The sequence below is a fragment of the Rhodanobacter sp. sgz306013 genome (genome assembly GCF_057031145.1).
The window spans coordinates 113,882-340,497 of record NZ_JBXCIJ010000001.1 but is presented as its reverse complement, the minus strand read 5'-3'; the positions used below and the strand labels follow the sequence as shown (position 1 = coordinate 340,497).

General features: G+C 67.7%; 209 protein-coding genes, 5 tRNA genes and 2 riboswitches (2 of these 216 running past the window's edge). Of the genes, 76 read left to right on the top strand and 138 right to left on the bottom strand.

What is annotated here, in order from left to right:
* The 13 genes from AC2EWF_RS01580 to AC2EWF_RS01520 form a co-directional block, all read left to right on the top strand.
* Window positions 1-118 carry the end of a DUF885 domain-containing protein gene (locus AC2EWF_RS01580; RefSeq protein ID WP_483637604.1) on the top strand. The gene continues 1,673 nt to the left of window position 1, outside the view, so the window shows 118 of its 1,791 coding nt (coding positions 1,674-1,791); its start codon lies off the left edge, out of view; it ends in the stop codon at window positions 116-118.
* Between the two features lie 87 nt (window positions 119-205).
* Window positions 206-1,312, top strand: coding sequence for a DUF2235 domain-containing protein (locus tag AC2EWF_RS01575; protein WP_483637603.1), 1,107 nt, complete (start codon window positions 206-208; stop codon window positions 1,310-1,312).
* Window positions 1,313-1,343: 31 nt separating this feature from the next.
* Window positions 1,344-1,434: riboswitch (Fluoride riboswitch) on the top strand.
* A 67-nt stretch (window positions 1,435-1,501) separates the two neighbouring features.
* On the top strand, window positions 1,502-1,888 hold the full coding sequence (gene crcB, locus AC2EWF_RS01570) for a fluoride efflux transporter CrcB (protein ID WP_483637602.1): 387 nt from the start codon (window positions 1,502-1,504) through the stop codon (window positions 1,886-1,888).
* A gap of 13 nt (window positions 1,889-1,901) precedes the next feature.
* Window positions 1,902-2,249: a DUF190 domain-containing protein gene (locus AC2EWF_RS01565; protein WP_483637601.1), complete on the top strand. Its 348-nt coding sequence runs from the start codon at window positions 1,902-1,904 to the stop codon at window positions 2,247-2,249.
* Window positions 2,246-3,364 carry a cyclopropane fatty acyl phospholipid synthase gene (gene cfa / locus AC2EWF_RS01560; RefSeq protein ID WP_483637600.1) on the top strand — a complete coding sequence of 373 codons (1,119 nt, stop codon included), beginning with the start codon at window positions 2,246-2,248 and terminating at the stop codon, window positions 3,362-3,364. The genes AC2EWF_RS01565 and cfa overlap by 4 nt, the downstream gene beginning before the upstream one ends.
* Before the next feature lie 478 nt (window positions 3,365-3,842).
* Complete coding sequence (locus tag AC2EWF_RS01555; RefSeq protein WP_483637599.1) at window positions 3,843-4,694, top strand: class I SAM-dependent methyltransferase; 852 nt, start codon at window positions 3,843-3,845, stop codon at window positions 4,692-4,694.
* A 51-nt stretch (window positions 4,695-4,745) separates the two neighbouring features.
* On the top strand, window positions 4,746-5,114 hold the full coding sequence (locus tag AC2EWF_RS01550) for a VOC family protein (protein WP_483637598.1): 369 nt from the start codon (window positions 4,746-4,748) through the stop codon (window positions 5,112-5,114).
* A 76-nt stretch (window positions 5,115-5,190) separates the two neighbouring features.
* Window positions 5,191-5,451 carry a hypothetical protein gene (locus tag AC2EWF_RS01545; RefSeq protein ID WP_483637597.1) on the top strand — a complete coding sequence of 87 codons (261 nt, stop codon included), beginning with the start codon at window positions 5,191-5,193 and terminating at the stop codon, window positions 5,449-5,451.
* Between the two features lie 48 nt (window positions 5,452-5,499).
* Window positions 5,500-5,823: a dihydrofolate reductase family protein gene (locus tag AC2EWF_RS01540; RefSeq protein ID WP_483637596.1), complete on the top strand. Its 324-nt coding sequence runs from the start codon at window positions 5,500-5,502 to the stop codon at window positions 5,821-5,823.
* 161 nt (window positions 5,824-5,984) lie between these two features.
* Window positions 5,985-8,222, top strand: coding sequence for a DNA topoisomerase IV subunit A (gene parC, locus AC2EWF_RS01535; protein ID WP_483637595.1), 2,238 nt, complete (start codon window positions 5,985-5,987; stop codon window positions 8,220-8,222).
* Between the two features lie 106 nt (window positions 8,223-8,328).
* A complete protein-coding gene (locus tag AC2EWF_RS01530; RefSeq protein ID WP_483637594.1) occupies window positions 8,329-8,766 on the top strand; it encodes a hypothetical protein in 438 nt (145 codons plus the stop codon).
* A 36-nt stretch (window positions 8,767-8,802) separates the two neighbouring features.
* Entirely contained in the window at window positions 8,803-9,120 is a 318-nt protein-coding gene (gene lplB / locus AC2EWF_RS01525) for a lipoate-protein ligase small subunit (RefSeq protein ID WP_483637593.1), read from the top strand.
* A complete protein-coding gene (locus AC2EWF_RS01520; protein ID WP_483637592.1) occupies window positions 9,117-9,908 on the top strand; it encodes a lipoate--protein ligase family protein in 792 nt (263 codons plus the stop codon). Before lplB ends, AC2EWF_RS01520 begins: the two co-directional genes overlap by 4 nt.
* Window positions 9,909-9,971: 63 nt before the next feature.
* Here the strand turns inward: AC2EWF_RS01520 and AC2EWF_RS01515 are convergent, their stop codons facing one another.
* The 4 genes from AC2EWF_RS01515 to AC2EWF_RS01500 all read right to left on the bottom strand — a co-directional run bounded on the left by AC2EWF_RS01515 (window position 9,972) and on the right by AC2EWF_RS01500 (window position 12,636).
* Window positions 9,972-10,385 carry a cupin domain-containing protein gene (locus tag AC2EWF_RS01515; protein WP_483638238.1) on the bottom strand — a complete coding sequence of 138 codons (414 nt, stop codon included), beginning with the start codon at window positions 10,383-10,385 and terminating at the stop codon, window positions 9,972-9,974.
* A gap of 107 nt (window positions 10,386-10,492) precedes the next feature.
* Window positions 10,493-11,053: a DUF1993 family protein gene (locus AC2EWF_RS01510; protein ID WP_483637591.1), complete on the bottom strand. Its 561-nt coding sequence runs from the start codon at window positions 11,051-11,053 to the stop codon at window positions 10,493-10,495.
* The gene (locus tag AC2EWF_RS01505) at window positions 11,034-11,252 is read right to left on the bottom strand and encodes a hypothetical protein (RefSeq protein WP_483637590.1); all 219 of its coding nucleotides are present in this window, start codon (window positions 11,250-11,252) and stop codon (window positions 11,034-11,036) included. Before AC2EWF_RS01505 ends, AC2EWF_RS01510 begins: the two co-directional genes overlap by 20 nt.
* Window positions 11,253-11,262: 10 nt before the next feature.
* Complete coding sequence (locus AC2EWF_RS01500; RefSeq protein WP_483637589.1) at window positions 11,263-12,636, bottom strand: retropepsin-like aspartic protease family protein; 1,374 nt, start codon at window positions 12,634-12,636, stop codon at window positions 11,263-11,265.
* Between the two features lie 52 nt (window positions 12,637-12,688).
* Here AC2EWF_RS01500 and AC2EWF_RS01495 point away from each other — a divergent pair, with 52 nt between their 5' ends.
* From AC2EWF_RS01495 to AC2EWF_RS01480, 4 genes are all read left to right on the top strand, one after another.
* The gene (locus AC2EWF_RS01495; RefSeq protein ID WP_483637588.1) at window positions 12,689-13,204 is read left to right on the top strand and encodes a DUF2975 domain-containing protein; all 516 of its coding nucleotides are present in this window, start codon (window positions 12,689-12,691) and stop codon (window positions 13,202-13,204) included.
* A gap of 7 nt (window positions 13,205-13,211) precedes the next feature.
* Window positions 13,212-13,448: a helix-turn-helix domain-containing protein gene (locus AC2EWF_RS01490; RefSeq protein WP_483637587.1), complete on the top strand. Its 237-nt coding sequence runs from the start codon at window positions 13,212-13,214 to the stop codon at window positions 13,446-13,448.
* A 141-nt stretch (window positions 13,449-13,589) separates the two neighbouring features.
* Window positions 13,590-14,975, top strand: a complete 1,386-nt coding sequence (locus AC2EWF_RS01485; protein WP_483637586.1) for a M16 family metallopeptidase — start codon at window positions 13,590-13,592, stop codon at window positions 14,973-14,975.
* Between the two features lie 8 nt (window positions 14,976-14,983).
* Window positions 14,984-16,402 carry a M16 family metallopeptidase gene (locus tag AC2EWF_RS01480; RefSeq protein WP_483637585.1) on the top strand — a complete coding sequence of 473 codons (1,419 nt, stop codon included), beginning with the start codon at window positions 14,984-14,986 and terminating at the stop codon, window positions 16,400-16,402.
* A gap of 199 nt (window positions 16,403-16,601) precedes the next feature.
* On the opposite strand, the gene AC2EWF_RS01475 is transcribed toward AC2EWF_RS01480, so the two are convergent.
* Entirely contained in the window at window positions 16,602-17,090 is a 489-nt protein-coding gene (locus AC2EWF_RS01475; protein WP_483637584.1) for an NUDIX hydrolase, read from the bottom strand.
* Window positions 17,091-17,192: 102 nt separating this feature from the next.
* Between AC2EWF_RS01475 and AC2EWF_RS01470 the strand changes: the two genes are divergently transcribed.
* From AC2EWF_RS01470 to AC2EWF_RS01450, 5 genes are all read left to right on the top strand, one after another.
* A complete protein-coding gene (locus AC2EWF_RS01470) occupies window positions 17,193-18,005 on the top strand; it encodes a phosphodiester glycosidase family protein (RefSeq protein WP_483637583.1) in 813 nt (270 codons plus the stop codon).
* Complete coding sequence (locus AC2EWF_RS01465) at window positions 18,002-20,401, top strand: penicillin acylase family protein (protein WP_483637582.1); 2,400 nt, start codon at window positions 18,002-18,004, stop codon at window positions 20,399-20,401. Before AC2EWF_RS01470 ends, AC2EWF_RS01465 begins: the two co-directional genes overlap by 4 nt.
* A 213-nt stretch (window positions 20,402-20,614) precedes the next feature.
* Window positions 20,615-22,834 carry a TIR domain-containing protein gene (locus tag AC2EWF_RS01460; RefSeq protein WP_483637581.1) on the top strand — a complete coding sequence of 740 codons (2,220 nt, stop codon included), beginning with the start codon at window positions 20,615-20,617 and terminating at the stop codon, window positions 22,832-22,834.
* A 66-nt stretch (window positions 22,835-22,900) separates the two neighbouring features.
* Window positions 22,901-23,311: a hypothetical protein gene (locus AC2EWF_RS01455; protein ID WP_483637580.1), complete on the top strand. Its 411-nt coding sequence runs from the start codon at window positions 22,901-22,903 to the stop codon at window positions 23,309-23,311.
* Window positions 23,312-23,342: 31 nt separating this feature from the next.
* Window positions 23,343-25,067 carry a hypothetical protein gene (locus AC2EWF_RS01450; protein WP_483637579.1) on the top strand — a complete coding sequence of 575 codons (1,725 nt, stop codon included), beginning with the start codon at window positions 23,343-23,345 and terminating at the stop codon, window positions 25,065-25,067.
* 233 nt (window positions 25,068-25,300) lie between these two features.
* Here AC2EWF_RS01450 and dapE read toward each other — a convergent pair whose 3' ends face one another.
* The 5 genes from dapE to AC2EWF_RS01425 form a co-directional block, all read right to left on the bottom strand.
* The gene (gene dapE, locus AC2EWF_RS01445) at window positions 25,301-26,437 is read right to left on the bottom strand and encodes a succinyl-diaminopimelate desuccinylase (RefSeq protein WP_483637578.1); all 1,137 of its coding nucleotides are present in this window, start codon (window positions 26,435-26,437) and stop codon (window positions 25,301-25,303) included.
* A 51-nt stretch (window positions 26,438-26,488) separates the two neighbouring features.
* Complete coding sequence (locus AC2EWF_RS01440; RefSeq protein WP_483637577.1) at window positions 26,489-27,553, bottom strand: VIT1/CCC1 transporter family protein; 1,065 nt, start codon at window positions 27,551-27,553, stop codon at window positions 26,489-26,491.
* Between the two features lie 93 nt (window positions 27,554-27,646).
* Window positions 27,647-28,006: a Spx/MgsR family RNA polymerase-binding regulatory protein gene (locus AC2EWF_RS01435; protein ID WP_483637576.1), complete on the bottom strand. Its 360-nt coding sequence runs from the start codon at window positions 28,004-28,006 to the stop codon at window positions 27,647-27,649.
* A gap of 67 nt (window positions 28,007-28,073) precedes the next feature.
* On the bottom strand, window positions 28,074-28,901 hold the full coding sequence (gene dapD / locus AC2EWF_RS01430) for a 2,3,4,5-tetrahydropyridine-2,6-dicarboxylate N-succinyltransferase (RefSeq protein ID WP_483637575.1): 828 nt from the start codon (window positions 28,899-28,901) through the stop codon (window positions 28,074-28,076).
* 110 nt (window positions 28,902-29,011) lie between these two features.
* A complete protein-coding gene (locus AC2EWF_RS01425) occupies window positions 29,012-29,491 on the bottom strand; it encodes a PepSY domain-containing protein (RefSeq protein ID WP_483637574.1) in 480 nt (159 codons plus the stop codon).
* Window positions 29,492-29,772: 281 nt separating this feature from the next.
* Between AC2EWF_RS01425 and AC2EWF_RS01420 the strand changes: the two genes are divergently transcribed.
* Both AC2EWF_RS01420 and AC2EWF_RS01415 read left to right on the top strand, forming a co-directional pair.
* Entirely contained in the window at window positions 29,773-32,952 is a 3,180-nt protein-coding gene (locus AC2EWF_RS01420) for a ligand-binding sensor domain-containing diguanylate cyclase (protein ID WP_483637573.1), read from the top strand.
* Between the two features lie 45 nt (window positions 32,953-32,997).
* Entirely contained in the window at window positions 32,998-34,122 is a 1,125-nt protein-coding gene (locus AC2EWF_RS01415) for an HD-GYP domain-containing protein (protein ID WP_483637572.1), read from the top strand.
* A 13-nt stretch (window positions 34,123-34,135) separates the two neighbouring features.
* On the opposite strand, the gene glnD is transcribed toward AC2EWF_RS01415, so the two are convergent.
* Window positions 34,136-36,766: a [protein-PII] uridylyltransferase gene (gene glnD / locus AC2EWF_RS01410; protein WP_483637571.1), complete on the bottom strand. Its 2,631-nt coding sequence runs from the start codon at window positions 36,764-36,766 to the stop codon at window positions 34,136-34,138.
* A 131-nt stretch (window positions 36,767-36,897) separates the two neighbouring features.
* Window positions 36,898-37,662: a type I methionyl aminopeptidase gene (map, locus tag AC2EWF_RS01405; RefSeq protein WP_483637570.1), complete on the bottom strand. Its 765-nt coding sequence runs from the start codon at window positions 37,660-37,662 to the stop codon at window positions 36,898-36,900.
* Between the two features lie 297 nt (window positions 37,663-37,959).
* Between map and rpsB the strand changes: the two genes are divergently transcribed.
* Entirely contained in the window at window positions 37,960-38,829 is an 870-nt protein-coding gene (rpsB, locus tag AC2EWF_RS01400) for a 30S ribosomal protein S2 (protein ID WP_483637569.1), read from the top strand.
* 96 nt (window positions 38,830-38,925) lie between these two features.
* A complete protein-coding gene (gene tsf, locus AC2EWF_RS01395) occupies window positions 38,926-39,804 on the top strand; it encodes a translation elongation factor Ts (RefSeq protein ID WP_483637568.1) in 879 nt (292 codons plus the stop codon).
* A gap of 214 nt (window positions 39,805-40,018) precedes the next feature.
* Here tsf and AC2EWF_RS01390 read toward each other — a convergent pair whose 3' ends face one another.
* Both AC2EWF_RS01390 and purE read right to left on the bottom strand, forming a co-directional pair.
* Window positions 40,019-41,176: a 5-(carboxyamino)imidazole ribonucleotide synthase gene (locus AC2EWF_RS01390; protein WP_483637567.1), complete on the bottom strand. Its 1,158-nt coding sequence runs from the start codon at window positions 41,174-41,176 to the stop codon at window positions 40,019-40,021.
* Window positions 41,173-41,676: a 5-(carboxyamino)imidazole ribonucleotide mutase gene (purE, locus tag AC2EWF_RS01385; protein WP_483637566.1), complete on the bottom strand. Its 504-nt coding sequence runs from the start codon at window positions 41,674-41,676 to the stop codon at window positions 41,173-41,175. Before purE ends, AC2EWF_RS01390 begins: the two co-directional genes overlap by 4 nt.
* 61 nt (window positions 41,677-41,737) lie before the next feature.
* Between purE and AC2EWF_RS01380 the strand changes: the two genes are divergently transcribed.
* From AC2EWF_RS01380 to AC2EWF_RS01365, 4 genes are all read left to right on the top strand, one after another.
* Window positions 41,738-42,010 carry a Trm112 family protein gene (locus tag AC2EWF_RS01380; RefSeq protein ID WP_483637565.1) on the top strand — a complete coding sequence of 91 codons (273 nt, stop codon included), beginning with the start codon at window positions 41,738-41,740 and terminating at the stop codon, window positions 42,008-42,010.
* Window positions 42,011-42,101: 91 nt separating this feature from the next.
* Window positions 42,102-44,387 (top strand): DUF1631 domain-containing protein, encoded by a 2,286-nt coding sequence (locus AC2EWF_RS01375; RefSeq protein ID WP_483637564.1) that lies wholly within the window; start codon window positions 42,102-42,104, stop codon window positions 44,385-44,387.
* Window positions 44,384-45,241 (top strand): carboxylating nicotinate-nucleotide diphosphorylase, encoded by an 858-nt coding sequence (nadC, locus tag AC2EWF_RS01370; RefSeq protein WP_483637563.1) that lies wholly within the window; start codon window positions 44,384-44,386, stop codon window positions 45,239-45,241. Before AC2EWF_RS01375 ends, nadC begins: the two co-directional genes overlap by 4 nt.
* Before the next feature lie 141 nt (window positions 45,242-45,382).
* Window positions 45,383-45,844, top strand: coding sequence for a DUF3301 domain-containing protein (locus tag AC2EWF_RS01365; protein ID WP_483637562.1), 462 nt, complete (start codon window positions 45,383-45,385; stop codon window positions 45,842-45,844).
* Between the two features lie 28 nt (window positions 45,845-45,872).
* Here the strand turns inward: AC2EWF_RS01365 and AC2EWF_RS01360 are convergent, their stop codons facing one another.
* The 5 genes from AC2EWF_RS01360 to petA form a co-directional block, all read right to left on the bottom strand.
* Window positions 45,873-46,319, bottom strand: coding sequence for a ClpXP protease specificity-enhancing factor (locus AC2EWF_RS01360; RefSeq protein ID WP_483637561.1), 447 nt, complete (start codon window positions 46,317-46,319; stop codon window positions 45,873-45,875).
* Window positions 46,319-46,942, bottom strand: a complete 624-nt coding sequence (locus tag AC2EWF_RS01355; RefSeq protein WP_483637560.1) for a glutathione S-transferase N-terminal domain-containing protein — start codon at window positions 46,940-46,942, stop codon at window positions 46,319-46,321. Before AC2EWF_RS01355 ends, AC2EWF_RS01360 begins: the two co-directional genes overlap by 1 nt.
* A gap of 77 nt (window positions 46,943-47,019) precedes the next feature.
* Window positions 47,020-47,766 carry a cytochrome c1 gene (locus AC2EWF_RS01350; protein WP_483637559.1) on the bottom strand — a complete coding sequence of 249 codons (747 nt, stop codon included), beginning with the start codon at window positions 47,764-47,766 and terminating at the stop codon, window positions 47,020-47,022.
* A 13-nt stretch (window positions 47,767-47,779) separates the two neighbouring features.
* Window positions 47,780-49,081: a cytochrome b gene (locus tag AC2EWF_RS01345; RefSeq protein WP_483637558.1), complete on the bottom strand. Its 1,302-nt coding sequence runs from the start codon at window positions 49,079-49,081 to the stop codon at window positions 47,780-47,782.
* Entirely contained in the window at window positions 49,081-49,686 is a 606-nt protein-coding gene (gene petA, locus AC2EWF_RS01340; RefSeq protein WP_483637557.1) for a ubiquinol-cytochrome c reductase iron-sulfur subunit, read from the bottom strand. Before petA ends, AC2EWF_RS01345 begins: the two co-directional genes overlap by 1 nt.
* Window positions 49,687-49,893: 207 nt before the next feature.
* Here petA and AC2EWF_RS01335 point away from each other — a divergent pair, with 207 nt between their 5' ends.
* On the top strand, window positions 49,894-51,072 hold the full coding sequence (locus AC2EWF_RS01335) for a S1C family serine protease (RefSeq protein WP_483637556.1): 1,179 nt from the start codon (window positions 49,894-49,896) through the stop codon (window positions 51,070-51,072).
* A 1-nt stretch (window position 51,073) separates the two neighbouring features.
* Here the strand turns inward: AC2EWF_RS01335 and AC2EWF_RS01330 are convergent, their stop codons facing one another.
* Complete coding sequence (locus AC2EWF_RS01330) at window positions 51,074-52,198, bottom strand: lytic transglycosylase domain-containing protein (RefSeq protein ID WP_483637555.1); 1,125 nt, start codon at window positions 52,196-52,198, stop codon at window positions 51,074-51,076.
* A 192-nt stretch (window positions 52,199-52,390) separates the two neighbouring features.
* On the opposite strand from AC2EWF_RS01330, the gene miaB reads away from it, so the two are divergent.
* The 6 genes from miaB (at window position 52,391) to AC2EWF_RS01300 (ending at window position 58,738) form a co-directional block, all read left to right on the top strand.
* On the top strand, window positions 52,391-53,734 hold the full coding sequence (gene miaB, locus AC2EWF_RS01325; protein WP_483637554.1) for a tRNA (N6-isopentenyl adenosine(37)-C2)-methylthiotransferase MiaB: 1,344 nt from the start codon (window positions 52,391-52,393) through the stop codon (window positions 53,732-53,734).
* 133 nt (window positions 53,735-53,867) lie between these two features.
* Window positions 53,868-54,851, top strand: a complete 984-nt coding sequence (locus AC2EWF_RS01320) for a PhoH family protein (protein ID WP_483637553.1) — start codon at window positions 53,868-53,870, stop codon at window positions 54,849-54,851.
* Window positions 54,848-55,306 carry an rRNA maturation RNase YbeY gene (gene ybeY / locus AC2EWF_RS01315; RefSeq protein ID WP_483637552.1) on the top strand — a complete coding sequence of 153 codons (459 nt, stop codon included), beginning with the start codon at window positions 54,848-54,850 and terminating at the stop codon, window positions 55,304-55,306. The genes AC2EWF_RS01320 and ybeY overlap by 4 nt, the downstream gene beginning before the upstream one ends.
* 146 nt (window positions 55,307-55,452) lie before the next feature.
* Window positions 55,453-56,298 (top strand): HlyC/CorC family transporter, encoded by an 846-nt coding sequence (locus AC2EWF_RS01310; RefSeq protein ID WP_483637551.1) that lies wholly within the window; start codon window positions 55,453-55,455, stop codon window positions 56,296-56,298.
* 96 nt (window positions 56,299-56,394) lie between these two features.
* Window positions 56,395-57,600 (top strand): lipoprotein N-acyltransferase Lnb domain-containing protein, encoded by a 1,206-nt coding sequence (locus AC2EWF_RS01305; RefSeq protein ID WP_483637550.1) that lies wholly within the window; start codon window positions 56,395-56,397, stop codon window positions 57,598-57,600.
* Window positions 57,601-57,724: 124 nt separating this feature from the next.
* The gene (locus tag AC2EWF_RS01300) at window positions 57,725-58,738 is read left to right on the top strand and encodes a magnesium and cobalt transport protein CorA (protein WP_483637549.1); all 1,014 of its coding nucleotides are present in this window, start codon (window positions 57,725-57,727) and stop codon (window positions 58,736-58,738) included.
* An 8-nt stretch (window positions 58,739-58,746) separates the two neighbouring features.
* On the opposite strand, the gene AC2EWF_RS01295 is transcribed toward AC2EWF_RS01300, so the two are convergent.
* Both AC2EWF_RS01295 and AC2EWF_RS01290 read right to left on the bottom strand, forming a co-directional pair.
* The gene (locus AC2EWF_RS01295) at window positions 58,747-59,295 is read right to left on the bottom strand and encodes an endonuclease domain-containing protein (protein WP_483638237.1); all 549 of its coding nucleotides are present in this window, start codon (window positions 59,293-59,295) and stop codon (window positions 58,747-58,749) included.
* Between the two features lie 153 nt (window positions 59,296-59,448).
* On the bottom strand, window positions 59,449-61,596 hold the full coding sequence (locus tag AC2EWF_RS01290; RefSeq protein ID WP_483637548.1) for a prolyl oligopeptidase family serine peptidase: 2,148 nt from the start codon (window positions 61,594-61,596) through the stop codon (window positions 59,449-59,451).
* A gap of 456 nt (window positions 61,597-62,052) precedes the next feature.
* Here AC2EWF_RS01290 and AC2EWF_RS01285 point away from each other — a divergent pair, with 456 nt between their 5' ends.
* The 9 genes from AC2EWF_RS01285 (at window position 62,053) to AC2EWF_RS01245 (ending at window position 72,299) form a co-directional block, all read left to right on the top strand.
* On the top strand, window positions 62,053-62,514 hold the full coding sequence (locus AC2EWF_RS01285; RefSeq protein WP_483637547.1) for a pilin: 462 nt from the start codon (window positions 62,053-62,055) through the stop codon (window positions 62,512-62,514).
* 141 nt (window positions 62,515-62,655) lie between these two features.
* Window positions 62,656-63,093 carry a pilin gene (locus AC2EWF_RS01280; RefSeq protein WP_483637546.1) on the top strand — a complete coding sequence of 146 codons (438 nt, stop codon included), beginning with the start codon at window positions 62,656-62,658 and terminating at the stop codon, window positions 63,091-63,093.
* Between the two features lie 75 nt (window positions 63,094-63,168).
* Window positions 63,169-65,121, top strand: a complete 1,953-nt coding sequence (locus AC2EWF_RS01275) for a tetratricopeptide repeat protein (RefSeq protein WP_483637545.1) — start codon at window positions 63,169-63,171, stop codon at window positions 65,119-65,121.
* Window positions 65,122-65,203: 82 nt separating this feature from the next.
* Complete coding sequence (locus AC2EWF_RS01270) at window positions 65,204-67,252, top strand: tetratricopeptide repeat protein (RefSeq protein WP_483637544.1); 2,049 nt, start codon at window positions 65,204-65,206, stop codon at window positions 67,250-67,252.
* A 285-nt stretch (window positions 67,253-67,537) separates the two neighbouring features.
* On the top strand, window positions 67,538-68,659 hold the full coding sequence (locus tag AC2EWF_RS01265; RefSeq protein ID WP_483637543.1) for a DegT/DnrJ/EryC1/StrS aminotransferase family protein: 1,122 nt from the start codon (window positions 67,538-67,540) through the stop codon (window positions 68,657-68,659).
* Entirely contained in the window at window positions 68,656-69,315 is a 660-nt protein-coding gene (locus tag AC2EWF_RS01260) for an acetyltransferase (RefSeq protein WP_483637542.1), read from the top strand. The genes AC2EWF_RS01265 and AC2EWF_RS01260 overlap by 4 nt, the downstream gene beginning before the upstream one ends.
* Before the next feature lie 12 nt (window positions 69,316-69,327).
* Entirely contained in the window at window positions 69,328-70,845 is a 1,518-nt protein-coding gene (locus AC2EWF_RS01255) for an oligosaccharide flippase family protein (RefSeq protein ID WP_483637541.1), read from the top strand.
* Window positions 70,835-71,755 (top strand): glycosyltransferase family 2 protein, encoded by a 921-nt coding sequence (locus tag AC2EWF_RS01250; protein ID WP_483637540.1) that lies wholly within the window; start codon window positions 70,835-70,837, stop codon window positions 71,753-71,755. The genes AC2EWF_RS01255 and AC2EWF_RS01250 overlap by 11 nt, the downstream gene beginning before the upstream one ends.
* Window positions 71,748-72,299, top strand: a complete 552-nt coding sequence (locus AC2EWF_RS01245; protein WP_483637539.1) for a serine O-acetyltransferase — start codon at window positions 71,748-71,750, stop codon at window positions 72,297-72,299. The genes AC2EWF_RS01250 and AC2EWF_RS01245 overlap by 8 nt, the downstream gene beginning before the upstream one ends.
* A 105-nt stretch (window positions 72,300-72,404) precedes the next feature.
* On the opposite strand, the gene AC2EWF_RS01240 is transcribed toward AC2EWF_RS01245, so the two are convergent.
* From AC2EWF_RS01240 to AC2EWF_RS01225, 4 genes are read right to left on the bottom strand one after another with little or no spacing between them, the layout of a single operon-like run.
* Window positions 72,405-73,493, bottom strand: coding sequence for a glycosyltransferase (locus tag AC2EWF_RS01240; RefSeq protein WP_483637538.1), 1,089 nt, complete (start codon window positions 73,491-73,493; stop codon window positions 72,405-72,407).
* A gap of 28 nt (window positions 73,494-73,521) precedes the next feature.
* Window positions 73,522-75,312, bottom strand: coding sequence for an asparagine synthase (glutamine-hydrolyzing) (gene asnB / locus AC2EWF_RS01235; protein WP_483637537.1), 1,791 nt, complete (start codon window positions 75,310-75,312; stop codon window positions 73,522-73,524).
* Between the two features lie 47 nt (window positions 75,313-75,359).
* Window positions 75,360-76,583: a glycosyltransferase gene (locus tag AC2EWF_RS01230; RefSeq protein ID WP_483637536.1), complete on the bottom strand. Its 1,224-nt coding sequence runs from the start codon at window positions 76,581-76,583 to the stop codon at window positions 75,360-75,362.
* 21 nt (window positions 76,584-76,604) lie between these two features.
* The gene (locus tag AC2EWF_RS01225) at window positions 76,605-77,459 is read right to left on the bottom strand and encodes a glycosyltransferase family 2 protein (protein ID WP_483637535.1); all 855 of its coding nucleotides are present in this window, start codon (window positions 77,457-77,459) and stop codon (window positions 76,605-76,607) included.
* A gap of 137 nt (window positions 77,460-77,596) precedes the next feature.
* Here AC2EWF_RS01225 and pilB point away from each other — a divergent pair, with 137 nt between their 5' ends.
* The 4 genes from pilB (at window position 77,597) to coaE (ending at window position 82,423) form a co-directional block, all read left to right on the top strand.
* Window positions 77,597-79,318, top strand: a complete 1,722-nt coding sequence (gene pilB, locus AC2EWF_RS01220; RefSeq protein ID WP_483637534.1) for a type IV-A pilus assembly ATPase PilB — start codon at window positions 77,597-77,599, stop codon at window positions 79,316-79,318.
* A gap of 230 nt (window positions 79,319-79,548) precedes the next feature.
* Window positions 79,549-80,823 (top strand): type II secretion system F family protein, encoded by a 1,275-nt coding sequence (locus AC2EWF_RS01215; protein WP_483637533.1) that lies wholly within the window; start codon window positions 79,549-79,551, stop codon window positions 80,821-80,823.
* A 128-nt stretch (window positions 80,824-80,951) separates the two neighbouring features.
* Window positions 80,952-81,809, top strand: coding sequence for a prepilin peptidase (locus AC2EWF_RS01210; protein WP_483637532.1), 858 nt, complete (start codon window positions 80,952-80,954; stop codon window positions 81,807-81,809).
* On the top strand, window positions 81,806-82,423 hold the full coding sequence (coaE, locus tag AC2EWF_RS01205; RefSeq protein ID WP_483637531.1) for a dephospho-CoA kinase: 618 nt from the start codon (window positions 81,806-81,808) through the stop codon (window positions 82,421-82,423). The genes AC2EWF_RS01210 and coaE overlap by 4 nt, the downstream gene beginning before the upstream one ends.
* 49 nt (window positions 82,424-82,472) lie before the next feature.
* Here coaE and ldcA read toward each other — a convergent pair whose 3' ends face one another.
* The 4 genes from ldcA to AC2EWF_RS01185 form a co-directional block, all read right to left on the bottom strand.
* Complete coding sequence (gene ldcA / locus AC2EWF_RS01200; RefSeq protein ID WP_483637530.1) at window positions 82,473-83,414, bottom strand: muramoyltetrapeptide carboxypeptidase; 942 nt, start codon at window positions 83,412-83,414, stop codon at window positions 82,473-82,475.
* 163 nt (window positions 83,415-83,577) lie between these two features.
* Complete coding sequence (gene ribBA, locus AC2EWF_RS01195) at window positions 83,578-84,669, bottom strand: bifunctional 3,4-dihydroxy-2-butanone-4-phosphate synthase/GTP cyclohydrolase II (protein WP_483637529.1); 1,092 nt, start codon at window positions 84,667-84,669, stop codon at window positions 83,578-83,580.
* A 145-nt stretch (window positions 84,670-84,814) separates the two neighbouring features.
* Window positions 84,815-85,456, bottom strand: coding sequence for a riboflavin synthase (locus AC2EWF_RS01190; protein WP_483637528.1), 642 nt, complete (start codon window positions 85,454-85,456; stop codon window positions 84,815-84,817).
* Window positions 85,457-85,600: 144 nt separating this feature from the next.
* Window positions 85,601-85,786: riboswitch (FMN riboswitch) on the bottom strand.
* 50 nt (window positions 85,787-85,836) lie between these two features.
* Window positions 85,837-86,748: a LysR substrate-binding domain-containing protein gene (locus AC2EWF_RS01185; RefSeq protein ID WP_483637527.1), complete on the bottom strand. Its 912-nt coding sequence runs from the start codon at window positions 86,746-86,748 to the stop codon at window positions 85,837-85,839.
* A 90-nt stretch (window positions 86,749-86,838) separates the two neighbouring features.
* On the opposite strand from AC2EWF_RS01185, the gene AC2EWF_RS01180 reads away from it, so the two are divergent.
* On the top strand, window positions 86,839-87,849 hold the full coding sequence (locus tag AC2EWF_RS01180) for a zinc-dependent alcohol dehydrogenase family protein (RefSeq protein ID WP_483637526.1): 1,011 nt from the start codon (window positions 86,839-86,841) through the stop codon (window positions 87,847-87,849).
* Between the two features lie 10 nt (window positions 87,850-87,859).
* Window positions 87,860-88,723 carry an N-acyl homoserine lactonase family protein gene (locus AC2EWF_RS01175; protein WP_483637525.1) on the top strand — a complete coding sequence of 288 codons (864 nt, stop codon included), beginning with the start codon at window positions 87,860-87,862 and terminating at the stop codon, window positions 88,721-88,723.
* Window positions 88,724-88,780: 57 nt separating this feature from the next.
* On the opposite strand, the gene AC2EWF_RS01170 is transcribed toward AC2EWF_RS01175, so the two are convergent.
* The 5 genes from AC2EWF_RS01170 to AC2EWF_RS01150 form a co-directional block, all read right to left on the bottom strand.
* Window positions 88,781-89,797, bottom strand: coding sequence for a Gfo/Idh/MocA family protein (locus AC2EWF_RS01170; protein ID WP_483637524.1), 1,017 nt, complete (start codon window positions 89,795-89,797; stop codon window positions 88,781-88,783).
* 58 nt (window positions 89,798-89,855) lie between these two features.
* Complete coding sequence (ribD, locus tag AC2EWF_RS01165; protein WP_483637523.1) at window positions 89,856-91,025, bottom strand: bifunctional diaminohydroxyphosphoribosylaminopyrimidine deaminase/5-amino-6-(5-phosphoribosylamino)uracil reductase RibD; 1,170 nt, start codon at window positions 91,023-91,025, stop codon at window positions 89,856-89,858.
* Between the two features lie 189 nt (window positions 91,026-91,214).
* Window positions 91,215-91,745 (bottom strand): transcriptional regulator NrdR, encoded by a 531-nt coding sequence (nrdR, locus tag AC2EWF_RS01160; protein WP_483637522.1) that lies wholly within the window; start codon window positions 91,743-91,745, stop codon window positions 91,215-91,217.
* Window positions 91,746-91,754: 9 nt separating this feature from the next.
* On the bottom strand, window positions 91,755-93,023 hold the full coding sequence (gene glyA, locus AC2EWF_RS01155) for a serine hydroxymethyltransferase (RefSeq protein ID WP_483637521.1): 1,269 nt from the start codon (window positions 93,021-93,023) through the stop codon (window positions 91,755-91,757).
* A complete protein-coding gene (locus AC2EWF_RS01150) occupies window positions 92,927-93,949 on the bottom strand; it encodes a DUF817 domain-containing protein (RefSeq protein WP_483637520.1) in 1,023 nt (340 codons plus the stop codon). Before AC2EWF_RS01150 ends, glyA begins: the two co-directional genes overlap by 97 nt.
* A 183-nt stretch (window positions 93,950-94,132) precedes the next feature.
* Here AC2EWF_RS01150 and ettA point away from each other — a divergent pair, with 183 nt between their 5' ends.
* A complete protein-coding gene (ettA, locus tag AC2EWF_RS01145) occupies window positions 94,133-95,794 on the top strand; it encodes an energy-dependent translational throttle protein EttA (protein ID WP_483637519.1) in 1,662 nt (553 codons plus the stop codon).
* Between the two features lie 193 nt (window positions 95,795-95,987).
* On the opposite strand, the gene AC2EWF_RS01140 is transcribed toward ettA, so the two are convergent.
* From AC2EWF_RS01140 to AC2EWF_RS01125, 4 genes are all read right to left on the bottom strand, one after another.
* Window positions 95,988-96,845 (bottom strand): endonuclease/exonuclease/phosphatase family protein, encoded by an 858-nt coding sequence (locus AC2EWF_RS01140; RefSeq protein ID WP_483637518.1) that lies wholly within the window; start codon window positions 96,843-96,845, stop codon window positions 95,988-95,990.
* A 166-nt stretch (window positions 96,846-97,011) separates the two neighbouring features.
* On the bottom strand, window positions 97,012-99,417 hold the full coding sequence (locus AC2EWF_RS01135; protein WP_483637517.1) for a GH92 family glycosyl hydrolase: 2,406 nt from the start codon (window positions 99,415-99,417) through the stop codon (window positions 97,012-97,014).
* Window positions 99,418-99,654: 237 nt separating this feature from the next.
* A complete protein-coding gene (locus AC2EWF_RS01130) occupies window positions 99,655-102,843 on the bottom strand; it encodes a TonB-dependent receptor (RefSeq protein WP_483637516.1) in 3,189 nt (1,062 codons plus the stop codon).
* Window positions 102,844-103,482: 639 nt separating this feature from the next.
* Entirely contained in the window at window positions 103,483-105,732 is a 2,250-nt protein-coding gene (locus AC2EWF_RS01125) for a glutaminase family protein (protein ID WP_483637515.1), read from the bottom strand.
* A gap of 214 nt (window positions 105,733-105,946) precedes the next feature.
* Between AC2EWF_RS01125 and pyrF the strand changes: the two genes are divergently transcribed.
* The 3 genes from pyrF (at window position 105,947) to AC2EWF_RS01110 (ending at window position 110,317) form a co-directional block, all read left to right on the top strand.
* Window positions 105,947-106,771 (top strand): orotidine-5'-phosphate decarboxylase, encoded by an 825-nt coding sequence (pyrF, locus tag AC2EWF_RS01120; RefSeq protein WP_483637514.1) that lies wholly within the window; start codon window positions 105,947-105,949, stop codon window positions 106,769-106,771.
* A gap of 111 nt (window positions 106,772-106,882) precedes the next feature.
* Window positions 106,883-107,395 carry a TrmH family RNA methyltransferase gene (locus AC2EWF_RS01115; RefSeq protein ID WP_483637513.1) on the top strand — a complete coding sequence of 171 codons (513 nt, stop codon included), beginning with the start codon at window positions 106,883-106,885 and terminating at the stop codon, window positions 107,393-107,395.
* A 90-nt stretch (window positions 107,396-107,485) separates the two neighbouring features.
* Entirely contained in the window at window positions 107,486-110,317 is a 2,832-nt protein-coding gene (locus AC2EWF_RS01110) for a valine--tRNA ligase (protein ID WP_483637512.1), read from the top strand.
* A 108-nt stretch (window positions 110,318-110,425) separates the two neighbouring features.
* Here the strand turns inward: AC2EWF_RS01110 and rimI are convergent, their stop codons facing one another.
* Genes rimI through AC2EWF_RS01095 form a run of 3 tightly spaced genes read right to left on the bottom strand, consistent with a single transcriptional unit; the run spans window position 110,426 to window position 112,181 of the window.
* Complete coding sequence (gene rimI / locus AC2EWF_RS01105) at window positions 110,426-110,905, bottom strand: ribosomal protein S18-alanine N-acetyltransferase (protein ID WP_483637511.1); 480 nt, start codon at window positions 110,903-110,905, stop codon at window positions 110,426-110,428.
* Between the two features lie 5 nt (window positions 110,906-110,910).
* The gene (locus AC2EWF_RS01100; RefSeq protein WP_483637510.1) at window positions 110,911-111,399 is read right to left on the bottom strand and encodes a hypothetical protein; all 489 of its coding nucleotides are present in this window, start codon (window positions 111,397-111,399) and stop codon (window positions 110,911-110,913) included.
* Window positions 111,396-112,181 (bottom strand): CDP-alcohol phosphatidyltransferase family protein, encoded by a 786-nt coding sequence (locus AC2EWF_RS01095; RefSeq protein WP_483637509.1) that lies wholly within the window; start codon window positions 112,179-112,181, stop codon window positions 111,396-111,398. The genes AC2EWF_RS01100 and AC2EWF_RS01095 overlap by 4 nt, the downstream gene beginning before the upstream one ends.
* Window positions 112,182-112,309: 128 nt before the next feature.
* Between AC2EWF_RS01095 and AC2EWF_RS01090 the strand changes: the two genes are divergently transcribed.
* The 3 genes from AC2EWF_RS01090 to AC2EWF_RS01080 all read left to right on the top strand — a co-directional run bounded on the left by AC2EWF_RS01090 (window position 112,310) and on the right by AC2EWF_RS01080 (window position 115,153).
* Entirely contained in the window at window positions 112,310-112,726 is a 417-nt protein-coding gene (locus AC2EWF_RS01090; RefSeq protein WP_483637508.1) for a DUF4124 domain-containing protein, read from the top strand.
* Window positions 112,727-112,882: 156 nt separating this feature from the next.
* Window positions 112,883-114,580, top strand: coding sequence for a proline--tRNA ligase (locus AC2EWF_RS01085; protein WP_483637507.1), 1,698 nt, complete (start codon window positions 112,883-112,885; stop codon window positions 114,578-114,580).
* 252 nt (window positions 114,581-114,832) lie between these two features.
* On the top strand, window positions 114,833-115,153 hold the full coding sequence (locus AC2EWF_RS01080) for an H-NS histone family protein (RefSeq protein WP_483637506.1): 321 nt from the start codon (window positions 114,833-114,835) through the stop codon (window positions 115,151-115,153).
* 263 nt (window positions 115,154-115,416) lie between these two features.
* On the opposite strand, the gene AC2EWF_RS01075 is transcribed toward AC2EWF_RS01080, so the two are convergent.
* The 26 genes from AC2EWF_RS01075 to AC2EWF_RS00950 all read right to left on the bottom strand — a co-directional run bounded on the left by AC2EWF_RS01075 (window position 115,417) and on the right by AC2EWF_RS00950 (window position 149,158).
* On the bottom strand, window positions 115,417-116,700 hold the full coding sequence (locus tag AC2EWF_RS01075; RefSeq protein ID WP_483637505.1) for a threonine/serine exporter family protein: 1,284 nt from the start codon (window positions 116,698-116,700) through the stop codon (window positions 115,417-115,419).
* Window positions 116,697-117,146 (bottom strand): NfeD family protein, encoded by a 450-nt coding sequence (locus tag AC2EWF_RS01070; protein ID WP_483637504.1) that lies wholly within the window; start codon window positions 117,144-117,146, stop codon window positions 116,697-116,699. Before AC2EWF_RS01070 ends, AC2EWF_RS01075 begins: the two co-directional genes overlap by 4 nt.
* A 60-nt stretch (window positions 117,147-117,206) precedes the next feature.
* Window positions 117,207-118,154: an SPFH domain-containing protein gene (locus AC2EWF_RS01065; protein WP_483637503.1), complete on the bottom strand. Its 948-nt coding sequence runs from the start codon at window positions 118,152-118,154 to the stop codon at window positions 117,207-117,209.
* 88 nt (window positions 118,155-118,242) lie between these two features.
* Complete coding sequence (locus tag AC2EWF_RS01060; protein WP_483637502.1) at window positions 118,243-119,634, bottom strand: sensor histidine kinase; 1,392 nt, start codon at window positions 119,632-119,634, stop codon at window positions 118,243-118,245.
* A gap of 31 nt (window positions 119,635-119,665) precedes the next feature.
* Window positions 119,666-120,001 (bottom strand): hypothetical protein, encoded by a 336-nt coding sequence (locus tag AC2EWF_RS01055; RefSeq protein WP_483637501.1) that lies wholly within the window; start codon window positions 119,999-120,001, stop codon window positions 119,666-119,668.
* Window positions 120,002-120,077: 76 nt separating this feature from the next.
* Window positions 120,078-120,386: a hypothetical protein gene (locus tag AC2EWF_RS01050; RefSeq protein ID WP_483637500.1), complete on the bottom strand. Its 309-nt coding sequence runs from the start codon at window positions 120,384-120,386 to the stop codon at window positions 120,078-120,080.
* Window positions 120,387-120,445: 59 nt separating this feature from the next.
* A complete protein-coding gene (locus AC2EWF_RS01045) occupies window positions 120,446-121,783 on the bottom strand; it encodes a sigma-54-dependent transcriptional regulator (protein WP_483637499.1) in 1,338 nt (445 codons plus the stop codon).
* Between the two features lie 88 nt (window positions 121,784-121,871).
* Window positions 121,872-123,107 (bottom strand): ABC transporter permease, encoded by a 1,236-nt coding sequence (locus AC2EWF_RS01040; RefSeq protein WP_483637498.1) that lies wholly within the window; start codon window positions 123,105-123,107, stop codon window positions 121,872-121,874.
* A 10-nt stretch (window positions 123,108-123,117) separates the two neighbouring features.
* Window positions 123,118-124,425: an ABC transporter permease gene (locus tag AC2EWF_RS01035; RefSeq protein ID WP_483637497.1), complete on the bottom strand. Its 1,308-nt coding sequence runs from the start codon at window positions 124,423-124,425 to the stop codon at window positions 123,118-123,120.
* A 186-nt stretch (window positions 124,426-124,611) separates the two neighbouring features.
* Entirely contained in the window at window positions 124,612-125,823 is a 1,212-nt protein-coding gene (locus AC2EWF_RS01030; RefSeq protein ID WP_483637496.1) for an ABC transporter permease, read from the bottom strand.
* 5 nt (window positions 125,824-125,828) lie between these two features.
* A complete protein-coding gene (locus tag AC2EWF_RS01025; RefSeq protein WP_483637495.1) occupies window positions 125,829-127,136 on the bottom strand; it encodes an ABC transporter permease in 1,308 nt (435 codons plus the stop codon).
* Window positions 127,137-127,231: 95 nt separating this feature from the next.
* A complete protein-coding gene (locus tag AC2EWF_RS01020; RefSeq protein ID WP_483637494.1) occupies window positions 127,232-128,464 on the bottom strand; it encodes an ABC transporter permease in 1,233 nt (410 codons plus the stop codon).
* Between the two features lies 1 nt (window position 128,465).
* Window positions 128,466-129,773 (bottom strand): ABC transporter permease, encoded by a 1,308-nt coding sequence (locus tag AC2EWF_RS01015; protein WP_483637493.1) that lies wholly within the window; start codon window positions 129,771-129,773, stop codon window positions 128,466-128,468.
* 95 nt (window positions 129,774-129,868) lie between these two features.
* Entirely contained in the window at window positions 129,869-131,101 is a 1,233-nt protein-coding gene (locus AC2EWF_RS01010; RefSeq protein WP_483637492.1) for an ABC transporter permease, read from the bottom strand.
* A 1-nt stretch (window position 131,102) separates the two neighbouring features.
* Window positions 131,103-132,413 (bottom strand): ABC transporter permease, encoded by a 1,311-nt coding sequence (locus AC2EWF_RS01005; protein WP_483637491.1) that lies wholly within the window; start codon window positions 132,411-132,413, stop codon window positions 131,103-131,105.
* Window positions 132,414-132,605: 192 nt separating this feature from the next.
* Complete coding sequence (locus AC2EWF_RS01000; RefSeq protein WP_483637490.1) at window positions 132,606-133,823, bottom strand: ABC transporter permease; 1,218 nt, start codon at window positions 133,821-133,823, stop codon at window positions 132,606-132,608.
* Window positions 133,824-133,834: 11 nt separating this feature from the next.
* Window positions 133,835-135,136 (bottom strand): ABC transporter permease, encoded by a 1,302-nt coding sequence (locus tag AC2EWF_RS00995; RefSeq protein ID WP_483637489.1) that lies wholly within the window; start codon window positions 135,134-135,136, stop codon window positions 133,835-133,837.
* 144 nt (window positions 135,137-135,280) lie between these two features.
* Window positions 135,281-136,540 (bottom strand): ABC transporter permease, encoded by a 1,260-nt coding sequence (locus AC2EWF_RS00990; protein ID WP_483637488.1) that lies wholly within the window; start codon window positions 136,538-136,540, stop codon window positions 135,281-135,283.
* A 34-nt stretch (window positions 136,541-136,574) separates the two neighbouring features.
* Window positions 136,575-137,891 carry an ABC transporter permease gene (locus AC2EWF_RS00985; protein WP_483637487.1) on the bottom strand — a complete coding sequence of 439 codons (1,317 nt, stop codon included), beginning with the start codon at window positions 137,889-137,891 and terminating at the stop codon, window positions 136,575-136,577.
* Window positions 137,892-138,016: 125 nt separating this feature from the next.
* Window positions 138,017-139,255 carry an ABC transporter permease gene (locus tag AC2EWF_RS00980; protein ID WP_483637486.1) on the bottom strand — a complete coding sequence of 413 codons (1,239 nt, stop codon included), beginning with the start codon at window positions 139,253-139,255 and terminating at the stop codon, window positions 138,017-138,019.
* A 10-nt stretch (window positions 139,256-139,265) separates the two neighbouring features.
* Window positions 139,266-140,576, bottom strand: a complete 1,311-nt coding sequence (locus tag AC2EWF_RS00975) for an ABC transporter permease (protein ID WP_483637485.1) — start codon at window positions 140,574-140,576, stop codon at window positions 139,266-139,268.
* Window positions 140,577-140,631: 55 nt separating this feature from the next.
* A complete protein-coding gene (locus tag AC2EWF_RS00970) occupies window positions 140,632-141,978 on the bottom strand; it encodes a TolC family outer membrane protein (protein ID WP_483637484.1) in 1,347 nt (448 codons plus the stop codon).
* A 49-nt stretch (window positions 141,979-142,027) separates the two neighbouring features.
* Complete coding sequence (locus AC2EWF_RS00965; protein WP_426662665.1) at window positions 142,028-142,753, bottom strand: ABC transporter ATP-binding protein; 726 nt, start codon at window positions 142,751-142,753, stop codon at window positions 142,028-142,030.
* A 140-nt stretch (window positions 142,754-142,893) separates the two neighbouring features.
* Entirely contained in the window at window positions 142,894-144,165 is a 1,272-nt protein-coding gene (locus AC2EWF_RS00960) for an efflux RND transporter periplasmic adaptor subunit (protein ID WP_483637483.1), read from the bottom strand.
* 387 nt (window positions 144,166-144,552) lie between these two features.
* Window positions 144,553-147,093, bottom strand: coding sequence for a TonB-dependent receptor (locus tag AC2EWF_RS00955; protein ID WP_483637482.1), 2,541 nt, complete (start codon window positions 147,091-147,093; stop codon window positions 144,553-144,555).
* A gap of 46 nt (window positions 147,094-147,139) precedes the next feature.
* Entirely contained in the window at window positions 147,140-149,158 is a 2,019-nt protein-coding gene (locus tag AC2EWF_RS00950) for a tetratricopeptide repeat-containing sulfotransferase family protein (protein ID WP_483637481.1), read from the bottom strand.
* Window positions 149,159-149,424: 266 nt separating this feature from the next.
* On the opposite strand from AC2EWF_RS00950, the gene AC2EWF_RS00945 reads away from it, so the two are divergent.
* From AC2EWF_RS00945 to AC2EWF_RS00935, 3 genes are read left to right on the top strand one after another with little or no spacing between them, the layout of a single operon-like run.
* The gene (locus tag AC2EWF_RS00945) at window positions 149,425-150,495 is read left to right on the top strand and encodes an aromatic ring-hydroxylating oxygenase subunit alpha (RefSeq protein ID WP_483637480.1); all 1,071 of its coding nucleotides are present in this window, start codon (window positions 149,425-149,427) and stop codon (window positions 150,493-150,495) included.
* Window positions 150,492-151,871 carry an APC family permease gene (locus AC2EWF_RS00940; RefSeq protein WP_483637479.1) on the top strand — a complete coding sequence of 460 codons (1,380 nt, stop codon included), beginning with the start codon at window positions 150,492-150,494 and terminating at the stop codon, window positions 151,869-151,871. Before AC2EWF_RS00945 ends, AC2EWF_RS00940 begins: the two co-directional genes overlap by 4 nt.
* A complete protein-coding gene (locus tag AC2EWF_RS00935; RefSeq protein WP_483637478.1) occupies window positions 151,868-153,952 on the top strand; it encodes an oxidoreductase in 2,085 nt (694 codons plus the stop codon). The genes AC2EWF_RS00940 and AC2EWF_RS00935 overlap by 4 nt, the downstream gene beginning before the upstream one ends.
* 17 nt (window positions 153,953-153,969) lie before the next feature.
* Here the strand turns inward: AC2EWF_RS00935 and AC2EWF_RS00930 are convergent, their stop codons facing one another.
* From AC2EWF_RS00930 to AC2EWF_RS00920, 3 genes are all read right to left on the bottom strand, one after another.
* The gene (locus AC2EWF_RS00930) at window positions 153,970-154,509 is read right to left on the bottom strand and encodes a hypothetical protein (protein ID WP_483637477.1); all 540 of its coding nucleotides are present in this window, start codon (window positions 154,507-154,509) and stop codon (window positions 153,970-153,972) included.
* Window positions 154,510-154,761: 252 nt separating this feature from the next.
* Window positions 154,762-154,986, bottom strand: coding sequence for a hemin uptake protein HemP (hemP, locus tag AC2EWF_RS00925; protein ID WP_483637476.1), 225 nt, complete (start codon window positions 154,984-154,986; stop codon window positions 154,762-154,764).
* Between the two features lie 93 nt (window positions 154,987-155,079).
* Window positions 155,080-156,048, bottom strand: coding sequence for a potassium channel beta subunit family protein (locus AC2EWF_RS00920; RefSeq protein WP_483637475.1), 969 nt, complete (start codon window positions 156,046-156,048; stop codon window positions 155,080-155,082).
* 159 nt (window positions 156,049-156,207) lie between these two features.
* Between AC2EWF_RS00920 and AC2EWF_RS00915 the strand changes: the two genes are divergently transcribed.
* On the top strand, window positions 156,208-157,698 hold the full coding sequence (locus AC2EWF_RS00915; RefSeq protein ID WP_483637474.1) for an alpha-L-fucosidase: 1,491 nt from the start codon (window positions 156,208-156,210) through the stop codon (window positions 157,696-157,698).
* A gap of 7 nt (window positions 157,699-157,705) precedes the next feature.
* Here the strand turns inward: AC2EWF_RS00915 and AC2EWF_RS00910 are convergent, their stop codons facing one another.
* On the bottom strand, window positions 157,706-158,614 hold the full coding sequence (locus AC2EWF_RS00910) for a LysR family transcriptional regulator (RefSeq protein ID WP_483637473.1): 909 nt from the start codon (window positions 158,612-158,614) through the stop codon (window positions 157,706-157,708).
* Window positions 158,615-158,713: 99 nt separating this feature from the next.
* Between AC2EWF_RS00910 and AC2EWF_RS00905 the strand changes: the two genes are divergently transcribed.
* Entirely contained in the window at window positions 158,714-159,658 is a 945-nt protein-coding gene (locus AC2EWF_RS00905) for an NAD(P)H-binding protein (protein WP_483637472.1), read from the top strand.
* 2 nt (window positions 159,659-159,660) lie between these two features.
* On the opposite strand, the gene AC2EWF_RS00900 is transcribed toward AC2EWF_RS00905, so the two are convergent.
* Together AC2EWF_RS00900 and thiL are read right to left on the bottom strand one after the other, a co-directional pair.
* Complete coding sequence (locus AC2EWF_RS00900; protein WP_483637471.1) at window positions 159,661-160,170, bottom strand: phosphatidylglycerophosphatase A family protein; 510 nt, start codon at window positions 160,168-160,170, stop codon at window positions 159,661-159,663.
* Complete coding sequence (gene thiL, locus AC2EWF_RS00895; protein ID WP_483637470.1) at window positions 160,167-161,129, bottom strand: thiamine-phosphate kinase; 963 nt, start codon at window positions 161,127-161,129, stop codon at window positions 160,167-160,169. The genes AC2EWF_RS00900 and thiL overlap by 4 nt, the downstream gene beginning before the upstream one ends.
* A 135-nt stretch (window positions 161,130-161,264) precedes the next feature.
* On the opposite strand from thiL, the gene AC2EWF_RS00890 reads away from it, so the two are divergent.
* Entirely contained in the window at window positions 161,265-161,723 is a 459-nt protein-coding gene (locus AC2EWF_RS00890; protein WP_483637469.1) for a nuclear transport factor 2 family protein, read from the top strand.
* Window positions 161,724-161,732: 9 nt separating this feature from the next.
* Here AC2EWF_RS00890 and AC2EWF_RS00885 read toward each other — a convergent pair whose 3' ends face one another.
* From AC2EWF_RS00885 to ribH, 3 genes are read right to left on the bottom strand one after another with little or no spacing between them, the layout of a single operon-like run.
* Window positions 161,733-162,275: a GNAT family N-acetyltransferase gene (locus AC2EWF_RS00885; RefSeq protein ID WP_483637468.1), complete on the bottom strand. Its 543-nt coding sequence runs from the start codon at window positions 162,273-162,275 to the stop codon at window positions 161,733-161,735.
* A complete protein-coding gene (gene nusB / locus AC2EWF_RS00880; RefSeq protein WP_483637467.1) occupies window positions 162,275-162,721 on the bottom strand; it encodes a transcription antitermination factor NusB in 447 nt (148 codons plus the stop codon). The genes AC2EWF_RS00885 and nusB overlap by 1 nt, the downstream gene beginning before the upstream one ends.
* Window positions 162,721-163,182 (bottom strand): 6,7-dimethyl-8-ribityllumazine synthase, encoded by a 462-nt coding sequence (gene ribH, locus AC2EWF_RS00875; protein WP_483637466.1) that lies wholly within the window; start codon window positions 163,180-163,182, stop codon window positions 162,721-162,723. Before ribH ends, nusB begins: the two co-directional genes overlap by 1 nt.
* Window positions 163,183-163,339: 157 nt before the next feature.
* Between ribH and AC2EWF_RS00870 the strand changes: the two genes are divergently transcribed.
* Both AC2EWF_RS00870 and AC2EWF_RS00865 read left to right on the top strand, forming a co-directional pair.
* Window positions 163,340-163,618 (top strand): BrnT family toxin, encoded by a 279-nt coding sequence (locus AC2EWF_RS00870; RefSeq protein ID WP_483637465.1) that lies wholly within the window; start codon window positions 163,340-163,342, stop codon window positions 163,616-163,618.
* Window positions 163,619-163,628: 10 nt separating this feature from the next.
* Window positions 163,629-163,838, top strand: coding sequence for a BrnA antitoxin family protein (locus AC2EWF_RS00865; RefSeq protein WP_483637464.1), 210 nt, complete (start codon window positions 163,629-163,631; stop codon window positions 163,836-163,838).
* A 656-nt stretch (window positions 163,839-164,494) separates the two neighbouring features.
* Here AC2EWF_RS00865 and tldD read toward each other — a convergent pair.
* From tldD to rng, 3 genes are read right to left on the bottom strand one after another with little or no spacing between them, the layout of a single operon-like run.
* Window positions 164,495-165,934: a metalloprotease TldD gene (tldD, locus tag AC2EWF_RS00860; RefSeq protein ID WP_483637463.1), complete on the bottom strand. Its 1,440-nt coding sequence runs from the start codon at window positions 165,932-165,934 to the stop codon at window positions 164,495-164,497.
* 55 nt (window positions 165,935-165,989) lie between these two features.
* Complete coding sequence (locus AC2EWF_RS00855; protein ID WP_483637462.1) at window positions 165,990-169,958, bottom strand: YhdP family protein; 3,969 nt, start codon at window positions 169,956-169,958, stop codon at window positions 165,990-165,992.
* Between the two features lie 21 nt (window positions 169,959-169,979).
* Window positions 169,980-171,458, bottom strand: coding sequence for a ribonuclease G (gene rng, locus AC2EWF_RS00850; protein ID WP_483637461.1), 1,479 nt, complete (start codon window positions 171,456-171,458; stop codon window positions 169,980-169,982).
* Between the two features lie 147 nt (window positions 171,459-171,605).
* On the opposite strand from rng, the gene AC2EWF_RS00845 reads away from it, so the two are divergent.
* The 4 genes from AC2EWF_RS00845 to AC2EWF_RS00830 all read left to right on the top strand — a co-directional run bounded on the left by AC2EWF_RS00845 (window position 171,606) and on the right by AC2EWF_RS00830 (window position 175,599).
* Window positions 171,606-172,271, top strand: a complete 666-nt coding sequence (locus tag AC2EWF_RS00845; RefSeq protein ID WP_483637460.1) for a response regulator transcription factor — start codon at window positions 171,606-171,608, stop codon at window positions 172,269-172,271.
* 715 nt (window positions 172,272-172,986) lie between these two features.
* Window positions 172,987-174,387, top strand: a complete 1,401-nt coding sequence (locus tag AC2EWF_RS00840; protein ID WP_483637459.1) for a sensor histidine kinase — start codon at window positions 172,987-172,989, stop codon at window positions 174,385-174,387.
* Complete coding sequence (locus AC2EWF_RS00835) at window positions 174,384-175,082, top strand: Dph6-related ATP pyrophosphatase (RefSeq protein WP_483637458.1); 699 nt, start codon at window positions 174,384-174,386, stop codon at window positions 175,080-175,082. The genes AC2EWF_RS00840 and AC2EWF_RS00835 overlap by 4 nt, the downstream gene beginning before the upstream one ends.
* A complete protein-coding gene (locus tag AC2EWF_RS00830; RefSeq protein ID WP_483637457.1) occupies window positions 175,066-175,599 on the top strand; it encodes a mismatch-specific DNA-glycosylase in 534 nt (177 codons plus the stop codon). Before AC2EWF_RS00835 ends, AC2EWF_RS00830 begins: the two co-directional genes overlap by 17 nt.
* A 131-nt stretch (window positions 175,600-175,730) precedes the next feature.
* Here AC2EWF_RS00830 and AC2EWF_RS00825 read toward each other — a convergent pair whose 3' ends face one another.
* The gene (locus tag AC2EWF_RS00825; RefSeq protein WP_483637456.1) at window positions 175,731-176,501 is read right to left on the bottom strand and encodes a c-type cytochrome; all 771 of its coding nucleotides are present in this window, start codon (window positions 176,499-176,501) and stop codon (window positions 175,731-175,733) included.
* Window positions 176,502-176,610: 109 nt separating this feature from the next.
* Between AC2EWF_RS00825 and AC2EWF_RS00820 the strand changes: the two genes are divergently transcribed.
* Window positions 176,611-176,733, top strand: coding sequence for a hypothetical protein (locus AC2EWF_RS00820; protein ID WP_483637455.1), 123 nt, complete (start codon window positions 176,611-176,613; stop codon window positions 176,731-176,733).
* Window positions 176,734-177,049: 316 nt separating this feature from the next.
* On the opposite strand, the gene AC2EWF_RS00815 is transcribed toward AC2EWF_RS00820, so the two are convergent.
* From AC2EWF_RS00815 to rpsH, 15 genes are all read right to left on the bottom strand, one after another.
* On the bottom strand, window positions 177,050-177,880 hold the full coding sequence (locus AC2EWF_RS00815) for a hypothetical protein (RefSeq protein WP_483637454.1): 831 nt from the start codon (window positions 177,878-177,880) through the stop codon (window positions 177,050-177,052).
* A 66-nt stretch (window positions 177,881-177,946) separates the two neighbouring features.
* The gene (locus tag AC2EWF_RS00810; RefSeq protein WP_483637453.1) at window positions 177,947-179,317 is read right to left on the bottom strand and encodes a class II 3-deoxy-7-phosphoheptulonate synthase; all 1,371 of its coding nucleotides are present in this window, start codon (window positions 179,315-179,317) and stop codon (window positions 177,947-177,949) included.
* Window positions 179,314-179,835 carry a disulfide bond formation protein B gene (locus AC2EWF_RS00805; protein ID WP_483637452.1) on the bottom strand — a complete coding sequence of 174 codons (522 nt, stop codon included), beginning with the start codon at window positions 179,833-179,835 and terminating at the stop codon, window positions 179,314-179,316. Before AC2EWF_RS00805 ends, AC2EWF_RS00810 begins: the two co-directional genes overlap by 4 nt.
* A 155-nt stretch (window positions 179,836-179,990) precedes the next feature.
* Window positions 179,991-180,377: a 50S ribosomal protein L17 gene (rplQ, locus tag AC2EWF_RS00800; protein ID WP_077481344.1), complete on the bottom strand. Its 387-nt coding sequence runs from the start codon at window positions 180,375-180,377 to the stop codon at window positions 179,991-179,993.
* A 248-nt stretch (window positions 180,378-180,625) separates the two neighbouring features.
* Window positions 180,626-181,624, bottom strand: coding sequence for a DNA-directed RNA polymerase subunit alpha (locus AC2EWF_RS00795; protein ID WP_192105751.1), 999 nt, complete (start codon window positions 181,622-181,624; stop codon window positions 180,626-180,628).
* A 15-nt stretch (window positions 181,625-181,639) separates the two neighbouring features.
* On the bottom strand, window positions 181,640-182,266 hold the full coding sequence (rpsD, locus tag AC2EWF_RS00790) for a 30S ribosomal protein S4 (RefSeq protein WP_367845219.1): 627 nt from the start codon (window positions 182,264-182,266) through the stop codon (window positions 181,640-181,642).
* A gap of 11 nt (window positions 182,267-182,277) precedes the next feature.
* Window positions 182,278-182,664, bottom strand: a complete 387-nt coding sequence (gene rpsK, locus AC2EWF_RS00785; protein ID WP_007513384.1) for a 30S ribosomal protein S11 — start codon at window positions 182,662-182,664, stop codon at window positions 182,278-182,280.
* Window positions 182,665-182,676: 12 nt separating this feature from the next.
* The gene (gene rpsM, locus AC2EWF_RS00780) at window positions 182,677-183,033 is read right to left on the bottom strand and encodes a 30S ribosomal protein S13 (protein ID WP_181301015.1); all 357 of its coding nucleotides are present in this window, start codon (window positions 183,031-183,033) and stop codon (window positions 182,677-182,679) included.
* A 137-nt stretch (window positions 183,034-183,170) separates the two neighbouring features.
* The gene (gene secY, locus AC2EWF_RS00775; RefSeq protein WP_483637451.1) at window positions 183,171-184,493 is read right to left on the bottom strand and encodes a preprotein translocase subunit SecY; all 1,323 of its coding nucleotides are present in this window, start codon (window positions 184,491-184,493) and stop codon (window positions 183,171-183,173) included.
* A gap of 5 nt (window positions 184,494-184,498) precedes the next feature.
* Window positions 184,499-184,936: a 50S ribosomal protein L15 gene (rplO, locus tag AC2EWF_RS00770; RefSeq protein ID WP_483638236.1), complete on the bottom strand. Its 438-nt coding sequence runs from the start codon at window positions 184,934-184,936 to the stop codon at window positions 184,499-184,501.
* A complete protein-coding gene (rpmD, locus tag AC2EWF_RS00765; protein WP_077481332.1) occupies window positions 184,936-185,133 on the bottom strand; it encodes a 50S ribosomal protein L30 in 198 nt (65 codons plus the stop codon). The genes rplO and rpmD overlap by 1 nt, the downstream gene beginning before the upstream one ends.
* Window positions 185,126-185,635: a 30S ribosomal protein S5 gene (gene rpsE / locus AC2EWF_RS00760; RefSeq protein WP_483637450.1), complete on the bottom strand. Its 510-nt coding sequence runs from the start codon at window positions 185,633-185,635 to the stop codon at window positions 185,126-185,128. Before rpsE ends, rpmD begins: the two co-directional genes overlap by 8 nt.
* 152 nt (window positions 185,636-185,787) lie before the next feature.
* A complete protein-coding gene (gene rplR / locus AC2EWF_RS00755) occupies window positions 185,788-186,147 on the bottom strand; it encodes a 50S ribosomal protein L18 (RefSeq protein ID WP_483637449.1) in 360 nt (119 codons plus the stop codon).
* Between the two features lie 21 nt (window positions 186,148-186,168).
* Window positions 186,169-186,696: a 50S ribosomal protein L6 gene (gene rplF, locus AC2EWF_RS00750; protein WP_483637448.1), complete on the bottom strand. Its 528-nt coding sequence runs from the start codon at window positions 186,694-186,696 to the stop codon at window positions 186,169-186,171.
* A 10-nt stretch (window positions 186,697-186,706) separates the two neighbouring features.
* Entirely contained in the window at window positions 186,707-187,102 is a 396-nt protein-coding gene (rpsH, locus tag AC2EWF_RS00745; RefSeq protein ID WP_483637447.1) for a 30S ribosomal protein S8, read from the bottom strand.
* On the opposite strand from rpsH, the gene AC2EWF_RS00740 reads away from it, so the two are divergent.
* Complete coding sequence (locus AC2EWF_RS00740) at window positions 187,101-187,313, top strand: hypothetical protein (protein ID WP_483637446.1); 213 nt, start codon at window positions 187,101-187,103, stop codon at window positions 187,311-187,313. The two genes, rpsH and AC2EWF_RS00740, sit on opposite strands and share 2 nt — an antisense overlap.
* Before the next feature lie 3 nt (window positions 187,314-187,316).
* Here the strand turns inward: AC2EWF_RS00740 and rpsN are convergent, their stop codons facing one another.
* The 42 genes from rpsN to AC2EWF_RS00530 form a co-directional block, all read right to left on the bottom strand.
* A complete protein-coding gene (rpsN, locus tag AC2EWF_RS00735; RefSeq protein ID WP_483637445.1) occupies window positions 187,317-187,622 on the bottom strand; it encodes a 30S ribosomal protein S14 in 306 nt (101 codons plus the stop codon).
* A 67-nt stretch (window positions 187,623-187,689) separates the two neighbouring features.
* Window positions 187,690-188,229 (bottom strand): 50S ribosomal protein L5, encoded by a 540-nt coding sequence (gene rplE, locus AC2EWF_RS00730; RefSeq protein ID WP_077481322.1) that lies wholly within the window; start codon window positions 188,227-188,229, stop codon window positions 187,690-187,692.
* A gap of 11 nt (window positions 188,230-188,240) precedes the next feature.
* Complete coding sequence (rplX, locus tag AC2EWF_RS00725; RefSeq protein ID WP_483637444.1) at window positions 188,241-188,555, bottom strand: 50S ribosomal protein L24; 315 nt, start codon at window positions 188,553-188,555, stop codon at window positions 188,241-188,243.
* A 14-nt stretch (window positions 188,556-188,569) separates the two neighbouring features.
* Complete coding sequence (gene rplN, locus AC2EWF_RS00720; protein ID WP_007513359.1) at window positions 188,570-188,938, bottom strand: 50S ribosomal protein L14; 369 nt, start codon at window positions 188,936-188,938, stop codon at window positions 188,570-188,572.
* A 15-nt stretch (window positions 188,939-188,953) separates the two neighbouring features.
* Window positions 188,954-189,214 carry a 30S ribosomal protein S17 gene (gene rpsQ / locus AC2EWF_RS00715; RefSeq protein ID WP_181300988.1) on the bottom strand — a complete coding sequence of 87 codons (261 nt, stop codon included), beginning with the start codon at window positions 189,212-189,214 and terminating at the stop codon, window positions 188,954-188,956.
* A gap of 12 nt (window positions 189,215-189,226) precedes the next feature.
* Entirely contained in the window at window positions 189,227-189,412 is a 186-nt protein-coding gene (gene rpmC / locus AC2EWF_RS00710; RefSeq protein ID WP_369494806.1) for a 50S ribosomal protein L29, read from the bottom strand.
* 1 nt (window position 189,413) lies between these two features.
* Window positions 189,414-189,827, bottom strand: coding sequence for a 50S ribosomal protein L16 (gene rplP, locus AC2EWF_RS00705; RefSeq protein ID WP_367845229.1), 414 nt, complete (start codon window positions 189,825-189,827; stop codon window positions 189,414-189,416).
* 11 nt (window positions 189,828-189,838) lie between these two features.
* Entirely contained in the window at window positions 189,839-190,600 is a 762-nt protein-coding gene (gene rpsC / locus AC2EWF_RS00700) for a 30S ribosomal protein S3 (RefSeq protein WP_483637443.1), read from the bottom strand.
* A 13-nt stretch (window positions 190,601-190,613) separates the two neighbouring features.
* Window positions 190,614-190,949, bottom strand: coding sequence for a 50S ribosomal protein L22 (gene rplV / locus AC2EWF_RS00695; protein WP_483637442.1), 336 nt, complete (start codon window positions 190,947-190,949; stop codon window positions 190,614-190,616).
* Window positions 190,949-191,221 (bottom strand): 30S ribosomal protein S19, encoded by a 273-nt coding sequence (rpsS, locus tag AC2EWF_RS00690; RefSeq protein WP_077481308.1) that lies wholly within the window; start codon window positions 191,219-191,221, stop codon window positions 190,949-190,951. Before rpsS ends, rplV begins: the two co-directional genes overlap by 1 nt.
* A gap of 12 nt (window positions 191,222-191,233) precedes the next feature.
* On the bottom strand, window positions 191,234-192,055 hold the full coding sequence (gene rplB / locus AC2EWF_RS00685; protein ID WP_483637441.1) for a 50S ribosomal protein L2: 822 nt from the start codon (window positions 192,053-192,055) through the stop codon (window positions 191,234-191,236).
* Window positions 192,056-192,072: 17 nt separating this feature from the next.
* On the bottom strand, window positions 192,073-192,366 hold the full coding sequence (gene rplW / locus AC2EWF_RS00680) for a 50S ribosomal protein L23 (protein WP_483637440.1): 294 nt from the start codon (window positions 192,364-192,366) through the stop codon (window positions 192,073-192,075).
* A complete protein-coding gene (gene rplD / locus AC2EWF_RS00675) occupies window positions 192,363-192,965 on the bottom strand; it encodes a 50S ribosomal protein L4 (RefSeq protein WP_483637439.1) in 603 nt (200 codons plus the stop codon). The genes rplW and rplD overlap by 4 nt, the downstream gene beginning before the upstream one ends.
* Before the next feature lie 11 nt (window positions 192,966-192,976).
* Window positions 192,977-193,618, bottom strand: coding sequence for a 50S ribosomal protein L3 (gene rplC, locus AC2EWF_RS00670; RefSeq protein ID WP_483637438.1), 642 nt, complete (start codon window positions 193,616-193,618; stop codon window positions 192,977-192,979).
* A 20-nt stretch (window positions 193,619-193,638) separates the two neighbouring features.
* Window positions 193,639-193,950: a 30S ribosomal protein S10 gene (rpsJ, locus tag AC2EWF_RS00665; protein ID WP_014402136.1), complete on the bottom strand. Its 312-nt coding sequence runs from the start codon at window positions 193,948-193,950 to the stop codon at window positions 193,639-193,641.
* Window positions 193,951-194,356: 406 nt separating this feature from the next.
* Window positions 194,357-195,547, bottom strand: coding sequence for an elongation factor Tu (gene tuf / locus AC2EWF_RS00660; RefSeq protein ID WP_483637437.1), 1,191 nt, complete (start codon window positions 195,545-195,547; stop codon window positions 194,357-194,359).
* Between the two features lie 156 nt (window positions 195,548-195,703).
* On the bottom strand, window positions 195,704-197,833 hold the full coding sequence (gene fusA, locus AC2EWF_RS00655; RefSeq protein ID WP_483637436.1) for an elongation factor G: 2,130 nt from the start codon (window positions 197,831-197,833) through the stop codon (window positions 195,704-195,706).
* A gap of 135 nt (window positions 197,834-197,968) precedes the next feature.
* Window positions 197,969-198,436: a 30S ribosomal protein S7 gene (gene rpsG, locus AC2EWF_RS00650; RefSeq protein ID WP_192105773.1), complete on the bottom strand. Its 468-nt coding sequence runs from the start codon at window positions 198,434-198,436 to the stop codon at window positions 197,969-197,971.
* 67 nt (window positions 198,437-198,503) lie between these two features.
* Entirely contained in the window at window positions 198,504-198,878 is a 375-nt protein-coding gene (rpsL, locus tag AC2EWF_RS00645) for a 30S ribosomal protein S12 (protein WP_077481292.1), read from the bottom strand.
* Between the two features lie 178 nt (window positions 198,879-199,056).
* Window positions 199,057-203,271, bottom strand: a complete 4,215-nt coding sequence (gene rpoC, locus AC2EWF_RS00640) for a DNA-directed RNA polymerase subunit beta' (RefSeq protein WP_483637435.1) — start codon at window positions 203,269-203,271, stop codon at window positions 199,057-199,059.
* A gap of 126 nt (window positions 203,272-203,397) precedes the next feature.
* Window positions 203,398-207,558 (bottom strand): DNA-directed RNA polymerase subunit beta, encoded by a 4,161-nt coding sequence (rpoB, locus tag AC2EWF_RS00635; protein WP_483637434.1) that lies wholly within the window; start codon window positions 207,556-207,558, stop codon window positions 203,398-203,400.
* Between the two features lie 341 nt (window positions 207,559-207,899).
* Entirely contained in the window at window positions 207,900-208,271 is a 372-nt protein-coding gene (gene rplL, locus AC2EWF_RS00630) for a 50S ribosomal protein L7/L12 (RefSeq protein WP_483637433.1), read from the bottom strand.
* A 46-nt stretch (window positions 208,272-208,317) separates the two neighbouring features.
* Complete coding sequence (rplJ, locus tag AC2EWF_RS00625; RefSeq protein ID WP_483637432.1) at window positions 208,318-208,842, bottom strand: 50S ribosomal protein L10; 525 nt, start codon at window positions 208,840-208,842, stop codon at window positions 208,318-208,320.
* Between the two features lie 338 nt (window positions 208,843-209,180).
* Window positions 209,181-209,888 carry a 50S ribosomal protein L1 gene (gene rplA, locus AC2EWF_RS00620; protein WP_483637431.1) on the bottom strand — a complete coding sequence of 236 codons (708 nt, stop codon included), beginning with the start codon at window positions 209,886-209,888 and terminating at the stop codon, window positions 209,181-209,183.
* A gap of 3 nt (window positions 209,889-209,891) precedes the next feature.
* Window positions 209,892-210,320: a 50S ribosomal protein L11 gene (gene rplK / locus AC2EWF_RS00615; RefSeq protein ID WP_483637430.1), complete on the bottom strand. Its 429-nt coding sequence runs from the start codon at window positions 210,318-210,320 to the stop codon at window positions 209,892-209,894.
* Window positions 210,321-210,691: 371 nt separating this feature from the next.
* A complete protein-coding gene (gene nusG / locus AC2EWF_RS00610; protein ID WP_483637429.1) occupies window positions 210,692-211,252 on the bottom strand; it encodes a transcription termination/antitermination protein NusG in 561 nt (186 codons plus the stop codon).
* A 10-nt stretch (window positions 211,253-211,262) separates the two neighbouring features.
* Complete coding sequence (gene secE, locus AC2EWF_RS00605) at window positions 211,263-211,652, bottom strand: preprotein translocase subunit SecE (protein WP_483637428.1); 390 nt, start codon at window positions 211,650-211,652, stop codon at window positions 211,263-211,265.
* Between the two features lie 81 nt (window positions 211,653-211,733).
* Window positions 211,734-211,809, bottom strand: a tRNA-Trp gene (locus AC2EWF_RS00600).
* Between the two features lie 101 nt (window positions 211,810-211,910).
* Window positions 211,911-213,101, bottom strand: coding sequence for an elongation factor Tu (tuf, locus tag AC2EWF_RS00595; protein WP_483637427.1), 1,191 nt, complete (start codon window positions 213,099-213,101; stop codon window positions 211,911-211,913).
* Between the two features lie 59 nt (window positions 213,102-213,160).
* Window positions 213,161-213,236: transfer RNA gene (locus AC2EWF_RS00590), tRNA-Thr, on the bottom strand.
* 137 nt (window positions 213,237-213,373) lie between these two features.
* Window positions 213,374-213,447: transfer RNA gene (locus AC2EWF_RS00585), tRNA-Gly, on the bottom strand.
* A 73-nt stretch (window positions 213,448-213,520) separates the two neighbouring features.
* Window positions 213,521-213,606: transfer RNA gene (locus tag AC2EWF_RS00580), tRNA-Tyr, on the bottom strand.
* A gap of 93 nt (window positions 213,607-213,699) precedes the next feature.
* Window positions 213,700-214,200: an acyl-CoA thioesterase gene (locus tag AC2EWF_RS00575; RefSeq protein ID WP_483637426.1), complete on the bottom strand. Its 501-nt coding sequence runs from the start codon at window positions 214,198-214,200 to the stop codon at window positions 213,700-213,702.
* Between the two features lie 34 nt (window positions 214,201-214,234).
* The gene (locus tag AC2EWF_RS00570) at window positions 214,235-214,732 is read right to left on the bottom strand and encodes a GNAT family N-acetyltransferase (RefSeq protein WP_483637425.1); all 498 of its coding nucleotides are present in this window, start codon (window positions 214,730-214,732) and stop codon (window positions 214,235-214,237) included.
* A 76-nt stretch (window positions 214,733-214,808) separates the two neighbouring features.
* Window positions 214,809-215,900: a redox-regulated ATPase YchF gene (gene ychF, locus AC2EWF_RS00565; protein ID WP_483637424.1), complete on the bottom strand. Its 1,092-nt coding sequence runs from the start codon at window positions 215,898-215,900 to the stop codon at window positions 214,809-214,811.
* A 66-nt stretch (window positions 215,901-215,966) separates the two neighbouring features.
* A complete protein-coding gene (gene pth, locus AC2EWF_RS00560; protein ID WP_483637423.1) occupies window positions 215,967-216,551 on the bottom strand; it encodes an aminoacyl-tRNA hydrolase in 585 nt (194 codons plus the stop codon).
* A 49-nt stretch (window positions 216,552-216,600) separates the two neighbouring features.
* Window positions 216,601-217,266 (bottom strand): 50S ribosomal protein L25/general stress protein Ctc, encoded by a 666-nt coding sequence (locus tag AC2EWF_RS00555; RefSeq protein ID WP_483637422.1) that lies wholly within the window; start codon window positions 217,264-217,266, stop codon window positions 216,601-216,603.
* Between the two features lie 146 nt (window positions 217,267-217,412).
* Window positions 217,413-218,351, bottom strand: coding sequence for a ribose-phosphate diphosphokinase (locus AC2EWF_RS00550; RefSeq protein ID WP_483638235.1), 939 nt, complete (start codon window positions 218,349-218,351; stop codon window positions 217,413-217,415).
* 57 nt (window positions 218,352-218,408) lie between these two features.
* Window positions 218,409-218,485, bottom strand: a tRNA-Gln gene (locus AC2EWF_RS00545).
* Between the two features lie 98 nt (window positions 218,486-218,583).
* Window positions 218,584-219,975: a 4-(cytidine 5'-diphospho)-2-C-methyl-D-erythritol kinase gene (gene ispE, locus AC2EWF_RS00540; RefSeq protein WP_483637421.1), complete on the bottom strand. Its 1,392-nt coding sequence runs from the start codon at window positions 219,973-219,975 to the stop codon at window positions 218,584-218,586.
* Window positions 219,976-220,002: 27 nt separating this feature from the next.
* Window positions 220,003-220,608, bottom strand: a complete 606-nt coding sequence (gene lolB / locus AC2EWF_RS00535) for a lipoprotein insertase outer membrane protein LolB (protein WP_483637420.1) — start codon at window positions 220,606-220,608, stop codon at window positions 220,003-220,005.
* Window positions 220,605-222,317 carry a tetratricopeptide repeat protein gene (locus AC2EWF_RS00530; protein WP_483637419.1) on the bottom strand — a complete coding sequence of 571 codons (1,713 nt, stop codon included), beginning with the start codon at window positions 222,315-222,317 and terminating at the stop codon, window positions 220,605-220,607. Before AC2EWF_RS00530 ends, lolB begins: the two co-directional genes overlap by 4 nt.
* Before the next feature lie 149 nt (window positions 222,318-222,466).
* Between AC2EWF_RS00530 and hemA the strand changes: the two genes are divergently transcribed.
* From hemA to AC2EWF_RS00515, 3 genes are all read left to right on the top strand, one after another.
* A complete protein-coding gene (hemA, locus tag AC2EWF_RS00525; protein WP_483637418.1) occupies window positions 222,467-223,744 on the top strand; it encodes a glutamyl-tRNA reductase in 1,278 nt (425 codons plus the stop codon).
* 82 nt (window positions 223,745-223,826) lie between these two features.
* On the top strand, window positions 223,827-224,900 hold the full coding sequence (prfA, locus tag AC2EWF_RS00520; RefSeq protein ID WP_483637417.1) for a peptide chain release factor 1: 1,074 nt from the start codon (window positions 223,827-223,829) through the stop codon (window positions 224,898-224,900).
* A 70-nt stretch (window positions 224,901-224,970) separates the two neighbouring features.
* Window positions 224,971-226,616 carry the 5' portion of an O-linked N-acetylglucosamine transferase, SPINDLY family protein gene (locus tag AC2EWF_RS00515; RefSeq protein ID WP_483637416.1) on the top strand. It continues 457 nt past the right edge of the window, so only the first 1,646 of its 2,103 coding nucleotides appear in the window; the start codon lies at window positions 224,971-224,973; its stop codon lies off the right edge, out of view.

Genomic DNA, 226,616 nt, shown 5'->3' with positions numbered 1-226,616 from the left:
GAAGCAGGGCAAGGACTTCAACCTCGAACGCTTCCACGACGCCTTCATGCAGCAGGGCTTCGCACCCATCGCGATCGTGCGCAAGGCGATGCTTGGCGACGACTCGCCGGTGCTGTGACGCTGCGCAAGGCACGGGCCCGCGGGCGGCTGACCGGATGAATCGACGTTTCGACGGACGCGGCAGCGTGCCGCCACGGAGGACGACATGAGCAAGCGCCGACTGGTCGTGCTGTTCGACGGCACCTGGAACAAGCCCGAGTCGAACACCAACGTGGAACGCCTGCGCCGGCTGATCGCGCCACGCGATGCGGCCGGCATCGGGCAGCTCGTCGAGTACGTTCCCGGCGTGGGCGTGACGCCAGGCTTGACCCACCTGCTCGGCGGCGCGTTCGGCTACGGACTGTCCGGCAACGTGCAGGACGGCTACCGCTGGCTGTGCCGGGAGTGGCAGCCGGGCGACGAGATCTGGCTGTTCGGCTTCAGCCGCGGCGCCTACAGCGCGCGCAGCCTCGGCGGCCTGATCCGCAAGTGCGGCCTGCTGCGCCGCGACGGCGGCGGCACCATCGCCGGCGATGCGGTCGCGACCGCCTACACGTTCTATCGCGACACCGCGATCAAGCCCGGCGATGCCGCGGCGGTCGCCTGGCGCGCCGCGCGCTCGACCGAAACGGACATCCATTTCATCGGCGTCTGGGACACCGTGGGCTCGTTGGGCATACCGCACACCGCCTCGTGGTTCCCGTTCGCCCGCGCGCGTTACCAGTTCCACGACACCGAGCTCAGCCGCATCGTCAAGCACGCCTACCAGGCGCTGGCGCTGGACGAGCATCGCGCCGACTTCGCGCCGGCCACTTGGACACGCAATCCCGACACGCTCGCCCCCGGCGAATCGCCCACCGCGAAGAAGGCCGGGCAGATCGAAGTCGAGCAGCGCTGGTTCATCGGCGCGCATGCCGATGTCGGCGGCGGCAACGACCACGACGGCGCAGGTCGCGCGCCCGACCCGTTGCCTGAACTCGCGCTCGCCTGGCTGCAGCGCAAGGCGATGGCGGCCGGGCTGGCCTGCACCGAACTCTGCGTGCCGGCGCCCGATGCCGCCGCGGGCGTGCCCCGCGACTCCTACGGCGAATTCATGTACGGCATCTACAAGACGTTCAAGCCGCCGTTCAACCGGGTGATCGGCAACGGCGTCAACGAGACCGTGGACGAGTCGGTGTGGCGGCATGCCCGGCTCGCCGCCGACTATCTCTCGCCGACGCTGGCGCAGGCGCTGCGCGACGACGTTGTCGCGGCGCCGCCCGGCGCCGCTTGACCTCGGCCCCGCCGCATCGGCTAGCATTCGGCTCCATGTGGGAGATGGCATGCCTCCCGTTCCCTTTGCGGGACGAACCGCTCCAGTGCGAACGCACCGAAGCTGATGATGCCTGCACCACCGGATTCCGGCGGCGCAGGCGTGCCTGTCGTCGCGGGTACCTCGACTCGCGGATAGGAGACATGACACGTGAACCTCAACGGATTCCTCGCGGTGGGCCTGGGCGGTGCGCTGGGCTGCTGGCTGCGCTGGCTGCTCGGCATCGCGCTCAACCCGGTCTTTCCCACCGTGCCACTGGGAACGCTGGCGGCGAACCTGCTCGGCGGCCTGATCATGGGCTGCATGATGGGCATCTTCGAGCACTTCCAGACCCTGCCGCCCGAGCTGCGGCTGTTCGTGCTCACCGGCTTTCTCGGCGGCCTCACGACCTTTTCCACATTCTCCGCCGAGGCCGACACGCTGCTGCTGCGCCAGCAGTACCTGTGGTTCGGCGGCCACGTGGCGTTGCACCTGATGGGCACGCTGGGCATGACCATCGTGGGCATCGCGCTCACCCGCGGACTGTTGCGGCATTGAGGAGCAAGCATCCATGAGCACAGAAACCCTCATCGACGGCGTGCAGCTGCGCTTCTACGTGCACATGCATGCGCGCCACGACGGCCTGCTGGTGTCCGAGTGGCTGCTGGAGCTGGCCAAGCGGCACAAGCTTGGCGGCGGCTCGGTGTTCCGCGCCATCGCCGGTTTCGGCCGCCACGGCGTGCTGCACCAGGAGGCGTTCTTCGAGCTCGCCGACGACCTGCCGGTGGCGGTGGAATTCCTGTTGCGCGAGAGCGAGGCGGCGACCCTGCTGCAACAGGTGCGCGCGGCCGGCGTGGAGCTGGTGTATGCACGCATACCCGCACGCTTCGGCGTGCTCGGCAACGAGGAAGCCCCATGAGCCAGGACACGCTGAAGCTGCGCGCGGAGGACCTGCTGCGGCATGCCGGCATCCGCATCGACGGTGACGCGCCCACCGACGTGCGCGTGCACCACGAGAATCTCTACGCCCGCGTGTTCGCGCACGGTTCACTGGGCCTCGGCGAGGCCTACATGGACGGCTGGTGGGACGTGGACGACCTGCCCGGCTTCATGACGAGGCTGCTCTCCTCGCACCTGGACGAACACCTCAAGACGCTGGACACCCTGATCGCCCACCTCAGGGCGCGCTTCATCAACCTGCAGCGCGGCGAGCACGCGTTCGAGATCGGCAAGGCGCATTACGACCTCGGCAACGACCTGTTCCGCGCCATGCTGGGCAAGCGGCTGGTGTATTCCTGCGGCTACTGGGCCGAGGCGGACAACGTCGACGACGCGCAGGCCGCCAAGCTCGACCTGGTCTGCCGCAAGCTGCGGCTCCGGCCCGGCCAGCGCGTGCTCGACATCGGCTGCGGCTGGGGCGAGGCGCTGAAGTACGCGGCGGAGCGATACGGCGTCAGCGGCGTGGGCATCACCGTGTCCGAACAGCAGGCCGAGTTCGCCCGCGCGCTGTGCGAGGGGTTGCCGGTCGAGATCCGCCTGCAGGACTACCGCGAGGTCGACGAGACGTTCGACGCCGTGTATTCCATCGGCATGTTCGAGCACGTCGGCGGCAAGAACTACCGCGCCTACTTCGAGACCGTGCGGCGCTGCCTGAAAGAGGACGGCCTTTCACTGCTGCACTGCATCGGCAGCAACGGCACGCCGGCCCAGCCCGATCCGTGGATCGAGAAGTACATCTTCCCGAACTCGATGATTCCGGCCGCCAGCCAGGTCACCGCCGCGCTCGAAGGCCTGTTCGTGGTCGAGGACTGGCACAACTTCGGCACCGACTACGACCGCACGCTCACCGCCTGGCGCACGAACTTCGACGCCGCGTGGCCGGAATTGTCGAAGAACTACGACGAGCGCTTCCGCCGCATGTGGCACTACTACCTCGCCGCCTCTGCCGCGGTGTTCCGCAGCCGCCGCGACCAGCTCTGGCAGCTGGTGCTGAGCCCGAACGGCGTACCGGGCGGCTTGCGCGTGCCGCGTTGAGGGCTGCGCCCGGGCACTCACGCAGCACGGATGCCTTGCATCGCGCCTCCCAGCGACAGGCGCGTATGTGCTTTTTCGGCGTGATAAAAGGATATCCGCCCCGTTTCGTGCGATACGCAATCCAGCGTGCCGGTAAGGAGTCAGGCGGCGTAAGTGTGACCTGCGCATGAAATTTCACGCTTGACACTGTCGCCATTGAGGTGTTCTACAACCGTCAGCGACGGCATGGACACTTGGGCGGTCTTGCGCCCATGATGTTTGAGGAGATCAATTCAAAAAGCAGCGCCTAATCGTCTACGAAAGCGGGGCCGTACCATTGATCTGCAGGCAGAGTTTGCGAAAAACACGGGGCTGGTTGCATATGTGTCTGGCGAGCTCGGCAAGTAACCGACGGCCGCCTGTCGACTCGCCTGAGCCGACGCGCGTACCGCGCGTCGATCGACTCCGGCGTTAGCCGCATGTATGCCAGCTCGCCCGCATGAACCGCACCCAGCCCAGCCAGCCATTCGCCACTACCGCTCGCTGGATCGCCGCCGCGCGTGCGAGGGAGACTCGCCGTACCGACTGCCTGTTTTCTGATCCGTTTGCCGAGCTGTTCGCCGGGGAGGCCGGTTACGCCATGCTGGCGCGCTCCGAGCAGGCTGCCGGTGGCGAGAATCGGTACCTTCCCGTTCGTACGCGCCATTTCGACGATGCACTCCTCGCGGGCCTTCAACAGCGCAGCCAGATCGTTCTGCTCGGCGCGGGCTTCGACACTCGCGCCTATCGCCTGCCCTTACCGGCTCGCGCGCGCATCATCGAACTCGACCGTGCGGAGCTGTTTGCCGAAAAGGAGGCGGTGCTGCAGCAGCACGGAGCCCAACCGCAGTGCGACCGGCGCACGGTCGCCGCCGACCTGGCCAGCGATTGGGTAGCCGCCCTGCCTGCGTCCGGATACGACCGTGCGCGACCAACGACATGGATTGCCGAAGGCGTCCTGTTCTACCTTCCGGCAGCGAGCGTCTCGGCGCTGCTACGCGATGCTCGCGCATGCTCAGCTGCGGGAAGCCTGTTTCTGGCCGATGTATTCGGGACCGGACTGCTGGCAACGCCAGCGATGCAGGGGTACCTGCAGTGGCTCGAACAGGCGGGAAAACCCCTGCCGTTCTGCACGGATGACCCCGAGAGTCTGTTCACCGGAAATGGTTGGCCGAGCGTACGGATGATGCAGCCCGGAGCATCGGAGGCAAATTATGGCCGTTTCGCAGCACGGACGCCTGCGACTTCGACGCAGCAAAACGAGACGGATCGAACCTATTTCGTGCATGCGATTGCGGGCAACGCCGGATAGTTTCGGGACAGCGGCACCCGTGGCCAACACCGCCCACCTCAGGAGAACCCGATGTTCGACCACGTTGTCTTCGGCGTCGGCGGCTACGCGACTAGCGATGCGCTCTACCTGAAGGCACTCGAACCGATCGGCATGGCGGTGGTCGCGGAGGGTCCGCTCGGCATCGAGATGAGCACGGACGGCAGGTGCTCCCTGTGCCTGTTCCCTACCGAGGAGAAGCCGGCGCATCTGCACTTGGCGTTCATCGCCAAAAAACCGCCAGCAGGTCGAGGCCTCCATCGCGCGGTGCTGGAAGCGGGCGCCCGGGACAACGGCGCGCCCGGCCAGCGCCCGAACGACAGCAGCAGGTATTACACGGCGTTCGTGATCGATCCGGACGGGCACAACATCGAGGTGGTTTGCCACGAGACAGAGGGCTGAGGCCCACCACGGCGGATGTCGCGACGCGCGGCCGCTCATGCGTCGGGCCGATAGTCGAACCCGCGAGGAAGGACGCATGAGCAAGGTATTTGTCAACATCGGGCTGAGCCTGGACGGCTACATGACGCCGGAAGGCACGACCATGGACAAGCCCGACTACAAGAACTGGGGTGCCAAATGGGGCGCGATGATGGCCTGGATCATCCGTCAGCAGTATTTCCGTGAGCACCTTCTCAAGCTCGGGCCCGGCGGCGAAACCGGCCCGGTCAACGACCTGCTTCGCAGCACCTTCGAGCGCATCGGCGCCAACATCATGGGCAAGCGGACGTTCGACTAGGGCGAGGTCAGCTGGCCGGAGGAGGCGCCGTTCCACACTCCGGTGTACGTGCTCACCCATGAGCAGCGCGAACCCTGGGTGCGTCCCGGCGGCACGACGTTCCATTTCGTCAACGCGGGCGTGGAGCGTGCGCTGGAAGTGGCCCGGGAATCCGCCGGCACGCGCGATATCCGCATCGCGGGCGGCGCGGACGTGATCCAGCGATACCTGAACCTGGGCGTGGTCGACGAGCTGGAAATCGCGCTGGCGCCGGTGTTGTTCGGTGGCGGGCGGCGCCTGTTCGAGAACCTCCACGAGCCCACGCCGCGATTTCGCATCGAGCGGGTACTCGATGGCCCGGACGCCACGCACGTGCGCTACGTGCACAAATAGGGGTCGGCCGACCATCGGCCGCGGGCGATTCGCGGCACCACACGTCGCCGGGGCGCCTCCGTGCGGGGAGGCCGTCGCCAGGCAATCCCCCGCGTCAAGCTGTCACCCACCCGGCCGATCTGGCACCATCCTGCGGTTACCCGCGCCCGAAGCCGCCCCGCATGAACCTGCAAGCCAATTACGAACAGATCCCGCTCAAGGAATACGCCGAGCGCGCCTACCTCGACTATTCGATGTACGTGGTGCTGGACCGTGCCCTGCCCTTCGTGGGCGACGGCCTGAAGCCGGTGCAGCGGCGCATCGTCTATGCGATGAGCGAACTGGGCCTCGCCGCCAGCGCGAAGCCGAAGAAATCCGCGCGCACCATCGGCGACGTGATCGGCAAGTTCCATCCGCACGGCGACACCTCGTGCTACGAGGCGATGGTGCTGATGGCACAGCCGTTCTCCTACCGCTACCCACTGGTGGACGGCCAGGGCAACTTCGGCTCGCCGGACGATCCCAAGAGCTTCGCGGCGATGCGCTACACCGAGAGCAAGCTCAGTCCGATCGCCGAGGCGCTGCTGGGCGAGCTGGGCCAGGGCACGGTGGACTGGGTGCCGAACTTCGACGGCACGCTGGAGGAACCCTCGTGGCTGCCCGCACGCGTGCCGCACGTGCTGCTCAACGGCTCGATGGGCATCGCGGTGGGCATGGCCACCGACATCCCGCCGCACAACCTGCGCGAACTCGCCGCCGCCTGCATCCGCCTGCTGGACGAGCCCGAGGCCACGGTGGCCGAGCTGTGCGAGCACGTGAAAGGCCCGGACTACCCCACCGAGGCGGAGATCATCACTCCGCGCAGCGAACTGCTGGCGATGTACCAGAACGGCACCGGCTCGGTGCGCGCCCGCGCGGTGTACGTGCGCGAGGAAGGCAACATCGTGATCACCGCGCTGCCGCACCAGGTCAGCCCGTCAAAGATCCTCGAGCAGATCGCCGCGCAGATGCGCGCGAAGAAGCTGCCGATGATCGAGGACCTGCGCGACGAGTCCGACCACGAGAACCCGATCCGCCTGGTGCTGGTGCCGCGCTCCAGTCGCGTCGACGCCGACGAGCTGATGCCGCACCTGTTCGCCACCACCGACCTCGAGAAGAGCTTCCGCGTCAACCTCAACATGATCGGCCTGGACGGCCGGCCGCAGGTGAAGGACCTACGGAAGATCCTCACCGAGTGGCTGACCTTCCGCACCTCGACGGTGACGCGCCGACTCAACCACCGCCTGGCCAAGGTCGAGCGCCGCCTGCACCTGCTGGAAGGCCTGCGCATCGCCTACCTCAACCTGGACGAGGTGATCCGCATCATCCGCACCGAGGAGGAGCCGAAGGCCGTGCTGATGGCGCGCTTCGGCCTCAGCGAGGAACAGACCGATTACATCCTCGAGACCCGGCTACGCCAGCTGGCCCGCCTCGAGGAGATGAAGATCAACGCCGAGCGCGACCAGCTCGAAGAGGAACGCGCGCGCATCAACGTACTGCTGAAGTCGCCGGCCAAGCTCAAGGGCCTGATCAAGGACGAGCTGCGCGCCGATGCCGAGAAGTACGGCGACGCGCGACGCTCGCCGCTGGTCGAGCGCGAGGCCGCGCAGGCGCTGGACGAGAGCGCGCTGGTGGCCAGCGAGCCGGTCACCGTGGTGCTCAGCCAGAAGGGCTGGATCCGCGCCGCCAAGGGCCACGACATCGACGCCGAGGGCCTCAGCTACCGCGAGGGCGACGGCCTGCTGGCGGTGGCCAGGGCGCGCACCACCCAGCAGGTGGCGGTGATCGACTCCACCGGCCGCAGCTACTCCACGCCCGCGCACACGCTGCCTTCCGCGCGTGGCAATGGCGAGCCGCTGACCGGTCGCTTCACGCCACCGACGGGCGCCCGCTTCGACGCACTGGCCGCCGGCGACAACGACACCCGCCTGATCCTCGCCACCGATTTCGGCTACGGCTTCGTCACCCGCTTCGAGGCGCTCACCGGCCGCAACAAGGCCGGCAAGCAGATCATCAGCCTCAGCGACGGCGCCAGGGTGCTGGCGCCGCAGGCCAGCGCCGACCCGGCGCGCGACCGCATCGTGGTGGTCACCACCGAAGGCCACCTGCTGATGTTCTCGGTGGCCGAGTTGCCCGAACTCGACAAGGGCAAGGGCAACAAGCTGATCGAGATTCCGAAGAAACAGCTTGCCGAGGGCGAGCGCGTCGCCGGCGTTGCCGTGGTGGCCGAGGGCAAGGGCGAGGTGACGATGTACGCCGGCGCGCGCAAGCTCACCCTGAAGTGGGCCGACCTGGTCGAGTACGGCGGCAACCGCGCCACCCGCGGCGGCCTGCTGCCGCGCGGCCTGCGCCGGGTGGAGCGCATCGAGACCACGGGCTGACCGGTTGCGCCGGAACTTCCGCCCACGACATGCCGTCCAAGGCGATGGCGTGTCCACCGCGACGACGCGTCGCGCGTTGTACACGCCATCCCCGGAGCATCGCCCCATGAAACGCCTGGTCATCGCCCTCACCGCCAGCCTCCTGGCCACCGCGGCCCTGGGCCAGAATGCCGGCCAGCCGCTCAACCTCAAGCTGCCGCCGCAGCGCGACATGCCGCCGACCGACCTGCCCGCCCACGCCGGCAGCACGACCAGGGCCGCCAGCAGTGCGCCCGGCATGTACTACGGCGACACCAGCGGCAGCACCAGCCACGCCGACGAACGCGGCGCCGGCCTGCAGCGCTGCGACGACTCCACCTACAACCAGGCACAGATGCACGGCAGCGTGGGCATGGGCGTGGTGGCCGGCAACCACGCCAGCGGCAACTACCAGACCGGCACAGTCAGTGTCAGCAAGAACCTCGGCGACTGCGACCATCCCAGCGGCAGCGTCAACTTCTCGATCGGCGTGGGCCAGGGCCACTTCCACGGCCGCGGCTGGTAGCGCCGGCGCGCTAAAATCGCGCTTCCCGTTCCGGCGTTGCCGGACGCCACGGACGCACAGGCGATGCACGGCGAGTACAAGATGCCCGGCGGCAAGCTGGTGGTGGTCGATCTCGCCTTGCGCGGCGGCCGTCTCGCCGATGTGCGACTGAGCGGCGATTTCTTCCTGGAACCCGACGCCGCACTATCGGCGATCGATGCCGCGCTGGAAGGCCAGCCCGTCGACATCGGCGACGCCACGCTGGTCGCTGCCATCGATGCCGGCCTGCCCGCGGGCACCACGATGTACGGCATCTCCAGCGAAGCCATCGTCGTCGCGCTGCGCCGCGCGTTGCAGGAAGGGACTCCTGCATGAGCCGCAGCGACTGGCGCGAGCACGACTGGCAGCTGATCCACGCCGCACCCCAGCCGCCGCTGCTGCACATGGCGCTGGACGAGGTGCTGCTGGTGGAGGTCGGCGCGGCCCGGCGCCCGCCCACCCTGCGGCTGTGGGAATGGGCGTCTCCCGCCGTGGTCATCGGCCGCTTCCAGTCGCTGCGCAACGAGGTGGACGGCGATGCCGCGCGGCGCCATGGCGTCGAGGTGGTGCGGCGCATCTCGGGCGGCGGCGCGATGTTCATCGAGCCCGGCAACACCATCACCTATTCGATCTACGCGCCGCTGTCGATGGTCGAGGGCCTGAGCTTCCAGGAGTCCTACGCGTTGATGGACGCCTGGGTGCTTGAGGCGCTGCGCGAGCTGGGCATCGAGGCCTGGTACCAACCGCTCAACGACATCGCTTCCACCGTCGGCAAGATCGGCGGCGCCGCGCAGACCCGCCGCGGCGGCGCGCTGCTGCACCACGTCACCATGGCCTACGACATCGACGCGGCAAAGATGCTCGACGTGCTGCGCATCGGCCGCGAGAAGCTCTCCGACAAAGGCACCGCCAGCGCGGCCAAGCGCGTCGACCCGCTGCGCAGCCAGACCGGCCTGCCGCGCACCGCCGTGGTGGAGCGCATGCTGGCCACCTTCCGCCGTCTGCATGGCCTCGCCGACGACCGCCTGCGCGAGGACGAACTGGCGCAGGCACGCCAGCTGGTGCTGGACAAGTTCGGCACGCAGGCCTGGATTACCGATACCGCTTTGCACTCAATGTCGTAGAAGCAATCCAGCCGGGCCCGGGCGGGACCGGTCCTGCCGGTGGCGCCGTTGCGTGGCCAATCTTCAGTAGGGCGTGCCATCCCGGTGGGCCATGTGCTTCTTGCCGTCGATCTCGACCACCTGGAGGTCGTCGTCGGGCCAGACCGACGAGTCCCCAGGCGTCCGATCGCCGATCTCAAGATAGATCACGTCCTGGTCGCTCTCGTTGACCAGGTGATGGGCATTGCCGGTACCCGACGGGAAGCCAGCGCACATTCCCGGCAGAAGCCTCTGGGCACCCCGGTCCGTGTGGAGCGTCGGGCTGCCCTCCAGGACGTAGATAAACTCGTCCTGCTTCGTGTGTGCGTGTCGGAGTGCAGACATCGAACCGGGCGTGAGCCGGGTGAGGTTGACGCCGAAGTTCTTGAGTCCAAAAGCGTCGCCGAGTGCGCGCTTCTCGCGCCCGGCGACCCGGGACGCGAACGGTTCGGGATAGATGGTCTTCTGTGGACGCGGCGATACCTATACGGCGGCCACTGCTGCGGATAAAGGTTCCTGCGGCATCGGATGCTCCCGGAAAAGGAATGGCTGGGCCTGGCCGCCAGTCACTGCAGCGGGGTTTCCCAGCTGCCCAGAAAGTCGCCCATCCTGAGCGGCACGCCCTGGTTGCGCAAGATGCCGTAGGCGGCTGTCACGTGATAGAAGAAATGGGGGATCGCGTACGCGATGAGGAACTGGCCACCGCTGCAACGCGTCGAGCCGTGGCGGCTCTCGCTGACGATCACTCGATCAAGGCCGGCTTCGAGGTCGCCTGGCGCGACCTCGCGGAGATAGCCTATCGTCGCATCGAGTCGCTGGTGCAGACCCGCAAAGCTCTGCGCGTCGTGCGCGGTCGGTATGGCCGGAGTATCCAGCAACCGCGCGATCGCCAACCGGGCACATTCCGCCGCCCAGTGCACTTGAGCGGCAAGCGTGTACGCATGCAGGTCATTCGGCGGGCTGCTGGCGACACCTGGGACCTGCGTGGCGAGTTTGGCGCCGAGCAACGCGGACTCACCGCTGCCGGTTGCCGAGGCATGCTCTTCGGCCTTCGCCAGCTGCGTTTTCAAATTGCTCAGTCCGCGGAGGAACACGCCGACGGACAGATCATGGGCATTCAACGGCATGACGTACTTTTTCCCTGTGCGTTGGCGATGCAAAGACCGGCATTTTCGAGTTGCGGGATTCGACGGAGGCGGTGAGCGACTTCAGCCGGTCCGCCCGTCGCTTCACCATGGCCTTGTCGTTGCCGGTCAGCGTCTTCGCCGCCACCTGCCCGACGCGGGCGGTGGCCGGGGTGTTTTTCCATTGAGCGCCGACGGGCACGACGTGAATGCTAATGGGCCCGGCCTGGCCCAACGACCGGGTTCACCGGCGGCAGCGGCCGCTTCGGCGGGCCGAGCTCGAAACGCATCCGGCCGAAGTCCACCGACCACCAGTCGAATCCATGCAGCACGTCTTCGCCAAGCAGGCTCGGCGAGCCTCCGTTGCCTGCCGGCTCCACGGCGAGCGTGGCCAGCACCGTCCCGCGCCCGGCCACGCGCATGTGCGCGTCCGGCCAGACCAGCGCATGGCTGACCATCGCGCCGCCGGCACCGGCCACGTGCTGACGGCGCTGTTGCAACCCCTGCAGCAACTCCGCATGGCGACTCGCAAACGCGGACGACAGCGAAGAGGCCGCCGCGCCGCTGTCCAGGTGCATCGCGACCGCCTTTCCGCCGACCTCCGCCTGCACATACAGGTCATTGCCCACCATGCGCAAGTTGCCGGTGGCTGCATCCGCCGGCGCCGCCGGCGACAGCGCCGGTTCCAGCCGGCCGGCGGCAGTGACGCGGAAGCGTTGCAGTTCGCGCAGCACCGGGTAACCGAGGATCGCATCGATGCGGTAGCCGCCGGGGACGGGCATGGCCAATTGCCGGTCGTCCAGTACCAGGAAGGCCACGTTGTGCAGGCTGAGGCCGGCGAAGTCCAGCGTATCGGCCACACCCAGCCGCACCGGCACCGCGGACTTGCTGGCACTGCCCACGCTGGCCCCGCCCTGCTGCATGTGCAGCCCCAGCCGCCGCGCGGTGGACAGCGAGACCACCGAGAGATTGGCGCCGGTGTCGAGCACGGCTTCCTGCGCCACGCCGTCGATGACCGCCGTCGCGCGCGGCAGCCCCACCTTGTCCGCATGCACCGGCACCGCCTGCGGGCGGTACGACATCACCCGCTGCGCCGGCGCAGCCGCCAGTCGCGTGGCCATCGCACCGGTCTGCGCGGCGTTGGCGCGCTCCTCCAGGTCGCCGCCGCTGGCCGCGAGGGCCAGCCCTTCCTGCCGCGCCGCCTTCGCCGCTGCCGCGTAGTCGCCCGCGGCGAAGGCGGCCTCGGAAGCCGTCGCCCATGCCAGCGCACGCAGCTTCGGATCGTGCGGGTGTCCGGCCAGAATCCGGTCGACCAACCGGCGCGCCTCCGCGGCGTCCAGCCGCGCCGCCGCCAGGCGGGCGCGGGCCAGCAGCGCCAGCGACGGCGTGCCGATGCGCGGCAGCGCCGCCTGCAGCGCGAAGATCTCGTACTCGGGCCTGGACAGCAGTGCCACGACCGCGGTGTCGGGCAACGGCTGCGCAGGCTGCATCGCCAGCACGGCGGCATCGGCCAGCAGCAGGGCCAGCCCGGTGAGGAGACGCATGGCGACGCGGCGCAGCGGCCGCGGGTGGAATCGGCGTGGCATGGTAGAGTCATCTCGTCTGACAATTAAAAATTATCGTAATACAGAAAACTTTATGCGATCAACAGCAAGCCAAAAAATCATCAGGGCCGCCCGCCTGCTGCGCGTGGTGGCCTGGTTCGCCGCCATCGCCTGCATGGTCGTCACCCTGCTTGCCGTGCTGGGGCCCACCGACGGCACGGCGCCGGCGGCCGCCACCTTGTCCAGCGGCGACCTGCCGCGACGCTGGGCCGCCGGTATCGCCCTGTTGCTGGCGGTGTTCAGCACCGCGGCGCTGATCGAACTGGCGCGCATGCTGGGACGATTGCAGGCACAGACGCTGTTCGACGCCGCGGCCGTGCGCCATTTCCGCCGCTTCGCCGGGCTGCTGGCGTTGACGGCGCTGTTGCGCGTGCTGTTGCCCGCGCTCGCCACGATCGCACTGGCGTTGCGTGCAGGCCGGCACGCCACTGCGCTGACGTTCGACGGCGGCGACCTGCTGGCCTTGCTGCCCGCGGCCGTGTTCTTCCTGGTGGCCCGGCTGTTCGACGAAGCGGCACGCCTCGAAGACGACAGCCGCTCGATCGTGTGAGGCGGTGATGGCCATCGTCGTCCGACTCGACATGATGCTCGCGCTGCGCAAGGTCCGCTCGCGCGAACTGGCCCAGTTCGTGGGCATCACCGAATCCAACCTGTCCCTGCTCAAGTCCGGGCATGTGCGGGGCGTGCGCTTCGAGACCCTGGGCCGGATCTGCGAATTCCTGCAATGCCAGCCCGGCGACCTGCTGGCCTGGGTGCCTGACGACGAGGCAAGGCGCGACGGCGACGAAAATTGACAGCCGGGCACCCACACGCAGCAGCAGCCGTTCGCTCGGTGGCGCCCGTGCGCGGCGCCCCCCTCCCCCATTCGTCACTTGTAGCCCCCCGGTCGATCGCAGGACGATCCGTGCTCCGTTCGCGTTGACAAGGAGAAGTAGATGCGCGCTGCACGACTACCCGCACTGGTCGCCGGGCTCTGCCTGGCGTTCGCCGCGCACGCGGCCGACACCGACGCCTGGAAGCTGCCGATCGCGGTGAAGAAGCTCGACAACGGCCTCATCGTGGTGGTCTCCGAGGACCACAGCTCGCCCACCGTCGGCATCAGCATGGTCTACCACGTCGGCATGCGGCTGGAGCCGCAGAACCGCACCGGCTTCGCCCACCTGTTCGAGCACCTGATGTTCGAAGGCACGCCGGACGCGCCCAAGGGCACCTTCGAACGCGTGATCCAGGGCGGCGGCGGCGTGTTCAACGGCTCCACCCGCGCCGACTACACCAACTACATCGCCTCCGCGCCGTCCTCCGCGCTGGCACCGATCCTCTGGATGGAGGCGGACCGCATGAAGTCGCTCGATTTCAGCGCGAAAAACCTCGCCAACCAGCAGAACGTGGTGAAGGAGGAAATCCGCGTCAACGTGAAGAACCAGCCCTACGGCCTGTTCTACTGGACCGACCTCAACCGCCTCGCCTTCGACAAGTGGGCCAACAACCATGACGGCTACGGCTCGTTCAAGGACCTCGACCACGCCAGCATCGCCGACGTGAAGACCTTCCACGACACCTACTACCAGCCGGCCAACGCCGTGCTCGGCATCGCCGGCGACGTCACCCCGGCGCAGGCCTTCGCGCTGGCGCAGAAATATTTCGGCAAGCTGCCTTCCCGCGCGCTGCCGCCGCGGCCCGACGTTTCCGAGCCGCTGAACACCAGGCCACGCCACGAGGAACAGACCGATGCCCTGGCCAAGGTGCCGGCGCTGGCGATCGGCTGGAAAATGCCCGCCCGCGGCAGCAAGGACCAGGTGCCGATGATGGTGCTGTCGCAACTGCTGGTGGGTGACGACGCCTCGCGCTTCTACCAGGGCCTGGTCAAGGGCCGCGAGCTGCTGCTGAGCATCAACGGCGGCATGAACTTTCCGCTCGGCGACGGCAGCGACTACGCCGGCCCGACCCTGCTGGACCTGTTCGCGCTGTACAAGCCGAACGCCACGCCGCAGCAGGTGCTGGCCGCGATCGACGAGGAAATCGGCAAGGTCGCCAGCGACGGCGTCGACGACGCCACCCTCGCCCGGGTGAAGACCAAGATGCTGTCGGACTGGTACGGCGGGCTGGAATCCTTCCTTGGTCGCGCCGACACCCTGGCCAAGCTGCAGACGCTGTGGGGCGACGCGAACGTCGCCAACCGGATGCCCGGCTGGATCGAGGCGGTGAGTTCCGACGACATCAGGCGCGTCGCCCGCACCTATCTCACCGACGCCAACCGCAGCGTGATTGTGCGCCGCCCGGCCGCCGCGTCCGCCCCTGCCGCCAAGGCATCTGCCAAGTGAGGACCGCCATGAAGACGAACACGACGTTCAGGACGCTCGCCCTCGCGCTCGGCCTGGCCCTGGCCGGGATCGCACAGGCATCCACGGCGCCGCTGCCGAAGGACCTGCCTGCCTACGGCCAGGACAAGCCGCTGCCCACCCCGCAGATCGCCCGGCGCACCCTGCCGAACGGACTCACCGTATGGGTGGTGCCGCGCGAAGGCCTGCCCAAGGTCAACGTGGCGCTGTCCGTGCTCGGCGGTACCGCGGCCGACGATGCGGCCACCCCGGCGCTTTCCGAAATGATGGCGCGCCTGCTCGACGAGGGCACCACCGGCCGCAGCTCGCGCGACATCGCCGAGGCGCTGCAGGGCATCGGTGGCGACTATGGCGCAGGCGCGGGCAGCGATGCGGTCAACATCCGTGCCAGCGCGCTGTCCTCGCACGCATCGCAGCTGTTGGCGCTGGTCGCCGACACCGCGCTGCATCCGACCTTCCCGGCCAACGAGGTTGCCCTGGCCCGGGCCAACGCCATGCAGGAACTGAAAGTGCAGGAGGCCGATCCGGACTGGCAGGCCCAACGCGCCTTCGGCCACGCCGTCTACGGCGACCATCCCTATGCGCGCGACTCGCTCGACGAGGCCAGCGTCCGGGCGGCCACGCCCGCTGCCCTGAAGGCACTGCACGACGCGCGTTTCCGGCCCGATCGTGCCCTGCTGGTGATCGTGGGGCGTATCGACGCCGACACGGCATTCCGTCTCGCCGAGCAGCAATTCGGCGGCTGGAAAGCCAGCGGCAAGGCACTCGCCGACACCGCGCCGGCGCCGCGCACAGCGGCCCCGCAACGGCTGATCGTGCCGCGCGCCGGTGCGGTGCAGAGCAACATCCGCTATGGCCGTCCGGCCGTGCCGGCCGACGACCCGGACTACATCCCGCTGACCGTGGCCAACACCATCCTGGGCGGCGGTTTCACCAGCCGCATCACCCAGGACATCCGCGAGGACAAGGGCTACTCGTACAGCCCCTGGTCGCGCTTCAGTGCCAATCGCGTCGGCGGCAGCACGGTGGCCACGGTGGACGTGCGCAATGAAGTCACCGGCGCCACCCTGGCCGAACTGGCCAAGTTGTACGGCAGCATGGCCACCCAGCCGGCCAGCGCGGAGGAGCTCGACGGCGCCAAGCGCCTGGTCGGCGGCATCTACCTGTTGCGCAACCAGATCCAGGGCGCGCTGACCGCCACCCTGGCGAACTACTGGGTGGACGGCTTGCCGCCGAGTTTCCTGGGCAGCTATGTGGCCGAGGCGAACAAGGTCACCGCCGCGCAGGTGCAGGCCATGGGCCGCAAGTACTTCGATCCGAAGGACCAGAGCATCGCGATCGTCGGCGACCCAGGGGCGATCGACGCCCAGCTGAAACCCTACGGCAAGTTCACCGTGTTCAAGCCCTGACGGTCCGGAAACCGCGAAAGCATTGCGCCCAACGCGGGCCTTTTGCGGAAGCCCCGCAGATGCACGGAAGCCCCGCCCCTGCTCCTTCCCCCTGCTGCCCAGGGGGAAGGAGCAGGGGCTTTTGACTTTGCGGCCAGCAACGACCCCACCCCGCCCTCCGCCGCCAGGCGGAATGAGGAGCCGACACGCGCGTCGCCGCTCACAGCCGGCCGTACGACCAAGACTGCATGCGCCCGTCCTTGTACGGCATCACGCCGTGGAACGGTCGCGGGTCGGCATCGAACACCAGCGGCAGGAAATGGCGGTCGCCCTCCCACATCGGCAGCTCCATCAGTCGCTCGCGCGGCACCCATTCCAGGGTGCCCTCGTGGTTGCCGCCGTGCGGCTCGCCGGCGAAGCGATCGATCAGGAAGATGAAGCCCAGCCAGTCCTCGCCCTGCTTGCCGAAGCCGGGCCAGTTCAGCGTGCCGCGCAACCGCATCGACAGGCACTCGATGCCGGCCTCCTCGCGGATCTCGCGGCGCATGCAGGCGGCGATGTCCTCGCCCGGATCCATCTTGCCGCCGAGGCCGTTGTACTTGCCGAGGTGCTGGTCGTCCGGCCGCGCATTGCGGTGGATCATCAGCACCTGCGTGCGGTCGGGCGAAAGCACGTAGCCGAGCGTGGCGACGATGGGGGTGTAAGGCATGGCAAAACGACCGCGTAAAGGGTCGATTGTAGCGGCGCCGGCGCTGCCCTTGCCGCGGACTTGCATCGACCCGTACCGGGCGGCGACCATCGGCGGATGCGCATGTCCTCCCGCACAAATCACCCGGTCCGCGCGGGTCTCCGCCGCTGGCGCTGGCTGCCGCTGCTGGCGTTGCTGGGGGGCGCGGCCGGCTGCGGGGCGTCGACGCGCGCGCCGGCGAGCCGCGAGCTGAATTTCGACGGCCAGAACTACCGCGTGGTGACGCTGGACCTGAAGCGCGACCCGCTCAGCCTGCACTGGCGCGACCCGGCCACCGGCGAGGCCTACGGCGACATCGAGAGCCTGCAGCAATGGGGCGAGGCGCACGGCCAGCGCCTGCTGTTCGCCGCCAACGCCGGCATCTACGACCGCAAGGCCGCGCCGCTGGGCCTGTACGTGGAGGACGGCAAGACGCTGGTGCCGCTAAACATGGCGCACGGCAACCCGGCCTCGGGCAACTTCTCGCTGCTGCCTAACGGCGTGTTCGCGATCTACCCCGACGGCAGTGCCGCGGTGCGCACCAGCGCGGACTTCAAGGCCGATCGCAGGCCGGTGCGCTGGGCGACGCAATCCGGCCCGATGCTGGTGATAGCCGGCCAGCTCAACCCCAGCTTCGTGGACGACTCCGGCAGCCTGAAATGGCGCAGCGGCGTCTGCGCGAAGACGCCGCATAAAGTGGTGTTCGCGGTAAGCGAGGTGCCGGTGAACTTCCACGGGTTCGCGCGGCTGTTCCGCGACAAGCTGGGCTGCCGCGACGCGCTGTACCTGGACGGCAGCATCTCGCAGATCTTCGTCAATGGCGAAGGCTACTCCGGCGCGCCGGCCTTCCTGGTCAAGCCCTACGCCGGCATCTTCGCGGTATTCGTGCCGCAATGAACCTGCGCCGCGTCCGCGGGCTGCGCGGCCTGCTGCTCGCGGTGCCGGCCTTGCTGCTGGCGGCACTGGGCACCGGCTGGTACCTGCTCGCCGGCAGCCGCCCGCAACTGGATGGCCGGGTGCGGGCCGGCGGCCTGCAGGCGCCGGTCGTCATCCAGCGCGATGTACTGGGTGCGGTGACGCTCAGCGGCAAGAACCGCAGCGACCTCGACTATGCGCTGGGCTACGTGCACGCGCAGGAGCGCTATTTCGAGATGGACCTGAGCCGACGCGTCGCGGCCGGCGAACTGGCCGAACTGGTCGGCGCGGCGGCGCTGCCCACCGATCTCGACCATCGCCGCCACCGCCTGCGCGCAGTGGCCGAAGCGGCCTATGCGCGCCTGCCGCCCGCACAGCGGCAGGTGCTCGACCGCTACCGCGACGGCGTCAATGCCGGCCTGGCCGCACTGCGCGTGCGGCCCTGGGAATACCTGCTGCTGGGCGCGACGCCGAAGCCGTGGCGCTCCGAGGACACGCTGCTGGTGATCGCCGCGATGTACCTCGACCTCAACCACGACGGCCGCGATACGCGCGAGCTGCACATCGCCGAGATGCGCGCGGTGCTGCCGGCGGCGCTGGTGGATTTCCTGCTGGCGCCCGATCCCACCTGGGAGGCGCCGCTGGCCGGGCCGCTGTCGCCGCAGCCGGTGCCGCCCGACGCCGGCAGCTTCGACCTGCGCACGCTGCCCGCGGCGAGACCGGTCGGCGACCTCGCCGCTGTACTGGCGCCCCGCCGCGATGCGCACCGCCCGGGCAGCAACAACTTCGCGGTGGCGGGTTGGCTCACCGGCACCGGCGCGGCGATGCTGGCGAACGACATGCACCTGGCGCTGCGCGTGCCCGACATCTGGTTCCGCACCCGCCTGCGCTATCCCGACCCCGGCGCCCCGCACGGCGAGCGCGACGTGGTGGGCGTGAGCCTGCCCGGCACGCCGGCACTGGTGGCGGGTTCCAACGGCCAGATCGCCTGGGGCTTCACCAACAGTTACGGCGACTGGATGGACTGGGTGCGGGTGCGGCGCGATCCGCACGATCCCGCGCGCTATCGGGTGCCCGGCGGCTGGGCGATGCTGCATGCGCACGAGGAGACCATCCGCGTGAAGGGCGAGGCGCCGCGCACGCTCAAGGTGGAGGACACACGCTGGGGCCCGATCGTAGCGAAAGACACCGACGGCACGCCGCTGGCGCTGGCCTGGATCGCCCAGGACCCGCGCAGCTACAACCTCGGCCTGATGCAGCTGGAGCGCACCACCAGCACCGCGGCCGCGCTGGATCTCGCACCCACCTTCGGCATGCCGCCGCAGAACATGCTGGTGGCCGACGACGCCGGCCACATCGGCTGGACCATCGCCGGCAACGGCATCCCGCTGCGCAGCGGCTTCGATCCGCAATTGCCGGCCGACTGGTCGCAGGCGGGCACCGGCTGGACCGGCTGGGCCGCGCCTGCGCAGTATCCGCGCGTGCTCGATCCCGCCGACGGCCGCCTGTGGACGGCGAACAACCGCACCGTGGGCGGCGATGCGCTGGCCCTGCTCGGCGACGGCGGCCGCGACCTCGGCGCACGGGCGCGGCAGATCCGCGACGACCTGTCCGCGTATGCGGACTTCACGCCAGGCAACCTGCTCGACATCCAGCTCGACGACCGCGCGGTGTTCCTAACCCGCTGGCAGCGCCTGCTGCAGGACACTCTGGCAGGCACCCGGGATCCGGCCCTGCGCCAGCTGCGCGAACTCACCGCCGCCTGGCGCGACCGCGCCGATCCGGACAGCGTGGATTACCGCCTGGTACGCGCATTTCGCAACGAGGTGCACGACGCGGTGCTGGCGCCGTTCGCCGCCCGCGTCAAGGCGAAGTACCACGGCTTCGCCTGGCCCGGCCCCGGCGATCCGGAGGCCGCGGTGTGGATGCTGGTGCAGCGCCAGCCGATGAACCTGCTCGATCCGGAATACGCGAACTGGCATGCCTTGCTGCTCGACGCCGCGCGCCGGGTCACCGACCGGCTGGGCAGCAGGCGCGGCGGGCTGGCCGCACGCAGCTGGGGCGAGATCAACCATGCGGAAATCGATCACCCGCTGTCGCGCGCCCTGCCCGGCTTCGTGGCGCACTTCCTCGACATGCCGGACGACGAACTGCCCGGCGACGACGACATGCCGCGTGTGGCGCGCCCCGGCTTCGGCGCCTCCGAACGCCTGGACGTGTCGCCGGGCCACGAGGCGCAAGGCGTGCTGGAAATGCCGGGTGGCCAGAGCGACCACCCGCTGTCGCCGTACTACGGCCGCGGCGATGAGGACTGGGTGCACGGCCGCCCCACGCCCCTGCTGCCCGGCCCCGCGCAGCACACGCTGACGCTGGACTGACTCCCCCGGCGCCGGGCAGGCTGCGTGCTTGTTGCACTGCGGGAATCACCTGCATTCCCCTACCACCAAAATGTGAGCTGCATCACATTTTGGTGGTAACGTGGCCCACCTCCGGCAGGCGACACAGCGCTCACTGTTCCGGCCTGCCGATCGGCGTTGTGGGGATTCCCCGGCAAGGGAGTGCCGCAGTCTCGCCCTGGAGTGCAGTGCGTCATGGCGCCCTCCGCCGCGCTGCCGGACTTCCGGTATCGCGCGTTCATCAGCTATAGCCACCAGGACAAGTCCTGGGCCGACTGGCTGCACAAGGCGCTGGAGACCTACGCGATCCCGCGCCGGCTGGTCGGCCAGACCACGGCGGCCGGCGTGATTCCAAAACGTCTCGCGCCGATCTTCCGCGACCGCGACGAACTGGCCAGCGCCACCGATCTCGGCCGCAAGGTCCACGCAGCGCTGGCGCAGTCCGCGAATCTGATCGTGATCTGCTCGCCGCACTCGGCGGTTTCGCACTGGGTCAACGAGGAAGTGCTGGCGTTCAAGCGGCTCGGCCGCAGCGAGCGCATCTTCTGCCTGATCGTGGCCGGCGAACCGAACGCAAGCGACCTCGCCGGCCGCGCAACCGAGGAATGTTTCGCGCCCGCGCTGCGTTTCAGGCTCGATGCAGACAGCCAACCCACCGACGAGCGCACCGAACTGGTCGCCGCCGACGCCCGCGCCGGCAGGGACGGCAAGGGCAACGCCAAGCTGAAGCTGATCGCCGGCCTGCTCGACCTGGACTACGACCGCCTGAAGCAGCGCGAACTGCGGCGGCGCAACCGCCGCTTGGCCGCAGTCACGGCCGGTGCGCTGGTGGTGACGGCGCTGACCACCACGCTCGCGGTCGCTGCACTGTTCGCCCGGCATGCCGCCGTGGTCGCCCAGCTCGATGCCGAGCGTCGGCAGAAACAGGCCGAGGACCTGGTCGGCTTCATGCTCGGCGATCTCAACGACAAGCTGGCCCAAGTCAAGCGCCTCGACATCATGGAGGCGGTCGACGACAAGGCGATGGCGTATTTCGCCTCACTGCCGACTGGCGACGTCACCGAGCAGGCTTTGACGCAGCGTGCCAAGGCGCTGGAAAAAATCGGCAGCGTGCGCCAAGAACAGGGCCACTTGCCGGCCGCGCTGCTGGCCTACCAGGCCGCCGCGAAGCTGGCCGGCACGCTGGCACGCGAGGCGCCCCGGGACACGCCTCGGCAGGTCGCTTATTCCCGCACCCTGGCCTATGTGGGGATGACCTACTGGTACCAGGGCCGGCTCGACGATGCGCAGCGGGCATTCGAAGCCGCACAGCAGGCGCTGCAGGGCGCCAGGATTAGCGGCGCCCGCGACCTGGCCTTGTTCTTCCAGCTGAGCGCGATCGACAACAACATCGGCCATGTGCTCGAAGCCCGTGGCCGGCTGGACCAAGCCGCGCCCCAGTACGAACAGATGCTGGCCCTGATGCAGCAGCTCACGGCCCTGCGACCCGGCGATACGGAATGGGCCGTGCAACTCGGGCAGGCGCATAACAACCTCGGCAAGCTGGCGCTGCTGCACGGCGACCTTGCCACTGCCCTTGCCCACTACAGCGCGGACGACGCAATCGAGTCGAGGCTGGCCGCACGCGACCCGCGCAACAACAGCCAGCAGGACAACATGCTGGTCGTCCACGCCATCCTGGGACGCGTGCTGGCCCTGACCGGCGACGACGGCGACGGCATGCGCCACCTGCAGCAGGCCGTCGACACCGCTACCGCACTGGTGCAGGTCGACCCACACAACGATGGCATCCGCGAGGATCTCGCACGCTACGCCTCGCAGCTGGCCAGGATGCGTCGCCTCAACGGCGACCCCAAGGCGGCGCAGGCGCTGCTGGCCCGCTCGCTGGCCATCCTTGGCGAGCTTGCGCGGCAGGATCCCACCGACACCGAGGTCCGGCTCGAGCTCGCCGAGGCGCGCACGGAGCAGGCCGCCCAACTTCTGGCAGACGGACAAAGGGAGGCCGCGCGCACCCAGGCGCAATCCGCGCTGGACCAGCTCGACCCGTTGCTGGCGCAGCAACCACGGGACCGCGCCACGCTGCTGTCCACCACCGATGCCCGCCTGCTGCTGGCCGAGGTCAGCCCCGATCCGCGCATCGCGCAACAACTGCGCCGCGACGCACTGGCGGCGCTGCAGAGCCAGCCGCACGGGCGCAACGACCCCCGCCTGCTGGCCTTGCAGGTACAGGCGCTGCTGGCGCTGGGCGACAAGGCCGCCGCACGGCCGCTGATACGGCAACTGAGGGGCAGCGGCTATCGCGATGCGCAACTGCTGGCCATCGTGCTGCACGCGCGTATGAGCTATCCGCCCAATACCGGTTTCCAGAAACAACTGCTGGCGACCAGCGCCGGTATCGCAGGCCTGCCGCGCTGAACACCGGGCCCGGAGCAACATCCGGCCGGAGTTGCCGTCGTCGACCCTCAAGCCTGGGAGCACGCCATGAACCAAGACCTCGTCATCGAAGTCACCCTCAACACGGATCTGCCCGGCCACGGCTATCTCGTGGTCAACAACGGCAGACACCTGCACGAGTTCAGCCAGCACCCCGAGGGCCAAGGCATCTGCTGGACCCTGGTCGGCAACGCCAGCCACGGCGAATTCTGCGCGCTCGACGACTCCAACCCGGGCTTCCAGTGGTCCGTCAGCCGGCCACCCGAAGGCATCTTCCGATCCTTCTCGAAGCCCGCCCCTCACCAGCTCAGGGTGATGAACCACCACACCGGCAACGGGAGTCGGGGCCACTGGCCATACCTGTTGTTCGCACGCTTCGGCGACCGGGTGTACCAGACGCCGTGGGTGGCCACCAACGGCGCCTCCAACACGGCCAATCCGACGATCAGGAACACCTGACGCCGGCCCCGCGAACCGACGGCCGAGGCCGATGTCACTCCCAGACTCCATCAACCCGATCATCGTGCCCCTGGTCATCGGCGTCACCAGCCATCGCAATCTGGCCGTAGGCGAGATCGCACCGATACGGCAACGCGTGCGCAGCTTCTTCGCGCGGCTGCGGCGCGAGTACCCCGGCCTGCCACTGCTGCTGTTGTCAGCACTGGCCGAGGGCGGCGACCAGCTGGTGGCGCAGGAGGCGCTGGCCGCGGGCGCGAGGCTGCTGGCGCCGCTGCCGTTGCCGCGCGAGCTGTACGAGGACGACTTCATCGACCCGGCGGCACGCGCCGGCTTCGACGCCTTGTGCGCCCGGGCCGAAGTCGTGGAACTGCCGCTGCATGCGGACCAGCCGCTGCACGAGGTCGGTTCGCCCGGCACGGCGCGCGATCGCCGCTATGCGCAGGCCGGTGTCTACATCGCCAGCCATTGCCACATCCTGCTGGCGATCTGGGACGGCAAGCCCTCCCACCGGATCGGCGGCACCGCCCAGATCGTGGGGTACCACCTGAGCGGCACGCTGCCCGGTCACCTCAGCCGACGCCAGCGCGCGCGCCATGCGCTGGGTACCGGCGACGAGCGCCTGCTGTACCACATCGTCTGCTCGCGCGATGCGGCCGACGGTACACCCGCCGCCGGCCTGCAACCGCTACAGACCCTGTGGCGCAGCGCCGACTCCGCGGCGGCGAAAGATCCGGACAAGCCGGCCGAGTTCCAGCGGATGTTCGCGCACATGACCGAGTTCAACGCCGACTGCGCCAAATACGCCGCGGCCATCGAGACCTCCGCGACCGTCGCGCAGGGGACCGGCCCGGGCGCCGCGACGAGCGTCGACCGGCTGTTCCACGCGGCCGACTGGCTGGCCATCCATTTCCAGCGCCGGGTGCTGCTGGCGCTGCGCTCGACCTACACGCTGGCCGCGCTGATGGGCATCGCCTTCGCCTGCTACGCGCACCTGCCGGGGCAGAACTACCTGATCTACCTGTTCCTGCTGCTGTTCGCGCTCGGCGCCCTGGTGGCCGTGATCGCCCGCCGCCGCGAGTGGCACCGCAAGTACCTGGACTACCGCGCACTGGCCGAGGGCCTACGCATCCAGTCGTACTGGCGGCGCGCGAACATCTCGATGAGCGGAGAACACGAATTCGCGCACGACAACTTCCTGCAGCGGCAGAACGTCGAACTCGGCTGGATCCGCAACGTGATGCGGGTCTGCGCACTGCATCCGCCGGCCGCCCCGGCGGCATCGACGGAGGCCGGGCTTGCCTGCGTCATCGCGGAATGGGTGGGCGAGTCGGGCAAGTCGGGCCAGTTGCATTACTACGAACACAAGACTGCCGAGCACGCGGGGCTGCATCGCGTCACCGAGACGATAGGCTCGGTCAGCCTGTGGGGCGGCATCGCGATCAGCGTGTTCCTCGCCGTGTTCGTGTTCCGCCTTGCGGACACGCAGAAGACGGTGCTGGTGACGGCAATGGCGGTGCTGTCGATCGTCGCCGCCGTGCGCGAGGCCTACGCCTACCGCAAGGCCGACAAGGAGCTGATCAAGCAGTACCGCTTCATGCAGCGCATCTTCGCCAGCGCACGCGCGGCGCTCGACCGCACGCACGATCCCGAGGAACAGCGCGAGATCCTGCTGTCGCTGGGCGATGCGGCACTGACCGAGCACGCGGAGTGGACGCTGATGCAGCGCGAAAGGCAGGTGGAACAGGGCAAGCTGTGAGGCGGCCTTCTTTGCGCGCCCGGCCGTCGCGACCGGCCCGCAAGCCCGCGGTCCGGTTGCTCAGGGCACGCCAGCATCTTGCCAACGCCGTGCGCATCGGGATCGCCGCCGCACCGCTTGTCCACGCCCATGCGGCGCAGCCCGCCGTCGGCCCGGTCCGGGGGGGGGCGTACCAGTCAATCCTGCAGTTACGAAGATGGTTACCGCCTGATCCAACTCCAAGTAGATCGCAATCACCTCGGCAGCAGGCGCCCGCAGATCGCCTGGTACAAATCCGGCAGGCGCTCGAGGTCGGCCACGTCCACGCATTCGTCCACCTTGTGGATGGTGGCGTTGACCGGGCCCAGTTCCACCACCTCGGCGCCCAGCGGCGCGATGAAGCGGCCATCGGAGGTGCCGCCGCCGGTGCTCTGCTCGGGCTCGGTGCCGCACAGATCGCGGCACACGGCCACCACCGTCTCGCGCAGCCTGCCGCCAGGCGGGGTGAGGAAGGGTTCGCCGGAAAGGTTCCAGTCCAGCACGAAATCCAGCCCGTGTCGGCGCAGGATCGCTTCGGTGCGCGCGCGCAGGTCCCCGGCGCGGCTGGCGGTGCAGAAGCGGAAATTGATGAGCGCGACGAGCTCGCCCGGAATCACGTTGTTGGCGCCAGTGCCCGCGGTAAGGTTGGAGACCTGGAACGAGGTGGGCGGAAAATCCGCATTGCCCTCGTCCCAGCGCTCGGCCGCCAGCTCGGCCAGCGCGGGCGCGAAGGCGTGGATCGGGTTCAGCGCCTTCTCCGGATAGGCCACGTGCCCCTGCACGCCGCGCACGACGAGCGTGCCGGAAAGGGAGCCGCGCCGTCCCACGCGGATCAGGTCGCCCAGCGCCGCCTTCGCCGAGGGCTCGCCCACCACGCACCAGTCGATGCGTTCGCCGCGGGCACGGAAACCGTCGGCGACCTTGCGCACGCCGTCGAGGTTGGTCGGGCCTTCCTCGTCACTGGTGAGCAACAGCGCCACGCGCCCGCCATGCCGGGGATGCGCCGCCACGAAACGCTCCAGCGCCACCGCCATCGCCGCCACGGCGCCCTTCATGTCGGCGGCGCCACGGCCGTATAGACGTCCATTCCGGACGGCGGGATCGAACGGCGGAATCTGCCAGGCGGTTTCCGGTCCGCTCGGGACCACGTCGGTATGGCCGAGGAAGGCCAGCGTCGGGGTGCCGTCGCCGTGCACGGCCCAGAGGTTGTCCACCTCGCCATGGCGCAGGTGCTCGATGCGGAAGCCCGCGCGCCGCAACCGCTCGGCCAGCAGCGCCTGGCAGCCGGCATCGTCCGGCGTCACCGAGCGGCGGCGGATCAGTTCGCAGGCGAGGTCGAGCACATCGGACATGGCGGCGGCGGCAGGTGGCGAAGCCGCAGCATAGCAGCGCGTAGACGGCGCTCAGCCACCCACCGCCGTACCCAGGAGGTGCCCCACGCAGTAGGTGACTGCCGCCGCCGCCACGGTGATCGCGAACTGCCGCGCCATTGAGAACAACATGCCGCGCCCGGTGAACAGCGACGTGCCGGTACCGATGATCGCGAGGCCGACGCCGGTGGCGGCGATGCTGCCCAGCATGGCGGCATGGCCGTGCAGGAACAGGTACGGCGTCACCGGGAACGCGGCGCCGAATGCGAACAGGCAGAACGAGGACAGCGCCGCGCCCCACGCCGAACCGCCCAGCTCCTCGGGATCGACCCCCAGGTCCTCGCGCACCACGGTATCCAGCGCGGCGCGCGGCGTCTCCGCGAGATGCCCGGCGAGGTGTTCGGCCTCGGCATGGCCCAACCCCTTCCCGCGGTAGATGCCGGCGATATGGCTGACGCCGTCCTCGGGAGCCACCGCGAGCCGTTCGGCGCGCTCGGTGATCTGTGCCTGGTAGAACTCGCGCGAGCTGTTCACGCTGAGCCATTCGCCCAGTGCCATCGAACAGGCACCGGCGACCAGGCCGGCGAGGCCGGCCAGCAGCACGGCGCGGTCGCTGGTGGCGGCACCGGCCATGCCCATTACCAGCGAGACGTTGGAAACCAGGCCGTCGTTCGCCCCCAGCACTGCCGCGCGCAGCGTGTTGCCGCTGCGCGCGCGGTGGCTGTGGCCGCGCGCGGCGCGCGGCTGGGGCGGCAGGAAATGGTCGCGATGGCCGCTGCGGTCCACTGGCGTGGCGTCGTGGTCGGCATGTTCCAGCCGCACCACGGTGGGCATCACGAACTCGGTACCGAAGGCTTGCGCGAACCAGCCCAGCACGCGCACGCGCAAGCCGGTGCGCGGCGGCGGCACGGCTGCATCCGCCTCGCGCAGATGCGCCTCCCAGAACGCCGCGTTGGCCTGCTCGCCCTCGGCGATGCGGCGGTAGGCGCGCGCCAGCTGGGCATCGGCAGCCAGCTCGGCCAGCCGCGCATACAGCGCCGCGTTGTCGCGCTCGATGCGCAGGTTGGCGAGGTAGCGGCGGATCGTGCGCTTGGTCATGCGGGGCGTATCGCTTGCAGGCAGTGGCGCGCAGCCTAGCAATGAAGCCCTTATGCCGGTGAGGACGGGTCGCGTTACGCCGCCGCGCCCGCCTCAGCGCCCGAACAGCTTCTTGAAGCCGTTGTCGCTGAAGCCCGTGCTGACGCCGCCGTCCTCCCTGAGCACCACCGGGCGGCGGATCAGCGCCGGGTATTCCTTCAGCAGCAGCGTCCACTCCGGATCGCTGCCAGGGTTCTTGCGCTGCGGCAGCAGGTTGCGCCAAGTGGTGGAGGACTTGTTGACCAGTGCCTCCCAGCCGCCCAGCTGCTGCGCCCACGCCTTCAGCGTGGTTGCCGGCACCGGGTTGGCGCGGTAGTCCACGAAGGTGTAAGGCACCGCGAAACGGTCCAGCCAGTTGCGCGCCTTGCGGCAGGTGTCGCAGGTGGGCAGGCCATAGAGGGTTGTCTGGGTCATGCGGGTTTCCTGTAGGAGCCCAGCGTGTGGGCGAGCGGGGGCTTCGATTCGCGCACAGGGTGCGCTCCTACTCGCCGCTCCGCAGCAGTTCATTGATCGACGTCTTGCCGCGCGTCTTCTCGTCCACCTGCTTCACGATCACCGCGGCGTACAGGCTGTGCGAGCCGTCCTTCGCCGGCAGGCTGCCGGCCACCACCACGCTGCCGGCGGGGATGCGCCCGTAGCTGATCTCGCCGGTGGCGCGGTTGTAGATGCGGGTGGACTGGCCGAGGAACACGCCCATGCCGATCACGCTGCCCTTTTCCACCACGACGCCCTCGACCACCTCCGAGCGCGCGCCGATGAAGCAACCGTCCTCGATGATGGTGGGGTTGGCCTGCAGCGGCTCCAGCACGCCGCCGATGCCGACGCCGCCGGAGAGGTGCACGTGCGCGCCGATCTGCGCACACGAGCCCACGGTGGCCCAGGTGTCCACCATGGTGCCCGCGCCCACGTGCGCGCCGATGTTGACGTAGCTGGGCATCAGTACCGCATCCCTGGCGACGTGCGCGCCCCGGCGCACCAGCGCACCGGGTACCACGCGCGCGCCGAGGCCTTCGAGCTCGGCCTCGTTGCCGTGGGCGAAGCGCAGCGGCACCTTGTCGAAGGCCAGCGCCGCCCCGCCATCCACCACGCGGTTGCCGTTGATGCGGAAGTACAGCAGCACGGCCTTCTTCAGCCACTGGTTGACCTTCCAGCCGCCCTGCCCATCCGGCTCGGCCACGCGGCGCTCGCCGGATTCGAGCAGGTCGAGCACCTGGCCCAGCGCGGGACGCAGGTGCGTCTCGACCTCGGCCTGGGTCAGTTCGTTGCGACGCCCGAAGGCGTCGTCGATCAGGGATTCGATGCTTTGCATGGGGAATGGACGTCCAAATCAGTCGGGGGAGGCACCTGCCATTGTGCCCGCGCGGGCCACGCGGCGAAACCTCGATCCGTCCTCCGCCGTGGCGAAGCCGGCATGCGGGCTCAGAGCAGCGCGAGCAGGATCGGCACGACGATGCCGGCACCGGAGACGACGATGATGCGTCCCGCGTGGCGCGTGTATTTCCAGGCCAGGTAGAGGCCGCTCAGCGTCGACACGGCCAGCACCAGCGCGACCAGCGCGGTGAAGACCTTCAACGGCAACGGATTCCGCTGCCGCGGCATGGCGGCCCCGACAGCCGGGCGCGGCACGGGCGCCGGCGCGGCGTTCGCCGCCCGCGCCGCCGGGTTGGTAGCCGGACGCAGCTTGGCCGGCGGCACGGCCATGTCCTGTTTTTTGTGCAGCTGCCCCGCCACCGCCAGCCATTCCGGCGGCGCGTAGCCACTGCCGCGCCTGGCCTCGTGTAGGCCGAAGGTCTGCAGGCCCCCGGTGATGGCGAAAAACAGCAGGGCAGGCGCGGTGAACACGCCGAGGTAGAGGTGCACCAGGCGACAGCCTTTGAGGAAGCGGTGGGTCAATGGCACGCGGGAGCTTCGCAAATGAGAATCGCTAGCATTTAATCAGATCGCGACGGCGGCCGGAAGCACCCGCCGGCCCACAGCGGACGGAACCGGCCGGCGAGGTCGTCGATTTCCCGGCGCGATGGGCACCCCCCGCCCCGTTTCCGCCCCGTTCAAGTTCCGCGGCCGATGGCCGATACCCGTCTCGGCAAGACTCTTGCTTGCCGGTCTGTACCGGGCCTCCCGCAACGGCTGGCCATGCTGAGGGCGTGATGGATGAGAGGGGCACCTCCGTAGACAAGCAGATGAAACGCCGCCCGCGCCTGTTCCGGGTGCTGGCGCTCGTCGCCTACTGCCTGCTCGCCGGCCTCGTGCTGGCGGCGCCCGCGTGGGCGGCGTCCGCGCCAGCGGCATCGATCGAGGCCGGCCTGCCGTTCATCCGCAATTTCGATCCCCGCAGCTACGGCGCGGCGGCGCAGAACTGGTCGCTGGCGCAGGACCGGCAGGGGGTGATCTACGTGGGCAACGTCGACGGCGCCGTGCTGGCCTTCGATGGCGCGCGCTGGCAGCGCATCCCGGTACCCAACCGCGCCGCGGTACGCTCGCTGGCGCTGGGCGCCGACGGCCGCATCTACGTCGGCACGGTGGGCAACCTGGGCTACCTGGAGCCGGACGCCGCCGGTCAGCTGCGTTTCGTCTCACTGCTGGACAAGATCCCGTCCAGCGAGCGCGATTTTGCCGACGTGTGGTCGATCCACCCCACGGCCGACGGGGTGTTCTTCGCCACCTCGACCCAGCTGTTCCGCTACCGGGACGGCGCGATGGAGGTATGGAAGCCGAAGACCAGCTTCCACCTGAGCTTCCTGGTCAACGGCAAGCTGTACATCCGCGAGACCGGCCTGGGCCTGCTGCAACTGGACGGCGAGCGACTGGAACTGTCGCCCGGCGGCAGCCGGTTCGCCGACGAGAAGATCTATGCGCTGCTGCCCTGGCGCGGGCCGGACGCACAGCCCGGCGACCTGCTGGTGGGTACCCGCACGCAGGGCTGGTTCATCCGCCACGGCGACAGCTACCGCCCCTGGGCCACCGAGGCCGACGCGGCGATCCGCAAGAGCCAGCTGTACAACGCGAGCTGGCTGGCCGACGGCCGGCTCGCCGCGGGCACGCTGCGCGGCGGCCTGTACCTGCTCGATGCGCAAGGCCACCTGTTGCGCACACTGACCCGTGGCAGCGGCCTGACCACCAACATGATGCTGGCGCAGCTCCAGGACCGCGAAGGCGGCCTGTGGATCGCCGCCGGCAACGGCATCAGCCGGATCGACCTCGGTTCGCCGCTGACCCACTACGGCGAACGAGGCGGCCTGCCGGACGGCGTGCAGGCGCTGCAGCGCCATGCGGGCACGCTCTACGCGGGCACGTCCGACGGGCTGTACCGGCTGGTGGACGGCGCCGACGCCCATTTCGAACGCCTGCCCCGGGTGACGGGGCAGATCTGGGGCTTTGCCGAGGTGGACGACCAGTTGCTGGTCGCCAGCAGCGACGGCGTGTTTGCCCTCGCAGACGGCAGGTTCCGGCAACTGCTGGACACCCGCCAGAACGCGCTCTCGACGACGGCTCTCAGCCTGCGCCGCTCCACGCGCGATCCGTCGCGCGTGTTCGTGGGCTACCCGGACGGCATCGGCACGCTGCGCCAGCAGGACGGCCGCTGGATCGACGAAGGCCGCATTGCCGGCGTGCGCCAGGAAGTGCGCACGATCCGCCAGGACGCCGAAGGCCACTTGTGGCTGAGCCTGTGGGTCGGCGGCGCGATCCGCCTGAGCCTGCCGCCGGACTGGCAGGGGCCGCGCGACAGGCGCACCGTCAAGGTCGAACGCTTCGGCGCAGCCGAGGGCCTGCCGCCGGAACAGAACGACCTGGTGATGATTGACGGCCGGCTGCGCTTCACCACGCCGCACGGCATCTATCGCTTCGACGGAGCCAGCAAGCGCTTCTCGCTCGACCCGGCGTTCGCCGGGCTCTTCCCCGGCGGACCGCAACCGGTCGACGTGCTGCGCCAGGATCGCCGTGGCGGCCTGTGGGTATATGCCGTCACCGACGCCGACGGCAGCAAGCAGACCGGCCACGCCGTGCACGCCGGCCAGGGCTGGCGCTGGGCGGACACGCCTTTGCAGCCGCTGGCGGGCATCGACATGTCGGTGTTCCTGGACGATGCCGACGGCACCTTGTGGCTGGGCGGCGACAAGGGCCTGTACCGCTACCGGCCCGCGCGCGCCGCGGCGGCGGACCCGCCGCCGCGGACGCTGCTGCGCATGGCGGCCGAACAGGGCGGCCGGGTGCTGTTCGCCGACCACCTCGCCGCCACGCAGCCGCCGGAAATTCCCTATGCGCAGAACTCGATCCGTTTCGAGTTCGCGCTGCCCAGCTACGAGTACTCCTACGCCAACCGTTACCAGGTGTGGCTGCAGGGCCTGGACCGCGGCTGGTCGCCGTGGAGCGAGGACGCCTACCGCGACTACACCAACCTCCCCGACGGCCGCTACCGCTTCCACGTGCGGGCGCGCAACGTGCACGGCCAGCAGGGCCGTGAGGCCACCTTCGACTTCCGCATCCTGCCGCCCTGGTATCGCACCGCCTGGGCATGGCTGCTGTGGGTCGCCGCCGGGATGCTGGCGCTGAGCCTGCTGGTGCGCTGGCGCTCCGCCGCGCTGCGCCGGCGCAACCGCGCGCTGGCCGGCCTGGTGGCGCGGCGCACCACCGAGCTGGCGCAGGCCAACCGGGCGCTGCGCGAGGCCAACGAGGCACTGGCCCAGCAGATCGTCACCGACCCGCTGACCGGCCTGAAGAACCGCCGCTACCTCAACGAACACATCGAGCATGACCTTGCCGCCGCGCGCCGCCACTGCCGGGACCGGCAATCGCTCGGGCCCGGCCATCCGCCGCCGGCACAGCTGCTGTTCCTGATGGTGGACATCGACCACTTCAAGCAGATCAACGACAGCTATGGCCATGCCACCGGTGACCGCGTTCTGCTGCAGTTCCGCGATGTGCTGCTCTCGGTCACCCGCGAATCGGACACACCGGTGCGCCGCGGCGGCGAGGAGTTCCTGATCGTGGCCCGCTTCGCCCCGCCCGGGGCCGGCCCGCAGTTCGCCGAGCGCATCCGCGCGGCGGTGGCCGCGCAGCACTTCGAACTGGGCAACGGCCGGCAGGTGCGCCTCAGCTGCTCGATTGGCTTCGCCAGCTACCCGTTCTACGCCAGCGAACCGGAGCGGCTGAACTGGGAGCAGGTGGTGCACATCGCCGACGAATGCCTGTACGCGGCCAAGCGCCAGGGCCGCAACGCCTGGGCCGGCGTGGCGCCGGTGGCCACGCCGCCGGCGGGCAGCGCGATCGATGCACTGCACGCGACATTCGCCCGCCTGCCCGAGCCCGGACCGTTGCCGGTGCTGGCTTCCTGGGCTTGCGCGGAACCGCTGGAAGCCTGACATGCGCCGCCGCACTGATCCCGCATGCGGACGAAAGGAGGAGCCGTGCCGCGGCGCCCGATCGACGCAACCGAACTGACCGTGGGCCTGCCCATGCGCTTCAACGCCTATGACGGCCGAGGCAACCTGCTGCTGTGCGTGGGCCAAGTGATCGGCAGCGCGGCGCAGCGCGAGATGCTGCTGCAGCACGGGCTGTTCTACGGTTCCGAGGAAGAATGCCGCGGCCCGCTGCCGCCGTCGCCGGAACCGGCACGCTCGCCGCTGGCGCGGCTGCTGGAGGCGCGCCGGCGCCTGCAGGCCCTGCTGGCCGACCCGGAACCGGCGGACTTCCCGGCGGGGATGGCCGACATCGCCGCGCAGGTGCGCGAGGCCTGCCGGCTCAATCCCGACGTGGCGCTGGCCAGCATCCTGCTGCGCACCGACGGCCCGTACAGCAGCCGTCATGCGGTGAACGCGGCGATCGCCTGCCAGCTTACCGGCATGGCGCTGGCGCTCGATGCCGGCGAACTAGCGGCGATCGTCTCGGCCGCGCTGACGATGAACATCGGCATGTTCGCCCTGCACGATGCGCTGGTCGCGTGCGAGGGCCCGCTGTCCGACGTGCAGCATGCGATGGTGCGCGCGCACTGCCGGCTCGGCGTGGCGATGCTGCGCGAGCGCGGCATCACCAGCACCGCGTGGCTCGAAACCGTGCGCGACCACCACGAGCGCAGCGACGGCAGCGGCTATCCCGACGGCAAGCGCGGTGCGCAGATCGGCCGGGCGGCATGCCTGGTAGCCTTGGGCGATATCTATTGCGCGCGCGTCGCGGGCCGCGACTACCGGCCGCCGTTGCAGCCGACGCAGGCGCTGCGCTGGCTGTTCCTCAACGAAGGGGCGGCGCTGGACGAGCACCTGGCCCGGGTGTTCATCAAGACGCTGGGCGTTTACCCGCCCGGCACCGGCGTGCGCCTGCGCAACGGTTCGCTTGCAGTGGTGCTGCAGCGACAGTCGGCCGGCCACCAGCCAGTGGTGGCCTCGCTCACCACGCACGACGGCCTGCGCCTGCACTCGCCGATCCGGCGGCGCGGCGACATCGAGGCGCACGCCGTCACCGAAGTGGTGGACCTGTCGTCGCTGGGCATCCGGGTCGGCATGGAAGCGCTGTGGGGCGCCGACGCCGCGGACTGACGCGCCGGACTGGCTAGGCGCCCTGCCCCAGTCGCGCCAGCAGGGACTGCCGCAGGCGCTCCTGCAGGGCGTCGTCCAGCGGCGCATCGGCGCGGTCGCTGAGCTGGAAGAAATCCTCCACCCGCTCGCCGAAGGTGGCGATGCGCGCGTCGTGCACGCGCACCGCGCAGGCCACCAGCACCTGCGCCACCGCGGCCAGCAGGCCCGGACGGTCGCTGCATACCAGGGCCATGCGGGTGCGTCCGTCGGCCTGGCGGAAGTCGATCCGCGGCGGCATCTGGAAGTGCTTGAGCTGGCGCGACATGCTGCGCCGCGGCGGCAGGATCTGGCCGCCCTGCGCCAGCGCGCGCTGCATGCGTGCGCGCAATTCCTCCGCGCGATCTGCGCTGGCCGGCTGCTGGCCGTCCGCCTCCAGCAACAGGAAGGTGTCCATCGCCAGGCCGGCGGTAGAGTTGAGGATGCGTGCCTCCACCACCGAGAAGTGCAGCCGGTCCAGCATCGCGGTGACGCTGGCGAACAGTCCGTCACGGTCGGGCGTGCAGACGAACAGCTCGGTGCTGCCGCGCACCGAAAGCGGGTGCACGGCGACCAGCGGCCACGCGCCGTCCGCGCGCACGATCGCCGCGGTCTGCCAGGCGATCTGCTCGGGGCGGTGGCGCAGGAAGCTGGACGCGGGAAACACGCTCCAAGCACGCTCGGCCGCTTCCGCGGCGATGCCCTCGTCCTGCAGCAGGATCAGTGCCTGCGCGCGGCAGGCGTCGATGCGCGCCGCGGCATCGTGGCCGGGTCGGGTATCGCTGCGCAGCGCCTGCCGCGCGGCGGCCAACAGGTCGGCCAGCAGGCGGTCCTTCCAGCCGTTCCACAGCTTCGGGCTGGTGCCGATGATATCGGCCACGGTGAGCAGGTAAAGCCGGCCCAGCCGCTCGCGGTCGCCCACGGTGTCGGCGAAACGGCGCACCACGTCGGGGTCGGTGATGTCCTGCCGCTGCGCGGTGGTGCTCATCAGGAGATGCCAACGCACCAGCCAGGCCACGCGCTCGCCATCGGCCGCAGGCAAACCCAGCTTGGCGCAGAACGCACGCGCGTCGCCTTCGCCCAGCACGGAATGGTCGCCGCCGCGGCCCTTGGCGATGTCGTGGAACAGGCCGGCCAGCAACATCAGTTCCGGTTGCCCCAGGCTGGCCCAGACGTCGCAGGCGACGGGGAATTCGGCACGCGCATCGGGATCGGCAAAGCGCGCCATCTGGCGCAGCACGCGCAGCGTGTGCTCGTCCACGGTGTAGACGTGGAACAGGTCGTACTGCATGCGCCCGACCACCTTGCCGAACGCGGGCAGGATCGCGGCCAGCAGCCCGTGCCGGTTCATCCGCCACAGCGCATCCACCGCCGGCGCGCCACGCTTGAGAAGGCGCAGGAACGCGGCCAGCACCTCGGGATCGTCGGCCAGCCTGCCGTCATGCTGCGCGGTGGCCTGGTGGATGCGCCGCATGGTGTCGGCGGAAAAACCGGTCAGGCCCCGTTCGTCCAGCCGCGCGATGAAGGCCTCGACCAGCGCCGCCGGCCGCCGCGCGAAGAGTCCGGGATCGCGCGCCGACAAGCGCGTGCCGTGGCGCACGAAGTCCTCGCCGACCGGCTTGGCCTCGCCCGGCGGCTCCAGCAGCTCGACGAAACGCTCGGCGATCTGCACGCCCAGCCGCTCGATCTGGCTGGCCGCACGGTAGTAGCCCTGCATGAACTGCTCGACGCCGAGGTTCTTCTCGTGCTCGTCCTCGAAACCCAGCCGCCCCGCCAGTGCGCGCTGGTAGTCGAACAGCAGGCGCTCCTCCGGCCGCCCCGCCTCCAGGTGCAGCGCGAAACGGTAGCGCCGCAACGTGGCCTCGGCGTCGCACAGGCTGGCGCGCTCGGCCGGATCGAGCAGGCCGGCGTCCTGCATCGCCTCGAAGCCGCCGGCATGCGCCAGCCGGCGTCCCAGCCAGCGCAGCGAGTCCAGCGTGCGCAGGCCGCCCGGACCGTCCTTGAGGTTGGGTTCGAGATTGCTCGCGGTATCGTTGTGCCGCGCATGGCGGGCGTCGCGCTCGGCCAGCCGCGCGGCGAGGTATTCGCGCGGCGGCCACAGCGCGGGATCGTCCACGATGGCGCGCAGCGGCACGTCCATGGCCGCGTCGCCGGCCAGCCGGCGCGCGTCTAGCAGACTGGTGAACACGCTGGCGTCGGCGGCAGCGAGCGCGCGGCATTGCGCCGGCTCGCGCACCGCGTGCCCCACCTTGAGACCCACGTCCCACAGCGTGGCGAAGCATTGCTCCAGGGCGCGCAGGCGCGCCGGCCCGGGCCGTTCGGCCAGCACCAGCAGGTCCACGTCGGAATGCGGGAACAGCAGGCCACGGCCGAACCCGCCGACGGCGAACAGCGCCGCGCCCGTCACCTCGCCGAGGCAGGCCGTCCACACGTGCACCACGATGCGCGCCACCGCCTCGGCGCGGCGGCGCGCCAGCGCGCTGGCGTCGGCGCCGTCGCGGAACGCGGTGGCCAGCGCACGGTCCACGTCCCCCAGCAATTGCCGCAGCGCACGCCGCGCATCGGCCGACACGCCCGAACGCGGCACGGCCGGCGGCAGGCGCGGCAGGGACGGAAGCACGACGCTCATCGGCGGGATCGGGGACGACGGGAAGGAATCGTCAGTCTGCCACGCTTCCCGCCCCGCTGTGGCAGCGCACCCTGTGCGCGAATGCCTTCGCCTGGATCAGGCGCCGGGGCGGTCCTGCACAGGGTGGGCTGCTACGCATCCGGCCAGGGCGTCAGGATCTCGAAACCGTCGGCGGTCACCGCGATCGTGTGTTCCCACTGCGCGGAGAGCGAGTGGTCCTTGGTGACCACGGTCCAGCCGTCAGGCAGCTGCTTGGTGTGCGGCTTGCCGGCGTTGATCATCGGCTCGACGGTGAAGGTCATGCCCTCCTTCAACTCCACACCGGTACCGGGCTTGCCGTAGTGCAACACCTGCGGCTCGTCGTGGTAGACCTTGCCGATGCCGTGGCCGCAGTATTCGCGCACCACGCTGAAGCCTGCCGCCTCGGCGTGCTGCTGGATCGCGTGGCCCACGTCGCCAAGGGTGGCGCCGGGGCGCACCGCGCGGATGCCGCGCATCATCGCCTCGTGGGCAGTGTCGACCAGGCGTCTGGCCAGCACCGAGGGCGTGCCCACGAAATACATGCGGCTGGTGTCGCCGTGCCAGCCGTCCTTGATGACTGTGACGTCGAGATTGACGATGTCGCCGTCCTTCAGCACCTTGCCCGGGCTGGGAATGCCGTGGCAGATCACGTGGTTGACGGAGGTGCACAGCGTCTTCGGGAAGCCGTGGTAGCCCACGTTGGCCGGCACCGCCTTCTGCACGGTGACGATGTGCTCGTAGGCCAGGCGGTCCAGCTCCTCGGTGGTGACGCCGGGCTTGACGTGGTCCGTGAGCATGGCCAGCACCTCGGCGGCCAGCTGGCCGGCCACGCGCATGCCTTCGAGGTCCTTGGGGGATTTCAGGGTAATCGCCATGATTTCGCCTATGTGGCGGCACAAACGCCGGAAATCCAGCGACTTGCCGCATTGCCGGCGCACCGGCTACAATTGCGCGGTTTTGCAGACTGCATCCGGCGCCATTGACGCCCGCGCAATGCAAAACGAGACGGGATTGTAACCGCGCCGCGGCACAAGCCCAAACCAACGCCACACACGCATCGGCACCGCCTTCGGGGTGCCGCGCCAGTTCGCTGTCGCGGTCGAAGCCGGGGATGCGTGGAGGTCCCAACCCCCGGGCCGCACCTCACAAGGCCCACTGCAAGGAGTTACACCATGGCTCAAGTCACCATGCGCGAAATGCTCGAAGCCGGCGTGCATTTCGGCCACCAGACCCGTTACTGGAATCCGAAGATGGCCCCGTACATCTTCGGCGCCCGCGGCAAGATCCACATCATCAACCTCGAAAAGACCCTGCCGCTGTTCACCGACGCGATGAACTTCCTGTCGGGCCTGGCGCAGAAGCGCGGCACCATCCTGTTCGTGGGTACCAAGCGTTCCGCCCGCGAGGCGCTGGCCGAGGAGGCCGCCCGCGCCGGCATGCCCTTCGTCACCGCGCGCTGGCTGGGTGGCATGCTCACCAACTTCCGCACCGTGAAGCAGTCGGTGGCCAAGCTGAAGGAACTGGAAGCGGCCGAGACCGACGGCAGCTTCGACAAGCTGGTCAAGCACGAAGTGCTGGCCCGCCGCCGCGAGCGCGACAAGCTGCAGGCCTCGCTGGGCGGCATCAAGGACATGAACCGCCTGCCCGACGCGCTGTTCGTGATCGACATCGGCCACGAGGACATCGCGGTGCAGGAAGCCAAGAAGCTCGGCATCCCGGTGATCGCGGTGGTCGACACCAATTACAACCCGGAGCTGGTGGACTACGCGATCCCCGGCAACGATGACGCGATCCGCGCGATCCAGCTGTACGCCCGTGCCGCCGCCGATTCCATCCTGGAAGGCAAGGCCGCCGCGCCGACCGCCGCCCAGGGCGACGCCGACGAGTTCGTCGAGCTGGACGAGGAAGGCAACCCGGTCGCCAAGGCCGAGCGCAAGAGCGCCCCGCCGCGCCGCGATCGCGACGCCGCTCCGCGCAAGGGTGCCGGCGCGCCGCGCCGTGACGGTGGCCGCGAAGGCCGCGCTCCGCGCGACGCCAAGTAAGCCGCTGCAGCGACGGGCAACCGCCGCCGCAACGACAAGCCATCCCGGCGTCGTGGCGCCTGCCGCCACGACGCCTCAAGCATTCGAGGAACAACGATGAGCAATATCTCCGCCCAACTCGTCAAGGAACTGCGCGAGCGTTCCGGCGCCGGCATGATGGAGTGCAAGAAGGCGCTGGTCGAGAACAACGGCGACATCGAGGTCGCGATGGAGTGGCTGCGCAAGTCCGGCCTCGCCAAGGCCGACAAGAAGGCCAGCCGCGTGGCCGCCGAGGGCCGCATCGTGGCCGCCCAGGCCGCCGGCAAGGCCGTCCTGGTCGAGGTCAACTGCGAAACCGACTTTGTCACCAAGAACCCCGACTTCGTGAAGTTCAGCGACACCGTCGCCGACGTGGCCCTCAACTCCGGCGCCACCGACATCGACGCGCTGAAGGCCGCTGCCTATCCAGGCGCCGCCAGCGTCGAGGAAGGCGCCAAGGCGCTGGTCGCCACCATCGGCGAGAAGATCGAAGTGCGCCGCCTGGCCCGCATCGAGACCGACGGCACCATCGGCAGCTACATCCACGGCGGCCGCATCGGCGTGCTGGTGGCGATCAAGGGCGGTTCCGAGGAGCTGGCCAAGGGCATCGCAATGCACGTGGCGGCAATGAACCCGCCCTACGTGAAGGCCGAGGACGTCCCCGCCGATTTCATCGCCAAGGAAAAGGACATCGCGCTGGCCGCAATGTCGGACAAGGAAAAGGCCAAGCCGGCCGAGATCCTGGAGAAGATCGTCGCGGGCAAGATCAACAAGATCGTGTCCGAGGTCACCCTGGTCGGTCAGCCCTACGTGCTGGACACCAACGTCACCGTGGGCGACGTGCTGAAGAAGGAAGGCGCCGACGTGGTCTCGGTGGTGCGCCTGGCCGTGGGCGAAGGCATCGAGAAGGTGCAGGAAGACTATCTGGCCGAAGTCGCCAAGGCGATGCAGGTCTAAGCACCTCCACGCAAGCCCTGCGCCTCGCGCCCACGGATGGGCGCACGCGAAGCGGAGCCAGATTCGCCCTGCGAATCTGGCGAGTCAAAAAAAGGGGCAGGAGCCCCTTTTTTGACCCTCAGGCACGGACGCCCTTACTCTGGTCTGCCATACAGCCGGACACGAAAAAGCCGCGGACCCCCGCGGCTTTTTCGTGTCCGAAACCACGAGCGATTCACCCCCGCAGCGCCTCCAGCGTCGGCGCCACCTGCGCCTCGCGACTCAGCTCACGCCCCAGCGTCTCCAGCCGCTGCGCCAGCTGCGCAGTATCCGGCGCACACACAGTGGCATGCCCCACCTTGCGCCCCGGTCGCGCCTGCTTGCCATAGTCGTGCCAATGCGCGTCGACGGCGCGCAGCACCGGCACGGCATCCGGCAGTTCGCCGATCCAGTTGAACATCGCCGACATGCCGCGCGCGCCGGTATCGCCCAGCGGCAGGCCAAGCACGGCGCGCACGTGGTTCTCGAACTGGCTCGCGTGCGCACCCTCGATGGTCCAGTGGCCGGAATTGTGCACGCGCGGCGCCATCTCGTTGCCGAGCAGCTCGCCGTCCTTGACGAAAAGCTCCAGCGCGAACACACCCACGTAGTCCAGCCGCTCCGCCAGGGTGCGCGCCAACGCAGTGGCGCGCGGCTGCAAAGCATTGATGTCGGGCGCCGGCGCCAGGCTCATCGACAATACGCCGTCCACGTGCCAGTTGCGGGTCAGCGGCCAGGTGCGGAAATCGCCGTCGCGTCCACGCACGGCCAGCACCGACAGCTCGCGCTGGAACGGCACGAAGGCCTCCAGGATCAGCCCGTGCTTCGCGGCCTGTGCGCCCAGCGCAGCCCAGGCGGCGTCGGCATCCGCAACCGTCCTCAGCCGGAACTGGCCCTTGCCGTCGTAGCCGAGGCGACGCGTCTTGAGCACCGCCGGCGCGCCCACGGCGGCCAGCGCGCTGTCGAGGCCGGCGCGATCGTCCACCGCCATGAACTCGGGGGTGGCCAGCCCGCATTCGCGGAACGTGGTCTTCTCCACCAACCGGTCCTGCGCCACCGCCAGCGCGCGAGGGTTCGGAAACACCGCCACCCGCCCGGCCAGCCATTGCGCCGTCTCGGCCGGCACGTTCTCGAAGTCGAAGGTGATCACGTCGACCCGGCGCGCGAACTCCTCGAGTGCGGCGTAGTCGGTCCAGTCGGCCTTGACCAGCGGCGCCACCTGGCCGGCACAGGCGTCCGCGGCGCCGTCCACCACCAAGGTGTTCACGCCCAGTGGCGCGGCCGCCAGCGCCAGCATGCGCGCCAGCTGGCCTCCGCCCAGGATGCCCAGCACGGGCTGCCGCGAGGCGCTCATGCGCGCGGGTCCGGCTGGTCGAGCACGGCCTGGGTCTGCTTCGCCCGCCAGTGCTCCAGCGCCTGGGTCAGGCGCGGATCGTGCAACGCCAGCACCGCCGCCGCGAGCAGGCCGGCGTTCACCGCGCCGGCGCGGCCGATCGCCAGCGTGCCCACCGGGATGCCGGCCGGCATCTGGGCGATGGAAAGCAGGGAATCCATGCCGTTCAGGGCCTTGGACTGCACGGGCACGCCGAACACCGGCAGCCGGGTCTTGGCCGCCAGCATGCCCGGCAGGTGGGCGGCGCCGCCGGCGCCGGCGACAATCACCTGGATGCCGCGGCCGGCGGCCTGCTCGGCATAGCGGAACAGCAGGTCCGGCGTGCGGTGGGCCGATACCACCTGCACCTCGTGCGCCACGCCCAGCTCGGTCAGCACCCCGGAGGCGTGCTCCATGGTCTCCCAGTCCGAGCGCGACCCCATCACCACGCCCACTCGTGGCGTTTCCGTCGTAGCTGTCATGGTCCGGCCGTCCAAAAGTGGTTATTGTACGGGCTTTCCGGTTCCGCAACGATTTAGCCCCATGGACAAGCGCCTGCTCGACATCCTGTGCTGCCCGGTCAGCAAGACGCCGGTGCGCCTGCTTGCCCGTGCCGAACTGGACGCGCTGAACGGCGCCATCGTGGCCGGCGACGTGGTCACCACGGCCGGCAGCCCGGTACGGGAACGCCTCGACGAAGGCCTGATCACCACCGACCGCAAGCTGATTTACCGTGTCGACGACGGCATCCCCGTGATGCTGCCCGAAGAAGGCATCGGCACCACCCAGTTGAACGATTTCCCGGCCACCCCCTGAAGCAGCCTCCCCACGCCCCGACCCATCGCCGATGGACCGGCGACCCGCCCGCAGGACGCCGCAGCGCCAACGACAAACTTCCGGTGTGGCCATGAACGAAGCCTACGAACCGCCCAAGATCGTGCCCCTGGCGCCGCGCCTCGACGCCGCCGGCGGCGAGCGCGTGGGCGAACTGCTGAACGCCGTGCGCGGGATCGCCGGCAAGCGCCTGCAGCAATGCCTGGGCAACCTGTTCGAGCACGTCGACGACGCACTGTTCGACCTTGCCGAGAAGGCCGAAAACAACGCCACCCAGACCCACTACTTCGATGGCATGCGCGAGGTGCGCAAGCGCCGTCCGGCGATCGAGCGCAACTTCCTCGCCACGGTCAACCGCGAGCTGGGCAACCTGGCCGGGCGCGCCGCGCCAAACACCGCGGCGCCCGCGCCCGCGATGGCCGAGCTGTCGCTGGTCGCCGATTCGGAACTGGAGGAATCGCTGGCGATCACCAGCATGAGCAGCAAGCACGAGAGCCGGCTGGCGCGCGACCTGTTCGCGATCAACCAGCGCCTTTCGGTGATCTGCGGCGGCCGCAAGATCGACGACTCCGACAATCCGATCGCCCCGGCGGCGCTGTCGCAGGCCTTCCGCCAGGCGCTGAAGGAACTGGGCGCGGACATGCGCGTCAAGCTGCTCATCTACAAGCTGTTCGACCGCTACGCGCTGTCCTCGCTGGAAGAGCTGTATGCCGAGGCGAACGCCGACCTGGCCCGTGCCGGGGTGCTGCCGCAGCTCCGTCCGGTGGCATCGCGCGGGGCCGGTGCGCCCCGCGGCAGCACCCAGGCGGCACCAGCCGCTGGCGGCGCGATGGCCGGTGCCGGCTCGGACGAGGTCACCGATCCCGCGGCCGCCGAACTGCTGCAGACCCTGCACGGCCTGTTCGTCGCGCGGCGCGGCGGCGTCGCCGCTCCGCTCGCCCAGGCCGGCGACGCCGGCGGCCCGCCACCCTCCGTCGGCGAGCTGCTGGGCGCGCTCAGCGTGCTGCAGACCCAGCTGGCGTCGGGCGGCATGGCGGCACCGTCCATGGTGGCCGGCAACGGCAGCTTCGACCGCGAGGCCGTGGCGCAGCTCAAGGAGCAGCTGCTGGGCCAGCTTGGCGCGCTGCGCGGCGCGCGGCCCAGCCATGTCGCCAGCATCGACGAGGACACCATCGACCTGGTCGGCATGCTGTTCGAGTTCATCCTCGAGGACGACACCCTGCCGGCCGAGATGCAGGTGCTGCTGGCCCGGCTGCAGATCCCCTACCTCAAGGCGGCGATCCTCGACCGCAAGCTGTTCGCGCATCGCCAGCACCCGGCGCGTCGCCTGCTCGATGCCCTGGCCGAGCAGGCCAAGGGCTGGTCGCCGGAATCCGACCGCGACGGGCGCCTGCACGACAAGGTCAAGGCCATCGTCGACCAGTTGCTGCACGAGTTCGACGACGACCTCGGCATCTTCGAACGCCTGCTGCTCGACCTGCAGCAATTCCACGAGACCAACCGTCGACGCTCCGAACTGGCCGAGCAGCGCGTGGCCGAATCCACCCGCGGCCGCGAGAAGCTGGAACAGGCGCGCCGCCGCGCCGCCCGCGAGATCGTTGAACGCATCGACGGCCGCAAGCTGCCACCGCTGGTGCACGAGGTGCTGGCGCGCGCCTGGGCCAATCACCTGGTGCTGGTGCTGCTGCGCCAGGGCGAGGATTCCGGCGAGTTCCGCGACGCCCTGCGCTTCGTGGACGACTTCATCGCCAGCACGCGGCCGGCGCAGGACGCCGTCGCGCGCCAGCAGCTGCGCCAGCTGCTGCCCGGCATCGAGCGTTCGCTGCGCCAGGGCCTGGTCAACGTGGCCTTCCAGCCGCAGGACATCGAGCGCCTGCTCGCACAGCTGCGCGACTGGTACGGCTTGCAACTGGGCGAACCGGCACGCGCTGCCCGGCCGGCCGCCGAGGTTGCCGCGGCCGCCGTTGCCGCGATCCCGGAAAGCATCCAGCCCATCGTCGAGCCACCGGCCGAGCAGGACGAGCTGCCCGAGGAGAGCGTGCCGGTTGCCACCGACAGCCCCGAGTGGCACCAGGTGGAGGCGCTGCAACCTGGCGTCTGGCTCGAATTCCAGCTGCCGGACGAACCAATGGTGCGCGCCAAGCTGTCTTGGATCAGCCCGATGAGCGGCCGCTACCTGTTCGTCAACCGGCGCGGCCTGAAAGTGGCCGATTACGCGCCGCAGGAGCTGGCGGTGCTGCTGGCCGGCGGTCATGCCCAGGTGCTGGCCACCAACGCGCTGTTCGACCGCGCGATGAGCGCCATCGTCAGCCGCCTGCGCCAGCCCGGCACGCCCCAGTCCGGCACGGATACCGAATGAATTCCAGCCTCCCGTTCGCTCCGCCCTCCCCCGAACTGATTGCCGCCGATGTGGAACGCGCCTTTGCCGAGGACCTCGGCAAAGGCGACGCCACCGCCGAACTGCTGCCGGCCGACGCCTTGGCCACCGCCGCGCTCACCTGCCGCGACGAGGCGGTGCTCGCCGGGGCGCCTTGGTTCGACGCCTGCTTCCGGCGCATGGATCCGGCGGTACGCATCGAATGGCAGGCGCGCGACGGCGAACGCGTGGCGCCCGGCACGGTGATCTGCAGGCTTTCCGGCCACGCGCGCTCACTGGTCAGCGCCGAGCGCTCGGCGCTGAACTTCCTGCAACTGCTGTCCGCCACCGCCACGGCCACCGCCGCCTACGTGGCGGCGGTGGCCGGCACCGGCACGCGCGTGCTCGACACCCGCAAGACGATCCCCGGCCTGCGCCAGGCGCAGAAGTACGCGGTGCGCTGCGGCGGCGGCCACAACCACCGCATCGGTCTGTACGACGCGATCCTGGTCAAGGAAAACCACATCATCGCCGCCGGCGGCATCGCGGCGGCGGCGACGGCGGCACGCCGCCTGCATCCCGGCCTGCTGCTCGAAGTCGAGGTGGAGAACCTCGACGAATTGCAGCAGGCGCTGGCTGCCGGCGTGGACCGCATCATGCTCGACAACTTCACCGTGCCGCTGATGCGCGAGGCCGTGCAGATCAACGCCGGGCGCGTGCCACTGGAGGTATCCGGCAACGTCGACCTGACGACCATTGGCGAGTACGCCCGCACCGGCGTCGATTACGTCTCGGTGGGCGCACTGACCAAGCACGTCCACGCGGTCGACCTCTCGCTGCGGCTGCGGCTGGGCTGAGAGCCCCCGCAGGAGCACACCCCGCGCGCGAAAAGCTCTCGGCTCCGATCAGGCGCCAGGGCATTCGCGCACAAGGTGCACTACTACGGCTCCGCATGGGTTCCGCTTGCGCGCCGACCTGCGCGCCCACACACTGCGGACATGGGCAACGTCAACGATTTGCTGATACTGCTGGCGCTGATCGCCGTGACCGGGCTGTGGCTGAAGCTGAGCGCGGCGCGTGAACGCGCGACCACCGAAGCGCGGCAGCAATGCGAACGTTACGGGCTGCAGTTGCTGGACGAGACCGTGGGCCTGCGGGCGCTGCGCTTGCGCCGCGTAACCGGGCGTCGCAGGCTGGAACGCTGCTACGGCTTCGAGGTGAGCATCGACGGCGCGGATCGCGAGCAAGGCTCGCTGTGGATGCTGGGCGGCACGCTGAGCGAACTGCGGCTGCCCACCGTGGTGCTGACTCCGCCGGAACCGGTGCGGACTCCGCCCATCGGCATGGAATCGCGTCATCCGGCCGCCACGCCCGCGGGCGATCCGGGCAGACCCGTACCGGGCAGCAACGTGGTGCCGCTGCGACCGCACCGCCGTTCCGGCGGCGACACGCTGCACTGACCGCAGCGTATCGCGGCGGGAGCTGCTGCTACTTGATGACGCGCAGGAACGGCGCGCCGCGCTTGGGCTTGTCGTCGCCGTTGCCGCCCTGGCCCGACGGCGGCTCATCGGGCGCCGGCGCGGGCGGCGGCGTGTCGCCACCTTCCTCTTCCGCCGGGAACATCATGCCCTGGCCGTTTTCCTGGGCGTACAGCGCCAGCACCGAACCGACCGGGATGCGCACCGAATGGCTGACGCCAGAGAAGCGCGCGGAAAAGCCTATCCAGTCGTTGCCGAGTTCCAGGTTCGCCACCGCGCGCATCGCGATGTTCAGCACCACCTGGCCGTTCTTCACCACCTGTGGAGGCACCCGCACGCCTTCGCCGGTGGCATCGATCAGGAGGTACGGGGTCAGGCCGTTGTCGCTGATCCAGTCGTAGATCGCCCGCAGCAGGTACGGGCGATTGGAGCTCATCGGATGGGTGGCTTCATTCATCAGGGTCGCATGGCCTTTTCTTGCTCGGTCATGCTGCGCGCAAAACCCTGGCTGTGGAAGAGCCGTTCGCCATAGTCGACGATCGGCTTGCCCTCGCGGCCCAGGTCCACGCCCAGCCAGGGCAGCCGCCACACCACCGGCGCCACCAGACAGTCGGCCAGGCTCATCTCGGGATTGAGGAAGAACTTCGCCGCCTTGAACAGCGGCAGCGCGGCCAGCAGATGCGCGCGCAGGCGCTTGCGCGCGGGCTCGGCGGAACGGCCGCCGGCGCGGATGGTGTCGACCTCCGTCAGCCAGTCCTTCTCGATGCGCACCGCGGCGACGCGCAGCCGCGCACGGGACAGCGGATCGATCGGCATCAGCGGCGGATGCGGGTAGCGCTCGTCGAGGTATTCGCACACCACGCCCGCGTCGTACAGGGTGAGGTCGCGATCAACCAGGGTCGGCGTGCTGCCGTAGGGGTTGAGATCGAGAAGATCTTCCGGCGGCTTGCCCGGGTCCACCAGTACGCGCTCGTAGCTGACGCCCTTGGCGGCCAGCACCAGACGGGCACGGTGACACTGGATGCCGTCGGCCGTGGTGTAGAGGGTGAGTGCGGTACGCGAGCGGGCGCTTGGAACCATGCGCGATATTCCCTGTTGCGGTTGCACGAACGCGACAGCCCCGAGGCTGCCGCATTCGATGGGTGTTTCCCCGGAAATCAGTGCACGTCTTTCCAGTATTCCTTCTTGAGAAAGTAGGCCAGCAGGGTGAACAGCGCCAGGAACAGCAGCACCCACACGCCATAATGGTGGCGCTGCATGGCGGCCGGCTCCGAAACGTACTCCAGGAAGTTCACCAGGTCACGCGATGCCTGCTGGTACTGCGCCGGGGTCAGCTTGCCCGGATGGGCCAGTTCGAGCTTCTCCACCTCGTCGCTGCCGGGCTTGGTCACCGCGGCCTGCTGGCCCTGCAGCTCCCACAGCGGGAACGGCATCGCGGCGCTCGGCAGCGTGGTGTTGTTCCAGCCGATCGGGCTCTTCGGATCGAGGTAGAAGGTGTTGAGGTAGGTGTAGACCCAGTCGGCGCCCTTCGCGCTCACTTCCAGCGACAGGTCCGGCGGAGCCTTGCCGAACCACTTGGACGCGTCCTCCGCCGGCATGTGCGAGATCACCGGATCGTCGAACTTGGCGCCGGTGAAGTTGAGGTTCTGCATCACCTGCTGCTCGGTCAGCCCGAGATCGTCGGCAATGCGCGAGTAGCGCATGTACTTCAGCGAGTGGCAGCCCACGCAGTAGTTGAAGAACAGCTTGGCGCCGCGCTGCAGGGAGGCCTGGTCGCGCACGTTGGAGCCCGACGCCATCAGCCCGCCTTCCTCGGCCCGTGCCGCCGGCTGAGCGGCGAGCAGCAGGCCCAGGGTCAGCGCGACCGCGGGAAGAAGTTGCTTCACCAGGAGCCTGGGTTTCATCAAGAGCGTCGGCTTAGTCATGCATCGTCACCCGATCCGGAACCGGCTTGGTCTTCTCCCAGCCGAAATAGGTATAGGCCCACAGGAACGCGAAGAAGCCGAAGTAGATCAGCGTCATCGTGCGGCCGAACGCGTTCTCCCACACGGTGAGGTCCACATTGCCGAACCAGGCCGGAATCACTTCCGCGGTGATGCCCGCGCCTACCGCGCCGAGGCCGAAGAACGCGATCACGAACAGTCCCAGCGCCACCTTGTAGCCGGTGCCGCGGTAGCGGATCGACTTGACCTGGCCGCGGTCGAGCCACGGCAGCAGGAACAGCACCGCGATCGCACCGAACATCGCCAGCACGCCCCACACGGCGGTACCCGCGAACGACGGGATCATGCGCACGATCGCGTAGAACGGGGTGAAGTACCACACCGGCTTGATCTCGGCCGGGGTGACCAGGTTGTTGGCCATGATCGAGTTGTCGTGCTCGAGGAACCAGCCGCCGAAGGTCGGCGCGAAGAAGATGATGAAGGCCGCCACGATCAGGAAGAAGCCCACCCCGAACAGGTCCTTCACCGTGTAGTACGGGTGGAAGGGGATGCCGTCCACCGGCGCGCTCGCGCTCCAGCGGTTGCCCTTGGGCCCGTGCTTGACGTCCACGCCGTCGGGGTTGTTCGAGCCCACCTCGTGCAGTGCCGCCAGATGCAGCACCACCAGCAGCAGCAGCACGATCGGCAGTGCGATCACATGCAGGGCGAAGAAGCGGTTCAGGGTGGCGTCGGCAGGCAGGAAATCGCCCATGATCCACTCGACCAGGTGGCCGCCGATCACCGGGATGGTGCCGAACAGCGACACGATCACCTTGGCGCCCCAGAACGACATGTTGCCCCACGGCAGCACGTAGCCCATGAAGGCCTCGGCCATCAGCACCAGGAAGATCAGCATGCCGAGCAGCCACACCAGCTCGCGCGGCTTCTTGTACGAGCCGTACATGATGCCGCGGAACATGTGCAGGAACACCACCACGAAGAACAGCGACGCGCCGGTGGAGTGCATGTAGCGGATCAGCCAGCCCCACTCCACGTCGCGCATGATGTACTGCACCGAGTCGAAGGCGCCGGCCGCGCTCGGGTTGTAGTTCATCGTGAGGAAGATGCCGGTGACGATCTGGTTGACGAGGACCAGCATCGCCAGCGAGCCGAAGTAGTACCAGAGGTTGAAGTTCTTCGGCGCGTAGTACTCGGTCATGTGCTTGCGGTACACGGGCGCGAGGCCCGGCGCCCGCTCGTTGACCCACTCGCCGATGCTTGCGAATACCTTGGCCATTACGCTGCTCCCTCCGGACCCACGCCGATCTGCACGGTCGTGGCGTCAATGAAGTGGTACGGCGGGATCTCCATGTTCTTGGGCGCGGGCACCCCCTGGTAGACGCGGCCGGCCATGTCGTAGCGCGAGTGGTGGCAGGGGCAGTAGTAGCCGCCCTGCCAGTTCGGGTCGAACGGCTCGGGCTTGATCTCGCCCACGTAGTTCGGCACGCAGCCGAGGTGGGTGCAGATGCCGACCATCACCAGCCACTCGGGTTTGATCGAGCGCGTCTCGTTCTGCGCGTACTTCGGCTGCTGGGTGGCGGAGGCGCCGTCGGACTTCGGGTCGACGAGGCGCGGGTCCTGCTTCGGCAGCGCCGCCAGCTGCGCCGGGGTGCGGTTGACGATGAACACCGGCAGGCTGCGCCAGCCGACGATCAGCTGCTGGCCCGGTTCGATCTTCTTGAGGGACTGGGTGACCGGTGCTCCGGCGGCCTTGGCTCGCGCGCTGGGCTCCCACGACTTGATGAAGGGCACGGCTGCCGAGACGATTCCCACACCGCCCACCACCGAAGTGGCGGCTGTGAGAAACCGGCGGCGGCCATGATCGACGACTTCGTTCGCCATCAGGCTCTCCGGTACTTGATGCGTCAGGATGGGCTTGCGCCCAGCAATGGTGTGGAACCCCTGAAAATCGCGTTAGTCTAGCGTCAGCCCCCACACCGTACAATAAAAGTGCCGCGGCGTATCGACGCTGGGGGAACCTCGCCCGGCCTCGGCTGCACGGCCAGCCTACCCTACCGTCCGCCCGCCCGTCACGGATTGCAGCACGACATGAAACATGCCGCCGGCACGCTCGCCTTCCTCGCCCGCTGTGTCGTCATCGGCCTCGCGGCAGCGTTCGTGATCGGCCTGTTCTGGCCCGGCAGCGGCGAGCGCCTGCGCGCGCGGCTGGGGCTGCCCGCCGCACCGGTAGCCGTCGCGCCGGCCGTCGCCGCGCCCACCTCCTACGCCGACGCGGTCGCCGCCGCCGCTCCCTCGGTGGTCAACATCTACGCCAACAAGATCGTCAACGAGCGGGCGATCAAGATGTACGACAACCCGATCCTGCAGCAGCTGCTGGGCGGCACGCTGACCACCTACGCGCGCCGCGAGCAGACCCTGGGCTCGGGCGTGGTCGTGAGCTCGCAGGGCTACGTGCTGACCAACTACCACGTGATCTCGCACGCCACCGACATCCAGGTACTGCTGTACGACGGCCGCGTGGCCAAGGCCAGCGTGGTGGGTTCGGACGAAGAAACCGACCTCGCGGTGCTCAAGATAGACGCCGGCAACCTGCCGGTGATCCGGCTTGCCGAACAGAAGCCGCGCCCGGGCGACGTGGTGCTGGCGATCGGCAATCCGCTCGGCCTCAACCAGACCGTGACCATGGGCATCGTCAGCGCGGTGGGGCGCCAGTTGAACGGTACCAGTGCCGAGGATTTCATCCAGACCGACGCGGCGATCAACCTTGGCAACTCCGGCGGCGCGCTGGTCAATGCCGGGGGCCGACTGGTGGGCATCAACACGGCGCTGATTGGCAAGGCCGCCAATGCCGAAGGCATCGGCTTCGCGATCCCGGCGGGTACCGCCAAGCGGGTGCTGGATCAGATCGTCGCCACCGGCCACGTGGTGCGCGGCTGGCTGGGCGCGGACTACACCTTCGTGCCGGTGGCCGCCAACAGCGGCCTGCCCGCGGCGGCGCGCGGCGCCCTGGTCACCGATGTCTACCCCGGCAGCCCGGCAGCGCTGGCCGGCATCCAGCCGCGCGACATCCTGCTGCGCATCGGCAACGACGATATCCGCGACCCCGCCGACCTGCGTCGGCGCGAGGCGGCGATCAAGCCCGGCACCACGATGGAGATCTCCGGTCTGCGCAATGGCAGCCCGTTCCACACCAGCGCCACGCTGACCGAGCGCCCGCCGATGAGCGTGGAAGCCGCGACCACGAGCGGCGGCGACACCCAGCAGTAATTCAACCCGGCCGTGCCGCCGCCAGCGGCGGATGCAGCGCCGCCTCGTAGCGCTTGCGCAAGGTGTCCACGCGCTGCACGTAGACCTGGGTCTCCGCATACGGCGGCACGCCGTTGTAGCGCTGCACCGCGCCGGGGCCGGCGTTGTAGGCCGCGGCGGCCAGGCGTTCGTTGCCGCCGAAATCGCGCAGCAGCAGGCTGAGGTAGCGCGCACCGCCGCGGATGTTCTGGCCGGTGTCGAACGCGTCCAGCACGCCCATGTCGCCGGCGGTGCCCGGCATCAGCTGCATCAGCCCCTGCGCGCCCTTGAGCGACAGCGCGCGCGGGTTGAAGGCGCTTTCGGCGTGGATGATCGCGCGCAGGAAGGCCTCGTCCACGCCGTACTCCATGCTGGCCGCGCGGATCACGTCGGCATAGGCGGTGAGGTTCAGCGGCACGCTGCCCCAGTGGATGGTCGAATGCAGGTTGCAGGCAAAGCAGGTGGCGATATAGCTGAACAGCACCTTCGCCTGCTGCGCGGCGCGGCCGGCCGGGCGGATGTTGGTGTACTCCACGCTGCCGTCGGCGCGCGCGATGCGGTACACCGCGCCGCGCAGCACGCGGTCACCCGGCGCCGTGGCGGCCGGCACATCGGGCAGCGCGCCGGCGCCGCCGCTGGCCTGCTGGTAGGTCCAATGCCCGCGCAGGGCCACCGGTACCGCGGCAACGCCCCCGGCCGCAGGTGCCGCCGCGGCGGGCGGCAGCGGATCGGTCGCCGGCAGCTTCGCGGTGCTGAGCACGCCGCCACGCACCGCCGCCAGCGACGCCACGGCGGCATCGGCCCGCGGCTTCGTGCCAACCACCGCCCCCTGCACGCGCTGCAGCGACACCTCGGGCGCGCGCCGCGCCGGCGCGCCGTAGCTGCCCAGCTTGCGGCAGTGGTGGTAGCCCGCGGTGCTGCCGGAGAATACCGACTCTCCGTCGGCGCCGATGCAGTGATACAGATTGCCCGCATGCGCCGCCCGCAGCCACAGCACCCCGACCAGCAGGGCGCAGCCCAGCGCGACCCACCGCGGAATCGGACGGGCTGACGGGGAGCCTGCGACGAGCCGGCCGGCACTCCCCCTATGGCGTACGGCATCGGACATGGCGGCAGTGTGCCGCCGCGTAGCCTCCGCGCCAAGAGCGGGCACGCGGTTTCGTGCGGCATGCACGCCCGGAGCAGCCCCAAGTCCCTGATCCGCCGGGCAGGATTGCTGGCGGCAATCGATGCGTCGGCGTAGACTGCCCGGTTCGGCGCCATCCGCGCCGCGCCCCGCGGAACCACGGTAACCAGCACGATGAGTGGCAAACTCTTCATCAAGACCCACGGCTGCCAGATGAACGAGTACGACTCGGCCAAGATGGCCGACGTGCTCAAGGCCTCCCACGGCCTGGAGCTGACCCGGGACGAATCCGAGGCGGACGTGATCCTGATCAACACCTGCTCGATCCGCGAGAAGGCGCAGGAGAAGGTGTTCAGCCAGCTCGGCCGCTGGAAGGAACACAAGCAGGGCGGCCGGCAAGTGGTCATCGGGGTGGGCGGCTGCGTGGCTTCGCAGGAAGGCGAGGCCATCATCAAGCGCGCGCCCTTCGTGGACCTGGTGTTCGGCCCGCAGACCCTGCACCGCCTGCCCGAGCTGATCGAAGCCAACCGCGCCACCCACCAGCCGCAGGTGGACATCTCCTTCCCCGAGATCGAGAAGTTCGACAAGCTGCCCGAACCGCGCGCCGAGGGCCCCACCGCCTTCGTCTCGATCATGGAAGGCTGCTCCAAGTACTGCAGCTACTGCGTGGTGCCCTACACCCGCGGCACCGAGATCAGCCGTCCGTTCGACGACGTGCTGGTGGAGGTGGCCCGGCTCGCGGAACAGGGCGTGCGCGAGGTCAACCTGCTGGGCCAGAACGTCAACGCCTACCGCGGCCCCACCCACGACGGCGGCATCGCGGACCTGGCCGTGCTGATCCACGCCATCGCGCGGATCGAGGGCATCGGCCGCATCCGCTTCACCACCTCGCACCCGCTGGAGTTCTCCGACTCGCTGGTCGAGGCCTACGCCAGCGTGCCCAAGCTCGCCAACTTCCTGCACCTGCCGGTACAGGCCGGCTCCGACCGCATCCTCGCCGCGATGAAGCGCGGCTACACGGCGCTGGAGTTCAAGCAGAAGATCCGCAAGCTGCGCGCCGTGCGCCCGGACATCTGCATCAGCTCCGACTTCATCGTCGGCTTCCCCGGCGAGACCGACGAGGACTTCGGCAAGACCATGCAGCTGATCGGGGACATCGGCTTCGACCAGAGCTTCAGCTTCATCTTCTCGGCGCGCCCCGGCACCCCGGCGGCGAACCTCGCCGACGACACCCCGATGGCGGTGAAGCACGCGCGGCTGGAGCGCCTGCAGGCCGCGATCAACGCCAACGCGAAGCGGATCAACGAGGCCATGGTCGGCACCGTGCAGCGCGTGCTGGTGGAAAAGCCGAGCGCCAAGAACCCGAACGAACTCGCCGGCCGCACCGAGAACATGCGCTATGTGAACTTCCCGGGCGACGCGCGCATGATCGGTCGGTTCGTCGACGTGCTGGTCACCGACGCCATGACCAACTCCCTGCGCGGGCGCGTGCACGCGCTGGCCGAGGCGGCAGCCTGAGCTTTACTCCCTCTCCCCTCCAGGGAGAGGGTGGGGGGTGATGGGCCCATCTGGCCGCGCGCTCCACAAGTTTTCCGCGAGATCATCCCCTCACCTCAATCCTCTCCCCGGAGGGAGAGGGAGCCAAAAAAGCATGACACCGAGCCTCAACGAACGCGATTTCGCCCTCGATCCGGAAGACAATGCCCGGCTCGCCAGCCTGTGCGGGCCGTTCGACGAACACCTGCGCCAGATCGAGCTGCGCCTGGGCGTGGAGATCGACCACCGCGGCAACCTGTTCCGGGTGATCGGCGAGGAGGCCGGCACGCGCGCCGCCGAAAAAGTGCTGCGCGCGCTGTACATCGTCACCGAGAACGAAACCCTGAACGGCGCGAAGATCAACCTGCACCTGGCCGAATCCGGCGTGGATGCGCTCGCCGAGGACGCCGTCGAGGGCGCGCAGGATGTCGTCATCAAGGTGAAGCGTGGCGTGATCAAGGGCCGCGGCCCGAACCAGGCGCGCTACCTGCATGCCATCGCGCGCCACGACATCAGCTTCGGCGTGGGCCCGGCCGGTACCGGCAAGACCTACCTTGCCGTCGCCAGCGCGGTCGAGGCGCTGGAGGCGAACCGCGTGCAGCGCGTGCTGCTGGTGCGCCCGGCAGTGGAGGCCGGCGAGAAGCTGGGCTTCCTGCCAGGCGACCTCACGCAGAAGGTCGACCCCTACCTGCGCCCGCTGTACGACGCGCTGTACGAGATGCTCGGCTTCGAGAAGGTGGCCAAGCTGATCGAGCGCAACGTGATCGAGATCGCGCCGCTGGCCTATATGCGCGGCCGCACCTTGAACGACTCCTACGTCATCCTGGACGAGGCGCAGAACACCACCGTCGAGCAGATGAAGATGTTCCTCACCCGCATCGGCTTCGGCTCGGTGGCGGTGATCACCGGCGACGTCAGCCAGGTCGACCTGCCGCGCAACGTGCGCTCGGGCCTGCGCCACGCGGTGGAGGTGCTGCGCGGCGTGGACGGCATCAGCTTCACCTTCTTCACCTCGCGCGACGTGGTGCGCCACCCCCTGGTGGCGAAGATCGTGCGCGCCTACGAGGCCTTCGAGCAGAAGGACGAGGACGCGAAATGAGCACGGCGACGGTACACCTGGGCTATGCCGTGCCGCGCGCGGGCATTCCTGCGCCGTCGAGCTTCCGTCGCTGGGTCGAGGCCGCGCTGCGCGGGGCGAAGCGGCGCCGGCCGGCGGAACTTTCCATCCGCGTCGTCGGCGCGGGCGAGGCCCGCACGCTCAACCGCGACTATCGCGGCAAGGACTACGCCACCAACGTGCTCTCCTTCGAGGCCGAGCTGCCGCCGGATCTCAAATTGCCGTTGATCGGGGACATGGTGATCTGCGCACCAGTGGTGGCGCGCGAAGCCGCCGAGCAGGGCAAGCCCGCGCACGCCCACTGGGCCCACCTCACCGTGCACGGCACGCTGCACCTGCTCGGCTACGACCACGTCGTGAAAGCGGAGGCCGAGGCGATGGAGGCGCTGGAGACGCGCATCCTCGCCGGGCTCGGTTTCGCCGACCCTTACGCCTGACCCCGTGCACCGGTATCCGCAGGAGCGGCCTCAGCCGCGATTCGTGCCGGCAGTCGCGACTGAAGCCGCTCCTACACCCTGAATTGTCACGGATTTTCCGCTAGACTTGCATTTCCGCCCGGCATCGGGCAGTTGCAACCCGAGTAATGAACGACGACCCCGGCAGTACCAGCGGCCCGGCCCATCGCACCTGGTGGGATCGACTGGGCCACCTGTTTTCCGGCGAGCCGCGCAACCGCGCGGAACTGATCGACGAGCTGCGCACCGCCCAGGTCAACGGCCTGCTCGGCGCCGACACGCTGCCCATGCTGGAGGGCGCGCTCAAGGTCACCGAATTGAGCGTGGACGATGTGATGGTGCCGCGCGTGCAGATCGTGATGGTCGCCGCCGACTCACCGCTGCAGGACATCCTCGCCGCCGTGGTCGAATCCGGCCATTCGCGCTTCCCCGTCCACGGCGAGGACAAGGACGACATCCTCGGCATCCTGCTGGCCAAGGACCTGCTGAAGTTCTTCGGCAACGGCGCCGACTTCGACATCCACGCGATCCTCCGCCCCGCGGTGCTGATTCCCGAGTCGATGCGACTCAACGTGCTGCTGGCGGAGTTCCGCCGCAGCCGCAACCACATGGCGCTGGTGGTGGACGAATACGGCGGCGTGGCAGGCCTCATCACCATCGAGGACGTGCTGGAGCAGATCGTCGGCGAGATCGACGACGAGCACGACGACGAGGAGGAACCCTCGCTGATCCACGCCCAGGCCGACGGCTCCTGGCTGGTCAGTGCGCTCACCCCCATCGAGGACTTCAACGCAGAAGTGGGCGCGGCGTTCTCCGACGAGGAGTTCGACACCATCGGCGGTCTGCTCACCGCCGAATTCGGCCACCTGCCCGAGGCGGGCGAGGAGGCCGGCGCCGGCGACTTCCTGTTCCATGTCACCGAAGCCGACGACCGCCGCGTGCAGCAGTTCCGCGTCACCCGCCGCGAAGCCTGATGGTGTAGGAGCGCCCTCTGTGCGCGAGGAGCCCCGGCCCCGATCAGTCGCCGGGTCATTCGCGCACGGGCTGCGCTCCTACGAATACGGACAATCATGCCGCCCTTAGCCAAGCTGCTATCCCTGCTCGCCCTGCTCCTGCTGACCGTCGCCTCGGCCCGCGCCGGCGTCGCGAACGCTCCCGGTGCGAACCTGGAAGTCTCGCTGGTGACCTACGGCCCGGGCGATATCTACTGGGAACGCTTCGGCCACGACGCGATCGAGCTGCGCGACACCGTCAGCGGCGAGGCGGTGAACTTCAACTACGGGGTGTTCGACTTCAACGAGAAGAACTTCTTCCTCAACTTCGCGCGCGGCCGCATGCATTACCTGATGGATGCCGAGTCCACCGGCGACGAGGAGAGCTACTACGTCGACGTGGGCCGCTCGATCACCCGCCAGCGCCTCGCGTTCACGCCGGCGCAGGCCGCCGCCTTGCGCGACTTCCTGCTGTGGAACCTGCGGCCCGCGAACGCCGGCTACAACTACGACTACTACATCGACAACTGCACCACCCGCGTGCGCGACGCGTTGGACAAGGCGCTGGGCGGCATCCTCAAGGCGCACCTCGCCACCCAGGCCGGCGGCATGAGCTACCGCCAGCAGACCGACCGCCTGATGAGCGCGCAGCCCTGGCTGATGCTGCTGCTCGACCTCGGCCTCGGTCCCTACGCCGACCAGCCGATGAACGCCTGGAGCGAAAGCTTCCTGCCCTACGAGCTGCAGACCAACCTGCGCGGTATCCGCGTGCCCGACGGCCACGGCGGCATGCAGCCGCTGGTGCAGGACGAAGAACTGCTCTCGCCCAACCGGTTGGCGGTGCCGCCGGCGCAGGCACCCGACCTGCGCCTGCCCCTGGGTGCAGCCGGGCTCGCGTTCGCCGGCGTGCTCGCGATCACCGCGCGCCGCGCGCGACTCCTCCACGCCCTGCTCGCCACCCTCTACCTCGTCGTCGCCGGGCTGGTCGGCCTGCTGCTGCTGACCCTGTGGACGCTCACCAGCCACCACTCCGCGTGGGCCAACGCGAACCTGCTGCTGTTCAGTCCGCTCGCCTTCCTGCTGCTGCGCGCGGTGTGGCGTGCCCGCCACCGCCTCGCGCCGTCGCGCCTCGCCAACGCCGCCCTGGTCCTGCAGCTGGCCGCCGCGCTCGTCGCCGTGCTGCTGCACCTGCTGCCCGGCACCGTGCAGCAGAACCAGCCCTGGATCCTGTTCGCCCTGCCGGTATGGGCGGCGCTGGCATGGAGCCTGCGGCGGGCTGCGTAGGAGCACACCCTGTGCGCGAATGTTCCTGGCCTTGATCGGTACACCATGGCATTCGCGCACAGGGTGCACTCCTACAACAGGCATCTTCGTTGCCACCTCACGACCCGCGCGGCATCATTCGCTCATGAGAGCGCCGGCGCCCGATACATCCAGCGACACCGACACCCGTATGGTGGTCAACTGCGTGGCCTATCGCAACGACGGCAGCCGCATCGGCGACGTGGGCATCGAGGCGATCAGCGAGGTGCTGAAGGAACCCGACACCTTCGTGTGGGTGGGCCTGCACGAGCCGGATGCGGCGCTGCTGCTGAAGCTGCAGGAAGAGTTCGACCTGCACGACCTCGCGATCGAGGACGCGCAGAGCGCGCACCAGCGCACCAAGATCGAGGCGTACGGCGACTCCCTGTTCATCGTGGTGCAGACCGCCCAGCTCACCGGCGGCCACATTGCGTTCGGCGAGACGCACATCTTCCTGGGCGCGCGCTACCTGGTCACCGTGCGCCATGGCGCCTCGCTCTCCTACACGCCCGCGCGGCGCAGCTGCGAGCACGCGCCGCGCCTGCTGTCGCTGGGGCCGAGCTACGGCCTGTACGGCGTGCTCGACTTCATCGTCGACAACCTGATGCCGATCGTGCGCGACTTCCGCGAGGAGCTGCAGGAGCTGGAGCAGGACATCTTCGCCGCCAGTTTCAACCGCGATACCGTGCGGCGGCTGTACGACATGCAGCGCGACCTGATGACGCTGCGCCTCGCGGTGTCGCCGCTGCAGGACGTGATCAGCCAGCTGGTGCGGCTGCATCCGCAGCTGATCCCCGACGAGCTGCGCGCCTACTTCCGCGACGTGCACGACCACGTGACGCGCGTGAACGACGCCATCAGCTCGATGCGCGAGATGCTCACCGCGGCGATCAGCGTGAACCTGTCGCTGGTCACCTTCGGCCAGAACGAGGTGATGAAGAAGCTCGCCGGCTGGGCCGCGATGCTCGCCGCCCCCACCCTCATCACCAGCTGGTACGGCATGAACTTCACCCACATGCCCGAGCTCGCCAAGCCCTGGAGCTACCCGCTCATCATCGGCGTGGTGGTCTGCGTGGTGGGCGGCATCTATATCGGATTGAAGCGGGCCAAGTGGTTGTAGGGTCACCCCTATCGACCTCCCCCCTGCGAGCAGGGGGATGGGACGAAAGCTCGCTCTGCAAGCAGGGAAAGTACGGGCTCTCTGCAAACAGGGAATGAGAAGTGCGAAACCTCTGCGAGCTTGGAGAGGAGATGTGCAAAGCCTCTGGATGCAGGGGGAATCCTCGCATGGCACGGTCTGCCCCCTCCCCTGCTTGCAGGGGAGGGCTGGGGTGGGGTCGCTTCACAACTGCCCTGTACTTCCAGATGCCTAAACACCTCCTCCAGCACGACATCGGTGCGCAGCAGCACCTCGTCGTTCCAGAAACGCAACAGCCGATAGCCCAGCGCCTCGATGGCACATGTGCGCTCCGCTTCGTAGTCGGCCGCATCGAGATGCTGGCCACCGTCGAGCTCCACCACGAGCCGCGCCGGAATGCAGGCGAAATCGACTATGTAGCCAGCTAGCGGATACTGCCGGCGAAACTTGAAACCGCCGAGCTGCTCGTGGCGCAGATGGCGCCACAGGTGTCGTTCGGCGTCGGTGGCTGCATGGCGCAGCTGACGGCACGTTCCCATTTGCGTTGCATGGCTGGTCCTTGCCATTCGCTAGGGAGAAAGCTTAACCCCCTCCCGACCTCCCCCTGCAAGCAGGGGGAGGAGATTGAAGTGCCGCGCCATGCTCCCTCCCCTGCTTGCAGGGGAGGGTCGGGGAGGGGTGCTTTCCCTGCTCTACTTGGTCGCCGGCTCCGCCGTCCACTGCTTCAGCCAGGCGTTCACCGTGTCGTGCCACAGCACGCTGTTGTGCGGCTTCAGCACGAAGTGGCTTTCGTCGGGGAAGGTGAGGAATTCGCTGGGGATGCCGCGGCGCTGCAGCGCGGTGAAGGCGCCCAGGCCCTGGCTCAGCGGGATGCGGAAGTCGTGGCCGGAATGCACCACCAGCATCGGCACGCGCCAATCCTTGACGTGGTTGAGCGGGTTGAACTTCTCGTAGTTGGCCGGCACCTCGTACTGCGGGCCGCCGTTCTCATGCTCCTCGAACCACAGCTCGTCGGTGGCGTAGTACATCATGCGCGTGTCGAACACGCCGTCGTGGTCGACAAAGCACTTCCACGGCTTGTTCCACACGCCGGCGATCCAGTAGGTCATGTAGCCGCCGTAGCTGGCGCCCAGCGCGCAGGCACGGTTGCCGTCCAGGAAGCTGTACTTCGCCAAGGCCGCCCTCCAGCCCAGCTTGAGGTCATCCAGCGGCTTGCCGCCCCAGTCGCCCGAGATGGAGTCGGTGAACTTCTGGCCGTAGCCGGTGGAGCCGTGGAAGTTGATGGTGACCACTGCGAAGCCCTGTCCCGCGTAGGTCTGCGGGTTCCAGCGGTAGCTCCAGCTGTTGGTCATCGCACCCTGCGGACCGCCGTGGATGATGAAGGCCACCGGGTACTTCCTGCCGGGCCGGTAACCCACGGGCTTCACCACATAGCCTTGCACCGGCTCGTCGTTCCAGCCCTTGAAGGTGAAGAACTCGAAATCGCCCTCGTGCGCGTTCTTCAGCAGGTCGGCGTTGTAGCGGGTGACCTGCCGGAGATCCTTGCCGCCGGTGCCCACGGTGTAGAGATCGGTGGGGTGCTTGAGATCGTTGCGCGCCAGCAGCAGGCGCGGGCCGGCCAACGACCAGCCCTCCACCTCGCCGTCGCCGACCAGTTGCCGCACGGCGCCGCTGGCCGTATCCACCGCGAACAGCGGATGCTGGCCCTCGTCATCGGCGGTGACGTACAGCGTCCTGCCGTCGGCGGAGATGCCCATGCCGCCCGGCGAACGATCCCACTGCGGATCGACTTCGCGCTTCGCGCCGGTGGCCAGGTCCAGCGCCATGATGGCGAAGCGGTCGGATTCGAACGCCGGCGTCTTCTGCGCCAGGTAGTACAGCGTCCTGCCGTCCGGCGAAGGCACCGGCCAGGCATCCCAAGCCTTGTTCGCGGCGGTGAGGTTCACCGGTGCGGCCGAACCATCGGCCGGCACCTTGTAGATGTCGAAGTTGGTGGACCATGGCTCGCTGTTGCCCGCGATGCGCACGTCGAAGTACACCGTCTTGCCGTCGGGCGAAAACGCGAACTCGCTGTCATCCCCGAACGGCTTGCTGGGGATGTCGCCGTCGATGCCGCGCGAAAGCAGGGTCGGCTCCGCGGGCAACTGGCCCCGCGCATCGAAGCGGCCGAGGTAGAGCTGGTTGCGCGTTCCGTCGGACCAGGTGTCCCAGTGCCGCACGAACAGCTTCCTGTACAGCGTGCCGGTGGCCTTGTCCTTTGCGCGGGCATCGAGCCTGCCCTTGCTGCAGGCCAGCGTGCCGCAGTCGGTGAACACCGCGTAGGACAGCAACACGCTGCCACCGTCCGGCGCCAGCTTGTACACCTGCACATCCAGCGGCCCGTGGCTCACCTGCACCGGCGCGAAGCTGGTGGGCGGACGATGGCCACCGCCCACCAGATCACCCACGCCGCGCCGCCACAGCTGGGTCACGCCCTGCACCGAGGCGAGGAAGTACACGCTGCGCCCATCCGGCGACCAGCGGGGCGAGGAAGCCGCCATGTTCACCAGCTTCACCGGGCTTGCCCCGTCCCGCGTCAGATCCAGCACGTAGATCGCGTTGACGCCCTTGTTCGCCGCGTAGTCCGTGCTGCGCAGGCTGTAGGCGGCGTAGCGACCGTCCGGCGAAAGCTGCGGATCGCTTACCCGGTCCATCATCACCAGGTCGCGCACGTTGAATGGATGCGGCGCGTGGTCCAGCGTGATCGCGGTGTCGGTCGGCGCCACCGTGCCGGTGTCCGCCGCGAACGCGGGCGACGCCGCCAGCGCCAGCAGCAACACGGCCGTCAGGGCTTGCTTCATGGTCGTTCCCCAGGTGAAGGTTGAGGGGCAAGGTAAGCACACCGGGAATGCGGTGCAAGCTGGCGGACGGTTGACGGCTGTCTTGGCCGAGCCGGTGAAGCACAGAGCAGGCATTTTTGATGGCCCGCGTCACCTCAAGTGGCTGCAAGCTGACAAATTGCGTCACATGCTGCCCCAAATGACCAGGCTTCCCAGAGCACCCGAAGTGCCGGCAAGCGCACGTATCCAGGCTTCCACACTACCCGTGCCGGGCTTTCGTGACCGCATGCACAACACACAAGCGCCGCGGCATGAGGCAATATGGGCGCGGTGGTCGTGGCATGTTAGATGCTTCGATTCCGCCAGCTTCCTGGTCGTTCCTGACCATGTCGTGATGGGGTTCGATCCCGCCTAGGGGGTATCGGGGCCGGAACCCAGGGGGCCACAACAGCTAGCTAGCCAACAGAAGGAACCACCATGAAGACCATGCAGAAAGGCTTCACCCTGATCGAATTGATGATCGTGGTCGCGATCATCGCCATCCTGGCGGCCATCGCCATCCCGCAGTACCAGAACTACATCACCAAGTCGCAGTTCTCCGAGTCGCAGACGGTGGCGGATGGCCTGAAGACGCCGATCGTGGAGTACTACAACCAGACCGGCAGCTGCCCAACGGTTGGCGGTGCGGGTGCGCTAGCAGGCGGCCTTGCCTCCGCCGGTGCGAGCTACGCCGGCAAGTATGTGGCCTCGGCGACCGTCGCCGCCGGCGCCGCCCCGGCGAACTGCACCATCACAGTGACTTTCGTGAACAGTGCATCCGTCTCCAAGCCGCTCCAAGGGAAGACCGTGACGTTCGCCGGCACCAACAACGGCGGTACGTTCTCTTGGGTTTGCGCCAGTAGCATTGCCTCTCAGTACAAGCCGCAGGCCTGTCAGTAATCGCAGCGCACGGGTGATACTTGCCTGGATCCAAAGCCCCTCCTCGCGAGGGGCTTTTTTGTGAGGCACTGCGCAGTCGAGGAATGCGTCTGGCCCGCCACTTGCTTCGCTTTGTGACTGTATCCAGGGGGCCATACCAACATGAAGCATGCACGCGGCTTTACCTTGATCGAGTTGATGATCGTGGTGGCGATCATCGCCATCCTCGCCAGCCTCGCGATCACCGTGTACGCCAATTCCATCGCCAAATCGCAGTTGAGCGAGGCCTTCACCGTGGCCGATGGCCTCAAGTCCGACGTGTCGGAGTACTACACCCAGACCGGGGCCTGCCCGACGCTGGGCTCGGGTGGCTTCGCAGCAGGCACCAGCTACAGCGGCCAATACGTTGCCGGCGTCAGCCTTGCCCCCGTCGCCGGTGGCTGCGCCATCACCGCGCTGATGCGCAGCAATACGGTTTCGCAGCAACTGCGCGGCAAGGAAGTCACCTTCACCATGTCCGGCGGTGGCAGTGGTGGCAACAGTAACTGGCAATGCAGTAGTGATGCGAATGCGATGTACTTGCCTGCCACCTGCCAGTGACGGCGCCAAGCGCCGTCTGTGGCGGTGTGGCTGTGCGATGATGTCGCCGGCCCAAACATTCAGCCCCAGCCCCAGATGCCTACACGCACGCGCGCGCTACTTGCGCTGACAATCACGCTGGTAATTTGCGCCGCCCTGTACTGGCCGGCGATGCACGGCCCGTTCCTGTTCGACGACTTCCCCAATCTCGCGGCACTGGCCAGCATCGACCACGTCTCGAGCTGGCGCGACCTAGGCATCTACCTTTCGCAGCCGCGCCAGTTCCCCGGCCGACCGGTGGCGATGCTGAGCTTTCTGTTGCAGAAGGCCGATTGGCCGGATCATCCGTTCCCGTTCCGGCTGGTCAACGTAGGCATCCACTTGCTCAACGGCGTGCTGGTGTTTGCACTGGTTCGGCGAGTCGCGCGCCACTGGCTGTCCGATCAGATAGCGCCTGACGAACGAGACCGCCGTGCCTGGCTGGCCGCCTGTCTGGCGGCCGCGGCATGGCTGCTTAACCCGATTCAACTTTCCGGCGTCGTGCTCGTCGTGCAACGCATGACTTTGCTGACGGGTCTTTTTACGTTGCTGGGCCTGCTGGCCTACTTGCGCGGCCTCTTGGAAACCTCTCTGCCTGCATGGCGCCGTGGCGTCTGGATGGCGCTCGGACTGGGACCATGCATGGTGCTGGCCTACCTGAGCAAGGAAAATGGCATCCTGCTGCCGCTGTATGCGCTGGTGCTGGATGCCACCCTGCTGCGCGCCGACGTGCAACGCCTGCCACCCCTGCTGGCCTGGCTGCGCGGCCTGCTGATCTGGCCGGCGGTGCTGTTTGTGATCGGCTTCCTGCTATGGATCCTGCCGGTCGAGTGGGGGCACCAAGGCGCCCGTGACTTCACCGTGGGGCAGCGACTGCTGACCGAACCGCGCATCCTGTTCAATTATCTGGATAAGATTTTCCTGCCGCATTTTGGCCGATACGGTCTGTACCACGACGGCTACACCGTATCGCGCAACCTGCTTTCGCCGTGGACCACCTTGCCTGCACTGCTGGCACTGCTTGGCGCACTGGTTGCCGCCATGACCGGGTTGCGACGATGGCCGCTGTTTGCACTGGCCGTGCTCTGGTACCTCGGCGGCCAAATGCTGGAAAGCTCCACGATCACGCTCGAACTGTATTTCGAGCACCGCAACTACATGCCGCTGATCGGCCCCGTGATGGCTCTAGCGCTGGCCGTGACGCGCATGCACCAAGGGCGGCTGCAACGCATGGCGCTCGCACTCGCGGGCGTGTGGCTGCTAGCCTGCGGCTTCACCACCTGGTTGAGCGCCCGCGCCTATGCCTCGGAGGACAGCCTGGCGCTGACGTGGGCCAACGATCAACCAAACTCGGTGCGGGCCCAGACCTATCTGGCGGAGCGGCTCTACAAGCACGGCCAACTGGTTCCGGCACTGCAGGTACTCGACCAAGCTGCGAGGCGTCATCCGGACGATGCCTCGCTGGCCATCAATCGCGCGTTCGTCCAATGCAAGCAGGGCAGCCTCACCGAGATCGACTTGAATGGACTGGATGCGATGCTGCGAACGGCACCCTATGACCGTGGCGGTACGGAGGGCATGGAACCGCTGCGACTGTTCGCAGCCAATGGGCAATGTTCTGCGCTGACACCTAGGAACTGGCTGAAACTGGCCGATACGATGCTGGCCAACCCCGCTTACCGCGACAACGGTATCGCCGCGGGATTCCTGCACTACCAGAAGCACTACTGGGCCGTCAGCCAGGGTAACCTCGACATGGCGATCCATGAACTCAAGGCTGCTTACCGGAACGATCCGGACGCCAACATTCCCCGCTTGGAAGCCAAGTACCTCGTCAGCGCCGGTCTGTACGACCAAGCCATCGATGTCTTGCGCCAGACGGACTACAGCCGCCTGCCACTGCTGCGACGCCTTTTGGTGGACGATCGCGCGATCAATGCAGCTGACATCGCCGAGATCGAAAACATGCGCAAGGATGCAGCGGGCAAATCCACAGACAAGGCCGGATAGCCAGGCCAATGAAGTCATGCGGCAAAATGGAGTATCCATCCCTCGCCGTGACGACATGATCCACTCCCCAAAGACACCCGTGATGCGCTGGTTGCTGCCGATCGCACTGTTGATCACTACGGCGGTCTACTGGCCCGGCCTCTCCGGGGGCTGGCTGTTCGACGATTACCCCAACATCGTTGACAACCCCGGCGTGCAACCGCACGGAGTCAGCGTACCGGCGCTGGTGCGCGCCGCGCTCTCGTCGCCGGCCAGCGAATTCAAGCGGCCGCTCGCCTCGCTGAGCTTCGCCGCGAACTACCTGGCCGGCGGGCTGAATCCCTGGGGCTGGAAGCTGTTCAATCTCGTCGTGCACCTGCTCAACGGCGTGCTGGTGTTCCTGCTCGCAAGCATGTTGCTGTTGGCGGCGCCCTCACCCTCTTGCCCACTGGCAAATGAAGGAGAGAGACGACGATCGGACATCGTCGCCGCGCTGATCGCGGCGGCCTGGATGCTGCTGCCCATCAACCTTACCGCCGTGCTGTATGTGGTGCAGCGCGAGGAGAGCATGGCCAACCTGTTCGTGCTGCTGGGGCTGGCGGGATATGTGGCTGCACGGCGACACATGCTCCGCTCCCGCGAGGGCAGCGGGTGGTTTGGCCTTGCGCTCTGCGCCGCAAGCCTCATCCTGGCCTCCCTGGCCGGCCTGCTGGCCAAGGAAACGGCGGCGATGCTGCCGCTGTATGCCTTTCTGGTCGAATGGATTGTGTTCCGCTTCGACTGTGCGTCTCGCGCCGCAGGGGCGCACCCAGTGCGCGATAACGCATCAGGCGAGGGCCTGGCCGCTCGCGGGGCGCGCTCCCGCAAGGATTGGCGGATCGCGGTCTTGTTCCTGGCGGTACTGGTCTTGCCACTGCTGGCTGGACTGACCTGGTTGCTGCCCAACGTGCTGAATGCCGCCAGCTGGGCCACGCGCGACTTCACCTTGGGCACGCGCCTGCTGAGCGAAGCGCGCATTGTCTGCGACTACATCATCTGGACGCTGCTGCCCACGCCGCAGGCACTGTCCTTCTATCACGACCAGTTCCGCGTCTCGACCGGCTTGCTGTCGCCGTGGACAACCCTGTTCGGTCTGCTCGGAATCGCCGCGCTGGTCGCGCTGGTGTTCGGGCTGCGCCGGCGGCAACCGCTGGTGGCGCTCGGAATCGCCCTGTGCCTGGGCTGTCATGTGATGACCGGCACGATCATCGCGTTGGAACTGGTCTACGAGCACCGCAACTACTTCGCCAGCCTCGGCGTGCTGCTGGCCGTGGTTCCCTGGCTGGCGGCGATCCCATCCGGGGCTGCGCAGCCATCCGCACCCCGGCACCGCTGGCTGCTGCCGCGACGCACGCTGCTGGCCTGCCTGTTCCTGTGGTGGTGCGGATTGACCGCGGCTACGGCTTATGCCTGGGGCGATCCGTTGCGGCTGGCCCAGCAACTGGCAGCGCGGGCGCCGGATTCTCCCCGTGCCCAGTACGAACTGGGCCGTACTTACATCATCTACTCGCACTACGACCCGGCCTCGCCGTATACGCGGTTGGCCTATGCCCCGTTGGAAAAGGCCGCGGGCTTCCCGGAGTCGTCGATCCTGCCGCAGCAGGCGCTGATCTTCATGAATTCGCGCATGGGCCTGCCACTCAAGCCGCAGTGGTGGGACAGCATGGTCGCCAAGCTCAAGGCGCGGAAACCCGGGGTGCAAGACGAAAGCTCATTGGCTGCGCTGGCCCAATGCGCCCGGGATGGTGCCTGCCCCCTGCCCACCGACCGCATGGTGCAGGCCTTCGAGGCCGCGCTGGATCACCCCGGGCCCAGCGCGCGATTGCAGGCCACCTACGGCGACTATGCATGGAACGCACTGAATGACCACGCCTTGGGGCTCCGCATGATCGAGGGTGCCGTGAAGGACGCTCCGGATGAACCTGCCTATCGCATTACTCTAGTACGCATGCTGGTCGCGGCCGGCAATATCGACCAGGCACACGAAGCGCTTCAACCACTTTATCGTTTGAATGTAGGCAACCGGTTGAGCCGAAACCTTTCTGAATTGCGCGCGTTACCAGGCATGTCCAAAGTACCGGGCCATAGCGGCACGACCGGCAATGCGTACTGACGCGCCCTGCATGGCCGTATCAGGCGAAGCCACAAAGTCCATCGATCGCAGTGAGTGGGCATGAAGACGAGCCCCAAGGAGCAGGTCACCGGGTTCATCAAGCAGGGCGAGGGCGGCCTTGCCGCGTCGTAACTCGGCGGGCCGCATGAACCCAAAAGGCTGTACCCGAGCTGCCGCAGGAACGCATGTGGGTCCCAGGGAGATGTTTGCCGCCCCCGACGACACCACTACCATATCCCCAGAGTCAGATAAGAATGATCTGAAGCACCCAGCGGAGGCGCCTTTTTGCCCGACAATCCTATCTACGTCACGCAGCCGTTCTTGCCTCCGCTAGAGGAATTCGCTCCGTATCTTGAGCGCATATGGCAAAGCCATACGCTTACCAACGGCGGACCTTTCCATCAGCAGCTGGAGGAAGCGCTGTGCGAGCATCTCGGGGTCAAGCACGTGGCGTTGTTCGCCAACGGCACGCTTGCGCTCATCACCGCCCTGCAAGCGTTGCGCGTCTCCGGTGAAGTAATCACCACACCGTATTCGTTCGTTGCCACCGCCCATTCGCTACTTTGGCGCGGCAACAAACCTGTATTCGTCGATATAGAGCCCCGTACGCTAAACCTAGATCCGGAGAAGATCGAGGCCGCCATCACGCCTAACACCACGGCCATCCTGCCGGTGCATTGCTACGGTAATCCCTGCAACGTCGAAGCGATCCAGAAGATCGCCGACAACTACAACCTGCGCGTCATCTATGACGCTGCACATGCATTCGGCGTGCAGGACGATGAGGGTAGCGTGCTCCGCCACGGCGACCTCTCCGTGCTCAGCTTCCACGCCACCAAGGTATTCAACACGTTCGAGGGCGGCGCGATCGTCTGCCACGATGCCAAGACCAAGCAGCACATCGACCACCTCAAGAACTTCGGATTCGTGGACGAAACCACCGTGGTCGCGCCAGGCATCAATGCCAAGATGAGCGAAGTGAACGCTGCTTTCGGCCTCCTTCAGCTCAAGCACATGCCGGAAATCCTGCGCCGCCGCGCGGCCATCGACGCTCTCTACCGCGAAGCATTCGATGGCGTGAAGGGCATTCGCTGCCTGCCGCAAGCAGGTCAGCGTATCGCCAATTACGCCTATTTCCCCATTCTGATCGAACCGGACTACCCAATGAGCCGCGACGCGCTGTATCGGGCACTGAAAAATCGCCACATCTTTACACGCCGCTACTTTTACCCGTTGATCGCGGACTTCCCTATGTACCGTGGCCTGCCCTCGGCGGGACGCGACAATCTCGCAGTTGCGGCCGCCGCCGCCGACAAGGTGCTTTGTCTGCCCATATTCCCGGCCTTGACCGACGCAGATGTTCAAAGAGTCGCCACGATCGTGATCGACGGGCCTGGTGTTACATGACAATCCATTTTGGGCTGGTTGGCGCTGGCGGCTTCGGGCGCGAGGTCATGCCTTACGCAACCCAAAGCGTCGCCCGACAACTGGGTGTTCGAGAAGCGGAAGTAAAGGTCTACTTCATTGAGACCTGGGAACCCAAGCAACCGGTGTGCAACGGCCGCCCACTCATTTCGCTGGACGCATTCCTTGCCCTGCCGGACGACCGCTATTTCAATGTCGCTATCGGGGACGGCAACGCGCGCGCAAAAGTCGTTGAACTGATAAGCAGCCGGGCCCGACCTATTGCCGTCATTTCACAAAATGCGATTATTCTCGAAGAGAACCAGATCGGCGAAGGCGTCGTCCTTTCTCCCAATTGCCTGGTAACTTCTAACGCAAGAATCGGAAAGTTCTTCCACGCGAATCCGTATTCATCCGTTACGCACGACTGCATCATCGGTAATTATGTTACGTTCGCGCCAGGGGTGAGGTGCGGTGGCCATGTACATATTGGTGATTATGCGTTTATCGGTGCAGGTTCAGTAATCAAGCAGGGAACGTACGAAAAGCCCCTTGTCATTGGCTCGCGTGCAGTAGTTGGCATGGGTGCGGTTGTTACTAAGGACGTTCCTCCTGGCGTAACGGTTGTGGGTAACCCCGCACGCCCGCTGTCCAAATAGCGGTACGATACCTTGTCACTCAAGCATAATCTCGCCGCCAACTACCTTAGCCAAGGCTACATCGCCATCATCGGCGTGGCACTCGTGCCACTGTATCTCAAGTACCTGGGGGCCGAGGCTTACGGCCTGGTTGGTTTTTATGCGATGCTGCAACGCTGGTTCAATGTTCTGGACATGGGGCTTACGCCGACCATGGCGCACGAAACCGCGCGTTTTCATGGCGGTGGGCTGAGTGCGCTGGATTATCGGCGGCTGGTGCGCACGCTGGAGGGCATTTTCTTCGCGGTAGCCTTGCTTGGCGGGGGGCTGTTGTTCGTCTCCGCGCATTGGGTTGGCGGACATTGGTTGAAAGCCAAGTCCATGCCGCTCGGCGAAGTGGCGTCATGCCTTCAGATGATCGCCATTATTGTGGCACTGCGCTGGATGGGGGGCCTGTATCGCGGCGCGGTGATGGGCGCAGAACACCAAGTGTGGCTCAGTGGCTTTACGTCGCTGGTTGCAACGTTGCGCTTCGTTGCCGTAGTACCCGTATTGATCTTGGTGAGTGCAACGCCGACCGTGTTTTTCGGCTTCCAGCTGGGCGCGGCTGCGTTCGAGATCATCGGATTGATGTGGATGAGTAGCCGTTTGCTGCCCCACGTACCTCACGATCAAAAGCTGGAATGGGACTGGACTCCACTCAAGCCAGTGATTGGCTTTGCGCTCACTATCGCCTTTACTTCCACGGTGTGGGTGTTCGTAACACAGTCGGACCAGCTGGTACTTTCCAGACTGTTACCGTTGGCGGACTATGGCTACTTCACAGCCGCCATCCTCGTGGCCAGCGGGCTGATGATTGTTTCCGGCCCCGTCAGCAATGCGATCATGCCGCGAATGACGAACCTCGAAGCCCGAGGGGACCACACGCAGTTGATCGCCACTTACCGCAAGGCAACACAGCTGATCGTCGTCACTACGATTCCGATCACACTGGTGCTGGCATTTTTCCCACATCAGGTGTTGTGGGCATGGACAGGCAATACGGTGCTCGTGGACAAGGTGGCAACCGTGCTCCGTTTGTATTCCATTGGCTACGGCATTCTCACCGTGGGCGCATTTCCCTACTACCTGCAGTACGCCAAGGGCAACCTGCGCCTTCACCTCATCGGTAACATCTTTTTCGCCGCGCTGCTGATTCCATCCATCGTCTGGTCTGCCATTCACTATGGGATGATCGGTACCGGCTGGGCATGGCTGGCCTCCAACATTATTTACTTTCTGCTGTGGACGCCCATGGTGCACCACCGCTTCGCACCCGACCTGCATTGGGGCTGGCTGTTGCGGGACGTCGCGCGACCTTCCATACCTGCACTTATAGTTGCTACGGCCACCATGTGGTGGATTGCCTGGAGTCAGAACCGTACGTGGCTCGCCGCGGAACTCGCCGCCGCCAGCATCGCCATGATGATACTGACCTACCTGCTTGCCGATCGCCTGACACTCCTCCATCAACTCACCATGTTGCGCCGAGCAAAACGCGATGTCGCTTAAACGCAAAAACCAGCCCTCCGACACGCCAAAGGTTTCTGTTTGTGTCGCCACCTATAATCAAGAAAAATATATTCGACAATGCCTGCAGAGCATTGTCGATCAAGAAACCGATTTCGACTTCGAAGTGATCGTGGGTGACGACTGCTCGACCGATGGCACACGCGCCATCGTGTCGGAATTTGCTGAACGGTACGCAGGAATAGTGAAACCACTATTCCATGAAAGGAACATAGGCGCTGGCGCGAATTACAAAGTCACACACGACCAAGCGACGGGAGAATACATCGCGCACGTGGATGGCGACGACTACTGCCTGCCCGGAAAACTGCAAAGTCAGGCGCGGATTTTGGATGCCGACCCAGGATGCAACATCGTCTGGCATCGCATGCAGATCTTGGTAAACGATGAAAAGCTCCACAACGGGCCGCCACATCTTTCCGGCGACAAGCTCTCACACATACGACTTGACCGGGGCGATATACTGCAATTCATAGCCGTAGGCTTGAACAGCTCCAAGATGTACAGGAAGTCAGTCCGTCACTACGCGACCCCATCGTTTCCGATCGTCGATTATTACGCCAATGTAGAACAAATAAGAGATGGATACGCACGATTTGCCGCCGACGGATACTACGGGGTATATCGATCAGGCATAGGGATCTCCTCGCAGGGCCGAGAAACACGAGATGTTTTGCGTGAATGCTTTTTGCTGTTTTCCCGCAAATATCCGAAGCTCCGCGCACGCACGAATGCAGCCGCTTTGACGTACCTCGTGGCGGACCTACGCCAAGCCAGGTCGACTTGGCTGATGTTCCTCCTGACGTTCGTTCAAACGTTCAGTTTTGCAGGCGTGCTGTATTTCCTCCGTGGACTTTATTTCATGCACGCACTGCGGGTTCGCGATGTTTGACTATATCCGTTCGGACCTGTCGGCCATAACAAACCACGCCAAAGGTTTTCGTGCATTCAAGGCCGCGCTGTGTACCCATACGTTTCACATGACCGTTTTGATTAGATTCGGCTGCTGGAGCCGATCCTACCTAGGCGCGCCAGGTAACGTCGTTGGCGCCATGACCGAGTACCTTATCCGTGTCGTATACGCGAGCGACATCTCATGCAAAGCAAAGATCGGTCGCTACTTTCACGTCATGCACGGCCAGGATATCGTTATCGGATCGGACGTGGTCATCGGCGAGAACTGCAAAGTATTCAACTCTGTCACCTTTGGAAACAAGGACACCGAAGATCCGTCGGGCAATGCACAACCCAAAGTCGGCAATAACTGTGTCATTGGCACGGGCGCAAAGCTCCTCGGCGGAATATCGATAGGAGACAACGTGCGGATAGGTGCAAACGCCGTTGTCCTCACCGACGTACCCAGCAATGCCGTGGCGGTAGGTGTTCCGGCAAGAATCATCAAGCACGGCTCCACTGTTACAATCGAGCGCACATGACCTTGTGATTGTGAAGTGCCAGCCACAATGCACTTCGAAGACCGCCTCTATGATCGCGTTGCGCGGCGCTCAAACCGCGCGACTTCGCGCGCAGGGGCGACGTTGCTAGCGACCGATCATGCACATGCCATCCAGCAACGCCAGGTAGTCCGACTCCGCCGCCAGAGGATTGTGGGCGGCGAGAACTGCTTCGGACCCGAATGATGGCCGTTCTACCCCTTCGTCCATTGCATGGGTCAACGCTTTGGTGTCACCAACGGGCACAAGGCGACCATAACGACCACCGCCGAGAATCTCCCGTGGACCGTGCGTGCAGTCCGTGGCGACCACCGGCACATCCAGCGCCAGGGCCTCGAGCAATACATTCGGATAACCTTCCCAGCGAGACGACAGCACCAGCAACGCAGCATCCGCCAGCACTCGAAACGGGTTGTCCAGTGCCCCCGGAAGCAGCACACAATCGCCAAGGTCAAGGTCACGCACAATGCCTTCCAGCATGACACGTTGCTCGCCCTCGCCAACGACCAGCAGAAGATGGCTGCGCCGCAATTTGCTGCCCGCATACGCCCGCAACAAGGTCTGGTAATCCTTGGCCGCCGTCAAACGCCCCAGTGCGATGACATAAGGCCTGGCCTCGACTCCCGGCAACATGGGGCCGACAGCCGCGAGGTGGTGCAACCGTTCCTGGTCCACCGGATTGCGTATGACGCGGATGCGGGCATCCGGCACGCCGATGCCGCGCAAATCCTCCGCGACCCCGTTCGAGACGGCGACGACGGTATGGGCTCTCCGGTACAACCAGCGCATGGCCACGCGCTTGATGGCGCTGCGCGTATTGACGATGCTGGACGCCTCGCGGAGGACGAGGCGCCCACGACCATGCGCCAGCATGCATGCCGTGGCCGTCAGCAAATTGGTACCCGTCATCGTACTCAGTACGGCATGCGGCCGGACCGCGCGCAGGAGCGATACCAAACCGGGAAATGCCCGGCTCGCCAACGCGAGCCCCCTGGTGGCATGACCGGGATCGACCAGTTCATGCAGGACTGCGGAGTCAGGTACATCCGAGCGCAGCGGACCACCGCCAAGCAAGGTGGCCACATGCACCTCCCGCCCAGCGGCCAGGAATGATCGCGCCAGTTGCAGCAACACGCGCTCTCCGCCGCCTCGCTCGAGGCTAGGCAGGACCAGCATTATGCGCTCGGCGCGGGCAGTCACCGTGTCAACCGCAGGCGTCTGCGCGCCAGCGCAGATAGGAATACGCCAGCCACAGGGGTTGCGAATGATCGGCACGCCCCGCGCGGTGCTCGCGCAGCAGCATGCGCAACCCAGCCGCATCCACGACTCCGGTATCCCCCGAATCCGTCAGCGCCAGCAGATCGTCTCCCAGCCAGTTCCGCAGCCAGTGACTGACCGGCGAGGCGAATCCCTGCTTGCGGCGGTCCCAGATGAAATCCGGCACGCGACCCTGCATCGCCGCACGCAACAACCGCTTCCCGCGCAGCCGGGAAAAGTGCCATTGCCAGGGCAGCCTGATCACGAATTCGAAAAGCTCCCTGTCCAGGAACGGGCTACGGGCCTCGAGCGAAAACATCATCGTCGCGCGATCGACTTTCTGCAGGATGTCCTGGGGCAGGTAGACCAGGCAATCCATCAAGAGCATATGCCTGAGTTCGTCCGGGTCGTCGGGCCACGGCAGATCGGGCATCGGGTTCCCCGCGCCAAGCCCAGGCACCAGTTGCGCCAGCGTCTCCTTGCGGATGGCCGGCGGCCCGATGTAGGCATCCCGGTCCTCCCGCGCCAGCCGCACGAAAAGATGCGCGCGCTTCAGGAAACTGCCGCTGTGGTGTGCGTAGGGCTCGGGCGTCGACAGCACGCCGCGCTCGACGATAGAGCGCAACGGGGCCGGCAGCCGACGGTACCGCTGGCGCAGCAGGCGTCCCGCGTACCTGGCGTAGCCCCCGAAGATTTCGTCACTGCCATCGCCCGTCAGCACCACCTTGACGTGGCGGGCCGCCACCGAGGCGACCAGCGCGCTGGGAACCAGGGAGGAATCGCCGAACGGCTGGCCCATGCGTCGCGGGAGTTCCGTCGCCAGGGTGGCCGCGATATCCGGCTTGATCTCTTCGGCGGTGTGCAGGGTACCCAGCTCGGCTGCCGCCCGCGCCGCCGGCGCGCGTTCGTCGAAGGTCGGCTCGGCGAACCCCGCCGTAAACGTGCGCAGCCTTCCGAATCCGGATTCCTGCGCAAGCGCGCACACGGTCGTCGAGTCGACGCCGCCGGAAAGGAACGCCCCGACTTCGACATCGGACGCCAGCTGGCGCCTGCGCACCGCTTGCGTCAGCAGCTCGCGGACCTGCCCGGCGGCCTCGTCGAAGCTGCCGGTCCAGGGTTCGACCGATGGCGCCCAATAGCGTTCCTGGGCGATGGAGCCGTCCGCGCGCAGCCGCAGCGTGTGTGCCGGCAACACTTCCCTGACGCCTGCCAGGCAGGTCGTTCCGGGCAGCGTGTAGCCGTAGCGGAAATAATCCGCGATGCCTGCGGCATCTTCCGCGGGAACCGCATCCGGGACCAGCGCCGCCAGTGCCGGCAATTCGGAGGCACAGGCGAACATGCCGTGCCCGCAGCGGTAATACAGCGGCTTCTTGCCGAAACGGTCCCTGGACAGCAACACGTCGCCCGTGGCGGCATCGTGCAGCACGAACGCCCACATGCCGTCCAGACGCTCGACAAACCGTGCCCCTTCCGTGACCAGCCCGGCCAGCACCACTTCGGTGTCGCTGTCATCCCGGAAATTCCATCGCCCGGCCAACTGCGCCCGAAGCTCCCGGTAGTTGTAGATCTCGCCGTTGAATACCAGGACCCAGCGCCCGCCCGGATCGCGCATGGGCTGGTGACCGCCCTTGAGGTCGATGATCGCCAGCCGCGTGTGTCCCGCCACGAAATCGCCGCCGGCAAGGCACCCGGATTCGTCGGGGCCCCGATGCCTGAGACGCTTCAAGGCGGCATCCATGCGTTCGTGGCGCTCCCCGGATGAAAGCGCCGGGGCCCGAAGATAGGCTATTCCACACATGGGGAACGCGGACTCCCGCCTGGAGTGAAGACCGTCCGGAACAGCGCCTCGTAGCAACGCGCAGTGTCTGCCCACGTTCCGATCCGGGCGCAGGCGAAGGCCCGCGCGCGTTCGCCACGGCGACGAAGTTCCGCGCGATCGGCAACCGCCTGATCCAGCGCGGCAGCCAATGCCTCCGGGTCGGAGACTGCGACCAGCCAGCCGTTGTCGCCATTCCTGACCATTCCCTGCACACCCTCCAGATCGGTGGAGATCACCGGCAAGCCGCCGGCCAGCGCTTCCACGACGACGTTGGGTCGTCCTTCCGAACGGCTGGAAAGAACGAACACATCCGCCTCGGAAACATGTTTCGGCATGTCGCTGGCCGGCACGGTTCCGGCAAACGTGAAACTGTGGGACACGCCTAGTGACGCCGCCAGGGCGAGCAAGGGTTCCCGCTCGGGCCCGCCGCCGACGATGCATACGCGCATTTGCTCGCGATGACGTGCGCGTGCGATCGCCTCGATCAACACATCGAAGCCTTTCAGGCGGATCAGATTGCCCACGGCCAGCACCCGCAGACCGGGAGTGCCGGAAGCCGCCCTGTCGATCCGGAAAAATGCTTCATCGGCACCATTGAGGCAGGCATGGATGTCGGCCGCGCGATGGGGGAATTGCGTGCGCAGCCGCTCGGCCATCGCCTGCGAAACGCAGACCACGAACCGGCTGTTGCGCACGGCCAGGCCGAGGACCGCCCGATCCAGCCACGAGCGCGTCGCGCGCGCCACGTCGCTGCCGCGCAAGGTGGTGATCACCGGCTTCCCCCGCAGGCGCCCCACGATACCCGCCAGGGCTCCGCAGATGGCCCAGTTGGCGTGGATCAGGTCTGCGTCGCCCGCGCGCGACAGGCAACGCCAGAACAGGCCGAGCAGCAACGCCGGCAACAACACTACCTGCCATGGCGCACGTCGCAGGCCGGTAACGACCCCGCCAGACTCCTGCGCCAACCTGCGCCACGCCCTGGGGGCGTAGCGCACCGCATGAATGCGGATGTCCGTCGAGGTGTCATCGGCAAGCGTCGCCTTCGCGAGCCGCGAATCGCCAGGGCAGACCACGTCCAGCGCGAATTCGCCCGAAAGGCGCCGATAGAGGCTCTGGACGAACACGCCTGCGGAACTACCCGGATACAGCGGATACGACGTCGTCAATGCGAGCACGCGCATTTTCTTCATGACCGCATCATGCAGATCGGCCTAGGCGTCACGCCGATAGGTCAGCGATGTGATCTGCTCCGAGATCAGGCCGATCAGGAAGATGATGACCGAAGCGCTCCACAGAGCCACGCTGATAAGACTCAGGTGATGGAATTCAAGGAAGGTATAAGCCCAATATGCCCAGCCAAGCACGAAGAACGCGACGGCGGTTGGCGCGAACAGTTTCAGTGGCGCATACAAGGTCGCGATTTTGAAGATGATCAGCAGGAACCGGAAGCCGTCGCGCACCGGCTTGATATGGCTTTTGCCGACGCGCCCGGCGGCCCTGATCGGCACGTAGGCGACCGGAAAGGCACTGCGGAAGAACGCCATGGTGCTGGTGGTGGGATAGCTGAAGCCGTTGGGCAGCAGATAGATGAATTCACGGAACTTGTCGGCGCGCGCGGCGCGAAATCCCGATGTCAGGTCGAGGATGGGGTGGCCGGTCATCTTCGAGGCCAGCCAGTTGTAGAACGTATTGGCGAGGCCCCGCCCGATGCCGGCCTGCCCTTCCCAGTCGCGCGCGCCCACCACCATGTCGTACCCGTCGGCCAGCCTGGCCAGCAGGCGCCCGACGTCGGCCGGATCGTGCTGGCCATCACCATCCATGAAAACCAGGATGTCGCCGCGGGCGGCGCGGGCGCCGCGCTTGATCGCCGCTCCGTTACCCATCGAGTACGGCGAGGACAAGCAGGCGACGCCGGCTTCGGCACAGATCCGTGGAGTCTCGTCGGTGGAACCGTCGTCCACTACGACGATCTCGGCCTCGGGATGGGCGGCACGCAGGCGCGGCAGCAGGTCGGCGAGTGCGGGGGCTTCGTTCTTGGCGGGCAGGATGATGCTGAGGCGGTTCAACGGTCGGCTCCCCGGAATTGGGGAGGATGATAACGTGAAGCAGGCGTCACGACTGCCGGGCCGGTCGCGCTGCCCGGATGACCTGCGGGGCAGACTGGGGTAGATTCGGTACCATAGGGTACGGGGACCGTCATCTCATGTCATCTGCAATGCAATCACCGCTCACGGGACTGACCGGGCTCGCGCGCCGGCTGGTGGCAGAGGGCTTGCTGCCGGAGGCGGACGCGCGTCGCGCGGTGCTGGAAAGCGGCCAGCAACGCGTCACCCTGACCTCGTGGCTGCTGGACCAGAACCTGGTGGACGGGCTGCGGCTGCTGCGCCTCTCGTCGGCCGAATTCGGCATGCCGATGCTGGACGTGACTGCACTGAACCCGGCGCAGTTGCCCATCAACCTGATCAGCGAGGCCTTGCTGACCAAGCACCGTGCGCTGCCGCTGTTTCGGCGCGGCAAGCGCCTGTTCGTGGGCATCGCCGACCCGATGCAACTGGATGCGCTGGAGGAGATCAAGTTCCACTCCAACTGCATGGTGGAGCCCATCCTGGTCGAGCGCAGCCAGCTCAACCGCACGATCGACGTCGCGCTCAGCAGCATGCACGACGTGATGCCCGACATGGGCGACGACGACTTGGGGGAACTGGATACCGAAGGCGGCGACGGCGACGAGGCGCCGGGCGGTATCGACGCCACCGCCAACGACGATGCTCCGGTGGTGAAGTTCGTCAACAAGATCCTGGTGGATGCGATCAAGCGCGGCGCCTCGGACATCCACTTCGAGCCATTCGAAAACCAGTACCGCGTGCGCCTGCGTCTGGACGGCATGCTCCGCGCAGTGGCCAGCCCCCCGCTGAAACTGGCCAGTCGCATCAGCTCGCGCCTGAAGGTGATGGCGCAGCTGGACATCGCCGAGAAGCGCGTGCCGCAGGACGGTCGCATCAAGCTCAACCTCAGCAAGAGCCGGGCGGTGGACTTTCGCGTCAGCACGCTGCCCACGCTGTTTGGCGAGAAGATCGTGTTGCGTATTCTGGACGGCTCGGCCGCGAAGATCGGTATCGAGAAGCTGGGCTACGAGCCGAATCAGCAGAAACTCTACGTGGACGCGATCCACAAGCCCTACGGCATGGTGCTGGTCACCGGCCCCACCGGCTCGGGCAAGACGGTGTCGCTGTACACCGGCCTCAACATGCTGAACACCGCCGAGCGCAACATCTCCACCGTGGAAGACCCGGTGGAAATCCGCGTCGAGGGCATCAACCAGGTGCAGCAGAACGTCAAGCGCGGCATGACCTTCGCCGCTGCGCTGCGCTCGTTCCTGCGCCAGGACCCTGACGTGATCATGGTGGGCGAGATCCGCGACCTGGAAACCGCCGAGATCGCGATCAAGGCGGCCCAGACCGGCCACATGGTGCTGTCCACCCTGCACACCAACGACGCGGCCCAGACCATTGCGCGCCTGATGAACATGGGCATCGCGCCGTACAACATCACCTCCTCGGTCACCCTGATCATCGCGCAGCGTCTGGCGCGCCGCCTGCACAGCTGCAAGAAGCCGCAGAACCTGCCACCCCAGGTACTGCTGGCGGCCGGCTTCAGCCAGAAAGACATCGACGAAGGCCTGACCCTCTACGAGGCAGTAGGTTGCGACGAGTGCAACGAAGGCTACAAGGGCCGCGTGGGCATCTATCAGGTGATGCCGATGCTGGAGGAGATCCAGAAGATCATCCTGCAAGGCGGCAACGCGCTGCAGATCGCCGAGGTGGCCAAGGCCGCCGGCATCAACGACCTGCGCGCCTCGGCGCTGCTCAAGGTGAAGCAGGGGCTTACCAGCCTCACCGAGATCGACCGGGTGACCAAGGATTGAGGTTGTCGTCCTGTGTAGGAGCGCACCCTGTGCGCGACGGTTTTTTGGTTTCGATCAGAACCGGGGCTATCGCGCACAGGGTGCGCTCTTACAGAGTAGCCGCCCGGGCTTTGCCGCGAAGCTGCGGCGGCCGCCACGGTTTCGCGGCAGGAAAATGACGTAAGCTTCGGTACGAGAACGGTTCCGCGGCCTGAAGAGCCTGCCGGAACGCACCACCAAGGGGACAGCGCATGGCCACGGCTACCGCAACGGCAAAGAAGGATCCGCGCGCACTCGGCGCCGAGCGCGCCGGGGTCAGCAAGCTCACCGTCTACGAGTGGGTGGCGCTGGACAAGCGCGGCAAGCGCATGAAGGGCGACATGCCGGCGAAGAACGCCTCGCTGGTGAAGGCCGAGCTGCGCCGCCAGGGCATGAACCCGCAGACCGTGCGCGAACGCGCCAAGCCGCTGTTCGGCGCCACTGGCAGCTCGGTCAAGCCGCGCGACGTGGCGGTATTCAGCCGCCAGATCGCCACGATGATGAAGTCTGGCGTGCCTCTGGTGCAGTCCTTCGATATCATCGCCGACGGCCAGAAGAACGTCCGCTTCAAGAACATGCTGCTGGACGTCAAGCAGGGACTCGAGGGCGGCCAGGCGCTGCACGAAGCGCTGGGCCGCTACCCGGTGCAGTTCGACGAGCTGTACCGCAACCTGGTGCAGGCCGGCGAGGCCTCCGGCGTGCTGGACACCGTGCTGGACACCGTGGCCACCTACAAGGAACGCACCGAGGCGCTGAAGAAGAAGATCAAGAAAGCGCTGTTCTACCCCATCATGGTGGTGGCGGTGGCCTTCCTGGTCAGCATGATCATGCTGCTGTTCGTGGTGCCGGTGTTCGCACAGACCTTCCATGACGCCGGAGCCGCCTTGCCGGCCCCTACCCAGATAGTGATCAGCGCTTCGAATTTCATGAAGAGCTGGTGGTGGCTGGTGATGCTCGTCATCATAGGCAGCGTAGTGAGTCTGATCGCAGGCAAACGCCGCTCGGTGAAGTTCGCCCACTTCCTCGATCGCGTGACGCTGAAGCTGCCGGTGTTCGGCAAGATCATGCGCGAATCGGCGATCGCCCGCTTCGCCCGCACCTTGGGCGTGACCTTCCACGCCGGCGTGCCGCTCGTGGAGGCGCTAGATTCGGTTTCGGGCGCCACCGGCAGCGTGGTCTACGGCGACGCCGTGAAGCAGATCCGCGACGACGTTTCGGTGGGCCACCAGCTGCAGCTGGCGATGCGCCAGACCAATCTGTTCCCGAACATGGTGGTGCAGATGACCGCGATCGGCGAGGAATCCGGCGCCCTGGACAGCATGCTGTTCAAGGTCGCCGAGTTCTACGAGGAAGAGGTCGAGAACGCGGTCGACACCCTCTCCACCCTGCTCGAACCCATGATCATGGTGATCCTGGGCGTGGTGGTGGGCGGCATGGTGATTTCGCTGTACCTGCCGATCTTCAAGCTGGCTGGCACGGTCGGCTGATCGTAGGAGCGCACCTTGTGCGCGACTGCTTTGGCTCCGATCAACGCCGGAACCATCGCGCACAGGGTGCGCTCCTGCCGGCAAGTCCGTAAGCTTGGGCGTCTCGTAGCCACTGCGATCCGACACGCATGCCCGACCTGCCCCTGACCGCCTGGATCGCCCTCGCCGCCGTGCTCGGCCTGCTGGTGGGCAGCTTCCTCAACGTGGTGATCCTGCGCCTGCCGGAGCGCATGGCGGCCGAATGGCGGCGCGAGGCACGCGACGTGCTGGAGCTGGAGGCCGCCGCGGAGGTCCTGCCGCCGGGCATCGTGCGGGAACGTTCGCACTGCCCGCACTGCAAGCACCCGCTGTCGGCGGCGGACAACATCCCGCTGCTCGGCTGGCTGCTGCTGCGCGGGCGCTGCCGCTACTGCAAGGCGAATATCTCGATCCAGTACCCGCTGGTGGAACTGCTGGGCGGCGCACTGAGCGCCATCGTGGTGTGGAAGCTCGGTCCGACCTGGCCAGGGCTGGCCGGACTGGTGTTCACCTGGACGCTGATCGCGCTGTCCGGTATCGACTTCCGCACCCAGCTGCTGCCCGACCAGCTCACCCTGCCCCTGCTGTGGCTGGGCCTGCTGCTGGCGCTGAAGCCGCTGTTCGTGGAGCCCACCACCACCATCCTCGGCGCGGCGATCGGCTACCTCAGCCTGTGGAGCGTGTACTGGCTGTTCAAGCTGCTCACCGGCAAGGAAGGCATGGGCCACGGCGACTTCAAGCTGCTGGCCGCGCTGGGTGCCTGGATGGGTCCGCTGGCGATCCTGCCCATCGTGCTGCTCTCCTCCCTGATCGGCGCCATCGTGGGCGGCAGCCTCATCGCGCTCTCCCGCCACGAACGCGGCGTGCCGATGCCGTTCGGTCCGTTCATCGCGATGGCCGGCTGGGTCTGGTTCATCGCGGGCGACGCCTTGCTGCACGCCTACCTGCAACTGACCGGCTTGCGATGAACAGCTACATCGTCGCCCTCACCGGTGGCGCCGCCGCCGGCAAGAGTGCGGTGGCGCGCCGCTTCGCCGCACTGGGCGTGCCGGTGCACGATGCCGACGTGGCCGCGCGCGAGGTGGTCGCGCCGGGCAGCGAAGGCCTGGCCGCCGTGGTCGCCGCCTTCGGCGACGAGGTGCTGGACGCGGCAGGCCGGCTGGACCGCCCGGCGATGCGCCGCCGCGTATTCGCCGATCCGGCGGCGCGACGGACGCTGGAAGGCATCATCCACCCCCGCGTGCGCCACTGGCTGCACGAACGCGCGTTGGCCGACACCGCGCCCTATTGCCTGCTGGCGATCCCGCTGCTGGCCGAGAACATCGAACACTACCGCTGGGTCGACCGCGTGCTGCTGGTCGATGCGCCGGCGGGGCAGCAGCTGGCCCGGTTGATCGCCCGCGACGGCATCGACGAGGCGCTGGCCCACCGCATGCTGGCGCAACAGGCACGGCGCGAGGAACGGCTGGCGCTGGCCCACGATGTGATCGACAACGGCGGCGACGAGAGCGCGCTGGATGAAGCCGTGGCGGCACTGCATCTGCGTTACCTCACGCTCGCCGCCAATCGGAATCGGTCGTAGGAGCGACTTCAGTCGCGATTCGTCCAGCCGGTCGCGGCTGAAGCCGCTCCTACGGGTGCGGCGCGGGCGCGGCGGGCAAATGCGGGTAACCGGAGAAATCCAGCCGCGCCGCGCCGCTCTCCACGCGCAACCGCGACGGCACGCCGAACGGCAAGGTGAACTTGTCCGGCACGTGGCCGAACGGCAGGCCGTCCAGCACCGGGATGCCGGCCACGCGGCGGATCTGCGCGAAGGCTTCGTCCAGGCCGTAGCCGTTGTCGTAGGCGCTGTGCCGGCAATCGGTGAAGTCGCCCAGGATCAGAGCGCGCTGGCGCCCCAGCACGCCGGACAGGTGCAGCTGGTACAGCAGGCGCTCGATGCGGAACGGCGGCTCGCCCACGTCTTCCACGAACAGGATGCCGCCCTCGATGCGCGGGAAGTACGGCGTGCCGAGCAGGCTGCACAGCATCGCGAGGTTGCCGCCCCACAGCGGTCCCTCGAGATCCAGCGCATGCTCGCCGCTGCTGCCCCATTCGGCGCTGCCTTGTGCGGAGCGCACCGTGCGCCAGAAGTGCGGCAGGGTCAGCTCGCTCGGCTTTTCCGCACCGAAGTCGGGACCCAGCATGGGGCCACCGAACGTGACCAGCCCGCTTTTCGCATGCAGCGCCAGCTGGATCGCGGTGAAGTCGCTGTGGCCCACCAGCGCGATGCGGGCACCACCCAGGCGTTCGCGCAGCGCATCGTAGTGCAGGTGTTCCAGCAGCCGGGTGGCACCGTAGCCGCCGCGGATCGCCAGCGCGACATCGGGCAGCGCGTCCAGCGTGGCGAGCGCATTGAGGTCGGCCGCGCGTTCGGCGTCGCTGCCGGCGTAGCGTAACTCCCTGCGCTCCAGCACCTCCAGGCCGTCCACCGTGCAGCCGGCCTCGCGCAGGCGCGCCACGCCGCGGCTCATCGCTGCGCGATCGTGCGGGTAACCGGAAGGGGCGATCAGGCGGACGCGAGTGGCGGGCATAGGGATAGTCGGGCAGCTCGGATGCCTCGATTATGCGGGCACCGGGCGCCCGGGGCATGGCCTGTGTATGGCGCATGCCGGGCGATTCCGCAGGAGCGCACGCTGTGCCCGAAGGCCATGGTGCCTGATCGAAGCCAAAAACATTCGCGCACAGGGTGCGCTCCTACACGTGTTCCACCACTTCGAGGCCGAAGCCGGCCAGGCCCACCAGTTTGCGCGGCGTGCCCAACACGCGCAGCTTGTGCACACCGAGGTCGGCCAGCATCTGCGCGCCCAGACCGAGCTGGCGCCATTCCTGCTGCTGCGCGTCCTCTGGCGCCAGGGTCGCAGGCAGGCCCTTGAGCCGGGCCAGCAACGCGTCCGGCGTGTCCTCGCCAGAGAGCACCAGCAGCACCCCGCGGTCTTCGTCGGCGATGCGGCGCAGCGCACTGGTGACGGTGAGGCCGAGGTCGTCGCGCTTGAGGTGCAGCACGTCGGACAAGGTGTTGCGCACATGCACGCGGCTGAGCACCGGCGCCCCGTCGTCCACCGTGCCACGCACCAGAGCGAAGTGCACGCCGCGCCGGATCGCGTCGCGGTAGGCCACCAGCCGGAACGGGCCGAATTCGGTCTGCACTTCTTCTTCGTGCACCCGCTCTACGGTCTTCTCGGTTTCCAGCCGGTAGCGGATCAGGTCGGCGATGCTGCCGATCTTGAGGCCGTGCTTCTGCGCGAACACCTCCAGCTCGGGGCGGCGGGCCATCGAGCCGTCCTCGTGCAGGATCTCGATCAGTACGGCCGACGGCTCCAGCCCCGCCAGCGCGGCGAGATCGCAGCCGGCCTCGGTATGGCCGGCGCGGGTGAGCACGCCGCCCGGCTGCGCGGTGAGCGGGAAGACGTGACCGGGCTGGGAGAGGTCCTGCGGCTTCGCATCGCTCTTCACCGCCACCTGGATGGTGCGCGCGCGGTCGTGCGCCGAGATGCCGGTGGTGACGCCTTCGGCGGCCTCGATCGAGACGGTGAAATTGGTGTGGTAGGGCGAGGTGTTGTCGCTGACCATGGGGCGCAGGCCGAGCTGGCGCGTGCGCTGCTCGGTGAGCGTGAGGCACAGCAGGCCACGCGCCTCGCGCACCATGAAGTTCACGTCCTCCGGCCGCACCATCTGCGCGGCCATCACGATGTCGCCCTCGTTCTCGCGGTCTTCGTCGTCGAGGATCACGACCATGCGGCCGGCGCGGATGTCGTCGAGGATTTCTGGGATAGTGTTGAAAGGCATGGATGGCGTATCCGTGTGTGGTTTTCCTTCTCCCTTTGGGAGAAGGTGCCCCGCAGGGGCGGATGAGGGCTCGGGCGAGGCGAAGCGTCATGCTTCGCTCGCACCCTCACCCCAGTCCCTCCCCCAAAGGGAGAGGGGCTTCATGTCAGGCAAAGCCGTGTTTCTTGAGGAAATCCACGTCGATGCCGGCCGCCTCGCTACCGCCGACCAGCCGTTCGACATAGCGCGCGATCACGTCCACCTCGATGTTCACCGCGTCGCCCGCGTGCTTCGCATGGAACGCGGTGTGCTCCACGGTGTGCGGTATCAGGTTCACGCCGAAGCGCGTGCCGGCGACTTCGTTGACGGTGAGGCTGGTGCCGTCGATGCACACCGAACCCTTGGCGGCGATATAGCGCGCGAGGCTGGAAGGCACTTCGAACACCCAGCGCAGCGAGCGGCCGTCGGGCGCGACGGACACCACCTTGCCCAGGCCATCGACATGACCGGAGACGAGGTGCCCGCCCAGCCGGTCGGCGAGGCGCAAGGCCTTTTCCAGGTTCACCGGGTCGCCCGCCTTGAGCGTGCCCAGCGTGGTGAGCGAAAGCGTCTCGTTGGAGACGTCGGCGGCGAAGCCGCGCGCCTCCAGGGCCACAGCGGTGAGGCACACGCCGGATACGGCGATGGAGTCGCCCAGCTGCACGTCGGCGAGATCGAGGTCGGCGGTGTCGACGTACAGGCGCAGGTCGCCGCCACGGGGTTCGAGCCGCGCGACGCGGCCTACGGACTGGATGATGCCGGTGAACATCAGCGCACCCTCCTGCCGGAGGCGGCTGCAATGCAAGCGATATGGGACATGAAACGTTCTCCGCATGGGTCGGCGAAAAACGCCCCAAGGCATGAGGCCGACGCACCGCCGCGAGCGATCTGGCGAGCGCGCCGCGGTGCGACCTGCCGTCTTCTTTCATCCGGACTGTGGCCACCCCGGCGAACCGGATTGGCCTGACCGTCGGCTCCGGCATCGGACCGGATCTGCTGACCCTTCGCGCTGGATGCGAAGGCGCTCGCGGGCTCGTGCTCCGGTTCCTTCGGAGCACCTACCGCCGGTGGGGAATTTCGCCCCGCCCTGAAGACGTCGTGGTTTGGTGCCGGCAGGAGCCGGCCCGCGCATTCTAGCATCCGGCCGGTTCAGGCCGGCGCCAGCGCGCCGGCGAGGTGGTCGATCAGATGGCGCAGCAGCGGCGTGCGCTCGGCGCCGGGCAGCCACAGCAGGTGCACCGGCAGGGTCGACAGTTGCCAGCCCGGCAGCACCTCGACCAGCCGCCCCTCGCCGACCAACGCGTCGGCCATGTAGTCGCCCTGCAGGCCGATGCCGGCGCCCGCCAGTATGGCGTCGCGGATGGCCTGCGCGTCGTTGCAGGCCAGCACCGGGTCGATGCGCACCGAACGGCGCTGGCGCTGGCGGCTGAACTGCCACAGCGTGCCCGTGCGCAGGCCGCTGAAACCGATGCAGCGATGTTGCTTGAGGTCGTTGGGATCGCGCAGCGGCGGCGCCGAGGCGAGGTAGTCGGGTGAGGCGCAGAGGAAGCGGCGCATCGCCCCCACCCTCCGCGCGACCAGCCGCGCGTCGCCCAACGGCCCCAGGCGCACGGCCAGGTCCACCCTGCCCACCACCATGTCGACGAAGCCATCGTCGTAGACCGCCTCGATCCGCACCTGCGGGTGCTGGCGCAGGAAGCCGACAAGCAGCGGCGCAATGCGCTGGCGGCCGTAGTTCAACGGCAGGTGCACGCACAGTCGGCCGGCCAGTTCGCCCCCGGGCGGGCGCAGGTCCGCGGCAAGCTCGGCCATCACGCGTTCCAGCCGTTGCCACTGCACCAGCAGTTGCTCGCCGCGACGGGTCAACGCCATGCGCCGCGTGGTGCGCAAGAACAGCCGCCCGCCACTGGCCGCCTCCAGCGCTGCGATGCGCCGGCTCAGCACCGAGGGCGTGCAGCCCACCTCGCGCGCCGCCTGCGAGAAGTTGAGCCGCCGCGCCGCGGCGGCGAAGGCGCGCAGTTCCCGCAGGCGGCCCGGAGTGAGGTCGATCGATTCGTTCATGGCCTGAACAAAAGAAATGGTTTCTTTGTGGATTATCGCCAGACCCGGGCTGCCGCACCATGCGCTCGTCCCTAACCACGGAGCCCGCCCATGCGCGCCATCCAGCTCACCGCCTACGGCCTTGACCACCTCGAAACCATCGATCTTCCCGCGCCGCGCCCCGGCCCGAACGACGTGCTGGTGCGCATGGAGGGCGCCTCGCTCAACTACCGCGACCTGCTGCTGGCCACCGGCAAGCTGTACCGCGGCGTGCAACTGCCGATCGTGCCGGTATCCGACGGCGCCGGCACGGTGCTGGAGGTCGGCGCCGCGGTCACCCGCTTCAAGCCGGGCGACCGCGTCACCACGTTCTACAAGTCGCGCTGGCTGGCCGGCGCCATGCGCCCGGAATGGGAGGGCGCGGAAATCGGCGGACCGGAGCCGGGCGTGATGCGTGAACTGGTCTGCCTCGACGCCTACTCGCTGGCGCACGCACCGGCGCACCTGTCCAGCGTACAGGCCGCGACCCTGCCGATTGCCGCGCTCACGGCCTGGCAGGCGCTGGAACTGGCGCACGTCACCACCGGGCAGACGGTACTCACGCTCGGCACCGGCGGCGTCGCGCTGTTCGCGCTGCAGCTGGCTAAGCTGCGCGGCGCGCGGGTGATCACCTTGTCTTCGAGCGACGACAAGCTCGCGCGTGCCACCGCGTTGGGCGCCGACCTCGGCATCAACTACGCGCGGCATCCGCAGTGGGGTGTGCAGGTGCGCGAAGCCACTGGCGGCGTGGGCGTCGATGCGGTGGTCGAAACGGTGGGCAGCGCCACGCTCGCCCAGTCGATCGACGCGGTGCGCATGCACGGCTTCGTCGGCCTGGTGGGCTTCATAGGCGGTAGCGAGGCGACCTTGCCGCTCACCCAGGCGATCCTCAAGCGCGTGCATCTGCAAGGCATCTCGGTGGCGTCGCTGGAAGCGCACGAGCGGATGGTCGCAGCGCTCGAGGCCACCGGCCTGGTGCCGGTGATCGACCGCACTTACGGTTTCGGCCAGCTGCGCGAGGCCTTCGAGCACCTCGTCGCCGGCCGCCACTTCGGCAAGCTCGCCATCGATTTCAACCGCTGAGAATCACTCCATGCGCTTCTTTCCCTCCCTGTGCCGCGCCGCGCGTGGCCTGCTGCTCCTGTTGCCGGTGGCGTTCGCCGCGTTCGCCCACGGCGCCGACGTGCCACCCGCCGTCCGCGTGTACGTGCTCGACTGCGGCCATCTGCACTTTGGCGACATGCGCCTGTTCGATGACAGCGGCGCGCTGGATGGCAAGCCCGGCGAGATGTCGGCTCCCTGCTTTTTGATCCGCCACCCGAAGGGCGACCTGCTGTGGGATACCGGCCTGGGCGACGCCATCGCCGACCATCCCGGCGGCGTCGAACCGGCACCGGGCATCCGCGCCACAGTGCGGGTGAAACTGGTCGACCAGCTGAAGACGCTGGGCCTGACGCCGTCGGATATCGACTACCTGGCGTTCTCGCACTGGCACGAGGACCACACCGGCAACGCCAACCTGTTCGGCGAGGCCACCTGGATACTTCAGCGCAAGGAGTTGGCGGCGGCGACCGGCCCCACGCCACCGCCGTTCGAGGCGCTGGCCCCGGTCAGCGCGTACAGAGGCGCCAGGACGCGCATCGTCGATGGCGACGCCGACGTCTTCGGCGACGGCAGCGTGCGATTGTTGCTGATGCCCGGCCATACGCCCGGCCACCAGGTGCTGGAACTGCATCTGCGGCAAGCCGGCACGGTACTGCTCAGCGGCGACCTGTACCACAGCCGCGAAGCGCGCCGGCTGCATCGGGTGCCCAGGGTCAACACGGACCTGGCGGCCACCCTGGCCTCGATGGTCCGGTTCGAAGCCATTGCCAAACGCAGCCATGCACGGGTAGTGATCCAGCACGACCCACGCGATATCACCCTGCTGCCGCGCTTCCCAGCTTACCTTCATTGATCCGGCGCCTTCTCCTGGCCGCCCTCTTCGGAACGACAAGGACCCTCAGGCGCCCAGTCACTGCCCCCTCTCCTGCCGGTAATCGCGTAACACCTGATCCATCACCCAGCTGGTGCGCGCCCCGCTTTCGGCAGTGGAGGGACAGGCGCCGGGATGCCCGGTCAGCTCGGCCACGATGGTCTCGATAAGAGGCTGCTGAATATGCAGCGGATTAGCCACCCGGTACTCGCGCGTGCCGGCGGCGTTCTCCACCCGGATCGGGCCGTCCCCGAACGTGGCGAACGAGAGCCGGCCGCCATCGCCGATCACCTCGGTGAGATCGTGGTGATGGAGGGCATCGAACTGCCACAGGCCGGTGCCGAGCATGCCGTTGGCGAAGGCGAACGACATGGCCACGCCATCCTCGGCCGGGTACACGCCGCGCTGGTTGCTGGCGTGGCCGCTGACGCGGGCGACGGGACCGAACAGCCAGTCGAGGATGTCCAGCGTATGGCAGCCGATGTCCACGAAGATGCCACCGCCGGAAATCTCCGGGCGCACGTGCCAGTGGCCGCCCTGCGGATCGTCGTAGCGCGGATGGTGCGGCGCGGAATGCAGGACATGCAGCGCGCGCGGCATGCCGATGGCACGCTCGTCGAACAGCAGTTCGCGCACCTTGTGGAAGCGCGGCAGCATGCGCCGGTAGTACGCCACGAACACCGGCACGTTCGCCGCGCGACCGGCGGCGATGATGTCAGCGCATTCGGCGGCGTCCATCGCCATCGGCTTTTCCACGTACACCGGCTTGCCCGCGGCAATCCCCATCAAGGCGTAGGCCTTGTGCGTGGAAGGCGGCGTGGCGACGTAGACGGCATCCACCTCTGCGTCGTCGACCAGCGCCTGCGCGTCGTCGTACCAGCGCGGCACGCCGTGGCGCTGCGCGTAGTCACGCGCCTTGGCGCCATCGCGGCGCATTACCGCCACCAGGGCCGAACGATCGGCCTTCTGGAAGGCAGGGCCGCTTTTCACCTCGGTAACGTTGCCACAGCCGATGATGCCCCAGCGGATGGTGCGTGCCTGCGCGTCACGACTCATGGACAACGGGCTCCTTGCGGTGATGCCGGCATGCGGCGGCTGGAGGATCTTCGCCGCCTCAGGCAGCAGGACGCAACCGCAGGCGCATGTCCTGTCCCAGCATGCGCTGGTCGATCGCCTGCAGCCGCCAGCGCCCGGCCATGTCGGCCAGCGGCGGCAGGTGCAGCAGCGGGCGGGCGGTGTCGCCCAGCAGCACCGGCGCGACATAGAGCAGCAGTTCGTCGACCAGGCCTTGTGCGAACAGCGCGCCGCACAGGGTGGGGCCCGCTTCCACGTGCAGTTCGTTGACGTCGCGCGCGGCCAGCAGGTCGAGCACCGCACGGAGATCGAGTACGCCATCGCACCCGGCCACCTCGACGCGTTCGACCTGGGCAAAGCGCTCGTCGGTCGGGGTCGCCTGCGCACCATGCAGCACCAGCGTGGGTGCGGAGCCATCGAGCACATGGCTGCCGGCCGGCGTGCGCAACTGACGGTCGAGGATCACACGCATGGGAGGGGCAACGGGTGGCGACTCGTCGCCAGCAAAGCCCGTCGCGAGCACCTGTGCCCCACCCTGCCCCCGCTCCGCGTGGGAGTGGGAAAATCTTTCGCCCGCGCGCACGGTGAGCCGCGGGTTGTCGGCCAGTACCGTGCCCGAGCCGGTGAGGATGGCGCCGCTACGCGCGCGCCAGCGCTGCACGTCGGCGCGGGCCGCTTCGCCGGTGATCCACTTCGACTCGCCGTCGGCCAGCGCGGTACGCCCGTCCAGGCTCATCGCCAGCTTCACCCGCACGAACGGGCGGCCGCGCTCGATGCGGCTGAAGAAGCCGCAGTTGAGCTCGCGTGCCTGGTCGCGCAGCAGGCCGGTGTCCACGGCGATGCCGGCGGCGCGCAGCTTGCCGATGCCGCGCCCGGCCACCTGCGGGAACGGGTCTTCCGCCGCGATCACCACGCGCGCCACGCCGGCGGCGACCAGGGCATCTGCGCAGGGCGGCGTGCGGCCATGGTGGGCACACGGTTCCAGCGTCACGTAGGCCGTGGCGCCGCCGGCACGCTCACCGGCTTCGCGCAGGGCGTACACCTCGGCATGTGGCGCACCGGCCCGCTGGTGCCAGCCGGTGCCGATGATCTCTTCGCCATGCGCGATCACGCAGCCCACGCGCGGGTTCGGCTGGGTGGTGTACAGGCCACGCTCGGCAAGACGCAACGCGTGCGCCATGTGCTGGTGGTCGGTGGCGGTGAAGCTCATGCAGGTCTTCCTCTCCCCTCCGGGACGCGGAGAAGGACCATGGACGGCCCTGCCCCGCGAACCCGGGGAAAGGACCGGACTAGGCGGGTGGACCGGCGACAGTGTCGCACCGGAGCACGCCACGGGCTTGCGACGCGGCCGGACCGCGCCTCGACCCGGTCCCGCCCCGCAGGAGAGCGGGGAAAACGGTCAGCCCTTGCGGGGACGGCGTGGCTCCGTGGTTTCGCCACCGGCCAGTAGCGACAGCTGCAGTTTCTCCAGCTCCGGCAGGTCGTGCTCCAGCTTCGCGATTTCCTCGAGAAAGGCCTGCACGTCCTCGAACTTGCGGTAAACCGAGGCGAAGCGCACGTAGGCTACCTGGTCGAGCTTCTTCAGCTCGCGCATCACCAGCTCGCCGACCTGCCGCGAAGGCACCTCGCGCTCGCCGCTGCGACGCAGGTCGTTGATGATCTCGCGCACCGCCGCGTCCACCGCGTCGCTGGCCACCGGCCGCTTCTGCAACGCACGCTCGAAGCTCACCCTGAGCTTGCGTTCGTCGAAGGCCTCGCGCCGCTCGCCGCTCTTCACGATCGCCGGCAGCTTCAGCTCGGCCGTCTCGAAGGTGTTGAAGCGTTCGCCGCAGGCCGGGCACTCGCGACGGCGGCGCACGGTGGCGCCGTCCTCGGTGAGCCGCGAGTCGATCACGCGGGTATCTTCGTGCTGGCAGAAGGGGCAGTGCACGCCGGCAGGTCAGCCGTAGACCGGGTACTTCTTGCACTGCGCCTCGACCTTGGCGCGCACGGCGGCGATCACCGCCTCGTCGCCCGGCGCGTCGAGCACGTCGCAGATCCAATTGGCCAGGTCGACGCAGTCGCTTTCCTGGTAGCCGCGGGTGGTGACGGCGGGCGTGCCCACGCGCAGGCCGGAGGTGACGAAGGGCTTCTGCGGGTCGTTCGGCACGGCGTTCTTATTGACCGTGATGTGGGCCTTGCCAAGCGCGGCCTCCGCGTCCTTGCCGGTGACACCCTTGCCGATCATGTCGATCAGCATCAGGTGGTTCTCGGTACCGCCGGAAACGATCTTGTAGCCGCGCGCGATGATGGTCCTGGCCATCGCCTTGGCGTTCTTCACCACCTGCGCCTGGTACTCCCTGAAGGCCGGTTCCAGCGCCTCCTTGAAGGCCACTGCCTTGGCGGCGATCACGTGCATGAGCGGGCCGCCCTGGATGCCCGGGAAGACGATCGACTGCAGCTTCTTCTCGATCTCCTCGCTCGCCTCGCCCATGCCCTGCCTGCTGGCGACGATGATGCCGCCGCGCGGGCCGCGCAGGGTCTTGTGGGTGGTGGAGGTGACCACGTGGGCATGCGGCAGCGGGCTGGGATACACCCCCGCGGCGACCAGGCCGGCGATGTGGGCCATGTCCACGAACAGGTAGGCACCGACCTTGTCCGCGATGGCGCGGAAGCGCGCCCAATCCATCACCTGCGAATAGGCGCTGAAACCGGCCACGATCATCTTCGGCTTGTGCTCCACGGCGAGTCGCTCGACCTCGTCCATGTCGACGATGCCGTTGCCGTCCACGCCGTACTGCACGGCGTTGAGGATCTTGCCCGACAGGTTGACCTTGGCTCCGTGGGTGAGGTGGCCGCCGTGCGCCAGCGACATGCCCAGGATGGTGTCGCCCGGCTGCAGCAGCGCGAAGTACACCGCCTGGTTGGCCTGCGAGCCGGAATGCGGCTGCACGTTGGCGTAGTCGGCGCCGAACAGCTGCTTCACGCGCTCGATGGCCAGGCGCTCGGCCACGTCCACGTATTCGCAACCGCCGTAGTAGCGCTTGCCCGGGTAGCCCTCGGCGTACTTGTTGGTGAGCTTGGAGCCCTGCGCCTCCATCACCCGCGGGCTGGCGTAGTTCTCCGAGGCGATCAGCTCGACGTGGTCTTCCTGGCGCCGCCCTTCGTCGGCGATGGCCTGGGCCAGTTCGGAGTCGTAACCGGCGATCGTGCAGTCCTTCGGGAACATTCGGGCCTCTGCGGGCAAGGGGGCGGGGATGAATCGCGAAATTGTAACGCCGCCGGGAGGTTGCAGCCACTGCCCGGCGGCCGGCGGTGCAATGCGGATACCATGACGTAGCTGATGATCATCAGCAGCAGCCACGCGCCGAGCTTGCCGAACGGCACCATGTGCCAGCCATGCCGCTGTGCCGGATACAGCCAGGCGTGGCTGAAGGTGCCCAGGTTCTCCGCCAGCCAGATGAACAGCGCCACCAGTACGAAGCCCAGCAGCAGCGGCATGCGCCGGTACACGTGGCGGATGCGGAAATGGACCCAGCACGGCCCGAACAGCCACGCCACCGCCAGGAACAGCAGGGGCCGCGCATCCGGCAGCCAATGGTGGGCGAAGAAATTGAGGTAGGTCGCCGCGGCCAGCGCCACCGTCGCGCCGAACGGCGGATGCCGGATGAAGCGGAAGTCGAACAGGCGCCACGCGCGGGCGATGTAACTGCCGACCGCCGCGTACATGAAGCCGGTGAACAGCGGCACGCCGCCCAGCCGCAGCAGCGAGGGCTCCGGGTAGCTCCAGGAGCCCACCGCGGTCTTGAACAGCTCCATGACCGTGCCCACGACGTGGAACAGCAGGATCACCTTCGCCTCCTCGCGGCTCTCCAGCTTCGCCGCCAGCAGGATGCCCTGGATCGCCAGCGCGGCCAGGGTCAGGAAGTCGTAGCGCGCAAGCGGCGCATGAGCCGGATACCGGCGCCAGCTGGCGACCAGCAGGGCCACCATCAGGCCGCCGAACAGGCAGGCGGACGCCTGCTTCAGGCCGAAGCAGAGGAACTCGTACACGAACGCGCCGACGCGGCCGCAGTGGGCGGCGCGGGCCGCCAGGACAAAATCCAGCCGCGACCACCGGCGGCCCGCGCTTGAACCGCGCGGAATCGTCGCCATAATTTCCGCAGCCTCCCCATTCCACGCAGAAGGCTGCAGCCTCGCCACCCGACCGGTATTTTTCGAGGCGCCGCCATGGCGGCGCGGGGGCCGATCGGCGATAATCGGAGGCCTTTCCCCTTTGTTTCTACCTTGCCGGGCCGCGTTTCGATGCGGCTTGCGGACCGCCCTACGGGAGCCAGCATGCAGTACATCTACACCATGAACGGGGTGAGCAAGATCGTTCCCCCGAAGCGCCAGATCATCAAGGACATCTCGCTGTCCTTCTTCCCGGGCGCGAAGATCGGCTTGCTCGGCGTCAATGGCGCGGGCAAGTCCACCGTGCTGAAGATCATGGCCGGCGTGGATACCGACTTCCAGGGCGAAGCGCGTGCGCAACCCGGCACCAAGGTCGGCTATCTGGCACAGGAGCCGGATCTGAACCCGGAAAAGACCGTGCGCGAAGTGGTCGAAGAAGGCGTGTCGGTGATCCTCGATGCACAGAAACGACTGGAAGAGGTCTACGCCGCCTATGCCGAGGAAGGCGCCGACTTCGACGCGCTGGCCAAGGAGCAGGAACAGCTGGAAGGCATCCTGGCTGCAAACGACGCCCACGCGCTGGAGCGCCAGCTGGAAGTGGCCGCCGACGCGCTGCGCCTGCCGCCGTGGGACGCCAAGGTCGGCCCGCTGTCCGGCGGCGAGAAGCGTCGCGTAGCGCTGTGCCGCCTGCTGCTGTCCAAGCCCGACATGCTGCTGCTGGACGAGCCCACCAACCATCTCGACGCCGAATCCGTCGACTGGCTGGAGCAGTTCCTGCACGACTACCCCGGCACCGTGGTGGCGGTCACCCATGACCGCTACTTCCTCGACAACGCCGCCGAGTGGATCCTGGAACTCGACCGCGGCCGCGGCATCCCGTGGAAGGGCAACTACACCGAGTGGCTGGAGCAGAAGGACGCGCGCCTGAAACAGGAAGCCAACCAGGAAAAGTCACGCCAGAAGGCCATCGAGAAGGAACTGGAGTGGGTGCGTTCGGCCGCCAAGGGCCGCCAGTCCAAGGGCAAGGCGCGCCTGGCCCGCTTCGAGGAGTTGAACTCGGTCGACTACCAGCGCCGCAACGAGACCAACGAGATCTTCATCCCGCCGGGCGAGCGCCTGGGCCAGGAAGTGATCGAGTTCAAGAACGTCACCAAGTCCTTCGGCGACCGCGTGCTGATCGAGGATCTGTCGTTCAAGGTGCCACCGGGTGCCATCATCGGCGTGATCGGCCCGAACGGCGCCGGCAAATCCACCCTGATGAAGATGATCATGGGCAAGGAGCAGCCCGACTCCGGCGAGGTGAAGCTGGGCCACACCACCAAGCTGGCCTACGTCGACCAGTCGCGCGACGCGCTCGATCCGAAGAACAACGTGTGGCAGGAAGTCTCAGGCGGCTCGGACATCCTCACCATCGGCAACTTCGAGATCCAGTCGCGCGCCTACATCGGCCGCTTCAACTTCAAGGGCACCGACCAGCAGAAGATCGTAGGCAGCCTGTCCGGCGGCGAACGCGGCCGCCTGCACATGGCCAAGACCCTGCTGCAGGGCGGCAATGTTCTGCTGCTCGACGAGCCGTCCAACGACCTCGACGTGGAAACCCTGCGCGCGCTGGAAGACGCCTTGCTGGAATTCCCCGGCAGCGCGATCGTGATCTCGCATGACCGCTGGTTCCTCGACCGCATCGCTACGCACATCATCGCGTTCGAAGGCGACTCGCACGTCGAGTTCTTCCCCGGCAACTACAACGAGTACGAGGCCGACAAGAAGCGCCGCCTGGGCGACGAAGCGGCCAGGCCGCACCGGGTGAAGTACAAGAAGCTGGCTTGACCGGACCAAGCAGGAGCGGCCGATCCGGGCCGTCCCTGGGTCGCGGGCCCGGAAGCGATAACCGCTTTTGTAGTAGCGCACCCCGTGCGCGGAAGCTCTTGGCGCTGATCAAGCACCAGAGCCATCGCGCACAGGGTGCGCTGCCGCGTGGTTTTCGGGCGCGCCGGTTGCAAGTCGGCGCGCCGACCCTCGCCTACCAGCTGAAATCGGCGACCACCGGGAAATGGTCCGACGGGTAGACCTTGCCGTCGTGCGTCGTGATCGTGCGCACGTCGTCGGCCTTCATGCCGCGGTAGAGGATCCAGTCGATGCGCTTGGTCGCATGGCCGGAGAAGCCGTGGAAGGTGCCTTCCGGGCCCTCGCGCCGCGGCGCCGACTCACGCGCATCGTGCAGGACCCGGGTCAAGACCGCATGCGTCCGGCTGTCCGGGGTGGTGTTGAAGTCGCCGGTCAGGATGAACGGCAGCGACGCCGGCAGCCCTGCCATGCGCTGCCTGATTTCCGCGGCGCAACGCTCGCGGATGGCCTCGGCCTTCTTGCCATCCTGGTAGGGGAAGTGGGTGTCGTAGTAGTAGAACTGCCTGCCACTGCGCCGGTCCTGGAATTTCGCCCAGGTGACCATGCGCGGCAACGGCTGGCCGAAGCTCTTGCTTCCCGGTTTGTCCGGCGTATCCGAGAACCAGAAGTTGCCGGACGCGAGCACCTTCAGCCGCGCCTGGTCGTAGAACACACCCATGTGCTCGTTGTCGTTCTCGTTGACCTCGTTGCCGTTGCGGCCCATGCCGAACCAGGTGTAGCCGGGCAGGTGCCGCTGCAGGTAGTCGCCCTGCGGCGACAGCAGTTCCTGCGTGCCCAGGATGTCTGGGTGCTCCTTGCGGATGACCCGGACCATCAGGTCGCGGCGAGACGGCCAGGCATTGATGCCGTCGTCCGCCTCGCCATAGCGCACGTTGAAGGTCATGACACGAAGATCGTGGGCGCCGGCGGCGCTGGCCAGGCCAGAGACGAACGCAAGCCCGGCGATCAGGAAAAGGCGTGGCAGCAGGCGCATGGCGCAACTCCTCTGGAAAACGTGATGCCATGGAAACCGGGTCCCGCGCCGGATGGTGGCATGGGCGGCTGCGCCGGCCGGCGCCCCGCCGCGACGTCTCCGCCCGCGAAGCGCATATCCCTCACGGACGGGTGCCGCCCTTCCCTGCCCCCGCTACTGCGACGGGCTACCGGCCAGCATGCCCCTGCACCGACATCGAGGGTGGTGCATCGGCCGGGTCGGCGCCCCAGGCCTTGTTCGGCTCGGGCCCCATCGTGAGCACCAGCGTAGCGCCGTTGGCGATGTCCGCCTGGCTGAACCAGGGCTTGTTCCATGGCTTGCCGTTGAGCGTGGCGGACTGGATATAGAGGTTCTTCGCCGAATTGTTGTGCGCGACGATCTCCAGCAGCTTGCCATTGCCCATGCGCAGGCTGACCTTGTCGAAGATCGGGCTGCCCAGGATGTAGTCGGGCATGGACGGGTCGACCGGATAGAAGCCCATTGCGCTCAGCACGTACCACGACGAAGTCGAGCCCCGGTCGTCCATGCCGGGAAAGCCGTAGCCGCTGGCGTCGCTGCCGTACATCTCGGCGAGGATGCGCCGCGCCAGCGCCTGGGTCTTCCAGGGTTGGCCGCTCCAGGCGTAGAGGTAGGCCGCCTGCTGATCCGGCTGGTTGCCCTGCACGTATTGCCCGATCAGGCCGGTGCAGTCGCGGCAGATGCCCCTGGCCGTGTAGGGCGTGGAGAAGAACGCGTCGAGCTTGGCGTTGAACGCGGCGCGACCGCCGAGCAGGTCGACCAGGCCTTGCACGTCCTGTGGCACCAGCCACAGCGTGGACCAGCCCGAGGCCTCCTTCATCATGAAGTTGTAGTACGGCTCGCCCGGATCGAACGGCGAAATCCACTTGCCGTCCGCGGTCCTGCCGCGCATGAAGCCGGTCGACGGATCGAACACGTTGCGGTAGTTCGCGGCACGGCGCAGGAACATCTGGGCATCGTCCGCCCTGCCGAGCCGGCGCGCCACGTCGGCCAGCGCATGGTCGTCCCAGGCGTACTCCAGCGTGGTGGCGACCCCTGCCTTGCCGCCGGCATAGGGCGGGCTGGGATTGCCCGGCGGCACGATGTCGGAAATCCAGCCGTTCTTCATGTACTCCGCGAGGTAGCCGCGCGGTCCCTGGGGATCGGTCGCATTCTTGCGCAGGTACGCGTAGGCGGCGGCGTAGTCGAACGGGATGCCGCGCTGCCACGCGCCGTCGTAGAGGAGCACGGCGTGGTCGCCGTGGAACGAGGTATCCATGTAGCCACTTTCGCGCGCGCGATCCAGCTCGGAGCGCATGATGTCCTGCACCACCTTCGGCTCCAGCAGCATCAGCAGCACGATCTGGTTGCGGCCGGTATCCCAGAACGGCACCGGACCGTAGCGATCGTAGCTGGCGACCTGGACCTTGCCGTCCGCGCCGGTGAAGCGCTCGCCCTTGCGCGCCAGCAGCCGCGGGCTGGCGAAGGAGTGGTATAGCGTCGAATAGAACAGCATGCGCTGCTTCGGCGTGCCGCCGGTGACCTCGACGCGGTCGAGCAGTTGCGCCCATGCCTGGCGCGCCCTGGCATGCACGCCCTCGAAATCCCAGCCCGGTTCTTCGTTGCGCAGCCGCTGCTCGGCTTCCTCGGCACTGTGGCCGTGGGCGATCTTCACCAGTACCTGTTCGCCGGCCTTGGTGTCGAAGGTGACGTAGGCCCCCGCGTAACTGCCGGACGCCGCGCGCCGGTTCTGCTGTACGTCGGCGTCGCCGATGCCGTAGCCCTCGTGGTCATGGTCGGCACGGAAGGTGCCGAATGCGGCGAACGGCCTGGAAAACTCGGCAACGAACCAGGAGCCGTCCGAGTCGCGCTGCGGACGCCCGCCCGCGGCGACGCCGCGGATGGTGTGGTCGCCGACCACCTCCACGTTGCCGCCGGCGCGGCGCAGGTTGATGACTACATTCGACCGATGGCTCGCCGGGAACGTGAAACGCATCAGGCTGGCGCGCTGCGTCGCGGTGAGCTCGACCCTGGTGTGGAACGTGGCGAGATCGACCGCGTAGTAGCCCGGTGAAGCCTTCTCGCCCGCCTTGTCGTAGGTCGACTGCGCATAGTCGGGCGGCACGGTCCAGTCGCCCACTACCGGCATGATCATCGGCGAGGCCTGACCGCCATAGGTCGAGCCGCCGCCGGTGAATCCGATCATGGTCGGATTGGGGTAGTAGTACGACATGCCGACGCCGGCGGGATAGCTGAGATCGACGTTGAGGTTGACTGGCGTCGCCTCGGTCGAGCTGTGCGGCAAGGTCGCTCCCGGAGACGTCATGCCCGAGTACAACGGCTCGCCCGGCGGGGGTGCGTTGCCGATCAGCGCCTGGCGGTCCAGCGGCGCGGTGCCGACCAGCGGGTTCGCCTCGTCGACGGCCTGCGTCGTGCGCGGCGGTACGGCGCCATCGTTGGCATGGGTCACGCCGGTGCTTGCCAGCGCAAAGAGCGCCAGCGCGGCTGCCAGGGCGATGGACCGCGTGCCGATCGATGAGCTACGACGGCAGAGGCGTGCGTGGGATGAATGCATGATCCTCTCCGGTTTGGACATGAATGAACGTGCGCCCTTTGTCATGCAGGCTGCGACCTGCCCCTTCCTCCCCCCATGGGGAAAAGGCCGGGGCGAAGGGCGGGTGCTCGCGGGAACGGGGCATCGGGAAACGCGCTTCGATGCTGTTCTTCCTTGGGCTTGCCCCCTCACCCCGCCCCTCTCCCGAAGGGAGAGGGGACAAGGCCCGGCGGGCCATGAGCAAGCCCGCCGGTCGCGTCAGTCGCCGGAACCGAACTTGTACGTGACGCCCATGTAGTACTGGCGCCCGGCATATTCGAACTGGTACAGCCGCGCCGTCGTGTCACCGCCCAGGTACGAACGTGGCTTGGCCTTCGTCAGGTTGATGATCGACGCGGTCACCATCAGGTGCTTGTTGATCTGGTAGTCACCGTTCAGATCGACCTGGTTGTAAGGCTCCGTGTAGATCGGCAGGCCGGCAGCCAGTCCCTGCATGGTGCGGCCCGTCCAGTTGCTGGTGGCACGCAGCAGCAGCCCGTGCTTCTCGTAGAACAGCGACACGTTCGCCGCGTACTTGGCGCTGCCGATCAGTTCCGACTTGCCCACCTGCGTGTCGCCGAGGGAAACCGCGGTCTCGTTGGTCTTGTTGAGCGTGTAGTTGGCGATGTAGCCGAAGCCCGAGTGGAACGTGTGCTGCGTGTACAGCTCCACGCCCTTGGATGTGCCCGAGCGGCCGTTGGCATTGGTGCTGTACTGCAGGAAGTTCTCCTGGGTACCACCGACATTCACGTTGATGTTGTTGACGGTGACCGGCACGACGAAGTTCTTCACCTTCTTGTCGAACAGGTCCAGGCCGACCACCGACTCGGGCGCGTAGTACCACTCGCCCGCCACGTCGAACTGCGTGGCGGTGAACGGCTTGAGGTCGGCGTTGGCGCCGCTGCCGTACCAGCCCGGGGGCGGCGCACCGAACTGCTTGCGGTCGTTGTAGTACGCCTGCGTGTTGTTGGTGAGGCTGCCCAGTTCGGCCAGGTCGGTGTAGTTGGCGCGGGCCATCGCCTGCGAGCCGGCGGCGCGCAGCACGAAGTTGTCCGCGAGCGTCCACGCGACATTGAAGCTGGGCAGCAGCTTGTTGTAGCGCTTGTTGGTAGTGGCGTTGGAATACGTCTGTACCACTGACTGCTCGCGCGGCAGGTACTGGAAATCGCCCGGCGCGCACGGGCCGCCACCGGCGTTCACGCCGCTGGCCGGGCAGATCAGGATGTTGCCGTTCGCGTCGTGGTAGTACACCGCGTTGTTGGTGGTGATCTGGTCGGCGACGGTGAGGTCCTGCTGCGTACTGACGAAGCGCAGACCCACGTTGCCGCGCAGCGTGCCCGTGTCGAAATTCGCTTGCACGTAGGCCGCCGAGATCTTTTCCTTGATCGTGGACTTGTCTTCGGGGTGGTTGTAGACCACCCGGTCGTAGGTCGAGTTGAGATGGTTGTAGTAGGCCGGGAAATTGATCGCCGGGAAGATGCTGTCGTTGTAGGCCTCGGTGTTGCCATCGAGCATGGTCGGCTCGAGGAAGCCCGCCGGCAGCTGGCCCGCGTTCGGGTCGCAGGTCTGGAACTGCAGCGTGGTGCCCTTGCAGTACCAGCGCAGTTCGTTGTTCTGCTGCTCGGCATTGCTGTCACGGTACTTCGCGCCAAACTGCAGCGATTGCAGCCAGCCGTTGTCGAAGGCCCAGGTGAAGTCCACCTGGGCGAAGTTCTGCGAATTGCGGGTGTTGACCATGTTGGAGCCTGTCGAGCCGAGGTCCACCTGGCCCTCGCCGGCCAGCATGTTCTGCAGCACGTCCGGCGCTGCCGTGATGGTCGGCCTGCCATTCAGCGTCCAGGCAGCGCCGTTGCTGCCGTCCACCCACTGGCCGTTGACGAAGTTGCGCGGTTTGGCCGCCATGCCCAGCTCGATCGACGGGCCGCCCGTGGCCCAGGTGCGGCCGACGTTGAACGTGCCGCTGAGGTCGCCGCCATCGTCCCACTCGCCTTCGAGGTTGATGGTCTGCGAGGTGGCCTTCTCGACGGAGTAGTTGCCATTGAGCCACGGGATCTCCGTGGAGCAGACATCCACCGGCTGCCTCTGTGCGCCGGTGCTGGGATTCGTCGTCGCGTTGCAACCCTGGCCCGGGGGCGGCAGCACGTAGTTCGCACCGGTAACGACGGTGCCCGATGGGTCGAAGGTCAGGCCGTTGGGCGCGAGCAGCCGCCCCTGCTGGTCGTTGAAATTGTTGTTGCTGGGCAGGCCCCACTCGGGAACCTCCAGGGTGTTGGTGATCTGGGTCTGCTGCCGCTGGAATCGGAAGTAGTTGCCCGTCAGCAGGAAATGGTCACTGGGCTTGAACTGCATGGTGGCCTGGACGCCCTTGGTCTTCAGGTCCAGTTGGTTCCGGCTGGTGGAGAACTGCTGCGGCATCCAGTAGCCCGAATACTGTCTGCCGGATTGGTCGACCTCGCCGTTGCCCCACAGGTCGATGTTGGAGGCCACGGCGGGGTCGTACTGGTTGCCATGCACATCTGTGGGCGGCTGGGCGCACGTTGCGACGTTGGAGCAGTTGTCGGCCCACCAGTGCCAGCTCGACGCATTGGCCGTGTAGTCGATGTCCCGGCGCTTCTGGTAGGTGCCCGCGAGCAGGACGCCAAAGGTCTGATCCTTGTTCTTCCATGACCACAACGCCGAGACCTGCGGCGTGATCTTGCCGCTGTTGTCGGAACCCGCGCCGTTGACGGACACGAAGCCGTCGTTCGCCTTCATCTCCAGCGGGCGGCGCGTGCGCAGGTCCACGTTGCCGCCGATGCCGCCCTCGTCCAGGCGTGCCTCCTGGCTCTTGTAGAGTTTGATGTCCGAAAACATGTTGGCCGGCATCATCGAGTAGTTGAACGAGCGCGTCAGGCCGGCCGAGGTGTCGGCCGAGGCCACGTAGTTGCCGTTCAATTCGGTCAGCGTCAGCTCGGGCGCGAGGCCGCGGATGCTGACCGTCTTGCCTTCGCCGGATTCGCGGGTGATGACCACGCCGGGCACGTGCGCCAGCGCGTCGGCGATGTTCTTGGCGGGGAACTGCGCGATGTTCTGCGCGTTGATGACCTCGACGATGGCATTGGAATCGCGCTTGTCCTCAAGGTTCTGGTCGATCGACTGGCGGTAGCTGGTGACGACCACGCCCGGCAGGAGGACAGGCTTGCCGTTCTTGTCGTTCTTTTTCCTGCCTGCCGCCTTTGCCGCATTGCCGTCTGGAGTTTGCGTGCCGTCGGAGGTTTGTGCCGGAGGTGGCGTCGCGGTCGCGGCAGGCGTCTCCGTCTGCGCGGCCAACGCGGCCGCCGGGATCCCGAGACCACCGAGCGACAGGATCGCCGCGGCTAACGCGGCGTAGAGCGGCTTGCGGGCAAAGGCATGGGGCAGGTACGTCATCTTCAGTATCTCCGTTGATGTGCGTTCTTCTGGAATCGGCGCAAGGCGCTCCGTTCGATCGCATGAACTGGATGCGTGATTGCCGCGGTTGTTACTCCTAATCCGAACCTGAATCGATCCAAATTTTCATCAGCCAACGGGCGGGTCGCCCGTCGTCAAACGACACTTCAAAATCCCGAATGCGTTACTGCGATTGCCCGGATCGAAGGCCGCGACAGCGGCCAGTCGCCGCGGAACCTGCCGGGACAGGAATTCCGCCCACGAGCCCGCACGCACTTGGTGCATGCAGGCACGTCATCGTGGAAATACCGATGGCTTTAGGTGGTTGCATCTCTCAAACCCCGTCGACCTGACCGACACGAGCAATGACATCCCGGGCAGCCCACCCCTGCCCAACCGTCACGCGGCCGCAGCCGTACCCATCCCTCGTATCACTGGCGTGATGTGGATCACAGTGACTTGGATCGATCTTAACGTTTCAGCCGAAAGCTACACCCCGGACTCGATAAGTCACGCTGCGGCGCAAAAAAGGGCTGCAGCGGGTCGGCAGGCCCCGGCCGTCCCGCCATTCCATGGTGGGCCGGCAACCCCGCAAGACTGCGCGACCAGGCCGGTCCCCGGGCTGCATCCCAGGTCGGGCTAGCGAACACGTCCCTGCATGCTCCGCACGGCCAGCGGCGCGAAGATGCCGCCCTGCACCGGGCGCGCCTGGAAAGCGACACGGCCACCGGTGACGGTGTTGTAGAGATCGCAGAACGGCACGCGGTCGGGCGTGCCGTCGGCATAGGCGTAGACGCGGTCGATCAGCTCCTGCGCCACCGGCTGATCGGCCAGCCACGCCGCAGTGAACAGCGCCCAGTCGGATTTGGCGTAGCTGTGCGGCACCTGCAGCGGAAGTCCGAAGGTATTGCAATGCTGCCGGTACCAGTCCGCCTGCATCGCGCGGATTTCCGCCGGAATCAGGCCAGTCCCGAGCAAGGTGTCCGCGAAGCCGTTGTAGAGCGTTCCCCAGGTGCCCTGCCCGCCGGCGTCGTGGTAGGTCAGGTCCAGGTGCGGGGCCTGCGGGTCCCTCGCTCGCGCCGCCCAGTACGCGATGTCCTTGCGCGCCCGGTCGCGGTAGTGCGCGGCGTCGACGTCGCGGCCGGCAAGCCCGGCGACTTGCCCCGTCGCGGCCAGCGCCACGATGCCTTTCAGGGCCAGATTGACGCTGTGCGCGATCGAGCCGGCGAAGTCGTCCGTCTGGTTCTGGATACCCGGATCGGGCAGGTTCCGCTCCAGGTACCGCGCCCATTTTTCCAGCAGCGGGTAATGGCGCGCGGCGAAGGCCTGCGCCTCGGCACGCGGCGCACGCCGCAACCAGGCGGCGACCATGATCAGCATGTCGCCGCTCTCCTCCACCGGCATGTCCTCTTCCTTGCCGTCGTTGTGGCCGGTCGCCTGGGGATAGGCGGAACCGAGGTCGTGCTCGGCGTAAGGCCTGGGCCAGCCACCCTGCCCGGCATAGTCGAGCAGAGGCAGCAACAGCATGCGCAGGTAGTCGGGATCGAGGTACATCCACACCGGCGAGGCCGGGTACAACACGTCCACGGTCGACACGTTGCCGTCGCTGGAAATCTCCTTCAGGAAGGCCCAGGGCGAACCGTCCGGCCCCAGCACCAGTTCGGTGCCGCCGTAGGCCTGGCGCAGCGCGAGCACGCACAGGCCCTCGTAGGGTTCGCCGCCGGCAGCGCGCGCGTCGCGACTGACGCGCGCATCGAGCACATCGGCGCGCCGGCGCGCCGCCGCGGCGTCGCTATGGAAGAAATCCAGCATCGCCTTCCAGTCGCCGAAATGCTTCGTCCACAATGCGCGCAACGGCCGCCCCAGGTAGTTGATGCACTGCTCGCGCACCTGGCCGACCACGAAATCCGCGTCTTTCGCGGCAGCGCCGCAATGGCCGAGGTCGACGGCCAGCGCCAGCGCCGGCAGCGCCTTGATCGTGCTGCGCGCCGCGCCGTTGCTGCCGTCGAGCGAGCCGTGCCCGGCGAACCTCGCCCGCAGCTTCAGCCGGTCGCCCGCCTGCAGGCTCACGCCGGCGCGCGCCGGCGTCGACCAGAGCACCCGGCCCCAGGCCGCGAACTCGTGCTGCTCCGCCAGCGGCTGCGGTCTGGCGAGCGCCAGCGTCCAGGTCCGGGCGGTCGCCGAGTCGCCGCGCGCGACCATCACCTCCTGCGTGGCATCGCCGCTGGCCCAGTCACCGGTGATCTCCATGTAGACCTGCACCGCGTGGGATGCACCATCCATGCTTCGTGCCGAGACGCGGACGTAGCTCATCGGGATGGACTGGCGGCGGCTGTCGCCCGGCTCCACCGGCGAGAGAAACTCCACCAAGAGCTCGACCCCGCCGCCCTGCAGGGTGAAGCAGGACCGCGTCGCCGTGATCCGCAGCGCGGTCTGCCGCATGGCGCGCGGAAAGTCCTCTACGGTGGCCTGCTTCCCGTGGTTGCCGTCGGGAACGGCCTGGAGGATCTTGCCGTCGCCCATGAACAGCCAGGCCTCACCATCGATGCGCGCCAGGCCCACCATCCCGGTGGAGCTGCCCTGCCAGAACTGCGGCGAGTTGCCGGGCAGCAAGGTCGCCGGCAACCAGGTGCTCAGATAGGGCTGGCGCACCGCCAGGGGCACGGCCGGCGGACGGATCGGCGTCGCCATGGCGGGCTGCGCGGCCATGCCGGCCTCGTTCGCCACCGGTGCGGCCGATGTCGCCGCCGTCGCGGCCTTCGCTTCGGCAGGCAGCAGCGCCGAGCCGGCGAATGCCAGGCCGGCGATGCCCGAGAGCCGCAGCACGTTGCGGCGCGCGGGGTCGACGGCCGCGGAGGCGTCGACGGGAGGCATGCTTTTTTTGGACATGATTAAACCCTTGGTCGGTGGCGGCGCAATCGGCGGAAGGTGCAGGAAATATCCCGATGGATCCGGCATGAGCCTTGGGACCTTAGGTCCGGCAACGGACAAATGGAAGGCCAAACATGCCCGCCGCTGCGATCTTGCCAACCCGTTCGCCTGCCGCGCGTCCGATGCGCTTCGCTTAAACTACCCGGCCACTCCCTTGCCCGAGGCCCGTGCCATGCGCTTCCACGACAGCTTGCAGCAGCGCTGGCACGAGCACGGCACGCTGGTTTGCGTGGGCCTCGATCCGGAGCCGGCGAAGTTCCCCGTGCACCTGCAAGGGCGCGCGGACGCTGTGTTCGACTTCTGTGCCGCCATCGTCGACGCCACCGCCGATCTCGCCTGCGCGTTCAAGCCGCAGATCGCCCACTTCGCCGCGCTGCGCGCCGAGGAGGCGCTGGAACGGCTGATCGCGCACATCCACGGCAAGCACCCCGGCGTGCCGGTGATCCTCGACGCCAAGCGCGGCGACATCGGCAGCACCGCGCAGCACTACGCGGCCGAGGCGTTCGAGCGCTATCGCGCCGACGCGGTGACGCTGAACCCCTACCTCGGTCGCGATTCGGCGCAGCCCTTCCTCGAGCGTGCCGACAAGGGCGTGATCCTGCTGTGCCGCACCTCCAATCCCGGCGGCGCCGACTTTCAGGCGCTGGACTGCGGCGGCGTCCCGCTCTACCTGCGCGTGGCCGAGACCATCGCCCGCGACTGGAACGCCCACGGCAACTGCGCCTTGGTCACCGGCGCCACCTGGCCGGAAGAACTAGGCCAGGTACGCGACGTGGTGGACGACATGCCCTTGCTGGTGCCCGGGATAGGCGCCCAGGGCGGCGACGTGGCAGCCGTGCTGCAGCACGGCCTAAGCGCCGACGGCACAGGCCTGATGATCAGCTCCTCGCGCGCCATCCTGTACGCCGGCAACGGCGAGGATTTCGCCCAAGCCGCGCGCGCGGCCGCGCAAGACCTGCGCGACACCATCAACCGCCATCGCACACACGCAGCCTGATGGCTCCTCCGTAGGAGCGCACCCTGTGCGCGATGGCCTAGGCGTTTGATCGAAGCCGAAAAGCTTTCGCGCAAAGGGTGCGCTCCTGCAACAGCACCAGCCGCCGCCAGCATGCAAAACACCCAGCTCGACCACCGCGCGCACCGGTCCACGACGGCAAAGCACGCGCTCTGCCTGCTGGCACACAACGTCCAGCGCCCCGCGAACGTGGGCAGCCTGTTCCGCATCGCCGACGCGTTGGGCGTGGAGAAACTCTTCCTCACCGGCCGCTCCTGCACGCCGGCGCATCCGAAGGCGCGCAAGGCCGCACGCACCACCGAGCAACGCGTGCCCTTCACCCATGCCGCCGACCCGCTGCCGGTCGTGGCGACACTGAAGCAGGCCGGCTACCGCATAGTCAGCCTTGAAATCAGCTCCGTCAGCATTGACCTCGCCCAGCTCCCCGTCGCGCCCGGCGACCGCATCTGCCTGATCCTCGGCAACGAGAGCGCCGGCGTCTGCCAACCGCTGCTGGACGCCTCGGATGCCACCGTGCACATTCCCATGTGCGGCGAGAACTCCTCGATGAACGTGGCCAGCGCCTGCGCCATTGCGGCCTACGTCATCGCGGACAAGCTGAAATAAGCCGCTTTGGCGCCCCACGCGCCGCCACGTACAATGGCCGTTTCGCCACCCGAACCGCGCGCCGCCTGCGGCGCGCCATCGCGAGTCCCCATGGAAAAGAGTTTCGAACCCGCCCAAATCGAGTCGACCTGGTACGCCCGCTGGGAAGCCAGCGGCGCATTCAAGCCGTCGGCCCAGGGCGAGCCCTATTGCATCCTGCTGCCGCCGCCGAACGTCACCGGCACCCTGCACATGGGCCACGCCTTCCAGCAGACGGTGATGGACATGCTGGTGCGCTACCAGCGCATGCGCGGCATGAACGTGCTGTGGCAGGTGGGTACCGACCACGCAGGCATCGCCACCCAGAAGATCGTGGAGAACCAGCTCGCCGCCGAGGGCAGGACGCGCCACGACCTGGGGCGCGAGCCTTTCGTCGAGCGCGTGTGGCAGTGGAAGGAGGAGTCCGGCTCCACCATCACCCACCAGATGCGCCGCATCGGCGCCGCCGCCGACTGGTCGCGCGAGCGCTTCACCATGGACGAAGGCCTCTCCGCCGCGGTGCGCAAGGTGTTCGTGGAGTGGTACCGCGCCGGCCTGATCTACCGCGGCAACCGCCTGGTGAACTGGGACCCGGTGCTGGGCACCGCCGTCTCCGACCTGGAAGTGAACAACGTGGAGCGCGACGGCCACCTGTGGGCCATCCGCTACCCGGTCGCCGGCAGCGACGAGTCGCTGGTGGTCGCCACCACCCGCCCGGAAACCATGCTGGGCGACGTCGCCGTGGCCGTGCATCCGGAGGACGAGCGCTACGCGCACCTGGTCGGCAAGACGCTGAAGCTGCCGCTGACCGGCCGCGAGATCCCGGTGATCGCCGACGACTACGTGGACCGCGAGTTCGGCACCGGTTGCGTGAAGATCACCCCGGCACACGATTTCAATGACTACGCCATCGGCCAGCGCCACAGGCTTGCGCCGATCACCATCTTCACGCTGGACGCGAAGGTCAACGACAACGCACCGGAGGCCTACCGCGGCCTCGACCGCTACGACGCTCGCAAACAGGTGCTCGCCGACCTCGAAGCCGCCGGCCTGCTGGTCGAGACGAAGAACCACAAGCTGCAGGTGCCGGTGAGCCAGCGTTCGGATGCGGTGATCGAGCCGATGCTCACCGACCAGTGGTTCGTCGACCTCACTTCGGACGTCCAGGCGGACGGCCGTCCGGGCGGACGCAAGGCGATCACCGAGCCCGCGCTCGATGCCGTGCGTTCGGGCGAGATCAAGTTCGTGCCGGAGAACTGGAGCACGACCTACACGCAGTGGCTGGACAACATCCAGGACTGGTGCATCAGCCGGCAGCTGTGGTGGGGCCACCGCATCCCGGCGTGGTACGACGAGCAGGGCAACATCTTCGTCGGCGAAGACGAGGCCGACGCGCGCACGCATGCCACCGTCGCGCCGGTGGGCGCGCTGAGGCAGGACGACGACGTGCTCGACACCTGGTTCTCCTCCGCGCTGTGGCCATTCTCCACCCTGGGCTGGCCGGCCAACGGCCCGGTCAGGAACGAGCGCGGCGAAGTCGTCGCCGACTGGCAGGCCGACAGGATCTTCCTGCCCAGCGCCGTGCTGGTCACCGGCTTCGACATCATCTTCTTCTGGGTCGCGCGCATGGTGATGGCGACCAGGTACTTCACCGGCCAGGTGCCGTTCCGCGAGGTGTACATCAACGCCATCGTGCGTGACGCCGAAGGCCAGAAGATGTCCAAGTCTAAGGGCAACACGCTGGACCCGCTGGACCTGATCGACGGCATCGCGCTGGAGCCGCTGGTGGAGAAGTCCACCAGGTCGCTGCTGATCCCGCAGGTGCGCGAGAAGGTGGAGAAGCGCATCCGCAAGGACTACCCCGACGGCATCAAGGCGATCGGCACCGACGCGCTGCGTTTCACCTTCGCCGCGCTGGCCAGCTACAGCCGTACCATCAACTTCGACCTCAAGCGCGCCGAGGGCTACAAGGCGTTCTGCAACAAGCTGTGGAACGCCGCGCGCTTCGTGCTGATGAACCTGCCCGAAGGCCAGCTCGCCGCGCCTGCCGGCGCACCCGCCACCGAGGCCGAGCGCTGGATCCTCACCCGCCTCGGGCAGACGCTGGCCGAGGTGGAGCAGCACTTCGCCTCGTACCGCTTCGACCACCTGGCGCAGGCGCTTTACGAATTCGTGTGGAACGAATACTGCGACTGGTTCCTGGAACTCTCGAAGCCCGCGCTCAACGGCGACGACGTGGCGGCCGCGGCCTCCACCCGCCGCACGCTGCTGGTGGTGCTGGAAGCGGTGCTGCGCGCGCTGCATCCTGTGATCCCGTTCATCACCGAGGAGATCTACCAGGAAGTCGCGCCGCGCCTCGGCCTGGCCGAAGCCAGCGTCTACGCGCGTCCCTATCCGCACGCCGTCGACTTCGCCTCGGACGAGGCGGCCACCGCCGAGATCGAGTGGTTCAAGGCGGTGCTCTCGGGCATCCGCAGGATCCGCTCGGAGATGAACATCGCACCGGGCAAGGTCATTCCGTTGCTGCTCGCCGGCGGCGAGGCGGCGGATCGCACGCGTGCCGCGAAGTTCGCCACGCAGGTCGCCTTCCTCGCACGCACCGAAGCGCCGGCGTGGATCGAACCGGGCGCCACGGAGCCTGCTGCCGCGGCCGCGGTGGTCGGCTCGCTGCGCGTGCTGATCCCGCTGGCCGGCCTGATCGACCTCGGCGCCGAGCAGGCGCGCCTCGCCAGGGAAATCGCCCGCGTCGAGAGCGAGATCAGGAAATGCGAGGGCAAGCTGGGCAACGCGAACTTCGTGGCCAATGCGCCGGCCGAGGTGGTCGCGCAGGAACGGCAGCGCATCGTGGACTGGAATACCCAGCTCGCGGCGATGCGGGAGCAGGCGGGAAAGCTGGCCAGCTGAGCCTCTTTCTCCCCTCCTCAGCTTTGCGGGGGAGGGGTCGGGGGAGAGGGGCTTTTGCCGTGCCTGCAACGAGAGCAGAAGCTCCCTTTGCCTATTCCTCGATATCGCCTACGGCGATATCGAGGAGGCAATATCGAGCGCCATCACGATCGCGTCTTCCCGCCCTTCCTTCGCGGGGTAATAGCGCGGGCGCCGGCCGATCTCGCGAAACCCCACCGACTCGTAAAGCGCCTTCGCCAGCGGATTCGACGGCCGCACTTCGAGGAACACACGCTGCGCGCCGCTCCAGCGCGACACGTCGAGCAGCCGCCCCAGCAGGTGCCGGCCCAGGCCGCGGCCGCGGTACTTGCCGGCAATGCAGATGTTGAGCACGTGCGCCTCGCCCGCGCCCACCGACAGCACGCCGTAACCGGCCACCTCCTCGTCGACGCACAGCACCCAGCACGGATGACCCGCCTTGAGGCAGTCGGCGAAGATGCCGCGTGTCCAGGGAAAGTCGTAGGAGGCCTGCTCTACCGCCGCGACCTCGTCGAGGTCGTCCATGCGCATCAGGCGCATGTGGCTGGCCGGCCGGGCCACCGCGACCATGGCGCTCAGTGCCCCGTCGTGGCCAGGCTGCGGCGCAGGGTGCGCAGGGCGATCCACAACCGCCGCTTGGCCGCGGTGTCGCCCAGCAGGCGGCCCGGCTCGTCCACCAGCACGATCTGCGCCTGCGCAGTCGCCTGCATCGGCAGGCTGCGTCCCAGCGCGTGCGCCTGCGCCTCGCCGCAGGCGAGGTAGGCACGCGCCTGCGGCACGGCGATCTCCGCCGCGCCGGGCTGCACCTGCACGCGCCCGGCGCGGGCCAGGGCGGCGCCGGCGGAATTCAGGGCACGGCCCAGCAGATCCAGCTCGCGGGTGCCGCAGGTCGCCGGCAACAGCACCACGCAATCGGCGGCAGTTGCGACTTGCAAGGGTTCGTCATGCGCCGCCTCCCCCGCATCCCCTGCCGCCGCCGACCGGCGCTGCCACGGGGTCAGGCCCAGCGCGCGCAATACGCGTACGCGGTGGACGCCAGCGGAGTACGCGGCCCGTGCGCTCATGCCACGCCCCCGCGCCGTCCGCGCCGGCGGTGCGCGGCCAGGCCCCACAGCGTCAGCACCGGGCCCGAAAGCAGGTAGATCGTGAAACCGGCCAGCAGCACGCGCGGCGGATCGAGGTAGAGCAGCACGAGGATCAGCAGCGCCGCCACGATCCACACGAAGGGCACGCGCTGGCGGTCGCCCAGCGGCAGCGACTTGAAGCTGAAATAGCGGAATCGGCTGACCATCAGCAGGCCGGTGATCGCTGCGATCCACGGCGTGATGAAGCACAGCTCGGCGCCGGAAACCTCCGACTTGTCCATGCTCCACACGAAGGACATGCACACCGCCGCCGCGGCCGGGCTGGCCAGCCCCTGGAAATAGCGCTTGTCCGCCACGCCCACCTGGGTGTTGAAGCGGGCCAGCCGCAGCGCGGCGCAGGCGGCATAGATGAAGGCGGCGGCCCAGCCCAGCTTGCCCCACAGCGGACCGAAGTCGCGCAGCGTGGACAGCGACCAGGTGTACATGACCAGCGCCGGCGCCAGCCCGAAGCTCACCAGGTCGGACAGCGAATCGTACTGCACGCCGAATTCGCTCTGCGTACCGGTCAGGCGCGCCACGCGGCCGTCCATGCCGTCCAGCAACGCGGCAATGAACACCGCCATCGCCGCGTCGCCGTAACGGCCGCCGATGCTGGCGACGATCGCGTAGAAGCCGGCCGCCATTGCCCCGGTAGTGAACAGGTTGGGCAACAGGTAGATGCCGCGATGCCGGGGCTGGCGTACAGGCAGGGGGTCGCTCATGGATCGATCCGTGACGGAATAGACTCAGTGTAAACCATCGCCCGCTTGTGTCCGGGCGGTACGGGCGGTTAACTAGCGGCTTGCGGAAACCGTCGCGGCACCGCCGCCCCCTGATCCCGGAGAACGCCATGCGCCGCCTCGCCCTCGCCGCCACACTGCTGCTGGTCGCCCCGCTGGCCGTCGCCCAGCAGATCTACAAGTGGACGGACGCCAGGGGCACGGTGCACTACTCGCAGTCGGCGCCACCCGAGGGCACCCGCTTCCAGCAGGTCAAGCTGGCCGGCGGCGTGGAATCCCCCGCACAGCCGGCCGCCGAAACCACGCCGGCCCCGGCCGACAGCCCCGCTGCGACCCCGGTAGCCGACACGCCATCCAACCGCACCACGCTGTGTGCCACGCTGAAATCCAACCTCAGCACCTTGCAGGGCAGCGGCCCGGTGGTGATGCAGCAGGGCGGCAAGCCCGCGTTGCTGGACGACGCCCAGCGCAAGCAGCAGATCGATACCGCGAATGCGCAGTACCAACAGTATTGCGCCGGGAAATAAGGACGTTTCGTGGTTGTAGCCGGTTCTCCGCAAGGACCGCCGCAGGCGCAATCCGGGTGACCAGGGCCGCAGCAAGCCATGCTGGTTGGCGGAGCCGGCGGGAGCAGCTCCGCGGACCGCTATAATCCGGCTCTTTCAACGCCGGAACCGCCCCGCATGCGCCTCAGCCAATTCCACCTGGCCACCGTCAAGGAAGTGCCCGCCGACGCCGAGATCGCCAGCCATCAGCTGATGCTGCGCGCCGGCATGATCCGCAAGCTCGCCTCCGGTCTCTACACCTGGTCGCCGCTGGGCCTGCGTGTGCTGCGCAAGGTGGAAAACGTGGTGCGCGAGGAAATGAATCGCGCCGGCGCGGTTGAAATGCTGATGCCCACGATCCAGCCGCGGGAGCTCTGGGAAGAAACCGGCCGCTGGCAGAAATTCGGTCCCCAGCTTTTGAAGATCAAGGACCGCAAGGAGCAGGAATTCTGCTATGCGCCCACCGCCGAGGAAGTGATCACCGATTACGCGCGCAACGAGCTCAACAGCTACAAGCAGCTGCCGGTGAATTTCTACCAGATCCAGACCAAGTTCCGCGACGAGATCCGCCCCCGCTTCGGCGTGATGCGCGCGCGCGAATTCCTGATGAAGGACGCCTATTCCTTCCACCTTGGCCAGGATTCGCTGGCGGAAACCTATCAGGCGATGTACGACGCCTATGCGCACATTTTCACCCGGCTTGGACTGGAATTCCGCGCCGTGCAGGCCGATACCGGAGCGATCGGCGGCAATGCCAGCCACGAATTCCAGGTGCTCGCCGATTCAGGCGAGGATGCCATCGTGTTCTCCGACGGCTCCGATTACGCCGCGAACGTGGAAAAGGCCGAGGCATTGGCGCCGGCGACGGTTCGCCCCGCTCCCGCCGCTGAATTGCGTCGGGTGGATACGCCGATCCAGAAAACCATCGAGGAAGTCAGCGCCTTCCTCGGGGTGGCGCCCGCGCAATGCGTGAAGACCCTGCTGGTGAAGGGCCGCGACGGACTGGTGGCGTTGTGCCTGCGCGGCGACCACGAACTCAACGAGGTGAAGGCCGGCAAGCTGGCGGAACTGCCGGATGAATTCGCGCTCGCCGGCGAGGCGGAAATCCTCGCCGCTACCGGCACGCGCCCCGGCTTCATCGGGCCGGCCGGCCTGCCCGCCTCGATCCCAGTGATCGTGGACCGCAGCGCCGCCGTGCTGGCCGACTTCGTCTGCGGCGGCAACCAGGACGGCACCCACCACACCGGCGCCAACTGGGAGCGCGACGCGCGCATCACCCGCATCGAGGACATCCGCCAAGCGGTCGAGGGCGATCCCTCGCCCGACGGCAAGGGCACGCTGCGCCTCGCCCGCGGCATCGAGGTGGGCCATGTGTTCCAGCTCGGACCCAAATACGCCGAGGCGCTCGGCGCCACCGTGCTGGACGACCAGGGCAAGGCCCAGGTGATGCTGATGGGCTGTTACGGCATCGGCATCAGCCGCATCGTGGCCGCTGCCATCGAGCAGCGTCACGACGAGGCCGGCATTGTCTGGCCGGAGGCGATGGCACCGTGGCGCGTGGCGGTCTGCGTGATCAATCCGAAGGGCAATCCAGAGGTCGCCGCCGCCGCCGAATCGCTCTACCAGGAGCTCGCCGCGCGCGGTGTCGAGACGGTGCTGGACAACCGCGGCCTGCGCCCCGGTGCGATGTTTGCGGACATGGAACTGATCGGCATTCCGCACCGGGTGGTGGTCAGCGAACGCGGCCTCGCCGCCGGCACACTGGAATACCGCGCCCGCACTGATACGGAAAGCCGCGCCGTGACCCGCGACGAACTGCTCGGCCTGCTCGATTAAGGCCGGCCGCCAATCCAATGCTGCGACAAACGGCCGCCATGCGCGGCCGTTTGTTTTCACCGCCCTGGTGTTTCCCCGTTCGATTATCCCGGTTAATGGCAAGGCGCAATAGCGCCATGCCAGCATGGTTTTTTTGTGAAACCGCTCGCTTTGCAAAGGCGGTTTATTTGCGCAAGAATGGCCACCGCGCCGGCGATGCCATTACCTGCATTGATCCGAGCCAACACCATTTCATCGCTCCGGGAGTCTCCCATGGCCGTCGATATCAAGAATCTCAACCACAATCAGCTCAATGACCTGATCAGCAAGGCGCAGTCGCGCCAGCATGAATTGCGCAAGGAAAAGGTGGTCAAGCTGCGCGAAAAGATCCATGCCCTGATCAAGGCCGAGGGTTACAGCTTCGACGACATCTTCGGCAGCGCCCGCGGCAAGCGCCGCAGCGGCGGCACCGTGCCGCCGAAATACCGGAATCCGGCGAATGCCGAGCAGACCTGGTCCGGTCGCGGCAAGCGTCCGCGCTGGTTCAACGAGGCGCTGAAGGCCGGCAAGAAGGAAAAGGATCTGCTGATCTGATTGGGTCCTTTGCGATCATCCATGATCGCGAGGATCAAACGGGCGGCCATCCGTGGCCGCACTTTTCACGAGACGCACTGTCATGGAAACGCCGACCCACGGGTCGGCGTTTTTTTACCGCAATCAAAGACGGAGTCGTCGCAGCGTGGCCTCCTCCGCCCCCTTCCCGGCGCCCCGGAAGGGAGAGGAACCGGACGGGCCGGACGGATTCATCCTGATTCAGCAGTCGCACATCCGGAACCCGCGGCTTCGACAGGCTCTTTTTAGAGAGAGCGCCTGGGCGACACCAGCAGTTCGCCGAACAGCAGGCCGCCAACCAGCGACACCAGCAGGGTAAGCAGCAGCAGCGCGGTGTCCATGCCCAGGCTGGTGTCGCGTTCGAGCAGGAAGGACACGCTGCGGAAGCCCACGCTGCCCGGCACCAGCAGCAGGATGCCCGGCTCGCGGATCACCGCACCTGGTCGCTTGGCCACGCGCGCGTAGAGGTTCGCCAGCGCGCTGACCAGCAGGCCGCCCACGAACACGCCGAACGGCGCGCTGGGCAGACGGCCGGAGAACTCGCCGCCCCATCGCGTGGCGAGGTAGCCGACGATCACCGCCACGACCACGGCCGGCCAGTCGCGCCGCGCCGCGCGGAACAGCATCGCGAACGCCACCGCCGCCACCAGCAGCGCCGGTCCATCGGTCCAGCCCGGCAGCGGCGGCAGCGCGAAATCGCGTGCATGGACGCCGAAGGCGGCACACACCTCGGTGGCGGCCACCGTGCCGAAGACCAGCTTGAGCAAGGTCGCCGTGGCGCCGCCCAGGCGCGCCATGCCGGACACCAGGTGCCCGCTGGACACCTCGCGCACCGCGGTCGTCAGCGACATTCCAGGCACCAGGATGATCAGCGCCGCCAGCACCACCGACTTGATCGCCAGCGGCACCACGAACGCGCTCACCAGGACGGCCACCGCGGTCGCCACCACCGCGCTTATCGCATCGCTGGCGACGGCTAGTCGCGGCCGGGTCGACGCCAGCAGGGTGATCGCGCCGATCAGCATGCCGATCACCGCGGCCACCACCAGGTCCACCCAGGAACTGTGCAGGAACAGGGCGGCGATGCTCGCGGCGGACAGGCCATAGCTGGCGACGGTGTTGATCTTCGCCCTGCGCGTGTCCGGCGCGCCCAGCGCACGGAGCAGGCGGAAGCCTTCGCGCAGGTCGAGTTCACCGGCGATCACGCGGTCGGCGATGGCGTCGGCCTCGCACAGGCGTGCCAGGTTGATGTCGCCCGGGGCGAGCCGCATCACCTGGGTGGTCTGCGCCACGCCCTCGTCGCCCTGGCCCAGGTCGGAGAAGGAAATGATGATCGCCGTGGGGCTGGACCACACGTCGGCCTGCAGGCCCAGCCGCCGCGCGGAGAGATCAATCGCCATCTCCAGCCGCGGCGCCGAGGTGCCGTACTGGTGCAGCCGCCGCGCCAGTTCCAGCAGGAAGGCGATGCGCGTGTTCAGCGCCGCGGTGACGGAAGGTTGCCGGGCGCCCGCGGCAGATGGCGCATTCATGCGGCGGCGCGCACCTTCAACGTGGTGCCGTCCACCGCCACCACCTCCACCGTGCTGCCCAGCGGCAGGTCCGGCCCGCTCACCAGCCACTGGCCGTCGCCCACGCGCACCTTGCCGCGACCGTTGACGATGGCCTCGACCAGCTCGTAGCGCTGGCCGATCATCTGCTCGCCGCGGCGGTTCAGCCGGTCACTGCCGGGTGCGCGCCGCTCGATCCGTGGCCGCAGCCAGCGTGCGTAGGCGAAACAGGCGGCCAGCGCCAGTACGGCGAACAGCACCGCCTGCAGCAGCAGGCCCATGCCGGGCACAAGCCACAACAGCACGCCCATCGCCGCGGCGGCGATGCCGATCCACAGCAGGAAATAACCGGGCACCATCACCTCGCCCGCGATCAGCAGCAAGGCGAGGATCCACCACAGGTAATGCGTTGCAATCTGTCCGAGCATGGGAGGCATCCGGTGATTTGACTCCCCTCCCCCGCCAGCGGGAGAAAGGAGCAAGGCGCATCAGCGCGGCAGCGACGGGGCCGTCTTCGCGGCGGCCTGTTGCTGGCCCAGCGATTCCTTGGCCAGCTCGGCGATGCCGGCCATTGCCCCGATCACCCCGGTGGCCTCGATGGGCAGCAGCAGCATCTTCTGGTTCGGCGAGGCGGCCATCGCCTTCAGGGCGTCCACGTAGTTGTTGGCGACGAAGTAGTTCAGCGCGTTGACGTTGCCGCTGGCGATCGCGTCGGAGACCATCGTGGTGGCCTTGGCTTCTGCCTCGGCGGTGCGCTCGCGCGCCTCGGCGGCACGGAAGGCGGCTTCCTTCTCGCCTTCGGCGGCCAGGATCACCGACTGCTTCTCGCCCTCGGCCTTGAGGATCGCCGCCTGGCGGAAACCCTCGGCGTCGAGGATGTTCGCGCGCTTCTCCCGCTCGGCCTTCATCTGCCTCGCCATCGCGTCGACGAGGTCGCGCGGCGGGGCGATGTCCTTGATCTCGATGCGGTTGACCTTGACGCCCCACGGGTGCGTCGCCTCGTCCACCACGCGCAGCAGCTTGGCGTTGATCGCATCGCGCTGGCTGAGGCTCTCGTCCAGGTCCAGCGAACCGAGCACGGTGCGGATGTTGGTCATGATCAGCGCCAGGGTGGCCTGTTCCAGCTGGGCCACCTCGTAGGCCGCCTTGGCCGCGTCCAGCACCTGGTAGAACACCACGCCGTCCACGCGCACCACCGCGTTGTCCTTGGTGATGACGTCCTGGCTGGGCACGTCCAGCACCTGCTCCATCATGTTCATCTTGCGGCCCACGCCCTGGTAGACCGGGATCAGCAGGTGCAGGCCCGGCGTGAGCGTGCGGGTGTACTTGCCGAAGGTCTCCACCGTCCACTCGTAGCCCTGCGGCACGATGCGCACCATCTTGAGCAGGGTGACGACCACCAGCACCACGATGACCAACGCAAGAAACGATCCCATGACTTGCTCCATTCCCCGGTAAGAGCCGCAGTATAGGCGAGCGCGATGAGCACTGTAGGAGCGCACCCTGTGCGCTCCTACACGGGGTTCAGGACTGGCGACCGCCGAACTGCGGCAGGCGCAGGCTCACGCGCAGGCCGCCGCCCTCGCGGTTGGCGAGCACCACGCGGCCGCCGTGCGCCTCGGCGATTTCCCGGGCAAGGGCAAGGCCGAGGCCGGTGCCGGAGCGCTTGGTGGAATAGAACGGCAGCAGCGCCTGCGCCAGCACGGTCTCGCTCATGCCCGGGCCGCGGTCTGCGACCTCGATGCGCAGCTCGCTGCCGGCGTCGAGGATCGCGAGGCTGACCTCGTCCTCCGCGCTGCCGGACTCGTGCGCGTTCTTGATCAGGTTGATCAGCACCTGCTCGATCTGCACCGGATCGAAGCGGCCGGGATGCGAGGGCGCCGGTGCGGCGAGCTGGTAATGGCAGTGCAGCGCCAGCGAGGCGAGGAACGGTTCCCACTCCACCGATTGCGGCTGCGGCGCCGGCAGCTTGGCGAAACTGGCGTAGCCGGCGATGAAACCGTGCAGGTGCTTGGCCCGTTCGCCGATGGTGGCAAACACGCCGGGCAGCCGTTCCAGGTTGCCGCGACGCGCCAGCTCGGCGCCGGAATGGGCCAGCGAGGAGATCGGCGCCAGCGAGTTGTTGAGCTCGTGGCTGATCACCCGGATCACCCGCTTCCAGGTCGCTACCTCCTGCCGCGACAGCTCGCGCGTCATGCGCCGGAACAGGTGCAGCCGGTGCGGCCGGCCCTGCAGGCGGAACGCGCGCTGGGACAGGTGGAAGGTTTCCTCACTGCCGTCCATCTCCACGCTGAGCAGCGCGTCCTCGCCGCTTTCCACCGCGCGCGACAGCGCCTCCGGCGCCTCGGTCAGCAGTTCGGCGAAGTCCAGCCCGTTGAGGCTCTTGCCCTCGTTGAACAGGTGGCGCGAGGCGATGTTGGAATACACCACGCGGCCGCTGCCGTCGGTGAGCACCAGCGCCACCGGCGTGTTCTGCACCACCGTCTCCAGCAGCAGCTCGCGCTGCACCAGGTGCTGGCGCTGCTCGCGCAGGGTCTGGCCCAGCGCGTTGTGCATGCGGATCAGCTCGCCCAGCTCGTCGCTGCGACGGGCCGCGATGGAGAAGCTGAAATCACCGTCGCGGTAGCTCGCCACCGCGCCCTCCAGCGCGCGCAGCAGGCGGCTCAGCGGCGACATCACCAGGTGGGCCAACCACCAGGCCAGCGGCAACAGCACCAGCGCGCTGACCACCAGGCCGCCGTACACGCCCAGTTGCGCCGGCGTGCGCAGCGACACCGACAAATCCTTGTGCAGCCAGTCGAACAGTTGCGGCAGCGGCCACTGGGTCAGGCCCACGTAGACCAGCGCACCAGCCACCGCGGCCACCGCGAGCAGCAGGGTCAGCCGGGCCTGCAGCGAAAACAGGCGGCGCCACATCAGCGGCGCCTCGCGCTGCGCGCGGCCGGATTCAACGACATGCTGGATCCTGCGGCGTCTGCGCGCAGCTGAGCGGCGGCTTGCCGTCCTGCCAGGGGCGCGACGTACCCATCACCGCGTTCTGGTCGTTGGCACGCGGCGGCGGCGGCTCCTTCATCCATGTCTTGCGCTCGCTCTTGAACTTGAACGGCGAAGGCTTGGCCGCCGCATCGCGGTTGGGCAAGCTGCGGCCAGGCGTGGCGGTAGGGGTGGCCGCGGGACGGCTCCACACGTCGTCCTGCCCGCTGCCAGCGGGCGCAGCCGTCTGCGCCACGGCCGCAAAGGCCAGCAGGCACAGCGGCAAAGAAGCGAGGCTTCGGATTCGCATGTTGACCCCTGAACGACCCATCCGGCGTCTGTCGATATTTCAGGATGATGCAGCCTTCGACCGCATCACCGAGCACCTACGGGCACTCCGGCTTCATCGCCGAAACCTTGCACTCCACCCCGGGGCGCCCGTATTGCACCAGGGTGTGGTTGGTCATCCTGTGCTGCTCCGCCACGACACGCGCCACGCCCTGCCCCATCTGCCGCGCCCAGCGCGCACGAGGGCCATCGCCATCCTTGAAATGGAACTGGACCTTGCCGGCCAAGGAAGAGTCCGTGCCTCCCGGCAGGCGCGGATGCTGCACAACCGGCGCGACCATCGACTGTGCGCAGGCGCCCGCGCAAAACAGTAAGAGCAACAACGCCGGCAACATCCGCTGGTTCATGTCTGCTCCATTGGCGACCGTGAAAACCCGACACCCGACCGTGCGCAGTTATACCGTAACTATGCCGTCAGCCCGTAGCGTTCCATGCGCCGGTACAGCGCCTGGCGCGACAGGCCCAGCACTTGCGCGGCGCGGCTCACCACGCCCTCCGCCTGGTGCAGTGCGCCCTCGACCGCCTCGCGGCTGGGCTCGTCGAGGTTGCGCGCCACCGCCGGGGCGACCTGCGGCAGGTTGAGCAGCTCCGGCGTGATCGGCTTGCCGCCGGCCAGCAGCGCGGCACGTTCGATCGCGTTCTTCAGCTCGCGCACGTTGCCCGGCCACGGATAGGCCAGCAGCGCTTCGCGCGCGGCGTCGCCCAGCGTGGCGCGGTCGGCGAGGAAATGCTCGGCCAGCGGCAGCACATCGTCAACGCGCTCGGCCAGCGGCGGCAGGTTCACCTCGATCACGTTGAGGCGGTAATAGAGATCTTCGCGGAACGTACCGGCGCGGATCATCGCCTTGAGGTCGGCGTTGGTCGCGCTCAATACGCGTACCTTGGCATGCCGCGTCTTGCCGGAGCCGAGGCGCTCGAACTGGCCGGTTTCCAGCACGCGCAGCAGCTTCATCTGGCCCGGCAGCGGCAGGTTGCCGATCTCGTCGAGGAACAACGTGCCGCCGTCGGCCAGCTCGAAGCGGCCCTCGCGTGCCTTGTTCGCGCCGGTGTAGGCGCCGGCGTCGGCGCCGAACAGCTCGGCCTCGATCAGCTCCCCCGGCAGCGCACCGCAGTTCACCGCCACGAACGGGCCCTTCTTCACCAGCGAGTTCGCGTGCACGATCGCCGCGATGCGCTCCTTGCCCGCACCGTTCGGTCCGGTGATCAGGATCGGCACCTCGGCGCGCGCCACCTGGCAGGCCAGCTCCAGCGTGCGTGCCATCGCCTCGGAGGCGAACACCAGACCGTCCAGATCGTAGGTGCTCTGCAGCACCTCGCGGCGGCGGCGGCGCTCGCGCCGGGCACGGCTCACCTCGCGGGTGGATTCGGAGAGCTCCAGCAGGTTCTCCACCGTGGCCAGCAGCTTGTGGTCGTCCCAGGGCTTGGCGAGATAGTCGGCGGCGCCGGCCTTCACCAGTTCCACCGCGGTCTCCAGGTGCGTCCACGCGGTGAGCAGGATCACCGGCAGGTCGGGGTGCCGCTCGCGGATCGCGCGGAACAGCTCCACGCCCTCCTCGCCCGAGGTGGTGTCGGCGGTGAAGTTCATGTCCTGGATCACCACGTCCACCCGCTCGCGCTCCAGCGCGGCCAGGCCCTCGGCCTGGTTCAGCGCCACCAGCGGGCGGATGTCATGCAGCGACAGCAGCAGCGACAGCGCCTCGCCCACGGCCGGGTTGTCGTCGATGATCAGTACGGTTCGCGTCATCTTGGCTCTGCACATGCGGACATGGATGCCGCTCCAGTCGAAAAGGTTGCCATGACCATCGGCCTACGTATAGGAAAACTTGTCCGCATCACACGCTCCGCGCCGCCACCACCGGTGGTACGGCCGCGCCGCGTAGTGCTGGCGACAGCACCGAAAGCTGGCCCAGCCCCCACAGCGCCAGTGCGCCGATCGGCAGGTACCACAACGGCAGGCGTGGCAGTTCGTAGTGGGTCATCAGCAGCAGGTTCAGCACAACCGCAAGCAGCGTGCCCAGCACGATGCCGGCAGTCACGATCAGGAAGTTCTCGGTATGGAAGTAGCGCAGGATGTCGCCGCGGGTGGCGCCGATGGCGCGGCGAATGCCGATGCTGCGTGTGCGCTGCTGCACCCAGAAATTGGCCAGCCCGGCGATGCCAAGCGCGGTGACGAACAGCAGGCCCAGCGCGGAGGCGATCAGCAGGTCGATCATGGTGGTGTCGCGCTGGAAGTAGGCGTCACGGATTTGCGTGTACGTCTGCACCTGATCCGGGTCGATGACACGGGTGGGATCGACCTTGAACAGCGCCGCCTCTGCGGCCTTGAGCACGCGCTCTCGATCCTGCGGCGCGCTGCGCAGCACGTAGATTCCGCTATTGCTGTCGGGAAACTGCGGCGTGATCACGCTGTAGTAACCATCTCCCATGCTATGCAGCTCCGGGCGCGCCAGCGTGGCGACGACGCCAATCACCTGCAAGGGATTCCCGCCCATGATCATCACCTTGCCAAGTGCGTCCTGCCCCGGATAAAGCTTGTCGGCCAACGCACGACTGACGATCACGACGGACGGATTGTCTTTTGTCGTGTATTCGTCGGGAAGGAAGTCACGCCCTGCCACCAGTTGCAGTCCCAGCGTGTGGAGCAGCCCCGGCGTGCCATCGTAAAAACTGGACAGTGGGCAATCGCCGCCCTTGAACAACGAGGACGTGCGCATCGCCTGCTCGAACGCCTGTCGGTCGGGGCATGCGGGGCCAAACGAATCGTTGTTGTTCAGCGGCAATGCACTGCTCAGCGCCGCGACGGATTCCACACCTGGGATCGCACGCAATGCCGCAAGATCGGTGTTGTGCAGCGCCTGTGCGTTCTGCTTGGGATCAGTGCCGACACTCTGGATCGCAGACAGCTCGCTTTCGGCAATGCCGGTCTGCATCGAAACATCCGCAATGCGATTGGCGATCATGAAAGCCACATTGCAGACGATGGCGCAGGTGAGGGCCACTTGCAGCACCAGCAGAGTGCTCGTGAGCCTGTGGTGACGCAGGGTGGAGAGGATGGGCTTGATCTGCATGGCCGTCACCTCACGATGCCTTGAGTTGCAGGGCCGGTTGCACGTGGCAAGCACGCCACGCCGGCAGCAGGCCTGCCAGCACGCTGGCGAAGACCGCCAGCACCAAGGTCACCAGCAACATCGACGTATTCATGTGTGCGATGCGGGCGTAGTCGTCGGGCCGATGCCGCACGCTCCACAAACCTAGTTCCGCGATCAGTACACCCAGCACGCCGCCGGCCACGCCAATGACGGCCGACTCGATGCCGAACTGCGCGAAGATGTCGCGACGCCGTGCACCCAGGGCACGGCGCACGCTGATCTCGCCACTGCGACGCAGGAATTTCGCCAGCAGCAAGGCCACGATGTTCACCATGCACACGAACAGAAAACCGAATGCCAGCCACGTTTGCAGCCGCACGTCGCCAGGCACGAGGTTCTCATGCACCAGCCAGCCCATCAGGCTGTACAACGTGGCATCGGTCGCCGGACGCTGGAATCGGCCCAGCAATTTCTGTTGCGCGGAATAGTCGATCAGGAATTGCTTATATGCCGCCGCTTGCGCTGGCGTATCCAGTTGCACCCAGAACTGCAGCCACGTGGTAGTCGCACTGCGCATGTCGCCATTGGGCATCTTTCCCCAACTATCCTCGCTGCCATCGGTGTTCAAGCTCAAGTCCACCGCCGTGGACAGCGGCAGGAAGAACAGATCGCGAGCGCTATACCGCTTGGCCCGGCTGTCGGCATAAAACAACGGTGACGGTTGCCAGTCGGTGGTGACGCCGATCACGCGAAGATCGTTCTCGCCCATCCTGACGATCTTGCCGATGGCGTCGGCGTTGCCGAACAGCCTGCGCGCCAGCGAATCGGCCAGCACCACCACGTGCGCGCTGGCCATATCGTCCGCCGCACTCCAACTGCTGCCATGCTCGAATGGCACGCCGAACATGGCGAAGAAACCCGCCGTGGTGTAGCGGCCACCCACGTAAAACGGATGTCTGTCTGCACATGGACGTACCAACAAATAACCCGCAGCCATCGCCGCCTGCCGTTGTGCGCGATGTGCATTGAGCAGGGCCATCGCATCTGGCCAAGTAAGATGATCGGAGGGGTCATGACCATTGGCGAAAAAGTTGCCCTTGAGCGGCAACGGATTGAGATGAGGCGTGTACAGATGGGCGCTGCGCGCCGGCAGCGGATCGTCCGTCATCACGTGCAGCACGGTCAGCATTGTCATCGACGCGCCGATGCCCAGCCCCATCGCCAGCACCATCAGGCTGGTGAGGACAGGCGTGCGCCTGAGGCTGCGCAGTGCAAGATCGAGGTAATAGCCGAACATTCCATCTCTCCATGATTGAACTCCCCTCGCCCGCTGGCGGGAAAGGCCATGCCGTGCCCCTTCTCCCGCGCGCAGGAAAGGAGTTGGGGGAGAGGGGCCGTCGCCGGCGTGCAACGCCACGCTCCGCCGCCGCCCTCTCTCGCCCCATCCGGGGCACCCTCTCCCGCATGCGGGAGAGGGAAAACCTCATACGCTCCGTGTCGCCACCACCGGCGGCACCGCCGCGGCGCGCAGCGCTGGGCCAAGCACGGCGAGCTGGCCGAGCAGCCACAACGCGACGGCGCTGACCGGCAGGTAGTACCAGGGCATGCGGTCCGTCGCGTAGTGGCTCATCAGGTACAGGTTGATGCTGAAGGCCAGCACCAGGCCGAGCACCACACCGGCGGTGCTGAGCAGGAAGTTCTCGGTCTGGAAGTACTGCATGATGTGGCCGCGGGTAGCGCCCACCGCACGGCGGATGCCGATCTGCCGGCGCCGTTGCCCTACCCAGAAACTGGTGAGGCCGACGATGCCGAACGCGGTCACCGCGAGCATCACCACGCATACCAGCACCAGCATCCACACCATGCTGCTGGTGTCGGCGAAGTAGTCGGAGCGCATCTGCGCGTAGGTCTTGCCTTCCACCACCGCCCCCGGCTCCAGCCGGCCCAGCACCTGCACCGCTTCGCGCACGACGCGGTCGCGATCCTGCGGAGCGCTGCGCAGCACGTAGTCGCCCATCATGTCGTCGGGACGCGACGGGTAGAACACGCTGGAATACCGCCCCCCGGGGCCGCTGAACTTGGGATCCTGTGCCAGCACGTCGCTGACCACGCCGACCACCGTCCAGCTTTCGCCGTTGGCGTACAGCGTCTTGCCCGGCGCAGGTTGGCCGGGCCACAGCCGCTGCGCATCGGTTTGCGTGACCAGCAGGACGTGACTGGTGGACTGGAAATTCTTCAGGCCGCTGTCCGCGTACTCGTCGGCGTTGAAGAAGCGCCCCTGCAGCAGGTGCAGCCCCAGCGCCTGCTCGCCGCCGCTGCCGAGGAAATACACCGAGGTGTTCACTGTGGTTTTGCCGTCCGGCGTGGCGGTGAACCCGGTCAGCGCCGGATTCTGGTCCAGCGGCATGCTGGTCACGACCGACACCGCCGTGACGCCGGCGATGCCCCGCAGCGCGGCCAGGTCACGCGGGATGTCGCTGGCGGCACGCCCGGGCTCGGTGCCGTTCACCGTAACGACCGAGAGGCCGCGCTCGTCGATGCCGTTCGACCAGTGGATGTCCGCCATGCGCTGGCCGATCATGAACACCGCGTTGCACAGCACGGCGCAGGCCAGCGCGATCTCCAGCACGATCAGCACGGCAGGGATGCGATGGCGGCGCAGGCTGGCGATAATCGGACGAATTTCCACGAGCATCCTCCTCAGACGTTTTTCAGTTGTGGCGCAGGAGCCACCGCGCAGGCACGCCACGCGGGCAGCAGGCCGGCGACCAGGCTGGCGACCAATGCCACCAAGAAGGTGAACAGGAACATCGTCAGGTCAAGGCGGGCCAGGTCGGCATACTGCGCCGGCTGGTGGCGTATGCCCCACAGCCCCAGTTCGGCGAACACCAGGCCCAGCACGCCGCCGGCCACGCCCACGATGCCGGCCTCGACCATGAACTGCGCGAAGATCGCGCCGCGCGACGCGCCCAGTGCACGACGCACGCCGATCTCGCGCGAACGGCGCAGGCACTTGGCCAGCAGCAGACCCACCGTGTTCACCACGCATATCAGGAGGAAGCCGAACGCAAGACCCGTCTGCAGGCGCACGTCCTCGGGCACCACATGTTCGCTGCGCATCCATGCCATCAGGCCCGACAAGGCCATGTGGGATTTCTGGAACCTGCCCAATGCCACCTGTTCCTTCGCATAATTGCTAAGGAACGACTTGTAGGCCGCGACATGGGCGGCATCCGGCAACTGCACCCACAAGCCAAGCCAGATCGCCGGAGCCGTTTCCAGATGCTCGACGTCGATCGACTTGCCGTAGCCCATCATCGTGCTCGGCATCAGGCCGTCGGCGCGCGCACCCTGAAGCGGCACGAACACCGCATCGCCCTTGCCGTAGCTGCGTCCTCCCAGGTGCACCGCGTAGAACCGCGGTTGTGGCGCCCACGCGCGCAGCACGCCGATGATGCGGAAGTCGTGATCCTCGATGCGGATCATCCGCCCCACGCTGTTCGCGCCGCCAAACAACCTGTCATTGAGGTCGCCCGCGATCACCGCCACCTGCGCGCGGCTGTCGTCGTCCGCCGCGGACCAGCCGGAGCCGTACCGGAACGGCACGTCGAACATCGGGAAGAAGTCGGCCGTCGCCAGCACACCCTGCGCATAGAACGGCTTGCCGGCACCCGCTGGCGGCGTCAGCTTGACCTGTGACATGGCCATCGCCGCCTGCCGCTCCGCCTTGTGCGCCCGGACCAGGTTCATGGCGTCGACATAACTCATCAGGTACGGCATCCGCTTCCCGCTGCGCGAGAACGGCTGGTTAGCCGGATAGGGATCCAGCTGCGGATAGAACAGCTGCGCGCTCTTCTGCGGAATCGGGTCGCCCGACAGCAGCCTGAGCACCGTCAACGTGGTGATCGTCGCGCCGATACCCAGCGCCAGCGCCAGCACCATCAGCGCGGTGAGCACCTTGTTGCGCTTCAGGCTGCGCAGGGCCAGGTCGAGGTAGTAGCCGAACATTCGTCACTCCTTGCGTTTTGCCCGTAGGAGCGCACCCTGTGCGCGATCGCTGCGGCATTGATCGAAGCAAAAGCATTCGCGCACAGGGTGCGCTCCTACACCGAACGCGTCGCCACCACCGGCGGCACCGCCGCCGCGCGCAGCGCGGGGCCGAGCACGGCGAGCTGGCCGATGGCCCACAGCACCAGCGCACCGACCGGGAAGTAGATGCCCGGCAACCGCGGCAATTCGTAATGCAGCATCAGGAACAGGTTGATGCCGTAGGCCAGCGCCATGCCGAGTACGATGCCGAACGTGGCGAGCAGGAAGTTCTCGGTCTGGAAGTAGCGCAGGATGTCACCGCGCGTCGCGCCCAATGCACGGCGCACACCGATGGTGCGGCGCCGCTGCGCCACCCAGAAACTGGCCAGGCCGACGATGCCCAGCGCGGTCACCGTGAGCAAGGCCGCGATCACGCCCACCAGGATGCCGGCCATCGCCCGGTCGTTCGCGAAGAACGCGTGGCGCGCCTCGTCGTAGGTGCGCTTCACCAGCACCACGCGGTTGGGGTCGAGCTGCTTGAGCTTCGCCACGGCGGCCTTGAGTACCGCGTCGCGATCCTGCGGCGCGGTGCGGAGGACGTAGCCGGAGCCGTCGGCCACCGTCATGCGTATCGGCCACACCGTGCTGTAGTCCGCGCCCAGGTTCAGGTTGTTCGGCCGCGCCAGGTCGGCCACCACGCCAACGACCCGGAACGGCAGGCCCTTGCCGACGTAGAGCGTCTGGCCGAGCGCGTCCTTGCCTGGCCACAACCGCTCGGCCAGCGCGCGGGTGACGATGATGGTCGAAGGTAGGTCCTTCAGGTTGCCGTCGTGCAGGTCGGCGATGACAGTCTCAAAATCAGCGTAGTCGTCGTGCTGGAAGTCGCGCCCTTCCAGCAAGCGCAGCCCCAGCGTCGGCAGCACGCCCTCGCCGTAGAACGTCGCGACCTCGAGCGTGTCTTGCTGCTGGTCCGGGCTCAGCCGGATGCCGCTGTTGGACGAGCCGCCGTCGCTGAAGGGAAGCTGGTTTATCGCCGTCGCCTGCTCCACCCCGGGGATCTGCCGCAACGCGGCCAGGTCAGTCAGCGACTGCGCTATGGCGTCCGGGGTCTTGCCGATGTGGCCGAGCTTGATCTGCACCAGCTCGTGTTCGGCGATGCCGCTGGGCAGATTCATCTGCTGCAGGCGCTGGCCGATCAGGAACACCGCGTTGCACACGATGGCGCAGGTCAGCGCGATCTCCAGGATCAGCAGCCACGCGGTGATCTTGTGTCGCCGCAGGGTCGAGAGGATGGGCCACAGTTCCATGTCAGTTGCTCTTCAATTGGAGGGCAGGCGCTACCTGGCAGGCGCGCCATGCAGGCAGCAGGCCGGCCAGCAGGCTTGCAACCAGCGCCAGCAGGAAGGTGGCGAGCAGCATCGCGAGGTCCAGGTGCGCCAGGGGCGCGTATTCCGCCGGCTGCCGGCGCACCAGCCACAGGCCGGCCATCGCGAGCAGCAGGCCGCCGGTGCCGCCGACCAGGCCGACCACGCCGGACTCCACCAGCAACTGCGCGAACAGCGCGCGCCGCGAGGCGCCGAGCGCGCGGCGCACGCCCAGTTCGCCGGCACGGCGCAGGAACTTCGCCAGCATTAGGCCCACCGTGTTCACCAGGCACACCAGCAGGAAGCCGAAGGCCAACCCGGTCTGCAGGCGCACGTCGTCGGGAACCACCTGGTTGTAGTCCAGCCACTGCATTACGTTGCGCAGCTGCACGTTCGGCGGCCGTTGGAAACGCCCCAGCGCCTTCTGCTCCTCCGAGTAATGGACGAGGAAGGCCTTGTACGCGGCCGCCTTCGCCGGACTGTCCAGCTGCACCCAGAACTGCAGCCACACGCAGGGCGCGTTGTGGTCGGGCGTGTCCCCGCCGCCGCCGTTGCCCCAGCAATTCATGCCGCCGTCGTGGGACATGCCCAGATCCTGCGAGGTCGACAGCGGCACGAACACACCTTCATTCTCGTTGTAACTCTTGCGGTTGAGGTCGTAGAACTGCGGGTTGGGGTTCCAGTCGCCGATCACGCCGACGATGCGGAAAGCCACGCCATCCAGCCGCAGCGTCTTGCCGGTGCTGTCGCCACCGCCAAACAGCCGGGTATTGAACCGGCTGCTGATCACCGCGACGCGGGCGTGCGCCTCGTCGTCCGCGGCGTCCCAGGCATGGCCATAGGCGAACGGCACGCCGAACATCGGGAAGAAGCCGTTGGTGGTGTAGCGCGCCACCTCGAAGAACGGATCGAGCGTGCTGTTGTCTGGCTGCACCGACACGCTGCCGCCGGTCATCAGCGCCTGTCGGTCGGCGCGATTGGCCTGCAGCAGGTTCATGCCGTCGACCCAGGTCATCTGGTCCGTCGGCCGTGACTTGCCGGGCACGTAACCTAGGCTGTCGCGCGGATCGATCTGCGGGTAGTACAGCGTGTTGCTGCGCCCCGGCAGCGGATCGCCGGAGAGCACGTGCAGCACCGTGAGCGTGGTCATCGAGGCACCGATGCCCAGCGCGATCGCCAGCACCATCAGCGCGGTGAGCATCTTGTTGCGCCTGAGGCTGCGGAAGGCCAGATCAAAGTAGTAGCCGAACATGCGTCACTCCTTGCGTTTTTCCCGTAGGAGCGCACTCTGTGCGCGATCGCTGCGGCATTGATCGAAGCAAAAGCATTCGCGCACAAGGTGCGCTCCTACACCGAACGCGTCGCCACCACCGGGGGCACCGCCGCGGCGCGCAGCGCCGGGCCGAGCACGGCGAGCTGGCCGATGGCCCACAGCACCAGCGCACCGACCGGGAAGTAGATGCCCGGCAACCGCGGCAATTCGTAATGCAGCATCAGGAACAGGTTGATGGCGTAGGCCAGCGCCATGCCCAGTCCGATGCCGAACGTGACGATCAGGAAATTCTCGGTCTGGAAGTAATGCAGGATGTCGGCGCGCCGGGCGCCCAGCGCACGACGGATGCCGATCTGCCGGCGCCGCTGCGCGACCCAGAAGCTGGCCAGCCCCACGATGCCAAGCCCGGTCACCAGCAACACCGCCAGGATCACGCTGACCAGCATGCCCGCCATCGCGTGGTCGTCCCTGAAGTAGTCGCTGCGGATCTGGTCGTAGGTACGCGTATGCGTGATCACGCGCGTGGGATCGGCGCGTTTCAGCGCCGCAGCCGCCGCGGCAAGCACGCGCTGCCGGTCCTGCGGCCGGGTGCGCAGCAGGTAGCTCTGGTCCTTGGCGGCCCCCATGTGCAGCGGAATGATCATCGAATACTGCGCAGTGGCCGTGTCGTAGGCATTCGCGCGCGCCAGCGTCGCCACCACGCCCACCACGCGGAAACTCGCGGTGGGTGTCAGCCAGATCAACTGGCCCAACGCGCTTTGCCGCGGCCACAGACGCTCAGCCAGCGCCTGGCTGACGACGGTGGGCATCGGGAAGCCCTTGTCGCTGCCTTCGGCGAGCGACTTGAGCACGACGTCCGCATCGACGTAATCGTCTGTCTTGAGCGCGCGCCCCGCCACCAGGCGCAGTCCGAGCGTGGGCACCAGGTTTTCGCTGAAATAGGTGGCCGTGCTCAAGGTCCGGTGCGGCTGCGTGGGCGAGAGCATCACGTTGCCGTTCGACGAACTCCCACCGAACGGCACCTGGTTGCTCATGCCGACGGCTTGCACGCCGGGGATCTTCCGCAGTGCGGCGAGATCTTCCTGCGCCCGCGCATAGCGGTCCGGGAGCGGCGCGATCGGCGCCTGCTGGATCTGCACCACCTCGTGTTCCGCGACGCCGCTGGGCATGTCCATGTGCTGCAGCCGCTGCGCCACCAGGAACACGCCGTTGCAGATGATGGCGCAGCTCAGCGCGATCTCCAGCATCAGCAGCCAGAGGATGACCCTGTGCCGGCGCAACGTGGCAAGTATCGGTCGCAGTTCCATGTCAGTTGCTCTTGAGCTGCAGCGCCGGCGCAACGTTGCACGCACGCCACGCGGGCAGTATCCCGGCCAGCAGGCTGGCGCCGGTCGCGAGCGCGAAGGTGAGCAGCAGCATCGCGGGGTCGAGGTGCGCCAGCGCGGCGTAGTCGGACGCGCGATGCCGGACCATCCACAGGCCGAACAAGGCCAGCAGCAGGCCGCCGCTTCCGCCGGCGATACCGATCACCGCGGATTCGGTCAGCAGCTGCGCGAACAGCGCGCGCTTGGACGCGCCCAGCGCGCGCCGCACGCTCAGCTCGCCTGAGCGGCGCAGGAACTTCGCCAGCATCAGGCCGACGGTGTTGACCAGGCACACCAGCAGGAAGCCGAACGCCAGCCACGCCTGCAGGCGCACGTCGCCCGGCACCACGCCGTTGTAGTCCAGCCATTGCATCAAGTTGCGCAGCTGCACGTTCGGGGCACGCTCGAAGCGGCCCAGCGTCTTCTGTTCCTCCGAGTAGTGGATCAGGAACAGCCGGTACGCCGCGGCCTTGGCCGGGCTGTCCAGTTCCACCCAGAACTGCAGCCACACGCAGGCCGCCGAGGGGTAGGCGCCGCCTTCCACGCCACCGGTGCCGTTGCCCCAGCAGTCATCGGAGCCGTTCTTGTCGAAATGCAGCTCCAGCGCGGTCTGCAACGGCAGGAACACCTGCTCGTGATAGTTGTACGCACCAGTGGTGAGGTCGTAGAAATGCGGGTTGGGGCTCCAGCGGTCGAGCACGCCGACGATGCGGAACGTGGTGCCCTTGATGCGCAACGCACGCCCGACACTGTCTGCCCCCTTGAACAGCTTCTCGTTGAGCTGGCGGGTGATCACCGCGTCGCGGGCATGTGCCTCGTCGTCGGCGCCGGTCCAGCCCTGGCCGTGCAGGAACGGCGCGTCGAACATCGCGAAGAAATCCGCCGTGGTGTAGCGCGCTTCCACGTAGAACGGATCGAGCGACGAGGAATCCGGCTGGATCGGCACCGCACCGCCCGCCATCAGCGCCTGCCGGTCCGCCCGCTTCGCATGCAACAGGTTCATGCCGTCGACCAGGGTCACCTGCTCCGGAGGCAGCTTGCCCGGCATCATTCCGCGGGCATCCTGCGGATCGACCTGGGGGTAGTACAGATGGGCGCTCTTGCCGGGCAGCGGATCGCCGGAAAGCACGTGCAACACCGTGAACGTGGTCATGGCCGCCCCGATGCCCACCGCGATGGCCAGCACCATCAGCGCCGTCAGCACCTTGTTGCGGCGCAGGCTGTGCCATGCCAGGTCGAGGTAATAGCCGAACATCCCGTGCCCCTTTTGATCGAACTCTCCTCTTCCGCTTGCGGGAGAGGCCCCGTCTTGCCCCTCTCCCGCTTGCGGGAGAGGAACTGAGTGAGAGGGCGTTCGCGGCATTGCAGCCAGCCCTACTCCCTCGGACCCTTTCCCTCGCTCCTCGACACCTTTTTACGCGTCCGCAAGCGAGCGAGGGAAAAGCGTTCACACACTCCTGGTCGCCACCACGGGCGGCACGGCGGCCGCGCGCAACGCCGGGCCGAGCACCGCGACCTGACCCAGCCCCCACAGCGCCAGCGCGCCCAGCGGCAGGTAATACAAAGGCAAATGCGGCAGCTCGTAGAACTTCATCAGCACCGCGTTGAGCACGAAGGCCAGCAGCATCCCCAGCGCGATGCCGAACGTGACGATCAGGAAGTTCTCGGTCTGGAAATAGCGCAGGATGTCGCCGCGCGTGGCGCCGATCGCGCGGCGGATGCCGATCTGCTTGCGCCGCTGCGCCACCCAGAAACTGGTGAGGCCCACGATGCCCAGTGCGGTGACGCCAAGCATGAGGACGACCACGCCGAGCAGCAGGCCGATCATGATGCGATCGGTCTTGAAGTAGTTAGCGCGCAGGTCGCTCAAGGTCTTGCTGTTGTCCTGGTCCAACACCACGTCGGGGGCGATCTTCTGCACGGCGGCACGCGCTGTCTGCAGCACACGTTGGACATCCTGCGGCCTGGCCCGCAGCAGGTAGGTGCCTGACAGCGAGCCGCCTGGCACGGCCGGCGTGAACACCGTCCACTCTCCCTGCCCCGGATGGTATTGACCAGGCTGCGCGCGCGCGTAGTGGTCCACCACGCCCAAGACGCGAAAGTGCATCTTGTCGCACCAGAAGTCCTTGCCCAGCGGATTCTCGCCCGGCCATGCATGTTCCGCCCACTGGCGCGTCACCAGGACCTGTGCATCGTTGGGGAGGAAACTGGTGGCGGGCTGATAGTCGTCGGGCTGTGGGAGGCGTCCCTCGACCAGCTTCAGGCCCAATGCCTTGAACGTGCCCGGTCCGGCCAGCACGAAATCCACTACACCGATCAGATTCTTGAAATCGCTCGGCTCATGCGTGACGCCTGCCGCACCCGTTTGCGGTCCGAACGGCACTTCGCTGATGAGGGTGGCCGACTGCACGCCCGGAATGGCCCGCAAGCCAGTCAGCATGCGCGCGTTCACATCGGCGGCCTGGCTCGGGTCGAAGCCGTTGACTGTCAACACAGCCAAGGAGTTCTCGTCGACACCGCTGTTGATCTGGATCATCGCCCAGCGCTGCGCAACCAGGAAGCAGGCGTTACACAACACGGCGCAGGCCAGCGCGATTTCCACCGCGATCAGCAAGGTGGCCAGACGATGGCGGCGCAGCGCCGCGAGTATCGGTTTGATCTGCATGGTCGGCCTCCTCACAGTGCCTTGAGTTGCCAGCCGGGAACCACGCGGCTGGCGCGTAGCGCTGGTATCAGCCCGGCGAGCACGCTGGCACCGACCGCCAGCACGAACGTGACGAGGAACATGGCGGTGTCCAGGTGTGCAAGATGGGCGTAATCCACCGGTTGCTGTCGCACCAGCCACAGCCCGACCAAGGTCAGCAGCCAGCCGAAGAAGCCGCCGAGTAGGCCGATCAGGCCTGCTTCGACCAGGCACTGCGCGAAGATCGCGCTGCGGGTGGCGCCCAGCGCACGGCGCACGCCGATCTCGCTGCTGCGGCGCAGGAACTTCGCCAGTAGCAAGCCCACCGCGTTGAACAGGCAGATGACCAGGAAGGCCGACGCCAGCCAGGCCTGTAGGCGCACGTCGCCGGGCACCTGGCCATGGAAGGTCAGCCAGGTCATAAGGTCGCGCAGCCGCGCATGCTCACTGCCCACGGCGAAGCGGCCCAGCGACTTCTGCGTGTTCGCGTAATCGTCCAGGAAACGCGCGTAGTCACGAACCTTGGCCGGGCTGTCCAGCTCCACCCACAGCCACACCCACACGCAATCGGCGTTCTGCAGATCGCCCAGCGTTTTCGGCACATGCCAGCAGGTGTAGGCCTGGAAGTTGCCCTTGTTGACCTCAAGGCTGGTCGTGAAGGGCGCGAAAACATCTTCCGACTTGCTGAAATTCTGGCTCCACGGGTCATAGAACAGCGGCGCGGGGCGCCATGGCTTGAGCACACCGACAATGCGCAGGTCGGCATCGCGCACGCGCAGGATGCGACCCACACTGTTGGCGCCGCCAAACAGTTTCTGGTTGAGGTCGGCCGAAATCACCGCCACGCGTGCATGGTGCGCGTCGTCGTCGGCGCTCCAGCCGGAGCCGTACTGGAACGGCACGTCGAACATCGGGAAGAAATCCGCCGAGGTAGAAAGCATGCTCGGCATCAACGGCGGCTGGCCGCTGTCCGGCAGACGCACTTTCACGGTACTGCTGGTGATGATCGCCTGGCGGTCGGCGCGATGCGCGCCCCACAGGTCCATGGCGGAGCGGTAATCCATCGCCGGACGCGGCTCGGTGCTTCCCCCCACGACGGGGTTCTCCGGATCCACCTGCGGGAAAAACAGCACGCCACTCTTGCCGGGCATCGGGTCGCCCGACAGCAGATGCACCACCGTCAGCGTGGTCATGCTGGCGCCGATGCCAACCGCGATGGCCAGCACCATCAGCAGGGTGAGCACGCGGTTGCGCTTCAGGCTGCGCAGCGCGAGGTCGAGGTAGTAGCCGAACATTCCACGTCTCCTTGATCGAACTCCCCTCGCCCGCTTGCGGGAAAGGGGCTGGGGGAGAGGGTTCGGCCAGCGCGCGACGCTGCGCTTCGCCCGTACCCTCTCCCGCCCTCGCGGGCACCCTCCCCCGGAGGGGGAGGGGAAAACTTACGCGGCGCGCGTGGCCGTCACCGGCGGCACGTTGGACGCGCGCCGCGCAGGTACGAACACGGCGCACTGGCCCAGCACCAGCACCGCCACCACGCCGATCAAGGTGTAGATCACCGGCAGGCGATCCATCTGGTAGAGGCGCATCAGCCCCAGGTTGAGTCCGATCGCCATAACGATGCCGATCACCGCGCCGCCCCCCGCGATCAGCAGGTTCTCCAGCTGGAAGTAGTGCAGGATGTCGACCTTGCGAGCGCCCAGCGCGCGGCGCACGCCGATCTGCCGGTGGCGCTGGCCGACCCAGAAGCTGGTGAGGCCCACGATGCCCGCGGCGGTGACACTGAGCAGGACCAGGCAGATCACGCCCATCAGGATCGCCATGCCCACGTCGGCGCGGTAGGCCTCGGCGCGGATGTCGGCGAACGACTTGACGCTGTCGTCGTCGAGCACGCGCAGCGGGTTCACCTGGTACAGCGTGGGTGCCGCCGCGCGCATCGCCGCTTCCAGCTGGCCCGGCTTGGCGCGCACCGCGTAGCGCGAGAAGCCCGCGTTCAGCCGCGTGGGCACCAGGGTGGCGTTCCAGGTGAAGCCGTTGACCCAGGTGCCGGTGGAAGGCACCTGCAGGCGGGCCACCACGCCGACGATGGTGCTGGGCGAGCTGCTGCCGTCGACATAGATCGCCTTGCCCACCGCGCTACCCTGCGGGAACAGCTTGTCCGCCAGCGCCTTGGTGACGATGACGATCGGGCGCGGGGGATTGTCGCGGAAACCCTGGTGCTGTACGTCGCCGGCGTTGAACGCGCGGCCGGCCACCAGCTTCAGGCCCAGCGTGGACATCACCTGCTCGTCGGTGAAGTAGTACGTGGTGCGTATGTTGTCGCCCTTGTCGCTGAACTTCCGGTCCGGCTTGGTCGAAACCGCGCCGTTCCAAGACGAATTGAGCAGCGGCAGCGAGTTGATCGGCGTCACCGAGGCCACGCCGGGCAGGTTGCGCAGCGCGGCGAGGTCCTCCTTCTGCATCGCATCGAGCTTGGCCACGCCGTCGGGTGTGTCGGCGCTGGGCGCGCCCACCCACTGCTGGGTAACCAGGAACAGGTTGCTCTCGTCCAGCCCGGTGGGGCGGTTCACCCGGTCGATACGCTGGCCGATGATGAAGATCGCGTTGCAGACGATCGCCAGGGTCAGCGCGATCTGCAGCGCGATCAGCACCACGCCCGCCTTGTGCTTGCGCAATGCCGCGATCATGGGATGCAGTTTCATAGTGTTGTTCCTTGCGAAATTCGACGGAAGCGCACTAGTTGCTCTTCAGCTGCCACGCGGGCTGCACGCGCGAGGCCCGGTAGGTGGGATACAGGCCGGCGAGCATGGTGGCGGCCACCGCCACCAGCAGGGTCAACACGAGCAGCGAGACGTCCAGTCGCGCCAGCGCGGCGATGTCTTTCGGCATCACCCAGCCCACGCTGGCCACGCCTACGCAGGTAAGCAACAGGCCGAGCACGCCGCCGGCGGCACCGACGATGCCGGCCTCGGTGAGGAACTGCGCGTAGATCGCCTTGCGCGGCGCGCCCAGCGCGCGGCGCACGCCGATCTCCGCGCTGCGGCGCAGGAACTTCGCCAGCAGCAGGCCGATGGTATTGACCAGGCAAACCAGCAGTAGGCCCAGCGCCACCAGCAGCGAGACCTTGGTGTCGCTGGGCACCACGTGCTGGTTGTCCAGCCATGCCGGCAGGTTGCGCAGGCGGTTGTTCGGCGCCCAACCGAAGCGCCCGTTCTGTTGCTGGTCGCGCGCATAGCCCTGCAGGTAGTTGCGGTAGGCCGACACTGCCGAGGCATCGTCCAGTTCGGCCATGAAGGCGATCCACACGCACTCGGAGTGCTGCAGGCCGACGAAGCCGGATTCCTTGGGTATCGCGTTGCAGTTGGTGTTGCCGTCGTTCTGCATGTTCGCCTGGATGGCGGTCTGGAACGGCAGGAACACGTCGTCGGACTGGCTGTTGAAGCCGCCCGAGTTGACCACGTCGTAGAAGCGCGGCTGCGGGTTCCAGTCGTTCAACACGCCCACCACGCGGTAGTCGCGGCCTTCGATGTTGACGCTCTTGCCCACGCTGCTGGCGCCGCCGAACAGCTTCTGGTTGAGCTTGCTGCTGATCACCACCACCTGCGCACGGTTGGCGTCGTCGCTGGCGCTCCAGCCGCTGCCGTACAGAAACGGTACGTCCAGCATCGGGAAGAACTCGCTGTACACCGCGTGGCCGCTGACGTTGATCGGATGCTTGGTGGCCTCCGCCGGCACGATCGACGGCGAAATCTGGTACATCGCGGACTGCAGCTTCGCGCGGTGGTCGCGCATCAGCGCCGTCGCGTCGGCGTAGTCCATCGCGTTCGGCGGATCGCCGTCCGGCTGGCGGCCGTTCGGCCCCCAGTTGTCGACCTGCGGCACGAACAGCTGCGCGGATTTCCACGGGATCGGATCGCCCGACACGGCGCGGAACACCGACCACGAGGTCATCGACGCGGCCACGCCGAAGCCGATCGCCAGCACCATCAGGGCGGTGAGGCCGGGGCTGCGTTTCAGGCTGCGCAATGCCAGATCCAGGTAATAGGCGAACATTTCGTTCTCTCCAGTTGTTTGTCTCCACCCCCTGCTTCCAGGGGGAGGTCGGGAGGGGGTGCTTCCCCGAGATCGAAAGCACCCCACCCCAGCCCTCCCTGCACACAGGGGAGGGAGTAAATGCGTCACACGCTGCGCGTCGCCTCCACCGGCGACACGCGCGACGCGCGCAACGCCGGCGCCAGCACCGCGCCTTGTCCCAGCAGCAGCAGCACGATCACGCCCATGCCCACGTAGCCCAGCGGCATGCGATCCAGCGCGAAGCGGGTCACCGTCCACAGGTTGAAGGCGAACGCCAGCACCACGCCCAGCCCCACGCCCGCCGCGCTGATCAGGAAATTCTCGGTGAGGAAGTAGGCGAGGATGTCGCGCTGCCTGGCGCCCAGCGCGCGCCGCACGCCGATCTGCTTGCGGCGCTGGCCCACCCAGAAGCTGGTGAGGCCCACGATGCCGGCGGCGGTGATCGCCAGCAGCACGGCGCAGATGATGCCCATCAGTATCGCCATGCCACGGTCGCTGTCGTACACCTTGTGACGGATGGTGGCGTAGTCCTGGATGCCGTCCTTGGCGTCGATGATGCGCAGGTGGCTCTGCGCATACAGCGCCTTCGGCGCCTCGCGCATCGCGGCGGCGAGCTGGCCGGGTTTGGCACGGACGATGTAGTAGAGGCCGCGCGAATCGGCCGACCGCAGCGGCCAGATCAGCGACTGCCCGGCATAGGGCTTGTTCCACGGGCTCACGCCCTGGCGGTGCAGCGGATCGACGATGCCGATAATGGTGCTGGGCGTGCTGCCCATCGCGTAGAAGCTCTTGCCCAATGCGTTGCTACCTGGGAACAGCTTGTCGGCCAGCGCCCGGCTCACGATCACCGTGGGCGGGGTGATCGCCTGCTGGGTACCCATCACCATCACTTCGGCGGGACGGAAGTTGCGCCCCGCGACCAGCTTCAGCCCCAGCGTGTCGATGAAGTGCTCGTCGCCCAGGTACACCGCGCTGTCGGTGGTCGGCTGGGTCTGCTCGGGCGCCAGCGTGACGAAGTTGTCCCAGCCGCCGCCCTGCAAGGGGTAGCCGTTGGCCGGCGTGGCATCGCGCACGGCGGGTAGTTGCCGCAGTGCGAGCAGATCGGCCTGCACCTGCGCGTCGACCTGTGCGGTGGGCCATTCGGCCGCCCACTGATTCCTGATGACGAAGACCCTGGCCTCGTCCACGCCGCTGACCTCGGACAGGCTGGCCAGGCGAGCGTGGATGATGAACAGCGCGTTGCACACGATGGCCAGCGTCAACGCAATCTGCAACGTGATCAGCACGGTGCCCGCCTTGTGGCGGCGCAGCGCGGTGAGGATGGGGCGGATCTGGATGCTCATCGTCCTCTCCTCAGCTCGACTTCAACTGCCAGGCCGGCTGCACGTGCGCCGCACGCCAGGCCGGGTAGAACGCAGCCAGCACGGTGGCGACGATGGCCACGACCAGGGTGAGCCCCACCAGCGAGACGTCGAGCTCAGCCAGCTTGGCGATCTGCGGTGGGAACAGCACGCCCACGCCGGACACGCCCAGCGCGGTGAGCAGCAGGCCCAGCACGCCGCCGACCAGGCCTACCGTGGCCGCCTCGACCAGGTATTGGGCGTAGATCTCCTTGCGGGTGGCGCCCAGGGCGCGGCGCACGCCGATCTCGCTCGCACGGCGCATGAATTTCGCCAGCAGCAGGCCAATGGTGTTGACCAGACAGATCAGGAAGAAGCCCAGCGCCACCGCCAGCGAAATCCGGCTCTCGGGTGGCACCACATGCTCGTGGTCCAGCCACTGCGCGACGTCGCGCAGGCGCACGTTGGGCGCCCAGTTGAAGCGGCCAGCATGCTGCTGGTCGGCGGCATAGTGGGTGAGGAAACTGCGATAGTCCGCGACCTCGGCCGGGGTGTCCAGTTCCACCCACGGCGTGATCCACACGCAGTTGCTCTGCGTGTAATCCGTCCAGTTGGTGAAGTTGAGCTGGCCACGGCAGCTGTTGCGGCCGCTGGGATACATCTTCAGGTCCATCGCGCGGGTGAACGGCAGGTAGATGTCCGGCTCATCGGCGAAACCGTTGGTGCTGAACAGGTCGTAGAAGCGCGGGCGAGGGTTCCAGTGACTGGTGACACCCACCACGCGGTAGTCGTGGCCGCCGAGGTCGAGCGTGCGGCCCACGCTGTTCGCGCCGCCGAACACCTTCTGGTTGAGCTCGCTGCTGATGACCACGTCGGCGGCACGCGCCTCGTCGTCCCGCAGGCTCCAGCCGCTGCCATAACGGAACGGCACCTCGAACATGGGGAAGAAATCGCTTCCCACGGCATAGCCGTTGACGGCGATGGGCAGCTCGCGATTGCCGCCCGGCATCACCGACATCAGCACCTGGTACAGCATCGTCTTGCGCTTTGCCTCATGTGCCCGCAGCAGCGCCATCGCGTCGATGTAACTCACCGCTTCCGCCGGTTCGCCCTTGAGGTTCTGCTGCGGGCCCCAGCCGTCGATCTGCGGAATGAACAGCTGCGCCGATTTGTCGGGTATCGGATTGCCCGACACCGCGCGGAACACGGAATACGTGATCATCGACGCGGCCACGCCGAAGCCGATCGCCATCACCATCAGCAAAGTGAGGGCCGGATTACGGCGCAGGCTGCGCAGGCCAAGTTGGAAGTAGTAGGCGAACATCACGTTCCTCTGTCGGTTTTTCCCTCCCCCGGCTTGCCGGGAGAGGAAGCAAAACTCATTGCAGCAAGCTGTTGACCGCTTGCAGGTCATTCATGTCGATCGTCCCGGCGGCCTGCTTGAGCAGCAGCTTGTTGAGCACGAACTGGTGGCGCACCACGGTGTACTCGCTCTGCGTGCTGGCGAGGTACTGGATGGCGAACACCACGTTGGTCAGCGATTGCGTGCCGATGGTGTAGCCCGCCCGCATCGAGGCCACCGTCTTCTGCGCGGCCTGGACCGAATCGCGTGCACTGTCCACCTGCTCGATGCCGTCCACCACCAGGTTGAAGTAGTTGGCGGCATCGCGCGCGGCCTGGCGGCGCTGGGTTTCCAGTACGCCCTGGTCCGCATCGCGCTGGTACAGCGCCTGCTTCACCCGCGCATGCGTGAGCCCGCCGCTGAACAGCGGGATGGTGAGCGTCAGGCCCACCGTGGTGGTGGCCGGTCCGTAAGCGCCGGTGCCCGGCATGGCGCTCGACCACTGGCCGAACTTGTTGTAGCCCACCCCCGCGGTGAGCGTAGGCAGGTGGCCGGCGCGCGCCGCCGTCACCTTGTGCTCGTCGCTGCTCACGGCGTAGCGCGCGGCGAGCACGGTGGGGTTGGTCTTCAGCGCCGCGTCCACCCAGGCCTGCTCGCTGTCCGGCTGCGGCGCCTGCATGGGCAGGTCATCGCGCAGCTTCTTCAACTCGCCGACCGGCTTGCCGGTGATCTGCTGCAGCGCCCGGCGCGCATCCTTGAGGCTGTCCTCCGCGCTGATGCGCTGCGCCTTGATGTACAGGTAGAGCGCCTTCGACTGGCTGACGTCCGCCGCCATCGACAAGCCGTTCTTGAAGCGCGAGGAGGTCTGGTCGTACTCCTGCTTGTAGGCGTCCTCGTAGGCGCGGTCGATATCCAGCAGGTCCTGCGACACCAGCACGTTGAAGTAGGCGTTGGCCACGCGCACGTACAGGTTCTGCAACGCGGCCTGGTAGGTCTGCTCCTGCGCGTCGCGGGCGGCGTGCGCCGCGCGCAGGTTGGCGATGGCGGACAGGTCGATGATCGGCTGGCTGAGGTTGCCGGTGAGGCTGCGGTCGCGCACGTGGCCAGCGCCGCCGGTCTGCACGATGTTGCCGTTGCCGGAGGTGGTCTGGGTGCTCCCGCCGCTGTGGATCTGGTCCATCTCCAGCCCCGCGGACAGCTGCGGCAGCAACGCGGCGCGCGCCACCGGGACGCCCTCGGCCACCAGCAGGCGTTGGGCGTCGGCGGTGGCCAGCACCGGGTCGTTGGCGACGGCCTGGCGGTAGGCGTCCATCAGGTCCTCGCCGTGCCCCGGGAACGGGGCGACGGCGAGCAGGAGCAGCACGGGCAGCAGCTTCACACGCATGGACTGGACTCGCAGTGGGCGGGCATGGGGGCGACGGTTGCGGGAGGCATCAGGCCGGACTGGCGTTGCCGCGCGCCGCAGCCACGCTGTTGTGGAAACGCGGGTCTTCGGCGAGATCCACCACCTGGCCGTCGATGATGTGCACGTTGCGCTGCGCGCGTGCGGCCAGCTCGGGGTCGTGGGTGACCATCACGATGGTGGCGCCTTCGCGGTGGATCTCCTCCAGCAGCTCCAGCACGCCCCGGGCCATCTGCGTGTCCAGGTTGCCGGTGGGTTCGTCGGCGAGCAGCAGGCGGGGGCTGCCGGCCAGCGCGCGGGCGATCGCCACGCGCTGCTGCTGGCCGCCGGAGAGTTCGGCGGGGTAGTGCTTGTAGCGCGAGGCGAGGCCCACCCGCTCCAGCGCGTCCATGATGCGCTGCTTGCGCTCCGGCGCCTTCATGCCGCGGTAGCGCAGCGGCACTTCCACGTTGTCGAACACGTTGAGGTCCGGGATCAGGTTGAACGCCTGGAAGATGAAGCCGATCTTCTCGTTGCGGATCTTCGAGCGCGCGTTGTCGTTGAGGTTGCTCACCTCGATGCCGTCGAGGTGGTATTCGCCGCCGGTGAAGGTTTCCAGCAGGCCGGCGATGGTGAGGAAGGTGGTCTTGCCCGAGCCGGACGGACCGGTGACGGCGACGAACTCGCCCTCCTTCACGTCGATGTTGAAATCGCGCAGCGCGTAGGTCTCCACCACTTCGGTGCGGTAGACCTTGGACAGGTGGGTCATCTTCAGCATGGTTCACGTTCCTCGGTGGTGGTGGATGGTGCTTTGAAGTCCCTCTCCTTTCGGGAGAGGGGCGGTGACCTCGGGCCGGGATTCATCCCGGCGTGTCGCGGGGTGTCGGTGTGCATTGGGATCGCGCGGAGAAGAAGACCTCAGCGGGCAATCGCCACACGCTGCGCACCCTTGAAGTTGTCGGTGCCGGAGATCACGATGCGGTCGCCTTCCTTCAGGCCCTGCAGGATCTCCACCTTGTCGATGCTGGAGACACCCACGCGGATCGGCGTCTTGGTGGCGATGTCGTCCTTGACGACGTAGGCGTAGCTGCCGCCGGACTCGTCGACGAAGGAGCCGCGCTGCACGGTGAGCACGTTGTCGCGCTTGTCGAGCAGGATGCGCACGGACAGGCGCTGGTTCTGCCGCAGCTGCTTCGGCGTGCTGCCTTCGAAGCGCACGCGGGCGGCCACTTCGCCGTTCACCACTTCAGGCGAGATCGCGCTGACCAGGCCCTTCCAGGTATTGCCGTTGCCGCTGATCTCGCCGGTCATGCCGATCGCCAGGTCGCGGGCGAAGCTCTCGGGCACCTTCACCTCCACTTCCAGCGCGGTGAGGTCGATCACGCTGAGCAGCTGGGCGTCCTTGGCCACGGTGGCCACCGGCGCGATGAAGAGCTGGCCGACCTGGCCGTCCACCGGCGACTTCACGTTGAGGTCGTCCACCTGGCGCTGCAGGTCCTGCACCACCAGCATCTGGTTGTCGTGGGCCAGCTTCTTCGCCTGGATGTTGAAGTTCAGGCTGTCGTTGCTCATGCCGAGATCGTCCTTGGCGTGCGCCAGGGTGATCTTCGCCTTCTCCAGGTCGTCCTTGGCCTTGTCGACCGCCACCCCGGTAGAGGCACCGGCGGCGTAGGCCTTCTGCTCGCGGTCGAGGTTGTTGGCGGCGCTCTTGGCGTCGATCTGGGCGTCGTCGTAGGCCTTCTGCAGGGCGCCGCGCTTGGTGCGCGCATCCACCTGCGCCTGCAGGTAGTCCACCTTCATCGCGTCGGCCTTGGACTGCTCCTGCGCCAGCTTGTTGCGCAGCTCGGGGCTGTCGATCACCGCCAGCACCTGGCCCTTCTTCACCGCGTCGCCGGCGCGCACCTTCAGCACCGCCGCGCCACCGTAGGTGGCGTAGAGCGTGGGGCTGTTCGCGGCCACCACCTTGCCTTCGGCGGCGATGTCGCGCACGAACGGCCCGCGCTCGACGGTGGCGAAGGCCAGCCGCGACGCGCTCACCGAGGCGTCGGCCGAGAACAGGCGGAGGATGCCGGGCATGGCCAGTGCCAGCACCACCAGCAGGGCGACGCCGCCACCGATGAAGAGCAGGCGGCGCTTGCGGTTGGGCTTGGCTACGACCAGGCGGTCTTGTGCGGAAGTGTCGCGGATCATCGAGCGTTCCCCGGCCGCGGACAGTGCGGCCCTGCCCTCTGCTCAGCAATCGGCGTGCCAACCCGATGCCAGGAAAAAACAAGCGGCATTTCCGTGAGTTGCAATCAACCCATCAAGAAAGGCTGGTGTCCGCGGACAGTGCGCGGACAGCGGACAGGCGGCTGCAGGGGCGCACATGAAAAACCCCGGCGGGTGCCGGGGCTTTCGGTTGGCTGCGGGTCGAGCAACAGCCGGTACTGATGCCGGGAAAGTGCTTTCCTGCACTTTCCCGGCTCGCTGCACCCGGACTTCGTCCGGGCTCCGCTCCGCCAGTCGAGCCCAAGCGCTCGACTGGCGGAGCGAGCCATCCGTGGCTCGCCCTGATCTGACGGCCGGAAGGCCGTAAGATCAGAAATCCTGCTTGAAGCGGATGCCGAACGTGCGCGGCTGGCTGACGCCGGTGTAGACCTGCCCGTTCGGATACTGCGGTACCACCCCGTGCGCACCGCACATCGTCACCCCGCACTCGGTGAACTTGTACAGCACGGCGCGCTCGTCGAAGGCGTTGTCGACGTAGGCGTCCAGCGACCAGCTGCCTTTCTGGAAACCGGCGGACAGGTCGACCGTGTTGTACGCGGGCAGGTCGCCCAGCAGGCTGCGCTCCTTGAGGCGCAGGTCGGTGGTGCGCCGGCCCACGTGCACGAGCGCCGCCTGCACGAAGCCTTCGTTCTCGCCGATGTCGAAGGTGTAGCGGGCCACCAGGTTGCCCTTGAAACGGGGCGTGATCGGCAGCTGGGTGCCGTTCGGCGCCTGCGGCCCGCTGACCACCGAGCCGTCGGAGGGGTTGATCGAGCCGGCGGGGCAATACGTGACCGGATTGCCGTCGGTGCCGGTGAATCCGCAGTAGTTGGCGGTCAGCTTGGCGTCGTAGAACGCGACACCCGCGCTGAGGTTGAGGTTGTAGGTGGCCTGCCAGACCAGCTGCGACTCCAGGCCGTTGATGCGCGCGGAGTTCGCGTTCTTGATGATGGTGAGTCCGTTCGGCCCGAGGATGTTGAACTGGAAGTCGTTCCAGTTCTCGCGGAACACCGCGCCGTTGAACGACAAACGGTTGCCGAACCAGGAAGTCTTCCAGCCCAGCTCCAGGTTGGTCAGGTAATCCGCCTGGTAGGGCGGCAGCGCGCCGGCACGGTTGACGCCACCCGGGCGGTAGCCTTCGGAGCGGGTAGCGTAGACCATCGCGGTGGGCGAGATGTTCCAGGTGAGATTGAACTTGCCCAGCGAGCCGCTCTGCTTCACCTGCTTGTTGAAATCCAGGCAGGGGGCGCCGAGGAACGGCTGGTTCGAGATGCAGCCCGCCTCGCCGTAGGTCGAGTTCGGCGAGAAGCCCTTGCTGAATCCGTAATAGCCGTACAGCTGGTTCTCGCTGCGGAAATAGCGCCCGCCCACGGTGGCGGTGAGCGTGTCGGGAATGATGTCGTACGACAGCTCGCCGAACACGGCCTTGTCGTAGTCGTAGCGCATCTGCCGGGTCAGCCAGATCGTGTTGGGCCAGCCGGTGACCGACAGGTCGGTGGCCAGGTTGGCGATCTGGTAGTCCTGCATGATGTCGTGCTTCTGCTTCTGCCAGAACACGCCGGCGACCAGCCGCAGGCGGTCCTCGCTGGGCGACACGATGCGCAGCTCGTGGCTGTCGTTGGCGTAGTGGTCGCGGTCGCTGATGAACTCGGACGGATTGATCAGGGCGCCGCTGTTGTCGTGGATATAGGCGCCGTAGGAAAGCAGGGTGTCGTACCAGAACGAGTAGTCGTTGTAGTCGGTCTGCTCTTCCTGGTTGCGCCGGAGATGCGAGTAGTTGTAGGTGAGGTCGAAGTTGCCGATCTTGCCCTGCACGGTCAGCGCGCCCTGCCACCAGCGGTCGTCGACACGCTCGGGGTAGAAGTGGGTGACCGCGAGGTCGCCGATGGCGGGATCGCTGGCGAAGCTGCCGTGCGTGATCGTCTGCTGGCCCATGATGGTCGGGCTGATCGACCAGTCGTCGTTGAGGTCGACCTTCAGCGCGGCGCGGGCACCTTGCGTGTTGGCGTCGTTGTAGTGATTGCGGGCATGCCCGTGACATTCCAGCATGGGGCCTGGCGTGCAGTTGTCGGCATTGCTGATGGTGATGCCGGACACCGGGAAGGTGCGCGTGCCGGCCTTGTTGTCGATGTAGCCGGCGTCGTGCTCGCGCCAGCCCACGATGCGCACCGCGGCGGCCGGACTGAGCGGAATGTTGAGCATGGCGTCGCCGGTATAGCCCACGCCGCCATGCGACACCTTGTCGACGCCGAGCTGGTAGCTCGCCGCGAAACGGCTGGGGTCCGGCTTGTTGGTGATGATGCGCAGCGCGCCCGCCTCGGCGCTGGCGCCGTACAGCGACCCCTGCGGCCCGGCCAGCACCTCGATGCGGGCGATGTCGTACATGTGGATGTCGAGCGGGCCCTGGATCGTGGTGACCGGCTGGTCGTCGAGGTAGACGCCCACGCTGGGCTGCGAGCCAGAGTGGTTGGTATTGCCGCCGCTGGCCACGCCGCGCATGTAGATGGTGGCGAAGCCCGGGCCGGTGGCGATGCCGCCGCCGCCCTGCTGGAAGGTGACGCTGGGCAGGTACTTCACGTAGTCGTTGAAGTTCTGCACGTGCAGCGCATCGAGCTGGTCGTTCTCCAGCACGTTGATGCTGATCGGCACTTTCTGCAGGTTCTCGGTGCGCTTCTGCGCGGTCACGTTCACCACCCCCAGCGTGGTGGTCTTCGGCTTCGTCGCCGGCGCCGAGGCAGGCGTCGCGGCCTGTCCCGCATCCTGCGCCAGCGCCGGTGCGGCGATGGCCAGGCAGATCGCCGCCGCCAGCGGCAACCTGGCCAGTCCCGTCCGCGGTGTCCGCGTGATCCGTTTCAACCTATTCGTGTGCATACACCCTCCCCAGGCTAGTCCACGACCATTGATCGCCATCGAACCGCTATTCCCCTCCCGGCGCGCCTGACCAGCTCGCCAGCACCGGCCCCAGCGCCGATGCCAGCGGCTCCAGCCACGCCGCGTAATGCCGCCAGTGATCCAGCCCCTCGCGATAGATCGGCTGGCGCACCTGTTCCGAACTGGCCGTGCGCACCGGCCGCGTGTTCTCGAAGAAGCGCAGGCACGCCGCTTCGAACGGCAGTCCGCAATAGTCGAGCAGCCGGCGCACCTCGCCCTCGGTGTCCTCGATCATGCGCTCGTACACCACGCGGTGGATGCGTCCCGGCAGCACGTCGTCGAAATGCGCCATCAGCGCCACGTAGTCGCGGTAGTAGCGGCCGATGTCCTCCAGCCCATAGCTGAAGCCCTGGCCGCGCGCGAAATGCTGCTTGAAGACCGAGAAGCCGCAGGCCAGCGGATGCCGCCGCGCATCGATGATCTTCGCGTTCGGCAGCATCAGGTGGATCAGGCCGACGTGCATGAAGTTGTTCGGCATCTTGTCGATGAACAGCGGCGCCGCGGTCTTGCGCTGGATGCGGGTATGCGCGAGGTAGCGCTCGCCCAGCGCGCGCAGCGCGTCGGGATCGAGCGCGGCCAGCGCGGCGTGGTAGGGCATCGCGCCATCGGCATCGCCCTGCCCGCGCAGCAGTCGGGCGATCGAGGTGACCTCGGGCAGCTCCATCGTGCCCTCGACCCGGCTGTGGCTGGACAGGATCTGCTCGATCAGGGTGGAGCCGGCGCGCGGCAGGCCCACCACGAAGATGGGATCCGGCGCCGGGCTGCCGGCGCCCGCGCGCGCCGCGAAGAACTCGCGCGTGTAGTGGGCGCGGATGTGTTGCACGCGCGCACTGGTATCGTCGGCGACATAGCCCAGTTGGGCATGGCGGATCGCGTTGCCCTGCGCGTAATGGCGAAACGAGGGTTCGTACTCGCCGGCATCCTCCAGCGCCTTGCCGACGGCGAACTCCAGGTGCAGGCGGTCGTCCTCGCCCAGGTCCTTCCGCGCCAGCTGCCCGCGCATCGCGGCCAGCTCGTCGGCGCCGAAGCGGAAGGTCTTGAGGTTGGCCAGGCTCCACCAGACCTCGCCGAACGACGGCTCGAGCTCCAGGCTGCGGCGATACGCGGCGATGGCGCGCCCGGCGTGCCCGGCGGTCTTCAGCGCATGGCCCTGGCTCACCCACAGTTTCGGATTGTCCGGGTACCGCTCCAGCAGCGCGGCGTAGATGCCGATCGCCTGCTCGTAGTCGCCCGTGCGACACAGCACCGCCGCCTTGAGATTGAGGCTGCTGACATCCCCCGGATCGGCCGCCAGCAGGCGCGCGATCTCGGCCAGTGCCTGTTCTGGCCGATTGCCGCGGTGCAGGAGCAGCGCGTAATTGCGGCGCGCCTCCTGGAAACCCGGGGCCAGTTCCAGGCAACGTTCGAGCAGGTGCAGGGCATCCTCGTTGCGCCCCAGCCGCGCGGCGACCTCGGCGAACATGCGGATCGCCGCCACGTCGGTGGGCGCCTGCTTCAGCTGTTCGCGCAGGCGCGCCTCGGCCTCGGGAATGCGGTTCCCGGCCAGGGCGACGGCGGCGGCCATCAGCTGCGGATCGCGGGTGGAATGGCGCACGTGGCTGACGTAGGCCGCGTCGGCCGCCGCCGGTTCGCCTGCCGCCAGCAGGTTGTCGCCGAGCGCGCGCCAGGCCTGCGGCAGGTCGGGCTGCAGCGCCACCGCGCGGCGCAACACCTCGACGGCCTCCGGCGCGCGCCCGCTGCGGCCCAGGGCCAGCCCCAGCTCGAATTGGACCGCCGCGGCGTTCGGCTGCGCCCGCACCAGCGGCACCAGGATGGCCAGCGCGCCGGGCAGGTCGTCCAGCCGCGAGCGCGCCGCCGCCAGCAGCCGCAAGGCATGCGGATGGCCGGGAACCGCCTGCAGGATCTCGGCCAGCTGTTCGGCCGCCAGCGCCGGATCGCGCTCCAGCAACCGCATGGCGTGGCTCAGCGCCTGCTCCAGCGTGCCGGTGACGGCGGCCTCCGTCATGCGCCGGCCCGCCACGACGGCACGGCCACCATCCGCGAAACGATTTCCGCACGGCACGACAGGAACACGGCGCGTGGCATGGGCGACGGCAGCTCCTCACGAGGTTCCCGGCAATCTAGCACCCGGATCCGGCCGGCAGATAGTGGTGCGGCGACGGTGGACACGCTCGCCGGGATCGGACATACACTGCCGGAAACGCGCGGAGTACGGATGCCGCCGGAAACGGCGGCCCGCCGCGCCCACGCCACCCGGGGACCGAAACCGTCATGCCAGCCGACACCCGCGTCGAGGAACTCAACCGCGCACACGCGCTGGCGGCACGCTACTACTCCGGCGACGCGATGCTGGCGATGGAGCAGCGCGCAGTGTTCGCGCGCAGCTGGCAGCTGGTGGCCCACCAGGGCCAGCTGGCCGAGCCGGGCGACCACGTGGTCGAGCAGGTCGCTGGCGTGCCCGTGCTGCTGGTGCGCGGGCAGGACGGCGTGCTGCGCGCCTTCCCCAACGTCTGCCGCCATCGCGCCGGGCCGCTGGCGCTGTGCGACGGCAAGGGCCTCCGCGCCCTGCACTGCAAGTACCACGGCTGGACGTACACGCTGGAAGGCCAGCTGCGCAGCGCGCCGGAGATGCAGGACGCCTGCGATTTCCACGTCGGGGACATCCGCCTGCCGCCGCTGCGCGTGCACGAATGGCAGGGCCTGGTGTTCCTGGCGCTCGATCCGGAAGTGCCGGCTTTCGACGAAGTCTACGGCGGCATCGCCGAGCGCATCGCGCCGATCGACCTGGCGGCGATGCGCTACCTGCGTCGCGACACCTACGACATCGCCTGCAACTGGAAGGTCTACGTCGACAACTTCCTCGAGGGCTACCACCTGCCGCACGTGCATCCCGGCCTGTCCCGCGTGCTCGACTACCGCGCCTACGACACCGAGCTGTTGCCGTGGCATTCGCTGCAATCCTCGCCGCTGCGCAACAGCGACGCGATCTACGGCACGGGCCAGGCGTACTACTACTTCGTCTACCCCAACGTGATGCTCAACATCATGCCGGGGCGGTTGCAGACCAACCGCATCCTGCCGCTGGGGCCCGGCCGCTGCCGGGTGGTGTTCGACTACTACTACGCGCAGGACGAGGGCGCGCAGGCGCGCATCGCCGCCGACCAGGGTTTCAGCGACGAGGTGCAGCACGAGGACATCGCGATCTGCGAGGCGGTGCAGAAGGGCCTGGCCTCCGGCCACTACGTGCCCGGCCGCCTGAACCCGAAGCGCGAGAGCGGCGTCTGGCATTTCCAGAACCTGCTGCGCGCGGCCTACGCCGGCCCCGCCGGGGAGTCCGCGTGAGCCTGCCGCCGGCCGCCCGCCCGGCCGCCGCGCCGGAACCCGCAGCCGACCCTGCGCGCGGCAGCCAGCGCATCGGCTTCTGGACTTGCACGGCCCTCGTGATCGGCAACGTGATCGGCATGGGCATCTTCGTGCTGCCCGCCTCGCTGGCGCCCTACGGCTTCAATGCACTGATCGGCTGGGTCGTCGTGCTGGCCGGCTGCCTGGTGCTGGCCCGCGTGTTGTCGCAGCTGGCCCGTGCCCTGCCCGAGGTCGGCGGACCCTATGGCTACATCAACCACACGCTGGGTGGGACGACGGCCTACCTCGCGTTGTGGGCGTACTGGGTGTCGGTGTGGCTCACCAATTCCGCGCTGGCGACCGGCGTGGTCGGCTACCTGGTGGTGGTGTTCCCGCCGCTGGGCGCGCTGCCGCCGATGTGGTTCGCCCAGGCCCTGCTGTGGACGATGGTGGCGGTCAACCTGTGCGGCGTGCGCAGCAGCGGCAGCGTGCAGATCGCCACCACGGCGCTGAAGCTGTTGCCGATGCTGGCGATCGCGTTGCTGGGCGGCTGGCTGCTGCTGACCTCGCCGGCCAGCTACACCGCCCACCTTCCGCCCACGCCGATCAGCCTGGGCAGCGTGACTGCTGCCTCCACCATCGCCTTGTTCGCGATGATCGGCGTCGAGTCGGCCAGCGTGCCGGCGGCGCGCGTGGACGACCCCGCGCGCACCATCCCGCGCGCCACCATGGCCGGCACCGTGCTCACCGCGGCCATCTACATCGCGGTCTCGGCCGTGCCGCTGCTGCTGATCCGGCAGCAGGAGCTGGCCACCACGAGCGCGCCGTTCGCGCTGCTGATGGACCGCTATGCCGCCGCGGGTTCCGGGCGCTGGCTGGCGCTTTTCGTGGCGATCAGCGGACTGGGCGCGCTCAACGGCTGGACCCTGCTGGTAGGGGAGCTGACCCGCACGATGGCCGGCAACGGCGTGCTGCCGGCGGTGCTCGCGCGCGGCAACCGCCAGGGCACGCCGGTGGTGGCGCTGCTGGTCAGCGGCGTGCTGGCCGCGGGGATGATCGCGCTGAGCTACAGCAAGTCGCTGGTGTCGGCCTTCACCTTCCTCACCCGGGTGGGAACGGCCGCCAGCCTGCCGCTCTACCTGTGCTGCGGGCTGGCGCTGGCCGTGCTGTGGCGCCGTGGCCACACCGCCTGCAGCACGCGGCGGAGCATGATCGTCGCGGCCGCTTGCGTGCTGTTCGTGGCGTTCGCCTTCGTCGGTACCGGCCGCGAGCCCTTCCTGTACGCGCTGGGGCTGGTCGCGGCAGGCCTGCCGCTGTACTTCCTGATGCGCCTGTGGCGCCGCGGCGATCCAGCCGCCGGGGTGCCGCTGCCATGAGGGATCCGCGCTACGACCCGCTGTTCCAGCCTCTGCAGATCGGCCCGGTCACCGCGAAGAACCGCTTCTTCCAGGTGCCGCACTGCAACGGCATGGGCCACGCGATGCCGCTGGCGCACGCGGCGATGCGCGAGACCAAGGCCGAGGGCGGCTGGGCGGTGGTCTCCACCGAGGAATGCGAGATCCACCCCAGCGGCGACCTCACGCCCTACGTGGAGGCGCGGCTGTGGGACGACCGCGATATCCCCGCGCTGGCGCTGATGTGCGACAAGGTGCACGCGCACGGCGCACTGGCCGCGCTGGAACTGACCCACAACGGCCCCACCGCGTCGAACCTGTATTCGCGCGAGGTGCTGATCGCACCTTCGCCGCAACCTGCCAAGTACGGCTACCCGCACCAGGCGCGTGCGATGACGCTGCACGACATCCGCGAATACCGCCGCTGGCACCGCGAGGCGGCGATCCGCGGCAAGCGCGCCGGCATGGACATCATCTACGTCTACGCCGCGCACGACCTGTCGTTGCCGATGCATTTCCTGCAGCGCCGGCGCAACCAGCGCAGCGACGCCTACGGCGGCCCGCTGGAGAACCGCGTGCGCCTGCTGCGCGAGGTGCTCGAGGACACCCGGGACGCGGTGGGCGACACCTGCGCGGTGGCCTTGCGCTTCGCCGTCGAGGAAGGGCTCGGCCCCGGCGGCGTGGAGCTGGCCGAGGCACAGGACATCGTGGGGCTGCTGGCCGAGCTGCCCGACCTGTGGGACGTGAACCTCGCCGCCTGGTACAACGACTCGGTACCCTCGCGCTTCGCCGCCGAGGGTGCGCAGGAACCGTTCATCGCCTTCGTCAAGAAGACCACCAGCAAGCCGGTGGTGGGCGTCGGCCGCTTCACTTCGCCCGACACCATGGTGTCGCAGCTCAGGCGCGGCGTGCTGGACCTGATCGGCTGTGCGCGTCCGTCGATCGCCGACCCGTTCCTGCCGAAGAAGATCGAGGAAGGCCGCGCCGACGACATCCGCGAGTGCATCGGCTGCAACGTCTGCGTCTCCGGCGACATGACCATCTCGCCGATCCGCTGCACGCAGAACCCCACCATGGGCGAGGAATGGCGCAAGCGCTGGCACCCGGAACGCATCGCGCCGGCGCGCACGCCGGCACGCGTGCTGGTGGTTGGCGCCGGTCCGGCCGGGCTGGAAGCCGCCCGCGCACTGGGCCAGCGCGGCCACGAGGTGAGCCTGGCCGAGGCACGCAGGGAGCTCGGCGGTCGCGTCACCCGCGAGGCGCGCCTGCCCGGCCTGGCGGAATGGGCCCGCGTGCGCGACTGGCGCGTGGGGCAGATCCGCAAATTGGCGAACGTGGCCGTCTATCTCGACTCGGCGCTCGGTGCGCAGGACATGCTCGACTTCGGCGCGGAACACGTGGTGGTCGCCACCGGCTGCCACTGGCGCCGCGACGGCATCGGCCGCAGCCACGGCTTCGCCATCCCGGGCTTCGCCGGCAACACGCGGGTCCATACACCCGACGACCTGATGGACGGCCGCCTGCCGCAAGGTCGCGTGGTGGTGTACGACGATGACGGCTACTACCACGCCGGCATTGCCGCCGAACTGCTGCGCCTGCACGGCTGCGAGGTGATCCACCTCACGCCCGAGGACAGCCTGGCACCGTGGACGCTGAACACGCTCGATTACCGGCATGTGCGCAAGCGGATGGCCGCGCTCGGCATCGAGGCGATGGTGTCGCACGACATCGTCGGCTACGACGGTGGCACGCTCACGGTCGAGGACGTGTGGACCCATCGGCAGCGCGAACTCGCCTGTGACGCGGTGGTCACCGTCACCGCCCGCCTGCCCGACGACGCGCCGTACCAGGAACTGTGCCGCCGCGAGACGGAATGGGCGGAGGCCGGCATCCACAGCGTGCGCTGCATCGGCGACGCCGAGGCGCCGGGCCTGATCGCCCACGCGGTCTACGCCGGCCACCGCTACGCCCGTGAACTGCAGGAACCCGCCGTCGGCGAAGTCGCGTTCAAGCGGCATTTCCACACCGCCGACGCCGACGACCTGCGGCGCCCGCGCGGCTAGCTGTCCAGCACCAGCCCCTAGGCCCGCGCAATGGCGCGCGCGATCCCGCCGCCCAGCGCGGAAACCCGCGCCGCGGGCTGCGCGTCCAGCACGTCCAGTCCGGCCAGCCGCCGGCAGCGGAACTCCAGCAGCCGCGCGACGGCGATGCTCCCGTCGCCGGCCCGCGGTCCCTGCGCGACCCGCGCCGGCACGGCCGTCGCCAGCAACGCGTCCCAGCCGAGGTAGTCGCTGTCCGGCAACAAGTGCAGGCGGGCGCACAGGTGGCCGTCGATCGCCCGGCATTCCAGCCATTCGTGCGGGCCGTCGCTGCCGATCGCACAGGCGGCCACCAGCCAACGTACGCACAACAGCGGCGCCAATTCGCGGTGCCCCACCAGCAGGCCGGTGGCTGCATCGGTCAGCGCCGCCGCCGCACATGGCAGGTACAGCACCGGTCCCGCGGCCGGCAGCCGACGCGCCAGCAACCGCGGCGTGATCCGCAGCCAGCGGTACTCCACGTCGACTCGGCCGGCCCACGGACAGAGGGAGAGGACATGGGTAGCCAGCCAACCGGACATCTCGATCTCCGTCGGGATTCGGCTGGCCGTGCCTCGTCCATGGCGCAGCACCGTGCTGGCGGGTGGGTAGGGGCGCTCCGGGCCGTTCGCACGGAGCGGTGCCGGGGATGCTCTGGCCAGATCTGCGCAGGCGGGATGATGTCCGGCAGGCCTACCGCCCCGGCAGGCCATTGGCCTGCCTTCGTCGATGGTCCTGCAGCCTGCGAACGGGCCGAGCCGGTAACGCCTGCGCGGATCTGGTCCGGGCTTCCTTTACTTGGTGAGGATCAGCTTGTCGTTGCGGGTGAGGCGCAGGTGGTACTCGCTGCCTTGGTGCTGGATCACCAGTTCGCGCCCGCCATCCAGCAGCGACTGGCTGCTGACGCGCCGCACCGCTGGCGTCGTTTCGGTGGTCCGGGCAGGCAACGAAGGGCGCGACGGCGGAGGGGCAAGCCGGCCGCCAGCCGCCGGCAGGTTCAAGGTGATGGCGATGGGCATGGACGACTCCGCAGGGATTTCAGGCGAAGTTGATGATAATGATTCTCATTAGACTGTCAATCGCCGCGGCAAGCAGACTCCCCGCCGCGGACTTCAGGCCACCGCCTGCGCGATGCGCTGGCGCATCGCCTCGTCCAGCTTCGGCAACACGTCCAGTGCGCCGAGGTTGTGCTCGAGTTGTTCCAGCCGGCTCGCGCCCAGCATTACCGTGGACACGTTCGGATTGGCCAGGCACCAGGCGATCGCCAGCTGCGCGGTGCTGCAGCCCAGCTCGTCGGCGATCGGCTTGAGCTGGCGCGCCTTCGCCACGCGCTCGCCGTGTTCGCCCAGCACCTTGTCCTGCAGCCAGGCGTAATCGGCATGCGCCAGCCGCGAGCCGGCCGGCACGCCGTCGTCGTACTTGCCGCTGAGCAGGCCCGAGGCCAGCGGCGACCAGGTCGTGGTGCCCAGCCCGAAGTCCTCGTACAGCGGCGCGTATTCCTGCTCGACCCGCTCGCGGTGCATCAGGTTGTACTGCGGCTGCTCCATCGTCGGCGCCGCCAGGTGATTCTCCTTCGCCACCCGATACGCCGCGCGGATCGCCTCGGCCGGCCATTCGCTGGTACCCCAGTACAGCACCTTGCCCTGGCGCACCAGCAGATCCATCGCCGCCACGGTCTCCTCGACCGGCGTGTCGTCGTCGGGGCGATGGCAGAAGTAGAGATCCAGGTAATCCACGCGCAGTCGCGACAACGCCTGGTGGCAGGCCTCGATCACGTGCTTGCGCGAGAGTCCCCGTTGGGTGGGTTTCGGATGGTCGTAGGGGCCGAAGTACACCTTGCTCGACACGCACCAGCTGTCGCGCGGGAAACGCAGGTCGGCCAGCACGTCGCCCATCAGCGACTCGGCCGCGCCGTTGCCGTAGGTCTCGGCGTTGTCGAAGAAGTTCACCCCGCGGTCCCAGGCCAGCGCCAGCATGTCGCGCGCCAGCGCGCGCCCCACGCTCTTGCCGAAGGTGGCCCAGGCGCCAAAGGAGAGGGCGGAAAGCGGAAGGCCGGAACGGCCGAGACGGCGGTAGTGCATGGGGAGCTCCATCAGCCAGGCGGGGCGAGATCCTTCGCATGCTGCGTCCGCGCATCGGGGCGATGCAAGCCTCGCGATCGTCCATTGGCTTCATATTTGAATATAGTGTTCATACCTGACAACCACGTCACGACATTCCCCGCCTCGGAGGCCTGTCCCATGGATCGTCGCCGTTTCCTGTTCGCCGGCTCGGCCGCTGCCTCGCTGGGGGCGCTCGGCCTGGCCCGCACCGGCCACGCCGATGCCGCACCCGCGCCCGTCGCCGCCGCGCCACGCCCCCGCCCCACGCCGCAGCAACTGCGCTGGCAGCGCGATGAACTGGCGATGTTCGTGCACCTCACGGTGAACACCTTCACCGGCAAGGAATGGGGCGACGGCACCGAGTCGCCGGCGATCTTCAACCCGCGCAAGCTGGATGCGCGGCAATGGGCGCGCACGGCGAAGCAGGCCGGCTTCCGCAGCATGATCCTCACCGCCAAGCACCACGACGGCTTCTGCCTGTGGCCTTCCGCCTTCACCGAGCATTCGGTGAAACACAGCCCGTGGAAGAATGGCCACGGCGACGTGGTGCGCGAGTTCACCGACGCCTGCCGCGCCGAAGGCCTGGGTGCGGGCATCTACCTCTCGCCGTGGGACCGCAACGCCAAGAGCTATGGCAGCGGCGAAGCCTACAACGACTACTACGTCGCCCAGCTCACCGAGCTGCTCACGCACTACGGCAGGATCGTGGAAGTGTGGTTCGACGGCGCCAACGGCGAAGGCCCGAACGGCCGCAGGCAGGCCTACGACTGGCCGCGCATCCACGCCACCGTGCGCAGGCTGCAGCCCGATGCGGTGATGTTCTCCGACGCCGGCCCCGACCTGCGCTGGATCGGCGACGAAAAAGGCGTGGCCGGCGAAACCTGCTGGTCCAGCATCGACCCGGCCAGCGTGCCCTACCCCGGCTACGACCGCCCCTGGGTGGGCGACCTGCTGGGCCACGGCGACCCGCACGGCAGCGCATGGCGGCCCGGCGAATCCGATGTGTCGATCCGCCCCGGCTGGTTCTGGCACCCCGAGGAAAACGACAAGGTGCGCTCGCCCGACGGCCTGATGGAGTTGTACTTCAGCACCGTGGGCCGCAACAGCAAGCTGCTGCTCAACGTGCCGCCGAACCGCGACGGCCTGTTCGATCCGGAAGACATCGCCTCGCTGCAGGGCTTCGCCGCCAGGCGCACGGCATGGCTCGCCGGCAACCTGCTGCAGGGCGGCCGCGTGCGCGCCGGCAGCAGCGACCTCGCGCACCCGGCTTCCGGCGTGCTCGATGCCAACCCGGACACTTATTGGGGCGCCAGACGCAACATGCGCAATGCGTGGCTGGAGATCGAGCTGCCGCACGAGATCGAATTCGACACGCTGGAACTCGACGAGGCGATCGCCCTCGGCCAGAACATCGCCAACTATCGTGTCGAGACCTGGAACGGCAGCGTGTGGCAGCCGCTCACCTGGGGCACCACCATCGGCTACAAGAAACTCACGCGTTTCGATCCGGTGCACACCGACAGGCTGCGCGTGCTGCTGGAATTCGCCTACGACACGCCGCGGTTGACCCGGGTGGCGGCGTATCGCGGACCGGACCGCCGCTACGGACCGGGGCACGACGAAAAGTGATGCGCGCTCAGGCACCCTCGGCCGCGTAGGCCTTCAGCGCCTCGAACAGGTGGTCGTACACCAGCCGCACGCGGCGGTTCGCGCGCAGGTCTTCGTGCATCACCAGCCAGGTGTCCAGATCCAGCCCGAAGGCCTCGGGCAGCACCGGTACCAGCTGGCGCTCGCGCAGGGCGAGCGGGCGCTGGCATGCGCCGATGCCGTAACCGGCGCGCAGCGCAGCCAGTTGCGCCAGCGGGCTGTCGGTGCGCAACGCGAAATGCTCGCGCGCATACACCTCGCCGCCCGGCACGCGGCCGCGCATCGCGCGCAAGGCAGGCGTCTCGCGATCGAAACCAATCAATGCGTGCTGACCGAGCTCGGCCAGCTTGCGCGGCGTGCCGTGCGCCTTCAGGTAGCGCCGGTGCGCATACAGCCCGATCCCGATCGCGCCCACGCGCCGGGCCACCAGCGCGGCCTGGCTGGGCCGCAGCATGCGCACGGCGATGTCGGCGTCCTTGCGCAGCAGGTCTTCGGCGGCGTCGGACAAGGAAAGCTCGACCACGATGCCCGGTTGCTGCCGACGCAAGTCGGCCAGGATCGCGGGCAGCACCTCGCCGCCGATCACCTCGCTGCAGGTGATGCGCACCACGCCGCGCACCTCCTGCCGGCTGCCTGACGCCGCACGCCGCAGCGCGGCGGACGCGGCGGCCATGCCACGCGCATGCTCGGCCAGCTCGGCTCCCACGTCGGTCAGCACCAGCCCCTGCGGCGAACGCGTGAACAAGGCCACGCCCAGCATCGTCTCCAGTTGCCGCACGTGCCGCCCCAGGCTGGGCTGGGTCATGCCCAGCGTGCGCGCTGCCGCGGACAGGCTGCCCTCGCCCGCCACCGCGAGGAAGGAGCGATAGAGGTCCCACGCCGGTTCACCGTTGGCCATGCATTTATTTATAGCAGATGTTCAATGTCAGGCAATTTTCAAATAGCCTGCCCGGCGTCAAGCTGGCTCCATCGATTCCCACCCGATCGGAGTACGGCCATGAACACCGCGAAGACAGCCCTGATCCTCGGCGCCACCGGCGGCGCCGGCGGCGAGATCGCCGCGGCCCTGCTGCGCCACGGCTGGACGGTGCGCGCGCTGGTGCGCAACGCCGCGCGCCCCGGCCTGGACCCGCGCATCGACTGGCGCGAAGGCGACGCGATGCACGCCGATGATGTGATGCAGGCGGCTGCCGGCGTCAACGTGCTCGTGCACGTGGTGAACCCGCCGGGCTACCGCGACTGGGACAAGCTGGTGCTGCCGATGCTGGACCACAGCCTCGCCGCGGCCCGCGCCAACGCGGCGCGCCTGGTGCTGCCGGGCACGGTCTACAACTACGGTCCCGATGCGTTTCCCCTGCTTGCCGAGGACGATCCGCAGCAGCCGCTGACCCGCAAGGGCGCGATCCGCGTGGCGATGGAGCGGCGGCTGGCCGAGGCCACCGACGTGCGCAGCCTGGTCCTGCGCTGCGGTGACTTCTTCGGGCCGCGCGCCGGCAACAACTGGTTCGCGGCGATGGTCAAGCCAGGCCGCCGCGTACGCGCCCTGCTTTACCCCGGCCGCCACGGCTTGCCGCATGCCTGGGCCTACCTGCCCGACGTGGGCGAGACGGTGGCGCGCCTGCTGGAGCGCGAGGGCGAACTGGAACGCTGCGCCCGCTTCCACTTCGCCGGCCACCTGGTGGATGGCGATGGGCTGCTCGCCGCCGTCCGCGGTGCCACCGGCGACACGGCACTGCCGCTGCGCGCCTTCCCGTGGTGGCTGACGCGGCTGGCCGCACCGTTCGTGGTGCTGCTGCGCGAACTGGGCGAGATGCGCTACCTGTGGCGCGAGCCGCTGCAGCTGGACAATCGCCGGCTGGTCGCATGGCTGGGCGCGGAACCACACACGCCGCTGGATCAGGCCGTCGAAACCACCCTGCGCGGTCTCGGCTGCGTAGCGTGAATTCAGCGCAGAAAGTGCAGCGCGATCGCCAGCACCGCCGCGGCAAATACGCCGGCGATGACGTCATCCACCATCACGCCCAGGCCGCCCTTGAGCCGGCGGTCGAACTCGCGGATCGGCCAGGGCTTCCACACGTCGAACAGGCGGAACAGCGCGAAACCGGCGGCCACCGCCCACCACGGCGCGGCGAGCGCAGGCAGCAGTGCGATCCACAGGCCGACGAACTCGTCCCACACCAGCGCGCGATGGTCGTCCACGCCCAGCGCGCGGCCGGCCATTTCGCAGGCCCACACGCCCAGCGCGAAACCCAGCACGATGGCCAGCAGATTGAGCGGCAGCGACAGCCCGCGCAGCAGCAGCCACGGCAGGATCGCCGCCAGCGAGCCGAACGTGCCCTGCGCCACCGGCGCCAGACCGGAGCCGAGGCCGCAGGCGATCCAGCCCGCGGGGGTGGCGAGCAACGCGCGGCGTTGCGCAGCGGTCAACGTCTTGCGTTCGGCGGGGGCGTTCATGCGCCGAAATGATCCCAGCCCGCGCGCCCCGGTTCCAGCCAGTGGCCGTCCGCATCGCGCACGCGCACGCCCTCGCCCGCCACGATGCGGCCGATGCGCGTGGCGCCGCAGCCCAACCGCGCCAGGTCGGCCTGCACTTCGGCCACGCGCGCGGCGGGCACGGTGAAGCACAGTTCGTAGTCGTCGCCGCTGGCCAGCGCGAAGTCGCGCGCGGCGGTTTCGTCGAACAGGCCGAGCAGCGCGGGCGACCGTGGCAACAGCGCCGCGTCGATCTCCACGCCCACGCCGCTGGCCTCGCCGATATGACCCAGGTCGGCGAGCAGGCCGTCGGAGACGTCGATGCAGGCGCTGGCGCGCTGGCGCAGCGCCAGTCCTGCCGCCACCCGCGGCGCCGGCCGGTTCAGGCGGTTCACCAGGAAATCGCGCGCGGGCGTCTGGATGTCCATGCGCGACTGCAGGCAGCGCAAACCCGCCGCCGCATCGCCCAGCGAGCCGGTGACCAGCACCGCGTCGCCCACCTGCGCCCCGGCACGGGTCAACGCCTGCCCCGGCGGCACGAAACCGTGCACGGCCACGCTGAGCGCAAGCGGGCCGCGTGTGGTGTCGCCGCCCACCAGGGCCAGCCGGTACGGCCTCGCCAGTTGCGCGAAGCCCTCGGCCAGGCCGTCGACGAAATCCGCATCCGGTCGCGGCAAGGTCAACGCCAGCAGCGCCCACGCCGGCGTGGCGCCCATCGCGGCGAGGTCGGACAGGTTCACCGCCAGCGCCTTCCAGCCGATGTCGGCGGCCGCGGTGCCTGCGGGGAAGTGCACGCCCTCGACCATGGTGTCGATGGCCACCGCCAGCTCCTGCCCCGCCGGCACGGCCAGCAGCGCGGCGTCGTCGCCGACGCCGAGGCGAACGTCGTCGCGCGGCTGGGCGGTGCGTTCGCGGATGCGGTCGATCAGGCGGAATTCCATGGCGGTCCTGCGAGGTGATGCGGCCACAGAGCAGAGCATCCGCGCGGGCACGGCGCAAGCCCGTGACCTGCGGCGCATGCGCCGACGCGCTGCGCATGCGAGGCTGGCACCACCATCCGCTCGGAGCCCGTCGCGATGCGTTGTGCCCCTCTCTGCCTTGCCGCCCTGCCCGTCGCCCTCTTCGCCGCCACTCCGGCACGGGCTGCCGCCCCCCCAGTCGCGCGCGATCCGGCGGTGCTGGCGCCGGTGCATGCCTTCTTCGCCGCCATGGCGCGTTACGACCAGGCCGGCATGCGGGCGCAGGTGCTGCCGGCCGGCATGGCCACGCTGATGCGCGACGGCAAGCCGGTGCAGCTCGCGCTTGGCGACTTCGTGGATCACGTGAAGCCGGGCAAGGTGCGCATCGAGGAACGCATCCGCGACCCGCAGGTGCGAGTCGATGACAACATCGCGGTGGTGTGGGCGCCCTACGTGTTCCTGCTCGACGGCAAGCCGCACCATTGCGGTACGGACGTGTTCAACCTGGCGCGGGTGGACGGCCGCTGGCTGATCAGCGGCATTGCCGACAACAGCCGCGACTGCCCGGTGAAGTGAACCCCGCGTTCAGCGGGTGAACACGAGGATGGGATCCTCGTGGTACAGCGTGCGCTGCCACTCGCGGAAACCGGCCTTGGCCGCAACGCGGATCGAAGCCACGTTGGCCGGCTCGATGATGCACGCCATGGTGCGACCGGGAAAATGCGTCTCGCCCCAGGCGAGCACCGCGGCCAGCGCCTCGCTGGCGTAGCCCTTGCCGTGCGCGTCCGCGGACAGCACCCAGCCCGTTTCGAGCATGCCTTCCAGCGACGGCTGGATGTCCCGCTTGAAGTCGGCGAAGCCGATGTCTCCGATGCAGCGGCCGCTGGCTTTCTCCTCGATGGCCCAGAAACCGTAGCCGAGCAGCGCCCACATGCCGGGATAACGCAGCATGCGCATCCACGAGTCCTGCCGCGAGGACGAGGCCGCACGGCCAAGGTAGCGGGTAACCACCGGATCCGACCAGATCGCCGCGAACGCGTCCAGATCGTCGACGCGATGCCCGCGCAGGCGCAGCCGCGCGGTTTCCAGCACCGGCACCTGTTCTACCGCGCAGGCGCCGGCGTCCATCAGCCGCGCTTCTCGACGCTGCGCAGTTCGCCGGCCAGCTTGTCCAGCACGCCGTTGACATAGCTGTGGCCGTGGTCGGCGCCGAAGCGCTTGGTGACCTCGATCGCCTCGTTGATCACCACGCGGTACGGCACGTCGGGGCGGTGCTTCAGCTCGTACGCGGCCAGGCGCAGCGCGGCGCGCTCGATGGGATCCACCTCGGCCACTTCGCGGTCCAGGTAGGGGCGCAGCGAGCCATCCAGTTCGGCGACGTGCTGCTCCACGCCATGCAGCAAGTCCTCGAAGTAGTCGAGGTCGGCCACCTCCATGTCCTGCTCGTGGCGGAACTGCTCGATCACCGCGTTCATGTGGCTGCCGGACAGCTGCCAGGCGTACAGCGCCTGCAGCGCGCGGCGGCGGGCGCGCGAGCGTGCAGCGAGATCGATGCCTTCAGGGCGAGCGTGCATCACAGCTGGCCGTAAAGGTTGACCATCTCCAGCGCGGCCATCGCGGCGTCGGCGCCCTTGTTGCCGGCCTTGGTGCCGGAGCGCTCGATGGCCTGCTCGATGCTGTCGGTGGTGAGCACGCCGAACGCCACCGGCACGCCGGAATCCAGCGCGGCCCTGGCCAGGCCCTTGGCGCATTCGCCGGCCACGTAGTCGAAGTGCGGGGTGGAGCCGCGGATCACCGCGCCCAGCGCGATCACCGCGGCGTACTTGCCCGAGGTTGCCAGCTTGTGCGCGGCCAGCGCGATCTCCCACGCGCCCGGCACGCGGACCAGATCGACCGCGTCGTCCTTCACGCCATGACGCACCAGCGCATCACGCGCGCCGGCCACCAGCGGCTCCACCACGAAACCGTTGAAACGGCCCGCGACGATGGCAAAGCGGCCCCTGGGCGTGGCGAAATCGCCTTCGATGGTTTTCATACTCGGAGTGTTCCTTGACAGGCCGGGCGGCCGTGCGAAGTGGGTATTTTACAGGCTTGAGGTTGTGGCCGCTTGTCGATTCACAGGCAGTCCCTAAAAGCCCGCAGCCGCAGCTTGGCCACTTGTTGCATAACTACATCGTAGTTATGATTGTTACATGAACGAGCTTCGCTTCGACTGGGATCCAGCCAAGGCCGCTTCGAACCTCAAGAAGCACGGCATCAGCTTCGTCGAAGCGAAGTCGGCCTTTGCAGATGAGCGGGCAAAGATCATCCCGGACCCCGATCATTCGGTAGACGAGGAACGATTCGTCCTGATTGGCCTCAGTCTCAAGTTGAGGCTACTCGTGGTCTGCCATTGCTACCGCGAGCGAAGCGGCACCATCCGCATCATCTCGGCCAGAAGGGCCACCAAACCCGAAACTCGCCAGTACTGACAGGTGCACCATGCGCAAGGAATACGACTTCTCCAAGGCCAGAAAAAACCCCTACGCCTCGCAGCTCAAGAAGCAGATCACCATCCGGCTGGATGGCGATGCCGTCGACTACTTCAAGTCCATCTCCGCCGAGGTCGGCATCCCTTACCAGAGCCTGATCAACCTCTACCTGCGCGATTGCGCGGCCGAGCACCGCACGCTCAACCTGTCCTGGAAGTAGCTGACGACCCCGATTCCATGCCGCGCCGAGCAACGTATTTGCTGTGATCTGGAGTCAAGCCCTTGATCGTCGCGTATTCGCTCAAACACAGCCCGGGTCTGCACTCCATGCAGCTAGCTGCATCATCTGGCCGAGGCTTGAAATCGACCCACGGCTTGATAGGGACAACAGAGTGGTGGGAAGCAATAGCCACGGGCGCATTGCAATTGCACACAGCTCGCGGGGTAATCCGCGGCCTGTGGCTAGGACAGTGGAACGACGGACCCGCCACGTTTGCTATCGAGCTTGAGGATGGTTCCCGGTTCGACGATGCGTGCCATCAGTGGCCCGCGGAGGCTGCAAACAACTTCACCCTTGGCAGGTGCGCCGAAATGGATTTCGTTTTCCAGCACCTGAACGCACCACCAAAAGATTTGCCAGGGCCAATGAAAGTTTGTCTCGAAATCCGACTGGGCGATAACCACAGCCAGCCTGTCGAGCCCTACGGGCCGTGTTACTTCACACGCCTCGATCACGAATAGGCCTCATCTCCAGCACCCCAAGGGCAGCGAAGACCCATCACACGCACGGGCCAACATGCTGTCAGCTCCGGTGGCAGGATCGCTGAAGGATTGCCGCTCGCGGCAAATCCGTTCGCATACGAATGGGCCAGCACCCTACGCCGCCGTCCCGCCCACCGTCATCGCATCGATCTTCAGCGTGGGCTGGCCCACGCCCACCGGCACGCTCTGGCCGTCCTTGCCGCAGACGCCCACGCCTTCGTCGAGCTTCATGTCGTTGCCGATCATGGAGACGCGAGTGAGCACGTCGGGGCCGCTGCCGATCAGGGTGGCGCCCTTTACCGGGGCGGTGATTTTGCCGTCCTCGATCAGGTAGGCCTCGCTGGCGGAGAACACGAACTTGCCGTTGGTGATGTCGACCTGGCCGCCGCCGAAGTTGGGCGCGTAGAGGCCTTTCTTCACCGAGCGGATGATTTCCTCGGGCTCGTGGCTGCCGCCGCGCATGTAGGTGTTGGTCATGCGCGGCATCGGCAGCGCGGTGAAGGACTCGCGGCGGCCGTTGCCGGTGGGCGCCATGCCCATCAGGCGCGCGTTGAGCTTGTCCTGCATGTAGCCCTTGAGGATGCCGTCCTCGATCAGCACGGTGCAGTTCGTGGGCGTGCCTTCGTCGTCCACGCTGAGCGAACCGCGGCGGCCGGGCAGCGCGCCATCGTCCACCACGGTGACGCCCGGCGCCGCCACGCGCTGGCCCAGGCGGCCGGCAAAGGCGGAGCTGCCCTTGCGGTTGAAGTCGCCCTCCAGGCCGTGGCCGATGGCCTCGTGCAGCAGCACGCCGGGCCAGCCCGGGCCGAGCACCACGGGCATCTGGCCGGCGGGGGCGTCGACCGAATCCAGGTTCACCAGCGCCTGGCGCACCGCCTCGTCGGCGAACGCCAGCGCGCGGCCGTTCTCGATCAGCTCGCGGTAGCCGTAGCGGCCGCCGCCGCCGGCATAGCCCTGTTCGCGGCGACCGTTGGCCTCGGCGATGACCTGCACGTTGAGGCGCACCAGCGGGCGCACGTCGGCGGCCAGCGTGCCGTCGGAGGCGGCGATCAGCACGGTGTCGATGGTGGCGGCGATGCTCACGATCACCTGGGTGATGCGCGGGTCGCGCGCGCGCGCGTAAGCGTCCACCTCGCGCAACAGGGCGATCTTGTCGGGGTTGGGCAGGCTTTCCACCGGGTCGATGGCGGGATACAGCTGCCGCGCGTTGCCCAGCGCCAGCGGCTGGCCGGCGCCACGGCCGTCCTGCGCGATCGCGCGCGCGGCCTTCGACGCTTCCAGCAGTTGCGGCAGCACGATCTCGTCGGAGTAGGCGAAGCCGGTCTTCTCGCCCGAGATGGCGCGCACGCCCACGCCCTGTTCGATGGAGTGGCTGCCGTCCTTGACGATGCCCTCCTCCAGCGTCCACGACTCGCTGCGCGAATGCTGGAAATACAGGTCGGCCGCATCGATGGACGGCCCCATCAGCTGCGTGAACACGCGCTCGAGGTCGCCGGTGGCGAGTCCGCCGGGGGTCAGCAGCCGGCTCTGGGCCTGGGCGATCGGGGAGTCCATGGGGCAGTCGTTCGTTGCAGTGGGGATGAAGAGAGTGGGGGCGTGCGCCCCGGAATCAAAGCGGCGGCCCCGCCGAGGATGCGGCGGCGGGGAATGCCGGCAGATCAGGCAAGGGTGACGTGACGGCCGGCGTCGGCACGGCACCGGGCAACAGCGGCGGCTTGGTGGCGGCGGGGGCGACGGGCACTTCGTGCTTCTCCACCAGGGTCATCACCGGTTTGTCCCAGCTGCCGGTGACGTGGTAGCGCGCGCCGACGGTCTTGTTGAGGCCGTGGCCCAGCAGGCCCTGCACCGCGAGTCCGGCGGCGGCGCCGACCGGGCCGCCGACCACCGCACCGATCACCGGCAGGCTGTTGCCGACGTGCGGCACCACCAGCACGTACTGGTCGTAGTCCTTGGCGCGCAGGCCGGTGCGGCCGGTGATGCTGATCTGCGCGGCCGGGCCCTTGATGACGAGGTTGTTCGTGGTGGCGCTGCCGTCGGCGAGGCGGAAATCGCCGTTGATCGAGTCGAAGCCCAGGCCCTTGCCGAACACGTCGCCGAAATCCAGCGTCAGGCGGCGCGGCAGTTCGGCCAGCGAGACCAGCCCGAACAGCCGCCCCACGCCCGGCCCCACCTCGGGGATGCGGCCGTCGTTGACATGGATGGCCAGGGTGCCGGTGGCGCTGGCGAGGCTGAAGGCGGACGGCCCGCCGGGCCAGCTGGCGTCCAGCTGGTCTTCGGTCTTGCCGCCGTTGACCAGGCCGGTGTAGCCGAACGCGGTGAGCATCTTGCCGAGGTCGTCGGCGGCGAAGCCGATGCGCATGCGGGTGTGGCTGTCGGTGGGCGTGCCGTTCCAGTCGCCGCTGCCGGTGACCTGCACGCTGGGCGACAACGCGCGCAGCTGGTCGATGTGCATGCCCTGCGCGGTGGGCCAGGTCTCCAGCCGCGCCTCGCCCAGCTTGGCGTCGCCGAAGCTCAGGTCGCCCACCCACAGGTGGAATGGCGGCAGCGCGGCCGGATTGATGCCGGTGTCGGCGGGGTTCTCCTCGGGCTGGCCGGCAGCCGCCTTGCCGCTGGGCGCGGGCGGATTGCCGGGCCAGTGCAGGTGCGTCAGGCGCGCGGTGATGCCGCGTTTGTCCAGCTCCTTGTCGGGGACGCTGAAGCGCCCGGCCATCGCCGGGCCGTTCACCTCCGCCTGCAGGTGGTCGACTGCGGGTGTGGCCTGCAGCGTCATCGCGCCCAGCGGGCGGCCGAACCATTCGGCGTGATCGGTACCCACGTCCACGCTTTCCAGCACGGGTCCGCCGCCCGTATTGCCTGCGTCGCCTGAGTTCCCAGTGTTGCCTGCGGGGCCCGCGGCGGCGGCGTTGCCGGCGGTCAGCGCAATCGCCTGCTGCACCCAGCCGGTGACATCCAGCTTCGCCGCATGGCCGCGGATGCGCAGCCCTTGCGCGGGCAGTTCCATCGGCATCTGCGTACCGAACGCGAGCGTGCCGGCCAGCGGCTTGCTGCCATCGGCCAGGCGCAGGTGGCCACGCGCCTGCTCGCCCAGCGCCACCTTGAGGTCGGCGCCCTGCAGCGGCAGGGTCAGCACCAGATGCAGCGGCAAGGCCTCGGCGGCAGGCTTTTTCAGCGGCACCGGCACGTCCAGCGCCATGCCGGCCAGGGTGGAATCCATGGTCAGCGTCTGCACCAGGGCGCCCCCGTTCGCCGGCTCGGTGAGGCTGAAGCCGATGTCGAAGGGGCTGCGACCGCTGCCCAGCGGAGCCAGCCAGTCCAGCGCGGGGATGCCCTCGGTGAGGTCGGCGAAGCTGTAGCTGCCGCTGAGCTTCGCCGCCAGCACGGTGGCCGGGTCGCCGGTGGCGCCGGCGATCGCCAGGTCCAGCGTGGACGGCTGGCCGTGGGCGCTGCCGCTGAGGGGACCGGCGTGGAAGCCGTGGCCATCGAACGCGGCCGGGCCGCTGAGCTGGTCCAGCTTGAGGTTCCAGTCCGGTTCACTCACGTCCACGTTCTGCAGCTGCGCGTTGCCGGCAAGGGTGAAGTTCTCCGCCGCGCCCAGCGGCAGTGAGAGATGGAAACCGAAACTGCCGCTGCCGCCCAGCTTCAGCCCGGACAGCAGGGCTGCGTGCCTGCTCGCGATCGGGCTCCTGGTCACGAAGCCGAGCAGGCTGGCCCCGCTGCCGCTGCCGTCGACGTTGAGGTCCAGCGTGCCGTCGGCGAATTCGGGGATCAGCGCCACCACCTTGTCCGCCTTCACGCCCAGCGAGGAACCGCCGTCCGCCTGCACCAGCATGCCGCTGTTGATGAAGCTGGCGATCGCATGCACGCCGGTGGCCTCGGGCCAGTCGGGCGAGTAGCGGAACGTGAGGTTGCTGATCTCGGCGCGCGCCTCGAAGCGACCCTCGTTGTGGCGGAACGGCCAGTCCTTGAGGTCGCCGCGCACCAGCACCTCGCCGTGGTCGATCTCACCACCCACCAGCGCCCGGTCCAGCCACGCCACGGTGGCCGGGGGCATCGCGTCGACCGGCCAGAACAGCTTGGCGGCGGTGACCTCGCCGTGGCCCAGGCCGACGTACAGGTCCAGGAACGGCGGACCGCCGGCATCGTGCAGGTCGATCTCGCCGCGCAACTGGCCGCCGTAGCCCTGGCCGTCGAAGTCCAGCGGGTCGATGCCCAGGTGCCAGTCGCCGTCCGCATGCCAGAACGCCAGCGTACCGGCCAGCTTCGACATCACCAGGGGCTGGCGGAAGGTATGGGGATCGCGCAGGGTGGCAGCCTGCGCGGGCAATTCCAGCGACACCGCCTCGCCGTCGCCGCGCAGCGTGCCCTTGAGGCCATCCACGCCGGGCAACTTGCCGGCAGGGTCGATGCCGAGTTCGCTGAAGTCGGCCGCCAGCCGCTGCAGCCCGCCGGCCCGGGTCCAGGCCAGCGCCACGTTGTCCAGCTTGCCGTGCGGGTGGCCCGCGCCCAGCCACGTCGCCAGCGCAGGCGGCAGCCGGGGCGCCAGGCCCAGCCACGGCAGCAGCGGCGCCAGCTGCAGGTCGCGCGCCGCGGCCTGCACGCTGAACTGCGGCGTGCCGGGATGGTGCAGCCAGGCGGCCAGCGCGCCCCGGTCGTCACCGGCCCAGCGCAGCTCGTAGCCGTCGGCACTGCGGCTCAGTTCGGCCTCGCCGTGCAGCGCGGGCACCTCGACCGTGCCGTTCGCGCCGGCGATGCGCAGCGCATCCAGATCGAAGCGGGCGAGGCTGCGCACCACCTTGCCCCGCTGCCAGTCCAGCCACGCGGCCAGATTTCCGTGGCCACCTTGCACGCCGTAGCCGCCCAGGTCCACGCCGGCCAGCAGGGCGCCCAGGTCGAGCTGCTGGCCGGACAGCCACAGCCGGCCGCTGCTGCCATCGTCACGGAAGCGCCCCGCGCCGCGCAGTTCGCCCGGCACGCCTTCGCGACGCAGCAGCGCGCCCACGCGAAGGTGGCTGCCCTGCCGGCTTAGCCGCAGCTGGTCGGCGACCAGGCGGTAGCGCTTGCCGCTGGCCGCGTCGGTGATGTTCAGCTGCAGGTTGTCCAGCCACAGCGCCACCGACAGCTGGCCGAAGCCGGCTTGCTGCTCGGCGCCGCCGCCGTTACCCAGGCCATTGACGTGCCAACGGCCGCTCGCGTCGCGGCTCAGGTCCAGTTGCAGGCCGCGCGTGCGCAGGTTCACCAGGTGCCGCGAAGGCAACCAGCCGCCGAAGTCCAGCCGCAGCTCGGATTCCGGGATCTCGATCGGCGTGCCCGTGCCGCCCGGTGGCACGCCCACGGTGACATCGCGCAGCACGAACAGCGGACCGGAGCCGGTCCAGCGCCCCTCCAGCGAGGCGAAACGCACCGGGCGCTGCAGCTTCGCGGAGAGCTCGCGCGCCACCCATTCCGGGTGCCGGGCCAGCAGCGGCAGCAGCAGTTGCGCCACGGCCATCAGCACCGCCAGTGCGATCACGGCGATGCCGCCGACCCAGCCCATCGCGCGCACGCCACGGTGCAGCCGTCGCCGCCATGTCGTGTTCATCGAAGGGGAGCCGCCGCCGATTTACAGCAAAACCACATCAAACTGTTCCTGCGAATAATGTTCCTCGGCCTGGAAGCGTATGCTTTTGGAGATGAACTCCTCCAGTTCGGCCACCGCCGCGGACTCTTCCTCCAGGATGCGGCCGACCACGGCGGGGCTGGCCATCACCAGCAGCTTCTCGGCGTTGAACTGGCGTACCGCGCGGGTGATCTCGCGGAAGATCTCGTAGGTCACCGTCTCGGCGGTCTTCAGCGTGCCGCGCCCGCCGCAGGCCGGGCAGGGTTCGCACAACTGGCGCTCCAGGCTCTCGGTGGTGCGCTTGCGGGTCATCTCGACCAGGCCCAGCGAGGACATCGGGTAGACCGTGGTCTTGGCATGGTCGCGCGCCAACCCCTTGGCCAGCATGCGCAGCACTTGGCGCTTGTGCTCCTCGTCCACCATGTCGATGAAGTCGATGATGATGATGCCGCCGAGGTTGCGCAGCCGGAGCTGGCGCGCCGCCGCCTGCGCCGCCTCCAGGTTGGTGCGGTAGACGGTCTCCTCCAGGTTGCGCGTGCCGAGGTAGGCGCCGGTGTTGACGTCGATGGTGGTCATTGCCTCGGTCTGGTCGACCACCAGGTAGCCGCCCGACTTCAGCGGCACCTCCTTCTTCAGCGCGTGCTGGATCTCGTCCTCCACGCTGTACAGGTCGAAGATCGGCCGTTCGCCGTCGTAATGCTCCACCCGGTCGTCCAGGCTGGGCATGAACTTGTGCACGAACTTCACCACCTTCTCAAAGGTCTCGCGCGAATCCACGCGCACCTTCTCGATGTCGTCGGTGAGCATGTCGCGCAGGCTGCGCAGCGGCAGCGAGAGCTCCTCGTACACCCGTTCGCCGACGCGGGTCCTGGCGATGTTCTCCTGCACCACGCGCCACACCTTGCCGAGGTAGGTCACGTCGAACGCCAGCGACTCGGCGCTCTGCCCCTCCGCGTTGGTGCGCACGATGTAGCCCAGTGGGTTCTCGCCGACCAGGCTGCCCATCACCTCGCGCAGGCGCGTGCGCTCGGCCTCGTCCTCGATGCGCGCGGAAATGCCCATGGTGTGCGCGTACGGCAGCAGCACCAGGTAGCGCGAGGGGATCGACAGGTGTGCCGACAGCCGCGCCCCCTTGCTGCCGATCGGGTCCTTCACCACCTGCACCACGATTTCCTGGCCTTCGTGCACCAACTCGCTGATCGACGGCGTGTGGCCGTTGCCGTGGCCGTTGCCCTCGGCGCCTTCCGGCAGCGCCGGGCGCACAATGTCCGAAGCGTGCAGGAAGGCCGCGCGGCCCAGCCCGATCTCCACGAACGCCGCCTGCATGCCCGGCATCACCCGCTGCACCCGGCCCTTGTAGATGTTGCCCACGTAGCCGCGCCTGGATGCGCGCTCGACATGCACTTCCTGCAGCATGCCATTCTCGACCACGCCCACCCGCGTCTCGCGCGGGGTCACGTTGATCAGGATTTCTTCACTCACGGCCCACTCCCAGAATAGACGATCTTTATAGCGGCAGGCCGCGCCAACTGTCGATGCGCAGCGCACGGTGCGCAAAGCCGAATGTTTTGCTAAGCCGCTCCGGCCACAATAGGCGGGCCCGCCCATGGCTTCGACAAGGGAAACAGCATGAAATTGCTGCTGGTGGAGGACTCCGAACGCTTGCGCCAGACCTTGCGCCACGGCCTCGAGGGCGCCGGCTTCACCGTGGACGCAGCCAGCGACGGCGTGGAGGCCTGCGGCTTCCTCGCCGGCTACGACTACGAACTGGTGGTGCTGGACCTGATGCTGCCGCGGCTGGACGGCATCGGTGTGTTGCGCAGCCTGCCCGCGGGTGGGCGCCGGCCACGGGTGCTGGTGTTGTCTGCCCGCGACCAGGTACCCGACCGCATCGAGGCGCTGAACGCCGGCGCCGACGACTACCTGGTGAAGCCCTTCTCCTTCGACGAGCTGGTGGCGCGCCTGCACGCGCTGGCGCGGCGCCCGCAGCAGGCCCAGCCCACCGTGTTGAGCCATGGCGCACTGTCCTGGGACCCGCGCTCGCACAGCGTGAGCGTGTCCGGCCAGCCGCTGGCGCTCACCCCCCGCGAATTCGCGGTGCTGGGGCTGCTGCTGCGCCACCGCGGCCGCGCGTTCAGCCGGCAGGAAATCCTCGACCGCACCGCCGGCAGCGACAGCGAGGCCTCCGATCGCAGCGTGGAAGTGCTGGTGTTCGGCCTGCGCCGCAAGCTGGACGGGGCGGGGATGCCGGGCCTGATCGAGACGCGGCGCGGTGCGGGGTATCTGATCCCGTGACGACTCCCTCTCTCTTGCTCCCGCAAGGTTCGGAGCGGTTTCGAGCTGCTACCGCGGCTCGAGTTACTTTTCTCTTGCGTGGCCAAGAGAAAAGTAACCCAAAGAGAAGGCCACCCCGGTTGGCGTTTGCCGGGCGTCCTGCCCGGCAAGTCCGTGAGGCGGGGGCGGCCTTTTCGAGCGGGCTCCTGCCCGCGCGAAAAGGCGAGTCCATCCATGGCCTCGCCCGCTGCGCGGCCTCCTCGTCCCCGCCTCACCGCCGCCCAGGGGGCCCGGAAAAGCAGGCGCGCCTCGTGCACGCCAGAAGCAACGGCCAAGGCCAAGGCAGTGCTCGCGCTCCGATCGTCCTCCTTCCTTGCTTGCAGGGGAGCGCCGCGGTGGGGTGCTCTTGCCGCTGCTTCTGCACACCGGGAGTGCGCTACTTTTCCGGGGCCCCTATGGCGCGGCGGGTGGGGGGCGGAAAGTCCGCAGGATGGCTCGCAGGGACTCGGGCCAGTTTTTCGCCGGAACAGGAGTTCCGTCGAATAACCCCGCCACCCGCCCGCGCGCCCGCAAGGCAGGATGCCTGGAGGGCGCGCCATCGGGGTGCCCCTCTCTTTGGTTACTTTCTCTCGGGCAAGCGAGAGAAAGTAACTCGGGCGCCTGCAGGCGCCCGAAACCGCTCTGAAACCCGCCTACAAGCAAAAAACGTCTCCCACGAGAAAAAAGCGAGCCAGACATGAGGCCCGCGTCCCTCTCCGCCCGCGTCACCCTGCTGCTGGCGGTCGTCTGCCTGCTGGTGCTGGGCGGCGGCGCGAGGCTGATGGACTGGCGGATCGACCACGAGATGGCCAGCCGCTTCCGCCAGGATCTGCTCAGCCAGGCCCACGCGCTCGGCAACATGGTCGCGCTGGAACAGGACGTGCCCGTCGGCCGTGTCGCCAGCGGCCTGCCGAACGGCGACAGCTGGTACGAGTTGCGCTGCGACGGCGCGCCGGTGCAGCGCAGCGATCCGCCGCCGCCCGCCGTGCCCGCGGGCTGGCCCGACGACGTGGGTCGACAACCGCGTTTCGCCCGGCTCGGCCACCACGAGCACCACCTGGATTCGGTGCGGCTGAGCTTCGCCCGCCCGGTCGGTGAGGATGACGATGCCCGTGTCGCCGGCACGACCGCGCCCGCCACCTGCCGGCTGCTGTTCGTGCAGGATCGCCACACGCTCGACCAGCTGCTGCTGGCGATCGACTGGATCCTCGCGCTGGGTCCGCTGCTGGCCGCTGCGATCGCGCTGATCGCGGTGCCGCTGGTGGTTCGGCGCGGCCTGCGCCCGATCGGCGCGCTGGTGGAACGCATGCACAGCATCGGCCCAAACGCCCCCGGCCAGCGCCTCGCGCCAATCGGCCTGAAGGAGCTCGACCCGCTGGTAGCGCGTTTCAACGACGTGCTCGGCCGCATGGACGACGGCCTCGCGCGCGAACGCCAGTTCGCCAGCGGCCTCGCCCACGAAACACGCACCCGGCTCGCCGAGCTGCGCGCGCTGGCCGAGGTGGAGGCGCGCTACCCCAGCGGCCGCAGCATGACCGACCTGCTTGCCGAGATCGGCAGCATCGGCGCCGAACTGGAAGCCACTGTCACTGCCCTGCTGCTGCTCACCCGGCTGCAATCCGGGCTGGAACAACCGCAATGGCAGACGCTGGCGCTGGCGCCGTGGCTGGAACGCCAGCGGCAGCGCCAGCAGGCCACGGCCGCGGCTCGCGACCTCACCCTGGCGAGCGAAGGCGTCCCGCCCGAAGAGCTGCGCACCGACCCCGCGCTGCTGGAAGTGATCGTGGGCAACCTGCTGGGCAACGCCTGCGCCTACGCGCCCGCGGGCGACACCGTGCGACTGCGCGTCGACGCGCGGGGACTTTCCATCGACAACGCGGCACCCGGCCTTACCGAGGCCGACCTCGCCAGCTTCGGCCAGCGTTTCTGGCGCAAGCAGTTGCCGCACGCCGGCCATGCCGGGCTGGGCCTGGCGCTCACCACCGCGGCAGCACGGGCGCTGAACCTGGCGCTGGACTTCCGGCTCGATCCGCAGCAGCGTCTGCATGCCACGCTGGACTGGCGCGCCGCCATCGCCGAGGATTCTCCCGCACCATGAGCGACACTTCCCTACCCATCCTGCTCGCCTGGAGCGGCGGCAAGGACTGCCTGATGGCGCTGCAGCGCCTGCGTGCCGATCCGCGCTGGCGGGTGGTGGGCCTGCTCACCACAGTCAACCGCAACTACCAGCGCATCGCCATGCATGGCGTGCGGCAGGATGTGCTCAAGGCCCAGGTCGCCGCGCTCGGCCTGCCCCTGGTAGAGGTGCTGCTGGATTGGCCGGGCAGCAACGAGGCCTACGAGGCCGCGCATGCGCAGGCGCTGGTCGAGGCGCGCATGCGCTGGCCTGGTATCCGCCACTGCGCGTTCGGCGACCTGTTTCTCGAAGACGTGCGCGACTACCGCGTGCGCCAGCTAGGCCGCGACAACTGGCGCGCGGTGTTCCCGCTGTGGGGCGAGGACACCGCGGCGCTGTCGCGCCGCTTCGTGGCCGAAGGCCATCGCGCCATGCTGTGTTGCGTGGACACCCGGCAGCTCGATGCGGGTTTCTGTGGCCGCGCCTACGATGCGGCGTTGCTCGACGCCCTGCCCGCCGGCACCGATCCCTGCGGCGAGCGCGGCGAATTCCACACCCTGAGCTTCGGCGGCCCACTGTTCAAGCATGCACTCCGGCTCAAGCGCGGCGAATCGGTGCTGCGCGACGGCCGCTTCCAGTTCACCGACTTCCTGCTCGACGATGGCGCGCCTGGCTGAGAACCCGCCGACACAGGTGCTGCCCGACGTGCTGTGCCCCGGCCTCGTCCTGGTGTTCTGCGGCACCGCAGCGGGCAAGCGCTCCGCCGCCGAGCGCGCCTACTATGCCCACCCCGGCAACCTGTTCTGGCGCGCGCTGTTCGAGGCCGGCCTTACGCCGCGCCTGTTCGCGCCCGCCGAGTTTCCGCTGCTGCCGCAGTTCGGCATCGGCCTCACCGACCTCGCCAAGCGCCACAGCGGCAACGACGACGAACTGCCACGCGATGCGTTCGATGCGCCCTCGCTGCGCGCGAAGATCGAGCGCTACGCGCCCCGCCTGCTCGCCTTCACCAGCAAGAACGCGGCGCGCGCCGCGCTGGGCCGCGCGGTCGATTACGGCCTGCAGGACGAGGCCATCGGCGGCACGCGGGTATTCGTGTTGCCCTCGCCGTCAGGACAGGCGCGGGGGCATTGGGATATCGGGTCGTGGCACGCGCTGGGTGCGCTGTATCGCCTCGAGCGACAGGCAAGCCGCTAGCCGCGGCGCCCCGCTTCCGGGAAGAGCGCACGTTTCCCGGGGCCCCGCACGCACCACCGCCGCCGCCATTTGCCGGGGACGGGAAGGCTGTTGCGCCGGCAGTACCGCCCCCGGCTGCCCGGGCACGCGTTTCATGTCCCGTCGCTGTCGCCCGCCAGCACACCGCAGCGTAGCGGCGGTTGCACGCTGCCGGCCGCTTGCGCGTGCATGTCGGGCGGGGGTTCGCGACTGGCCAGCCACGCCGCCACCGCCGTGATGTCGGACGCGTCCAGGCGACCGGCCACTTCGGCCATGCAATCCGGTGCCACGGTGGCGCGGGTGTGCGTGCGCCACGCGCCGAGCTGGGCGCTGAGGTAGTCGTAGGGCAAGCCCAGCAGGCCCGGGATGTCGGGCTGCACGCCGGTGAGCTGGCTGCCGTGGCAACTCCGGCAGGCGGGAACGCCACGTGCCGGATCGCCTGCGCTGACCAGTTGGCCACCGCGCTGCAGCACCGCAGCGGATACCGCGGGCGGCCGCGAGCGCGCATAAGGCACCTGCTGCCTCGCAAAGTACTCGGCGATCTCGCGCAGATAGGCCGGGTCGAGCCCGCGCACGGTGTATTCCATCGGTGCGTACTTGCGCAGGCCGTTCTGGAAATCCTGCAGCTGGCGCACCAGATAGCCGGCCGGCTTGCCGGCGAGGCGGGGGAAGAAGCCGCTGCCGGGCGAACCCTCGCCGCGCTCGCCGTGGCAGGCGGTGCAGGCCGCGATGCGCTGCTGCAAGGTGTCGGGCACCGGTGGCGCGGCCGACGACGGGGACTTCGCGGGCGCGGCGGCCAGCGCCGGCGCCAGCAGCAGCGACGAGGCCAGCAACGACAGGCGCCGAGCGGCACGTCCGGCAACGGCGCGCGGGGAGGCAGGCATGCGTGGATTCATCCATCGAGTATAGGCAGGTTGGCGGCGATGCCATCGAGCGGAGTGGCGGCCTATGCTCCGCCAGGCGCGACACCGCGCCGCCCCAGCCGGGGATGCCATGAGGTGGAGCGAACCCACGCTGATCAGCACCGCCTACGGCTTCGAGCAGCATACGCATGCGCGGCGGGCGCAGAGGTTCCTCGACACGGTGGACGGCCAACCGCTGCCGCCTGAGCGCTGAGGCAACCACCAGGGAGGCGCTGCCGATGAAACGCCAGCCACACATCCATTGCCCGCTCTGCGCGTGGGAGCCACGGCCCGACAGCCGCTGGCGTTGCACCTCGAGCGAACCCGGCGCCGGTTGCGGCACGGTGTGGAACACCTTCTGGACTGCAGGCTGTTGTCCCGGTTGCGGGCACTACTGGGCCATGACGCAGTGCCTGTCGTGCAGGCAGGCCTCCCCGCACGAACGGTGGTACCACTTCCCGCCGCCCGAGGGCGGCAAGGCGCGCGAAGCGAGGGAGTCGCTGGAAACGGCAGGCTGAGCCCGCCACGGCTCAACGGAGATACAGCGTCGGCCCCAGCACCAGCGCGAACGCCAGCGTCATGGCCAGTCCGGCCAGCAGCAGCGCGGGGTGGCGCCCGATGCGGAAGGCAGCCGCCGGTTCCTGCCGCACCGGCCGATAGGCCACGTTGAACAGTCCCGCCGTGCCCCCGAACGTGGACGCCACCGCGGACATCAGCACGATGACGAAACCATGCGGATTGAGCAGGCTCACCAGCAGCGCGCTGGCGCCGCCCACGATGTACACGGTCATGGCCACCTGCCTGCGCAGGCGCGCCGCCTGTTCGCCGCCGCCAAGCATCGCGTCCAGCGTGCGGATCGCCAGCTTCACCACGCCGATGTAGGCCAGCAGTCCCGCCACGGCCAATCCGATCCGCCACAGCCACGGCGCCGGCAACGGCCCGATGCCGCCGCCCGCTCCCGGCCCCCAGTCGCCGAAACCGCTGACGCCGGAGAACAGCCAGTAGCCGGCGGCCACCATGCCCTTCACCACGAACACGATCCACAGCGCGAGCTTCGGCAACGGTCGCCGCACCCGACGCCAGGCGAGGAAGGCCAGTATCGCCACCAGCACGTCCATGCCGGTGCCGGCCATCGACACCGCCCGCCCGGCCCAGCCGGTCGCGCCGGGACATTCGATGTAGTACGCGCCCAGTTCGGTGGGCCGCCAGCCCAGCGCCACGCAAGTCAGCGCGTGGCCGCCCAGCTCGTGCGCCATCGTCAGCAACGGCAACAGCAGCAGGCCCAACCCGGTCAGCGTCCAGCGATCGATCGATGGCGATGTTTCGTGCGCGGCGATGACGGTTCCCCCCCGTGCGGACAAGGTCATCCTGCACGGCCGGCCGCTTGCGCACAATGGCGACGCATCAGGCTCGCCGTGGGGCGATCGTCATGCGGTCCCGTCGCCCGCCGACTTGCGCACGATCAGCATCGCCAGCTCCAGCGACTGCTCGTAGTTGAGCCGCGGATCGACCATCGACTTGTAGGCGCGCGCGAGATCGGACTCGGTGAGGCCGCGCGCGCCGCCCACGCATTCGGTGACATCCTCGCCGGTGAGCTCCAGATGCACGCCACCGAGCCGGGTGCCGGCGGCGGCGTGGATGTCGAAGGCCTGTTCCAGCTCGCCGCGGATGTTCGCGAAGCGGCGGGTCTTGTAACCGTTCGAGGTGCTTTCGGTGTTGCCGTGCATGGGGTCGGCCACCCACAGCACGCGCCGCCCTTCGCGCTTCACCGCCTGCAGCAATGGCGGCAGCGCCTCCGCGACCTTCGCGTGGCCCATGCGGTGGACCAGGGTCAGCCGGCCCGGCTCGTCCTGCGGGTTTAGCGCATCGACCAGCGGCAGCAGCTGGTCGGGCGTCACCGTGGGACCGACCTTCACCGCGATCGGGTTGCGGATGCCACGGAAGTACTCCACATGCGCACCGTCCAGCGCCGCCGTGCGCATGCCGATCCACGGGAAGTGGGTGGACAGGTTGAACCAGCCCGGATGCCGCGGCACCTGCCGTGTCATCGCCTCCTCGTAATGCAGCAGCAGCGCCTCGTGCGAGGTGAAGAAGTCCACCTTGGTGAAGCCGGCGATCGGGCCGGCCAGGGTCTCCATGAAGCGCAGCGAATCGCCAATGCCGGCGACCATGCGGCGGTACTCGGCGGCCAGCGGCGAATGCTCGACCCAGGCCAGGTCCCAGTACTCGGGATGGTGGAGGTCGGCGAAACCGCCGTCGATCAGGGCGCGCACGAAGTTCATGGTCAGTGCGGAATGCGCGTGGGCGCGAATCAGCCGTTGCGGATCCGCGCGACGCGCCGCGGCAGTGAACTCGGGGCCGTTGACCACGTCGCCGCGGAAACTGGGCAGGGTCACGCCGTCGCGCGTCTCGCTGTCGGCCGAACGCGGCTTGGCGTACTGGCCCGCGAAGCGCCCCACCCGCAGCACCGGCTGCTTGAGGCCGTGCACCAGCACCAGGCTCATCTGCAGCAGCACCTTGAGCCGGTTGGAGATGATCGGGCTGCTGCAGTCGGCGAAGCTCTCGGCGCAGTCGCCGCCCTGCAGCAGGAAGCGCCGGCCCTCCTGCGCCTCGGCCAGCGCCTGCTTCAGCGCCAGCACCTCCCACGAGGTCACCAGCGGCGGCAGCCCGGCCAGCTGGGTGGTGGCCTGCGCCAGTTCGGCGGCATCCTCGTACTGCGGCTGCTGCAAGGCCTTGCGACTCTGCCAAGACGACGGCGTCCAGTCCGCGGCGAACACGCTTGGGGATGCTTCGCTCATCGCCGCGCCACCACCGGGCGGCGCACGCCGGCCAGCACCGCCCAGGCGCCCAGCAGCACGAACCAGATCAGCGACCACCACGGCATCGACAGCCCCAGGATCGGCTGCACCGCGGCGCATTCGCCGGAACCGGAAAGCACCTTGAGCAATACGCCGATCAGGCCACCGTTGCCGGCACGGGTCTCCAACAGATAACCCAGCGGCGCGCCGCAGCTGGGCACCTGGCCCGGCGGCAGCGACTGGATCCACAGGTGGCGCGCGGCGATGCCGATGCCGACCAGCGCGACCAGCAGCAACAGGCCCACGTAGGCCCAGCGCCCGCCTCCACGCGGGGCGTGCAGGCCGCCGGCCAGGAACACCACGCCCAAAGCAATGAACGCCACGCGCTGCAGGATGCACAGCGCGCATGGATCCATCTGCAACTGGTATTGCGCGTACAGCGCGAAACCGATCAGGCCGGCGCAGGCCAGGAAGCCGGCAAGGAGACTGACGCGAAACGACCAACGCAGCGGGTTCATGGGCGGCACGGCAGGGGACGAGAAGGCGACATTACCCGCTTGTCACCGGGCTGTCAGCACCGGCCGGCACAAGGCCAACCGCAGATGCACGAAACCCCGGCAGGTTGCCCGACCGGGGTATCGTTTGGACGTCTGGATGTCCGTATGTCCGGGACTTACTCGGCGTCGGCGGCTTCGGCAGCCTGCGGACGGCCGACCAGCTCGACGTAGGCCATCGGGGCGTTGTCGCCGTCGCGGAAACCGCACTTCAGGATGCGCAGGTAGCCGCCGGGACGCTCGCGGTAGCGCGGGCCCAGCTCGACGAACAGCTTGCCCACGGCCTCCTTGTCGCGCAGGCGCGCGAAGGCGAGGCGGCGGTTGGCGACGCCGTCGGTCTTGGCCAGGGTGATCAGCGGTTCGGCGACGCGGCGCAGCTCCTTGGCCTTCGGCAAGGTGGTGCGGATCAGCTCGTGCTTGAACAGCGACGAAGCCATGTTCTTGAACATCGCTTCGCGGTGGGCGCTGGTGCGGTTGAGCTTGCGACCGGATTTCATGTGGCGCATGGCGGAATACTCTCTGTAGGTCTGTTGTTATGAAAAGCCGGCACCTGTGTCCAGCCTTCCGCGGTTACCCGCTTATATGTAAGCCCTATCGAAACCGAGGCTTTGTATCGAAAACCCCATCGGAGCAGGAGCTCTTCTGAGGAGTGCGGCCATGGATGGCCGCTTCTAACGACTGGCCAGAGCGCTAACTGCGCTCTGGCCAATATCCATCTACAACGGCGATCAAGAACGATCGCACTAGTAACTCATCAGCCCAATTGCATGCCGTGCGAGAGGCCGGCCGGGGGCCAGTTCTCCAGCTTCATGCCAAGGGCCAGGCCGCGCGAGCCAAGGACGTCCTTGATCTCGGTGAGCGACTTTTTGCCCAGGTTCGGCGTCTTCAGCAGCTCGACCTCGGTCTTCTGCACCAGGTCGCCGATGTAGTAGATGCTCTCGGCCTTCAGGCAGTTCGCCGAACGCACGGTGAGCTCCAGATCGTCGATCGGACGCAGCAGCAGCGGATCGAAACCGCTCTTCTCGGCCTTGTCGGTGGCGCTCTCGCGACGCGAGAAATCGCCGAACACCGACAGCTGGTCATTGATGATCTCGGCCGCCTTGCGCACCGCGTCCTCGGCGCCGATGGTGCCGTTGGTCTCGATGTCCAGCACCAGCTTGTCGAGGTTGGTGCGCTGCTCGACGCGGGCGGCATCCACCTCGTAAGCCACGCGCAGCACCGGCGCGAACGACGCGTCCAGCTGCAGACGGCCGATCGGCCGCGCTTCGTCGTCCGGATGGACGCGGGCGCTGGCCGGCTGGTAACCCACGCCGCGACGCACCTTCAGGCGCATGTTGAGCGCAATGTCCTTGGTCAGGTGGCAGATCACGTGCTCGGGGTTGATGATTTCCACCGAGTGGTCGACGACGATGTCGCCGGCCGTGACCACGCCCTTGCCCTTCTTGGACAGGGTGAGGGTGACCTCGTCGCCGGTGTGCTGGCGGATCGCCACGTCCTTGAGGTTCAGCAGGACTTCGATCACGTCCTCCTGCAGGCCTTCGAGGGTGGTGTATTCGTGCAGCACGCCGTCGATCTCGACCTCGACGATGGCGCTGCCCGGGATCGAGGAAAGCAACACGCGACGCAGCGCGTTGCCCAGGGTGTGACCGAAGCCACGCTCGAGCGGCTCGACCACCACCTTGGCGCGATTGGCTCCGAGCTGTTCGACGCTGAGGCCGCGAGGCCGCAGCACGCTAGTTGACGAAACTGCCATGCAGAGCTCCGGTGATTACTTCGAGTAAAGCTCGACGATCAACGCCTCGTTGATGTCGGACGGCAGGTCGCCACGATCCGGCACCGCCTTGAACGTGCCTTCGAATTTCTTGCTGTCGACCTCGACCCAACCCGGACGCAGGTCCATCGTGTCGAACACGGTGGCCGCTTCCTGCACGCGCAGCTGGCTGCGGGCGCGCTCGGTCAGCGCGATCGCATCGCCCGGCTTGACCTGGTAGGAAGGAATGTTGACCTTCTTGCCGTTGACCAGGATCGCCTTGTGGGCGACCAGCTGGCGAGCCTGGGCGCGGGTGACCGCAAAGCCCATGCGGTACACGACGTTGTCCAGGCGGCTCTCGAGCAGGCGCAGCAGGTTCTCGCCGGTGTTGCCCTTGAGGGTCGATGCCTTGGTGTAGTAGTTGCCGAACTGGCGCTCGAGCACACCGTAGATGCGCTTGACCTTCTGCTTCTCACGCAGCTGGACGGCGTAGTCGGACATGCGCATGCGCTTGTTGGCGCCATGCTGGCCGGGCTTGTTCTCCAGCTTGCACTTGGAGTCGATCGCGCGGGCCGGGCTCTTGAGGCTCAGGTCGGCGCCTTCGCGGCGGGCGAGCTTGCAGGTAGCTCCACGATAACGTGCCATGGTTGTGCTCCTCAGACTCGACGCTTCTTGGGGGGACGGCAGCCGTTGTGCGGGATCGGCGTGACGTCGATGATGTTGAGCACCTTGTAACCCAAGGCGTTCAGCGAACGCACGGCCGACTCGCGGCCCGGGCCGGGGCCCTTGATGCGCACTTCCACGGTCTTCACGCCGTAGTCGCCGGCGGCACGTCCGGCCTTCTCGGCGGCGACCTGGGCGGCGAACGGGGTCGACTTGCGCGAACCGCGGAAACCCGCGCCGCCGGCAGTCGCCCACGACAGGGCGTTGCCCTGGCGATCAGTGATGGTGACGATGGTGTTGTTGAAGGAGGCCTGCACGTGGGCCACGGCATCCGTGACAACGCGCTTGATCTTCTTCTTGGTCTTGACAGGCTTGGCCATGTTCGGGATCCGTTACTTCTTGATGGCGCGACGCGGGCCCTTGCGGGTGCGTGCGTTGGTACGCGTGCGCTGACCGCGCACCGGCAGGCCGCGACGATGGCGCAGGCCGCGATAGCAGCCCAGGTCCATCAGGCGCTTGATCGCCATGCCCACTTCGCGGCGCAGGTCGCCTTCGACGACGTACTTGGCGATTTCCGCGCGAAGCTTCTCCACTTCGCCTTCACTCAGCGACTTGATCTGGGTGGTGGGAACCACACCAGCGTCCGCGCAGACCTTCTTGGCCCGGCTGCGGCCGATGCCGTAAATGCTCTGCAGGCCAACCCAGACATGCTTCTGGACCGGCAAATTGACACCCGCGATGCGCGCCATGATGTACTTTCTCCGATGCGTTTCGTGCGCGGTAAACGCGCAATTCTAACCTGAATCAACTTGTCAGGAAAGCCCTGCGGCGCCCAACGCCGCCCGGCCCTCCGGGTTTTCGACCCGCCTCCCGCGCCCAGCAGCCACTAGTTGCGACGGAGGTTGGCCTTCTTGAGCAAACTTTCGTACTGGTGGCTGACCAGGTGCGCCTGCACCTGCGCCGTGAAATCCATCACCACAACCACCACGATCAGCAGCGAGGTGCCGCCGAAATAGAACGGCACGTGCCAGAACTTCTGCATGAACGACGGCACCAGGCAAACCAGCACCAGGTACAGCGCGCCGACACCGGTCAGGCGGGTCATCACGCCGTCGATGTAGCTGGCCGTGGCGCGGCCCGGGCGGATGCCCGGAATCAGCGCGCCGGAACGCTTAAGGTTGTCCGCCGTCTCTTCCGAGTTGAACACGATCGCGGTGTAGAAGAAGGCGAAACCGATGATCAGCACCGCAAACACGATGTCGTACAGCGGCTCGCCCGGACTCAGCGCCTGGGTCAAGTCCTGCAGCCAGCGCGCCTGGTGGCCGGCGCCGAACCAGCTCACCGCCGTGGCCGGAAACATCAGCAGGCTGGACGCGAAGATCGGCGGGATCACGCCCGACATGTTGACCTTCAGCGGCAGGTTCGAGCTCTGGTTCTGGTAGGCCCGCTGGCCGCCGGAACGTCGTGCGTAGTTGACGGTGATCCGTCGCTGCGCCCGCTCCATGAACACGCAGAACGCCGTCACGCCCAGCACCACCGCGACCACGATCAGCAGCATCAGCACCGACAGCTCGCCGTTGCTGGACATGCCGAGGGTATGCACCACCGCGCCCGGCAGGCCGGCCACGATGCCCGCGAAGATCAGCAGCGAGATGCCGTTGCCGATGCCGCGCTCGGTCATCTGCTCGCCCAGCCACATCAGGAACATGGTGCCTGCGGTCAGGCCCACCACCGAGGCCAGCACGAAGCCGAAGCCCGGGGTGTACACCACCGGCGCGCCGCCCGCGGCAACCTGCTTCTGCAGGGCCACCGCGATGCCGAAGGACTGGAACAGTGCCAGGCCCACGGTGCCGATGCGCGTGTACATCGTCATCTTGCGCTTGCCGGACTCGCCTTCCTTGCGCAGCGCCTGCAGGCTCGGGATCACCGAACCCATCATCTGGATCACGATCGACGCCGAGATGTAAGGCACAACGCCCAGCGCGAACACCGAGAAGCGGGCCAGTGCGCCACCCGAGAACATGTTGAACATGTCCATCAGGCCGTTGCCGTTGACCAGGTTGCTCATCGCGTCGGGATTCACGCCCGGCACGGGAATGAACGAACCGAGACGGAACACCACCAGCGCACCGATCACGAAGAAGATGCGCTGGCGCAGTTCGGTCAGTTTGCCGAGCTTGCCGAGTGCGTTGCCCTTGGCTTGAGCCACCGTGATTACTCCACGCTGCCGCCGGCCGCCTCGATGGCCGCCTTGGCGCCAGCCGTGGCCAGCAAGCCCGAGAGCTTCACCGCGCGACCGATTTCGCCCTTCAGCACTACCTTGACCTTCTTGGCCTTGCTGTCGATCAGGCCGGCCTTGTGCAGCTCGATCACGTCGATCACGTCCGCCTTGAGGTTGGCCAGCTGGTACAGGAACACCTGCTGGCTCTCGGCCTTCAGCTTGGAGCGGAAGCCGACCTTGGGCAGGCGACGCTGCAGCGGCATCTGGCCGCCCTCGAAGCCGTACTTGTGGGTGCCACCGGCGCGGGCATGCTGACCCTTGTGGCCGCGACCGGCCGTCTTGCCGAGGCCCGAACCGATGCCACGGCCCACGCGCAGGCGCGTCTTGCGCGAACCGGCGGCAGGCTTGATGTCGTTGAGACGCATGATGATTACTCCTCGACCCGGACCAGGTAGTAGACCGTGTTGATCAGCCCACGCACCTGCGGGCTGTCCTTCAGCTCACGGACGTCGTTGGTCTTGTTCAGGCCCAGCGCCTTGACGCTGAGACGGTGCCGCGCCTGCACGCCGCGCAGGCCTTTCACCAGGCGCACACGCACGGTGCCGGCGGTTTCGTTCTTCTTAGCCATTGCCCAGCACCTCTTCCACGGTCTTGCCACGCTTGGCGGCGATCTGCTTCGGCGAGGCGACCGCCTGCAGGCCCTTGATGGTGGCGCGCACCAGGTTGATCGGGTTGCGCGAGCCGACCGCCTTGGCCAGCACGTTCTTCACGCCCACCACTTCCAGCACCGCGCGCATGGCGCCGCCGGCGATCACGCCGGTACCTTCGGAGGCCGGCTGCATGTAGACGCGGGCCGCGCCGTGGTTGGCCTTGATGGCGTACCACAGGGTGCCGTTGTTCAGGTCGATGCTCACCATCTGGCGGCGGGCGCGCTCCATGGCCTTGGAGATGGCGACCGGCACCTCACGCGCCTTGCCATAGCCGAAGCCGACCCTGCCCTCGCCGTCGCCGACCACGGTCAGCGCGGTGAAGCTCATCTGGCGGCCACCCTTGACGGTCTTGGCCACGCGGTTGACGGCAATCAGCTTTTCCAGCAGGCCGTCGGAATTTTCGCGATCGTTCGAAGACATTTCTCGATTCCGTATGCCCGGACCATCCGGGACTTTTGCTTGCGGCTGAGCCGCTTGTAGTTGTGTTTGATGCCAGGATTCGAGACAGGATCCGGGATTCGCGGAAGCGGGCTCTCTCGAAGTCCCGAATCCCGATTTCCCGATCCCGGCTCTTAAAACTTCAGGCCCGCCTCACGCGCCGCATCGGCCAGCGCCTTGATGCGACCATGGAAGCGGAAGCCGGAGCGGTCGAACGCCACCGACTCGACGCCGGCAGCCAGCGCACGCTCGGCGACAGCCTTGCCCACCGCGGCGGCGGCGGTCAGGTTCTTGGTGCCCTTCAGACCCTCGGCCACCGACTTCTGCACGGTGGAGGCGGCCGCCACCACATTCTGGCCGTCGGCGGCGAACACCTGGGCATAGATGTGCTGGCCGGTGCGATGCACCGACAGGCGCGCCACGCCGAGCTTGCGGATGTGCGAACGCGTGGACTTGGCGCGACGCAGGCGGGATTCGTTCTTGTTCATCGTCATATTCCTCGAAAGCGGATCGGCTTACGCCTTCTTTGCTTCCTTCAGGGTGATCTTCTCGCCGGCATAGCGCACGCCCTTGCCCTTGTAGGGCTCCGGCGGACGGAAGCCGCGGATCTTGGCAGCCACCTGGCCCACGGCCTGCTTGTCGGCACCCTTGATCAGGATCTCGGTCTGCGAGGGCGTCTCCAGCGTGATGCCCGCCGGCGCCTCGAACACCACAGGGTGCGAGAAGCCCAGGCTGAGGTTCAGCGCCTTGCCGGCCATGGAGGCACGGTAACCCACGCCGACCAGCTCCAGCTTGCGCTCGTAACCCTCGGACACGCCCTTGACCATGTTCGCGAGCAGCGCGCGGGCAGTACCGCCGAACTTGTCGTCGGCGCCCTCGGCCAGCTCGATGTTGACGGCTTCGCCGTTGACCGCAAGCGACACGCCGGGCAGCGCGTGGATCGCCAGCGTGCCCTTCGGGCCCTTCACGGTAACGCCGTCGGCCGCAGCCTTCAGCTCCACGCCCTTGGGCAGGTTGATCGTCTTCTTGGCAACACGTGACATCGTCGGCTCCTTAGGCGACCTGGCCGATGACTTCGCCGCCCAGACCCTTGGCACGGGCCTGCGCGTCGGTCAGCAGACCGGCGGACGTCGAGATGATCGAGATGCCCAGACCGCCGAGCACCTTCGGCAATTCATCCTTGCCGCGGTAGATGCGCAGGCCGGAACGGCTGACGCGGGAGATGGTCTCGATGGCCGGACGGCCTTCGAAATACTTCAGGCGGATCTCGAGCACGGGCTTGCCCTCCTCCTGGGAGGTCTGCACATCGAGGACATAGCCTTCGTTCTTGAGAAGGTTGGCGATCGCCACCTTCAGCTTCGACGACGGCATGCGTACCGTCGGCTTGCTCATCAGCTGAGCGTTGCGGACACGCGTGAACATGTCGGCGATGGGATCAGTCATGCTCATGAAAACATCCTTCAGAGTGCACCGATATCCGAAAAAACCGGAAATCAATCAGATTGTGATGCCGACAAAGAAGCCGGCCTGCCTTGCGCAGACCAACAACTGTATCAGCTTTGCCGGTGTTTGGCGAATACCGTTGCGAAATCGCAGGGTTGACGGCGCCATGGCGCCGCCGGACGACCCCCGCTCCGCGAGCGGCCGGGTCGACGGCTAGGATTTACCAGCTGGCCTTGCGCAGGCCAGGCACGTCGCCGCGCATGGTGGCTTCGCGCAGCTTGTTGCGGCCCAGGTTGAACTTGGCGTACACGGCACGCGGACGGCCGGTCAGCGCGCAACGGGTGCGCTGGCGGGTCGGGCTGGCGTCGCGCGGCAGCTTCTGCAGCTTGCCCTGCGCTTCCATCTTCTCCTCATAGGAGGCGGTGGCGCTCAGCACGATCGCCTTCAGTTCGGCGCGCTTGGCGGCGTACTTCTGGACGAGCTTGGTCCGCTTGATATCGCGGTTGACCATCGAGGTCTTTGCCATATTTAACTCTCTTTTTGAAAAGTCCGGCCACGAGTGGCCGGTTTTTCTTCGATCAAGGACGATCGTCTTAGTTGCGGAACGGGAAGCTGAAGGCTTCCAGCAGCGCCTTGGCCTCGGCGTCGGTCTTCGCCGTCGTGGTGATGGCGATGTCCATGCCGCGCATCGCGTCAACCGCGTCGAAATCGATTTCCGGGAAGATGATCTGTTCCTTGATGCCGAAGTTGAAGTTGCCACGGCCGTCGAAGGCGCGACCCGAAACACCGCGGAAGTCGCGGACGCGGGGCAGCGAGATGTTGATCAGGCGATCCAGGAATTCGAACATCTGGGCGCGGCGCAAGGTGACCTTGCAGCCGATCGGCCAGCCGTCGCGGATCTTGAACGAGGCCACGGAAACGCGCGCCTTGGTCGTGATCGGCTTCTGGCCCGAGATCTTCGCCATGTCGGCCACGGCGTTCTCGAGGATCTTCTTGTTGCCCGCAGCTTCGCCCACGCCCATGTTCAGCGTGATCTTGGTGATGCGGGGAACCTGCATCACGTTCTGGTAGCCGAACTTCTCGGTGAGCTTCGGCACTACCTGCTCTTTGTAAAACGTCTCAAGGCGCGTCATGTCATTAATCCTTACGCGTCCACGACCTCGCCGTTCGAACGGAACACGCGGACCTTGCGCCCATCAGCGAGCGTCTTGGCACCTACGCGTTCACCCTTGTTCGTGGCGGGGTTGAACAGCTGCACGTTGGAGAGATGGATCGAGGCCTCACGCTCGACGATGCCGCCAGCCTGGTTGGCCTGCGGGTTCGGCTTGGTGTGGCGCTTGACCAGGTTCACGTTGGAGACGTACACGCGATCGTCTGCAACACGCAGCACTTCGCCGCGCTGACCCTTGTTCTTGCCGGTGATCACGAGGACCTGATCACCCTTGCGGATACGGTTCATGTCTTGGACTCCGCTCAGAGCACTTCGGGCGCGAGCGAGACGATCTTCATGAACTTCTCGCTGCGCAGCTCGCGGGTGACCGGCCCGAAGATGCGGGTACCGATCGGCTCGAGCTTGTTGTTGAGGAGCACCGCTGCGTTGCCGTCGAAACGGATCAGCGAGCCATCGGGACGGCGCACGCCCTTGGCGGTACGGACCACCACGGCGTTGTACACCTCGCCCTTCTTCACCTTGCCGCGCGGAATGGCATCCTTCACGGTGACCTTGATCACGTCACCGATCGCGGCGTATCGGCGCTTGGAGCCGCCGAGCACCTTGATGCACATCAGCTCCTTGGCGCCGCTGTTGTCCGCCGCGGAGAGCGTGCTTTGCATCTGGATCATGTCTGCACCCTCCTCTTAGACGGCTGCGCGAGTGACGATTTCGACCACGCGGTGATGCTTGGTCTTGGACAGCGGACGGCACTCGGCGATGCGCACCAGGTCGCCCTCGTTCGCGCCGAGGTCGTCCTGCGCGTGCAGCTTGGTCGACCGGCGAACGATCTTGCCAAGCAGGCCGTGCTGCACCTGGCGCTCGATCAGGACGGTGACCGTCTTGTCCATCTTGTTGCTGATGACGCGGCCCTCGAGGGTGCGCGCCTGCTTCTGGTTGTCGCTCATCTCGGCGCTCCCTTACTTCTTCGCGCCGAGCACGAACTTCGTGCGGGCGATGTCACGCCGGACGCGGCGCAGCTGATGCGGCTGGCTGAGCTGCCCGGCACCCTTCTGCATGCGCAGGTTGAACTGCTCCTTGCGCAGGTCCAGCAGGTGCTGCTTGAGCTCGTCGGCCGACTTGGTGGTCAGATCTTTGATGGCCATATCACATCACCGCCCGGGTCACGAACTGGGTCTGCACCGAGAGCTTGGCGGCCGCCAGGCGGAACGCCTCGCGTGCCGACGTCTCGTCGATACCCTCGATTTCATAGAGCATGCGGCCGGGCTGGATCGGGGCGACCCAGAACTCCACGCCACCCTTGCCGGCGCCCATACGCACTTCGATCGGCTTCTTGGTGATCGGCTTGTCCGGGAACACGCGGATCCACAGCTTGCCGCCACGCTTGACGAAGCGGGTGATGCAACGACGACCGGCCTCGATCTGGCGGGCGGTAAGCGCGCCGTGGGTGGTCGCCTTCAGGCCGAACTCGCCGAAGCTGACGAGGTTGGCGCACTGCGCCAGACCATCGTTACGGCCCTTGAACTGCTTGCGGTACTTGGTTCGCTTGGGTTGCAACATGGCAACTCTCCTTACTTCGCCGCGCGCTCGCGACGGCCTTCGCCGTCACGACGCGGTTCGCGGTCGCGGTCACGCCGGCCTTCGCCGCCCTCGCGGCGCGACGGCGCCGGGGACTCGTCCTTCGGCTCCTGGCCGATCTGGGTCACGTCGAAGATCTCGCCCTTGTAGACCCAAACCTTGATGCCGATGATGCCGTAGGTGGTGTTCGCCTCGGCAAAGCCGTAGTCGATGTCGGCACGCAGGGTGTGCAGCGGCACGCGGCCCTCGCGCGCCCACTCGGAGCGGGCGATCTCGGCGCCGTTCAGGCGGCCGGACACGTTGATCTTGATGCCCAGCGCGCCCAGGCGCATCGCGTTGCCGACCGAGCGCTTCATCGCGCGGCGGAACATGATGCGGCGTTCCAACTGCTGCGCGATCGACTCGGCCACCAGCTGGGCGTCCAGCTCGGGCTTGCGCACTTCGTTGACGTTGATGTGCGTCGGAACGCCCATCAGGTCGCTGACTTCCTTGCGCAGCTTCTCGATGTCCTCGCCCTTCTTGCCGATCACCACGCCCGGACGGGCGGTGTGGATCGTCACGCGCGCGGTCTTCGCCGGGCGCTCGATGAGGATCTTCGAGATGCCGGCGGCCGCCAGCTTCTTCTTCAGCATCTCGCGAACCTTGATGTCCGCCACGAGATACTTCGCGTAGTCGCCCTTGTTGGCGAACCACTTGGCGTTCCAGTCCTTGGCGATGCCGAGGCGGATGCCGGTGGGATGAACTTTGTGACCCATCGTCTTCTTCCTCTTACTCGCCAACGACCACGGTGATGTGGCTGGTGCGCTTCAGGATGCGGGAACCGCGGCCCTTGGCCCGGGCATACATGCGCTTCATCGCGGGACCCTCGTCCACGAAGATGCGCGAGACTTTCAGCTCGTCGACATCCGCGCCGAGGTTGTTCTCGGCGTTGGCGACGGCCGACAGCAGCACCTTGCGGACAATGTGCGCAGCCTTCTTGTTGGTGAAGTTGAGCACGTCGCTGGCTCGGCCCACGGGCATACCGCGGACCAGGTCAGCCACCAGGCGTGCCTTCTGCGCCGAAATGCGGGCGCTGCGCAGGATCGCTTTGGCTTCAGTGCTCATCACTTGCCCTTCTTGTCGCCGACGTGGCCCTTGAAGGTGCGGGTCACCGCGAACTCGCCGAGCTTGTGCCCGACCATGTTCTCGTTGACGAGCACCGGCACGTGCTGGCGGCCGTTGTGGATGGCGATGGTCAGGCCCACCATTTCGGGCAGGATCATCGAGCGGCGCGACCAGGTCTTGATCGGACGCTTGTTGTTGGCGGAAACCGCGGCTTCCACCTTCTTGGCGAGGTGAAGGTCGACGAACGGACCTTTCTTCAGAGAGCGTGGCATGTCGGGTTCCTGTTACTTGCGGCGACGCACGATAAACTGCTGCGTGCGCTTGTTGTTGCGGGTCTTGTAACCCTTGGTCGGCGTGCCCCACGGGCTGACCGGGTGACGGCCGCCGGAGGTACGGCCTTCACCACCGCCGTGCGGATGGTCGACCGGATTCATTACCACGCCGCGCACGGTCGGCCGGATGCCCAGCCAGCGCTTGGCGCCGGCCTTGCCGAGCTTCTTCAGGCTGTGCTCGCCGTTGCCGACTTCACCGATGGTGGCGCGGCACTCGACCGGCACGCGGCGCATCTCGCCGGAACGCAGACGCAGCGTGGCATAGCCGGACTCGCGGGCCACCAGCTGGACCGAGGCGCCGGCGGAACGGGCGATCTGCGCGCCCTTGCCGGGCTTCATCTCGATGCAGTGGATGGTGGAGCCCACCGGGATCGAACGCAGCTGCAGGCAGTTGCCGGCCTTGATCGGCGCGTCGTGCCCCGACAGCAGGCGGTCACCCACCTGCACGCCCTTCGGCGCGATGATGTAGCGGCGCTCGCCGTCGGCGTAGCACAGCAGCGCGATGTGCGCGGTGCGGTTGGGGTCGTACTCGATGCGCTCGACCTTGGCGGCGATGCCTTCCTTGTCGCGCTTGAAGTCGATGATGCGGTAATGCTGCTTGTGACCGCCGCCGCGATGACGGGTGGTGATGCGGCCGAAGTGGTTGCGACCGCCGGTCTTGGATTGCGCCTCGGTCAACGCCGCGTACGGCGCGCCCTTGTGCAGACCCTCGGTGCGAACGCTGACTGCGTCGCGACGACCCGGCGAGGTCGGCTTGTGGTTGATTAGTGCCATCTCGAAGAACTCCTGGCTCAGGCCTTGGCCGACACGTCGATGGACTGGCCATCGGCGAGGCGCACATAAGCCTTGCGCTTGCCCTGGCGGCTGCCAGCGCGGAAACGGAAGGACTTGACCTTGCCCTTGCTGTTGACGAGGTTCACCTGCTCGACCTTGACGTCGAACATCTGCTCCACCGCCGCACGGACATCGGCCTTGGTCGCCTCGGGGGCCACCACGAAAACATACTGGTTGTGCTCGCTCACGCGAGCCGACTTCTCGGAGATGTGCGGCGCGCGCAGGGTGTCGAGAATGCGTTCGTTGCTCATGCCAGCCACTCCTCGATCTTCTTCACCGCGTCGACTGTCATGACGATGTGGTCGGAACCGACCAGGCTGACCGGGTTCAGCGCCATCACGTCCAGCACATGTAGGTAGGGGATGTTGCGCGCGGCCAGGTACAGCGCCTCGCTGGCATCCTCGGAAACCAGCAGCACGCGACCGGACACCTCGAGCTCGGCGAGCTTGGCCACCATTGCCTTGGTCTTGGGCTGGTCGACGCCGAAGCTCTCGACCACCTTGATGCGACCCTGGCGATTCAGCTCGGACAGGATCGAGCGGATCGCCACGCGATAGGCCTTGCGATTGACTTTCTGCTCGAAGCTGCGCGGCTTCGCGGCAAAGGTCACGCCACCGCCCACGAAGATCGGGGCACGGTAGTCGCCGTGACGGGCGCCGCCGCCCTTCTGCTTCTTGAATTTCTTGGTGGTGCCCGACAGCTCGCCACGCGACAGCTGCGCCTTGGTGCCGGCGCGACCGCCGGCCTGGTACGCAACCACCACCTGGTGGACCAGGGCCTGCTTGAACTCGCCGCCGAACACTTCGTCCGACACGCTGAGCGGCTTGGCGCCAATGACATTCAGTTCCATGGCGTCTCTCCTCAACCCTTGGTGGTCGGACGGATCACGACGTCGCCACCGGTCGCACCGGGGACAGCACCCTTCACCGCGATCAGGTGACGCTCGGCGTCGACCTTGACCACTTCCAGACCCTGCTGCGTGCGGTTCACCGCACCCATGTGGCCGGCCATCTTCTTGCCCGGGAACACGCGGCCCGGCGTCTGGCGCTGGCCGATCGAACCCGGCGCGCGGTGCGACAGCGAGTTGCCATGCGTCGCATCGCCCATCTTGAAGTTGTGGCGCTTGATGGTGCCCTGGAAGCCCTTGCCCTTCGAGACGCCGGCGACGTCGACGATCTGGCCGACCGAGAACACTTCCTCGGCCTTGATCTCCGCGCCCACGCTGTACTTGCCGAGGTCGTCGGCGGCCACGCGGAACTCCCACAGGCCACGGCCCGGCTCGACCTTGGCCTTGGCGTAGTGGCCCTTCAGCGGCGCCGTCAGCAGGCTGGCGCGCTTCATGCCCGCCGCGACCTGCACCGCGCTGTAGCCATCGTTGTCTTCCGTCTTCAGCTGGGTGACGCGGTTCGGGGTCGCCTCAATCAGCGTCACCGGAATCGAGCGTCCGTCTTCAGTGAAGAGCCGGCTCATGCCGCACTTGCGGCCTACCAGTCCGATACTCATGTTCGTATCCTGTCTATCGCTCAACCGAGCTTGATCTGAACATCGACGCCAGCGGCGAGATCAAGCTTCATGAGCGCGTCCACGGTCTTGTCGTTGGGGTCGACGATGTCGAGCACACGCTTGTGGGTACGGGTCTCGTACTGGTCGCGTGCATCCTTGTCGACGTGCGGCGACACCAGAATGGTGTAACGCTCGATCTTGGTCGGGAGCGGGATGGGGCCGAGCACCGTGGCGCCCGTGCGCTTGGCCGTCTCGACGATCTCGCTGGCCGAACGATCGATCAGACGATGATCGAACGCCTTGAGCCGGATGCGAATCTTCTGGTTCGCCATAAACCGTGTCCTGTTATCAAAAGAACTTGAATGTGCAACGAGGCGGCTTCTCACCGCATCGCACTGCTCTCTGGAACCATCAGGGCCGCGCTGCGCACAACCCCGACCTGCAAAACGCCAAGCGAGCACATGATGGCTCGCCTGGCGCAAATCCTGCTGCGCAGTTGGCATGACGACAGGCTTCGACCCGGAATCACACCTAACGCAATGGCCGTCCACGGCCTGCGAACTCGAAGCACTTCCTGTGCCTCATTTCGCGGTAAGCCGGTCGGAATCACGTCCGCCCGGCAAGTGAGCTGCGAAGTATAGCGGCAAATCGCCGCCGAGTGAAGACTCCCGGCGCAATCCGCTGAAACTCCCCGAAACGGCCTGCGGCGGGCCGGCATGCCGGCCCGCCGCAGGGGTATTACTTGATGACCTTGGCCACCACGCCGGCGCCGACGGTGCGGCCGCCTTCGCGGATCGCGAAGCGCAAGCCCTGATCCATCGCGATCGGGTGGATCAGCGTCACCTTCATCTTGATGTTGTCGCCCGGCATCACCATCTCGACGCCTTCCGGCAGCTCGATCGCGCCGGTCACGTCGGTGGTGCGGAAGTAGAACTGCGGGCGGTAACCCTTGAAGAACGGGGTGTGGCGGCCGCCTTCGTCCTTCGACAGCACGTACACCTCGGCCTCGAAGTCGGTATGCGGGGTGATCGTGCCCGGCTTCGCCAGCACCTGGCCGCGCTCCACGTCGTCGCGCTTCAGGCCGCGCAGCAGCAGGCCGGCGTTGTCACCCGCCTGACCCTGGTCCAGCAGCTTGCGGAACATTTCCACGCCGGTCACGGTGGTCTTCTGCGTCGGGCGGATGCCGACCACCTCGATTTCGTCGCCGACCTTGATCACGCCGCGCTCGATACGGCCGGTCACCACCGTGCCGCGGCCCGAGATCGAGAACACGTCCTCGACCGGCATCAGGAACGGCTGGTCGATCGCGCGCTGCGGCTCAGGGATGTAGGTGTCCAGCGCGTCCACCAGCTTGATGATCGCCGGCACGCCGATCTCCGACTGGTCACCTTCCAGCGCCAGCTTGGCCGAACCCTTGATGATCGGGGTGTCGTCGCCCGGAAAATCGTACTTCGACAGCAGCTCGCGCACTTCCATCTCGACGAGCTCCAGCAGCTCGGCGTCGTCCACCATGTCGGCCTTGTTCAGGAACACCACGATGTACGGCACGCCCACCTGGCGCGACAGCAGGATGTGCTCGCGCGTCTGCGGCATCGGGCCGTCGGCCGCCGAGCACACCAGGATCGCGCCGTCCATCTGCGCCGCACCCGTGATCATGTTCTTCACATAGTCCGCGTGGCCCGGGCAGTCCACGTGCGCATAGTGGCGCACCGGCGACTCGTATTCCACGTGCGCCGTCGAGATCGTGATGCCGCGCGCCTTCTCTTCCGGCGCCGCGTCGATCGCGTCGTAGGCCTTGAATTCGCCGCCGAACCGCTCCGCACCGACCTTCGTCAGCGCCGCCGTCAGCGTCGTCTTGCCGTGGTCCACGTGACCGATCGTACCCACGTTCACGTGGGGCTTGGTGCGCTCGAACTTGCCCTTTGCCATGACTTGAGACCTCTAGATAGAACTTCTGTCAGTGCGGCGATTGCCGCGTCGTTTCACTTACGCGGCCTCCGGGGAGGCCGCACTGCTTTTTTCCGAATTGGTGCGGCCATGGATGGCCACCCGTGTGATTTTCGCGGCCAGGCACGACCGCGAAAATCAAGCCTTCTTCACCACCTGCTCGGCGATGTTGTTCGGCGCCTCGGCGTAGTGGTCGAACTCCATCGTGAAGGTGGCGCGACCCTGCGTCAGCGAGCGGATGGTCGTGGCGTAACCGAACATCTCGCCCAGCGGGACGAAAGCATCGATGGTCTTACCGGACGGCGTGTCTTCCTGGCCGCGCAGGATGCCGCGACGACGGCTCATGTCGCCCATCACGTCACCCACGTAATCCTCCGGGGTAACCACCTCGACCTTCATGATCGGCTCGAGCAGCACCGGCGACGCCTTCGCGAAACCCTGCTTGAACGCCATCGAGGCGGCCAGCTTGAACGCCATTTCGGACGAGTCGACGTCATGGTACGAGCCGAACACCAGCTTCACCTTGACGCCCACCACCGGGAAGCCCGCCAGCGGACCGCTGGTGATGGTTTCGCGCAGGCCCTTTTCGACCGAGGGGATGAACTCCTTCGGGATCACACCGCCGGTGATGTCGTTGATGAACAGGAACTCGTCCTTGATCTGCGCCGACAACTTCTCGTCGGCCCGATCGGCATCGCTGATCGGCGACATCTCGATCACCACGTGGCCGTACTGTCCCTTGCCGCCGGACTGCTTGGCGTGCTTGTAGTCGGACTTCACGTCGCTGCTGCGGATCGTCTCGCGGTAGGCCACCTGCGGCTTGCCGACGTTGGCCTCGACGTTGAACTCGCGCTTCATGCGGTCGACGATGATGTCGAGATGCAGTTCACCCATGCCCGAGATGATGGTCTGGCCCGATTCCTCGTCGGTCCGCACGCGGAAGGACGGATCCTCGGCGGCCAGGCGGCCCAGCGCAATGCCCATCTTTTCCTGGTCGGACTTGGTCTTCGGCTCCACCGCCATCGAGATCACCGGCTCCGGGAACGTCATGCGCTCCAGGGTGATCACGTGATCCTGCGCGCACAGCGTGTCGCCAGTCGTCACGTCCTTGAGGCCGACCGCGGCGGCGATGTCGCCCGCGCGGACTTCCTTCAGTTCATGGCGATCGTTCGCGTGCATCTGCAGGATGCGGCCGATACGCTCCTTCTTCGACTTCACCGGGTTGTAGACGGCATCGCCGGCATTCAGTACGCCCGAGTAGACGCGGAAGAAGGTCAGCGAACCGACGAACGGGTCGGTCATGATCTTGAACGCGAGCGCGGAGAACGGCGCGGCGTCATCAGCCTTGCGGGTCGCCTCGTGATCGTTCTCGTCCATGCCTGTCACCGGCGGGCGATCCACCGGCGACGGCAGCAGGTGCACGACCGCGTCCAGCATCGCCTGCACGCCCTTGTTCTTGAAAGCGGTGCCGCAGTAGACCGGAATGATTTCGCTGGACAGGGTGCGCTGGCGCAGGCCCGTGATGATCTCGTCCTCGCTGAGGGAGCCCTCTTCGAGGTACTTGTTCATCAGCTCTTCGCTGGCTTCGGCCGCCGACTCGACCATGAAGCTGCGCGCCTCGTCCGCCTTGTCCTTGAGGTCCGCCGGGATGTCCGCGTACTCGAACTTCATGCCCTGGGACGCCATGTCCCAGACGATCGCCTTCATCTTGAGCAGGTCGACCACGCCCTCGAAATTGTCCTCGGCGCCGATCGGAACGACCATCGGCACCGGGTGCGCACCCAGGCGCGACTTCAGCTGGCCGACCACCTTGTCGAAGTTGGCGCCGGTGCGATCCATCTTGTTGACGAACGCAAGGCGCGGCACCTTGTACTTGTTGGCCTGGCGCCACACGGTCTCGGACTGCGGCTGCACGCCGCCGACCGCGCACAGCACGAACACCGCGCCGTCGAGCACGCGCAGCGAACGCTCCACCTCGATGGTGAAGTCCACGTGCCCGGGGGTGTCGATGATGTTGAAGCGGTGCTGCTCCATCGAACCATCCATGCCCTTCCAGAACGCCGTGGTGGCGGCGGAAGTGATGGTGATGCCGCGCTCCTGCTCCTGCTCCATCCAGTCCATCGTGGCCGCACCATCGTGCACCTCGCCGATCTTGTGCGAGACACCTGTGTAGAACAGGATGCGCTCCGTGGTCGTGGTCTTGCCGGCATCGATGTGAGCCATGATGCCGAAGTTGCGGTAGCGCTCGATGGGAGTGGTGCGTGCCATGGTCATATCCGACGGAGATCCATCCCCGAATGGGCAGTGGCGGCCATCCGGGCCGCTCTGGTCATGAAAAAATCCGGCACACGTGCCGGCTTGTATGGTGTCGCCCGCACCAGCGGGCGACACGACCACCGCCTATTACCAGCGGTAGTGCGAGAAGGCCTTGTTGGCTTCCGCCATGCGATGGGTTTCCTCGCGCTTCTTGGCGGCGCCACCACGGCTTTCGGAAGCTTCCTGCAGCTCGGCAGCCAGCTTGCGCGGCATCGAGGTCTCACCGCGCTTGCGGGCAGCCTCGATCACCCAGCGCATCGCCAGCGCCATGCGGCGGCCGGGGCGCACTTCGACCGGCACCTGGTAGGTGGCACCACCGACGCGGCGGGACTTCACCTCGACAGCAGGCGCGACGTTGTTCAGCGCCTTCTCGACCAGAGCCACCGGCTCGGCGTGCTTCTCGCCCAGATGCTCCAGTGCACCGTAGACGATGCTCTCGGCCACGGACTTCTTGCCGCTCTTCATCACCATGTTGATGAAACGGGCAATCAGCTGGCTGCCGTGCTTCGGGTCAGGCAGCACCACACGGGCGGGATGGGAACCTTTACGCGACATAGTTATTGTCTCTTTGAATAGGCATCCATGCCCCAAGAAAAGCGGTCGTCCTGACCGCGCTCCTCAATTAGGCCTTCGGACGCTTGGCGCCGTACTTCGAGCGCGACTGGCGACGCTTGGTGACGCCGGCGCAGTCAAGGCTGCCGCGCACCGTGTGATAGCGCACGCCCGGCAGGTCCTTGACGCGACCGCCACGGATCAGCACCACCGAGTGTTCCTGCAGGTTGTGGCCTTCGCCACCGATGTAGCTGATCACCTCGTAGCCGTTGGTCAGGCGCACCTTGGCAACCTTGCGCAGAGCCGAGTTCGGCTTTTTCGGGGTGGTCGTGTAAACGCGCGTGCAGACGCCGCGACGCTGCGGGCTGTTCTGCAGAGCAGGCGAATCGCTCTTGTAGCTCTTCGGGCTGCGGGATTTGCGCACCAACTGGTTGATAGTCGCCATGCGAAGCCTTTTCTGAAAACATAAAGGCAGCCCGAACAAGCTCGGTCTGCCAAGAAGCGGGAATATAACACGGACGGCCTGTCACAGACAAGCCAGCGTCCCGCCTTCCATGACCCGAACACGAGGTGCGTCCATGCACCTCATTTCGTATGTCTAGCGAGCAATACCCGGGGCGGGCCTACTCGACACCACTTTCACTACCGGCCGGCGCCTCGGAGAACGAGACGGCGGAAGCGGCACCGGAAAGCGTCTCCAGCTCCGAGGCGGTGAGGCCGCCCTGGCTGCGACGCGAGGCGTGATACGCCAAGCCGGTACCCGCGGGAATCAGACGGCCGACGATAACATTTTCCTTCAGGCCCCGCAAGGTATCGCGCGTGCCGCGGACCGCCGCCTCGGTGAGGACGCGGGTGGTCTCCTGGAACGAGGCCGCCGAGATGAACGACTCGGTGGCCAGCGATGCCTTGGTGATGCCCAGCAGCACCGATTGGTACTCGGCCGGACGCTCGCCCTTGCCTTCCGCACGCTCGTTCTCGGCGTTGATCCGCACGCGCTCCACCTGCTCGCCGCGCAGGTAGTGGCTGTCGCCCGACTCGGTGATCTCCACCTTGCGCAGCATCTGGCGAATGATCGCCTCGATGTGCTTGTCGTTGATCTTCACGCCCTGCAGGCGGTAGACGTCCTGGATTTCCTTGACCAGGTAGGTGGCCAGCGGCTCCACGCCCAGCAGGCGCAGGATGTCGTGCGGGCTGGGCTCGCCGTCCACCACGGTCTCGCCCTTCTCCACGTGCTCGCCTTCGAACACGATGACCTGGCGCCACTTCGGAATCAGCTCCTCGTGCTCGTTGCCGTCGGCGTCCTTGATGATCAGGCGTTGCTTGCCCTTGGTGTCCTTGCCGAAGCTGACCACGCCGGAACGCTCGGCCAGTACCGCCGGCTCCTTCGGCTTGCGCGCTTCGAACAGGTCGGCCACGCGGGGCAGACCGCCGGTGATGTCGCGGGTCTTGGAGGTTTCCTGCGGGATACGTGCCACCACGTCACCCACGCCCACCGCGGCGCCGTTCTGGATCGACACGATCGCACCGGCCGGCAGGAAGTACTGCGCAGCGATGTCCGTGCCCGGCAGCTTGAGCTCGCGACCCTTGGCGTCTTCCAGGCGCACGATCGGGCGCAGGTCCTTGGCCTGGGTGCCACGGCGCTTCGGATCGGTGACCACCGCCGATTCCAGGCCGGTCAGCTCGTCGGTCTGGCTCTGCACGGTGACGCCATCGATGAAGTCGATGAAGCGCACCACGCCGGCCACCTCGGTGACGATCGGGTGGGTGTGCGGGTCCCAGTTCGCCACGGTCTGGCCGGCCTTCACCGGCGCGCCGTCCTTCACCGCGATGGTGGCGCCGTAGGGCACCTTGTAGCGCTCGCGCTCGCGGCCGTTGGCGTCGAGCACCGACACCTCGCCCGAACGCGACACGGCCACCAGGTGGCCCTGGGCGTGCTGCACGGTCTTCAGGTTGTTGAACTTCAGCGTGCCGGTGGTCTTAACCGTCACGTTGTCCACGGCGGCGGCACGCGAAGCCGCGCCGCCGATGTGGAAGGTACGCATGGTCAGCTGGGTGCCGGGCTCGCCGATCGACTGCGCGGCGACCACGCCCACGGCTTCGCCCATGTTGACCAAGTGGCCACGGGCCAAGTCGCGGCCGTAGCACAGCTTGCACACGCCATGGCTGGCCGCGCAGGTGATCGGCGAACGCACCTTGACCGACTGCACGCCGGCCTTGTCGAGCTTCTCGACCAGCGCCTCGTTGAGCAGGGTGTCGCGCTCGACGATCGGCTGGTCGTCGTTGCCGGGGGCGTAGACGTCCTCGACCACCACGCGGCCCAGCACACGGTCGCGCAGCGGCTCGACCACGTCGCCGCCCTCCACGATCGGCTGCATGACCAGGCCTTCCTCGGTGCCGCAGTCGTCCATGGTGATCACCACGTCCTGCGCCACGTCCACCAGGCGGCGGGTGAGGTAACCGGAGTTCGCGGTCTTCAGCGCCGTGTCCGCCAGGCCCTTGCGGGCGCCGTGGGTGGAGTTGAAGTACTGCAGCACGTTCAGGCCTTCGCGGAAGTTGGCCTTGATCGGCGTCTCGATGATCGAGCCGTCCGGACGCGCCATCAGGCCGCGCATGCCGGCCAGCTGGCGGATCTGCGCCACCGAGCCGCGGGCGCCGGAGTCGGCCATGATGTACAGCGAATTCATCGACTTCTGGGCGACCTGCTTGCCTTCGCTGTCGGTCACCGTCTCGGTACCGATGCCGTCGATCATCGCCTTGGCCACCAGCTCGTTGGTGCGCGACCAGATGTCGACCACCTTGTTGTAGCGCTCGCCGGCGGTGACCAGGCCCGACTGGTACTGCTGCTGGATCTCGACGACTTCCTTCTCGGCCTCTTCCAGGATCGCCTTCTTCTCGCCCGGGATCTTCATGTCGTCGATGCCGATGGAGATGCCGGCGCGCGTCGCGAAGCGGTAGCCGGTGTACATCAGCTGGTCGGCGAAGACCACGGTTTCCTTCAGGCCCAGGCGGCGGTAGCTGGCGTTGATCAGGCGGGAAATCGCCTTCTTGGTCAGCTCGGTGTTGGCGAGCTGGAACGGCAGACCTTCCGGCAGGATCTCGGCCAGCAGGGCGCGACCGACGGTGGTCTCGACCAGCTTGATTTCCTCGCTGCGGGCGCCGTCGGCGGCAATGTGCACCTGCTTCAGGCGCACCTTGATCCTGGCATGCAGCTCGACCGCGCGGTTGTCATAGGCGCGGCGCACCTCGCTGATGCCGGAGAACACCATGCCGGTGCCCTTCGCGTTCACCAGCTCGCGGGTCATGTAGTACAGGCCGAGCACCACGTCCTGCGTCGGCACGATGATCGGCTCGCCGTTGGCGGGCGACAGGATGTTGTTGGTCGACATCATCAGGGCGCGCGCTTCCAGCTGCGCCTCGATCGACAGCGGCACGTGCACGGCCATCTGGTCGCCGTCGAAGTCCGCGTTGAACGCGGTGCAGACCAGCGGATGCAGCTGGATCGCCTTGCCTTCGATCAGCTTCGGCTCGAACGCCTGGATGCCGAGGCGGTGCAGGGTCGGTGCACGATTCAGCAGCACCGGATGCTCGCGGATCACCTCTTCCAGGATGTCCCAGACCTGGCCTTCCTCGCGCTCGACCAACTTCTTGGCGGCCTTGATCGTGGTGGCCTCGCCGCGGGCCTGCAGCTTGGCGAAGATGAAGGGCTTGAACAGTTCAAGCGCCATCTTCTTCGGCAGGCCACACTGGTGCAGGCGCAGGGTCGGACCCACGGTGATCACCGAACGGCCCGAGTAGTCCACGCGCTTGCCAAGCAGGTTCTGCCGGAAGCGGCCCTGCTTGCCCTTGATCATGTCGGCCAGCGACTTCAGCGCGCGCTTGTTCGTGCCGGTGATGGCACGGCCACGGCGGCCGTTGTCGAGCAGGGCGTCCACCGACTCCTGCAGCATGCGCTTCTCGTTGCGCACGATGATGTCGGGCGCGTTGAGCTCGAGCAGGCGCTTGAGGCGGTTGTTGCGGTTGATGACGCGGCGGTACAGATCGTTGAGGTCGGACGTGGCGAAGCGGCCACCGTCCAGCGGCACCAGCGGGCGCAGGTCCGGCGGCAGCACCGGCAGCACGGTCAGCACCATCCACTCCGGCTTGTTGCCGGATTCGAGGAAAGCCTCGATCAGCTTGACGCGCTTGGTAAGACGCTTCAGCTTGGTCTCGGAATTAGTCGAGGCGATTTCTTCCTTGAGGCGGATCACTTCGCCCGGCAGGTCGAGCGACTTCAGCAGCTCATACACCGCCTCGGCGCCCATGCGGGCGTCGAACTCGTCGCCGTGCTCTTCCACCGCTTCCAGGTACTGGTCCTCGCTGAGCAGCTGGCCGCGCTCCAGCGCGGTCAGGCCCGGATCGATCACCACGAAGGCCTCGAAGTACAGGATGCGCTCGATGTCGCGCAGGGTCATGTCCAGCATCAAGCCGATGCGCGACGGCAGCGACTTCAGGAACCAGATGTGCGCGGTCGGCGAGGCCAGCTCGATGTGGCCCATGCGCTCGCGGCGCACCTTGGCCAGCGTCACTTCGGTGCCGCACTTCTCGCAGACCACGCCACGGTGCTTCATGCGCTTGTACTTGCCGCACAGGCACTCGTAGTCCTTCACCGGACCGAAGATGGCGGCGCAGAACAGGCCGTCGCGCTCGGGCTTGAACGTGCGGTAGTTGATCGTCTCCGGCTTCTTCACTTCGCCGTAGGACCAGGAGCGGATCAGCTCCGGCGAGGCCAGTGCGATCTTGATCGCGTCGAAATCCCGCGTTTCGCGCTGCTGGTTGAACAGATTGAGCAGGTCTTTCATTTGAGTCTCCGATCGGAGCAAATTCTTGGACGGGGCCAGAAGGTCAGGCGTGCAGGGTCAGGGGTGCGGAGGCCGGAATCCGGTGACGACGTCGGTCGCCCGTGCCGGACAGCGGCCTCCGTCCCATCACTTGACCTCTTCCAGGTCGATGTCGATACCGAGCGAGCGGATTTCCTTCACCAGCACGTTGAAGGACTCCGGCATGCCGGCCGCCATCTCGTGGTTGCCGTCGACGATGTTCTTGTACATCTGGTTGCGGCCCTGTACGTCGTCGGACTTCACCGTCAGCATTTCCTGCAGGGTGTAGGCCGCGCCGTAGGCTTCCAGCGCCCAGACTTCCATTTCGCCGAAGCGCTGGCCGCCGAACTGCGCCTTGCCGCCCAGCGGCTGCTGGGTGACCAGCGAGTACGGGCCGGTGGAGCGCGCGTGCATCTTGTCGTCGACCAGGTGGTTGAGCTTCAGGTAATGCATGTAGCCCACGGTGACCGGGCGATCGAACGCCTCGCCGGTACGACCGTCGTACAGCGTGGTCTGGCCCGACTCGGGCAGATCCGCCAGCTTCAGCATCGCCTTGATCTCGGTCTCCTCGGCGCCGTCGAACACCGGCGTGGCCATCGGCACGCCTTCCTGCAGGTTCTTGGCCAGCGCGAGGATCTCCTCGTCGGTCAGCGACTTCAGGTCGACGTGCTGCACCGCGCCGGCGACATGGTGGTTGTAGATCTGGTCGAGGAATTCGCGGATCTGCTTGACCTTGGCCTGCGCCTCCAGCATCTGCTGGATCTTCCGGCCCAGGCCCTTCGCGGCCCAGCCCAGGTGCACTTCCAGGATCTGGCCGATGTTCATGCGGCTCGGCACGCCCAGCGGGTTCAGGCAGATGTCCACCGAATTGCCGTCGGCCATGTACGGCATGTCCTCGACCGGCACCACGTTGGAGACCACACCCTTGTTGCCGTGACGACCGGCCATCTTGTCGCCGGGCTGGATGCGGCGCTTCACCGCCAGGAACACCTTGACCATCTTCAGCACGCCCGGCGCGAGGTCGTCGCCCTGGGTGATCTTGCCCTGCTTCTCCTTGAAGCGCTTGTCGAACTCCTCCTTGTGGCGCTTGACCTGCTCGGCCGCACGCTCGAGGAACTCGGTGACCGCCTCGTCCTTGACGTTGATCTTGAACCAGTCGTCCTTCTTCAGGCCATCCAGGTAGGCGTCGGTGATCTCGGCGCCCCGCTTCAGGCCGCCCGGACCGCTCATCGCGCTCTGTCCGACCAGCTGGATGCGCATGCGGTTGTAGATCGCGCCTTCGAGGATGCGGAACTGGTCGTCGAAGTCCTTGCGGATGCGCTTGATCTCGGTTTCCTCGATCTGCTTGGCGCGCTTGTCCTTCTCGATGCCGTCGCGGGTGAACACCTGCACGTCGATCACGGTGCCGTCCATGCCCGGCGGCACACGCAGCGAGCTGTCCTTCACGTCGCTCGCCTTCTCGCCGAAGATCGCGCGCAGCAGCTTCTCCTCCGGCGTGAGCTGGCTCTCGCCCTTCGGCGTGACCTTGCCGACCAGGATGTCGCCCGCCTTCACCTCGGCACCGATGTAGACGATGCCGCTCTCGTCGAGGCGGGCCAGCGCCTGCTCGCCCACGTTCGGGATGTCGGCGGTGATTTCCTCGGCGCCCAGCTTGGTGTCGCGCGCGACGCAGGCCAGTTCCTCGATGTGGATCGAGGTATAGCGGTCTTCCTGCACGACGCGCTCGGAGAGCAGGATCGAGTCCTCGAAGTTGTAGCCGTTCCAGGGCATGAACGCGATCAGCATGTTCTGGCCGAGGGCGAGCTCGCCGAGGTCGGTCGAGGAGCCGTCCGCCAGCGTGTCGCCCTTCGCCACCACGTCGCCCACGTTCACCAGCGGGCGCTGGTTGAGGTTGGTGTTCTGGTTGGAACGGGTGTACTTGGTCAGCGTGTAGATGTCGACGCCGGCGTCGTTCTCGCCCACCTCGTCCTCGTGCACGCGCACCACGATGCGGCCGGCGTCGACCTGGTCGATCACGCCACCGCGCCTGGCGGAAACGGTGACGCCGGAGTCACGCGCCACCGCGCGCTCGATGCCAGTACCGACCAGCGGGGTCTGCGAGCGCAGGGTGGGCACGGCCTGGCGCTGCATGTTCGCGCCCATCAGCGCACGGTTCGCGTCGTCGTGCTCCAGGAACGGGACCAGCGCCGCGGCCACCGACACGGTCTGCATCGGCGAGACGTCCATGTAATCGACCTCGGCGGCCGGGCGCAGCTCGGACTCGCCGCGGAAGCGGCAGGAGACGAATTCCTCGACGAAGGCACCGTGCTTGTCCAGCGGCGAGTTCGCCTGCGCGATCACATGATCGCCTTCCTCGATCGCCGACAGGTAGTCCACCTTGTTGGTGACCTTGCCGTTCGCCACCTCCCGGTACGGCGTCTCCAGGAAGCCGTACTGGTTGGTGCGCGCGTAGACGGCGAGCGAGTTGATCAGGCCGATGTTCGGGCCTTCTGGCGTCTCGATGGTGCAGACGCGGCCGTAATGGGTCGGATGCACGTCGCGCACTTCGAAGCCGGCGCGCTCGCGGGTCAGGCCGCCCGGGCCCAGAGCCGAGACGCGGCGCTTGTGCGTCACTTCCGACAGCGGGTTGTTCTGGTCCATGAACTGCGACAGCTGCGAGGAGCCGAAGAACTCCTTCACCGCAGCCGCCACCGGCTTGGCGTTGATCAGGTCCTGCGGGGTGAGGCCGTCGGCCTCGGCCAGCGACAGGCGCTCGCGCACCGCACGCTCCACGCGCACCAGGCCGATGCGGAAGGTGTTCTCCGTCATCTCGCCCACCGAGCGCACGCGGCGATTGCCGAGGTGGTCAATGTCGTCCACGGTGCCGTGACCGTTCTTGATCTCGATCAGCACCTTCAGCACGTCGAGGATGTCCGAGCTCTCGCCCTGCGCCTTGACCAGGCGCTGGCACTCCTCTTCCTTGCGCTCGCTGAAGTACTTGTGGTCGTACAGCACGCCGGGGCCGAGGATGTCCTTGCGGCCCACGCGACGGTTGAACTTCATGCGGCCGACCGCCGACAGGTCGTAGCGGTCGAAGGTGAAGAACAGGTTGAAGAAAAGGTTCTGCGCGGCGTCCTTCGTCGGCGGCTCGCCCGGGCGCATCATGCGATAGATCTCCACCAGCGCCTCCAGCGGCGTCTTGGTGTTATCGATGCGCAGGGTGTGCGAGATGTAGGCACCGCGGTCGAGGTCGTTGACGTAAAGCGTCGGCACGACGTCGATGCCGGCCTTGCGGAAGTTCTCCAGCTGCTCGGCGGTGATCTCGTCGTTGGCGGCAGCCAGCAACTCGCCGGTCTTCGGGTCGACGATGTCGATCGCCAGGATGCGGCCCACCGGGTAGTCGTCCGGCACTTCCAGCGCAGTGATGTTCTCGGCCGCGAGCTGGCGCACGTGGCGCGCGGTGATGCGCTTGCCGGCCTCCACCAGCACCTTGCCGCCGATCGCGAGGTCGAACGACAGCGTTTCGCCGCGCAGGCGCTCGGCGACCAGTTCCAGCGTGGTGCCGCCCTTCTTTCCCAGGTGGAACACGTTGTGCTCGAAGAAGATGGAGAGCATCTCCTCGTTCGAGTAGCCCAGCGCGCGCAGCAACACGGTCACCGGTAGCTTGCGGCGCCGGTCGATGCGGGTGAACAGCGCGTCCTTCGGGTCGAACTCGAAGTCCAGCCAGGAACCGCGATAGGGGATCACGCGGGCGGAGAACAGCAGCTTGCCGGAACTGTGCGTCTTGCCGCGATCATGATCGAAGAACACGCCCGGCGACCGGTGCAGCTGCGAGACGATGACGCGCTCGGTGCCGTTGATGATGAAGGTGCCGGTGTCGGTCATGAGCGGGATCTCGCCCATGTAGACTTCCTGCTCCTTGACGTACTTCACCGCCTTCTTCGAGGCCGGGCTGTCCTTGTCGTAGATCACCAGGCGCACGGTCACGCGCAGCGGCGCGCCGAAGGTCATGCCGCGGTTGCGGCACTCGCGTTCGTCGAAGCCCGGCTCGCCGAGGCGGTAGTCGACGTACTCCAGCGCTGCGTTGCCCGAGTAGCTCACGATCGGGAACACCGACTTCAAGGCGGCATGCAGACCCTTGTCCTCGCGCTGCTTCGGAGCGACGTGCTCCTGCAAAAATTCCCGGTAGGAATCGGTCTGGATGGTCAGCAGGTTGGGCACGCCCAGCACGGGGGGCCGCTTGCCGAAATCCTTGCGGATGCGCTTCTTCTCGGTAAACGAGTAGGTCATGGGTTGACGCCTCGGTTCGCAGTGACGCCGGTGGTGCACGCACCGGCTGAATTGGGGTGCTTGGATCTGGGGGATCGCGGCTGGAGACTTGCTACCAGTCTTCAGTCGCCATGCCCCAAAGCAAGAGCATCCGTGCTCGATGGGCAATAAATGGGCTCCTGCCCGTTTATTGCTCGCCCGCCAGCGGCGGGCCTCCGCTGAACCAGGCGCGAGCGCCTGGTTCACGGCGGGCCATCCTGGCCCGCTGCGCCGCGCAGCTCTTGAAGCGGGCAAAGCCCGGGGGCTTTCGCCCCCAGGCTTGCGTGACGCTAAGCCAAACTGACGGCGCGCAAGAGCGCCGATTACTTCAGTTCGACCGTGGCGCCGGCAGCTTCCAGGTCCTTCTTGAACTTCTCGGCGTCTTCCTTCGACACGGCTTCCTTCAGGACGCCACCGGCCTCGGTGAGGTCCTTGGCTTCCTTCAGGCCCAGGCCGGTGATCGCACGGACGGCCTTGATCACGTCGACCTTCTTGTCGCCGGCGGACTTCAGGATCACGTCGAACTCGGTCTGCGCCTCGGCAGCCGGGGCGGCGGCGCCACCGGCAGCGGCCACAGCGACCGGGGCAGCGGCGGACACGCCAAACTTCTCTTCGATGGCCTTCACCAGCTCCATCACTTCCATCAGCGACTTGGCGGCGACGGCGTCAACGATCTGTTCGTTGGTCAGGGACATGTTGATTTACCTCTGGAAATGGATTCGATACGGATAAGCGTCGGGATCAGGCGGCTGCAGGGGCTTCGGCGGCGGCTTCGCCACCACCCTGCTTGTCGGCCACGGCCTTGACGGCGCGGGCGAACATCGCCGCCGGTTCCGCCAGCACGCGGGCCAGCATGGCCAGCGCCTCTTCGCGGGTCGGCAGCGAGGCCAGCACGTCGACGTGCGCGGCCGGCAGCAGCTTGCCTTCCACCGAGACGACCTTCGCCTTGAGCTTTTCGTTGGTCTTCGCGAATTCCTTGATCAGGCGACCGGCTGCGCCGGGCTCCTCGGTCGAGAACGCGTACAGCAGCGGACCGGTCAGGGCGTCCTTGACGACCTCGAACCCGGTGCCCGCCACAGCGCGCGACGCCAGCGTGTTCTTGACAACCTTCAGGAACACGCCAGTCTCGCGGGCCTTCTTGCGCATCGCGGTCATCTGTTCGACCGTGGTGCCTGCGTACTCGGCAGCGACCAGGGAGTGAGCCTTAGCGGCGACTTCTGCCAGCTCCGCGACTACTTCTTGCTTCTGGGACAGATTGAGAGCCATTGCACTCCTCCAAATGAACTCCGCTCACGGCTCCTGCCGCTTGCGGTCCTGGGCGACGCCCTCCGTGACGTCGGGGACACTGGATGTCCCGGGTGGTGGCCTTTCCAGAACGACGAATCATTCCAGTGAGGGCGACACCATCTGCGCAGGCCGGATGCGGGCATCCGATTAAGCGGCCGGGCTGGCGGCGACGGCGATTCCCTGCCATGAGCGAGCTCCCTGCCCGCCGTCGTCGCGCGCTGGTCGCGCCTGCGGTCTTTGACGGCTGCCCCGGCCGCGAGGCCAGGGCCGCCCTCAAAAACGGCCCGCGCGGCGACCTGCCGCGCGGGAAAAAGCACTTACTTGGTCGCGATGTTCAGCGACGAGGTGTCCACGGCGACGCCGACGCCCATGGTGCTGGACAGCGCCACCTTCTGCAGGTACTGACCCTTGGCGGTGGCCGGCTTGGCCTTCAGCAGGTCGTTGACCAGCGCGTTGAGGTTGTCCGCGAGCTGGGCGGCCTCGAACGTGGCCTTGCCGATGGTGGCGTGGATGATGCCCGCCTTGTCGTTGCGGAACTTCACCTGGCCGGCCTTGGCGTTCTTCACCGCGGTGACGACGTCGGCGGTGACCGAGCCATCCTTCGGGTTCGGCATCAGGCCGCGCGGACCGAGCAACTGGCCCAGCTTGCCGACCACGCGCATCGCGTCCGGCGTGGCGATCACGCGACCGAAGTCGAGGTCGCCGCCCTGCATGCGCTCGGCCAGGTCGTCCATGCCGACCGCGTCGGCGCCGGCCGCCTTGGCAGCCTCGGCCTTCTCGCCCGCCGGGCAGAACACGGCGACCTTGACGGTCTTGCCGGTGCCGTGCGGCAGCAGCGAGGAGCCGCGCACACCCTGGTCCGACTTCTTCGCATCAATGCCGAGGCGCACCGCCACGTCCACGGACTCGGCGAACTTCGCCTTGGCGTTGTTCTTGACGATAGTCAGGGCCTCTTCCAGGCCGTAGACCTTGCCCGGCTGCACTGCGGCCTGGGCCGCCTTCATACGCTTGGTGATCTTTGCCATGTCTTAACCCTCCACCACCAGGCCCATGCTGCGCGCGCTACCGGCAATGGTGCGCACCGCGGCGTCCAGATCGGCAGCCGTCAGATCCGGCTCCTTCTGCTTGGCGACGTCCTCGAGCTGCTTGCGGGTGATCTTGCCGACCTTGTCGGTGTTCGGCCTCGACGAACCCTTGGCGACGCCCGTGGCCTTCTTGATCAGAATGGTGGCCGGCGGGGTCTTGGTGATGAAGGTGAAACTGCGGTCGGAGTAGGCGGTGATGATGACCGGGATCGGCAGACCCGGCTCCATCTTCTGCGTGGCGGCGTTGAACGCCTTGCAGAACTCCATGATGTTCAGGCCGCGCTGACCCAGTGCGGGGCCGACCGGCGGACTGGGGTTGGCCTGACCGGCCTTGACCTGCAGCTTGATGTAGCCAACTACTTTCTTTGCCATTGGATTTTCCTCGCGAGTTCAAGCGCCTTGCGGCTCCTCGCCATGCAACGTCCCTGGTTGAGAGGGGAAACCGCGGTCCCGCGGATTCCTGAAACACGGACACGCCGGGTCGAAAGACCCCGGCGGGAACCGTGCAGTATAAGGATTGGCCAGCCACCTAGCAAGCCCCGTGCCGAACTTCCTTCTCCCCTCCGGGGAGAAGGTGGCCCGAAGGATCGGATGAGGGGCCACGCTGGCGCTGATGCCGGACCGGGGAGCGCTTTGAATCAACCTCTGTGCGAGCCCCGAGCCCTCACCTCAATCCTCACCCCGGAGGGGAGAGGAGGTGAACGTGCAATGCAACGCCGCTTCGCCCGGATACCCCAACCGGATCAAGCCTTCTCGACTTGTCCGAACTCCAGCTCCACCGGGGTGGAGCGACCGAAGATCAGCACCGCCACGCGCAGGCGGCTCTTCTCGTAGTTGACTTCCTCAACCACGCCATTGAAGTCGTTGAACGGCCCCTCGGTGACGCGCACCATCTCACCCGGCTCGAACAGCACCTTGGGCTTGGGCTTTTCCACGCCTTCGCGCACGCGGCTCAGGATGGTGTCGGCCTCGCTGTCGCGGATCGGCAGCGGGCGGTCGGCGGTGCCGCCGATGAAACCCATCACCTTGGGGGTTTCCTTGACCAGGTGCCAGCACTCGTCGTCGATGCGCGGCGCCTTGCCCTCGGTATTGGTCTCGATCTGCACCAGCACGTAGCCGGGAAAGAACTTGCGGTCGCTACGGCGCTTCTGGCCGCCGCGCATCTCGATCACTTCCTCGGTCGGCACCAGCACCTCGCCGAACTTCTCCTCCATCCCGGCGCGCACGATGCGCTCGGAGAGCGCCCGCTTCACCTGGTTCTCGAAGCCCGAATAGGCGTGCACCACATACCAACGCTTGCTCATGGCTTTGACCTCACAGCTTGAGCAGCCAGTCGAGAATGACCGACTTAAGGATCAGGTCGATCAGGCCCAGCAGCAGCGACAGGACGATGACCACGAGAATGATGATGCCGGTGGTCTTGATCGTCTCGTCCCGAGTCGGCCAGACCACCTTGCGCATTTCGAACTGCGATTCGGCGAGGAAGTGCCGCACGCGGCGCCCCAGCGCGGTGAACGCGGCGATCGCCAGCGAGATCACCAGCGCCGCGAGCACGCCGAGCAGGCGTGCCACCGGGGGCACGTTGGCGTCGTTGCTGAACCACGAATAGGCCACGATGCCCGCCACCAGGATCACGGCGGCGAGCACCAGTTTGCCGATATCGGCGGCGGTCGTGCCCTTGGGCTGTTCTGCCTTGGTATTCATGTGCAGTCTGCGGATATGGCCGGCCACCGGAGACTGGAAAGCATCCGGTACGCCGCCACCCGTCATCGATCCTCGGGAAGATGGCACGCCAGGAGGGACTCGAACCCCCAACCTGCGGTTTTGGAGACCGCTGCTCTGCCAATTGAGCTACTGGCGTAGGTAGAACAGGATACGGGATCCGAGATGCGGGGTCCGGCAGAAGCGAAAGAGCCCGTGCCCCTCCGAATCCCGAATCCCGCCGCCCGGATCCCGTCTATGTTACTTGATGACCTTGGCTACCACGCCGGCGCCGACGGTGCGGCCGCCCTCGCGGATCGCGAAGCGCAGGCCCTCGTCCATCGCGATCGGGTGGATCAGGCTCACCACCATCTTCACGTTGTCGCCCGGCATCACCATCTCGACGCCTTCCGGCAACTGGCAGGCGCCCGTCACGTCCGTCGTGCGGAAGTAGAACTGCGGGCGGTAGCCCTTGAAGAACGGCGTATGACGGCCGCCCTCTTCCTTCGACAGCACGTACACCTCGGCCTCGAAGTCGGTGTGCGGAGTGATCGAGCCCGGCTTCGCCAGCACCTGGCCGCGCTCCACGTCGTCACGCTTCAGGCCGCGCAGCAGCAGGCCTACGTTGTCGCCCGCCTGCCCCTGATCCAGCAGCTTGCGGAACATTTCCACGCCGGTCACGGTGGTCTTCTGCGTCGGGCGGATGCCCACCACCTCAATTTCCTCGCCGACCTTGATGATGCCGCGCTCCACGCGCCCCGTCACCACCGTGCCGCGGCCCGAGATCGAGAACACGTCCTCGACCGGCATCAGGAACGGCTTGTCGATCTCGCGCACCGGCTCAGGGATGTAGCTGTCCAGCGCGTCCACCAGCTTGATGATCGCCGGCACGCCGATCTCCGACTGGTCACCTTCCAGCGCCTTCAGCGCCGAACCCTTGATGATCGGGGTGTCGTCGCCCGGGAAATCGTACTTCGACAGCAGCTCGCGCACTTCCATCTCGACGAGCTCCAGCAGCTCGGCGTCGTCCACCATGTCGGCCTTGTTCAGAAACACCACGATGTACGGCACGCCCACCTGGCGCGACAGCAGGATGTGCTCGCGCGTCTGCGGCATCGGGCCGTCGGCCGCCGAGCACACCAGGATCGCGCCGTCCATCTGCGCCGCACCCGTGATCATGTTCTTCACATAGTCCGCGTGCCCCGGGCAGTCCACGTGCGCGTAGTGGCGCACCGGCGACTCGTATTCCACGTGCGCCGTCGAGATCGTGATGCCGCGCGCCTTCTCTTCCGGCGCCGCGTCGATCGCGTCGTAGGCCTTGAATTCGCCGCCGAACCGCTCCGCACCGACCTTCGTCAGCGCCGCCGTCAGCGTCGTCTTGCCGTGGTCCACGTGACCGATCGTACCCACGTTCACGTGGGGCTTGGTGCGCTCGAACTTGCCCTTTGCCATGACCAGAATCCCGATGAGTCAGTGAGAGAAAAACGCCCGGAGCGGGCGAGCAACCATGATGGTGCTCATGACTGGAATCGAACCAGCGACCTCTTCCTTACCAAGGAAGTGCTCTACCGACTGAGCTACATGAGCGGAGACTTTCGGCCATCCTCCATGACGGCAAAGATCAAACCTGCATCCGTGCAAGGCTCTTCAAATTTTCAACAACCCTCGACGAGGCCAGGGCTGTTTCTTCTTGCCGCCATGGAGGGCGGCCTGAAGTAGCGCAATGGAGCGGGAGACGGGAATCGAACCCGCACCATCAGCTTGGAAGGCTGAGGTTCTACCATTGAACTACTCCCGCCCTGCGCGGAGCCCGTTGCCGGGTCGAAGATCGACCCCGCGAACCAGCCCAATCGCAACCTGCGCGAATCGACTGGTGGAGGGAGGTGGATTCGAACCACCGAAGGCGTAAGCCAGCAGATTTACAGTCTGCCCCCGTTGGCCGCTTGGGTATCCCTCCAACAAAGAACGCGTATTGTGTGGATCGACCCGCCGACTGTCAACACCTGTGGACGCCCGCGATCGCCTCGCCGAAGCACCGCCCGCGCGGATTTCAACCCGGATTCTGCCGGTTTTCATCGGCCCGCAGGTCGACCAGCCGCTCCATCTCCCGCGACAATTCCTGCAGTCGCCGCGCATGCGCCTGCAACTGGCGCTCAGCGTCGTCGCGCGGCTCCCAGGGTGGCACGGGCGTGGGCTTGCCGTCCGGGGCGTCCAGCGCAACGAAGACCATCACGCAGCTGGTCGCCAGGCGCCGCTCGTCCTTGCGCAGATCGCTCGCCAGCACTTCCACCGCCATGTGCATGCTGCTGGTGCCGGTATGGATCAGGCGCGCGCGCACCGTGACCAGGTCGCCGATCAGGATCGGCGCCACGAACTGGATGCCGCTGACCGAGGCGGTGACGCAGTACGCCCCGCTCCATGCCACCGCACAGGCGTAGCCGGCCTGGTCGATCCACTTCATCGCCATGCCGCCATGCACCTTGCCGCCGAAGTTGACGTCGGTGGGCTGGGCGAGGAAGCGGAAGGTCACCTCGTGCTGCTGGCCTGGCATGCGGGCTCCTGTCGCTGCGGCGGGAAGGCGGGCATTATGCCCGCTGGCCGCGCGCGGGGACGCGCTCCAGTTGCATCGGCGTCGTGAGCGCGCCGCTCGGCGAGAACCGCTCGGGCCCGGTCGCCACGAAACCAAGCCGTTGATAAGCCGGCACCGCGCAGCGCGAGGCGTTGAGCGTGAAACGACAAGTCCCGGCGCGGCGCACCGCATCGGCCATCGCGCGACGCCACAGCTGCCGCGCGATGCCGCGGCCGTGGTACCGGGTGCTGACGAAAAGCTGGGTGAGATGGCTGTCGTCACGCAGCGCCGCCACGCCAACCAGGGTGTTGCCCAGCCAGGCAAGGTGGAAGCGATGGCCTTCCCGCATGCACTGCCGCTGGGCCGCCGCGCCCTGCCGCGACAGCAGCATCCGGCCCGCCTCGCCCGGCTGGTCGGGCAGGATCCAGCGCCGCGTCACGCGACGCACCAGCACAGCCACTGCAGGGGCATCGACCGGGCGCCCCAGCCGGATCCGCAGTACCGCCTTCGCCATGCCGCACCCCGCGCCTTGTGGACGGCGCGCATCCTTGCACGGAATGGGTGCCACCGGCGCAATGCGGGCGGCCGGCTCAGACGTTGAACAAGAAGTGCAGCACGTCGCCGTCCTTGACCACGTAGTCCTTGCCCTCCTTGCGCAGGCGACCGGCCTGGGCTGCGCCCTGCTCGCCCTTGTACTGGATGAAGTCGTCGTAGCCGACGGTCTCGGCGCGGATGAAGCCGCGCTCGAAATCCGTATGGATCACGCCCGCCGCCTGCGGCGCCGTGAAACCGCGCTTGATCGTCCAGGCGCGCACTTCCTTCACGCCGGCTGTGAAATAGGTCTGCAGGTCGAGCAGCTTGTAGCCGGCGCGGATCACGCGGTTGAGGCCCGGCTCGTCCAGGCCCAGGTCCTTGAGGAACTCGTCGCGATCGGCATCGTCGAGTTGCGAGAGTTCTTCCTCGATGGCGGCGCATACCGGCACCACTTCGGCCCCCTCGGCGGCGGCGCGGGCACGCACGGCGTCGAGATGCGGGTTGTTCTCGAAACCGTCCTCCAGCACGTTGGCGATGTACATCAGCGGCTTCAGGGTGAGCAGGAAAAGATCCCGCACCAGCGCCCTTTCCTCGTCGTCCAGCTTCGCGCTGCGCGCCGACCTGCCCTCATTGAGCGTGGCGGCGAGCTTCTGCAGCACCGGCTTCTTCGCGAGCGCCTCCTTGTCGTTGGCCTTGGCCGCACGCTCGGCGCGGTTCAGGGCCTTCTCCACCGACTCCAGGTCGGCCAGCGCCAGCTCGGTGTCGATGGTTTCGATGTCGGCGATCGGGTCGACCTTGCCGGCCACGTGCACGATGTCCCCGTGCTCGAAGCAACGCACCACGTGGGCGATCGCGTCGACCTCGCGGATGTGCGCGAGGAACTTGTTGCCCAGCCCCTCGCCCTTGGAGGCGCCGGCCACCAGCCCCGCGATGTCGACGAACTCCACCGCGGTGGGAATGACCTTCTGCGGATTGACGATGGCCGCCAGCGCATTGAGCCGCGGATCGGGCACCGGCACCACGCCCACGTTCGGCTCGATCGTGCAGAACGGGAAATTCGCCGCGGCGATGCCCGCCTTGGTCAGCGCGTTGAACAGAGTGGACTTGCCGACGTTGGGCAAGCCGACGATGCCGCATTTGATGCCCATGGGTACTCCGGGATATGTGCCGTTCGGGACGCCATCGCCGCGAACGCGGGAACGGCGTCGAAAAACCTACTTGCCATCGGCGGTGTGCAGCCGCTGCATCGCCTTGTCGAACTGGCCTTCCACGGCCAGCGGCAGCACGTCCAGTGCGCGGGCGATGCCGTCCACGATCGCGTCCTCGTCCTGCGCCGACGGACGGCCTAGCACCCACGGGGTGACCTGGTCGCGATGGCCGGGATGGCCGATGCCGAGGCGCAGGCGATGGAACTTGCCGTGTCCCAGGTGGGCCACGATGTCGCGCAATCCGTTCTGGCCGCCATGACCACCGTCGAACTTCAGGCGCACGGTGCCAGCGGGAAGGTCCAGGTCGTCGTGCGCCACCAGGCACTCCTCCGGCGGAATCTTGTAATAGCGAAGCGCGGAGGCGACCGCGATGCCGCTTTTGTTCATGAAGGTGGCTGGCTTGAGCAGCCACACCGATTTCCCGCCGACGCGCAGCTTGCAGCTTTCGCCGTGCAGCTTGCCGTCGAAGCCCCAGCGCCCTTCCTGACCCGCCGCCAGGGCGTCAACAAACCAGAACCCGGCGTTGTGCCGGGTTCGGAGGTATTCGGCGCCGGGATTGCCCAGCCCGATAATGAGTCGCAGACACGCCATGACGGCCAGCAAGCGTGCGGCCCGCGCCAGGGGCGCGGGCCGCAGCGGCTTACTTCTTGGCGTCCTTGGCGGGCGCGGCAGCGGCTGGCGCAGCCTCGGCCGCGGCGGCGTCGGCCGGCGCTTCCTCGACCTCTTCCTTCACCGTGTTCGCGGTGACCACGGCCATGTCGTGGTCGGCGCCCAGGTGCAGCGCCACGCTCTCCACGCCCTTCGGCAGCTTCACCTGCGAGAGGTGCACGATGTCGCCGGGCTTGAGGCCACCAAGGTCCAGCTCGATGAACTCGGGCAGGTCCTTCGGCAGGCAGGAGACTTCCACTTCCGTCAGGTTGTGCGAGATCACCACGCCGGAGGTCTTGGCGGCGTCGGACTTCTCCTGGTTCAGGAAGTGCAGCGGCACGTTCACGCGCAGCTTGGCGTTCTCGTCGATGCGCAGGAAGTCCATGTGCATCATCTGCTGCTTGAACGGGTGCTTCTGCCAGTCGCGCACCAGCACCTTCTGCACCGTGCCGTCGACGTTCAGGTCCAGAACGGAAGAGAAGAACCACTCGTTCTTGGCGGCGAGCAGGATGGTGTTGTGCTCGATCTGGATGCTCTGCGCGGGCTGCCCCGCACCATAGACGACGGCCGGGACGTAGCTCGCGCGACGCAGGCGGCGGCTCGCACCCTTCCCCTCGTCCTTGCGGCTCTCGGCCTTGATTTCATGAGTCTGTGCCATTTCGGTACTACCTTGGGTTGGTAAACCGCCTCGCGGCGGCTGTTCGACTTTTCCGCGACCAGAAAAGCCGGCTGCTTTCACGCGGCATCCGGGCCGCGAAAAAACGAAGGTCAGAGTCGGCCCATCCTGGGCGGACCGTCAAATTTTCAATCGATGTACAGCGAGCTCACCGACTCGCCGAAGGCGATGCGGCGGATCGTCTCGGCCAGCAGCTCGGCCACCGAGAGCTGGCGGATCTTCACGCAGGCCTGCGCCTCCGGGCTGAGCGGCAGGGTGTTGGTGACCACCAGCTGGTCGAGCTGGGAGTTCTCCAGGTTGCGCATCGCCGCGCCGGACAGCACCGGGTGCACGCAGTAGGCCACCACCTTGCGGGCGCCGCGCTCCTTCAGCGCCGTGGCCGCAGCGCACAGCGTGCCGGCAGTGTCGACGATGTCGTCCACCATCACGCAGGTCTTGCCCGCCACGTCGCCGATGATGTTCATCACCGTGGCCACGTTCGCCTTCGGGCGGCGCTTGTCGATGATCGCGAGGTCCGCGTCGTCCAGCCGCTTGGCCAGCGCACGGGCGCGCACCACGCCGCCCACATCCGGGCTCACCACGATCATGTCGTCCATGCTGAAGTGGCGCCAGATGTCGGCCAGCAGCACCGGCGAGGCGTAGACGTTGTCCACCGGAATGTCGAAGAAGCCCTGGATCTGCTCGGCATGCAGGTCCACCGTCAGCACCCGGTCGACGCCGGCCGTGCTGATCAGTTTCGCCACCAGCTTCGCGGTGATCGGCACGCGCGCCGAGCGCGGGCGGCGGTCCTGCCGCGCATAGCCGAAGTAGGGGATCACCGCGGTGACACTGGCGGCGGAGGCGCGCTTCAGCGCGTCGGCCAGCGCCAGCAGCTCGACCAGGTTTTTCGCGCTCGGCGCGCCGGTGGGCTGCAGCACGAACACATCCTGGTTGCGGACGTTCTCCTCGATCTCGATCTGCACCTCGCCGTCGCTGAAGGTGCTGACGAGCGCCTTGCCCAGCGGCACGCCGAGGCGATGCGCGACGTCCTCCGCCAATGCGGGGTGCGCCTTGCCGGTAAACAGCATCATCGGGCTGGACCTGTCCACGCTTGTGTTCCTCGATAACCTGCGACTGCTGCTGGATGGCTGGGGCGGCAGGATTCGAACCTGCGCATGCGGGAATCAAAATCCCGTGCCTTAACCAGCTTGGCGACGCCCCATCGTTGATTTCATTGTCCGGCCGCTTGCACGACCGTCGGCGAAGCATCCCTGGTTCGCCTGGCGGCTCTCTCCATCACGACGGCAAAGTCCGGCGCCGTCACTGCTCCCGGAGAGCCGCCATTCCGTGGCGGCCCAGGGCCTCAAGCAGGGGCGAAACCGCGACGCCCGCAGCCACCTGGGCCGTGAATGCACCCGGACAACGGGCCGCGACGGCCTGAGCCTGCTCCAGCGTGCGCAGCTCCAAAAAAACGCAGCCACCGCTGCCGGAGAGCTTCGCCGCCCCGTGGCGGCCCAGCCACTCCAGCGCCGCCGCCACGCCGCGATGGCGCTCGCGCACCAGCGGAGTGAAGGCGTTTTCCGTCGTTTCGCCCGAAACAAAGGACGAAATTGTCGCCGGCGGCGCATTTCGTGTCAATTCAGGCGCTTGAAACAGCGCTGCGGTAGGCACGTGTTCGTGCGGATCGAGCACCACGTAATACCGGCGCGGCAGCGCCAGCGGGCTGAGCCGCTCGCCCACCCCCTCGGCCCAGGCCGAACGGCCGCGAACGAACACCGGCACGTCGGCGCCCAGCCGCCGGCCCAGCTCCGCCAGCGCGTCCTCGTCCAGCCCGCAGCGCCACAGATGGTTCAGTGCCACCAGCACAGTGGCGGCATCGGAGCTGCCGCCGCCGAGGCCGCCGCCCATCGGGATGCGTTTCGCGATTTCGATCTCCGCGCCCAGCGCGGTGCCCGAACGTTCCTGCAACAACCGCGCGGCGCGTACCACCAGATCGTCCTGTGCGGGCACGCCGGGCACCTCGGTGAGACGGCGGATCGTGCCGTCTTCGCGCACGCGCAGGCGCAATTCGTCGCCCCAGTCCAGCAGGCGGAACACGGTCTGCAGCTCGTGGTAACCGTCGGCGCGCCGGCCGGTGATGCGCAGGAACAGGTTCAACTTGGCCGGAGCCGGCCAGCGCGTCCAGCCGGAGGGCGATGGCTGCAGCCGGCGCCGCATGAAGACCCGCAGGTGCATCGGGAAACCGCGTTCGCGGTCGCTCTCGGCATGCGCCGCCAGCGCCGGTGTGTAGTGCTTCGGGTCGATGGCCGCAAAGCCATGGCGCGCGTAGAACGGCGCGTTCCACGGCACGTCGGCGAGGGTGCCCAGCACCATCGACGGGTAGCCCGACTCGGCCGCCCAGGCGCAGGCATGCTCCAGCAGCGCCGCGCCGATGCCGCGACGGCCGCGGCTGGGCAACACGTCGATCTCGGCGATGCCGGCCTCGCCGTCCTCGATCTCCACTCCCACGAAGCCCGCGACGCTCCCGTCTTCGTCCATCGCCACCCATACGCGACCGGCGCCGATGGCCGCAGCCAGCACCTGCGTATCCATAGTCGCGGCGGCATAGGACGGCCATGCGGGATGGCCACGAAACAACTCCTGCGCCGCACGCTCGATGTCGCACAGCGTGTCGGCCTGGTCGAGGCGGGCGGGGACGATGGTGCAGTTCATGCGGAGAACCCCTGCGGGTCGCGCAGTCTAGCGGATGCTCCAGCTCTCCACCGACAGGCGCACCTTGTACGGCGGCCGCGCGGCGAAGATGGTGGTGGGCAGCGGTGGCTGGCGCGTGGTGTCCCAGGCGCGATAGTCCACCGTCCAGCCGTCCTGGGTGAGCAGCGAGGGCAGCCGGTTGTCGCCAAACGCCAGCACGGCCGGGCCGCCGTCCGCGCGCAGGCCCAGCACCCAGGCACGCAGGTCGTGCAGCGGCACTTCCCAGCCCAGCGCACGCCGCATCAGTACCTCGGCATCCGCGCCCTGCAGCGGGCCGCCGTCCAGTCCTTCGAGCAGGGCGCCGTCCGGGCCGCCGCTGAGCTCGAAGCTGCGGCCGGTGATCGGCGTGCGGAACACGAAGCGGTAGTTGTCGCCGTCCTGGGTCCAGGTGAAGCCGCCGCTGCCGCCGTCGTGGCCGTCGGAGACGCCCAGCCGCCCTTCCAGCGTCCAGTGTCCGGTGTGCGCCAGCGCCTGTTCGCGCGCGGCTTGCGCATTCAGCAGCGCGGCATCACCCTTGATGCGCACGAGCTGCGGCGTGCAGGCGGCCAGCAGCAGCGGCAGTGTCGCTGCGAGGAATCGGCGATGGAGCTTCATGGATGGATTCGCTTCAGGACGTTTTGCAGGCTGGCGTTGTGCGGATCGATCTTGCGCACCTCGTCGAACACCTGCCGCGCGTCGGCGTGGTTGCCCTGCGCCCACAGCGCCTCGCCCAGGTGCACGCCGACGTCGGCGTCCCTGCCCGCCTGCCATGCACCGCGCAGTGCCTGCACCGCCTGGTCGAGATGGCCCAGCCGGTACTGCACCCAGCCCCAGGAATCGGCGATCGCCGGATCGTTGGGTCGCGCCGCGCGCGCCTTGGCCACCAGCTGCTCCGCCTCCGGCAGGTCGCGGTTCGCGTCGGCCAGGGTGTAGCCCAGCGCATTGCTGGCGTCGATGTCGTCGGGCTTGAGCTTGAGCAGGCTGCGGAAATCCTGCACCGCGAGATCGGTCTGGCCGGCTTCGGCGTAGGCGAGGCCGCGGCCGTACAGCAGCCCCGGATCGTTCGGCACCACCTGCAGCGCACGGGTGAACGCGTTGATCGCCTGCACGTAGCGCCGTTCGCGCATGTAGAGCTCGGCGTCGAGCTGCCACGCCTGGCGCAGCTGTGCCGGCTGGTCCAGGTAATCCAGCTGCATCTGGCCGAGCAGTTCGTGCGCCGCGGCGCTCTTGCCCTGCGCCTGCAGCAGCACGGCGCTGCGCAGGTCGGCGTCGAAGGCGTGCGGGTCGTCGTCGCCGACCTGGCCGTACCAGGCCAGCGCCTCGCTGTCGTGGTGCTGCATCTCGGCCAGCTGGCCGAGCAGGAAGGCGTTCTGCTCGCGCACGTCCGGCGCGGCCTGCTGCAGCTGGCGGTACAGTGCCGCCAGCGCCTTGGTGTCGTTGCTGCGGGCGGCGAGCGCGGCGCGCAACTGGTAGGTGTCGGCATCCTGCGGGCCGTGGTCGAGCAGCCTCTTGGCCGCCGCATAGTCGCCGGATTCGCTCAGCATGCTGGCGTAGACCAGCCGCAGGTGCACGTTTTCCGGCGCCCTGGCGATCGCCTGTTGCAGCAGCGCGCGCGCCCCCTTGGCATCGCCGCTGCGCGCCTTCATCTGCGCCGCCCAGGCATAGACCTCGGCGTTGTTGCGGAAGCGCGCCAGCGCGGCATCCGCGACGCGCTGCGCGTAGGCGTGGCGACCCAGCTTGTCGCCCAGCTCGCTCATCGCCAGCCAGGCCTGCGGGTCGGCAGGCAGCCGCTGCGGCGTGGCGACCGTCTCCAGCAACCGCCCGGCCTGGGCCTGGTCGCGCGCACCCAGCAGCACCTGGCCGAATTCGCGCCAGGCGTTCTTGTCGTGGCTGCCCACCAGGATCTGCAGCTGGCGTTGCGCCTCGGCGGTGTCGCCGCGGTTCAGCGCGAGCTGGGCGCGTGCCCGCGCCATCGCCGCCGGCTTCGCGCCCAGCGCCTGCCACCGGTCCAGCGCGCGCGCGGCAGCGGCATCGTCGTGCGTGGCTATCGCCAGCATCGCGGCGCGCTCCGCCACCGCTGGATCGTCGCCGATTGCCATCGCCTTGCCGTAATGGACGGCAGCGGTCTTCAGGTCGCTGTGGCCCAGCGCCATCTCGCCGGCCAGCAGTTGCGCGAGCAGGTCGTGGTCCTCGTCCGGCGTCACCACCGTCATCCGCGCCAGCGGCTGGACGGCGGCCGCCGGCCTGGTGGCCGGCTTCAGCGGCACCTGGGCGCAGCCGGCGAACCCGAGCATCAGCGTCGCGGCTGCCGTAAAATGCCGCATCTGCTTGAATCCGCAACGCCTGCTTCGCACACTGACCACCGTCTGTCCGTCCGTCTGCCCAACACGCCACCACCGTGTCCGTATCCACGGCGCCTTGACGACAAGCTTAGCCTACGCCGCCAGATCCACGCCGGAAGATTCGCCACACCATGCCGCTGATCGCCCTCGGGCTCAACCATCTCACCGCGCCGGTCACCCTGCGCGAACAGGTGGCGTTCGACCCCGAAGCCACCACCGCCGCCCTGCACGAACTGCAGCAGGAACCCGGCGTGGAAGAGGCGATGATCCTGTCCACCTGCAACCGTACCGAACTGTACGTGGGCGTGGCCGCCGGTGCCGAGCAGTTGCCGCTGGCGTGGCTGAGCCGGCACCATCGTTTGACCCCCGGCAAACTGGACGAGTTCCTGTACCGCCACGACGAACAGGACGCGGCGCGCCACCTGTTCCGCGTCGCCACCGGACTGGATTCGATGGTGCTGGGCGAGCCGCAGATCCTCGGCCAGGTGAAGGACGCCTACCAGCTCGCGCGCGATGCGCACACGCTGAAGGCGCCGCTGGACCGACTGCTGCAGCACACCTTCGCGGTGGCCAAGCGGGTGCGCACGGAAACCCGGATCGGCGCGCACACGGTGTCGGTGGCGTTTACCGCGGTGCGCCTCGCCGAGCAGGTGTTCGCCGACCTGCGCGAGGCCTGCGTGCTGCTGATCGGTGCCGGCGACACCATCGAGCTGGCCGCGCGCCATCTCGCCGACAAGCAGGCGCGCCGGCTGATCGTGGCGAACCGCACGCTGGAGACCGCGCAGGACCTCGCCGGCCGCTACGGCGGCTACGCGATCGCGCTGGCCGACCTGCCGCAGCACCTGGCCGAGGCCGACGTGGTGATCGCCTCCACCGCCGCGCGCCGGCCGGTCGTCACCCGGGCGATGGTCGAACAGGCGCTGGCCACGCGCCGGCGCAAGCCGATGTTCATGGTGGACATCGCGGTGCCGCGGGACATCGAATCCGCGGTGGCCGAGTTGCCCGACGTCTACCTCTACGGTATCGACGACTTGCAGCAGGTGATCGACGAGAACCGCCGCTCGCGTGCCACCGCCGCGCGCGAGGCCGACGCCATCATCGACCTGCAGGTGGACCGCTACATGGCCTGGCGTCGCGCGCTCGGCCTGCGCAACCCCGCGCTGGACCTGCGCCAGCACGCGGAGGTCTACCGCGACGAAGTGCTGGAGAAGGCCCGTGCCATGCTTGCCCGCGGCAAGTCGCCCGACGAGGCGCTGGGCTTCCTGGCCCACACACTCACCAACAAGCTGCTGCACCACCCCAGCGCGCGCCTGCGCGAAGCCGCGCTGTCCGGCGACCTGGACCTGTTGCAAGCGGCGGGACGGCTGTACGGGCTGGACGAGGAAGACCCGGAGGCGCGGAACACCTAGCTAGGGCGGCTGGCTGCCGCCTCTCGCGCTTCGCGCGGCCGCAATCCCGGCCGCTCCGTCCCCGCCTCCCCGTGCCCTGCCCATGACGCCATCCATCCGCCGCAAACTCGAAACCCTCGCCGAGCGCCACGAGGAGGTCGGCCTGCTGCTGGCCCAGCCCGACGTGCTGGCCGACGGCGCACGCTTCCGCGAGCTGTCGCGCGAGTACGCCCAGCTGGAACCGGTGGTGGCTGCGCTGCGCGAGCATGAAGGCGTCGTGCGCGAGCTGGCCGGTGCGCGCGCGATGGCGGACGACCCCGAACTGGGCGAGCTGGCCGCCGACGACATCGCGCGGCTCGAAGCGCGGCTGGCCGCGCTGGACGGCGAGCTGCAGCTCCTGCTGCTGCCGAAGGACCCGCGCGACGAGGCCAACCTGTACCTGGAAGTGCGGGCGGGCACCGGCGGCGACGAGGCGGCGATCTTCGCGGGCGACCTGTTCCGCATGTACGTGCGCTACGCCGAGCGCCGACGCTGGCAGGTGGAAATCCTCAGCGAGCACGCCGGCGAGCACGGCGGCTACAAGGAGATCGTGGCGCGCGTGGAGGGCAAGGGGGCGTATTCGCGGCTGAAGTTCGAATCGGGCACGCACCGCGTGCAGCGCGTGCCGGAAACCGAGTCGCAGGGGCGCATCCACACCTCGGCCGCCACCGTGGCGATCCTGCCCGAGCTGGACGCGATCGAGGAGATCGCGATCAACCCTGCCGACCTGAAGATCGACACGTTTCGCGCTTCGGGAGCGGGCGGCCAGCACGTCAACAAGACCGACTCGGCGATCCGCATCACGCATTTGCCGACGGGCACCGTGGTGGAGTGCCAGGACGAGCGCAGCCAGCACAAGAACCGCGCCCGCGCGATGAGCCTGCTGCAGGCGCGGCTGCTCGACGAGGCGCAGGGCAAGCAGGCCGCCGCGCAGGCGCAGGAGCGCCGCCTGCAGGTGGGTTCGGGCGACCGCAGCCAGCGCATCCGCACCTACAACTTCCCCCAGGGCCGCGTCACCGATCACCGCATCAACCTCACCCTGTACCGCCTGCCCGAGATCATGCAGGGCGACCTGGACGAACTGGTCGACACGCTCAGCCAGGAACACCAGGCCGACGAACTGAAGGCCCTCGCCTGAGGTTCTGCAACGGCGGGAAGGCCTACGCCCGCGGTTTGGAAACCATGGCGACCTCGGTTAGCGTTGCGCCATGGCCAGCGCATCCTTCGCCGATGTCAACGCCGTACTGAACCGGCTGACCGACCTGCTGCAGGAAGGTGCCTACGCCGATGCCGCGAATCTTGCCGCCGGCGCGCGCCTGCAATTTCCCGTGGCGGCGGAGCTGGCCCGGCTGCACGGCGTGGCCCTGCTGCAACTGGGGCGCCTCCGGGAGGCGCAGATGGCCCTCGTCCGCGCGGCGGAACTGGCGCCCGAAAGCGTCGAAACGCAGTGCAGTCTGGCCGCCATCGCCCTGTCCGGCGGCCGGCCCGACGACGCCATCGAGCGCATGCGCGCCGTGTTGCGCCGCGCGCCGGGTCACCCCGCGGCACTGCAGATGCTCGGCAGCGCGCTGACGGCCGCCGCACGCCACGAGGAGGCCCGTGAGGCTTTCGCAATGGCGTTGCAAGCCATGCCGCAGCACCCGGCCCTGTGCCTGAGTCTCGCCGAGGCCGAGCTGCAGCTCGGCCACGCGGAACAGGCGGAAGCACGCGTGCACCAAGCGCTGCAGCTCGCGCCTTCTTCCGACGCCGCCCATGCCCTGCTCGGGCGGGTGCGGCGGATGCAAGGCCGCTCCCGGGAAGCCCTCGACGCCTGGTTGCAGGCCGAGCACGTGGCCCCGCGCAACGCGGAATACCCCCGCGAAGCAGGCCGTCTGCTGGAGGGAATGGGCGAGCTGGAAGCCGCTGCCGATGCCTACGACCGGGCATTGCGCCTGGATCCGGACGACACCACGGCGCTGGGCCGGCTGGTGTTCCTGCGGCGCCGCCTGTGCGATTGGCGCGATCTGGACGCGCTTGCCCGGCGCCTGCTACAGGCTGCGGCTGCCGGCCGCGTCGTTCCAAGCCCGTTCGCACTGCTTTCCGAGGAGATGGAGCCGGCCGTGCAGCGGCGCGCTGCCACGGCCCGGGCGGCGATGATCGAGCGACGGGTTGCGCCGCTGCGGCGGCAGCTCGACTTCACGCATCCCAGGCCCGCGCTGGACATGCCGATACGCGTCGGCTTCGTCGCCGATGGCTTCAACGAACACGCCACCGGACGGCTGGTGGTCGCGCTGCTCGAGGCCTTGCCGGGCGAGCCGCTGGAGCTGCACCTGTTCGCCACCATGCCGGACGAAGGCAGCCCGACCCGCCGGCGGCTGGGCGCGGCCGCCAGGCTGCACGACGTGTCGACGCTCGGACCGGCGCAGGCGGCCCGGCGCATCCACGCGGCCGGCATCGAGGTCCTGTTCGATCTCAACGGCGGCTGCGGCAGGGACGATGGCGCGCTGATGGCCTTGCGCGCCGCGCCGGTGCAGGTGAACTGGCTGGCCTGCCCCGCCACCTCGGGCGCATCCTGGATGGATTACCTGCTGGCCGACGCCGTGATGCTGCCGGACAGCCTGCGTCCCCACCTAAGCGAAAAGCTGCTGCGCCTGCCGCGCTGCTGCCAGCCCAGCGACGTTACCCGCATCGTGCGGCATCCGCCCGCGCGAGCGGACTGCGGCCTGCCCGCACACGGCACCGTGTTCGCCTGCTTCAACGGCACGCACAAGCTCAACGCGGCCTCGTTCGGGCGGATGATGGAGATCCTGCGGCAGGTGGGAGGCAGCGTGCTGTGGCTGCGCTCCGGCCCGGAGGGCGCGGACCGTCGCCTGCG

Coding starts and splice junctions, on each gene's coding strand:
- AC2EWF_RS01575 (WP_483637603.1), top strand. CDS start 206: ATGAGCAAGCGCCGACTGGTCGTGCTGTTCGACGGCACCTGGAACAAG.
- AC2EWF_RS01565 (WP_483637601.1), top strand. CDS start 1,902: ATGAGCACAGAAACCCTCATCGACGGCGTGCAGCTGCGCTTCTACGTG.
- cfa (WP_483637600.1), top strand. CDS start 2,246: ATGAGCCAGGACACGCTGAAGCTGCGCGCGGAGGACCTGCTGCGGCAT.
- AC2EWF_RS01555 (WP_483637599.1), top strand. CDS start 3,843: ATGAACCGCACCCAGCCCAGCCAGCCATTCGCCACTACCGCTCGCTGG.
- AC2EWF_RS01550 (WP_483637598.1), top strand. CDS start 4,746: ATGTTCGACCACGTTGTCTTCGGCGTCGGCGGCTACGCGACTAGCGAT.
- AC2EWF_RS01545 (WP_483637597.1), top strand. CDS start 5,191: ATGAGCAAGGTATTTGTCAACATCGGGCTGAGCCTGGACGGCTACATG.
- parC (WP_483637595.1), top strand. CDS start 5,985: ATGAACCTGCAAGCCAATTACGAACAGATCCCGCTCAAGGAATACGCC.
- AC2EWF_RS01530 (WP_483637594.1), top strand. CDS start 8,329: ATGAAACGCCTGGTCATCGCCCTCACCGCCAGCCTCCTGGCCACCGCG.
- AC2EWF_RS01520 (WP_483637592.1), top strand. CDS start 9,117: ATGAGCCGCAGCGACTGGCGCGAGCACGACTGGCAGCTGATCCACGCC.
- AC2EWF_RS01510 (WP_483637591.1), bottom strand. CDS start 11,053: ATGCCGTTGAATGCCCATGATCTGTCCGTCGGCGTGTTCCTCCGCGGA.
- AC2EWF_RS01500 (WP_483637589.1), bottom strand. CDS start 12,636: ATGCCACGCCGATTCCACCCGCGGCCGCTGCGCCGCGTCGCCATGCGT.
- AC2EWF_RS01495 (WP_483637588.1), top strand. CDS start 12,689: ATGCGATCAACAGCAAGCCAAAAAATCATCAGGGCCGCCCGCCTGCTG.
- AC2EWF_RS01490 (WP_483637587.1), top strand. CDS start 13,212: ATGGCCATCGTCGTCCGACTCGACATGATGCTCGCGCTGCGCAAGGTC.
- AC2EWF_RS01485 (WP_483637586.1), top strand. CDS start 13,590: ATGCGCGCTGCACGACTACCCGCACTGGTCGCCGGGCTCTGCCTGGCG.
- AC2EWF_RS01480 (WP_483637585.1), top strand. CDS start 14,984: ATGAAGACGAACACGACGTTCAGGACGCTCGCCCTCGCGCTCGGCCTG.
- AC2EWF_RS01475 (WP_483637584.1), bottom strand. CDS start 17,090: ATGCCTTACACCCCCATCGTCGCCACGCTCGGCTACGTGCTTTCGCCC.
- AC2EWF_RS01470 (WP_483637583.1), top strand. CDS start 17,193: ATGTCCTCCCGCACAAATCACCCGGTCCGCGCGGGTCTCCGCCGCTGG.
- AC2EWF_RS01465 (WP_483637582.1), top strand. CDS start 18,002: ATGAACCTGCGCCGCGTCCGCGGGCTGCGCGGCCTGCTGCTCGCGGTG.
- AC2EWF_RS01460 (WP_483637581.1), top strand. CDS start 20,615: ATGGCGCCCTCCGCCGCGCTGCCGGACTTCCGGTATCGCGCGTTCATC.
- AC2EWF_RS01455 (WP_483637580.1), top strand. CDS start 22,901: ATGAACCAAGACCTCGTCATCGAAGTCACCCTCAACACGGATCTGCCC.
- AC2EWF_RS01450 (WP_483637579.1), top strand. CDS start 23,343: ATGTCACTCCCAGACTCCATCAACCCGATCATCGTGCCCCTGGTCATC.
- dapE (WP_483637578.1), bottom strand. CDS start 26,437: ATGTCCGATGTGCTCGACCTCGCCTGCGAACTGATCCGCCGCCGCTCG.
- AC2EWF_RS01440 (WP_483637577.1), bottom strand. CDS start 27,553: ATGACCAAGCGCACGATCCGCCGCTACCTCGCCAACCTGCGCATCGAG.
- AC2EWF_RS01435 (WP_483637576.1), bottom strand. CDS start 28,006: ATGACCCAGACAACCCTCTATGGCCTGCCCACCTGCGACACCTGCCGC.
- dapD (WP_483637575.1), bottom strand. CDS start 28,901: ATGCAAAGCATCGAATCCCTGATCGACGACGCCTTCGGGCGTCGCAAC.
- AC2EWF_RS01420 (WP_483637573.1), top strand. CDS start 29,773: ATGAAACGCCGCCCGCGCCTGTTCCGGGTGCTGGCGCTCGTCGCCTAC.
- glnD (WP_483637571.1), bottom strand. CDS start 36,766: ATGAGCGTCGTGCTTCCGTCCCTGCCGCGCCTGCCGCCGGCCGTGCCG.
- map (WP_483637570.1), bottom strand. CDS start 37,662: ATGGCGATTACCCTGAAATCCCCCAAGGACCTCGAAGGCATGCGCGTG.
- rpsB (WP_483637569.1), top strand. CDS start 37,960: ATGGCTCAAGTCACCATGCGCGAAATGCTCGAAGCCGGCGTGCATTTC.
- tsf (WP_483637568.1), top strand. CDS start 38,926: ATGAGCAATATCTCCGCCCAACTCGTCAAGGAACTGCGCGAGCGTTCC.
- AC2EWF_RS01390 (WP_483637567.1), bottom strand. CDS start 41,176: ATGAGCGCCTCGCGGCAGCCCGTGCTGGGCATCCTGGGCGGAGGCCAG.
- purE (WP_483637566.1), bottom strand. CDS start 41,676: ATGACAGCTACGACGGAAACGCCACGAGTGGGCGTGGTGATGGGGTCG.
- AC2EWF_RS01380 (WP_483637565.1), top strand. CDS start 41,738: ATGGACAAGCGCCTGCTCGACATCCTGTGCTGCCCGGTCAGCAAGACG.
- AC2EWF_RS01375 (WP_483637564.1), top strand. CDS start 42,102: ATGAACGAAGCCTACGAACCGCCCAAGATCGTGCCCCTGGCGCCGCGC.
- nadC (WP_483637563.1), top strand. CDS start 44,384: ATGAATTCCAGCCTCCCGTTCGCTCCGCCCTCCCCCGAACTGATTGCC.
- AC2EWF_RS01365 (WP_483637562.1), top strand. CDS start 45,383: ATGGGCAACGTCAACGATTTGCTGATACTGCTGGCGCTGATCGCCGTG.
- AC2EWF_RS01360 (WP_483637561.1), bottom strand. CDS start 46,319: ATGAATGAAGCCACCCATCCGATGAGCTCCAATCGCCCGTACCTGCTG.
- AC2EWF_RS01355 (WP_483637560.1), bottom strand. CDS start 46,942: ATGGTTCCAAGCGCCCGCTCGCGTACCGCACTCACCCTCTACACCACG.
- AC2EWF_RS01350 (WP_483637559.1), bottom strand. CDS start 47,766: ATGAAACCCAGGCTCCTGGTGAAGCAACTTCTTCCCGCGGTCGCGCTG.
- AC2EWF_RS01345 (WP_483637558.1), bottom strand. CDS start 49,081: ATGGCCAAGGTATTCGCAAGCATCGGCGAGTGGGTCAACGAGCGGGCG.
- petA (WP_483637557.1), bottom strand. CDS start 49,686: ATGGCGAACGAAGTCGTCGATCATGGCCGCCGCCGGTTTCTCACAGCC.
- AC2EWF_RS01335 (WP_483637556.1), top strand. CDS start 49,894: ATGAAACATGCCGCCGGCACGCTCGCCTTCCTCGCCCGCTGTGTCGTC.
- AC2EWF_RS01330 (WP_483637555.1), bottom strand. CDS start 52,198: ATGTCCGATGCCGTACGCCATAGGGGGAGTGCCGGCCGGCTCGTCGCA.
- miaB (WP_483637554.1), top strand. CDS start 52,391: ATGAGTGGCAAACTCTTCATCAAGACCCACGGCTGCCAGATGAACGAG.
- AC2EWF_RS01320 (WP_483637553.1), top strand. CDS start 53,868: ATGACACCGAGCCTCAACGAACGCGATTTCGCCCTCGATCCGGAAGAC.
- ybeY (WP_483637552.1), top strand. CDS start 54,848: ATGAGCACGGCGACGGTACACCTGGGCTATGCCGTGCCGCGCGCGGGC.
- AC2EWF_RS01310 (WP_483637551.1), top strand. CDS start 55,453: ATGAACGACGACCCCGGCAGTACCAGCGGCCCGGCCCATCGCACCTGG.
- AC2EWF_RS01305 (WP_483637550.1), top strand. CDS start 56,395: ATGCCGCCCTTAGCCAAGCTGCTATCCCTGCTCGCCCTGCTCCTGCTG.
- AC2EWF_RS01300 (WP_483637549.1), top strand. CDS start 57,725: ATGAGAGCGCCGGCGCCCGATACATCCAGCGACACCGACACCCGTATG.
- AC2EWF_RS01295 (WP_483638237.1), bottom strand. CDS start 59,295: ATGGGAACGTGCCGTCAGCTGCGCCATGCAGCCACCGACGCCGAACGA.
- AC2EWF_RS01290 (WP_483637548.1), bottom strand. CDS start 61,596: ATGAAGCAAGCCCTGACGGCCGTGTTGCTGCTGGCGCTGGCGGCGTCG.
- AC2EWF_RS01285 (WP_483637547.1), top strand. CDS start 62,053: ATGAAGACCATGCAGAAAGGCTTCACCCTGATCGAATTGATGATCGTG.
- AC2EWF_RS01280 (WP_483637546.1), top strand. CDS start 62,656: ATGAAGCATGCACGCGGCTTTACCTTGATCGAGTTGATGATCGTGGTG.
- AC2EWF_RS01275 (WP_483637545.1), top strand. CDS start 63,169: ATGCCTACACGCACGCGCGCGCTACTTGCGCTGACAATCACGCTGGTA.
- AC2EWF_RS01270 (WP_483637544.1), top strand. CDS start 65,204: ATGCGCTGGTTGCTGCCGATCGCACTGTTGATCACTACGGCGGTCTAC.
- AC2EWF_RS01260 (WP_483637542.1), top strand. CDS start 68,656: ATGACAATCCATTTTGGGCTGGTTGGCGCTGGCGGCTTCGGGCGCGAG.
- AC2EWF_RS01250 (WP_483637540.1), top strand. CDS start 70,835: ATGTCGCTTAAACGCAAAAACCAGCCCTCCGACACGCCAAAGGTTTCT.
- AC2EWF_RS01245 (WP_483637539.1), top strand. CDS start 71,748: ATGTTTGACTATATCCGTTCGGACCTGTCGGCCATAACAAACCACGCC.
- AC2EWF_RS01240 (WP_483637538.1), bottom strand. CDS start 73,493: ATGCTGGTCCTGCCTAGCCTCGAGCGAGGCGGCGGAGAGCGCGTGTTG.
- asnB (WP_483637537.1), bottom strand. CDS start 75,312: ATGGATGCCGCCTTGAAGCGTCTCAGGCATCGGGGCCCCGACGAATCC.
- AC2EWF_RS01230 (WP_483637536.1), bottom strand. CDS start 76,583: ATGAAGAAAATGCGCGTGCTCGCATTGACGACGTCGTATCCGCTGTAT.
- pilB (WP_483637534.1), top strand. CDS start 77,597: ATGTCATCTGCAATGCAATCACCGCTCACGGGACTGACCGGGCTCGCG.
- AC2EWF_RS01215 (WP_483637533.1), top strand. CDS start 79,549: ATGGCCACGGCTACCGCAACGGCAAAGAAGGATCCGCGCGCACTCGGC.
- AC2EWF_RS01210 (WP_483637532.1), top strand. CDS start 80,952: ATGCCCGACCTGCCCCTGACCGCCTGGATCGCCCTCGCCGCCGTGCTC.
- coaE (WP_483637531.1), top strand. CDS start 81,806: ATGAACAGCTACATCGTCGCCCTCACCGGTGGCGCCGCCGCCGGCAAG.
- ldcA (WP_483637530.1), bottom strand. CDS start 83,414: ATGCCCGCCACTCGCGTCCGCCTGATCGCCCCTTCCGGTTACCCGCAC.
- ribBA (WP_483637529.1), bottom strand. CDS start 84,669: ATGCCTTTCAACACTATCCCAGAAATCCTCGACGACATCCGCGCCGGC.
- AC2EWF_RS01190 (WP_483637528.1), bottom strand. CDS start 85,456: ATGTTCACCGGCATCATCCAGTCCGTAGGCCGCGTCGCGCGGCTCGAA.
- AC2EWF_RS01185 (WP_483637527.1), bottom strand. CDS start 86,748: ATGAACGAATCGATCGACCTCACTCCGGGCCGCCTGCGGGAACTGCGC.
- AC2EWF_RS01180 (WP_483637526.1), top strand. CDS start 86,839: ATGCGCGCCATCCAGCTCACCGCCTACGGCCTTGACCACCTCGAAACC.
- AC2EWF_RS01175 (WP_483637525.1), top strand. CDS start 87,860: ATGCGCTTCTTTCCCTCCCTGTGCCGCGCCGCGCGTGGCCTGCTGCTC.
- AC2EWF_RS01170 (WP_483637524.1), bottom strand. CDS start 89,797: ATGAGTCGTGACGCGCAGGCACGCACCATCCGCTGGGGCATCATCGGC.
- ribD (WP_483637523.1), bottom strand. CDS start 91,025: ATGAGCTTCACCGCCACCGACCACCAGCACATGGCGCACGCGTTGCGT.
- glyA (WP_483637521.1), bottom strand. CDS start 93,023: ATGTTCCCGAAGGACTGCACGATCGCCGGTTACGACTCCGAACTGGCC.
- AC2EWF_RS01150 (WP_483637520.1), bottom strand. CDS start 93,949: ATGGCGACGATTCCGCGCGGTTCAAGCGCGGGCCGCCGGTGGTCGCGG.
- ettA (WP_483637519.1), top strand. CDS start 94,133: ATGCAGTACATCTACACCATGAACGGGGTGAGCAAGATCGTTCCCCCG.
- AC2EWF_RS01140 (WP_483637518.1), bottom strand. CDS start 96,845: ATGCGCCTGCTGCCACGCCTTTTCCTGATCGCCGGGCTTGCGTTCGTC.
- AC2EWF_RS01135 (WP_483637517.1), bottom strand. CDS start 99,417: ATGCATTCATCCCACGCACGCCTCTGCCGTCGTAGCTCATCGATCGGC.
- AC2EWF_RS01130 (WP_483637516.1), bottom strand. CDS start 102,843: ATGACGTACCTGCCCCATGCCTTTGCCCGCAAGCCGCTCTACGCCGCG.
- AC2EWF_RS01125 (WP_483637515.1), bottom strand. CDS start 105,732: ATGTCCAAAAAAAGCATGCCTCCCGTCGACGCCTCCGCGGCCGTCGAC.
- pyrF (WP_483637514.1), top strand. CDS start 105,947: ATGCGCTTCCACGACAGCTTGCAGCAGCGCTGGCACGAGCACGGCACG.
- AC2EWF_RS01115 (WP_483637513.1), top strand. CDS start 106,883: ATGCAAAACACCCAGCTCGACCACCGCGCGCACCGGTCCACGACGGCA.
- AC2EWF_RS01110 (WP_483637512.1), top strand. CDS start 107,486: ATGGAAAAGAGTTTCGAACCCGCCCAAATCGAGTCGACCTGGTACGCC.
- rimI (WP_483637511.1), bottom strand. CDS start 110,905: ATGGTCGCGGTGGCCCGGCCGGCCAGCCACATGCGCCTGATGCGCATG.
- AC2EWF_RS01100 (WP_483637510.1), bottom strand. CDS start 111,399: ATGAGCGCACGGGCCGCGTACTCCGCTGGCGTCCACCGCGTACGCGTA.
- AC2EWF_RS01095 (WP_483637509.1), bottom strand. CDS start 112,181: ATGAGCGACCCCCTGCCTGTACGCCAGCCCCGGCATCGCGGCATCTAC.
- AC2EWF_RS01090 (WP_483637508.1), top strand. CDS start 112,310: ATGCGCCGCCTCGCCCTCGCCGCCACACTGCTGCTGGTCGCCCCGCTG.
- AC2EWF_RS01085 (WP_483637507.1), top strand. CDS start 112,883: ATGCGCCTCAGCCAATTCCACCTGGCCACCGTCAAGGAAGTGCCCGCC.
- AC2EWF_RS01080 (WP_483637506.1), top strand. CDS start 114,833: ATGGCCGTCGATATCAAGAATCTCAACCACAATCAGCTCAATGACCTG.
- AC2EWF_RS01075 (WP_483637505.1), bottom strand. CDS start 116,700: ATGAATGCGCCATCTGCCGCGGGCGCCCGGCAACCTTCCGTCACCGCG.
- AC2EWF_RS01070 (WP_483637504.1), bottom strand. CDS start 117,146: ATGCTCGGACAGATTGCAACGCATTACCTGTGGTGGATCCTCGCCTTG.
- AC2EWF_RS01065 (WP_483637503.1), bottom strand. CDS start 118,154: ATGGGATCGTTTCTTGCGTTGGTCATCGTGGTGCTGGTGGTCGTCACC.
- AC2EWF_RS01060 (WP_483637502.1), bottom strand. CDS start 119,634: ATGTGGCGCCGCCTGTTTTCGCTGCAGGCCCGGCTGACCCTGCTGCTC.
- AC2EWF_RS01055 (WP_483637501.1), bottom strand. CDS start 120,001: ATGCGAATCCGAAGCCTCGCTTCTTTGCCGCTGTGCCTGCTGGCCTTT.
- AC2EWF_RS01050 (WP_483637500.1), bottom strand. CDS start 120,386: ATGAACCAGCGGATGTTGCCGGCGTTGTTGCTCTTACTGTTTTGCGCG.
- AC2EWF_RS01045 (WP_483637499.1), bottom strand. CDS start 121,783: ATGACGCGAACCGTACTGATCATCGACGACAACCCGGCCGTGGGCGAG.
- AC2EWF_RS01040 (WP_483637498.1), bottom strand. CDS start 123,107: ATGCAGATCAAGCCCATCCTCTCCACCCTGCGTCACCACAGGCTCACG.
- AC2EWF_RS01035 (WP_483637497.1), bottom strand. CDS start 124,425: ATGTTCGGCTATTACCTCGATCTTGCACTGCGCAGCCTCAGGCGCACG.
- AC2EWF_RS01030 (WP_483637496.1), bottom strand. CDS start 125,823: ATGCTCGTGGAAATTCGTCCGATTATCGCCAGCCTGCGCCGCCATCGC.
- AC2EWF_RS01025 (WP_483637495.1), bottom strand. CDS start 127,136: ATGTTCGGCTACTACCTCGACCTGGCCCTGCGCAGCCTGAAGCGCAAC.
- AC2EWF_RS01020 (WP_483637494.1), bottom strand. CDS start 128,464: ATGGAACTGTGGCCCATCCTCTCGACCCTGCGGCGACACAAGATCACC.
- AC2EWF_RS01015 (WP_483637493.1), bottom strand. CDS start 129,773: ATGTTCGGCTACTACTTTGATCTGGCCTTCCGCAGCCTCAGGCGCAAC.
- AC2EWF_RS01010 (WP_483637492.1), bottom strand. CDS start 131,101: ATGGAACTGCGACCGATACTTGCCACGTTGCGCCGGCACAGGGTCATC.
- AC2EWF_RS01005 (WP_483637491.1), bottom strand. CDS start 132,413: ATGTTCGGCTATTACCTCGACCTGGCATGGCACAGCCTGCGCCGCAAC.
- AC2EWF_RS01000 (WP_483637490.1), bottom strand. CDS start 133,823: ATGCAGATCAAACCGATACTCGCGGCGCTGCGCCGCCATCGTCTGGCC.
- AC2EWF_RS00995 (WP_483637489.1), bottom strand. CDS start 135,136: ATGTTCGGCTACTACCTCGACCTCGCGCTGCGCAGCCTGAAGCGCAAC.
- AC2EWF_RS00990 (WP_483637488.1), bottom strand. CDS start 136,540: ATGAAACTGCATCCCATGATCGCGGCATTGCGCAAGCACAAGGCGGGC.
- AC2EWF_RS00985 (WP_483637487.1), bottom strand. CDS start 137,891: ATGTTCGCCTATTACCTGGATCTGGCATTGCGCAGCCTGAAACGCAGC.
- AC2EWF_RS00980 (WP_483637486.1), bottom strand. CDS start 139,255: ATGAGCATCCAGATCCGCCCCATCCTCACCGCGCTGCGCCGCCACAAG.
- AC2EWF_RS00975 (WP_483637485.1), bottom strand. CDS start 140,576: ATGTTCGCCTACTACTTCCAACTTGGCCTGCGCAGCCTGCGCCGTAAT.
- AC2EWF_RS00970 (WP_483637484.1), bottom strand. CDS start 141,978: ATGCGTGTGAAGCTGCTGCCCGTGCTGCTCCTGCTCGCCGTCGCCCCG.
- AC2EWF_RS00965 (WP_426662665.1), bottom strand. CDS start 142,753: ATGCTGAAGATGACCCACCTGTCCAAGGTCTACCGCACCGAAGTGGTG.
- AC2EWF_RS00960 (WP_483637483.1), bottom strand. CDS start 144,165: ATGATCCGCGACACTTCCGCACAAGACCGCCTGGTCGTAGCCAAGCCC.
- AC2EWF_RS00955 (WP_483637482.1), bottom strand. CDS start 147,093: ATGCACACGAATAGGTTGAAACGGATCACGCGGACACCGCGGACGGGA.
- AC2EWF_RS00950 (WP_483637481.1), bottom strand. CDS start 149,158: ATGACGGAGGCCGCCGTCACCGGCACGCTGGAGCAGGCGCTGAGCCAC.
- AC2EWF_RS00945 (WP_483637480.1), top strand. CDS start 149,425: ATGCCAGCCGACACCCGCGTCGAGGAACTCAACCGCGCACACGCGCTG.
- AC2EWF_RS00935 (WP_483637478.1), top strand. CDS start 151,868: ATGAGGGATCCGCGCTACGACCCGCTGTTCCAGCCTCTGCAGATCGGC.
- AC2EWF_RS00930 (WP_483637477.1), bottom strand. CDS start 154,509: ATGTCCGGTTGGCTGGCTACCCATGTCCTCTCCCTCTGTCCGTGGGCC.
- hemP (WP_483637476.1), bottom strand. CDS start 154,986: ATGCCCATCGCCATCACCTTGAACCTGCCGGCGGCTGGCGGCCGGCTT.
- AC2EWF_RS00920 (WP_483637475.1), bottom strand. CDS start 156,048: ATGCACTACCGCCGTCTCGGCCGTTCCGGCCTTCCGCTTTCCGCCCTC.
- AC2EWF_RS00915 (WP_483637474.1), top strand. CDS start 156,208: ATGGATCGTCGCCGTTTCCTGTTCGCCGGCTCGGCCGCTGCCTCGCTG.
- AC2EWF_RS00910 (WP_483637473.1), bottom strand. CDS start 158,614: ATGGCCAACGGTGAACCGGCGTGGGACCTCTATCGCTCCTTCCTCGCG.
- AC2EWF_RS00905 (WP_483637472.1), top strand. CDS start 158,714: ATGAACACCGCGAAGACAGCCCTGATCCTCGGCGCCACCGGCGGCGCC.
- AC2EWF_RS00900 (WP_483637471.1), bottom strand. CDS start 160,170: ATGAACGCCCCCGCCGAACGCAAGACGTTGACCGCTGCGCAACGCCGC.
- thiL (WP_483637470.1), bottom strand. CDS start 161,129: ATGGAATTCCGCCTGATCGACCGCATCCGCGAACGCACCGCCCAGCCG.
- AC2EWF_RS00890 (WP_483637469.1), top strand. CDS start 161,265: ATGCGTTGTGCCCCTCTCTGCCTTGCCGCCCTGCCCGTCGCCCTCTTC.
- AC2EWF_RS00885 (WP_483637468.1), bottom strand. CDS start 162,275: ATGGACGCCGGCGCCTGCGCGGTAGAACAGGTGCCGGTGCTGGAAACC.
- nusB (WP_483637467.1), bottom strand. CDS start 162,721: ATGCACGCTCGCCCTGAAGGCATCGATCTCGCTGCACGCTCGCGCGCC.
- ribH (WP_483637466.1), bottom strand. CDS start 163,182: ATGAAAACCATCGAAGGCGATTTCGCCACGCCCAGGGGCCGCTTTGCC.
- AC2EWF_RS00870 (WP_483637465.1), top strand. CDS start 163,340: ATGAACGAGCTTCGCTTCGACTGGGATCCAGCCAAGGCCGCTTCGAAC.
- AC2EWF_RS00865 (WP_483637464.1), top strand. CDS start 163,629: ATGCGCAAGGAATACGACTTCTCCAAGGCCAGAAAAAACCCCTACGCC.
- tldD (WP_483637463.1), bottom strand. CDS start 165,934: ATGGACTCCCCGATCGCCCAGGCCCAGAGCCGGCTGCTGACCCCCGGC.
- AC2EWF_RS00855 (WP_483637462.1), bottom strand. CDS start 169,958: ATGAACACGACATGGCGGCGACGGCTGCACCGTGGCGTGCGCGCGATG.
- AC2EWF_RS00845 (WP_483637460.1), top strand. CDS start 171,606: ATGAAATTGCTGCTGGTGGAGGACTCCGAACGCTTGCGCCAGACCTTG.
- AC2EWF_RS00840 (WP_483637459.1), top strand. CDS start 172,987: ATGAGGCCCGCGTCCCTCTCCGCCCGCGTCACCCTGCTGCTGGCGGTC.
- AC2EWF_RS00835 (WP_483637458.1), top strand. CDS start 174,384: ATGAGCGACACTTCCCTACCCATCCTGCTCGCCTGGAGCGGCGGCAAG.
- AC2EWF_RS00830 (WP_483637457.1), top strand. CDS start 175,066: ATGGCGCGCCTGGCTGAGAACCCGCCGACACAGGTGCTGCCCGACGTG.
- AC2EWF_RS00825 (WP_483637456.1), bottom strand. CDS start 176,501: ATGCCTGCCTCCCCGCGCGCCGTTGCCGGACGTGCCGCTCGGCGCCTG.
- AC2EWF_RS00820 (WP_483637455.1), top strand. CDS start 176,611: ATGAGGTGGAGCGAACCCACGCTGATCAGCACCGCCTACGGCTTCGAG.
- AC2EWF_RS00810 (WP_483637453.1), bottom strand. CDS start 179,317: ATGAGCGAAGCATCCCCAAGCGTGTTCGCCGCGGACTGGACGCCGTCG.
- AC2EWF_RS00805 (WP_483637452.1), bottom strand. CDS start 179,835: ATGAACCCGCTGCGTTGGTCGTTTCGCGTCAGTCTCCTTGCCGGCTTC.
- rplQ (WP_077481344.1), bottom strand. CDS start 180,377: ATGCGCCACATGAAATCCGGTCGCAAGCTCAACCGCACCAGCGCCCAC.
- AC2EWF_RS00795 (WP_192105751.1), bottom strand. CDS start 181,624: ATGGCAGTTTCGTCAACTAGCGTGCTGCGGCCTCGCGGCCTCAGCGTC.
- rpsD (WP_367845219.1), bottom strand. CDS start 182,266: ATGGCACGTTATCGTGGAGCTACCTGCAAGCTCGCCCGCCGCGAAGGC.
- rpsK (WP_007513384.1), bottom strand. CDS start 182,664: ATGGCCAAGCCTGTCAAGACCAAGAAGAAGATCAAGCGCGTTGTCACG.
- rpsM (WP_181301015.1), bottom strand. CDS start 183,033: ATGGCGCGCATCGCGGGTGTCAATTTGCCGGTCCAGAAGCATGTCTGG.
- rpmD (WP_077481332.1), bottom strand. CDS start 185,133: ATGGCTAAGAAGAACGAAACCGCCGGCACCGTGCGTGTGCGCCTGGTG.
- rpsE (WP_483637450.1), bottom strand. CDS start 185,635: ATGTCTTCGAACGATCGCGAAAATTCCGACGGCCTGCTGGAAAAGCTG.
- rplR (WP_483637449.1), bottom strand. CDS start 186,147: ATGACGATGAACAAGAACGAATCCCGCCTGCGTCGCGCCAAGTCCACG.
- rplF (WP_483637448.1), bottom strand. CDS start 186,696: ATGTCACGTGTTGCCAAGAAGACGATCAACCTGCCCAAGGGCGTGGAG.
- AC2EWF_RS00740 (WP_483637446.1), top strand. CDS start 187,101: ATGAAAACATCCTTCAGAGTGCACCGATATCCGAAAAAACCGGAAATC.
- rpsH (WP_483637447.1), bottom strand. CDS start 187,102: ATGAGCATGACTGATCCCATCGCCGACATGTTCACGCGTGTCCGCAAC.
- rpsN (WP_483637445.1), bottom strand. CDS start 187,622: ATGGCAAAGACCTCGATGGTCAACCGCGATATCAAGCGGACCAAGCTC.
- rplE (WP_077481322.1), bottom strand. CDS start 188,229: ATGACGCGCCTTGAGACGTTTTACAAAGAGCAGGTAGTGCCGAAGCTC.
- rplX (WP_483637444.1), bottom strand. CDS start 188,555: ATGAACCGTATCCGCAAGGGTGATCAGGTCCTCGTGATCACCGGCAAG.
- rplN (WP_007513359.1), bottom strand. CDS start 188,938: ATGATCCAGATGCAAAGCACGCTCTCCGCGGCGGACAACAGCGGCGCC.
- rpsQ (WP_181300988.1), bottom strand. CDS start 189,214: ATGAGCGACAACCAGAAGCAGGCGCGCACCCTCGAGGGCCGCGTCATC.
- rpmC (WP_369494806.1), bottom strand. CDS start 189,412: ATGGCCATCAAAGATCTGACCACCAAGTCGGCCGACGAGCTCAAGCAG.
- rplP (WP_367845229.1), bottom strand. CDS start 189,827: ATGTTGCAACCCAAGCGAACCAAGTACCGCAAGCAGTTCAAGGGCCGT.
- rpsC (WP_483637443.1), bottom strand. CDS start 190,600: ATGGGTCACAAAGTTCATCCCACCGGCATCCGCCTCGGCATCGCCAAG.
- rplV (WP_483637442.1), bottom strand. CDS start 190,949: ATGAGCACTGAAGCCAAAGCGATCCTGCGCAGCGCCCGCATTTCGGCG.
- rpsS (WP_077481308.1), bottom strand. CDS start 191,221: ATGCCACGCTCTCTGAAGAAAGGTCCGTTCGTCGACCTTCACCTCGCC.
- rplB (WP_483637441.1), bottom strand. CDS start 192,055: ATGGCACTAATCAACCACAAGCCGACCTCGCCGGGTCGTCGCGACGCA.
- rplW (WP_483637440.1), bottom strand. CDS start 192,366: ATGAGCAACGAACGCATTCTCGACACCCTGCGCGCGCCGCACATCTCC.
- rplD (WP_483637439.1), bottom strand. CDS start 192,965: ATGGAACTGAATGTCATTGGCGCCAAGCCGCTCAGCGTGTCGGACGAA.
- rplC (WP_483637438.1), bottom strand. CDS start 193,618: ATGAGTATCGGACTGGTAGGCCGCAAGTGCGGCATGAGCCGGCTCTTC.
- rpsJ (WP_014402136.1), bottom strand. CDS start 193,950: ATGGCGAACCAGAAGATTCGCATCCGGCTCAAGGCGTTCGATCATCGT.
- tuf (WP_483637437.1), bottom strand. CDS start 195,547: ATGGCAAAGGGCAAGTTCGAGCGCACCAAGCCCCACGTGAACGTGGGT.
- fusA (WP_483637436.1), bottom strand. CDS start 197,833: ATGGCACGCACCACTCCCATCGAGCGCTACCGCAACTTCGGCATCATG.
- rpsG (WP_192105773.1), bottom strand. CDS start 198,436: ATGTCGCGTAAAGGTTCCCATCCCGCCCGTGTGGTGCTGCCTGACCCG.
- rpsL (WP_077481292.1), bottom strand. CDS start 198,878: ATGGCGACTATCAACCAGTTGGTGCGCAAATCCCGCAGCCCGAAGAGC.
- rpoC (WP_483637435.1), bottom strand. CDS start 203,271: ATGAAAGACCTGCTCAATCTGTTCAACCAGCAGCGCGAAACGCGGGAT.
- rpoB (WP_483637434.1), bottom strand. CDS start 207,558: ATGACCTACTCGTTTACCGAGAAGAAGCGCATCCGCAAGGATTTCGGC.
- rplL (WP_483637433.1), bottom strand. CDS start 208,271: ATGTCCCTGACCAACGAACAGATCGTTGACGCCGTCGCCGCCAAGTCG.
- rplJ (WP_483637432.1), bottom strand. CDS start 208,842: ATGGCTCTCAATCTGTCCCAGAAGCAAGAAGTAGTCGCGGAGCTGGCA.
- rplA (WP_483637431.1), bottom strand. CDS start 209,888: ATGGCAAAGATCACCAAGCGTATGAAGGCGGCCCAGGCCGCAGTGCAG.
- rplK (WP_483637430.1), bottom strand. CDS start 210,320: ATGGCAAAGAAAGTAGTTGGCTACATCAAGCTGCAGGTCAAGGCCGGT.
- nusG (WP_483637429.1), bottom strand. CDS start 211,252: ATGAGCAAGCGTTGGTATGTGGTGCACGCCTATTCGGGCTTCGAGAAC.
- secE (WP_483637428.1), bottom strand. CDS start 211,652: ATGAATACCAAGGCAGAACAGCCCAAGGGCACGACCGCCGCCGATATC.
- tuf (WP_483637427.1), bottom strand. CDS start 213,101: ATGGCAAAGGGCAAGTTCGAGCGCACCAAGCCCCACGTGAACGTGGGT.
- AC2EWF_RS00575 (WP_483637426.1), bottom strand. CDS start 214,200: ATGCCAGGCCAGCAGCACGAGGTGACCTTCCGCTTCCTCGCCCAGCCC.
- AC2EWF_RS00570 (WP_483637425.1), bottom strand. CDS start 214,732: ATGGCGAAGGCGGTACTGCGGATCCGGCTGGGGCGCCCGGTCGATGCC.
- ychF (WP_483637424.1), bottom strand. CDS start 215,900: ATGGGCATCAAATGCGGCATCGTCGGCTTGCCCAACGTCGGCAAGTCC.
- pth (WP_483637423.1), bottom strand. CDS start 216,551: ATGGCGTGTCTGCGACTCATTATCGGGCTGGGCAATCCCGGCGCCGAA.
- AC2EWF_RS00555 (WP_483637422.1), bottom strand. CDS start 217,266: ATGGCACAGACTCATGAAATCAAGGCCGAGAGCCGCAAGGACGAGGGG.
- AC2EWF_RS00550 (WP_483638235.1), bottom strand. CDS start 218,351: ATGCTGTTTACCGGCAAGGCGCACCCCGCATTGGCGGAGGACGTCGCG.
- ispE (WP_483637421.1), bottom strand. CDS start 219,975: ATGAACTGCACCATCGTCCCCGCCCGCCTCGACCAGGCCGACACGCTG.
- lolB (WP_483637420.1), bottom strand. CDS start 220,608: ATGAAGCTCCATCGCCGATTCCTCGCAGCGACACTGCCGCTGCTGCTG.
- AC2EWF_RS00530 (WP_483637419.1), bottom strand. CDS start 222,317: ATGCGGCATTTTACGGCAGCCGCGACGCTGATGCTCGGGTTCGCCGGC.
- hemA (WP_483637418.1), top strand. CDS start 222,467: ATGCCGCTGATCGCCCTCGGGCTCAACCATCTCACCGCGCCGGTCACC.
- prfA (WP_483637417.1), top strand. CDS start 223,827: ATGACGCCATCCATCCGCCGCAAACTCGAAACCCTCGCCGAGCGCCAC.